This window comes from Clavibacter davisi, from assembly GCF_052751415.1.
In genome coordinates this window covers 2,586,237-2,807,254 of record NZ_CP199882.1, presented here as the reverse complement: position 1 = coordinate 2,807,254, position 221,018 = coordinate 2,586,237, and the positions used below count along the sequence as shown (strand labels likewise).

Genomic DNA, 221,018 nt, shown 5'->3' with positions numbered 1-221,018 from the left:
ATCCCCTGATGCCCGGAGGCCCGGATGACCGGACGCCCGCCCGCTCCGCCGATCCCGCGTGCGCGGCGGATGGTCGTCGCGATGATCCTCGCGGCGGCGCCCATGCCCCTCGTCGCGCACCTCGTACCCGACCTCGCCGCGGCCTGCTGGGCGGCCGGGGCGGTCCTCACGATCGGCGCGCTGGTCGCTGCCCTCCGAAGCCGGAGCCGGAGCCGGAGCCGGAGCGGGCGCCGGAGCCGCTAGCCCGCATCCTCCTGCGCCCACTGCAGCGCGACCCGGCGCGTGTACTGCCGCAGCGCGATCCGGTTCTCCTCGGGTTCGCGCAGCCCGTCGATGTACGCGAGCAGCCGCCCGACCACGCCGGAGAGGTACTGCACGCCCCGGTCGTCGTGCTCCTCGAGCGCGGCCTTGAGCAGGTCGTAGCGCTCGGAGGTCTCCTCGGCGGTCAGCATCGCGATCACGAGTTCGTCGGCCTGCATGCTCATGCGCCCCAGCATCGCACCGGCGCGAGGCGGCGGTCGGGCCAGCGGAGCGCCCGTCCGGATGCCGTCGTCGCCTCCCGCGGGCATCTCCCGCGATCAGGACAGGGCGGTCTGCGTGCGCTTCCTGTCGGAGACCTTGACGGCGGGAACGCCCGCCCACACCTCCCAGTCGCCGGTGGACCGGGTCAGCACCGCGTTCGCCGCGACGATCGTGCCCGTGCCGACACGCAGCGTCCCCCTGCCTCCGAGGATCTTCGCTCCTGCGCAGAGCACCGCGTGGTCGCCGATCTCGATGCCGTCGAAGCCCAGCTCCTCGTCGGTCATGCCGACGCCGCTGCGTCCGATCGTGACCTGCTGGTAGATGGCCACCGACGACCCGATCCGGGTGGCGGGGGTGATCACGACGCCGTTGCCGCGATGGTGCAGGACGAGGCCCGGACCGATGGTCGTGTGGGCGTGCACCTCGACGCCCATCAGGAGCAGGGCCTCCCTCACCAGCCGCACGCGCCGCAGCTCCACCATCTTCTCCACGACACCCATCTCCCGATCGTATGCCAGGACGCGCCCCCGAGCGGGGGCGGCCGTCCGAGGGCCGGCCACGGCCGTGAGGCCGGACGCACGCCGCCGCACATCGCCTGTGGACAATCAGAAGCGTGGGATCGACAGGACCGCTAGGTTCGCCGAGACCATCGGGGGGCGTCACGAACATCGCAGGGATCACGCGGCGCGGCAGCGCGTTCGTCATGAACCTCGCCGGTTCGCTCCTGGTCCCCATGCCCGTCCGGATGCGCGTCTACCGCGCCTGCGGGGCGCGCATCGCCCCCGGGGCGCGCGTGTTCTCCGGTGCCCTGTTCCAATCGGCCCAGCTCACCATGGGCGCTTCCTCCACCCTCAACTTCCGCTGCGTCATCGACAACTGGGTGCCCGTCGTCATCGGCGAGCGGGTCGGCGTCGGGGTGGGCGTGCAGATGATCACGAGCTCCCACGAGATGTCGAACCCGGCCGTCCGCGCCGGCACGATGCGCTACGCGCCCATCACCATCGGCGACGGCGCGTGGATCGGCAGCGGCGCGGTCATCCTGCAGGGCGTCACCGTCGGCCGCGGCGCGGTCATCGCCGCGGGCGCCGTCGTCACGAAGGACGTCCCGGCGGACGAGATCCACGGCGGCCTCCCCGCGAAGCTCATCCGCGGGCTGTAGCGCGTGCCGGAGCCGCCGGAGGGGCGGTTCAGCAGGGAGGTGCACGCCGGCCACCTCACCCGACGGGCTCCTGCTCGTCTTCCCTGCGCGCGCGGGTCAGCGCCCGCTTGACGAACCTGCGGCTCGGGGCCTCGAAGACCGTGAAGATGAGGACGCTCGACGCGATCGTCAGCACGACCCACACCCACCCGAACCACGAGGGCGTCGGCACGACGCTCATCAGGTTCATCAGCGGTACGTGGATCAGGTAGAGCGAGAAGCTCGCTTCGCCGAGCAGCAGGAGCCAACCTGCACCCAGCCATGTGCGGCGTCCTCGCGGGGGCACGGCGAGGCCGGTGATGAGAGCCGCGAAGAACGGCGTCAGCAGGAGGTAGGCGGGCTGCACGGGCGCCGTGAGCGACAGCAGGAGGACGCCCAGGCAAGCGGCGCTGATCAGCGCGAGACGACGGTGGCCGGCTGCCAGCCATTCGCGCCCACCACGGAGGAAGACGAGCGCGGCGACCACCCCGATGAGGAAGTCGAAGAAGTGCGTGACCGGGAACTGGCTGACCAGGAATCCACGTTGCCCCACGGGAGCGAAAGCGCGCACCGCCGAGATGAAGATCACCTGGCCGGAGAACGCCACGGCGAGCATCCACATCATCGCCCGCGCGGTCATCTTCCGAATCGATGCGATGAGCATCGGGAAGAGCAGGTAGAAGAACATCTCGCAGGCGATGCTCCAGGCGGGGCCGTTCCACGGCTGATTGATCCGAGCTGCGGGGAACCACCCGGTCGTGACGGTCGCCTGGCTGAGGAAGCTGACGACGAGAGCCACGCCGTCGACATCGGGCAATGAATACCACTGCTGCAGATAGCCCTCATCGCGGTTCACGATCGCGAAGGCGACGCCGATCGCCCCGAGTCCGAGGGCGAGGACCACCACGGGGTAGATGCGCGCTACGCGGTTGACGTAGAAGGCGCGGCGGTCAGCGCCGCCGGACATCTCGGAGTAGTTGTACGCGAGGATGAAGCCCGACAGGACGAAGAACAACGCGACGGCGGTTCGTCCTCCGTCGACGAATGCCACGATTCCCGCGGGTATCACCACCAGCCCGGCATGCGAGAAGTGGGACAGGAGGACGGTCATGGCCGCGAAGAAGCGCAGACCGGTGAGTGCGGGGAGCTTGCGGTCGTCATGGATGGCGGCAGTCGGACTGGACATCGGTTCCCCCGCTACCGCACGTTGCTCGTGGACGCAGGGTAGTCCTCGCGTGAGCCTGCGGGTGAGCCCGACATCGGGAGAGGCGAATGGGTCACGCGGGCTCTGCGGCCATTCGCGAAAAGCGATCGCTCTTCGATACGCAGCATCAGCGCTGCGAGGTACCGCTACCAGCCGAGCGTCTGTGCTTCGTCACGGACCACAGCACCAGCCGGTGATGGCCGGCAGAGCGGGGACCGCCTCTCGGGGGGGGGCTGCCGGGATCGCTGGATCGGACGGCATTGCCCGCGTCACGAGCCGGCGCGGTGGAGGATCTCGTCCGTCGACATGCCGCGGAGTTAGTCCTCCGTTCGCACCGTCACGACGACTCGGCCAGGACCGCCTTCCGGACGGCCTCGCCCATCACCTTCGCAGCGGCGGGCGTCGGGTGCGTGCCGTCTGAGGTGAATCCCTCGATGTAGGTGCCGTCGACGTCCTGGGTCCCCGAGGCCGCGTCGACGAACGACCAACCCCGGATCGCTGCCAGCTCCTCCAGGTCCTCGTTGAAGGAGCGGGACGCAGCGGGCTGCTCATCGCTGGGCGGCACGGTGGAGACGAGGACCCGGGCGGGGGCGACGGTCCCCACGATCGCGTCGTAATTCGCGGCGGTGGTCGAGAACGGCACGTTGTTCCCGTAGTCGTTGACCCCGGCGAGGAGGACCAGCACATCGGTGTCGGGGTACGGGGTGACGTTCTCCACCATGGAACGCGTCTGGACTCCGCCAAGCGCCCATCCGCCGGAGAACACGACACCATCGCCGAGCACGTAGGACAACCAGGAGCCGTCACCGATGTCGCCCCCGGCGAAGTCGCGGCTGTCGGCCGCGGTGATCGAGTCCCCGACCGCCGCCACCCGCAGTGGCTCGGCGGTCACGCGGGGAGAGCTCTCCGAGAGCGTCGGCACGGAGCCGGCCTTAGAGGACGCCTCGTTCCGCCCCTGTCCGAGGGCGAGCCCGGAGATGATGACGACCCCCGTGGCTAGCAGCGTGACACCACCGATGCCCCACGCCCTGCTCATGCCGCGCCCACGTCTTTTCCCCATGAATGAAATCATATGGGCCGGTGAGGGGCGACAACGCCAATTGGTGGCCCCACATGAGGGGATAGAGGATGACCGGTTCACGCGGCGGGCATCTGCGAATACTGAAGCCGTCGGCGACGCATTCCGCTCCACCGCTCGAGGACCGTGTGGGCCCCGTCGGGCTCGAACCGACGACCCAGGGATTAAAAGTCCCTTGCTCTACCAACTGAGCTAGAGGCCCGTGCGCCCGACTCTACGGGATGGGGGAGCGGCCGATCAGAGGCGGTCGACGTCGCGCGAGGACCCGCGACGCACGACGGCACCGGCCACGACCGTGACCACGACGAGGAAGATCCCGACGCCCACGAGCCACGCGAGCGCCTTGATGACGAACCCCACGACGACCAGGACGAGCCACAGCACCACCAGGCCGACGACGAATCTCATTTCCCCAGCCTACGGGGGCCTCCCGGGCGCCCGCCGGGCGATCGCGGCGGGCCCCGGCGTACGCTGACGAGGATGTCCGGCGACTACCACAAGCCCACCAGGTTCTCCGGGTCCAAGTTCGAGAGCATGCTCGGCGGCGAGGACTCCGCCACGATCAGCCGCGTGGCCCACGAGACCGCGTCGGCGCTGCTGGCGCGCGTCCGGGCGGATCCCGACCCCGCGGTCGTCGAGCGCCTCATCGCCTACACCGACGAGCACGGCATCGACGCGGTGGCGGAGCTGTGGTCGCGCGCGAGCCCGCGCAGCCTGCCCGGCGCGCTCTGGCGCCTGTACCTCATGCGCGCGCTCATCCGACAGGATCCGGACGGCATCAGCCTCCTCTACCAGCGCGGCACCGAGGTGGCGACGACCATCGATCCCGTCGTCGCGGGTGCGACGGCGCCGACGGGGCCGGCGGAGATCGTCGAGCTCGCGGACAGCATCCTCCGCGGCCTCTTCGCGGGCGACTTCGCCGTGGCGCTGGATCGGGCGGGTGCGTTCAGCAGGCTGGCCGCGCTCGGTGCCACGAGCGTCGCCGACGACCTCGACTCCACGGCCTCCCCGGAGCGCGCCGGCGACCTCACGACGCGCGCCCTCCGGCTCTCGCAGATGGCGGCGGACCTCGCGCAGTGCGCCCGCCTGTGGCGGAGCGACCGGCTCGACTGACCCGGGGCCGGGCGCGCGGGCGTCCTCCCGCATCGCTGCATCCGCCGCGTTCGCTGTGAGCGACGGACCTCGGGCGACAGCTCCGGTCGACTCGGTTACAGTGGATGGGGTCGGGCCGCAGTAACCCCGGGCTCCAATATTCGCCGCTCCGAGCGGCCTCGCGCCGAGAGGCGTTCCTGCGGTCCGGCTCCTCTTATCTCCGCCAGATGCCCTCGAGGCCGGGTCCCCACCCGACCGGACGCCACCCACGTCCCCTCCGACCGGAGCCGAGCGCCACCCGCGCCCCGGCATCGTCATCCGGCCGTCCTGTGACCAAACCGTGACGCGCCCCGCCCCGAAGAGTCATCGTGAGGCGCTCACCCGCTTCGCACCCGTCACCCGCGAGGGTGCGACCCGCATCGGTCGTGTCCTGCTGCGCGGCAGGCCGCCCGGTCATCCCAGATGCCGCGTTCCCGCGGGATCCGGCCGGTGCGGGCCTCCCCGCATCCCCTGCACCATCCGCCCCACCACCCGGAAGACCCACATGACCTCCCCGCAGATCCACCTCCGCCCGACGGGCGTCGATGCGCCTGCATGCGGAACCCGGTCGGGTCTGGGATGCTGGGGCTCGTGCCTTCATCGATCGAGCGTCCTGACCTGCCCGGGCCGGCGGACCCCGAGTCGAAGGAGTCGCTCCTCGGCCGTGTCGCCCAGGGCGACAAGCGCGCCTTCTCGGAGCTCTACGACCAGCTCGCGCCCCGCGTCCTCGGACTCGTGCGGCGGCTCCTCGTCGACCACGCGCAGTCCGAGGAGGTCACCCAGGAGATCTTCCTGGAGATCTGGCAGTCCGCATCGCGGTTCGACCCGGCCAAGGGCGCCGCGACCACGTGGGTGCTCACCATGGCCCACCGCCGCGCGGTCGACCGCGTGCGCGCCTCCCAGTCCAGCCGTGATCGCGACGTGCGCATCGGCATCCGCGATCACGAGCAAGGCTACGACCAGGTGTCGGAGACCGTCGAGATCAGCATCGAGCACGAGAGGGTGAAGAAGGCCATGACGAAGCTCACAGAGATCCAGCGCCAGGCCGTCTCCCTCGCCTACTACGGCGGCTACAGCCACAGCGAGGTCGCGTCGATGCTCGACGTGCCCATCGGCACCGTGAAGACGCGCCTGCGCGACGGCATGATCCGCCTGCGCGATGAGATGGGAGTCGCATGATGACCACCGACGACGACCTGCGCTCGCTCACCGCGGCGTACGCGCTCGGCGCGGTCGATTCCGACGAGGCGGCCGAGTTCGAGGCCATCCTCGAGGGCGACCCCGTGCTCCGCGCCGAGGTCGAGGAGATCCGGGCCACCGCGGCCGGCCTCGCCTTCGCCACGGAGCCCGTGGCCCCGTCCCCGCGCCTCAAGTCCGACCTCATGGCCATGCTCGATGCCACGCCGCAGCTGCCTCCGCTCGAGGCGCGCGCGGAAGCTCCCGTCGACGACCGTCGTCGCGCTCCCGTCACCGCGCTGCGTCCGGCCTCGGGCACGTCGTCCGCTGCTCCGACCGCTCCGCGCGCTCGGCTCGGCTCCGCGTCGGCCCGCGCCTCCGAGCGCTGGTTCCGCAAGCCCGGCGCGCTCCTCGGGGTGGCGGCCGCGGCCGTGGTCCTCGTCGTCGGCGGCGTGGTCGTCGGCACGAACGCGGGCGTGCCCGGCTCCTCGGAGTCGCCCGTCGCCTCCGCGTACGAGCGGGTCACCACGGCGTCCGACGTCGTCATCGACAAGCGCGACGTGGTCGGCGGCGGCACCGCCACGGTCTACTTCTCCGCCTCCGAGGCGAAGACGGCCGTCGTGCTCAACGACGCCGCTCCGCTCCCCGAGGGCCGCGTCCTGCAGATGTGGTACGTCAGCCAGTCGGGTCCCGTGTCCGCCGGCGTCATGCCGTCCGAGGGCGGCGCGGGCCACGCGGTGCTCGCCGGCACGTACACGCCGGGCGACACGGTGGCCATCACCGTCGAGCCCGAGGGCGGATCCGAGCAGCCTACGAGCGAGCCCATCGTGGCGGTCACCGTCACCTGATCGTCGGCTCCCGCACGAGACGAAGGCCCCGCATCCTCCAGAGGATGCGGGGCCTTCGTCTCGTGCGGCGCGGCGGATCAGCCGAAGCGGCCGCTGACGTAGTCCTCGGTCGCCTGCACGCTCGGCTTCGAGAACATGGTGGTGGTGTCGTCGTACTCGATGAGCTTGCCCGGCTTGCCGGTGCCCGCGATGTTGAAGAACGCGGTGCGGTCGGAGACGCGGCTGGCCTGCTGCATGTTGTGCGTCACGATCACGATCGTGTACTGCGTCTTGAGCTCCTCGATGAGGTCCTCGATGGCGAGCGTGGAGATCGGGTCGAGCGCGGAGCACGGCTCGTCCATCAGCACCACGTCGGGCTGCACGGCGATGGCGCGCGCGATGCAGAGACGCTGCTGCTGGCCGCCCGAGAGGCCGGATCCGGGGAGCGCCAGGCGGTCCTTCACCTCGTTCCAGAGGTTGGCGCCCATGAGCGACTGCTCGACGAGCGCGTCGGCGTCCGACTTCGAGATCTTGCGGTTGTTGAGCTTCACGCCCGCGAGCACGTTGTCGCGGATGGACATGGTGGGGAACGGGTTCGGCCGCTGGAAGACCATGCCCACCTGGCGGCGCACGAGCACCGGGTCGACGCCCGGGCCGTAGAGGTCGTTGCCGTCGACGAGGACCTCGCCCTCCACGTACGCGCCGGGGATGACCTCGTGCATGCGGTTGAGCGTGCGGAGGAACGTGGACTTGCCGCAGCCGGACGGGCCGATGAAGGCGGTGACGGTGCGCGGCTCGATGCGCAGGTTGACGTCCTCGACCGCCTTGAACTTGCCGTAGTAGACGTTCAGGTCGTTGACTTCGATGCTCTTGGACAAGGGGTGTTCCTAACCGTTCGGGTTCGTGGCCGGGGGAGCGGGCGCTAGCGGCCGAGCTTGGGGGCGAAGATGCGGGCGATGAGGCGGGCGATGATGTTGAGCGCCATGACGATGAGGATCAGCACGAGCGCGCCGGTCCACGCGCGGTCGACGTAGGCCGCCGCATCCGCGCCCTGGTCGGCGTACTGCCGGAAGACGAACACCGGCAGCGTCATCATCTGGTCCTTGAAGGGGTTGTAGTTCATGCCCTGCGTGAAGCCGGCGACGATGAGCAGCGGCGCCGTCTCGCCGATGACGCGGGCGATCGCGAGCATGACGCCCGTGACGATGCCGGCGAGCGACGTGGGCAGCACGATCTTCACGACGGTCAGCCACTTCGGCACGCCCAGCGCGTAGGACGCCTCCCGCAGCTCGTTGGGGACGAGCTTCAGCATCTCCTCGGCGCTGCGGACGACCACGGGGATCATCAGCACCGAGAGCGCCAGGGCGCCGCCGAAGCCCATGCGGACGCCCGGGCCGAGGAAGAGCACGAGCAGCGCGTAGGCGAACAGGCCCGCGACGATCGACGGGATGCCCGTCATGACGTCGACGAAGAACGTGATGGCCCGCGCCAGGCGGCCGCGGCCGTACTCGACGAGGTAGATGGCCGACATGAGGCCCACGGGGATGGAGATGACCGCGGCGATGGCCGTGATGATCAGCGTGCCCATGATGGCGTGCAGCCCGCCGCCGCCCTCGCCCACCACGTTGCGGAGGCTCGAGTTGAAGAACAGCGGGTCGAAGCGGCCGGAGCCGTTGGTGACCGCGGTGAACACCAGCGAGATGAGCGGGATGAGCGCGAGCACGAAGGCGACCGTGACGAGGATCGTGATGACCCGGTCCTTCGCCTTCCGCTCGCCCTCCACGGCGAGCGAGATGACGAAGAGGGCGACGCCGAACAGCAGCGTGCCGAACACGGCGGTGCCGACGTAGTTGAAGTCCTCGGCGGCGCCCGAGACGAGGAGCACCAGGAAGATGACGGCCATGACGAGCCAGGAGGCGAGGAAGATCAGGGGCGCCGTGGCGCGGTGCAGCTTGCCGGCCGTCAGGGAGTTGGGCAGCGTGGTCGCGACGGGCCGCGTGCGGGAGGGGGCTGTCGTCGCCATTAGTTCGCTCCGGAGAAGGCCTTGCGGCGGCTGATGATGTAGCGGGCCAGCATGTTCACGGCCAGCGTGATGATGAAGAGCATGAGGCCGGAGGCGATCAGCTCGTTGACCTTGAGGCCGTACGCCTCGGGGAAGCTCAGCGCGATGTTCGCGGCGACGGTGTTCGAGTTCGTCGACTGGAACCACGCGAAGTTCACGACCGCCGCGGGCGAGAGCACGATCGCGACCGCCATGGTCTCGCCGAGCGCGCGGCCGAGGCCGAGCATGGAGGCCGAGATGATGCCGGGGCGGCCGAAGGGGAGCACCGCCGTCTGGATCATCTCCCAGCGCGTGGCGCCGAGGGCGAGCGCCGCCTCCTCGTGCAGCTTCGGCGTCTGGAGGAACACCTCGCGGCAGAGCGCGGTGACGATGGGCAGGATCATCACGGCGAGGACGACCGCGACCGTGAAGATGGTGCGGCCGGTGCCCGAGACGGGGCCGGCGAAGAGCGGGAACCAGCCGAAGGTCTCCGTGAGGAACGCGTAGAACGGCTGGAGGAAGCGGGCGAGCACCGTGATGCCCCAGAGGCCGAAGACCACCGAGGGCACGGCGGCCAGCAGGTCGATGACGTAGCCGAGGCCCTGCGCCAGGCGGCGCGGCGCGTAGTGCGAGATGAACAGCGCGATGCCGACGGCCACGGGCACGGCCATGAGCATCGCGAGCGCGGCGGCGTAGACGGTGCCGAACATCAGCGGGCCGACGAAGCTCCAGAAGCCGGCACCGCCGGAGACCTCGGCCGGCGAGGCGGTGAGGGCGGGGATGCTCTGGACGACGAGGAAGAGCGCGACGGCGGCGAGGATCGCGAGGATCAGCGCGCCGGACCCGGATGCGAGGCCGGAGAACACGCGGTCGGCGAGGCGGGCCTTGGCCTTCACGCCCTGGGTGCTGCGGGGGGCGGCCGCGACGTCGCGCGGCCGATCGGACTCGGGGGCCTCGGGAGGCTGCGGGGCGGCGGTCGTCATGGGTCGGGTTCCCTTGCGGTCGTGATGGTGGGGCAGTGGGCGGCGCGCCGCCCGTGGGAGCGCCCCCTGGCCCGCGCGAGCGGGCCAGGGGGCGGACGGCGGGTGCTTACTTGATGGACGCGACCGCGGTCTTGACCTGCGCGGCGACCGTGTCGGACAGCGGCGCGGCGCCGGCCTTCTCGGCGGCGAGCTTCTGGCCCTCGGCGCCGGTCACGTACTCGAAGTACGAGCGGACGAGCTCGCCCACGGCGGCGTCCTTGTACTGCTGGCAGCCGATGAGGTAGCTGACCAGGACGATCGGGTACACGCCGGCCTGGGTGGAGGTGTGGTCGATCTTGATCGCGATGTCGTTCTCCGCGCGGCCGGTCTCCTCCGGGGAGGCCTCGACGATCGCGGACGCGGCCTCGGGCGAGTACGCGACGAAGTCGTCGCCGACCTTCACCTTGGCGGTGCCGAGGGAACCGGCGCGCGACGCGTCGGCGTAGCCGATGACATTGGTGCCGCCGTTGACGGCGTCGATGACGCCGGACGTGCCCTGGGCCGCCTCGCCGCCCGGGTAGGGCCACTTGCCGCTGGAGGCGGCGTCCCACACGGTGGGGGCGACGGCCTTGAGGTAGTCCCCGAAGTTCTGCGTGGTGCCCGAGTCGTCCGAGCGGTGCACGGCCGTGATGGGGGCGTCCGGCATCTTCGCGTCGGGGTTGAGGGCCGTGATGGCCTTGTCGTTCCACTTCGTGATGGTGCCCTTGAAGATGCCCGCGGCCGTGGCGGCGTCGAGGTTGAGCTCCGAGACGCCGTCGATCTTGAAGACCATGGCGATGGGGGAGATGTAGTTGGGGAGGTCGATGGCGGAGGTGCCGTCGGCGCACTGGCCGAAGGTGCCGGTGAGCTCGTCGGTCTTGAGCGCGCGGTCGGAGCCGGCGAAGTTGGCGTTCTGGCCGCCGGCCATGAAGGCCTCGCGTCCGGCGCCGGATCCGTCGGGCGAGTAGTTGACGGTGACGCCGGTGTTGGTGGTCTGGAAGGCCTTGGCCCAGGCCTCCTGGGCCGAGCCCTGCGCGGACGAGCCGATGCCGTTGAGCGTGCCCTGGAGCGTGGACGCCGAGGAGCCGCCCGCCGCGGGGGCCTCGTTGGCGGCGCAGGAGGAGAGGGCGAGGGCGGTGACGGCGGCGAGCGCTGCTGCGCTGCCGAGACGCGAGATCTTCACGTGGGGGAGCCTTCCGGGTGATTCGTGCTGTGACGGAGCCGGTGCGGGCTCCTCCGAGACGCTATGTCGGGCTCTTGACGGGCTCGGCCGATTCCGGTGAACGGGAGGTGAACAGACCGCGCGGATCGGCACGGGCTCAGGCGCGCGGGCGCACAGTGGTCGGTCGGGCAGATGCCCGAGGGATCCCGCGGCGCCTCAGGCGGTGGGTCCGTACGTCTCCACCGCGAGGATCCCGGCCTCCGGGTCGGACGCCGACAGGTGCACCACGGAGAACTCGGCCGGCGACAGCATGCCGGCTCGCGGCATGCGGCTGGCCGCCGGCGTCGAGGTGGCGAGCGCGATCTCGTGCAGGATCTCGGGCAGCACGGGGCTGTGGCTGCACAGCACGGCGCTCCGGGCCTTGCGCACGCGCTTCGCGACGGTCGCCCGCACGGATCCGCCGTCGGACTCGTACGCGTCCTGGCTGATGCCCGCGTCCTCCTTCACGCGGCGGCCGAGCGCCTCCGCGAGCGGCGCGACCGTCTGCAGGCAGCGCTCGGCCGTGCTGCTCGTGATGACGCGCGGGCCGAAGGCGGCGAGGGTCGGCACGATGGAGGCGGCCTCGGCGCGCCCGCGGACGCTCAGCGGCCGTCCGGCGTCGCGGCCGTCCCACTCGTACGGCTGCACGGCATGGCCGTGGCGCAGGGCGATGAGGGCGAAGGAGCGGTGCGATCCGGTCTCGACGAGGCCGGCGAAGAGGTCGAGCATGTCGATCTCGCCCGGGTAGTCGAGGCGCTTGCGGGCGTTGGGGATGGAGACCCACTCGATGCTCTCCACCTCGTCCCCCGGCTCGAAGCGGCCGGCCTCGAGGATCGCCTCGGTCGCCTCGGCGGCCCAATAGTGCACGGCCTTGCGGCGCCCGCCGGAGATGCCGTACTCGATGGCGCCCAGGGGCACGCCGAGCGCGACCCGGTAGCCGGTCTCCTCGTGCACCTCGCGGACGGCGGTCTGCGGGAGGGTCTCGCCGGGATCGACCTTGCCCTTCGGGAGGGAGGTGTCGCGGAGGCGCGTGCGGTGGATGATGAGCACCCGGATCCGGCCGTCGACCACGCGCCAGACGACGGCGCCGGCGGCGAGCACGGTGGGGCGGGGTGTCACGCCTGCCACGTTAGCCGGATCGGCGTCGCGGTCGGCGCCCCCGGAGGACCCGGGAGCGCCGACCGCAGGTGCCCGGTGCGGCGATGCGCTCAGCGGAGCACGCGACGCTTGCGCTTGGAGACGATGCCCATGACCGCGGTCTGCAGGTCCTCCAGGGTGTTGCCGTCGGCGTCCTGGTTGCGGCGCGTCCACTCGCCGGCGGAGTCGAGGATCCACGCGGACGTGGTGTCGGCCATGGCGCGGTCGAAGAGGTCCTCGATCTCCTGCAGGTGCGCGGGGGCCACCAGACGGACGAGGGCCTCGACGCGGCGGTCGAGGTTGCGGTGCATCATGTCGGCGCTGCCGATGTAGGTGGCCTGGTCGCCGTCGTTGACGAACGAGAACACGCGCGAGTGCTCGAGGTACCGGCCGAGGATGGACCGCACCTCGATGTTCTCGCTGAGGCCCGGCTGCCCCGGCGTGAGCGAGCAGATGCCGCGCACCCAGACCTGCACCGGGACGCCCGCGTTGCTGGCCCGGTAGAGCGCGTCGATGATGGCCTCGTCGACGATGGAGTTGACCTTGATGCGGATGCCGCTCGGCTTGCCGTCGAGCGCGTTCTGCGTCTCCACGGCGATGCGCTTCAGGAGCCCCTTGCGCAGGTGCAGCGGCGCGACGAGCAGGCGCTTGAACTTCTTCTCGATGCCGTAGCCGGAGAGCTCGTTGAACAGCCGGGTGAGGTCCTTGCCCACCACGTCGTCCGCCGTGAGGAGCCCGAGGTCCTCGTAGATGCGGCTCGTCTTGGGGTTGTAGTTGCCCGTGCCGATGTGGCTGTAGTGCCGGAGCACCCCGCCCTTCTCCTGGCGGATGACGAGCGCGAGCTTGCAGTGCGTCTTGAGTCCCGCGACGCCGTAGACGACGTGCACGCCGGCCTTCTCGAGCTTGCGCGCCCACGTGATGTTGGCCTGCTCGTCGAAGCGCGCCTTGATCTCCACGAGCGCGAGCACCTGCTTGCCCGCCTCGGCCGCGTCGATGAGCGCCTCGACGATGGGGCTGTCGCCGCTCGTGCGGTAGAGCGTCTGCTTGATGGCGAGCACGTGCGGATCCGCGGCGGCCTGCTCGAGGAACGCCTGCACGCTCGTGGTGAAGGACTCGTACGGGTGGTGCAGCAGGATGTCCTGCTGCGCGATGGAGCGGAAGATGTCGGCGCGGGAGTTGTCCTCGGCCGGCTTCAGGGCCACCGCGGTGGTGGGCACGTTGTTCGGGTAGTGCAGCGCCGGGCGGTCGAGCTTGGCGAGGTCGAACAGGCCGCCGAGGTCGAGCGGGGACGGGAGCGTGAACACCTCCTGCTCGGTGATGTCGAGCTCGCGCATGAGGAGGTCGAGCGTGACCGCGTCCATGTCGTCCGAGATCTCGAGGCGGATGGGCGGGCCGAACCGGCGGCGCAGCAGCTCCTTCTCGAGGGCCTGGATGAGGTTCTCGGTCTCGTCCTCCTCGATCTGCACGTCCTCGTTGCGGGTGACGCGGAAGACGTGGTGCTCGACGATCTCCATTCCCGGGAACAGCGTCTCGAGCTGGTTCGCGATGAGGTCCTCGAGCGCGATGAAGTCGATGGGGCCCGAGCGCGTGTCCGGCGTGAGCGGCATGAAGCGCGGCAGCATCTGCGGCACCTTGATGCGCGCGAACTCCTGGCGGTTCGTCTTCGGGTTGCGGATGCGCACCGAGAGGTTGAGCGAGAGGCCGGAGATGTAGGGGAACGGGTGCGCGGGATCCACCGCGAGGGGCATGAGCACCGGGAACACCTGCTCGGAGAAGAGCTCGTGCAGGCGGTCCTGCTGGGCCTCGTCGAGCGAGTCCCAGCGGACGATGCGGATGCCCTGCTCCTCGAGCGCCGGGCGGACGCTGTCGTTGAAGGCCGCCGCGTGGCGGACCTGCAGGCGGTACGCGGTCTCGTTGATGGCCGAGAGCACCTCGGCGGGCGTGCGGCCGATGTTGGTGGGGACGGCGAGCCCGGTGGCGATGCGGCGCTTGAGGCCGGCCACGCGGACCATGAAGAACTCGTCGAGGTTGCTCGCGAAGATGGCGAGGAAGTTGGCGCGCTCGAGGACCGGCAGCTGCGGGTCCTCCGCGAGCTCGAGCACGCGGCGGTTGAAGGCCAGCCAGCTCAGCTCCCGGTCGAGGAAGCGCCCCTCGGGGAGGGTCCCGTCGTCCTCCAGGATCTCGTCCTCGTCGAAGTCGTCCAGGGATTCGGCGACCGCCTTCGCGTCGCCGATGTACGTCTCGCTGTCCATCCGCCCATCATGGCATCGCGGTGCGCGCTCCACCCTCCGGCAGGTGAACGCACGGTGAACCGCCCCCGGGAGGGTGCTGGGGAGGGCGGATCAGGCGCGGCGGTACTGGACGTCGACCGCGGCGTCGCGGAAGGCGGCCCGGCGGTACAGCGCGAGGGCGGGCGCGTTGTCCGCCTCGACGTAGAGGTCGACCTCGTCGTGGCCGCGCTCGGCCAGGAGGTCGAGGCCGGCGGCCAGGAGGGCGGATCCGAGGCCGCGTGAGGCGCGGTCGGGATCGACGCCCAGCACGTAGACCTCCGCCTGGCCGTCCTCCACCTTCAGCCAGTGGAAGCCGACGAGCCGGCCGTCGCCGTCGCGGGCGAGCAGCAGGGTCGAGGGGTCGCCCCAGGGCTCGGCCATGCGCTCGTCGAGGTCGCGCCGGGTCATCCGGCCCTGCTCCGGGTGGCTGGCGAAGGCGCGCGCGTTGAGCGCGACCCAGTCGTCCGCGTCGTCCGGGGTGGAGGAGGAGAGCGCGAGGCCCGCGGGCATCGGGCGCTCGCCGAGCCCCGCACGCGCCTCGGCGACCGACGCGCGCAGCTGCAGCAGCTCGCGTGCGCGGTCGAGGCCGGTCGCCGCCGCCATGGCGCGGGCACCCGGGTGGTCGCCGTGCGCCCAGACCGAGACGGGGGAGCCGCCGGCCTCGGCGAGCACGGCGTCCAGCAGCGCGCGGCCGACGCCCAGGCGACGGTGCTCCGGATCCACGACCAGCTCGGCCTCGACGCCCTCGTCCCCGCGCGCGACGACGGCGGCCCCGATCGGCCGGCCGGCCGGACCCGGCGCGACGAGCGCGCGCGGGCCGTCGTCCGCGCCGAGGGTCAGGCGGGTCTGCTCGTTGAAGGCGGCCGGGCCGTCGACGGATCGGGCGCGGTCGGCGAGCGCGAGCACGCGCCGGACGGTCTCGGGCGACGCGTCGACGGCGGCGACGCGCGGGACGTCAGCTGCCGACGGGGGCGGGAACGCGCTCACTGTCCTCCTCGTACACGTTGAAGCGGTAGCCGACGTTGCGCACCGTGCCGATGAGCGACTCGAGGTCGCCGAGCTTGGCCCGGAGGCGCCGCACGTGCACGTCGACCGTGCGCGTGCCGCCGAAGTAGTCGTATCCCCACACCTCGCTGAGCAGCTGCTCGCGCGTGAAGACGCGCGAGGGGTGGCTCGCGAAGAAGCGGAGCAGCTCGAACTCCTTGAACGTGAGGTCGAGCGGCTTGCCGTGCACCTTGGCGGAGTAGCTCGCCTCGTCGATGACCACGCCGGACGCCTGGATCCGGCTGCCCGTGTGCTCCTGGGCAGCCCGGCCGATGACGAGGCGCACGCGGGCGTCCACCTCGGCGGGGCCGGCCGAGTCGAGGATCACGTCGGTGGCGCCCCAGTCGGCGCTGACCGCCGTGAGGCCGCCCTCGGTGAGCACGAGGATGAGGGGCGTGCCGCCGCCCGTGGTGGTGAGGATCTTGCAGAGCGACTTCGCGCTGGCGAGGTCGCGGCGGGCGTCGACGAGCACCAGGTCGGCCGCGGGGGCGTTGACGAGGCTCGCGGCGTCCGCCTGGATGTGCCGCGTCCGGTGGCTGAGGAGCCCGAGCGCCGGGAGCACGTCGGTGTCCGCGGACGAGGTCAGGATCAACAGCTGGGCCACAGGGATCCTCCATGGATGAATTGACCCCATGATACGTGGGGCAGGATTGCGGGGTGACCTCCCCCCTGCGCAGCATCGTCCCCGTCTGGCTCGCCGCCGTGGTCGGCGCGGTCGTGGTGGCCGTGGCGGTCGGACCCGTCGACGCGCCACGGTGGTTCCCGCTCGTGCTCGCGACGTGCGTCGTGGCGACGTTCGTGATCCAGCTGGCGCTGCCCCGCAAGACCGGCTTCGTCGACCGCGCCACCGGCAGCGTCGTCGGCGCCGTGCTCGTGCTCGCGGCGGCCACGGTCGTCGTGCTCCTGCTGGCCGCCGCGGGCTGACCCACCGGTCCGGCGCGTCCGCCCGTGGGGTAGATTGAGGCCATGTCGTCGCTGCTTGCTCTGGAACTCTTCTTCACCGGACTGCTGGTCCTGGCGAGCCTCTCCATCGGCTGGGTGTCGCTCGTCGTGGTCTACAACCTCTTCCGCGGCCAGCGCTGACCGCGCGCCGCATGATCGAGATCCCGACCGGCCTCCCCGCCGAGCTCGTCCCGCTCTCCTGGCTCCTCGGGGTCTGGGAGGGCACCGGCGTCGTCGAGTACGCCGTCGGCGAGGAGATGGTGCGCCGCGAGTTCGGCCAGCGCATCAGCTTCAGCCACGACGGCCTGCCCCACCTCAACTACTCCTCCTACGCCTGGCTCGAGGGCGACGACGGGCCCGTGCCGTTCGTCACCGAGACCGGCTACTGGCGGCTGCGACGCCGCGTCACCGACGGCGACCCGGGCCCCGCCATGCTGCCGCCCGCGGGCGAGCGCCCCTTCACCACGGCCGACGAGGTCGAGACCCTCCGGAACGCGGAGGGCGGCTTCGACGTCGAGGTCGCGCTCGTGCATCCCGGCGGCGTCAGCGAGCTGTACGTCGGCCAGGTGAAGAGCGCGCGCATCGACCTCGCGACCGACGCGGTCATGCGCACCGAGGGAGCCAAGGAGTACACGGGCGCCACCCGGCTCTACGGCCTCGTGGAGCGCGACCTCCTCTGGGCGTGGGACATCGCGGCCCTCGGCCAGCCGCTGCGCACGCACGCCTCCGGGCGGGTGGCGCATGTCGACTGACCCGGATCCCGTCCTCCGCTCCCCGTTCCTCGACCTGCCCGGCGCCGTCGCCGCGGAGGGCCCGGACGCCGGCGTGCCCGCGCACCTCGGATCGCTCGTCGCGGAGCAGCGCGCCCTCGCCGCCGGCACCGCGGTCGTCGACCTCTCGCACCGGGCGGTCCTCTCCGTCACCGGCGAGGACAGGCTCACGTGGCTCGACTCCATCACCAGCCAGTCGCTCCGCGATCTGGCCCCCGGCGACTCCGCCGAGACCCTCTTCCTCGACCAGAACGGCCGGCTCGAGCACGCGGTCGGCGTGCTCGACGACGGCGTCAGCACGTGGCTCCTCCTGGGCGCGGGAGATGCGGCCGCCCTGCTCGCCTACCTGCAGCGGATGCGCTTCATGCTCCGCGTCGAGCCCGCCGACCGCACGGCCGAGCTCGCGGTGATCGGCACGCTCGGCGAGCCCGACCTGCCCGTCGCCGCGCCCGCCGGGGTGCCGCTCGTCTGGCGGGATCCGTGGGGCGCCGTCGTGCCCGGCGGCCACCAGTACGCGACCTCGGCCGCGCATCCGGCCGCCGGCTGGACCTGGAGCGAGCGGCTCGTCCCGCGCACCGAGCTCCCGGCCCTCGCCGCGCGCGCCGCCTCCGGGGAGCTGCCGGTCGCCGGCGCGCTCGCCGCCGAGGCGCTCCGCATCGCCGCGTGGCGCCCGCGCTTCGCGACCGAGGTCGACGACCGCACCATCCCGCACGAGCTCGACTGGCTGCGCAGCGCCGTGCACCTCAGCAAGGGCTGCTACCGCGGACAGGAGACGGTCGCCAAGGTGCACAACCTCGGCCGGCCGCCGCGCCGTCTCGTGCTCCTGCACCTCGACGGGTCGGACGCGGTCCTGCCCGGCACCGGATCCGAGGTGCGGCTCCCCGCCGAGGCCGACGGGACCCCCGGCGAGGTCGTCGGCGCCGTCACCTCGAGCGCCCTGCACCACGAGCTCGGTCCCGTCGCGCTCGCCGTGGTGCGCCGCAACGTGGATCCCGCCGCGCAGCTCGAGGTGGTCGCCGACGACGTGCGCGTCCAGGCCGCGCAGGACGTGATCGTGCCCACCGACGCCGGCCGCTCGGCCGACGTCCCCCGCCTGCCGCGGCTCGGTGCGGTCCGCCGCTGAGCGCGCGCGGGAGCGGTCGGCCCGTGCCGCCCGCACCCTGAGGCACCGGGCGGATCCGCGCGCCGCGCTCCTGCGCCTGTGGGGATCCGCGCCCGCCGCCCTGCAGATCGCCATCGCCGCCACGGGTGGCTGGGCCTTCGCGCACCACGTGCTCGGCCACGACACCCCGCTGCTCGCGACGACCGTCACCATCACGAGCCTCGGCTTCGTGCGTGACGCCCGGCCCGTGCGCGTGCTCGAGACGGCGATCGGCATGACCGTGGGCATCACGCTCAGCGAGGTGCTGCTGCTCGGGATCGGGCGGGGAGCGTGGCAGCTGTTCGTCATCATCCTGGCGACGCTGCTGGTCGCGCGGCTGCTGTCGTCGAACGCGGCGTTCGCGGTGGCGGCGGGCGTGCAGGCCGTCCTGGTGGCGCTCCTGCCCGCGCCGCCCGGCGGCGTGTTCGTGCGCAGCGTCGACGGGCTCGTGGGCGGCGCGGTGGCCCTGCTCGCGACGGCGCTCATCCCGCGGGATCCGCGCCGGCAGGCGATCCGCGAGGCTCGCCGCGTCTTCTCCGAGTGCTCGTACGCGCTCACGTCGCTCGTCACGGCGCTGCGGCTCGGCGACGCGACCGCGGCCGACCGCGCGCTCGACCGGCTGCGGCGCACCCAGCCGCTCATCGACGCGTGGAGCGCCGCGGCGGACTCGGCCATCTCGATCGCGCGCATCTCCCCATTCCTCCGCCGTCACCTGCCGGAGCTGCGCGCCCAGCGGCGCGTGCTCGACGGCATGGACCTCGCGGTGCGGAACCTGCGCGTCATCTCGCGGCGCATCGACTTCCTCGTGGTCGACGGGGTGAGGCGGCCGGTGCTCGCGGAGCTGCTGGCCACCGTGTCCAACGGCGTCAACCTCCTCGGCCAGAGCTTGACCGACCCGTCGGCCGCGCCGCTCGCGCAGCAGAACCTCGTGCTCGTGGCCGTGCGGTTGGATCCGAGGGAGCTCATCCCCGGGGCGCCCGTCGGCGAGGTGATGCTCGTGATGCTGCTGCGTCCGCTCCTCGTCGACCTCCAGGTCGCGGCGGGCGTCGACGCGGAGACCGCCCGGGCGGCGCTGCCGGAGGTCTGACGGCGCGGAGGAGGCCTTGTGCGGTCTCCGCCCGACGATCGTCTGACCGCCCTAGTGTCAGGCCCACCACGGGCACCGGTCCCCGCGGCATCTGCGCATCGACGTGCTCGCACGCCGACCGCCCGTCGTGACGGTCCTGCGGAGAACGTCCCCCCCCCGCTCCGGCGGGTCTGACAGGAGCCCCATGCGCATCACGAGACCGACGATCCTCTGCACCCTCGCGGTGCTCGCCATCGCTGCGGCCACCGCATCCCCCGCCGGCGCGGCGGGTCGCGGCACCACGACCGCGCCGTACCGGGTGGAGGCCGCGACCCCCAAGGGGCAGGCCGCGGTCGAGGAGGTCACCGCGGTCCTCGTCGCGCCACAGGGAATCGACCCGAACTACACCCCGGAGGACGTCGCGACGCGGCTCAGCCAGGCGGACGCCTACTACGCGAACGAGACGCACGGCCGCGTGCACATCAACGCCGCCTCCATCAGCGACTGGCAGGTCCCCGACGACCCGAACGTGCGCTGCGACGACTTCGCATCGATCAACGCCTTCGCCCTCCAGTACTCGGGCTTCACGCCCGGTCCGGACAAGCACCTCATGGCGATGGTGCCGGAGAGCCTCTCGTGCGAGCGGTTCTCCAACGCGTCGGAGGGCGAGGGCGTGAACGACGGCGGATTCCTCTTCATCGACGCCGACCTGCCGACCACGATCTCGCACGAGCTGGGGCACAACATGTCGCTGTTCCACGCGTCCTCGGTGCAGTGCTCCGACGCGTGGGATTACGACGAGCACGCCATGCCCGCCTCCTGCGCCCGTGACGAGTACGGGAACGACGCCGACCTGATGGGCCACGCGTACACGTTCCTGCCCTTCACCGCAGGCACGCTCGACCGCCTGGGGCTCATCTCGCATCGCGTCGTGCCCACGTGCGGGGCCGCGCGCCGCGTCACGATAAGCACCATGTCGAGCGGCTTCGACGCCCAGCGGATCATCTCCTGGGCGGATCCTCGGGACCCGTCCGTCAGCTGGTTCGTGCAGTACCGGGACGTCGTGGACGGGCAGGAGTACGCGAACGTCTACGACTCCCCGGCCGCGCCGCACGACGTGCGGCCGTCCGGTGTGCAGCTCTCGAGGACGGATCCGCTGTACCCCGAGGCCACCTCCATCGCCGTGCGGCCGGGGGACACCTCGGAGATGGCCGAGCGCCTCGTGCCGGGTGACGAAGCGGACCTCCGTCACGGCATGTCGGTCCGCGTCGTGAGCATGGACGAGGACGCGCATCGGGCGACGGTCGACGTGACCGTCCCTTGCGGCGCCGGGGGCCGCACCGTCGAGCCGCTGCGGAGCACCACCCCGTCGATGCCGACCGGCGCGATCATGCAGCAGGCTGTGGGCATGCCCCCGATGTGGGGCGCGGACCCGACCGAGGCGTCGGACGCGATGGCGGGGATGGACGGGATGTCCGGCATGGCCTCGATGTCGGGCATGTCGCAGATGCCGGCCATGACGGCGATGCCCGGGGCCTCCACGAGATCGGACGCCGAGTTCCCCGGCCCGCGCTGGAACGTGGCGCGCATCCTCCGGCTGCCGTCCTGATCACCCGGGGCCGGGCGCCCCTGGGATCAGGAGGCGCCCGGCGCCACCGCGGACCACGGCACGGTCAGCTCGCCGAGCCGCCAGCGCGCGTGGCCGCCCTCGACGGGCACGCCGGCGTCGCGCATCCGCCGCACCGCGCCCAGCCACTGCTGGCGCGGCCCGTACACGCCGAGCGGCGCGCTGAGGATCCAGCTCCGGTCGAGCAGGGCCAGCACCCCGTGCACCCGCTCGCCGGGGACGTTGCGGTGGATGAGGGCCTTCGGCAGGCGCTCCGCCACGATCGACGGCAGCTCCAGTCCCGTGAGCCGCAGCGAGATGGTGAGGCTGCGGGGGCCGTCCGCGCGCACGTCGACCCAGCTCGCGATGCGGCCGATCTCGTCGCACGTGCCCTCCACGACGGATCCGCCGGGAGCCAGCCGCGCGGCCATGCGTGCCCAGGCGGCCGGCACCTCCGTCTCGTCGTACTGCCGCAGCACGTTGAACGCGCGGATCACGGTGGCCCGCTCGCCGCCCGGCAGCGGCACCTCGAAGCCGCCGCGGGCGAAGGCCACCCGCTCGCGGGCGGACGCGTCGGGCCATGCCGCGAGCTGCCCGCGCGCCCGCGCGACCCGCCCCGGCTCGATCTCGATGCCCACCACGCGCACGTCCGGCCGCGTCGCGCGCAGCCGCCGGTGCATCTCGAGGGCCGTGATCCCGCTCGCGCCGTAGCCGAGGTCGACCACGAGCGGGTCGGTCGCGAGGCGCAGGGAGTCGAGGGTCGCGATCCACCTGTCGACGCGCCGGAGGCGGTTCGTGTTGGTCGTCCCGCGGGTCACGGAGCCTACGGGGGAGGCGGCGCCGGGCATGGGACCAGTCTCGCATCGCTCGATAGGCTGGTCGCATGGCTGAACCCCGCACCCTCGTGCTGCTGCGTCACGGCAACAGCGACTGGAACCAGAAGAACCTGTTCACCGGATGGGTGGACGTCGAGCTGAGCGAGCAGGGCGTCGCGGAGGGGCAGCGCGCCGGCGAGCTCCTCGCCGAGTCCGGCATCCTCCCCGACGTGCTGCACACCTCCGTCCTCATCCGCGCCATCGACACCGCGAACATCGCGCTCAAGCGCGCCGGCCGCTCGTGGATCCCCGTCCAGCGCACCTGGCGCCTCAACGAGCGCCACTACGGCGCGCTCCAGGGCAAGGACAAGGCGCAGACCCTCGCCGAGTACGGCCCCGAGCAGTTCGCCACCTGGCGCCGCTCGTTCGACGTGCCGCCGCCCCCCATCGCCGACGACGACGAGTACTCGCAGTCGGCCGACCCGCGCTACGCCGACCTCGGCGACGACCTGCCCCGCACCGAGTGCCTCAAGGACGTCATCGAGCGGATGCTGCCCTACTGGGAGTCCGACATCCAGCCCGACCTCGCCTCCGGCCGCACGGTCCTCGTCACGGCGCACGGCAACTCGCTGCGCGCGCTCGTGAAGCACCTCGACGGCATCTCGGACGCGGACATCGCCGAGCTCAACATCCCCACCGGCATCCCACTCGTGTACCGCCTCGACGAGGACTTCCGTCCGCTCGTCCCGGGCGGCGAGTACCTCGACCCCGAGGCGGCCGCAGCAGGTGCCGCGGCCGTCGCCGCGCAGGGCAGCAAGAAGTAGGCCCACCCGCACGGGCGACGAGAGCCCGACCGGATCATCCGGTCGGGCTCTCGTCATGTCACCGCGGCGCGGCGGGCCGGCACTCGGCCGGCGGGCGGGGATCAGCCGTCGGCCTGGACCCAGTCGCCGGTCGCGAGGTACTGCACGGTCTTGGCGATGGACACCGCGTGGTCGGCGAAGCGCTCGTGGTAGCGGCTGGCGAGGGTGGAGTCGACCGTGTCGACGGCCGCGCCCTTCCAGGTCTCGCCGAGCACCTTGTCGAAGACGCTGAGGTGCAGCTCGTCGATGCGGTCGTCGTCGTTGCGGATCTCCTCGGCGAGCTTCGGGTCCTCCGTGGTGAGGAGGTCCGTGAGCTTGCGGGCGATGGCCACGTCGAGCTGGCCGAGCTCGAGGAACGTGGGGCGGAGCGACTTCGGCACCACCTTGTCCGGGAAGCGGTAGCGCGACAGCTGCGCGATGTGCTCGGCGAGGTCGCCCATGCGCTCGAGCGACGCGCTGATGCGGAGGGCGCTCACCACGATGCGGAGGTCGCGCGCCACCGGCTGCTGGCGGGCGAGGATGTTGATGGCCAGCTCGTCGAGGCTCGTCGCGAGCTCGTCGATGCGGCGGTCCTGCTCGATCACGGTCTCAGCGAGGCTGACGTTCGACTCGTTGAACGCGCGGGTCGCGTTCTCGATGGAGATGGCGACGAGCGCGGAGATCTCGATGAGACGCTCCTGCACCTCGTGGAGCTCCTGCTGGAACACTTCGCGCATGGGGGACGTCCTCTCAGTCCGCCCCGCTGCAGGAGGGGCGGGGTGGTTCTCGGGCATGGCGGACCCCGGGCCGGGTCCACGTCCCTCCGACTCTGGTCATGCGAGGTTAACGCACGGTGCCGTCGAGCTGAATTCGTGGCCCCGCCGCCCCGATGCGGCAGGGGGACGGCCGGGACGCCCCGACGCCGTCTCCTAGTGTGGGCGCATGGACACCGGTGCGTTGGTGCTCGTCTGCCTCCTCATCGGTCTGGCGGTCGGCGCGGGATTCGTGTGGCTGCTGCACCACGCGGCGGACCGCGGCGACCGTGCCGTCGAGATCACGAACCCCGTCGTCCCGGACGGCGTCGACCAGGTGCTCGACGCGCTGGAGTCGGCCGGCATCGTGCTCGATCCCTCCAACAACGTGATGAAGGCGTCGCCCGGCGCCATCTCCTCCGGCCTCGTCTTCCACCAGGCGCTCGTGCACCCGGAGCTCGTCGCCATGGTCGACCGCGTGCGCCGGTCCGGCGAGCCGATGGCCGAGGAGGTGTCGCTCGCACGCGGCCCGTTCGGCGCCGCGGAGTTCCAGATGCACGTGCGGGTGGCCCGCCTCGGCACGCGCTACGTGCTCCTCCTCGCGCAGGACCGCACCGAGTCGCACCGGCTCGACCAGGTGCGCCGTGACTTCGTGGCGAACATCAGCCACGAGCTGAAGACGCCCATCGGCGCGGTCGGGCTGCTCGCGGAGGCGCTCGACTCGTGCGCGGACGACGCGGTGCAGGTGCGGCGCTTCGCGGCCCGGCTGACCACGGAGTCGGCGCGGCTCGCGCGGATCACGCAGGAGATCATCGAGCTGTCCAGGCTCGAGGCCGCCAACGCGCTGGAGAAGGCGGAGCCCGTCGACGTCGACCACGTGATCAGCGTCGCGCTCGACCAGGTGCGGCTCGGCGCGGAGCTCCGCGGCATCGAGCTGGCCCGCGGCAAGCGCTCGCGCACCACCGTCTACGGCGACGAGGCCCTCCTCGTGGTGGCGGTCGCGAACCTGTTGAGCAACGCCGTCAACTACTCGCCGGACGGCTCCCGCGTCGGGATCGGCGTGATGCACGAGGACGGCGCCGTCGAGGTCGTGGTCACCGACCAGGGCATCGGCATCCCCGAGGACGAGCAGGGCCGGATCTTCGAGCGCTTCTTCCGCGTCGACCAGGCCCGCGCCCGCGACACCGGGGGCACGGGGCTCGGGCTCAGCATCGTCAAGCACGTCGTGCAGAATCATGGCGGCGACGTGCGGGTCTGGTCCCGTCCCGGCCGCGGCTCGACCTTCACCATCCGCCTCCCCGAGGCATCGCAGACCCCGGCGCTCGCCGGTACGGACATCGGAGAACCAACGTGACACGCATCATGCTCGTCGAGGACGAGGCGTCGCTCAGCGAGCCGCTCGCCTTCCTGCTCCAGCGGGAGGGCTACGAGGTCGACGTCGTCGAGGACGGCCCCGCGGCCGTGGCGGCGTTCGACAAGGACGGCGCCGACCTGATCCTGCTCGACCTCATGCTCCCGGGCCTCCCGGGCACCGAGGTCTGCCGCGAGATCCGCACGCGCTCGGCGGTGCCGATCATCATGCTCACCGCGAAGGACTCCGAGGTGGACATCGTCGTGGGCCTCGAGCTCGGCGCCGACGACTACGTCACCAAGCCGTACTCCACGCGGGAGCTGCTCGCCCGGATCCGCGCCGTGCTCCGCCGCCGCGTCGAGGTCGACGACGAGCCGCTCAACGTGCTCGAGGTCGGGCTCGTCCGCATGGACGTCGAGCGCCACACGGTCGAGGTCGACGGCCGCGAGATCGCCATGCCGCTGAAGGAGTTCGAGCTCCTGGAGCTGCTGCTCCGCAACGCCGGCCGGGTGCTCACGCGCGGCCAGCTCATCGACCGGGTCTGGGGATCCGACTACTTCGGCGACACCAAGACGCTCGACGTGCACATCAAGCGGATCCGCTCCAAGATCGAGCGCGAGCCGTCCGACCCCGTGCTGCTCGTCACCGTGCGCGGTCTCGGCTACCGCTTCGAGGCGTAGCGCGCTCCGCACACGACGAAGGCCCCGTCCCTCAGGGACGGGGCCTTCGTCGTCCAGCCTGCCGCGCGTGCGACCGGCCGATCAGTTCGTGGAGTCGCCCTGGCCCTCGTCGCCCTTGGGGGAGACGGGGGTGGTGGTGACGGTCGTGTCGGGCGTGGACCCGGTCTCGCCGGGCACCAGGTTCGTGTACGTCTCCTGGTCGCCGTTGAGCACGGGCACGTCCATCTCGACGCCCTCGGCGTCGCCGTACTGGATGTAGATCTTCGTGAGCGAACCCGGCTCCGGCTCGACCGTGTCGAACGCGATGCGCTGCGAGTCCTCCGCGCCGAACTTCGTGAGGCCGGGGGCCGCCGTGACCGTGCGGGTCTCGCGGTCGGCGCTGCCCGGGGAGGTCTCGTGCTGGAACGACACCCGCTGGCTGCCGCCCGAGTCGTTCACCAGCGTGACGACGAGGCTCGCGCCGGTGGCGCCGCCGCCCTCGGTGAGGAGGATGGCGTTCCGCACCTCGATGTCGCCGACCGTGGCGTTGAAGCCGTCGCTCGGGTAGTAGGAGATCCGCGTGGCCTGGGGCGTGATGAAGGTGCAGGACGACGTGCCGACCGCGATCAGGGCCGCGAGGACGATGGACGATGCGGTACGCGCTCTCACGGGACCCTCCGGTTGTCGCACGGAGCCGGCGCCGGGGCGTCCGGGGGCGTCCGCGCGTGTATCAGCTGACCCGCCCAGCCTACGGGATCAGGTGCCGACCGGCCGCCCGCGGGGGCGCCCGATCCGGCTGGTACCCTGGGCGGCAGTCCACAGAACGGGGAACCCATGATCTTCGAGGTCGGCGAGACCGTCGTGTACCCGCATCACGGGGCGGCGACCATCATCGAGGTCAAGAAGAGGGTCATCCGCGGCGAGGAGAAGCTGTACCTCAAGCTCGACGTGAACCAGGGCGGCCTGCAGATCGAGGTGCCCGCCGAGAACGTCGACATGGTCGGCGTCCGCGACGTCATCGGGCGCGAGGGCGTGGAGAGCGTGTTCGCGGTGCTCCGGGCGGAGTTCACCGAGGAGCCCACCAACTGGTCGAGGCGCTACAAGGCGAACCTCGAGAAGCTCGCGTCGGGTGACGTGCTGAAGGTGGCCGAGGTCGTTCGCGACCTCTGGCGCCGCAACCAGGATCGCGGCCTGTCCGCGGGCGAGAAGAGCATGCTGCAGAAGGCACGCGGCATCCTCGTGGGCGAGCTCGCCCTCGCGGAGAAGACGGACGAGGAGCACGCGTCCACGCTGCTCGACGAGGTCCTCGCGTCCTGATCCGCCGGCCGGGCACGACCTCTCGGCGTGCTCCGTCCCGGCCGTCGCGCCCCGACCCGCCGGTAGCCTGACCGCATGAGCCACGACCCCGTCGCCCCCTCCGCCCCCGCGATCGTCGACGGGGCGCCGGACGGCCCGCGGCTCGGCGTGATCGTGGTGGCGGCGGGCAGCGGCACCCGCCTCGGCGCCGGGATCCCGAAGGCGCTCGTCGAGGTCGGCGGCGCCACGCTGCTGGCACGCTCCCTGTCCGCGGTCCTCGACCTCGCGGAGGAGGCGCGGGTCGTCGTCGTCGCACCGGCGACGCACCTCGACGAGACGGCCGCCATCGTCGACGCCGTCGCGGGCGCGGCCCGGTCGTCCGTCGACGTCGTGGTGGGCGGGACGACCCGGCAGGGGTCCGTGCGGGCGGGTCTCGACGCGCTCGCCGCATCCGTCGACACGGTCCTCGTGCACGACGCGGCGCGCGCGCTCACGCCCACCGCGCTCTTCGCCGCGGTCGCCCGGGCCGTGCGCGACGACGGCGCGGGCGTCGTCCCCGGCCTCCCCGTCACCGACACGGTCAAGCGCGTCGGCGCCGCGGGGGAGTGCCTCGGCACGGTCGACCGCAGCGACCTCGTGGGCGTCCAGACCCCGCAGGGCTTCCCGCGCGCCGCCCTCGTCGCCGCGTACGCATCCGCCGCCGCCGAGCACACGGACGACGCGGCGCTCTTCCAGGCCGCGGGCGGCGGGGTCCGCGTGATCCCCGGCGACGCGCTCGCGTTCAAGGTCACCACGGCGTGGGACCTGCGTCGCGCGGAGGAGCTCGTCGCACGCGCGGCGGGGGGCGGATCCGCCGCCGCGCGCCTCCGCTCGGGCATCGGCACCGACGTGCACGCGGTCGACGCGTCGCAGCCGCTCTGGCTCGCGGGCCTGCACTGGCCGGGCGAGGCCGGCCTCGCGGGGCACAGCGACGGCGACGCCGTGAGCCACGCGATGTGCGACGCGCTCCTCTCCGCCGCCGGCCTCGGCGACATCGGCGGGATCTTCGGCACCGACGACCCGGAGCTCGACGGCGCGCACGGCGACGTCTTCCTGCGGCGCACCGCGGAGCTCGTGCGCGGGGCCGGCTTCCGGATCGTCAACGTGGCCGTGCAGGTCATGGCCGTGCGCCCCAAGCTGTCGCCGCGGCGGGCCGAGGCCGAGCGGATCCTCTCCGCCGCCCTCGGCGCGCCCGTCTCGCTCGCGGGCACCACGACGGACGGGCTCGGCTTCACGGGTCGCGGCGACGGAGTCGCCGCGGTCGCGACGGCCCTCGTCGAGCGCGTCTGACGGGGCGCGCCCGGGACGCCGCGGCCCGTCGCATCGGCCGTCACCCGGCGGGGGCGCGGAGGCGCGCTGACTAGGATCTGTGTGTGACCCTGCGCCTCCACGACTCCCGGACGCAGTCCCTGCGGGACTTCGTCCCCCTCGTCGACGGCAGGGTGGGCATCTACGTGTGCGGCCCGACGGTCCAGTCCGCCCCCCACATCGGACACCTCCGCTCCGCCCTCGCGTACGACCAGCTGCGCCGCTGGCTGACCTACCGCGGGCTCGACGTCACGCTCGTGCGCAACGTCACCGACATCGACGACAAGGTCATCGACAACGCCCGCCGTGGTCAGGAGGCGGGCGACACGGAGGAGTGGTGGGCGCTCGCCTACCGCGTGGAGCTCGAGTTCTCCCGCGCCTACGGCGCCCTCGGGATCCTGCCGCCCAGCTACGAGCCGCGCGCCACCGCCAGCATCGGCGAGATGCAGGTGCTCATCGCGCGCCTCATCGAGCGCGGGCACGCCTACCCCGCTGGCGACGAGTCGGGCGACGTCTACTTCGACACCGCCTCCTGGCCCGAGTACGGCGAGCTCACCCGCCAGCGCGCCGCCGACATGGAGGCCGCGGCCGACGCGGATCCGCGCGCCAAGCGCGACGTGCGCGACTTCGCGCTCTGGAAGGGCGCCAAGCAGGGCGAGCCCGCGAGCGCGTCGTGGCCGTCCCCGTGGGGCGCCGGCCGTCCGGGCTGGCACATCGAGTGCTCCGCCATGTCCACGCGCTACCTCGGCGCCGAGTTCGACATCCACGGCGGCGGCCTCGACCTCCGCTTCCCGCACCACGAGAACGAGCTGGCGCAGTCGCGCGCGGCGGGGGACCCGTTCGCCCGGTACTGGCTGCACAACGGGCTCGTCGCGGTCGCCGGCCAGAAGATGAGCAAGTCGCTCGGCAACTCGCTGTTCGCGGCCGACCTGCTGACCTCGGCCCGTCCCGTCGTCGTCCGCTACTTCCTCGGATCCGCGCACTACCGCTCCACCCTCGAGTTCCACGACGGCGCGCTCGCCGAGGCCGAGGCCGCCCTCGACCGCATCGAGACGTTCCTCGACCGCAGCGCCCGGCGCCTCGCGGGCACGCGCTTCCAGGCCGCGGCCGCTGCCGAGGACGGCGTGCCCGCCGTCGTGCCCGCCGCGTTCGCCGAGGCGATGGACGACGACCTCAGCGTCCCGCAGGCGCTCGCCGTGCTGCACGACGCCGTCCGCGCGGGCAACGCCGCCCTCGACGCCGGCGACCTCCCGGAGGCCGCGTCCCAGCGCGCGGACGTCTCCGCCATGGTGGCGGTGCTCGGCATCGACCCCCTCGCCGACGAATGGCGCACCGCGTCCGACCAGCCCGCGCGCCGTGCGCTGCAGGCGCTGGTCGAGCACCGGATCGCCGAGCGACAGACCGCGCGGGAGGCCAGGGACTTCGCCCTCGCCGACCGCATCAGACAGGAGCTGGCCGAGGCCGGCATCACGATAGAGGACTCGCCCGGCGGGTCGCATTGGAGCATCGATGGCGAATAAGCCCAGCCGATCAGGCGCGGTACGCAAGACCAAGAAGGGCCCGCTCAAGGGATCCGGAGGGCAGGGCAGGCAGGCCCTCGAGGGCAAGAAGCCCACGCCCAAGGCAGAGGACCGGCCGTACCACCCCGCGGGCAAGCGCAAGCTCGCGAAGGACCGGTACGAGGCGGCGTCCGCGGGCGCCAACCGCGGCCGCGACGAGCGCGCCGAGCGCTCGCCCGCACCCCGCTCGGCCCCGCCGCGCGCCCGCGCGACCGACCGGCCCGCGGGTGCGGACGCCCCGCGCGCCCGCCGCGCGAAGCAGCAGGACGAGTCCGAGGTCGTCACCGGCCGCAACTCGGTCGTCGAGGCGCTCCGGGCGAAGATCCCCGCGACCGCCCTCTACATCGCCTCGCGCATCGAGTACGACGACCGCGTCAAGGAGGTGCTGTCGCTCGCCACCGGGCGCGGGATCCCCGTGCTCGAGGTCATGCGACCGGAGCTCGACCGCATCGCCGGCCACGACGCCGTGCACCAGGGCCTCGCGCTCAAGGTGCCGCCGTACGAGTACGCGGACGCGATCGAGCTGCTCGACAAGACGATCTCGCGCGGCCAGCTGCCGCTCATGGTCGCGCTCGACGGCATCACCGACCCGCGCAACCTCGGGGCGATCATCCGCTCGGTCGCCGCGTTCGGCGGCCACGGCGTGATCGTGCCGCAGCGACGCTCGGTCGGCCTCACCGCGAGCGCGTGGAAGACGTCCGCCGGCGCCGCCGCGCGCACGCCCGTCGCCATGGCGTCGAACCTCACGCAGACGCTCAAGGCGCTCAAGCAGCGCGGCGTCTTCGTGGTCGGCCTCGACGGCGGCGGCGACATGTCGCTGCACGAGTTCACGCTCGCCGACCGGCCGATCGTCGTCGTCGTCGGCTCCGAGGGGAAGGGCCTGTCGCGCCTCGTCACCGAGACCTGCGACACCGTCGTGTCCATCCCGATCGGCGCCTCCACCGAGTCGCTCAACGCGGGCATCGCGGCGAGCGTCACGCTGTACGAGATCGGCAAGCTGCGCACGGCGGCCCGCCGCAAGTAGCCCATCGCACGCACGAGGAGCCGGGACCCCAGGGTCCCGGCTCCTCGTGCGTGCGGCCTCGGCCAGCGGAAATCAGACCTTCGCGCGCCAGTCCTCGGCGGCCTCGGCCTCGGTGATCGGCACGTCCGACTCGTCCTCGATCACGCCGATCGACTCGGTGGGCGGATCGATGACGGTCGCCTCGTCGCGGCGGTGGCGGAGGATGTCCTGCACGTAGGCCGTGACGGCCTCCGCCAGCGGGATGTCCCGGTTCATCTTCTGCGACATGTACCAGCGGTGCTCCAGCAGCTGGTGGAACACCTCGGCGGGCTCGAGCTTGCCGCGGAGGTCGCGGGGGATCGCGCGCACGACGGGCTCGAAGACGCGGGCGAGCCACTCGTGGGCCACCATCTCCTCGTCGTGGTCCTGCTTGTCGGCCGCCGCGGTGTAGGAGTCGAGGTCGTTGAGCAGGCGCCTGGCCTGGTTCTCCTGCGCGTCCACGCCCGTGAGGCGCAGCAGCCGCCGCTGGTGGTGCCCGGCGTCGACGACCTTGGGCTGGATCCGCACCTGCGAGCCCTCCGCGGTGGTGCGGATGGCGAGCTCCTCGATGTCGAAGCCCAGGTCGTTGAGCCGGTCGACGCGCTCGTTGATGCGCCACCGCTCCGAGGTGGGGAACTCCTCGCGTCCCGTGAGCTCCTTCCAGAGCATCCGGTACTGCGCCACGATGCGCGTGCTCGTCTCGAGCGGGTCGAGCCCCTCCTCGATGCGGCCCCCGGCCTCGAGGTCCATGAGCTCGCCGGCGATGTTGACCCGCGCGATCTCGAGGTCGTTCTCGCGCTGCCCGTTGGAGAGGCCGCCGTTGAAGAGCTTGCCGGTCTCGGCATCCACGAGGTAGGCCGCGAACGCGCCGGCGTCGCGCCGGAAGAGGGTGTTCGAGAGCGAGACGTCGCCCCAGAAGAAGCCGATCATGTGCAGGCGCACCAGGAGCACGGCGAGGGCGTCGACGAGACGCGTCGCCGTGTCGGGCCGGAGCTGCTGGGAGAAGAGCGCCCGGTAGGGCAGCGAGAACTTGAGGTGGCGCGTGACGAGCACCGACTTGAGCGGGTCGCCGTCCTCGTCCGTGCGGTTCGTGATGACCGCGACCGGCTCCACGCACGGGATCTCGAGGCGCTGGAGCGTCCGCAGCATGTCGTACTCCCCGCGCGCCATCTCGTCCGTCGTCTCCTTGATGGCGATCACGTAGCCGGACAGGTTCGCGAACCGCACGAGGTGCCGCGAGATGCCCTTCGGCAGGGTCGCGATGGCCGAGGAGGGCCACTCGTCGAGCGGCAGCTGCCACGGCAGGTCGAGGAGCGCGGGGTCGACCGTCGCCGCGGTGATGTTGAGGGATCCGGCCATGGTGCGACCCTACCCGACCCCGGAAACGCCGCTGCCGCGGCCCCGGTGCTCCCGGGGGAGCGAGGGGACCGCGGCAGCGGACGTGCGGTGACGGAGCGGATCAGCCCGCGGCGACCGGCGCGTTGAGGCGGAGGCCGCTCTCGGCGTCGAAGGCGTGGAGGTGGCCCGGCTGCGGCGTGATGAAGACGGTGTCGCCGGCGTTCGGGTGCAGGCGGCCGTCGACGCGCGCGACGAGGTCGGTGCGCTTGCCCTCGATGTCGGTGTGGCCGTAGAGGTAGCCGTCTGCGCCGAGCTCCTCGACGAGGTCGACCGTGACCGAGAGGCCCTGGCCCTGCGTCGTGGAGACGACGACGTCCTCGGGACGCACGCCGATGGTCACGGCGTTTCCGCTCGCGTTCGTGAGCACGTCGCGCTCGACGGGCACCACGGCGGAGCCGAACTGCACGCCGCCGTCGACGACGTTCGCGGTGAAGAGGTTCATCGCGGGCGAGCCGATGAAGCCGGCCACGAAGACGTTCTGCGGCTTCTCGTAGAGGTCGCGCGGGGTGCCGACCTGCTGCAGGACGCCGTCCTTGAGGACCGCGATGCGGTCGCCCATGGTGAGCGCCTCGGTCTGGTCGTGGGTGACGTAGACCGTGGTGACGCCGAGGCGGCGCTGGAGCGACGCGATCTGCGTGCGGGTCTGGACGCGGAGCTTGGCGTCGAGGTTCGACAGCGGCTCGTCCATGAGGAACACCTGCGGCTGGCGCACGATGGCGCGGCCCATGGCGACGCGCTGGCGCTGGCCGCCGGAGAGGGCCTTGGGCTTCCGGCTGAGGTAGGGCTCGAGGTCGAGGAGCTTGGCGGCCTCGAGGACGCGGGTGGCCCGCTCGTCCTTGCCGACGCCGGCGATCTTGAGCGCGAAGCCCATGTTCTCGGCGACGGTCATGTGGGGGTACAGCGCGTAGTTCTGGAACACCATCGCGATGTCGCGGTCCTTCGGCGGCACGTCCGTGACGTTGCGGTCGCCGATGAAGATGTTGCCGTCGTTGACCTCCTCGAGGCCCGCGAGCATGCGGAGGGTGGTCGACTTGCCGCAGCCGGACGGGCCGACGAGGACGAGGAACTCGCCGTCGGCGACCTCCAGGTCGATCTGGTCGACGGCCGGGCGGGTGGAGCCCGGGTACAGGCGCGTGGCCTTGTCGAAAGTTACTGATGCCATTTCGGTGTTCTCCTTCACGGGCAGGTACGTGCCCGACGATCCGTGGTGATGGATGTGATGCTCATGGCTCATCGCTGTGGGCGACGACGACCACCCGATGAGTATTGCACGAGGGCCATGGAGCGGGAAGCGCACCATGATGCGGATCGGCGGCTATTCCCCACCTGGGGACCTCCGCCGCCGAGCCTGTATCGTCGGATGGACGACCTCCTCGCGCGGCCGCGTCATCGCTTTCCCAGGCTGCCCGCCTAGAGTCCTGAGGTCGTGCGGGAGCCCGCCCGCACCCGACATCCATCCCCTGAGCGAGGATCCATGAGCAGCACGCCGCCCGCGCACGAACCGCACGGCGGCCATCGTCGACGCCGCGAGGCGGCGCGCGAGAAGGCCCGGCTCAACCGCATGAAGCAGCGACGTCGCGACGTCGCGACGCGCGGCCTCGTGCGCGGCGGCATCGCGGTGGCGCTCGTCGCCGTCGTGGTCGTGGTCGGCCTCATCGTCGTCCAGGGCGCCCGCCCCGCCGGACCCGGCCCCCAGAACATGGCGAGCGACGGCATCCTCATCGGCAAGGACCTGGCAGCCGTCCCCACCCGGGCGCTCGAGCCGCAGCAGGTCCCGGTCCCCACCCAGTCCGAGGCCGCCGGCGTCGCCCACATCCGCGTGTACGTCGACTACCTCTGCACGGCGTGCAAGGAGTTCCAGGACACGAACGGGGCGCAGATGGAGGGGTGGCTGCAGTCCGGCGCCGCCACCGTCGAGGTGCACCCCGTCGCCATACTCACGAGCAAGTCGCAGGGGTACTCGCAGCGCGCTGCCAACGCCGCCGCCTGCGTCGCCGACACCTCGCCCGACGACTTCTGGGCGTTCAACGCGTCCCTGTTCGCGGAGCAGCCGGCGGAGCAGAGCACGGGGCTCAGCGACGAGCGCATCACGGAGCTCGCGGGGCAGGCTGGCGCCTCGTCGCCCGACGTGGCGAAGTGCATCGCGGACCAGCGCTTCCAGTCCTGGGTCAACGCCGCCACCGATCGCGTCCTCAACGGCGACATCCCCGACTCCAACGTCGCGAAGGTCGTCGGCGCTCCCGTCATCGTCGTCGGCGAGCGGCAGTACACGGGTCAGCCGGACGACGCCAAGGCGTTCGCGGCGTTCGTGCTGCAGGCCGCGGGGCAGGACCCGACCTCCACGCCGACGCCCGCCCCCGAGGCGACCCCCGCCACCGCGCCGTAGGCGGCGCACCGGCTCCTATGATGGATCGACGGCCCGCGAGGGCGGTCGGCCGGCCTGGCGCAATTGGTAGCGCACCGCACTTGTAATGCGGCGGTTACGGGTTCGAGTCCCGTGGCCGGCTCGAGACGGTCGCCTCAGTCGAGGACCGTGATCATCCGCTCGCCGGGGACGACGATGCGCGGGCCCTTGCCGTCGGGTTCGGCGTCGCCGACGTACAGCCACCCGAGCAGGTCCTCCCCGTCGGACAGCCCGTGCATGCGGCGGACCGGGTCGCTGCGCGTGAGACCCCCGGTGCGCCAGAAGACGCCCCAGCCCTGCTCCTCGAGCAGCAGCGTGAGCGCGTGGGCCACGCCGGCGGCGACGGCCTCCTGCTCCCACTCCGGGACCTTGCGGCTGGGCGTGCGGCGGACGACCACGGCGACGAGCAGGCTCGCGCGATGGACCTTCTTGCCGTGCTTGCCGGATCCGGCGTCACCTGCCGCCTCGTCCATCGCCGCGCCGAGGCGGTCGCGCGCGGTCCCGCGGATCTCGATGACGCGCCAGGGGCGCAGGCCTCCGTGGTCGGCCAGCCGGCAGGCGGCCTCGACGAGCGGGACGAGGTCCTCGTGCGAGGGCGAGGCCGCACCCACGGAGGAGCGGGAGCGCCGCCCGCGCAGCGCGTCGAGCACGGGGGTGCCGGGCCCGGTCGGGTCGGCGTCGCCGCCCGCCCGGTGCCGCGGCATCGGGGTCACTCCGCCGTGCGGAACGACATGGAGACCGAGTTCATGCAGAACCGGTCGCCCGTGGGGGTCTGCGGGGCGTCGTCGAAGACGTGCCCGAGGTGCGATCCGCACCGTGCGCAGACGACCTCGACGCGCTTCATGCCGAGGCTGGTGTCGGTGTACAGCTTGACCGCGTCGCTCTCCTTCGGCGCGTAGAAGCTCGGCCACCCGCAGTGGGAGTCGAACTTCGTGTCGCTCGTGAAGAGCTCGGCACCGCAGGCCTTGCAGCCGTAGACGCCGGTGCGGTCCTCGTCCAGCAGCTCGCCCGTCCAGGGGCGCTCGGTGGCCTGCTGTCGCAGCACCGCGTACTCCTCGGGGGAGAGCTCCTGACGCCACTGCTCGTCGGTCTTCTCGATCTCGTAGGCCATGGTGCGGGTCCTTTCTCGCTGGTCGATCCTAGGGGCGGCGTCCCAGCGCGCCTCCTGGGTCAACCGACGCGGTGCCCCGAGGATTCCTCGGGCGAGGACGCTTCGCCGCCCGGCGTGGGCGGATCCGGCCGTCGCCCGCCCGACGGGACACCCCGCGCGCGTTCGCGAGGCGCCCAGGATCCCGCCCCTAGTATGTGGGGGATGTCGGGGAAGGAGCACGCCGTGGACCACCGCGAAGCCCGCTCCGCCACCGCCCCCTCTCCCCAGGACGCGGGCGTCGTCGAGCTCGACGAGCGCTCGCGCGCCGTCCTCGACTTCGAACGCGACTGGACCCGGCACGCCGGGGCCAAGGAGGAGGCCATCCGCCAGGCCTTCGGCCTGTCGGCCACCCGCTACTACCAGCTGCTGGGCGCCCTCATCGAGACGCGTCCGGCGCTCGCCTACGACCCGCTCCTCGTCGGCCGGCTCCTCCGACTGCGTGAGACGCGCGCCGCGGCCCGCGCCGCGCGAGCGCTCCCCGCCGGTCTCCCGCACCGCCCGAACGCGCGCTGACCCGCGCCCTACCGAGGAGACTCGAGACCGCCATGCCCTCCCACGCTCCCGACCGGTTCGACGACGTACCCGGCGACCTCAGCCGCGTCGGCGCGCACCGCGCCCCGCGCCCTCGCCATCACCGGTTCCGGGCGTTCGCCTGGGCGGCGCTCGCCACGGGCCTCCTCGTCGGGCTCGGGGTGGTCGGGCTGTTCGTGATCGACGACCGGGTGTCCTTCACGGACATCATCCCGAACGACAGCGCCTCCGAGGAGGCGGCGGCTCCCACCGAGACGCCGACCGTGGCGCCCATCACGGTCCCAGGGATGGTCGTGACCGTGCTCAACGGCACCCGCACGTCGGGCCTCTCGGCCAAGGCCGCCACAGCGCTCCAGACGGCCGGCTGGAAGATCGGCTCCCGGGTGAACGCGAGCTCGTCCGACATCACGACGACCACCGTCTACTACTACGACGCAGCGGACGAGGGCGCGGCCCGCGGGCTCGTGGCGCAGCTCGGGGTGGGCGACGTGCAGCAGTCCGAGCAGTTCCGCCCCGCGCAGGGCACGGCGGCCGCCCAGGCGGCGCGCCTCACGGCTGTCCTCGGCGCGGACTACGCGGCCCGCGGCTAGACGACGGCGGGCCCCGTCGGGCCCGTGGGGAAACCGGGCACCGGATGCGCCAGCCTGGCTATCGTGCTGCCTGGTCGCATGCCCCTCGCGTCCCGGCTCTGCACGCCGCCGTCCCGAGGGCGTGTCGCGGGGCCGATGCAGGGCTCCGCGATCGACCCGGGGGTGGCGGTACCGCGCCCCCGCCATCGCGCAGTCGCACTGGGAGAAGCACATGGCCAACGGAACCGTGAAGTGGTTCAACGGGGAGAAGGGGTTCGGATTCATCACCGTGGACCCGGTAGAGGGCGGCGCCGCCCAGCAGGACGTCTTCGTCCACTACTCGGCCATAGAGATGTCGGGATACAAGGTCCTCGAGGAGGGGCAGCGGGTCGTCTTCGAGATCGGCCAGGGGTCCAAGGGCCTGCAGGCCGAGAAGGTCACGCTGGGCTGACTCCGCGCTCCCACGACGCCGCCGTCCCCGGGACGGCGGCGTCGCGCATGTCCGCCACGTGTCCTCCCCCAGGCCGCCGCCTGTGAGCGGCTCGCTTGCACTCCCGTAGGGCGAGTGCCAGAATCGTCCCTGGCACTCCCTCACGGGGAGTGCTAGACGACTGCCTTTTTCCTGACGTCCGGGAGGGACGAGAGATACACATGGCTAAGATCATCGCTTTTGACGAAGAAGCCCGCCGCGGCCTCGAGCGCGGCCTCAACATCCTGGCCGACGCGGTCCGCGTGACCCTCGGCCCGCGTGGCCGCAACGTCGTCCTCGAGAAGAAGTGGGGCGCCCCCACCATCACGAACGACGGCGTCTCCATCGCCAAGGAGATCGAGCTCGACGACCCGTTCGAGAAGATCGGCGCTGAGCTCGTCAAGGAGGTCGCCAAGAAGACCGACGACGTCGCCGGTGACGGCACCACCACCGCGACCGTCCTCGCGCAGGCCCTGGTCCGCGAGGGCCTCCGCAACGTCGCCGCGGGTGCCGACCCCATCAGCCTCAAGCGCGGCATCGAGAAGGCCGTCGCCGCCGTCACGGAGGAGCTCAAGGCCGCCGCGAAGGAGATCGAGACCAAGGAGGAGATCGCCGCCACCGCGTCCATCTCCGCCGGCGACTCCACCATCGGCGCGATCATCGCCGAGGCGATCGACAAGGTCGGCAAGGAGGGCGTCGTCACCGTCGAGGAGTCGAACACCTTCGGCACCGAGCTCGAGCTCACCGAGGGCATGCGCTTCGACAAGGGCTACCTGTCGCAGTACTTCGTCACCGACCCCGAGCGCCAGGAGGCCGTGTTCGAGGACGCGTACATCCTGATCGTCAACTCGAAGATCTCGAACATCAAGGACCTGCTGCCGATCGTCGACAAGGTCATCCAGTCCGGCAAGCAGCTCCTCATCATCGCGGAGGACGTGGACGGCGAGGCCCTGGCCACGCTCGTCGTGAACAAGATCCGCGGCATCTTCAAGTCGGTCGCCGTCAAGGCCCCCGGCTTCGGCGACCGTCGCAAGGCGCAGCTGCAGGACATCGCGATCCTCACCGGCGGCCAGGTCATCGCCGAGGAGGTCGGCCTCAAGCTCGAGAACGTCACCCTCGACCTGCTCGGCACGGCCCGCAAGGTCGTCATCACCAAGGACGAGACCACGATCGTCGACGGCGGCGGCGACGCCACCGAGATCTCGGCGCGCGTGCAGCAGATCCGCAACGAGATCACCAACACCGACAGCGACTACGACCGCGAGAAGCTCCAGGAGCGCCTCGCGAAGCTCGCCGGCGGCGTGGCGGTCATCAAGGCCGGCGCGGCGACCGAGGTCGAGCTCAAGGAGCGCAAGCACCGCATCGAGGACGCCGTCCGCAACGCGAAGGCCGCCGTCGAGGAGGGCATCGTCGCCGGTGGTGGCGTCGCCCTCATCCAGGCCGGCAAGCTCGCGTTCGAGAAGCTCCAGCTCGAGGGCGACGAGGCGACCGGCGCGAACATCGTCCGCGTCGCGGTCGACGCTCCGCTCAAGCAGATCGCGATCAACGCGGGCCTCGAGCCCGGCGTCGTCGCCGAGCGCGTCCGCAACCTCCCCTCGGGTCACGGCCTCAACGCCGCCACGGGTGAGTACGTCGACATGCTCGCCGCGGGCATCAACGACCCGGTGAAGGTCACGCGCTCGGCCCTGCTGAACGCGGCGTCCATCGCCGGCCTGTTCCTCACGACCGAGGCCGTCGTCGCCGACAAGCCCGAGAAGAACCCGGCCCCGGCCGGCGACCCCTCGGGTGGCATGGACTTCTAGTCCGAACGGGCGGGAGCGGCGACGCTCCCGCCCCGCATCACCCTCAGCACGACGAAGCGGGCGGTCCCTCCGGGGCCGCCCGCTTCGTCGTGCGCTCATGCGCTCCCGGCAGGGCGCGAGGCTGGCCCGGGTGGTGCAGGAGCCCTAGTGCGCGAACATGCGCGCGTTCCCCTCCTCGACCTCGGCGTACTGGCGGGCCGCCGAGCTCAGTGCCTGGTTGATGCTCGCGAGAGCCTCCTCCACCCGCTGCTGCGTGCCCTTCCACTCCGCCACGACACCCTGGAACGCGGTGGCGGCGCTGCCGGACCACGAGCCCTGCAGATCCGCCAGCTGCCCATGCAGGCCGGACACCTCCGCCTGGATGCGGCCGATGCTTCCCTGGACCGCCGCGGTCGCGCTGAGCACGGCCTCGCTGTCCACCTGGTACCTCGTCATGTGCTCCTCCTCCTGGTCGACGGACGACCGGAGGCTAGGGGCGGGTCAGGAGGCGGGGCCGGGCGGCGTCGTGCCGGTGGACGAGGACGGGGCCTCGGAGCTGGGGAGGAGCGGGAGGATGACCCGGAACGTCGCGCCGCCACCCTCGGTCTCCACGACGTCGACCCGGCCGCGGTGCGCCGCGACGATGGCCGAGACGATCGCGAGGCCCAGGCCGCTGCCACCGGTCTCCCGGGTGCGCGACGTGTCCGCGCGCCAGAACCGCTGGAAGATCTTCTCCCGGATCTGGGGCGGGACACCGTCGCCGTGGTCGCGCACCTCGATCCGCGCCTCGCGCGCGCGCTCGTCCACGACGGTCGCGAGCTCGATCGGGCTGCCGTCGGGCGTGAACCGGACGGCGTTGCCGATGAGGTTCGTGACGACCTGGCGGATCTTGTTCTCCTCGGCCGAGACCATGGCGACGCCCTCGGCGGCACGAGCGCCGCCGGCGTCGGGGGAGATGGCCGCGAGCGCTCCGGTCGCCGTCTCGCCGGGGCGCCGGGTGCGTCGCGCCCGCAGCCGCGACAGCGTGGCGCCGGCGAAGGCGATCGGCCCGGTGGCGTCGTTCCCGGTCGCGGTGCCGCGGAGGGCGTCCGGCGGCATCTCCTGCGTGGGCTCGAGGCCGTCCGCGTCGAGGATCAGCCCGATCGGGTTGACCAGCACGGGCGGGAGCGCCGTCACCGTGCGCGTCTGCGAGGAGGCCATGGCGTCGAGCGCGGCGTCGCGGGCGATGGGGTAGAGGTCGACGGGTGCGAGCTGCAGCGGCTTCGTCTCGTCGAGGCGCGCGAGCTCGAGGAGGTCCTCGACGAGCCCGCCCATGCGGATCGCCTCCTTCTCGATGCGCTCCATGGCCTGCGACACGTCCTCGGGCGTCTGCAGCGCGCCCATGCGGTACAGCTCCGCGTAGCCGCGGACGGACACCAGCGGGGTGCGCAGCTCGTGGCTCGCGTCGCCCACGAAGCGCCGCATCTGGTCGATGGTCTTCGCGCGGTCGGCGAACGCGCGGTCGATGCGGCTGAGCATGGTGTTGAGGGAGCGGTTGAGGCGCCCCACCTCGGTGTTCGGGGTGGCGCCGCCGAGGCGCTGGCCGAAGTCGCCCTCGGCGATGGCGGCGGCGGTGCGCTCCACCTGGCGGAGAGGACCGAACGTGCTCGTCACGAGCATGCGGGTGACCGCCGCGCCCAGCACGACGACGGCGAGCCCGAAGCTGGCGAAGATGACGATGTAGGTGGCGACGAGGTCGTCGACCTCGCTGAGCGGCTTGGCCACGACGAGCGTCGAGTAGGCGGTGGTGTTCGGGCCGGCGTTCTGCGACACCCGCACGATCCCGTGCCAGGTCCCCTTCCCGGCGTTGTCGGAGAACTGGACGATCTGCTCGTTGCGCTCGGACGCCCGCGCGAGGTCCAGGTCGAAGACGCGGGGGTGGGAGGCGGAGCCGCCGGACCAGTTGTCGGCGATGACGTCGCCCTGGGCGTCGAGCAGGAGGACGAAGTAGGTGGAGTCGGCCGTCTCCACGTCGTCCTGGGTGAAGGTCTCGGGCGTGGCCTGGTCGGTGCCGAGGATCTTCGGGAGCTGCGTCGCGGCGATGCGGAGCTGCGCGTCGAGCTGGATCACCATCTGCTGCCGGAGCAGGTACATGGTGCCGGCGCCGGAGACGAGGAGGCCGAGCAGGAGCAGGAGCACCGTGACGCCCGTGATCTTGGTGCGCAGGGAGACGTTGTTCCACTTCTCCGAGACGTAGTCGTGCACTGGCCGCACCTCGTGTTCCGTCATGGTGACCGTGTCCCATGAGGATAGGCGACGCCGGATGTGGGATCGGCCGGGCGCCCAGCGGGCGTCCGGCCGATCAGGAGGTGCGCGACCCGGCGGGGGTCGGGTGGATCAGGACTTGGCGGCCTTCAGCATGTAGCCGAAGCCGCGCTTGGTCTGGATGACCGGCTCCGAGGAGTGCTGGTCGAGCTTGCGCCGCAGGTAGGAGATGTAGGACTCCACGATGCCGGCGTCGCCGTTGAAGTCGTACTCCCACACGTGGTCGAGGATCTGCGCCTTCGAGAGCACGCGGTTGGGGTTGAGCATGAGGTAGCGGAGGAGCTTGAACTCGGTGGGGCTCAGCTCGATGGGCTCCTCGCCCACGAGGACCTCGTGCGTGTCCTGGTCCATCGTGAGCTCGCCCGCGCGGATGATCGCGTCCTCGTCGGCGTGCATGGTGCGACGGAGGATGGCCTTGATGCGGGCCACGATCTCGTCGAGGCTGAACGGCTTGGTGACGTAGTCGTCGCCGCCGACCGTGAGGCCCGTGATCTTGTCCTCGGTGTCGTCCTTCGCCGTGAGGAAGAGGATCGGCGCGGTGTAGCCGGCTGCACGGAGGCGCTTGGTGACGCCGAAGCCGTTCATGTCCGGCAGCATGACGTCGAGGATGATCAGGTCGGGCTCCTCCTCGAGGACGGCCGAGATGGCCTGGGCGCCGTTGCCGACGGCGCGGACCGCGAACCCGGCGAACCGGAGGCTCGTGGTCAGCAGGTCGCGGATGTTGGGCTCGTCATCGACGATAAGGATCTTCGGGCCATCGCTCATGGGATGAAGTATCTGCGCGCTCGCTGGGAGCTGCCTGGATGCGAGGAACAGGCTGTGGCACCTGCGCGTCGCAGCGGTCAGGCGGCGATGCCCGCGGCGTCGAGGATCGTGTAGCCGTACCCCTGCTCGGCGAGGAAGCGCTGGCGGTTCTGCGCGAAGTCCTGGTCGACCGTGTCCCGGGAGACGAGCGTGTAGAAGCTGGCGGACAGTCCGGACGCCTCGGGGCGGAGCAGGCGGCCGAGGCGCTGCGCCTCCTCCTGCCGCGAACCGAACGAGCCGGACACCTGGATCGCGACCGTCGCATCCGGCAGGTCGACCGAGAAGTTCGCGACCTTGCTCACCACGAGGACCTTCTCCGTGCCGTCGCGGAACGCCTGGTAGAGCCGCTCCCGCTCGGCGACGGGGGTGGCGCCCGTGAGCTTCGGGGCGCCGAGCGCCTCGGAGAGCTCGTCGATCTGGTCGAGGTACTGCCCGATCACGAGGATGCTCTCGCCGCGGTGGCGCTCGACCAGCGCGCGCGTGACCTCGAGCTTCGCCGGCGCGGTGGCGGCGAGCCGGTAGCGCTCGTCGTCCGCGGCCGCGGCGTAGACGAGCCGCGCGTCGTCGGGCAGGTCGATGCGCACCTCGAAGCACTCCGCGGGGGAGATGAAGCCCTGGGCCTCGATCTCCTTCCAGGGCGCGTCGAACCGCTTCGGGCCGATGAGGCTGAACACGTCGCCCTCGCGGCCGTCCTCCCGCACGAGCGTGGCCGTGAGGCCGAGGCGGCGGCGGGCCTGCAGGTCGGCGGTGAGCTTGAATACGGGCGCGGGGAGCAGGTGCACCTCGTCGTACACGACGAGTCCCCAGTCGAGCGCGTCGAGGAGGGCCAGGTGGGCGTACTCGCCCTTCCGCTTGGCGGTGAGGATCTGGTACGTCGCGATGGTGACCGGCTTGACCTCGCGCGACTGGCCCGAGTACTCGCCGATCTCGTCCTCGGTGAGCGTGGTGCGCTTGAGGAGCTCCGTGCGCCACTGCCGGGCGGACACCGTGTTCGTGACGAGGATGAGGGTCGTCGTCTTGGCCCGCGCCATCGCGGCCGCGCCGACCAGCGTCTTGCCGGCGCCGCAGGGGAGGACGACCACGCCGGATCCGCCGTCGAGGAAGTGGTCGACCGCGTCCGTCTGGTACGCGCGCAGGGTCCAGCCGTCCTCGACGAGGGCCATGTCGTGCGGGGTGCCGGGCGTGTAGCCCGCCTGGTCCTCTGCGGGCCACCCGATCTTCACGAGCTCCTGCTTGAGCTGACCGCGGGCCCAGTCCTGCACGCGGTAGGTCGTGGCGTCGATCCGCTCGGTGAGCAGCGGCGCGATGCGGCGGGCGCTCGCGATCTCGGACAGCACCGCGCTCTCGGTGCTGGACACCTGCAGGCCGCCGTCCGCGTCGCGTCCGATGACGAGGCGGCCGTAGCGCCCCACCGTGTCGGTGACGTCGACCGTGACGGACTGCGGGATGGGGAAGCGCGAGTAGCGCTCGAGGGTGGCGAGCATGTCCGCGGCGGTGTGGCCGGCGGCGCGGGCGTTCCACAGGCCGAGCCGGGTGATCCGGTACGTGTGGATGTGCTCCGGCGCGCGCTCGAGCTCGGCGAACACGGCGAGGTCGTGGCGCGCGTCCTCGGCGTCCGCGTGGGCGACCTCGAGGAGGACGGTGCGGTCGCTCTGGACGATCAGGGGGCCGTCGGACACGCCCGCCAGCTTAGGCGCGCTCACGACGGGATCGGCCCGGGGGAGAGGGAGACGATGCTCGACAGCGGCAGGGTCCGCTCGACGTCGGCGACGCGGTCGCGGGCGCGCAGGCGGCCGCCGGCGATGCTCGCGGGCTCGAGGACGTGGTCGACCTCGCGGCCGTCGGGCAGGCGGACCCGCACCGAGAGGGCGGCCTTGGCGCGGATCGCGACCTCGAGCTGGCGTGCCGTCCAGGCGGTGCCGTCATCGGGTCCGTCGGCGGCGCGGACACGGGCCACGAGGGCGTCGGCGGCGTCGGGCGAGGGATCCGTCACGATCGGCCGCGCCGGCGTCGCGCGCGCGTCGGGCGCGATCGGTCGGCCGTCGGGGCCCTCGCGGACCGGGCCGAGGCGGGCGGCGACGAGGGCCAGCTCGACCGCGTCGGGCGTCGCCGGGGAGGCGAGCGTCACGTCGTCGACGCGGACGAGGCGCAGGGAGGCGAGGTCGCGGTCGACGAGGAGGGTGGCGAGGAGCGCAGCGTCGTCGGAGACCACGGCCGTGCGGGCGTCCGCGGCGTCGGGGAGGTCCGCGGGCCGGATGCGCAGCCGGCCAAAGCGTGCGACGGCCTCGTCGAGGAGGTAGTCGAGCGGCTGCGGGATGCCGGTGAGCGAGATGCCGGCCAGGAACGCGCGGATCCCGTCGCCCGAGTTGCCGGCGGCGAGGGCGCGGGCGACGGATCCGGCTGAGATGCGATAGCTCGCGGCGAGTCCGCGGCCCTCCACGTCGGCGACGGCGAGGAGGCGCGACTCGACGCTCGGATCCAGCGGGCCGGGGGAGACGACCGTGAGGTCGTGCTGCAGGTAAACGCGGTCCACCTCCGCGGGCAGGTGCGCGGCGAGCTCGGCGGCCGCGGCGGCGGCGCCCGTCGTGAGGAGGGCGCGGCCCGCCGAACTCGGGACGTCGCCGGTCGTGATCCCGAGGAGGCCCGCGTCGCGCGTGAACGCGGTGATGCGGTCGGCGATCCACGCCGATCCGCCCGGGAAGCGCCAGAGCACGCCGTCGATGAGGCCCGGGCCCCACTCGGCGTCGGCGCGCTCGGCGAGGATCTCGCGCGTCGTCGGGGCCAGCGCGTCGAGCCACGAGGACGCGAGCGCTCGCCAGCGCGCGGCGGTGGGGAGCGCGGACCACTCCGCCGCGGCGTCCGTCACGGACCAGGCGCGACCTGCCCGGGCGGCGAGGCCGGCACGGGCGGCGATGGCGAGGAGCACGGGGACGCCGTCGAGGTCGACCGCGAGCGCAGCGGACAGGCGCCGCGCATCCGGCAGCGACATGCCGCCGCGGCTGAGCTCGCGGGCGGGCTCCCGCGACAGCTCGTCCACGAGCGCGGCGACGGCGACGATCGAGGCGAAGGCGCTCTCGCCGGCGCGGCGGTCGACCTCGTCCGGGTCGACGCGGGGGACGGCGGCGAGCGGCGCGGGCGGGGCGAGACGCGCGAGCTCGTCCGTGCCGGGGCGGCCCGCGTCCGGCCAGGACGCGAGCTCCGCCTGCACCTCGGGATGCGTCGTGATCCCGTCCTCGTCGACGTCGGCGAGGAGCGTCCCGGCTCCGCGACGGGCGGCATCCGCGATGTCCTCGGGATCGATGGGGTCCTCGCCCGACCGGCGCGCGATCGCGTCGCGGACGACGGACAGGGGCACCCGTCGCGACGCCGCGCCCTCGGCGCAGGCCACGGCGAGGACGGCGAGGGATGTGCGGTCGAGCTGCTCGAGGGCCCGGGCGACGGCGTCCGGGGCGAGGAGCGCGTCGGCGAGGTCGAAGAGGTCGGCGACGCGCGATGCATCGACGCCGCGGTCGCGGACGAGGTCGGCCAGCGCATCGTCGTCCAGCGCGCGCAGGCGGGACGCGAGCACGAGGGCGTCGGTCATGGTCGTCCCGCTAGCGGGACGTGCCGTCCATGCGACGGCGGCGACGGACGCTGATGATGAGGATGGCGATGAAGAGGAGCGCCGCGATCGGGATCCCGACGGCCGGGAGCAGAAGGATCACCTGCCAGAGGGGCGTGCTGTACTGCGACGCGTCGACGGCGATGAGCGGGGCCAGCAGGATCGCGAGGATGCTCAGCACGGCCACCAGCAGGATCCCGGCGAGCATGTACGCGAGGATGCGCTCGGCCCGTCCCTCGCTCGGTGCGGTCTCGGATGCCATCCGCTCAGACTACGCCGTGGGCGACTCCCGGGCGCGTCGCCGTGCGGAGCCCGATCGGCCGCCGCCGGGTCGCGTCGCCGCCGGGGTCCGCCGCCCGGACCGCGCGGAGCCCGGGCGAATAGACTGGACCGCCCACCAGCACATCGAGCCCCGACCGGGGCGCGGAGCCCCTGGCAGGGGCGAGGGAAGAGGATCGCATGCCCACCGGCAAGGTGAAGTTCTACGACGAGGACAAGGGGTTCGGGTTCATCAGCTCGGACGACGGCCAGGAGGTATTCCTGCACGCGTCGGCCTTGCCCTCGGGCGTCGCCGGCGTGAAGGCCGGCACCCGGCTCGAGTTCGGCATCGCCGACGGCAAGCGGGGCGCGCAGGCGCTGTCCGCGCGGATCCTCGACGCCCCGCCCTCGCTCGTCCGCTTGTCCCGCAAGCCCGCCGACGACATGGCCGTCATCGTCGAGGACCTCGTGAAGGTGCTCGACGGGATCGGCAGCGACCTCAAGCGCGGCCGGTACCCGGACGACGCCCACAGCCGCAAGATCGCCGCGCTGCTGCGCCGGGTCGCGGAGGAGCTCGATGCCTGAGCGCGTGGAGGACGAGAGCGTCGAGGAGACGACGACCGGGTCGGGCGTCGTGTCCGACGCGACGGCACCGGAGGCGACCGAGGACGTGGGCGGGGACGCCGTCGCGCACGCCGGTGATGACCGCGGGGCCGCGGTCGCTGACGAGCCGGCCGCGCCGCCCGTCGCCGACGCCGAGCTGCTCGCCGCCGTGGACCTCGCGCGCGCCGCGCTGCTCGAGATCACGCCGGCCGACACCGTCGGCGAGCCTGCCGGATCCACGGTCGAGGGCGATCGCGTGCTCTCCCTCCTCTTCGCGAACACGATGCCGGGCTACCCCGGCTGGTACTGGACCGTGACGCTGGCCCGCGTCGAGGACGCGGCGCCGACGGTGCTCGAGGCGGAGCTCATGCCCGGCGAGGGCGCGCTGCTGTCGCCGGAGTGGCTGCCGTGGTCCGACCGCCTGGCCGGGATCGAGGCCGACGAGGAGGCGGAGCGCCTCGCCGCCGAGTCCGGATCCGACGAAGACGACGATGACGACGATGAGGACGACGACGAGTCGGACGACGCCTCCGACGACGACACCGAGGACGCGGACGACGTGCTCGACGGCGTCGACTTCGAGAGCGCCCCGGCAGCCGACGATGACGATGACGACGACGATGACGACACGAGCTTCGACGGCGCCGATCGCTGACCCGAGTCCCGCATGATGACGACGGCGGCGGCCCCCGAGGGGACCGCCGCCGTCGTCGTGCACGGGAGGGTCGGGATCAGCCCGCGCCCTGCTCCACCACGAACTCGATGCAGCGCACGAGCGCCCGCACGTCGTCGGGCTCGATGGCCGTGAAGGTCGCCACGCGCAGCTGGTTGCGCCCGAGCTTCCGGTAGGGCTCGGTGTCGACCACGCCGTTGGCGCGGAGCGTCTTCGCGACGGCGGCCGCGTCGACGGCGTCGTCGAAGTCCATCGTGACGACCACCTGCGAGCGGTGCCCGGGATCCGTCACGAACGGCCGCGCGTAGTCGATCCGCTCGGCCCAGTCGTAGAGCACCGCCGAGGACTCGCGCGTGCGGGCGTCGGCCCAGGCGAGCCCGCCGGCGCGCTCGATCCAGTCGAGCTGGTCCTCGAGCATGAGGAGCGTCGCGAGGGCCGGGGTGTTGAGCGTCTGGTCGAGGCGCGAGTTGTCGACCGCGTTCTTCAGGCTGAGGAACTCGGGGATCCACCGCCCGGACGCCGCGATGCGCTCGACGCGCTCGATGGCCGCGGGGGAGAACAGCGCGAGCCACACGCCGCCGTCGCTCGCGAGGTTCTTCTGCGGGGCGAAGTAGTAGACGTCGGCCTGCGCGGCCTCGAAGTCGATGCCGCCGGCGGCGCTGGTGGCGTCGACGACCGTGAGCGCGCCGTCGTCGCCGTGCACGCGGGTGACGGGCGCCATGACGCCCGTCGAGGTCTCGTTGTGCGGCCAGGCGTAGACGTCCACGCCCTCGACCGGGTTCGCCGACGCGCGGCTGCCGGGGTCGGCCGTGATCACGTCGGGCGCCTCGAGGAAGGGCGCGGCGGCGGCCTTGGCGAACTTGCCGCCGAACTCGCCGAAGACGAGGTTCTGGCTGCGGCGCTCGATGAGGGAGAAGGCCGCGGCGTCCCAGAACGCGGTGGACCCGCCGTTGCCCAGCACGACCTCGTAGCCGTCGGGCAGGCGGAACAGGCGGGAGAGCCCGGCGCGCACGCGCCCGACCATGTCCTTGACCGGCGCCTGCCGGTGGGAGGTGCCGAGGATCTGCGCGCCCGCGAGCGCGAGGTGGTCGAGCTGCGCCTGGCGGACCTTGGACGGGCCGCAGCCGAATCGTCCGTCGAGGGGCAGCAGTTCGGTGGGGATCGTCGTGGTCGGCATGCGGCAATGCTAGGGGAACGCCTGCGCGCGCCCCGGAGTCCGTCCGGCGCCGCGGCCGCCACCGCGCCGGTCATCCGGCACCCGGGGAAGTAGGCTGGTCGCTGGCGCAAGGGAGGCCCCGATGACTGATCTCGTGGACACGACGGAGATGTACCTCCGCACCATCCTCGACCTCGAGGAGGAGGCCATCGTGCCCCTGCGGGCGCGCATCTCCGAGCGCCTCGGGCACTCCGGCCCCACCGTCTCGCAGACCGTCGCCCGAATGGAGCGCGACGGCCTCGTGGTCGTCAGCGGCGACCGGCACCTCGAGCTCACGCCGGAGGGCCGCAGCAAGGCCGTCCACGTGATGCGCAAGCACCGCCTCGCGGAGCGCCTGCTCAGCGACGTCATCGGGCTCGAGTGGGAGTTCGTCCACGACGAGGCCTGCCGGTGGGAGCACGTGATGAGCGAGCAGGTGGAGCGCAAGATCCTCGACCTCCTCGGGCACCCCACCGAGTCGCCGTACGGCAACCCCATCCCGGGCCTCGACGAGCTGGGCGACTCCCCGGCCGTCGCGTTCATGGCCGGCGTGGTCAGCATCGTCGAGGCGACCCTCGGGGTCACCGCGGACGCCCCGGCGCGCGGCGTCGTCCGCCGCCTCGGCGAGCCCGTGCAGTTCGACCCCGAGCTGCTCTCTCAGCTCAAGCAGGCCGGCGTGCTGCCCGGCGCATCCGGCTCGTTCTCCCGTGACGGCGCCTACGTGCTCGTCCGCGTGGACGACGCGGAGTCCGGGCTCGAGCTGCCGCTCGAGGTCGCCGGGCACATCTTCATCGAGCGCTGACCGGCGCCCCGCGGGGGCCGGTGGTGGTCGGCGGATCCACAGGACCACCCCCGGACTGGGCACACGCGCACGGCACACCGTGCTCACCGGGGGTTCTGCTCCGCATCCCTCGCGAGGATGACGTCTCCCGTTATGGATTCGTTAGAAAGATGGTCCCTCAGGATGACAAACGGGGGCCGGTCCCTTACTCTCGAACAGGCCCGACCGACCACCACAGAGGTCCCGGGCCCGGTGCAGGGCGTCTCGACACCCGTCCCCTGCGCGTGTACCCCTCGACGACCTTGGAGGGACGGGGCGCCAGCATGCCCGGCGTCGAGACGCAGGAGGTTGACAACTTGGCCCATGGTGACATCAGCGGTTCCGTCGGGAACCCGTCCGACCCGACCCGACCGCCCGCACCCGGGATGGATCGCCTCCCCACCCGCCGCGAGCTCCGTGCCGCCGAGGCCGCCCAGGCGGTCCGTCCCCGTCGCGACTCGGCCGCGCGCACGCTGCAGGCCCCCGCGCCGCGCGTGAGCACCGCGCCTGCCGCGCGCTCGCGCCGCACGAAGACCGCCAACGTCTTCGTCATGACCGTGGTAACCGGCGTCATCGGGGCCCTCGCGCTGCCGGCGTACGCCACCGGCGCCTCGATCGAGCACACCGCGAACGTGAAGGGCACCTCCCTCCAGGACTACACGGCCGCCAACGCGCAGGTCGTGACCGCCGACAACGCGTCGTCCGCCCCGGTCGAGGCCGGCTTCACCGCCACCTCCGTCGCCGAGCTCAACGCCCAGAAGGCCGACGCGGCCCGCTCCGCGCTCGCCCAGCAGCGCCGCACGCAGCTCGCGTCCTCGGTCACGAACTACACCGGGGCGTCCGCCTCGCAGCTCGCGCAGAACCCGATCTACCCGGGCACCTCGGCCACGGGCGTGGCCGCTGTGGCGCGCCAGTACCTCGGCACCCCCTACGTCCTGGGCGGCAACTCCCCCGCCGGCTTCGACTGCTCCGGGCTCGTCCAGTACGTCTTCGCCCAGTTCGGCCTCGACCTGCCGCACTCGGTCCGCGCGCAGGGCGCCGCCGGCGTCACGGTCCCCGAGTCGGAGGCGCGTGCCGGCGACATCGTGGTCTGGAACGACGGCAGCCACGACGGCATCTACACCGGCAACGGCATCATGATCGACGCGCCCAAGCCCGGCGACCACGTCAAGGAGCGCCCGGTCTGGAGCTCCAACGTGCACTACGTCCGCCTCCTCGGCTGACCCGCGCACCGACCTCCGGAGGCCGGCGGCACGCATCCACCCGATGCGCCGCCGGCCTCCGTCGTTCCCCGGGACAAACGGGGGTCGCTGGGCTACCCTGTGCGGTGAGACGTCCCTCGACCCGCCCGGGAGCCCCGATGACCACCGCACGCGACATCCGCACCATGGATGCGCACGTGCGCCACGGCCATCGGCACCATCCCCGGGTGGGCATCCACCTGGTCCACCCGAGCGGTCACCCGCTCTCCTGAAGGCATCGCCGAGCACTCGGCGGTGCCTTCGCGTGTTCCCGGGGGCGGGGACGCCTCATTCGGATTCCTGGAAGCCGTCCAGGCCGGTCTGAGAGGGATGTCGTGCGCACACTGGTACTCAACGCGGGCTTCGAGCCGCTCGCCGTCGTGTCGTTCAAGCGGGCCCTGGTGCTCGTGCTGAGCGGCAAGGCCACCACGCTCGCCCAGGACGAGGAGAACCCAATCCTCGGGAGCGGCGGCGCCTGGGGCCGCCCGTCGGTCATCCTCCTGACGCGGTACGTGCGGATCCCGCACGCGCGCCGTGTGCCCGTCTCGCGCCGCGGGGTCCTGCGGCGCGACGGCGGCCGCTGCGCGTACTGCGCCCGGAACGCGACCACCATCGACCACGTCCTGCCCCGTTCGCGCGGGGGGAAGGACACCTGGGAGAACCTCGTCGCCTGCTGCCTGTCGTGCAACAACCGCAAGAGCGACCGGACGCCCGAGGAGATGGGGTGGTCGCTGCGGACGTCGCCGCGGGCTCCGCAGGGGAGCGGCTGGGTCGTCAGCGGCATGGAGCGCCCGGCTCCCGGCTGGGACGAGTTCCTGGCGCCCGCGGCCTGACGCGGGACGGCGGTCGACGCGCCCGACGGGATCCGGCGGACGCGCGTCCGTAGGCTGAGGGGATGACCGACGACGTCCGTGCCTCCGCGACCCCCGACGATCCGTTCCTGTGGCTGGAGGAGATCCACGGAGACCGCGCGCTCGCGTGGGTCCGGGCGGAGAACGACCGGACGCTCGGCCGGTCGCCCGAGGAGTCGCGCGCCGGGCTCACCTCCGAGCTGCTCGAGGTGCTGGAGTCCGACGAGCGCATCCCGTACGTGACCCGCCACGGCGAGCACCTCTACAACCTCTGGCGCGACGCCGAGCACGTGCAGGGCCTCTGGCGCCGCACCACGCTCGACGAGTACGCGGCGCCGTCGCCCGAGTGGGAGGTCCTGCTCGACCTCGACGCGCTGGGCGCCGCCGAGGGGATCCCGTGGCAGTTCTTCCGGGCGCAGCTGCTGTCGCCCGACCGCGACCGCGCGCTCGTGTCGCTGTCGCCCGACGGCGGGGACGCCGTGGCGGTCCGCGAGCTCGACCTCGCCACCGGCCGCTTCGTCGAGGGCGGCTTCGCGGTGCCGGTCGCGAAGACGATGGTGTCGTGGATCGACCGGGACACCGTCTTCGTCGGCACCGACTTCGGCCCGGGCAGCCTCACCGAGAGCTCCTACGCGCGGACGGCCCGGCGCTGGAGCCGCGGCCAGGCGCTCGCCGACGCCCCCGAGGTCCACGCGGTCGCGGCGAGCGACATGCTCGTCCACGTGACGCACGACCCCACGCCGGGCTTCGAGCGGGACGTCATCCGCGAGGTGCCCGACTTCTTCACCTCACGCACGCTGCTGCTCACCGACGCGGGGACCGTGCCGATCGACGTGCCCGAGGACGTGGACGTCGACCTGCACCGCGAGTGGCTCGTGCTCCGGCCGCGCACCGACACGGAGATCGGCGGCGTCGTCCACCCCGCGGGCTCGCTGCTGGCGGCGCACCTCGACGACTTCCTCGCCGGATCCCGCGAGCCGGCCGTGCTGTTCGCGCCGACCTCGTCGCGGAGCCTCGAGGACTGGGCCTGGACCGCGGGGCACCTCGTGCTGACCCTGCTGGAGGACGTGGCGAGCCGGATCCGCGTGCTGACTCCGCCGACGGCCGACGGCTCCGGCGGCTGGAGGGAGGAGGACGTGCCCGTGGGCACGCCGCTCGCCTCCGTCTCCGTCGTGGCCACCGACCGCGAGACCGACGAGTACTGGCTCGCGGTGACGGGCTTCCTCACCCCGCCCACGCTCCTGCTCGGCGTGGTGGGCGAGGGCGCGCCGCGTGCCGTCAAGGACCAGCCGGCCTCCTTCGACGCGTCCGGGCTCGAGGTCGCGCAGCACTTCGCGGTGTCCGACGACGGGACGCGCGTGCCGTACTTCCAGGTGGGGCCGCGGGACCTGCCGCTCGACGGATCCGCGCCCACGCTCCTCTCCAGCTACGGCGGCTTCGAGAACAGCCGGCTGCCGTCGTACAGCGGCGTCGTGGGGCGCGGCTGGCTCGCGCGCGGCGGCGTCTACGTGCTCGCCAACATCCGGGGCGGCGGCGAATACGGCCCGGCGTGGCACCGGGCCGCGCTCCGGCAGGACCGCCACCGCGCCTACGAGGACTTCGCGGCGGTCGCGCGCGACCTGGTGACCCGCGGCGTCACCGTGCCCGCGCGCCTCGGCTGCGAGGGCAGGAGCAACGGCGGGCTGCTCGTCGGCAACATGCTCACCACCTACCCGGAGCTGTTCGGCGCCGTGGTCTGCGGGGTGCCGCTGCTCGACATGCGGCGGTACACGCGGCTCTCCGCGGGGGCGTCGTGGATCGCCGAGTACGGCGACCCGGACGTGGCAGGGGACTGGGAGTTCATCCGCACGTTCTCGCCGTATCACAACGTCCGGGAGGGGGTCGCGTACCCGCCTGCGCTCGTCTACGCGGCGACGAGCGACGATCGGGTCGGCCCCGTGCAGGCGCGGAAGATGGTCGCGCTGCTGCACGAGACCGGGGTCGAGGACGCCTGGTACTTCGAGAACACCGCGGGCGGCCACGGCGGGTCCGCGGACAACCCGGCGACCGCGCGGCTCCAGTCGCTGATCCACGCCTTCCTGTGGGAGCGGCTCGGCGCACGCCGCTGACGGACGCGGCGGACCGGCGATGCGGCGCCGCATCGACGGTCCGCCTCAGCCGGTGCGGTCGAGGGCCCGCGAGCGCTGGTGCATCCCGGCGATGAGGTCGGAGAGCATCGCCGTCGGCGCGAGCCCCACCTCGCGCTCCAGCCGCGCGCGGTAGGCGCCGTACGCGTGCAGCGCGTCGGACTGGTTGCCCGCGGTGAGGTGCACGGCGATGAGGCAGCGCTGCGCGGTCTCGCGGAGCGGATCCACCTCGATCGCCCGGCGGGCCGCGGACGCCGCCTCGTGGAGCCGGCCGCGCACGCGGAGCACGTCGGACTGCGCCTCGAGCGCGTTCACGCGGAGGTGCCGCCACTCGTCGGCGGCGGGCTCCAGCCAGGCGTCGAACCAGTCGGGCAGGAGGGGTGAGCCGAACAGGGCCACGGCGTCCGGGGCCAGGTCGGCGTCCGCCGGCTCGACGATCCGCGGCTCGAGCAGGCGAGCGGCGGTGGCGCGGGCGACGCGCAGGTCGACCCGGACGTCCGCGCGGAGGAGCAGGCCGCCGGGCGTCGTCTCGACGATCTCCCGCCCGGCGTCACCGAGGCGCGCGACGGCGGAGCGGAGGCTCGAGGCCGCGCGGCCGTCGCGCGCCTCGGGCCACAGCTCGGCCGCGAGCGCGCCGCGGTCGGCGGGCCGGCTGCGGAGCGCCAGGGCGGCGATGAGGCGCTGCGTGCCGTCGGACAGGGCGGTGGCGGGCGGGCCCACGGTCGTCGTCGTCGCGAGCGGGGCGGGTGGGTGCGAGGCGTCCGCGAGCGGTGCCAGGCCGGCGACGCGGAACCCGCCGAGCAGGTCGACGCGGATCACCGGGCGGCCCCGGCGCACGCGGGGGAGGAGGTGGACGGGCTGTCGGGCCCGGTGCCGGTCACGGCATCACGACGCGCGACGAACGTGCTCCCGTCGTGCGCGTGCTGATGCATGGGGCACCTCCGTCGCCGCCAACGTATCCGTTCGGCGACGAAAGCCCATCATCCGGGTGCTTTTGGGGCTAGGTGCGCCGCGCCGCCCGGCGACGGATCGACGGGCGGCTCGGCATGGGGTGCGAGGGCGGCTAGGCCTTCGCGGTCTTGCGTCGTGCGTGGATCCCGAGGCCCAGGGCTCCGAGGACCAGGGCGGCGAGGCCCCAGCCGATCGTGGGCGTGGGGTCGTATCCGGTGACCGGGAGGTTCCCGCCCGGCGTGGTGCCGCCCGGACCGAAGGGCGTCCCCGGGGTGCGCGTGGCGGTCGGGGTGCCGGCCGTCGGCGTCGGGGTGCCCGTCGTGGCGGTGGGCGTGGGAGCGGTCGGGGTCGGGGTCGGCGCGGTCGCGGTGGGCGTCGGCGCCGTGGGGGTGGGGGTCGGTGCCGTCGCGGTGGGCGTCGGCGTGGGAGCGTCGGTCGGCGACGTCGTGGGGGCCACGGTCGGCGACGTGGTCGGCGCGTCGGTGGGCGTCGCCGTCGGGGTGACGACGGCGGTCACGAAGTTGCGGATGCGCGCGGAGCAGGTGACGGTCGCGCCGCCGCCGTTGCCGGATCCGATGCACTGGTCGACCTGCACCGCGAGCGCGGTGGAGGTCGTGGAGGTCGGCACGGTGCAGGTCACGCGACCGGCCCCGCCGCCGCCGTTGCCGGACTGGTTGCACTGAGTGATGTCGGCGTTCGTCGTGCTGCCGACCGGGGAGCAGTTGACGGCGTTCGCGCCGCCGCCCTGTCCGGCGGCGATGCACTGGTTGACCGTCGCCGGCGTCGTGGTGCTCGTGCCGGTGATGTTGTTCGTGACGTCCACGGTGCATGCGACCTCGCCGCCGCCGCCGTTCCCGGATCCGTTGCACTGGTCGACCGAGGTGACGATGGTCTGCGCGCTCTGCACGTCCGTGGTGCAGGTGCCGGCGGTGTTCGCGGCGCCGACGCAGACGACGGTCGTGACGGTCGACGAGCCGACGCCGGTGGCCACGTCGAGGTTGTTGACGACGGTGACCGAGCAGGTGACCTGCTCGCCGCCCACGTTGGAGATCCCGTCGCACTGCTGGATCGCGGTGGCGGTGGCGGCCGACGCGGAGTCGAGGGAGCTGCCGACGCCGACTCCGATGCCGACCACGGCCACGAGGGCGATGAGCGCGGCACCACCGGCGGCGACGAGACGCGCGCGGAGCGGGCGTCGAGGGCGGGTGATGCGGGTCGCGGCTGCGGCGGACCCGGGTGATGCGAGGTGATTCGGCACGGTGCTCCTTGTTCGGGAGCGAGCCTGCTCGCAGGGGCGCGACACGGCCGCGACGGCCGCGTGACCGGCGCGTGACACCCGGCGCGCCACGGCGCCGGATGCGCACGGCCGCGGTGCGCGGGCCATTCATTACGTGACTCCGGCGGGCATGCGAAGAGGGCCGATCCGCATGCGGATCGGCCCTCTCGGGTGCATTCCGCGCCAGGCGCGGGAAGCGGTGCGACTACTTGTTGGAGCGGTACTCCTCGAGCAGGTCGGCCGAGATGCGGCCGCGCTCGGAGACCTTGTGGCCGTGCGCGCGCAGCCATTCGCGGGCGGCGCCGAGGTCCTCCTTGGGCGCGCTCGAGGACGAGCGACGCGGGCTGGAGGAGCGGCCGGAGGAGGCGCGGCCGACGCGGCGTGCGCGGTCGACGTACGTGTCCAGCGCCTCACGGAGCTTCGCGGCGTTCGCGTCGCTCAGATCGATCTCGTAGTTCACGCCGTCGAGTGCGAAGGGGACGGTCTCGCCCTTTCCCTCATCGATGACGACGCCGTCGATGTCGTCGACGAGCGTGGTGACAACCTTGCGAGCCACGTCCATTCCTTTCCTTGCGGATGATGCATCCTGCGATGCCTGCGTTCCACACGATACCGTTCCCGGCGTGATTTCCGAAACGAGACGCGCGATCCGGTCGTCGATTACGCGATATGCGCGTGCCCTGAGCGCGGCATTCGCATTTCGGACCCGTCCGGGGATGCGCTCCGGCCCTTTCCGGGAGGGCGAACGGGCCGGCGCGGGCGTCCCCGCCGCCTATTTTCGGAAAGCGGGGAATTTGATGCGTCCCGCAACGGATCCGCGGCGCCGGGGTGCGCAGGCGGGTGCGCAGGCGGGCGCCCGGACGCGCGAGGGCCCGCGGAGACGTGCTCCGCGGGCCCTCGATGCCGATCCTGCTGCGACGCCGGATCAGTAGTACTCGCCGTGGCGGTAGTCCCACGACGGGAACGACCGGGCGAGCGCCGACATGATGACGTCGACCGCGAGGCCGCGGCGGATGAGCGTGGGGCTCGGGGTGACGGAGCGCTCGCCGCGCTGCTCGGGGATGAGCGCGCCGGACGCGTCGACCATCGAGACCATGACGCCCTGCTCGTGCCGGCTGGTCTCGTCGAGGCCCGGCTGGATGGAGGCGACGTACTCGTCGGCGGCGACGATGACGTCGGCCTGCTGCTCGATGCGCTCGCCGATGCCCTCGACGCGACCGCGATTGCCCTTGCCGGACGGGTTGGCCGAGCTCGCGAACGCCAGGCGGCCGCTCGCCCAGAGGTGCTCGGCGAGCTGCTCGGCGGGGCGGCCGAAGCGGATCACGAAGCAGCTCGTGCCGCGGCGGTCCATGGCGAGCTGCGCCGCGGTCTCGTCGGGGAGGAGGTGCTTCGCGTCCTCGCGCCAGGGGAGGATGCAGCCGAGCAGCACGTCCGCGTCCCAGTGCTCCTGGTAGAAGGCGAGGATCTCGTCGTTCAGCACGGCGAGCTGCTGTAGCTGCTCGATGCTCGTGCAGAGGACCACGCCCGGCTTGTCGCGGTTGCGCTGCTTGGCGTCGAACTTGCGCTCGAGGCCCGCTCCGTCGGTGGTCATGAGGATGTAGCCGACCTTGGTGGCGGCGACGACGAGCCCGCCGGGGGCTTCGATCGCGGCGGCGGCGCGCTCGTCGAGGCTGCCGTCCCAGGGGATCGTGCGGGTGGTGTCGGTCATGGGCGCGTGCCTCTCGTACGTGTCGGGAAGGGGAGCATGGGCGCACCTGCGTCGGGCCGGGATGCGCCGTGCCGCGCGTGCGGCGATCAGGCGGTGTGGACGACGGTAGGCGCGGCGGCTGGGCGGGACGGGTGAGCGTCCACAGGGGACGACCCTATCCCTCCGCCGCCAGCACCGTGCGGCAGGCGAGGTGCAGCGCGAGGCGCGTCTCGGCGTCCGCGAGGTCGACCTGGAGGATGCGCTGCACGCGCTGGATCCGCTCGGCCACCGTGTTGCGGTGCACGGCCAGGATCGAGGCGGTCTCGGCGACCGACGACTCGGCGTCGAGGTAGGTCGCGAGGGTGGCGAGGAGGTCGCCCGCGGTCTGCCGGCGCAGCGGCGCGAGCAGCTCGAGCGCCGCCGGCTGGAAGGTGTCGGTCTGCGTCCAGGCGAGGAGCAGCTGCGCGAGGCCCAGGCGGTCGACGTGGAGGAAGCGGCCGGACTGCGGCCGGGAGGCGGCGAGACGCGCGGCGTCGGCGGCCTCCGTGAGCGAGCGCGCGATCCCGGCCGGCCCGTGGTGCACGCGTCCGACGCCGACCGCGCTCGACAGGTCGTCGTCCCACCGCTGCTGCGCCCGCCGCACCGCACGCGCGGCCGCCTGGGCCGCGGGGACGTCGGGCTCGAGGTCGAACGTGATCCACGCAGCCCAGCCGTCGCCCTGCTCGACCACGCCCACGTCGAGGCCCTCCGCCCCGAGCGCCTCGATGAGCTGGTAGCGGCGGCCGACGGTGTCCACGTCCTGGCGCGCCACGACGCGCACCCCCATGTGCCAGCCCTCGACGCGCCAGCCGAGCTCGAGGGCGCGGCGGAGCAGCCCGGCGCCGGGGGCGTCCCCCGCCTCCAGGAGCTCGCCGAGCAGCGCGATGCGCCACCGGGCCTCGCGCTCGTCGACCACGCGCCGCAGCGACAGCCGGTGGCCGACCGCGAGCGCGGCGATGGGGAGGGCGGCGGCCACGGCGTCGACCTCGGCGGGCACGGACCCGGGGACCTCGACCACCAGCCAGCTCGGCGCGACCAGACCGGAGTCGACCCGCGCGCTCACCAGCGTGCCGGTCTCGCCGACGGGGCGCGCGTCGACGTGCCCGGGGAGCCCCTCGGCGATCGCGGCGCGCGCCTCGGAGGACGGGAGCGCGCCATCGGGCGCGAGGACGCGGCCGGAGGAGTCGACGAGGAGCGCCGGCCGGCCGAGGAGCGCGGTCGCCGCGACGAGGGTGTCGGCCGGATCCCGGTCGGCGTCCGCGAGCGCCGTGACGGCGTCGAGCGCGGCCCGTCCCGCGGCAGCGCGGGCATCGCCGAGACGGTCGTGGAGGGCGAGCGAGGTGGCCCACGCGTCGTCGCACGCGAGGACGACGACGCCGAGCCGGGCTGCGAGGAGGGACGTGGCCGGATCCACCGCGACGGCCGCATCGAGCACGACCACGGTCACCCCCCGGTCGGCGAGGCGGCGCAGGCGGGCGTCGAACCGCCAGGTGGTGCGCTCGGTCCGGTCGAGGACCACGAGCACGTCCGTCCCCGGGGGCAGCGGCTCGTCCGACGGGGCGTCCATCAGCCCGCCCTGGACCCGCGTCACGGCCGGGTCCGCGGATCCGGCCAGGCGGCGCACGTCGGCGAGCGACGCGTGGTCGAGCAGCGCGGAGAGGACGACCGGGCGGATCACGCGGGCACCTCGACCGCGCCGAAGCCGAACGCGGCGGGGGAGACCGCGGCCCGGCGCTCGGCCGTGGCCGTCCACCAGGCGGGGGCCTCCAGCGCGACGACGGCGACCTTCGCGCCCGGCCGCACGGCGTCGACGAGGAGCGCTCCGGCGCCCGCCACGGAGAGGCCCGGCACCGCGATGACGGTGATGATGTCGGGTGCCGCGGCCACGGGCAGGCCGTCCGCGAGCGCGACGACGAACTCGTTCTCGGCCTCGAGCCGGATGACCGCGCCGCTCCGCTCGTCCACGACGCTGACGGTGGTCACGTCGAAGCGGCCGCGGCGCGGCGAGGTGACGACGTCGACCACGCGACCGTGCCCGAGGAGCACGCCGCCGAGCGCCTCCGCGAGGTCGGCCGGAGCGTCCGTGCCGTCGGCCGCGCGCAGGGCGCGCCCGAGCCGGCGCGCACGCTCGGCGGTGCCCGGGATCGCCGTCGCGCGGAGGTCGGCGGCGCGCTGCGGCGACAGGGCGAGCGCGGCCCAGCCGGAGGAGTGCGCGATGGCGAGCCGCAGCAGGCCCTCCACCTCCGAGGGGCTGACGCCGTCGAGCAGCATGGTGCGTCCGCCCGGCTCGGCGACGACGCACGGCGAGATGGCGCGGCCGGAGACGACGAGGCTCGACTGGTCGATCCGGGGGAACGCGCGTCCCATGAGGTCGGCGTCGAGCAGCGGCAGGCCGGTCATCGACGCCGCCGCGAAGGGCGCGAGCCCGTTGACGCCCGCCATCTCGAGCGGCATGAGCGCCGCGGGAGGCGTGCCCGTCCACCGCGTGAGCGCCTGCACCGCCTCGGGCAGCTCCGTGCCGGAGGGGAGCTTCTCGCGGAGCACCGACGTGGATCCGATGTAGCCCACCGGCACCACGAGGTCGTCCGGGTCGAGGTCGTCGAGCCCGATGCCGCGCACCGGGGCCGTGGCGAGCTGCCGGGCGGTGGCGGCCGCGAGGATCCGCGGGTCGCCGCCGCCGCCCGAGCCCAGCAGCATCAGCCCGGCGACGAGGTCGGGGAGGTCGTCGACTCCCAGGTCCCGGCTCACCGGCGTCACGGTAGCACCCGGCCGTCCGCCCTCCCCGGGCCCCGGCCGGGCCCGTCCGTCCTCGGCCGGCGGCCGGCTACCGCGGGAAGGCGTCGACGGGGGAGCGAACGGGATCGATGTCGTAGCCGAAGTAGCGCGGCCCCGTGAGCTCGATGCCGCGCGGGCTGTGCCAGCGTTCGTCGGCCGGCGCGCTGACCACGCGCACGCGCTGCCCGAAGCGCAGCGTCTCCGTGGTGATCGGCTCGCCCGTCTCGCTGTCGAGCACCATGATCAGGTCGGGCGTCGAGGCCACGGGGACCCCGTCGATCGACGCCAGCAGCATCTCGTTCTGGAAGCCGAGCACGATCTCGCGGCCCTCGTCGGCGCCCGTGCCCTGGATCCTGGCCTCGCCCTTCGCGAAGCCCGCGACCGTGCGCCGGGCCACGTCCACGACCTTGCCGCCGAGGAGCACCGCGCCGCCGAGCCGCTCGGCCACCGCCTCCACCGGGTCGACGAGCGCGTCACGGGCCTCCTCCACCAGCGTGCCGAGCTCGTGGCACAGCGAGAGCGTGCGCGGCACGAAGGACGTCTTGATCTGCGCGCCCGTCATCGCGTAGTTCGACATGATCATCGAGCTGCCCATCTGCACGGCCACCGGTCGGGTGAGCCGCTCGGCCCAGGCGTTGTCGATGGTGTCGACGACGCCCGTGTTGCCCTTCTCGTCGGCGAAGGACATGGGCGTCGCGCGGATCCCGTCGATGGTGGGGATCACCATCTGGATCTCGGGGAACGCGCGTCCCATCCCGTCGCCGTCCACCAGCGGCAGGCCCATGCGCGCGGCGGCGACCATCGGGATGGTGGAGTTCGCGCCGCCCACCTCGATGCACGCGACGTGCGTGGGAGTCACGCCGAGGTAGCGGGCGAGCGACAGGATCGCGCCCTGCAGCTGCTCGACCGTGGGGAGCTTCTCGACCATCACGGTGGGCGCGCCCATCATCGCGACGGGGATCACGACCGCGTCGTCCGGCAGGTCGAACGGGTCGGCGAGCGGGATGGGGCCGAGCTCCTTGATCGCCTCGGCCGCGAGCAGGCGCCCGATGTAGGGGTCGCCGCCGCCGCCCGTGCCAAGGATGGCGGCGCCGCGCGCGATGGCGGGCAGGTGCTCCAGCCGGATCTCGGTGAGGCGGGTGCGGGGCACGGTCGTGTCAGACATGCGCGGCCTTCCTGATCTCGAGGTCGCCGACGGCCTTGGCGCGGATGCGGATCGCGTTGCCGGGCAGGTAGGGGATGACGAGCTCGTCGAAGTCCACGATCTCGACGCTCGCCGGGGACGCGCCCGCGGCGACCGCGCGCTCCACGGCCTCCTGCCGGGCGTCGTCGAGGGCCTGCTGGCGGGATCCGTCGTTGACGCTGTAGACGCGGTCGAGCTCGCCGGAGACCTGCGCGATGGCGGCGCCGACGGCGTTGGCGACCGCGTGGTCGTTCGGCCGGACGATCCGCCCGAGTCCCTCGAGCTCGTCGGGCAGGAGGATCGAGCCGCCGCCCACGGCCACCACCGGCAGCGGCGCGGACGAGGTGCGCATGCGCTCCACGACGTCGGCGACGCGTCCGGCGATGGTGTCGAGCGTCCGCCGCACGAGCTGGGGGGAGAGGTGCGCGACGAGCGCGGGGTCGCCCACCTCGGCCATGCCGGCGGCGACCGCGACGTCCGTGGTTGTGAGGGTGTCCCCGCCGAACACGAGGGCGCGCCGGCCGAGCGCGTAGCCGACCGAGTCGGGGCCGACCAGGTCGCCGTCGCCGCGCACGCGGGATCCGCCGCCGATGCCGATGGAGAGCACGTCCGGCATGCGGAAGTTCGTGCGGATGCCGGCCACGCTGATCTCGGTCGTCGCCTCCCGCGGGAAACCGCTCGCCAGCACGCCGACGTCGCTCGTGGTGCCGCCCACGTCGACGACCGCGCACGTGTCGAGGCCGGAGAGGAGGGCCGCGCCGCGCATCGAGTTGGTGGGGCCGGACGCGAAGGTCGCCACCGGGTACCGGCGCGCGAAGTCGGCGCCCATGAGCGTGCCGTCGTTCTGCGAGAGGTAGAGGGGAGCGGTGATCCCGTGGCCGCGCACGGCCTTCTCGAGCCCGCCCACGATCCCGTCCGCCAGCTCCCGGAGCGACGCGTTGATGATGGTCGCGTTCTCGCGCTCCAGCAGCCCGATGCGGCCGATCTCGTGGGACAGCGAGATGGCGACATCGGGTCCCAGCTCGGCCGCGAGGACGGCCGCGGCCTCCACCTCGAACTCGCTGTTCACGGGCGCGAACACCGACGAGATCGCGACGGAGCGGAGGCCCCGCCGGGCGATGTCGGCCGCGTGCCGCTTCAGCTCGTCGTGGTCGAGCGGCGCGATGACCCGGCCGTCGAACTCGTGGCCGCCGTGGGCGAGGTACCCGGTGCCGCGCACGGCGTCGACCAGCGCCTCGGGCCAGTCGACGAAGGGCGGCAGCGACGCGGTCGCCGGCAGCGCGAGCCGCACGGCCGCGGTGGGCGCGAGTCGCCGGGCCTCGACGAGGGCGTTGATGAAGTGGGTGGTGCCGATCATGACCGCGTCGATCGCGGCCGGGTCGAAGGGGTGCTGCCGGTCGAGCTCCGCGAGCGCGCCGACGATGCCGGAGGTGACGTCCTCGGTGGTGGAGGACTTGATGCCGACGACCACGCGGTCGCCGTCCATGAGCACGGCGTCCGTGTTGGTGCCGCCGACGTCGATGCCGATCCTCATCGCCTCGCCCCCGTCCCGGCCGTGGCCGCGACCGGCGTCGCGGCTCCCGGCGCCGGGTGCGCGGCGCCCTCGGTGGCGACCTCGCCGACGCCGCGGATCAGGCCCGCCTTACCGAGCAGCGCGTAGAGCACGAAGGCCGTGATCACCGCGTTCAGGCTGCCGAGCCCGAAGGTCGCGTAGTAGCCGACGAGCGCGGAGACCAGCCAGATCCCGAGGCTCACCGGCACCCAGCGCGGCGCGCTCGCCGGGAGCGCGCCGGTCGCGCGGGAGGCGTCGAGCGCCGGCCGCCAGTTCCTCACCACGAAGTACTCGGCGATCATGATCCCCACGATGGGCGGGAACGCCACGCCCAGCAGTGTGAGGAACGCGGTGAACTGGCCGAGGATCCCGGCCGCCGCGAGCACCGACCCGACCAGGCCGACCACCACGGTGACGAGCGCCCGGTTCACGCGCCGCCCGAACACGGCGTCGATGAAGTTCACGATGCCGAGGCCCGACGAGTACAGGTTCCAGTCGTTGATCTTGATGGTGCCGAGCAGGATCACGAGCACGCCCACCCAGCCCACCGACGACAGGATGATCGCGGAGACGTCGGCCGTGCGCACCGCGTGCGCGAGCAGCACACCGGACAGCCCCGTGAGGTACTCGCCGACCGTGATGCTCACGACCGTCTGCTTCACCACGTCGATCGCCGAGCGGTTGTAGCGGGTCTGGTCGGGCGAGATGAGCGCGCCGACGATGAAGCCGCCGGCCACGATCGAGGCGCCCGCCAGGATCGACATGGGCGGGCCCGGCGCCGCCTGCGTCACGAGCTCCGAGATGTCGTGCTCCTTCAGCTCGAGGACGACGGCCCAGCCGACGAGCAGCAGGAAGAGCGGCACCGCGATGTTCGCGACCCACTGCATGCCGTGGAAGCCGAGCATCACGACGGCGGTGATGATCAGGCCGAACGCGAGCGACCAGGCCCACACCGGCAGCCACGGCATGATCGAGTGCAGCCCGGAGGCGGAGACGCCCGACTGGATGCCGAACCAGCCGATGAGGCTGACGCCGATGGCCAGGCCGATGACGGCGGAGCCCGCGTGCCCGAATCCCGTCCACCGCGACAGGATCGAGGTGTTCAGCCCCTCGCGCTGCCCGATGAGCCCGGTGAAGACGCAGACGACCTCGAGGATCACGGCGCCGATGGTGATCGCCCAGAAGGCATCCCAGAACGACATGCTGAAGCCGAGCGTGGCGGCGACGACGAAGGCGCTCAGCGCGGACAGCTGGCCGACGCGCTGGGTCGCGATGGGGAACCAGTGGTAGCGCGCCTCCTGCGGGACCCGCGCGAGCGCGTAGTCGTCGGGTGCGGTGGATGCCATGGGGACTCCTCGGGTGTCACGACGGGTTGCCACAGCGTAGGGATCCGCCCGCGGAGGGCGCCATGTGCAGAGTGCCCCGTCGGGAGCGGGGAGCGGGGCGGAGTGCTGGGGGAGAGTCCGGGCGGGTCGGCTCCGAGCCTGCGAGCATCGGGAGTCTCATGGACGACGCGCGACCTCGGAACCCCGACTCCTGGGAGCCGCCGGGCCTGGGGGCGGCCCTCGTGGGACACCTCGTCCTCGGGGTCGTGAAGGCGCCGGTGGTGCTCGTGCTCCTCGGGCTCGCGACCCTCCTGCCCGCCGTCCCGTCGCCGGGAGCCGGTGGACTGGTGGCGCTCGTCGCCGTGGCCATCGGCGTCGGCGCGCTGATCGAGGTCCTGGTCGAGGACCCCTTCGCCCGGCGGCGGAGGCTCTCGTCGCCGGGCGGCTGGGACTTCGCGCTCGTGCCCCCGCTCGTCGCGCTGGTGGGGGTGGTGGCCCTCGGCTGGCTCATGAGCCGCTCGCTCGCCGTGGGCGTGGCGGTGGGAGCCGCCTGGGGGCTGGCCTCCGCGGTCGGGATCGCCATCGGCCGACCGTGGGAGCCCGGCATGACGCAGGACGAGCACGACGCCAAGTGGATCGAGCTGAAGGACATGACCCGCGAGACCTTCGCCCCCGACGTGGAGGAGATCCGCCGACGCGCCGGGGAGCGGAGCATGCAGCGCTACCGCGACGCGATCGAGAGGAAGCGGCGGGAGCAGGACAGCGAGGGCGGGTGAGCCCGGACGATCCGTCCTACGTCGTCGTGGGGATGTAGCGACGCAGATGCTCGCGCAGCTCGGGATCGACCACGTGCACGAAGGTCCCGCGGATGCCGCGCGTCATGAGCACCGCGTAGATGTTGCTGATGAGCAGCCGCAGGTCATCGTCGGAGAAGGTGATGCCGAGCGTCGGGTTGTTCTCCTGGCCCTTCTTGTCGAAGTAGGACTCGCGGTGCATGAACAGGCTGCCGCCCTCGGAGTCGTATCGGAGATCCGGCCCGATGATGACGCCGGCGTAGTTCAGGTCGTATCCCTGCACCGTGTGGATCGAGCCCACCTCCTCCAGCGCGTTCGTCGACGCGATCCAGTCGCGTTGAGTGCTGTTCCACTTCGCCCGGTAGTCGCCGATCCGGATGTCGAACGCCTGAGGGTCCTTCTTCGAGACCCACTCCCATGCGTACCCCGCCACCATGCGCGCGAGCCCGTGCTCCCGGTCACGGTCGCGGATGGCCGCATGCATGGCGCCGACATCGTCGAACATCCGCAACTCGTAGTCGCCGAGGGCGTCCGCGGTCAGCGGCTCCTCCGGACGCGAGCTCGGCGTCGCGCCGAGGACGCGGCGGATGTACCCGATGTAATCCGTCCCCGCTCGCACGCGCATCTGCGACATGAGCGGCTGCCAGCGGCGACCGCGTCGTGCCTCGGCGATGACGCCGTCGATGATGTCCGCGCCGAGATCGGCGGGCCGAACGCTCTGCGCGGGGTCGATCATGAGGATCTGATGCGTGCTCTTCCCGCGGATCCAGTCCAGCTGCGTCTTGTGCTTGTCGTCCTCCCCGAAGAGGGCGACGGTGATGTCCTCGAACTTGCGATTCAGCGGCCCCGAGGCCTGGTTCGCCCGGCGGTTCAGGCGATGCGCCTCATCGACGATGAGGAGGTCGAAGCGGCCTGCGCTCTCGCCGACCTGGAAGGGCGTCAGGACCTCGACGCCTCGTAGCCCGGGCGTGCGCGTGAACACCTTCTTCACGCTCTCTCGCAGCGACTGCTGGGGAATGACGAAACCCGTGCGCATCCCCTGGAGCGCCTCGCGGTTCTCGCCGAGGAAGAAGTCGGTGAACACGGAGTCGCTGTCGAGGACGTCGTCGACCGGGAGCCGCCCGATGTCGGCGATCAGCTTCAGCAGGTAGATCGCCACGACGGTCTTCCCGGTGCCGGGCTCGCCCTGGATCACCATCGTGCTCTCGATCCCCGTCTGCCGGTCCGCTACCAGACCTTCGAGCACCTGCTCCAGCGCGACCTCCTGGTCAGGCGAGAGCGCCTTGAACGGGGAAAGCTTGAAGAGGTCGCCGTTCTCGATCTCGGCGATGGAGCGCTGGAACAGCCCCTCGCGTCGAAGCGTCTCGAAGACCCTCTCGAACTCCGCGGTGTAGGTGACTCGGTCGTAGTAGTCCGCGTTCGTGATCCCGATGTTGCGGTTCAGGACGGTGTAGACGCCGTCGCCGGAGAAGAGGTTGATGAGACGCGACTCGAAGTCCAGGCACACGGACTTGTTGAAGGTCTCACCGACGATCACGCGCGCGGTCGCCAGATGTCCGCGTGCGTCGGACTTGAGGTGCTGTGCGAGACGCGCGGCTGCCCGGAGCGATTCCCCGACGTAGAGGTCGTCGGGTGCGCGGCGGCTCGGCCGCGTTCCGGCGGGCGGACCGTCGAGGACGTAGACCACCGGCCAGTTGGAGTTGCGCGGATGCTCTGCTCCCCATCGGGCGACGGCGTCACCGGAGAGTGCGACGCGACGGACCTCAAAGTGCGTCATACCGGGCGCTGCGTCCGCGAGCCTTCTCCACCGGGTACTTGGCTCGCGTGACGGCCAGCTTCTCGCGCACGATCTCCTCCGGGTCGAGGTCCATCCGCTCGGCCAGGAGCAGGCAGTACGTCAAGACGTCGGCCAGCTCGCCCCTCACCTGCGCAGGGTCGCCCTCGGCATCCCACTGGTAGCACTCGAGCAGCTCGCCCGCCTCGATCACGATGCTCTTCGCGAGGTTCTCCGGCGTGTGGAACTGCGCCCAGTCCCGTTCCGCGACGAACGCGGCGAGCTCGTCGCGCACGTCTCGGCTGACCATGCGGTCACGGTAGCAGGCGGTCCCCGATCCCGAAGTGGGGGCACCGCGCTTCCATGAGCGCGCATGGACATCCGTATCGTCAGGATCACCGAGACGAGGGAGTCCCCATGGAATTCGCCGAACGACTGGCCGCCCTGGCCCTGAAGGTCCGCAACCAGCGCGAGGCCATCCAGACGGAGGAGGCGACGAAGAACGCGTTCATCATGCCGTTCATCTCCACGATCCTCGGATACGACGTCTTCAACCCGCTCGAGGTGGTCCCCGAGTTCACGGCGGACCTCGGCCTCAAGAAGGGCGAGAAGATCGACTACGCGATCATGCGCGACGGTGAGGTGCAGATCCTCATCGAGTGCAAGAAGTCGACGGAGCCGCTGAAGATCGAGCACGCGTCGCAGCTCTTCCGCTACTTCGCCGTCACCAACGCGCGCATCGCGGTGCTCACGAACGGCGACACGTACCACTTCTACACGGACCTCGACGCGCCGAACCGCATGGACGAGAAGCCGTTCCTCGTGCTCGATCTCGCGGACATCGACGAGACCCTGCTGCCCGAGCTGATGAAGCTCACGAAGGACGTGTTCGACCTCGATTCGATCATCAGCGCGGCCGGTGAGCTCAAGTACGTCGGTGCGCTGAAGCGGGCGATCGCCGCCGAGTTCCGGGAGCCGACGCCGGAATGGGTGAAGCTCCTCACGCGGCGCGTGTACGAGGGCTCGTTCACGGAGAAGGTGCGCGACCAGTTCACGACCCTCGTCGGCAAGGCGTCGAAGCAGTACCTGAACGAGCAGGTGAACGACCGCCTGAAGACGGCCCTGGGCGCTCCCGCGTTCCCGTCGGCGCCGACCGCGGTGTCGGCCGACGCGATCACCAGCGAGGAGGCCGTGGAGGCCGACCTCGATCGCGACACCGAGATCGAGACGACCCTCGAGGAGCTCGAGGGCTACCAGATCGTCAAGGCCATCGCCTGCAGCGAGGTGAAGCCGCAGCGCGTGGTGCACCGTGACGCGAAGTCGTACCTCGCGATCCTCCTCGACGACAACAACCGCAAGCCCATCGCGCGCCTCCACTTCAACGGCAAGAAGCAGAAGTACCTGGGGCTCTTCGACGCGCACAAGGTCGAGACGCGGCACCCGATCGGATCGCTCGACGAGATCTACGCGCACGCGGACGCGATCCGGGAGGCGATCCGCGGGCACGCGGGGGAGCCGGTCGGCGCGTAGTTCCGGGTCACTCCGCCAGCGCCTCCGCGATCCGCGGGAACTCCACCGCCACCACGCGCCACAGCACCTCCACGTCCGTGCCGTCGTAGTCGTGGGCGACGAAGCTCCGTACCGCGCGGATCCCGCTCCAGTCGACGTCGGGACGGGCTTCCCGGAAGGAGGTGGGGAGGCGGTCGGCGGCGCTCGAGAGGTCCACGACGAGCGAGCGCGCGATGCGGCGCTGCTCGTCGTCCGCGGGGTCGACGAAGCGCGCGTGGCCGCGCGCCGCCACCCGTCGAGCGGAGACCGCGAACCGCGCGATGTCCGCCAGCAGCGCCGGGATGCGTTCGCCGTCGATCATCAGAGGGCCACGGCCTCGGTTCGGATGCGGTCCATGACCGGCCCCGTCCCACGATCGGAGACCACGTCGACGTGCAGGCCCAGCAGTTCCGTGACCTCGGCCATGAAGCCCGCCAGGTCGAAGAGGGACGCGTCCGGCGCGGGATGCACGAGGAGATCCACGTCGGATCCCGCCGTGGCGTCCCCGCGCGCCACGGATCCGAAGACGCGGACGTCGCTGAGGCGTCGGCGGGCCGCGACCTCGAGGATCCGCTCCCGCGACGCCCGCACGCGCTCGAGCGACGGGACCCGCAGCACCGACCCCAGCCGCTCGAGCGTCTCGGGGGACGGCTGCCGGCGACCGCTCTCGTACGCGGCGATGTTCGGCTGCGGGACCCCCGTGCGAGCGGCGAGCTCGCGTTGCGACAGCGCCATCTCGCGGCGCAGCCGACGCAGCTCCTCACCGATGGACGCCTCGCTCATGACCGCGATGATATCGGGCCGATATCGCGAGGCGAAGGGTGCCCCTGGAGGGACTCGAACCCCCAACCCTTTCCTTAGGACGGAACTGCTCTTCCATTGAGCTACAGAGGCTGACGGGCCCATGGTAGCGGAGGGCCGCGGGCTCGGCTGAGGTGGGCGGGCGCCGGGGACGGACACGGGCGGCTGTCCGCCGAGCCCCCCGGATCGCCCCCCGCGCGGCCCCGCCTGCCCGTTTCCCCACCCGGCGCGTCGTACTGTTGCCGGGTGTGGCGTGCCAATGAACGATCCGACGACGACGACGACCTGCTCTCCGGGTTCGCCGCCGAGCATCTTGAGGACCCCCACGTGAACGCTTCCCACAACAGCACCAGCCCCCACGACCTCCGCGTCGGCGACGTGCAGCTGGGCAGCGGCAACGTGGCCGAGCCCCGCTGGCGCGAGTGGCGCGAGCAGCTGGCCGGCATCGGCGGGCCCTCGCCCCTCCTCCACTTCGTCGACGTGCCCGGCGCGCGCATCGAGCTGAGCACCACGCATCCCGGCGGCCTCGCGCAGTTCATCACGGGCAAGACGACCCTGCTGTCGTCCCTCATCCGCGACGAGCTCGCGCTCCGCAGCGCCCGCAAGGCCGCGAACAGGATCACCCAGAAGGGCATCGAGCTGGTCTCGGCCCGGGGCATCGAGTCGATCCACCTCGCCATCGGCCTCGCCGAGTGGCGCTTCGCCGACGAGCAGTTCCGCGCGCCGGTGCTCCTGCGCCCGCTCGCCATCCGCCGCCACGGCAGCGACTACGAGGTGCGCCTCAAGGGGCAGCCGTTCCTCAACCCGGCGCTCGCTCGGGCGCTCGAGGAGCAGTTCCAGATCACGCTCGACGCCGAGTCGTTCGTCGCGCTCGCCGTGCAGAACGGCGCGTTCAAGCCGCAGCCGGTCATCGACCGCCTGCGCGGCCTCACCTCGCACCTGCCCGCCTTCGCGGTGCAGCCGCGCCTCGTCGTCTCCTCGTTCGCCGAGGTCGGCCGCGCGCTCGCCGAGGACGCGGAGCACCTCGACCACCTCGTGATCGATGCCATCGCCGGCAACCCCACCGCCAAGTGGGGCGTCGGCGAGGCCTACGCGCCGGTGGATCCGATCCCGCAGGACCAGCGCCCGCCCGTCACCGACACCCTGCTGCTCGACGCGGATCCGGAGCAGGAGTACGTCATCGCGCAGATCAACGCGGGCAACTCGCTCGTGGTGACGACGCTTCCCGGCACGGGTGGCACGCAGACGATCGTCAACTCCATCGGCTGCCTCGTCGCGCAGAACAAGCGAGTGCTCGTGGTGAGCCCCCGCGCCTCCTCGCTGAAGGGCATCGGCCAGCGCCTGGCCGACGTGGGGCTGCCGGGCCTCGCCGTCGCACCGAAGTCGCTGAAGCGCGACGTGGTGCAGTCCATCGTCCGCAACGAGAAGGCCGCGCCCGCGCAGACCGCCGAGGTCGACGACGCGCTCGTGCGTCTGCGCCACGTGCTGCTCGACTACCGCTTCGCGCTCGGCCGCCCCGACGCCGAGCTCGGCGTCTCCGTGCTCGACGCGCTCGGCGAGCTCTCCCGCCTCGCGCTGCTCCCCAGCCCGCCGGCCACCACCGCGCGCCTCACCCGCGCAGCCGTGACGGCCATCGCGCACGACCGCGCGAGCGCCGCCGCCTCCCTCGTGAAGGCCGCGAGCCTCGGCGAGTTCCGCTACGGCCCGGGCGACTCGCCCTGGTACGGCGCCACCTTCCCCACGAGCGCCGCCGCGAGCCACGCGCACGACCTCGCGAAGTCGCTGTCCGCCGACGGCCTCCCGCGCCTCCTCGAGCGGGCCGACGAGCTCATCGGCCAGACGCGGATGCGCGCCTACCGCTCCATCGACGAGCTCGGCGTGTACCTCCGCCTCCTGCTCGACGTGCGCGAGACCCTCGACAAGTTCCAGCCCGTCGTCTTCGACCGGTCGCTCAGCGAGATCATCGCGGCCACCGGGTCCCGCCGCGACGCCCCCGAGATGACGAGCATCACCCGCCGTCGCCTCCGCAAGCTGGCGCGCGAGTACGTGCGCCCGGGCGTCCACATCTCCGACATGCACGAGAGCCTCCAGGCGATCCAGAAGCAGCGGATCCTGTGGCAGCGCTACGTCGCGGTCGGCTCGACCCCGGAGGTCCCGCGCGGCATCTCCGACGTGCACGTCCGCTTCCAGGAGGTCGCCGCCGACCTCCGCGTGCTCGACGAGCCGCTGAGCATGCTCACCCGGCCCACCCCGCTCGCCGAGCTGCCCGTCGACGAGCTGCGCGAGAAGGTCGCCCAGCTCGCCGAGGACAGCGAGGTGCTGCAGAACCTGCAGGAGCGCACCTCCCTGCTGGCCGAGCTCCGCCGCCTCGACCTCGACCCGCTGCTCCGCGACCTCTCCGACCGGCACGTGCCGCAGGAGGCCGTCGCCGCCGAGCTCGAGCTCGCCTGGTGGCAGTCCGTGCTCGAGCAGATGCTCGCGGGCGACAAGGCGCTCCTCAACGCGAACACGAGCGTGCTCGACCGGCTCGAGTCCGACTTCCGCCTCGTCGACGAGGCGCACGCGACCGCGAGCGCGGGCCTCTTGGCCTGGCAGCTCGCGGAGACGTGGAAGATCGGCGTGGTCGACTGGCCCGAGGAGGCGCACCACCTGCGCCAGCTGCTCGGCGGATCCGCCCCCGTCGACGCCGCGGCCCTCCACCACTCAGCGCCCCACCTCTCGCGCACGATCGCGCCGGTCTGGCTCGCGTCGCCCTACGAGGTGCCGGCGATCACCGACGAGATGCCCTTCGACGCCGTGTTCCTCGTGGACGCCGGCGCTATGACGCTCGCGGAGGCCCTCGGCGGCATCCGGCGCGGCAAGCAGACCGTGGTCTTCGGGGATCCCGTCACGCAGACGCCGTCGCCGTTCACGATCGCGGTCGTGCCGCAGCCGGAGCGCTCGACGCCCCAGCTCGCGGACGACGACTCGACGCTCGAGGAGCGCCACGCCGACTCCGCCCTCGCGCGCCTCGGCGAGCTCCTGCCCTCGCTCGCGCTCACCCGCAGCTACCGCGCCGGCGGCGAGGACCTGGCCGAGCTCGTCAACCGCCGGTTCTACGGCGGTCGCATCCAGTCCCTCCCGTGGGCCGGCACGTTCCTCGGCCACGGCAGCCTGTCGCTCGACTTCGTCGCCGACGGACACGGCATGCCCGACGAGGACTCCGGCGCGGTCGAGAGCGTCGACGCCGAGGTGATCCGCGTCGTGGAGCTGGTGCTCGACCACGCGAGCCACCGCCCGCGCGAGTCCCTCATGGTCATCACCGCGAGCGCCCGGCACGCCGTGCGGGTGCAGCAGGCCGTGCTCCACGCGGCGGCCAAGCGCAGCGACGTCACCGAGTTCTTCATCGGCGACCGCGCCGAGCCGTTCATGGTCGCGACCCTCGAGCAGTGCGTCGCGCAGAGCCGCGACCGCGTGATCTTCTCGGTCGGCTACGGCCGCACCCCGCACGGCCGCGTGCTGTCGAACTTCGGCTCGCTCGCGGCTCCCGGCGGGGAGCGCCTGCTCGCGGTCGCCATGACGCGCGCCCGCCGCTCGATGGTCGTGGTCTCCTGCTTCCAGCCGTCGGACATCGACCAGGACCGGATGAAGCACGGCATCGTCGCGCTCGCCCAGATCCTGTCCGAGGCGGAGGCGCGCTTCCGCGAGGACCCGATCCCGGACGACGGCGACGCCATGCTCGTCGACCTCGCCCGCCGCCTCGAGGGCCTCGGCCTCGCGCCCGCCCTCGGCCACCGCGACAAGCTCGGCCTCGTGGCGTCCTACGGCGGCCGGGCCATCGCGATCGAGACCGACCCGGTCGTCAACCAGACGAGCCTCCGCGAGTCGCTGCGCCTGCGGCCCGAGATGCTCAAGCGGCTCGGCTGGCACTACCTCCGCGTGCACTCCTTCGAGCTGTTCGCGGATCCGGACGCCGTCGCCCGCCGCATCGCCACCGCCCTCGGCGCCATCTCGGACGCGCATCCGGTCACCGCGCCCGTGCAGGTGCAGGCCGGCGCGCACCGGGCGGATTGATGCCGGAGCGCGATCCGTCGGACGCCGACGGCCACCCGCACGCCGCGGGGGAGCCCCGGCCGGCGCGCCGGTCGCGGCGCGCGTCGACGCCGCCCGTGCCGGGATCCGACCCCACGCCCCAGGCCGACGCGCGCGTCCCCGCGGTGCGCGCCGCCGAGGACGCGCCGCAGGGCTGGGGCGACGCGCCCGCGTCGGCCGACACCAACGACGACCGCCTCCGGCTCGACCGCCCGCCCCACTGGGGCTGAGCGGACGGACCGGAGGCGGTCGGTCGTGCGGGAGCGCGGATCCCGCTAGGCGGGCTTCCCGGTCTCGGCCGCGTGCTGGCCGGTCGGCGACGGCACCGTGTGCGAGCCCTCGGGCGAGGGCCGCCCGGCGAGCAGGTCCCGGATCTCGATGAGCAGCTCGGTCTCGGTCGGCGGCACGTCCTTCGGCGTGGCCTCCTCCTCGGCCTTCTGCTTGGCGAACGCCACCTTCTTGAGGTGGTTCACGGGCAGCACGAGCGCGAAGTAGACGACGGCCGCGACGATGAGGAAGTTGAGGACCGCGGCGATCACGGCGCCGAAGTAGATGGTGGCCTCGCCGCCCGACGCCTTCGGGATCCCGACAGGCAGAGCCTCCGCGAGGTCCTTCGCGTCGAAGAGCGCCCCTATGACCGGGTTGAAGACCGACGTGACGATGGCCGTCACGATCGCGGTGAACGCGGCGCCGATGACGACCGCGACCGCGAGGTCGATGACGTTGCCGCGGAGGATGAACTCCTTGAAGCCCTTCACGGGTGCTCCTGTCGTGCGGGCCGCCCGATCAGGTGGACGGCGAGGACGGACCGGAGCCCGAGGACGCGGGACCGGAGGGGGTGCTGGGGGCCACGGTACCGGAGCCCTGGCCCGTGGTGCCCGACCCGGACGACCCCGAGGAGTCGGACGACGAGGACGACGAGGACGACGAGGACGACGAGTCAGACGAGGACGACGACGAGTCGGACGACGAGGACGACGACGCGTCGCCCGACTTCGCCGACGACGACCCCGACGACGACCGCGACCGCTTCGCCGCGTCCTCGGTGCGCGAGTCGTTGCGGTAGAAGCCGCTGCCGGTGAAGCTCACGCCCACCGCCGCGAAGAGCTTGCGGAGCTTGCCGCCGCACACGGGGCACTCGGTGAGGGAGTCGTCGGTGAACGCCTGCACGATGTCGAAGGCGTTGCCGCACAGCGTGCAGCGGTAGGAGTACGTGGGCATGGGTCCCTAGAAGGAGTGGATGAGGGTCGGGGTCACGATGCCGTCGACCGGCATGTCGTGCTTCTCCCGCGGGAGCTCGTCGACGAACTCGGCGTCGAACACCACAGCGTAGACCGGGGGACAGGCCTCCATGGATCCGAGGGTCTTGTCGAAGTAGCCGCGGCCCCAGCCCATGCGCATGCCGCCCTGGTCGACCGCGGCGGCGGGCACGATGATCAGGTCGACGTCGTTGATCGCGATCGGACCGAGCAGCTCACCCACCGGCTCCGGCAGGCCGAACAGGCCCTCGGTCTCGGTGCCGTCGCTGACGACCCAGTCGAGCAGGCCGTCGTCTCGGGACACCGGCAGGAGCACCCGGAGGCCGTCCGCGTGCAGCCGCTGGAGGAAAGGCCGGGTGGTCGGCTCGTCGACGGTGGAGAGGTAGCAGGCGACGCGACGCGCGTCATGGTTCGCCACCAGCTCGGTCAGCCGGCTGGTCAGCCCGTGGGCCGCCTCGTCGCGCTCGGTCGAGGTCATCTGGCGACGACGCTCCCGCAGCTGGGCCCGCAGGGCCCTCTTCTCGTTGGGGACATCGCTCGGCATGGGTCGAGTCTAGGTAGCTTTTGTGGATACGCTCGATCGCATGGTCACCCACATCACGAAGGCTGTCATCCCCGCGGCGGGGCTCGGGACGCGGTTCCTGCCCGCCACGAAAGCGATGCCGAAGGAGATGCTGCCGGTCGTGGACCGCCCGGCCATCCAGTACGTGGTGGAGGAGGCGGTGGGCGCGGGCCTCCACGACGTCCTCATGATCACGGGCCGCAACAAGACCGCCCTCGAGAACCACTTCGACCGCAACGCCGAGCTCGAGGCCACCCTCCAGCTCAAGGGCGACGACGCCAAGCTCCGCAAGGTCAACGAGTCCACCGACCTCGCCGACATGCACTACGTCCGCCAGGGCGACCCGAAGGGCCTCGGCCACGCGGTGCTCCGCGCCGAGATGCACGTGGGCCGCGAGCCCTTCGCCGTGCTCCTCGGCGACGACATCATCGACAAGCGCGACGTGCTCCTCTCCCGCATGATCGAGGTCCAGCTCGAGCGCGGCTGCTCCGTCGTCGCGCTCCTCGAGGTGGATCCCTCGCAGACGCACCTCTACGGCGTGGCCACGGTCGAGGCGACGGACGACGACGACGTCGTGCGCATCACCGGGATGGTCGAGAAGCCGGCCGCCGGCACCGCGCCGTCCAACCTCGCGATCATCGGCCGCTACGTGCTGCGCCCCGAGGTCTTCGACGTGCTGCACAAGACGGAGCCCGGCAAGGGCGGCGAGATCCAGCTCACCGACGCGCTCGAGAAGATGGCGGCCGCTCCCGAGTGGACCGGCGGCGTCTACGGCGTCGTCTTCCGCGGCCGCCGCTACGACACGGGCGACCGGCTCGACTACCTGAAGGCCATCGTGCAGCTCGGCGTCGACCACGAGGACCTCGGCGAGGGCCTGCGCGAATGGCTGCCCGAGTTCGTCAAGACGCTCGAGCGCTGATCCGCGCGCACGGCGGTCGGCCCGCCTCCGGGGATCCGCTCCGCGCGGCATACCCGGCGCGCGGCGCCACCCGACCCGGTCGGGCCTAGGCTCATGGACGTGCCGCAGACCGTACCCACCATGCGGGACGGGCGCATCTCCGTCCGCCCCATCCGGCTCCGCGACTCGCGGGCCCTCGAGCGCTCGCTGCTCGACAACCGCTCGTGGCTCCGCAAGTGGGAGGCGACCAGCCCCTACGCGCCCATGGCGTTCGACACCCGCGCGAGCATCCGGTCGCTCCAGGCCAACGCGCGGGCGGGCCTCGGCGTGCCGCTCGTCATCGAGTACGACGACGAGTTCGCCGGCCAGCTCAACGTCTCGTCCATCGCCTACGGCTCGCTCTCGAGCGCGACCATCGGCTACTGGGTCGGCCAGGACTTCGCCGGCCGGAACGTGACGCCCACGGCCGTCGCGCTCGCCACCGACCACTGCTTCACCACGCTCGGGCTCCACCGGATGGAGATCTGCATCCGCCCGGAGAACGCCCCCAGCCTCCGCGTCGTGCAGAAGCTCGGCTTCCGGTACGAGGGCCTGCGACGCCGCTACATCCACATCAACGGCGACTGGCGCGACCACTTCTGCTTCGGCCTCGTGGTGGAGGAGCTGTCCACCAGCGTGCTCGACCGCTGGAAGCAGGGCGGCGTGGACCCGGAGTGGTCGCGCGTGCCCGACGCCGACGTCGAGGCGGCCGCAGCCCCGCTCGCCGTGCAGCGCCGCATCTGACCCGGGATCCGGCGCCGGTCCGGCTGCCGGGCGGGTCCGGCCCGCGCCTGCGGATGCGCCGGTCCAGCGGTGGACACGCGGCGCGCTTCCCGCGCCGTGCGCCCCCGACCTCCTAGCCTCGGGACATGCAATCCGGCGGCATCATCATCGCGCTCTCCGCGGTGCTCTGGCTCGCCTACCTCCTGCCCACGTGGCTGCACCGGCGCCAGTACATGGCGACCGAGCGCAACGCCGTGCGGCTGCAGCAGACCCTGCGGATCCTGGCCGAGACGGCCGAGGTCCCCGACGCGGTGCGGGCCGAGACCAGCGCCCGCAGCGTCGTCGAGCAGCAGCGCGCGCTCCGCCGCGCCGCCGAAGAAGCCGAAGCCGCCGCGCGCGCGCGAGACGCCGCCGCCCAGCGCGCCCTACCGAAAGTGGCCCCCGTGTCCGCAACGTCGCCCTCCGCCGCCACGCGCCTCCGCCGCACCCGGCTCGTCGCCACCGCGATCCTCGCGCTCGCCCTCGTGGGCGTCGTCGCCGGCATCGCCCAGGTCGCCGGCGGTGCCGCGTGGACGCTGCTCGTGATCTCGTCCCTCGCCACCATGGGATCGCTCGCGATCCTGCAGCGCATGTCCCAGGTCGCCGCCGCCCGCCGCCTCCAGGCGCCCGAGGCCCGGCCGCGACCCCAGACCGGCTTCACCGACTTCCACGAGTCCGCCGAGCAGCCCGCCGCGCCCGTCGCCGAGCGCGAGGAGGGCGAGTCGTGGACCCCCGTCCCCGTCCCGAAGCCGCTCTACCTCTCACGCTCGCAGGCGCCCGGCCCGCGACCCGGCGCCGGCAACGCGCCGCGCACGCCGCTGTCGCCCGTCGAGGAGATGCGCCGCGCCGCCGCCGCGTCGGAGGAGACGCTCCGCCGCGCGCACCTCGAGCCCGAGGTCGCGCGCCTGTCCGCCGAGGAGGAGGCCGCGCCCGCCGCATCCGCCGCTCCGCTCGCGCCCGCCGCGCGCACCGCTCCGGACAGCCGCTTCTCGCGCATGGGCATCGTGGACGACGCCGAGCCCGGCATGGGCGACCTCGACGAGGTGCTGCGGCGCCGCAGGGCCGTCGGCTGACCCCTCGTCTCCGGGCCGCGCGGTTCGGAGGGCTCCCCGCGACGTGGTAGTCTCGTGGAGTTGTCAGGGCCTATGGCGCAGTTGGTAGCGCGCCTCGTTCGCATCGAGGAGGTCAGGAGTTCGAATCTCCTTAGGTCCACAAGAACCCCGCTCCGGCGGGGTTTTTGCTTTCTCCCGACCCGTCCGCGGGCTGCCACGGGAGGTGCGCCCGACCGGTGACCGCGGGGGATCCCGGCCGAGCCGACGGGCAGCGCGCACGCGGTGATGACGGGGATGACGGGGATGACGACGCTGCACGCCCCGCCGATCCGCAGTGCGACGTTCACCCTCACGTCCTGTGAGGGATGTTCCCGAGCGCCCTCCGAGCCTCTTAGCCTTCCCCCATGAAGACACGAAGAGGCCTCACCACTGCACTGCTCGGACTCCTCCTCCCGGTCGCGCTCGCGGCGGCAGGAGCATCGGCTGCCTCGGCCTCCGCAGCCGACCCGGGCGCCGTCGCGCGCACCTCCGCCGCCTCGACCGCCGCGACGGCCGCCTCCGGGTGGCTGCACACCGACGGCGGGAGGATCGTCGACGCATCCGGATCCACGTACACCATCCGCGGCGCCGCCTGGTTCGGGCTCGAGTCGTCGGGCTGCGTCCTCCACGGGCTCGACAAGATCACGCTCGACAGCGGCATGAAGCACCTCCACGACATGGGCTTCACCACGGTGCGCCTCCCGTACGCCAACGAGTGCCTCCACGCCTCCAGCACGGCCGACTGGCTGAACGCGAACCCAGACCTGCGGGGCCTGTCCCCGCTGCAGCTCATGGACCGCGTCATCGCCTCCGCCAAGGCCAACGGCCTCAACGTGTTCCTCGACCAGCACCGTCCCACCACGAGCGGGCAGTCCGAGGTCTGGTACACGTCGGACCTCCCGGAGTCGCAGTGGATCTCCGACTGGAAGATGCTCGCGGACCGCTACAAGGACGACCCGACGGTCATCGGCGTCGACCTGCACAACGAGCCGCACGGCCAGGCATCCTGGGGCACGGGCGACACGGCCACCGACTGGCGGCTCGCCGCCGAGCGCGGCGGGAACGCGGTGCTGTCGGTCAACCCGAAGCTGCTCGTCATCGTCGAGGGCACCGACAAGCAGCCCGACGGCTCGGGCACCTGGTGGGGCGGCGCCCTCGGCGCCGCGGGCGACAAGCCGGTCCGGCTGAGCGTGCCGAACCGCGTCGTCTACTCCCCGCACGACTACCCGTCGAGCATTTCCGGCCAGTCGTGGTTCAGCTCGCCCGAGTACCCGAAGAACCTCACGAGCGTGTGGGACACCCACTGGGGCTACCTCGCGAAGACCGGCGTCGCCCCCGTGCTGCTCGGCGAGTTCGGCACCCGGCTGGAGACCACGAGCGACAAGCAGTGGCTGTCCACCCTGGTGTCCTACCTGCAGACCACCGGCATCAGCTCGTCGTTCTGGTCGTTCAACCCCGACAGCAATGACACGGGCGGGCTCGTGAAGAGCGACTGGGTGACCCCGGAGCAGGCGAAGCTCGACGCGATGGCGCCGATCCTGCACCCGGCGGCATCGTCGGGTTCGGGTTCCGGATCCGGCGCCAGTTCCGGCTCGGGATCCGGTTCCGGTGCCCAGCCCGCTCCGCAGCCGCAGCCGCAGCCGCAGCCGGCACCCGCCACGTCGGGCGCCGTGGCGGCGACGTGGCAGCCGGGCGGTTCCTGGTCGTCCGGCTACGTGGCCGATCTCGACATCACCGCGAAGTCCGCCGTCTCCGGGTGGACCGTGTCGTGGGCGAGCTCCGGCACGACCTCCGTCGGGAACAGCTGGGGGATGCGCTGCGGTGTCGCCTCCGGCACGGTGACCTGCACGGGCGCGGACTGGGCAGGTGCGCTGTCCGCCGGCCAGACCGTGCACGTCGGCCTGCAGGCGGCCGGTGGTCCCGCTCCGAGCGCGCCGCAGCTCACCGTCACGAGCCGCTGACCTCCACCTCACCACGGCGCCGGTCGTCGGGCTCCCACCCGGCGGCCGGCGCCGCCGCTCGTTAAGATCGGTCAGTGCCCCGCCCCGCGATCCCGTCCGTGACCATCGCGACCCCGGAGGTGCGGGCGCTCCGCGCCGACCTCGAGGCGGCGCCCTTCACCCTGGCCTCGGCGCTCGGCGTCTGGGGCGACGCGGCCGGGCAGGCCCTGCACCGCGGCAACCGGATCCCCGCCCGCCGCGCCGTCGCCGCTGCGCGCACCGCGGACGGCCTCCCCGCCCCCGCCGCGCTCGCAGCCCTCTTCGTCCTCGGCGACGCCGTGGACGCCGCCGACCTGCGACGCGCACTCCCGGCGCTCGGCCTCGACGGTGCCGCGCGCCTCGGGCTGGTCGAGGTCGACGGCGACCGCGTGCGCCCGGCCGTCGACCTCCGGCCCTACGGCTTCATCGACGCTCACGGCGTCGGCGAGTGGTGGATCGCGTCCGACCTCGGGGAGCTCGCCACGGGCGGCGCCCTCGACGAGGACCACGTGCTCGGCGTCGGCGGCGCGTCGGCGACCCTCAGCGGCCTGATGATCTCCACCCCGGTCGCGAACGCGCTCGACCTCGGCACCGGCTGCGGCATCCAGGCGCTGCACGCCTCCCGCCACGCCGACCGCGTGGTCGCCACGGACATCTCCGCGCGCGCGCTCGCCTTCGCCGCTCTGAACGCGGCGCTCAATGGCGTCACGACCATCGAGCTCCGCCTCGGCAGCCTGTTCGAGCCGGTCGCGGGGGAGCGCTTCGACCACATCGTGTCGAACCCGCCGTTCGTGATCACCCCGCGCGCCGACGGCGTTCCCGCGTACGAGTACCGCGACGCCGGGCTCGTGGGCGACGCGCTCGTGGAGGGGGTGATCGCCGACCTCGCCGACCACCTGACGCCCGGCGGCGTCGCGCAGCTCCTCGGCAACTGGGAGCACCGGGCGGGGGAGCCGGGCCTCGAGCGGGTGGCGGGCTGGCTCGACCGCGCCGCGGCGCGCACGGGAGCCGGCCTCGACGCGTGGGTGGTGGAGCGCGAGGTGCAGGACGCCGCGCTCTACGCCGAGACGTGGATCCGCGACGGCGGCACCCGCGCCGGCACACCGGAGTCCGAGTCGCTCATGGGCGCGTGGCTCGACGACTTCGCCGCCCGCGGGGTGGACGCCGTCGGCTTCGGCTACCTGACCCTGCGTCGTCCCGCCGCGGGCGCGCCGACGCTCCGCCGCCTCGAGCGCCTGCCCGGCGGACTCGGGCACAACCCCACCGGTCTGGGTGAGCACCTCGCCGCGTCGCTCGCCGCGCACGACGGCCTCGCGCTCCTCGACGACGACGCGCTGGCGGCGACCGCGCTCGTGGTCGCGGGCGACGTCACCGAGGAGCGGCACCACTGGCCCGGCGCCGAGGACCCCACCGTGATGATCCTCCGCCAGGGCGCCGGCTTCGGCCGCGAGCTGCCGCTCGACACCGGGTTGGCGGCGCTCGTGGGGGCGTGTGACGGCGAGCTCACCGTCGGAGCCATCGCGGACGCCGTGGCGCAGCTCACGTCCGTGGATGCCGCCGCCCTGCGCGCGGAGCTGCTGCCGCGGATCCGCGCGCTCGTGGCCGACGGGTTCCTGCTGCTGCCGGACGCGGCGGCGGACGCGGATGCGGGACAGGGCGCCGCCCGCCCAGGCGACGACGCCTAGGATCTCCGGGTGACCCGCCGAACCGCCCGCCCCGCCGCCCGCCCCGAGATCCTCCGCGCCGCCGTGCTCGACGCCGCGCTCGTCGTCGTCTTCGTCCTCATCGGGCGCGCCAGCCACGGCGAGGACCTCGCGCCGTCCGGCGTGCTCGGCACCGCGTGGCCGTTCCTGGCGGCGGGCGTCGTGGGCTGGATCGTGGCGCGCGCCTGGCGCGCGCCGTCCCGCATCGTGCCCACGGGCCTCGTGGTGTGGGGCGTCACGGTCGTCGTCGGCATGGTGCTGCGCGCGCTCACCGGGGAGGGCGTGGTGGTGCCGTTCGTGATCACGACCGCGATCATCCTGGGGATCCTGCTCCTCGGCTGGCGCGGCATCGCCGCCGTCGCCGTCCGCCGCCGGGCGCGCGCCTGATCCGAGTCGTCGCGGCTCCGGCGCCGGTCGCGACTAGGCCGCCGCCTCCATCACGGCGATGAGCGCCTTCGCGTAGGCCTCCTCCGCCTCGAGGTCGCGGTGCTCGACCTCCTCGCCGGCGATGACGACGAACACCACGTGAGCGCCGTCCTCGGCCCCGCCGATCTCGCGTCGCAGCGAACGGAAGGCGCCGCCGAGGAGCGCCCGCAGCTGGTCCTCGCGCGGGAGCCACAGGCTGTCCTCGAGGGCGACCGAGTCGAGCGCCCACTCGGTCGTGCCGTTGAAGCCGAGCACCGTCCCGGTCGCGTGCTCGTGCGCCTCGATGGTGAGCTCGCTGATGGTGAAGACGTCCGACTCGAAGCCCTGGCCGCGGATCCGGAACCGGTCGCCGGGCTCGGGCTGCCACTCGAGGCCGAGCTCCAGGAGGGTCGTCGCGTGCGCGGTGGAGATCATCCGTGCAGTATGCCCGGCCCTCCCGGGCGTCGCCTCCGCGGGTGGGGGAATGCCGGTGCATTAGATTCGGGGCACCGACCGCGGCCGCCGACCGCCGCCGTCCGGGACCGGGAGGACCATGCGCGCGACAGTCAAGGACGTGGCCGCGCGCGCCGGCGTCTCCCCGAAGACCGTCTCCAACGTGATCACCGGCCGTGTCGCCGTGAGCCCCGCCACCCGCGAGCGCGTCGAGCAGGCGGTGGCCGCGCTCGACTACGTGCCCAACCTGTCGGCCCGCGGGCTCCGCAACGGACGCACGGGCGTCATCGCCGTCGCGCTGCCGGACCTCGGCACGGCCTACTCCGCGGAGCTCGCGCACCACCTGGTGGAGGTGGCGCACGAGGCCGGGTACAGCATCCAGATGGAGGAGACCGGCTCGCGGCCGGACCGCGAGCGCGACCTCATGTCCCGCGCGCGCGAGCACCTGGTCGACGGCCTGATCCTCAACCCGGTGCTGCTGTCGCAGAGCGCCATCGTGCGCGCGGAGTCGCTGCCGCCCGTCGTGGTCATCGGCGAGGTGGAGCAGGAGATCGCCGACCGGGTGGGGGTCGACAGCGTCCAAGCCTCCTACGACATGACGCGGTTCCTCCTCGGCACCGGTGCCCGGCGCATCGCCGCCGTGGGCACGGCCACGCGCGAGGAGTCGGCGGCGGGCGACCTCCGCCGCATCGGCTACCTGCGGGCGATGGAGGAGGCGGGCGAAGCGCCGATCGAGATCGACCGGACCGGGTGGAACAGCGCGTCCGGCGCCGAGGCGGTCGACGCGTGGCTCTCCAGCGGGAACCCGCTGCCCGACGCGCTGTTCTGCTTCACCGACGGCCTGGCCTTCGGCGCTCTGCGGGCGCTCGCCGACCACGGGATCCGCGTGCCCGAGCAGATCCAGGTCGCCGGCTTCGACGACGTCGACCAGTCGCGCTTCTCGATCCCGACCCTCACGACAGTGCACTTCGACATCCGCGCCTACGCGGAGGCGGCGGTCGCCCAGCTCGTGCGGCGCATCGAGGAGCGCGAGGGACCGCCCGTGCACGTCGTGATCCCGCACCGCGTCGTCGTGCGCGGCAGCACGCGCTCGACGCTCGTGGGCTGATCGCTCCGCCCCGGTCCGCGCCGACCCCCGAGATCGACCCCGGAAACGTTGCGCTCGCCATTACAACGATGTAATGATCGTCGCATCACGAAGGAGTGGTCAATGGATCCTGTTGAGGGAAAGGCCGGGGCGCGACCCACGGCGTGGTCGAGGCGTCAGCTGATCATGGGCGGCGCGGCCGCCCTGGGCGGCGCGTTCCTGGTCGGGGGTCTCTCCGGCTGCGCGCCCCAGGTGGCGGCGGCCGGCGGCATCGTCGACCTGAAGTACTGGCACCTGCTGTCCGGCGGCGACGGCATCCGCATGACGGAGATGGTGCGGCAGGCGGAGGCGACCAGCGGCGACTTCGACGTCACCGCCACGGTCCTCGCCTGGGGTCAGCCGTACTACACGAAGCTCGCCATGGCCTCGGTCGGCGGCCGCGCGCCCGACGTCGCCGTGATGCACGCGGCCCGCGTCCCCGGCTTCGCGCCCGGCGGCCTCCTCGACCCCTGGGACCTCGACGTGCTCGCCGAGCTGGGCGTCACCCAGGCCGACTTCGAGCCGCGCGTCTGGGACAAGGGCGTGGTGGACGGGAAGCTCTACTCCATCGCGCTCGACAGCCACCCGTTCGTGATGATGTACAACACCGACATCGCGGGCCAGGCCGGCCTCCTCGGCGACGACGGCCAGCTCGCCCCCCTCGACTCGCCCGAGGCCTTCGCCGACGCGATGCGCGCGATGCAGGGGATCACGGGCGTGCACGGCCTCAGCTACGGCTACCTCGGCGACGGCACCCAGATGTGGCGCCTCTTCTACACGCTCTACAAGCAGATGGGCGGCGAGATGGAGCTGCCCACGGGCGGCCAGGTCGTCTACGACCGCGACAAGGCCCTCACCGCGATCGAGTTCATCCGCACGCTCCTCGACGGCACCATCGCGACCGCGAGCGGCGACGCCGGCACCGCCATCGCCGAGTTCGCCGGCGGCAAGAGCGGCGCGATCTTCACGGGCGTGTGGGAGCTGCCCACGTTCCAGACCGCGAAGCTGCCCTTCGACGCGATGCCGATCCCGACCCTCTACGGGACGCCCGCGTCCTTCGCCGACTCGCACGCGTTCGTGCTCCCGCACCAGAGCGCACCCGATCCGGACAAGCGCCGCAAGAGCTACGAGTTCGTGACCGACCTCCTGAAGAACTCGCTCCAGTGGGCGGGCGCCGGGCACATCCCCGCGTACAAGCCCATCATCGACAGCCCGGAGTACGCGGAGCTGCTGCCGCAGGCGCACTACGCGTACGCGGCCGAGCAGATCGAGTACGACCCGGTGGCGTACTTCACCGGATCCGGCTCGGACTTCCAGACCTTCTTCGCCGAGAACATGCAGAACGTGTTCCTCGGCCGGCAGGATCCCGCGGCCGGCCTCGACGCGTTCATCGGGCAGATCGACGCGCTGCTCGCCAAGCCCAACCCCCTGTAGCGGGCCGCGGCCGCTCCCCGCGGCCCGGCGCCCCATCCTGCGAAACGACGAAGGAGTCCACTCGTGACGACAGCTGCACCACCCGCCCCGGTCGCGCCCGCGACCGGACCCGCCTCCCCGCCTCCCGTCGCGGGCCGCCCGAGCCCGAGGCCGCGCGCGAAGGAGCAGATGCAGGGGATGCTCTTCATCGCCCCCTTCGTCGTCACCTTCCTGCTCTTCCTCGTGTGGCCGGTGCTCTACGGCTTCTACCAGAGCCTCACCGGCCAGAGCCTGACGGGCGCGAACGGCGGCTTCATCGGCTTCGCCAACTACGCCGAGGCGTTCGGCGACTCCCAGATGTGGCGCTCCCTCGGCAACACCGTGGTGTTCACGGTCGCGAGCACCGTGCCCCTCCTCCTCGTCGGGCTGGTCCTCGCGCTGCTCGTGAACCTCGGGCTGCCCGGCCAGTGGCTGTGGCGCCTGTCGTTCTTCCTGCCGTTCCTGCTCGCGTCCACCGTGGTGTCGCTCTTCTGGTTGTGGATGTACAACCCGCAGCTCGGGGTGGTGAACGCGATCGCCGGATCCCTGGGCCTCCCGCAGCCGGCCTGGCTGCAGGACCCGTCCCTCGCCATGGCGAGCGTCGTGATCACCACCGTGTGGTGGACCGTCGGGTTCAACTTCCTCATCTACCTGGCGGCGCTGCAGAACATCCCCGACCAGCAGTACGAGGCCGCGGCCCTCGACGGCGCCGGGAAGTGGCGGCAGCTGTTCTCCATCACGATCCCGCAGCTCGCCCCGACGACGGCGCTCCTCGCGATCCTGCAGGTGCTCGCGTCGCTCAAGGTCTTCGACCAGATCTACCAGATGACCGCGGGCGGCCCCGGCGGCGCGACCCGGCCCATCGTGCAGTACGTCTTCGAGACCGGGTTCACCGGCTTCCGCTTCGGCTACTCGGCCGCCATCTCCTACATCTTCTTCGCCCTGATCGTGGTCATCTCGATCGTGCAGCTCACCGCCACCCGGAGGAAGCCATGACCACCGCCACCCGCCCCGCCTTCTCCGCCGGCACGCTGGCCCGCAAGCCGGCCACGACCTCGGCCGCCCGCGCGGGGCGCACGGGGACCCCGCGGTTCGCGCCCTCGCGCATCGCGGCGCTGCTGATCCTCCTCGTGCTCGCGGCCGCGTGGCTGCTGCCGTTCCTGTGGGCGGTGCTCACGTCCTTCAAGTCCGAGACGGACGCGGCGGCGTTCCCCGTGACGCTCTTCCCCGCCGGCGGCTTCACGCTCGACGCCTACGCCTCGGTGCTCAAGGGCGGCACCATCCCCCTGTGGACGTGGAACAGCCTGCTCACGAGCAGCGTGATCACGGTGGTGGCGGTCGTGTTCTCCGCGCTCGCCGGCTACGCGCTCAGCCGCATCGACTTCCGCGGACGCAAGGTGCTGATGGGCGCGATCGTGGCGTCGATCATCGTGCCCCCGCAGATCCTGATCGTCCCGCTCTTCTACCAGATGCTGTCGTTCGACCTCATCGACACCCTCTGGGCGGTGATCCTGCCGCAGCTCGTGCACCCGGCCATGGTCTTCATCCTGAAGGCGTTCTTCGACCAGATCCCTATCGAGCTGGAGGACGCGGCGCGCGTCGACGGCGCCGGCCGAGTGCGCGTGTTCCTGCAGATCGTGATGCCGCTGTCGCGCCCCATCCTCTCGGCGGTGGCGATCTTCATCTTCATCGGCGCGTGGAACAACTTCCTCTGGCCGTTCATCGCGACCAACGACTCGAGCCTCATGACGCTCCCGGTCGGGCTGCAGACGGTGAAGAGCGCCTACGGCATCCAGTACGCGCAGAACATGGCCTCGGCCGTGCTCGCGGCGCTGCCGCTGATCGTGGTGTTCCTCTTCTTCCAGCGCCAGATCATCAAGGGCATCTCGACGACCGGGTTCGGCGGGCAGTGACCCGCACGACGACGGCCCGCCCCGCGCGATGCGGGACGGGCCGTCGTCGTCGTGGCGGAGCGACGGTCAGCTGACGGGGCCCTCCGTGAGGGTGACCTCGGCCGTCTTCTGCGCGCCGGCCGCGGTGGTCCAGCCGAGCTTGATGCGGTCGCCCGGCTTGTGGCCGGAGACCGCGGTGCTGAGCTCGGACGCGGAGGCGACGGGCTTCCCGTCGACCGAGGTGACGACATCGCCCTGCGCGAGCCCGGCCTTCGCGGCACCGGATCCGTCGACGACGCCGGAGAGCGGCGCGCCCGCGACGGTGCCCGGCTGGTTCGCGAGCAGCACGCCGAGGAACGCCGGGTAGCCGATCTTCACGGTGCCGGACTCGACGCCGCTCTCGATCTGCTTCGCGATGGACATCGCGCGGTCGATGGGGATGGCGAAGCCCGTGATGTCGGCGGATCCGCTCGAGGCGGCCGTGTCGATCCCGACGACCTCGCCGTCGGCGTCCTTCAGCGGTCCGCCGGAGTCGCCGGAGACGATGGGCGCGTCCGTCTGGATCATGTCGGTGAGCGTCTCGCCGGCCGCCGTGCCCTCGGACTGCGTCGTCACCGACTGGCCGAGAGCGGTGACCGCGCCGGACGCCGCCGTGAGCGTTCCCGTGCCGCCCGCGTTGCCGACGCCCGTGACGGCCTCGCCGACCTGGACGCCGTCGGAGTCGATCTTCGCCGGGGTGAGGCCGGATGCGCCCTCGAGCTTCAGCACGGCCACGTCGTTCGTGGCGTCGGTGCCGACGACCTTCCCCACGTACGCCTTGCCGGTGGACTCGACGGTGACGCGGATGCTCGTGGCGCCGCTGACGACGTGGTTGTTGGTGAGGATGGTGCCGTCGGACGACAGGATGATGCCGGTGCCCGCGCCCGCCGCGTTCTCGTAGGTGAGGGCGGAGTCGACGGTGACGACGCCGGAGATCTGGTCGGCCGACGCCTCGGGGGAGGTCTCCGAGGCGCCGGTGCCGGATCCGGAGCCGGATCCGCGCTGATTGCCGGAGCCGCCGTCGGATCCCTGCCCGGTGCCGCCCGTGCCGCGTCCGTGGCCGTGGCCCTGCCCGGGGACGAAGGAGCCGGGGTCCTGGACGCGGGAGTCGCCGGCCGCCGTGGAGTGGCGCCCGAGGTCGGCCATGAAGCCGACCGCGGTGCCGCTGCCGAAGGCGAGGAGGAGGGCGAGGGCGGAGGCGCCGGCGATGAGCCCGGTGCGGAGGCCGCGGCCCATGCGCTTCGGCGGGACGGGGTGGCCCGCGGCGTCCACCTGCAGGGGGCGGCCGAACGCGTCGGTCGCGGGCGCGGGCCAGGGCGATCCGGCCGGGGCGCCGTGCCCGACGGACGGCGACGCGGTGGCGTAGGCGGCGGTCGGGGCGGCGGGGCCGGCCGCGGCGGGTCCGGTCGGGGCGGCCCAGGCAGCGGTGCCGGTGCCGGTGCCGGTGGTGGAGGTGGGAGTCGCGTCGGTGGGAGGCGTGGTGGCGGAGGTGGGAGTCGCGTCGGTGGAGGGCGCGGGGGTGGTCGTGCCGGCGTCGCCGGCCGGGGCCTCGTCCGGACGTCCGGTCGGCTCCTGCGGTGTCTCGTTCATGACGGTCCTTCGTGTCTCGGGTGGCCCGGTGGGGGCGATGAGGAGATCACACCGCCCGTCCCTATGAGCAGCCCATGACGAGCACGAGCGTCGGCCATGGATCGCGGCACCCCCGGCGCCCGGCCCGGCGCCCGCCCCGCGCGTAGGCTCGACGCATGGAGCAGAGAAGCCTCGGCAGGACCCATCGGAACGTCTCGGTCATCGGACTCGGGACCTGGCAGCTCGGCGGGGACTGGGGTGACGTCGCCGAGGACGACGCGCTCGCCGTGCTCGATGCGGCGGCCGACGCGGGCATCACCTTCTTCGACACCGCCGACGTCTACGGCGACGGCCGCAGCGAGACGATCATCGGATCCTGGCTCCGTGCGCACCCGGGCTCCGGCGTCACGGTCGCCACGAAGATGGGCCGCCGCGACGCGCAGGATCCCGCGAACTTCACCCTCGACCGCTTCCGCGAGTGGACCGACCGCTCGCGCCGCAACCTCGGGGTCGACACGCTCGACCTCGTGCAGCTGCACTGCCCGCCCACGCCCGTCTTCTCGAGCGACCGCGTCTACGACGCCCTCGACGAGCTCGTCGCCGACGGCGCCATCGCGTCCTACGGCGTGAGCGTCGAGACGACCGACGAGGCCCTCCTCGCCATCGCGCGGCCGGGCGTCGCGAGCGTGCAGATCATCCTCAACGCGTTCCGCCTCAAGCCGCTCGACCGGGTGCTGCCCGCTGCGGCGGAGGCCGGGGTCGGCGTCATCGCGCGCGTCCCGCTCGCCTCGGGCCTCCTCAGCGGCCGCTACTCGGCGGACACGACCTTCGCCGAGACCGACCACCGCAGCTTCAACCGCAAGGGCGAGGCGTTCGACGTCGGCGAGACCTTCTCCGGCGTCGACTACGAGCAGGGCGTCACCGCGGCGCGCGAGTTCGCCGCGGCCGCGCACGAGGCCGCGCCCGACCTCACGCCCGCGCAGGTCGCGCTCGCCTGGATCGTGCAGCGCGAGGGCGTCTCCACGGTGATCCCCGGCGCGCGCAACGCGGAGCAGGCACGCGCCAACGCGCAGGCCGGCGACGCCCCCGCGCTCGGCGAGGTCTTCGAGCGGCAGGTGGCCGACATCTACGACCGGTGCTTCCGCGAGGCCGTGCACCCGCGCTGGTAGCCGCCCGCACGTGCGACGGCCCCGACCCGCTCTGCGCGGGTCGGGGCCGTCGATCGTGGGAGACCGCTACTGCAGCTTGTCGCAGGCGGACGACATCTGCGTCTTCAGGTCGGCGCTGAGGGGCTGGCCGACCCCGGGGGCGATCTGGTCGGCGAGGGCCGTGATCTGCTGGCCGGCCGCCGCGGCGCCGTTCTCGGGCGAGGCGGAGATCTCGGTGCCGAGGTCGCGGAACGCCTGGACGTCCGACTCCTCGAGCGTCGACTTGTCCTTGAGACCGCAGGCGATCTCGCGGGTCTTCGCGGCGATGGCCTCTTTGGATCCGGTCGCGGCGGCGTCGCCGGAGCCGGCGCTCGCGCTCGCGTCGGGCGTGGGGGCGGCGGCCTCGGCGGGGGCGCTCGCGGAGGCGGAGGGCGCGGGGGTGGCGGCGTCGTCGGCGGCGGGCGAGCTGCAGCCGGCGAGCGTCAGGCCGAGGACGAGCCCGAGCCCGGCGATCCCGGCCCGCAGGCGTCGCGTGGTCAGAGGGGTCTGCTGAGAGGTCATGCCCTCACACTATCCAGCCGGGCGGCTCCGTTTTCCGCGGGGGCGGGAACTCTGGGGTGCGGAGCGGACCCGCGCTGGCAGCCCGCGTGTCAGGTGACGATGGCGACGGGCTCCGTGTCCGGGATCGGCCCGGCGTCGCGTCCGCGGAGGTCCGGACTGTGGCGGTGGAACACGGCGGCGATCGCGGTGCCCGCGGCGAGCAGCGCGGCCGCCACGACGAAGGCGCCCTGCGCGCCCTGTGCGTCGATGACGAAGCCGGCGGCCGCGGACCCGAGGGCCGCGCCGATGAGCTGGCCGGTGCCGACCCAGCCGTACGCCTCGGCGGTGTCGCTGAACCGCACCGACGAGGACACGACCGCGAAGAGCACCGCGAGGGCGGGCGCGATGCCCACGCCCGCCAGGAAGAGGAACACGGAGAGCCAGGCGAACTGCATCCAGACGGCGGCGAGGGCCGTGCCGACCAGGATGATCGTGAGCCGCCGGGCCATGGCCCACGGGCTGATGGGGATGTGCCCGAGCGACAGGCCGCCGATGAGCGAGCCGACCGCGAAGATCGCGAGCACGAAGCCGGCCTCCGGGCCGCCGTGCCCGTAGACCGCGACGACGCCCGCCTCGATGGCGGAGCACGCGGCGATGAGGAGGAAGCCGACCACGGTGCTGAGGAGCACGGGCGGGCGCCCGAGCACGACGCCGAAGCGGCGCTTGCTGCGCGGGATGCGCACCCGGCCGAGCTCGGGGGAGGAGATGAACCACGCGCCGCCGCCGACCAGGAACGCCGCCGCGACGAGGATCCCGGCGCTCGTGTCGACCTGGATCGCGAGGAAGGTCGCGATGACGGGCCCGAGGACCCAGATGATCTCCTGTGCCGAGGCGTCGAGCGAGAACAGGGGCGTGAGCTGCTTGGAGTTGACCATCTTCGGGTAGATGGTGCGGACGGCGGGCTGCACGGGCGGGTTGGCGAGGCCGGCGACGAGGCCGAGCACCATGAAGACCGGGACCGAGGTGCCCGCGTCGCCGAGCGCCACGGCGACGACGGCGACGGTGCAGACGATGGACGTGAGGACGAGGACGGGCCGCATGCCCCAGACGCCCATCCACCGGCTGGTGAGGGGACCGGCCACGGCCTGGCCGATGCTCGTCGCGGCCAGCACGAGGCCGGCTGCGCCGTACGAGTCGTGGATCCGCTCGACGTGCATGAGGAACGCGAGCGAGAGCATGCCGCCGGGGAAGCGCGCCACGAGCTGGGCGGCGATGATCCGGCCCACGCCGCGGGTCTTGAGGAGGCTTCCGTACGTGCTCACGAGGGTCAGATCCTACCGTTCGTGAGGCATCCGCCCGCAGCCCCGGGCGCCACCGGACAGGGATGTCGGGGGACCTCCGTAGCCTGTGGAACCTGTGGACAAGTCCGCGGAGTTGTCCACACCTGTGGACGACACGCCCACTACATATGGGGTTGGGCTCGGCCGGGGGCCCGCATATATAGTGATGGGACCGCGGGACACCCCGCCGCCTTTGCTCCCCGGAGCCGGGCGGATGAGGGCCCGCCGAGCATTTCCCCTGGTGAGGACCAGGGCTGGTGAGGCACATGGCGCGGCGGGCACGACCCGCACCGCGTCGCCGCCGACAGCAGGACGGTCCGCAGCCGATCAGGGCGGACGACGAAGACGACGAGGAGCAGAGTGTCCATCACCGTAGTGAAGCGCGACGGCACGCGGGAGCCGTACGACGCGAACCGCATCAACCTGGCCATCGAGGACGCCACGCAGGGCCTCGATGAGAACATCGGCTGGGTCACGCAGATCGCGTCCGAGCTGGAGATCACCCTCTTCGACGGGATCACCACGCAGCAGCTGGATGAGGCGGTCATCCAGGTCGCGCTCCAGAACGTGAAGGACGACCCGGCGTTCGACACCGTCGCGGCGCGCCTCCTCCTCAAGACCATCTACAAGCGCGTCCTCGGCGACTACTCGTCGCCCGAGGAGCTCAAGCGCCTCCACGCGGAGCACTTCGCCCGCAACATCCAGCGCGGCGTCGACGAGATGCTCCTCGACTCCCGCCTCGTGCAGCTGTTCGACCTGGAGCGCCTCGCCCAGGCCCTGGAGCCCGCGCACGACGAGCTGCTCAAGTACATCGGCGTCGTCACGCTGAACAACCGCTACGGCATCAAGGGCCGCAACGGCGACGCCCTCGAGGTGCCCCAGTACTTCTGGATGCGCATCGCGATGGGCCTCACGCTCAACGAGCAGGACCCGACCGCGACCGCCATCGCCTTCTACGAGAAGATGTCGAAGCTCGAGTACCTCGCGGCCGGCTCCACCCTCGTCAACGCGGGCACCATCTACCCGCAGCTCGCGAACTGCTTCGTCATGGAGATGCAGGACGACATCGAGCACATCGCGAAGACCACGCGCGACGTCATGTGGCTCACCAAGGGCACGGGCGGCATCGGCCTCTCCGTCTCCAAGCTGCGCGCGCAGGGCTCGCCCATCCGCTCGAACAACACCACCTCCACGGGCCCCATCCCGTTCATGCACACCATCGACTCGGTGCTCCGCGCCGTCAGCCGCGGCGGCAAGAAGTTCGGCGCCCTGTGCTTCTACATGGAGAACTGGCACCTCGACTTCCCCGAGTTCCTCGACCTGCGCCAGAACTCGGGCGACCCGTACCGCCGCACCCGCACCGCCAACACGGCCGTGTGGATCAGCGACGAGTTCATGAAGCGCGTCCAGAACGACGACGACTGGTACCTCTTCGACCCGCTGGAGGTCTCCGACCTCAACGAGCTGTACGGCAAGGCGTTCTCGGAGCGCTACGCGTTCTACGTCGGCGAGGCCGAGGCCGGGCGCATCCGGATGTTCAAGCGCATCAAGGCGCGCGAGCAGTTCAAGTCGATCCTCATCTCGCTCCAGACCACCAGCCACCCGTGGCTGACCTGGAAGGACACGATCAACAACCGCGCCCTGAACAACAACACGGGCACGATCCACCTCTCGAACCTCTGCACCGAGATCACGCTGCCGCAGGACGAGGACAACGTCTCCGTCTGCAACCTGGCGTCCATCAACCTGTCGCAGCACTTCTCCGACGGCAAGATCGACTTCGCGAAGATCGAGCAGAGCGCCCGCCTCGCGGTGCGCCAGCTCGACAACCTCATCGACATCACGCGCTCCAGCGTGAAGGAGGCGGACTTCTCCAACCAGCAGAACCGCGCGGTGGGCCTCGGCGTCATGGGCTTCACCGACGTCGTGGAGAAGCTCGGCTTCTCGTACGAGTCGGAGGAGTCGTACGACCTCATCGACGAGATCATGGAGCACGTCTCCTACGCGGCCATCGACGAGTCGGCCGATCTCGCCAAGGAGCGCGGCGCGTACCCGAACTTCGCGGGCTCGCGCTGGTCGGAGGGCCTCGTGCCGCTCGACTCGATCGCGCTCATGGAGGCCGACCGCGGCGTGCCCGTCAAGGTCAACCGCACCACGCGCCTCGACTGGGACGCGCTCCGCGCCAAGGTCAAGGGCGGCATGCGCAACGCGACGCTCATGGCGATCGCGCCCACCGCGTCCATCGGCCTCGTCGCCGGCACCACGCCCGGCCTCGACCCGCAGTTCTCGCAGATCTTCAGCCGCTCCACCTCCTCGGGCAAGTTCCTCGAGGTCAACCGGAACCTGGTGAAGGACCTGCAGGAGCTCGGCCTCTGGGAGACCGTGCGCGAGAGCATCCTGCGCAGCCAGGGCGACATCCAGAACATCGCCGCCATCCCGGACTCGGTCAAGGCCACGTACCGCACGAGCTTCCAGCTCTCGCCGTACGCGTTCCTCGAGGTCGCGGCCCGCGCGCAGAAGTGGATCGACCAGGCCATCAGCCGCAACATGTACCTCGAGACGCGCGACCTCGGCGACATGATGGACATCTACTTCGCCGGCTGGGAGCGCGGGGTCAAGACCACGTACTACCTGCACATGAAGCCGCGTCACACCGCCGAGCAGTCGACCGTCAAGGTCGACAAGTCGCAGGACGCCGACGGCACCAAGCGCAAGGGCTTCGGCGGATTCGGCGGCGGCGCTCCCGCGGCCGTGCCCGCCACCGCGGCTCCCGCATCCACCGCGACCGCGGACGCCCCGGCGCCGCAGTCCGCTCCGGCGCCCCGCAAGGGCTTCGGCTTCGGCGGAGTGGGAGGTGCACGCTGATGAACGACGACACGTTCGGCGACTACGTCGTCCCCATGGACCCCATGGACGAGCTCCAGTGCGACTCCTGCCAGTAGGCAGGACCGCCGCAGCGGGTCGCGCAGCCCGCGCGGCGCGACCCGCCCCCACACGAACGACGAGCTAGAAGCAACAGGGAAGAAGAAGCAGATGTCGAAGATCCTCGGCACGGGAATCCAGGAGGGCCTCCTCCTCAAGCCCGTCAACTACCAGTGGGCCATGGACCTGTACGACCAGGCCGTCGCCAACACGTGGTTCCCCAACGAGATCCAGCTCGGCGAGGACATCGCGGACTTCAAGAAGATGACGGACGAGGAGCGCCACGCGATCACGTTCCTCATGAGCTACTTCAACCCGAACGAGCTCCTCGTGAACAAGGCGCTCGCGTTCGGCGTCTACCCCTACATCAACGCGCCGGAGTGCCACCTCTACCTGGCGAAGCAGATGTGGGAGGAGGCGAACCACTGCATGTCGTTCGAGTACGTCCTGGAGACGTTCCCGATCGACCGCGAGGCCGCGTACAACTCCCACGTCGACATCCCGTCGATGGCCCGCAAGGAGGAGTTCGAGGTCAAGTTCATCAAGCGCATGACCGAGCAGACCCTCGACATCACCACCACCGAGGGCAAGAAGGACTTCGTCCGGAACCTCGTCGCGTACAACGTGATCCTCGAGGGCATCTGGTTCTACTCGGGCTTCATGGTGTCGCTGTCGTTCCGCCAGCGGAACCTGCTGCGCAACTTCGGCTCGCTCATGGACTGGATCGTGCGCGACGAGTCGCTGCACCTCAAGTTCGGCATCAACCTCATCCTCACGGTGCTCGAGGAGAACCCCGACCTGCAGACGGAGGAGTTCGCCGCCGAGATCAAGCAGATGATCCTCGACGCCGTCGAGATGGAGGAGCAGTACAACCGCGACCTCCTGCCGAACGGCATCCTCGGCCTCAACGCGAACTACATCAACCAGTACGTGAAGTACCTGGCCGACCGCCGCCTGGAGGAGCTCGGCTTCGAGGCCGAGTACAAGGTCTCCAACCCGGCGAAGTGGATGGCCACGGCGAACGACACGCTGCAGCTCGTCAACTTCTTCGAGTCGACCAACACGTCGTACGAGTCGAACGCGTCCGCCACGGTCGGCGCCAAGTAGGACCGCACCACCCGCCGCGGGAGACCGCGGCGCCGCACCATCGCACCACCGCACCACCCGACGCCGCCCGCGCCGCGCATCCGTCGATGCCGGGGCGGGCGGCGTCGTGCCGCCGCCCGCATCACCATCGCCGCCATCGAGAGGGCCCATGGACCAGCAGCACGACTCCGCCCCGCGTCACGTCGCCCGCGACGGGCGGGCCTACCGCACCGAGGTCGTGGGGTGGGACGACCCGCGCGGCGCCCGGATGCGCCGCGCCATGGAGGACGAGATGGACGTCCGCTACGAGGGTCGGCACGCCGACGACCCGGACTGGCCGGCGAAGGCCGCCGTCGCGTTCGCGATCGACCCCGCCGACGTCGAGGCGGTCGTGCTGCTCGTGCCGGAGGGCGACGATCGCGAGGCGGCCGCGCACGGCGTCATCCGTCGGCTGCGCGGCGAGCTGGAGCTGAAGAAGGTCGTCGTGGATCCGGCGCACCGCGGCACGGGGCTCGCCCGCGTGCTCATGGCCGAGCTCGAGCGGGTCGGACGGGAGCGCGGCGCGCACCGGATGATCCTGCAGACCGGCGACCGGCAGCCCGACGCCGTGCGGCTCTACGCGACGGCCGGCTGGCTGCCGATCGACGTGTACCCGCCGTACATCCCGGTCACGAACTCGATCTGCTTCGAGAAGCCGCTGCGCTGAGGGCGTCGTCGACGAGGAGGGCGAGCAGGTCGGCGAAGGCGAGGCCGTCGGCGGCGAAGCTGCGCGGGACCTGCGACGCGGCGGTGCAGCCCGGCGTCGTGTTCACCTCGTTGAGGACGGGGCCGTCCGCGGTGAGGAAGAAGTCGACGCGGACGACGCCGCGGCAGTCGAGCGCCTCCGCCATGCGGGTGGCCGCGTCGTGCAGGGCGGCCAGCTCCTCGGGCGCGAGCGGGGCGGGGATGGCGAAGCGGGCCTCGCCGCCGTACTTCGTCTCGGCGTCGAACACGCCGTCGGCGAGGATCTCCACCGCGGGGCCGATGCGCACCGCGCCGTCCGCGGCGCGGATGACGGGCAGGTCGATCTCGCGGCCCGACATCAGGTCCTCGACCAGCACGCGGTCGTCGACGGCGAAGGCGTCCGCGAGCGCGGCGGGCAGGTCTCCGGCGGACTCCGCGAGGCCGACGCCGTGGCTGGATCCGCCCACGGCCGGCTTCACGATGACCGGGTGGTCCCATGCGTACGCGGCCGCCGAGCCGCGCGTGAGCTGCACGCCGGGCGCGACCGCGATGCCGATCGAGGTCGCCAGGAGCTTGGTCTGCAGCTTGTCCATGCCGATGGCGCCCGCGCGCACGCCGGACCCGACGTAGGGGACGCCCGCGAGCTCGAGGAGCGCGGCGATCGTGCCGTCCTCCCCGTCCTGCCCGTGCAGCATCGGGATGGCGACGTCGCAGCCGGCGAGGACGTCGATCGCACCGGCCAGCGTGAGCGCCCGGCCGGACGCGTCGAGCCAGCCGTGGTCGCGCAGCAGGGTGAGCGGGACGGCGTCGAAGCGCGCCGGGTCGAGCGCGGCGGCGACGCCCGCGGCGGAGGCCAGCGACACGTCGTGCTCGGTGCTCCTCCCGCCGCCGATGACGGCGACGCGCGTGCATGCGGCGTCCCGGGCGGTGCGGGGGGCGTGGGGGGTTGCGGTCATGCGCGGATCTCCGTCCGGTCGCGGGGCGGGGCGGGGGTGCCGGATGCGTCGGCCGGGGTCGGGGCCGGGTTGACGGACGCGGACCCCACGTCGCCGTGCGTCGCGAGGGCGCTCCCGACGGCGGTGAGGACCTCGTGCGGGATGGTGCCGGCCCAGCGGGCCCAGTCGCCCGCGGTGGGCGCGCCATCGGATCCGTCGCCGAGCACGACGGCCTCGTCGCCGACCGAGTCCGCGGAGCCGGGGCCGAGGTCGACGACGGTCTGGTTCATGGACAGCACGCCGGCGACCGGCACCCGGCGGCCGGCGACCTGCACGGAGGCGAGCGGGGAGGCGGCCCGGGGGAGCCCGTCCGCGTAGCCGACGGGGAGCAGGCCGAGCATCGTGTCGCGCTCGGCGGTCCAGGTGCCGCCGTACCCGACGGACGTTCCCGCATCGACGCGGCGTACGTCCATGAGCGGGGCGCGGAGGGTCAGCGCCCAGCGGAGGCCGGCGGATCCGCTCGCGTCGATCCCGGCGAGGCCGGCGCCGATCCGCACCAGCGTGCCGCGCGAGGCGGGATCGAGGAGGGCGGCGGCGGATCCGGCGGCGTGGCGCTCCTCGGGATCCAGCCCCGCAGCGAGGAGGGCCTCCCAGGCGCGCTCGAAGGCCCGGCGCTGGGCCTCGTTCGCGGGAGCCGCCGGGCGGTCCGCCGAGGCCATGTGCGTCATGGCGCCGACGACGCGGATCCGGCCGCGTCGCTCGGCCTCGGCGGCGCGAGCGGCGAGGAGCTCCCAGTCCGCCTCGGGGAAGCCCTCGCGCGTGAGCCCGGTGTCGATCTGCAGGTGCACGCGGGGCGCGCCGTCCGCGTCGATCGCGCGTCCGAGCTCCGCGAAGGTGCCCACCGCCACGTCCACGCGGTGCTCGGCCGCGACCGCGAAGTCGACGACGGCCGTGTTCAGCCAGCTGAGCGCGGGCACGCGGATGCCGGCCAGGCGGAGGCGCACGGCGTGCTGCACGGCGGTCACGCCGATCCAGGTCGCGCCGCCCTCGATGCCCGCGCGCGCCGCGGTGAGCGCTCCGAGCCCGTAGCCGTCGGCCTTGACGACGGCCATGACGGGCGTCCCCGTCCACGCGGCGAACACCGCCGTGTTGTGCCGGATCGCGTCCGGGTGGACCTGGGCGCGCACCTCGCCTCGGGGGTCGTTCACGCGCCGTCACCGCCCTGCCCGGACGGGAGACCGTCCTCGAGCACGGGACTGCGCATCCCGCAACCCTAGGGGGTCGAGGGGTCGATCCCGCCTGCGAGCATGGGGGACATGTGGATCACCCTCACGCCGGCCGAGCTGGATCACGCCCTCCGCACCCGCGACGACGTCCGGGTCCTCGACGTGCGCTGGTCGCTCGGCGGCCCTCCCGGCCGGCCGCTGCACGAGGCCGGGCACATCCCGGGAGCCGTGTACGTCGACCTCGACGAGGAGCTGTCGCGGCACGGTGCGCCGGAGGAGGGGCGGCATCCGCTGCCGGATCGGGAGGCGCTGCAGGAGGCGGCCCGGCGCTGGGGGATCCGGACGGGCGACGTCGTCGTGGCGTACGACGGCGGGGGCGGCCTCGCGGCGGCCCGGGCCTGGTGGGTGCTGCGTGACGCCGGGATCGCCGACGTGCGGATCCTCGACGGCGCGCTGCCCGCCTGGACCGCGGCCGGGCTGCCGCTCGAGACCGGCCCGGTGGTGCCGGCGCCCGGCGACGTGACGCTCACCTCCGGGCTCCTCGCCGTGGTCGACGAGGCCGGCGCCGCCCGCGTCGCGCACGACGGCGTCCTGCTCGACGCGCGCGCGGGGGAGCGGTACCGCGGGGAGGTCGAACCGTGGGATCCGCGCGCCGGCCACATCCCCGGCGCCCGCAGCGCGCCCTCCTCGGACGCGCTCGACGCCGACGGCGCGTTCCGGTCGGCCGCGGAGCTGCGCGCGCGGTACGCCGGGCTCGGCGTGCCGGAGGCGGGGGAGGTCGCGGTGTACTGCGGGTCCGGCGTCAGCGCGGCGCTCGAGGTCGCGGCGCTCCGCATCGCCGGGATCGACGCGGCCCTGTACCCCGGATCCTGGTCGGCGTGGGCGAACCGGCCCGAGCTGCCGGCCGCGACCGGTGCGGAACCGGGCGGGCACTGACGCCGTCGCGGGCGGCACGTCGGGCGGGGACCGACGCCGTCGCGTGCGGCGCGCCGGGCGGGGCGAGGTCGCCGGGCGCGACGGCCGGCGTCAGACGAGACGGCCGGCGTCCAGCGTGAGCACCCGATGCGCGCGGAGGGCCGCCGCGTCGCTGTGCGTGATGAGCAGGACCGCGAGACCGGTGCGCGTGCACGCGTCGTCGAGGGCGTCGAGCACCTGGCGCTCCGCCGGGGGATCCAGGGACGCCGTGACCTCGTCGCACACCAGCAGGGTCGGTGCCGCGGCCATCGCCCGGGCGATCGCGACGCGCTGGCGTTGACCGCCGCTCAGCTCGTGCGGCCGGCGGTCGAGCAGGCGCGGATCCAGCCCGAGGCGCTCCAGCAGCTCGGCCGGAGCGGCGGGGACGGCGCCCTGGCGGACCGCGGCACGGCCGGCACGCGCGATGGCCGTGCGCACCGTCTCCTCCGGGTGCAGCGCCGTGCGGGAGTCCTGGAGGACCAGCCCCACGAGCATCCTCTCGGCACGACGGCGGTCGTCGCCCGACCAGGGGACCCGGCGGCCGTCCACGCGCAGCTCGCCCGCCTCCGGCGCGAGCAGGCCGGCGAGCGCGCGGCCGACGCTCGTCTTCCCGGACCCGGACCGGCCGCGCAGGGCCAGGATCCCGCCGGGCGGGATGCGGAAGGAGCCTCCGTCGACGACCGCAGCGCCACCGAGGCGGATGCGGAGGTCGACCACATCGACGCCGGCGGGGGCCGCGCCGCCGGCGGGGGTCGCGCCGTCCGGGGCGTGACCGGGCGCATCGGGTGGGAGGCGCGCGGCCGGCTCCGTCGCCCGGGATCGCGGGGTCGCCCTTCCACCGGCGCGTGCGGGCCCCGCGTCCGCCGGGACGGCCGGCTCGCCGAGCACCCCGTCGCGCAGCGTGAGGATGCGGGCGCGGGAGCGCGCGAGGACGTCGGGGGCGTGGCTCGCGAGGACGACGGCCGGGAGCCAGGGGAGGTCGGCGAGGCGGCGCGCGACCAGGTCGGCGGTCTCGGCGTCCAGGTCGCTCGTGGGCTCGTCGAGGAGGACCACCGCGGGACGGCCGACGAGCAGCGCGGCCAGGATCACGCGCTGGGCCTGACCGCCCGAGAGCTCGCATCCGCGTCGGTGCAGCAGCGCGGGGTCGAGGTGGGCGTCGTGGGCGGCCGCGAGCACGAGCCGGTCGAGCTCCGCGCGCCCGGAGCGGCCCGTGGACCGCCGGGCTCGCGAGCGCAGGTGGTGCATCGCCGTCCGCGCGGGATCGAGGGCGCTCGCGGGATCCTGCGGCAGGTGGCCGACGACGCGTCCGCGCAGGAGGCGTCGGCCGGCCGGGGTGAGGGGATCCGCGCCATGGACGCGGACGGTGCCGGCCGCGACCCGCATGCCGGGAGAGACGTGGCCGACGAGCGCGTGCAGGATGGTCGACTTGCCGCTGCCGGACGGCCCGGACAGCCCGACGACCTCGCCGGGCGCGACGCGCAGGTCGATCGCGCGGAGGAGCGGCGGTCCGGCGGTGCCGGGTGCGGACGTCCCGTGGATCGTGAGGCCCCGGACGTCGATGGCGTGGATCATCGGTCGACCCCGCGACGCCGGCCGGACGCGTCCACGGCCAGCGTGACGCCCAGCGAGACGGCCACGAGGAGCCCGGCGGGGACGAGGGTCGCGAGCGGGTTCGCGCGGAGGCCGACCACGTCCTCACGGACCATGCGCCCCCAATCCGCGGCGGGCGCGCTGGCGCCGACGCCGAGGAAGCCGGCGGTCGCGGCGATCTGGAGCGCGGCGATGAAGCGGAGGCCCGCGTCCGCCAGGGCGACCCGGCGGATCCCGGGGAGGATGTCGTGTCGCAGCCGGCTGCCGATCCCGTCGCCGCGCGAGCGGGCGACCACCACGTGGTCGGCCGCCGCGACGGCGCGCGTCCGCTGCCGGATGACGCGCACCGAGAAGGGCGCGCTCACGAGGGCGATGGCGGCGACGATCGCGGCCGGCTGCCCGGGAGCGCCCGCCGCGATGACGAGCAGGACCAGCAGCGCCGGCAGGGCGGTCACCGCGTCGAGGATGCGCACCGCCGCGTCGGCCCGGCGGGAGGGGCGGAGTCCCGACCAGATCCCGATCGCGAGTCCGGCGGCGCTCGCCGCGAGGGTCGCGCCCAGGGCCTCGAGCACGAGCCCCTGCCCGCCGGCCGCCACGCGCGCGAGCAGATCGCGCCCCAGCAGCTCCGTGCCGAGCGGATGCGCGGCGTCGGGCCCCGCGAACGGCCGGCCGACGACCTGGTCCGGCGAGCCGAGCGGCAGCAGCGGCCCGAGGAGGGCGGCGCCGACGACGGCCGCGGCGAGCACCAGGGCGGCGACGCGGGCGCGCGATCCGCCGGGCGCGTCGGTCATCCGCCCACCCGCTCGGCGCCCCGGCGGCGTCGGAGGAGGGCCGCGCCGACGTCGCCCGCGAGCACGATCGCGAGGGCCGTGGCGCCGAGCGTCAGCGCGACGGCCTCCACCGTGGGCACGTCCCGCGCGGACACCGCGCGCGTGAGCTCCAGGCCGATGCCCGGGAGGCCGAACAGCGTCTCGACGACGATCCCGCCGCCGAGCAGGCCGGCGGCCACCAGCGTCAGCGACTGCAGCGCGGGAGCCGCGGCGTTCGGCAGCACGTGCACGAGTGCGAGGCGGACGCCGCGGGCCCCGTTCAGCCGTGCGTGCTCGATGAACGGCGCGCGCATCACGTCGACGACGGCGGCCCGCATCATGCGGGCGGCCGGCCCGGCTCCGCCGAGCGCGAGCGTCGCGACGGGCAGCACGAGCACCTCCGGATGCTGCCAGGCGCTGTCGCCGAGCGGCAGGAGGGCCACCGCCGGGAGCAGCGGGACGAGGGAGGTGAGGAGCGCGAGCAGCGCGGTGGCGGTGAGGAAGTCCGGGGTCGACATCGTGAGCACCGTCAGGGCGGTGAGCATCCGGTCGTCCGCGCTGCCCTCCCGCATGCCGGACGCGAGGCCGACCCCGGTCGCGGTCGCCGCGATGACCGCCACCGCGATCGCGGTGACCGTCAGCGTGTCGGTCAGGCGCTCGGCGACCAGCGGCGTGATCTCGCGGCCGGAGACCAGCGACCGGCCGAGGTCGCCGTGCAGGGCGGCGAGGACCCAGGAGAGGTACCTCTCCGCCACGGGCCGGTCGAGGCCGAGATCCGTCCGCAGGGCGTCGCGTTCCGACGGGGTCGCGCCGCTGCCCGCGAGCGCGCCCGAGGCGTCGCCCGGGAGCGCGGACGCGCTCCCGAAGACGACGACCGAGAGCGCCACGAGGGTCACGATCGCGGCGCCGAACCGCCCGGCGATCCACCGGCCGAGCGGCGCCGCGGCGCTCACCGCGCCGCGACCGTCGCCCGGGACAGGTCGGGGAACTGCAGCTCGCGGACGCCGCCGACGCCGTCGGCTCGCGCGCTGACGGAGGGCACGAACACCGGCGCGATCGTGTACCCCTTCTCCCACAGGATCCGCTGCGCCCGGTGCGACGCGGCGAGCCGTGCGTCCGGGGTGGCGGCGCTGCGGGCCTCGGCGACGAGCGCATCCGCCTCGGGCAGGGCGCCGGGCACGTGGTTCGGCTCGAAGAGCGCCGGCGGCGTGTACCCGGCCGCGAACGGCAGCTTCTGGTACGCGGCGTAGTCGGCGTAGAGCTGGCCCGCCGGCAGCTCGGAGAGGGTCGCGTCCACGCCGATCGCGCGGAGGTCCTGCACGATGAGGGTGGCCGTCTCGACCATGCCGGGCAGCTCGGGGCCCGCCGTGAGCGTCACGGACATGCCGCTCTGGCCGGCGTCGGCGAGCAGCGCCCGCGCCCGGTCCGGGTCGTGCTCGCGCACCGGCAGGGTCGTGTCGTAGCTCGGGAAGCCGAGCCCCGGCACGTCGTCGCCCGCGAACGCGTGGCCGAAGTACACGGTGTCGACGATCTGCTGCCGGTCGATCGCGAGCTTGAACGCCTCCCGCACGCGCTCGTCGGCGAACGGGGCGAACGCCGGGTTCATGGCGAACTGGAGGGACGAGGCGTACGGCAGCTCGCTCGTGGAGACGGTGATCCCGGACGCTCCCTGCAGCTCCTGGGCCTGCGCCGGGGCGAGTCCGCTCGCGTAGTCGACCTGGCCCTGGCGCAGGGCGTCCTCGCGGGCGGTCGCGTCGGACACGGACAGCAGCTCGATGGAGTCGAGCGTCGGCCCGGTGCCGAGCGCGGTGCCGTAGAAGCTCGGGTTCCGGGTGAGGACCGTGCTGCGCCCGGGCTCGAACCCGCTGATGGTGAAGGGCCCGGAGGACGGCGTCGTCGGGGTGAACTCCGTGGTGCCGTCCTTGATGGCGAGCATGCTCTGGCAGATGAGCTGGCGCCCGTCGGCGACCGGGTGGCGCGTCGGCAGCGTGACGGTGAGGTCGTCCACGGCGGCGGCGGCATCCACGTCGAGGTCGCGGGCGACGACCTGCGTGAAGGGCAGGCCGTGCAGCAGCCCGGGGGCGCGGAGCGAGTAGATGACGTCCGCGGCGGTGAGCGTCGATCCGTCGGTGAAGGGGACGTCGGGCCGCACGTGCAGCGTGTACGAGGACAGGTCGGGACTCACGTCGATGGAGGAGAGGGCGCCGTAGGAGACGCCGTCCGCGGCCGACGCGTCGATCTCGCAGAACGGCGCGTGCACCAGCCGCGCGCGCACGTAGTCGAGCGCGGTCGGGCCGACGAGGTAGTCGAGCGTCTCGGCCGCTCCGCCGCCGGGGAAGGCCGCGCGGAGCGTGCCGCCGGATGCGGCGGCGTCCGCGGAGCTGGCGGGGGACGACGCGCAGCCGGACAGCGCGGCCGTCATCGCGATGGCGAGCAGCGCCGCGGTGATCGCGGGATGCCTCCTGGGGAGCGTGGTCATGGGATCCTCCGTGCGGCTGCGTGAGTCCCGCGCGAGGGCGCGGGACGAGGCGCAGGCTAGCCGCTTATCGAGAATCATTCTCAGTGGATTCCACACCCCGACCGCGCGTCCGGTCGACGAGCCGCGCGGGATCCGGGCGGGAGGTGCGGCTCAGGCCGCCGCGCGCCGCACGGCGATGATCGTGCAGTCGTCCGCCTGGCCAGCCGGCGTGAGGGCCACGAGGGCGTCGATGAAGCGCCGCGCGGATCCGTGCTGGGTCAGGAGGTCGGCGAGGTAGCCGTACGCGGCGTCCTCGTCGGGGAAGAAGTCGAGCAGCCCGTCGCTGAACACCACGAGGCCGTCGCCCGGATCCAGCCGCACGGACTGCTCCTGCCAGGCGTCCTCCGCCTCGAGCCCCAGCGGCAGGTGGCGGCCGCGGAGGCGCTGCGTCACGCCGTCGGCGCGGACGACGAGCGCGAGCCCGTGCCCGGCGTCCACGTAGGTGAGGATGCCCGTGGCGAGCTGGAGGCGCGCGTGGAACAGGGTGGAGAAGGATCCGGCGGTCGAGAGGTCGTCGACGAGCGCGGCGGCCGTGCGCACCATCGTCTCGCGCACGCCGTGGGAGCGGGACGCGAGGCGGACGGTGGCGCGGACGCCCGCGGCGAGGATGGCGGCGCCGACGCCCTTGCCCATCACGTCGGCGAGGGTGAGGCGCAGGTCGCCGCCCTCGAGGAACCAGTCGTGCACGTCGCCGCCGACGACCTGCGCGGGGACGCTCGTGCCCGCGACCTCGTAGCCGTCCAGGTGCGGCGCGGCCTGCGGGCTGAGCGCGCGGGCGACCTCCGCGGCGCGCTGGGTGTCGGTCTCGCGGGCGAGCTCCTCGGAGAAGAAGTCGCCGATGAGGGAGAGGCGGGCACGGTCGGCCTCGTCGAAGGAGCGCGGCACGGTGTCGGCGACGAAGAAGACGCCGATGACGTTCCCGTCGGGTGCGCGCAGCTGCTGGGCGGCGTAGAAGCGGACGCTGAGCGTGCCCGTGGTGCTGGGGGAGGAGGCGAGCTCTCGATCCTCCCACGCGTCCTCGACGACCAGCATGCCGTCCGCGTCGAGGGCCGCCTCGGTGAACGTGCCGTCGCGCGCCCAGCGCGGGCTGGGCAGGCCGATGCGCGACTTCATCCAGATGGCGTCGGCGCCGATGATGCCGACCGCGGCGATGGGCACGCGGTAGAACTCGGCGATCATCACCGTGATCCGGTCGAACCGCGTCTCCGGGGCCGTGCCGTACACGTGCAGCGCCTCGAGCGACTCGAGCCGCTGGCGCTCCCGGAGCTCCGTGTCCATCCCGTGCTCCCCCTGCGCTCCTCCGGCGGATCCCCCGATCCGCGCATCGCGCAGGACACCGGACCGGTCGTGCGCGATGCATCGAGCCTACGCGCGTGCGGGCATCCGTCCGGGCGTGGACGGGGAGGCGCTCGGGACCTAGGATCCGGCGCGTCCCGGCCGCTTCCCGCAGCCGTTCCCGGTGCGCGCCTCAGCCCGCGAGCACCTTGCGGATCCGCTGCAGCGACACCGGCTCGGCCGTCGGCAGGTGCTGGGCGAAGAGGCTGAGGCGCAGCTCCTCGAGCATCCAGCGGGCGTGCACGAGCGACTCGGGCGCGTGCGGCGCCGACGGGATGACGCCGCCGGCCTCGCGGTAGAGGTCGGTCGCCTTCTGCACCTCGGTCATCCACGCGCGGTCGCGGGCCGGCTGGTCGGGCAGGCGCTGGACGCGGTGGGTGAGGCCGGAGAGGTAGGCGGGCAGGCGCTGGAGCCGCGCGAGCCCGGTGGCCGAGACGAAGCCCGGGTGCACGAGGCCGGCGAGCTGCTCGCGCGCGTCGGTGAGCGCGCCGATGAGCTGCATGCTCGTGGCCTGCTTGATGGCGCGCTCGGCGTCGCGGTACCCCGTGAGGATCCGGTTGACGAGCGCGACCGTGTCGAACATCGAGTCCATGACGACGCCGGAGACGCGGTCGCGCGCCGTCTCGAACAGCTCCTTGGAGTAGATCGCGCCGCCCGGGGCCACGCGCTCGAGCACCTGGTCGATGCAGGCGAGCAGGCAGTCGTCGAAGAGCGCCTGCACGTTCGGGTACGGGCTCGTCGCGAGCATCAGCTTCTCCTGGCTCGTGAGGTGCTGCTTCACGTAGGCCGACGGGTTCGCGATGGCGAGAACCAGGAGGCGCCGCACGCCGCCGGGCATCGCGCGCGCCTGGTCCTCGGCGGTGGCCATGAGGCGGATCGCGACGGTGGATCCCTCGTCGACGAGCGCGGGGTAGGCGCGGATGACGTGGCGGCTGTCGCCCGTGCCGCCCTGCGCGGTGTCGACGAAGCGGGGCAGCTCGTCGAGGTCCCACGTGGTGAGGCCCGTGCGCTCCATGCCGCGCGTCGCGGGTCCGGATGCGCCGGCGACGCGCTCGACCGGCCGGGCGGTGGCCCGGGCGACGCTGTCGCGCGCGCGGCTGGACAGGCGCGCCTGCAGCTCGGTGAGGTCGCGACCGGCGGCGACCTCGCGGCCGCGCTCGTCGACGACCCGGAACGCCATGCGGAGGTGCGCGGGGATCCGGTCGAGGTCGAAGTCGTCGTCGGCGACGCGCACGTGCGCCTTCCGCATGATGAGGCCCGCGATGGTGGTGGTGAAGGCCACGGGGTGCTGCGGATCCGGGTCGGGCAGCCCCTCGATGAGGCGCGCGGCCCAGTCGGCGGCCGGCACGACGTTCTTCCGCAGCGCCTTCGGGAGGGCCTTGATCATCGCGGTGACGAGGTCGTGCCGCATGCCGGGCACCTGCCAGTCGAAGCCGGCGGGGCTGAGGCGCGCGAGGAGCGCGAGCGGCACCTGCACCGTGACGCCGTCGTCGGGCGCGCCCGGCTCGAAGCGGTAGGTGAGGGAGAGGCGCTGGTCGCCCTGCTGCCAGGTGGGCGGGAACGCGGCCTCGTCGACGTCGACCGCGTCCTCGGCGAGGAGCTCCTCGGCGGTCATGGTGAGGAGCTCGGGCGTCTCCTGGCGCTGCTTCTTCCACCAGCCCTCGAAGGCGCGCGTGGAGGCGACGTCGCGCGGGATCCGCTTGTCGTAGAACTCGAAGACGGCCTCGTCGTCGTTGAGGATGTCGCGGCGGCGCGTGCGCTCCTCGACCTCGGCGAGCTCCTCGCGGAGCTTCCGGTTGGCGCGGTCGAACGCCTGCTGCGACTCCCAGTCGCCCTCGACGAGCGCGTGCCGGATGAAGAGCTCGCGCGCGTACGCCGGGTCGATCCGGGAGAACTGCACGCGGCGCTTGAGCACGATGGGGACGCCGTACAGCGTCACGCGCTCCCACGCCACGGTCGCGCCCTGCTTCTTCTCCCAGTGCGGCTCGCTGTGGGTGCGCTTCACGAGAGCACCCGCGATGGGCTCGGCCCACGCCGGGTCGATGGCCGCGTTGGTGCGCGCGAACAGGCGGCTGGTCTCCACGAGCTCGGCGCTCATGATCGCGTCGGGCTGCTTCTTCGCGAGCGCGGATCCGGGGAACACGACGAACCGCGACTGCCGGGCACCGACGTAGTCCTTCTTCTGCGCGTCCTTCAACCCGATGTGGGAGAGGAGCCCGGCCAGGAGCGACTTGTGGATGCCGTCCGGGTCGGCCTTCGGCTCGTTCATCGTGAGGTCGAGCGGGCGGGCGAGCTGGCGCAGCTGCCGGAAGACGTCCTTCCACTCGCGCACGCGCACGTAGTTGAGGAACTCGGCCTTGCACATGCGGCGGAACGCGCTCGAGGAGAGCTCGGCCTCCTTCTCCTCCAGGTGGTTCCAGAGGTTGAGGAGGGTGATGAAGTCGCTCGCCGGATCCACGAACCGCGCGTGCTGCTGGTCGGCCTGCGGGCGCTTCTCGAGCGGGCGCTCGCGCACGTCCTGGATGGTGAGGCCGGCCACGATGATCATGACCTCGCGGCTCACGCCGTGCTTGCGCGACTCGACGACCATGCGCGCGAACCTCGGGTCGATCGGGAGGCGCGACAGATCGCGGCCCACCTTCGTGAGCGCCGGCGTGCCGTCGGGGGAGCGGACGACCGCGCCGAGCTCGGTGAGGAGGTCGACGCCGTCCTTGATGCCGCGCGAGTCCGGCGGCTGCAGGAACGGGAAGGCCGCGATGTCGCCGAGGCCGAGCGACACCATCTGCAGGATCACGGCCGCGAGGTTCGTACGGAGGATCTCGGGCTCGGTGAACTCGGGTCGGCGGAGGAAGTCCTCCTCCGAGTAGAGGCGGATCGCTATGCCGTCGCTCGTGCGGCCGGAGCGTCCCGAGCGCTGGTTGGCGGACGCCTGCGAGATCGCCTCGATGGGGAGGCGCTGCACCTTGGACCGGACGGAGTAGCGGGAGATGCGCGCGGTGCCGGCGTCGATCACGTACTTGATGCCGGGCACCGTGAGGCTCGTCTCGGCGACGTTGGTGGCGAGCACGATGCGGCGGCGCACGCCCGCCTGCGTCGACGGCTGGAAGACGCGGTGCTGGTCGGCGGAGGAGAGCCGGCCGTAGAGCGGGAGCACCTCGGTGTGCGGGAGGTTCCGGCTGCGGATCGCGTCCTCGGCGTCGCGGATCTCGTTCTCGCCGCTGAGGAACACGAGCACGTCGCCCGACGACTCGGCCGCCAGCTCGTCGAGCGCCGCGTTGATGCCCTCGAGGAAGTCGCGATCGTCGGCCGGGCGCTCCATGGGCGCGTCGGCGAGGTCGTCGTCCTCACCCGCGACGGCCGCCTCCGCGACGAGCGGCCGGTAGCGGATCTCCACCGGGTACGTGCGCCCGGAGACCTCCACGATGGGCGCGTCGCCGAAGTGCTTCGAGAAGCTCTGCGGGTCGATGGTGGCCGACGTGATGATGAGCTTGAGGTCGGGCCGGCGCGGGAGCAGCTGCTTGAGGTAGCCGAGCAGGAAGTCGATGTTGAGGCTGCGCTCGTGGGCCTCGTCGATGATGATCGTGTCGTACTTCCGGAGCAGCCGGTCGCGCTGCAGCTCGTTGAGGAGGATGCCGTCCGTCATCAGCTTGATGCGGGTGTCGGCCGAGACCTTGTCGGTGAAGCGCACCTGGTAGCCGACGAGCTGGCCGACCTCGCCGCCGAGCTCCTCCGCGATGCGCTCCGAGATGGTGCGCGCGGCGAGCCTGCGGGGCTGCGTGTGGCCGATGCTCTCGCGGCCGAGCTCGAGGCAGATCTTCGGCAGCTGCGTGGTCTTGCCGGAGCCCGTGGCGCCCGCCACGATGACCACCTGGTTGTCGCGGATGGCGTCGGCGATCTCGTCGCGCATCCGGCTGACGGGGAGCTCCGGCGGGTACGCGATGCTGAATTCCATGCTGGGGTCAGTCTATCCGCGGGCCGTCGACCCTCCCCGGCGGGGGTCGCGGTGGATATGTTCGGGAGAAGGCGCCGGTCTCACCGGCGCGCGGGCGGCGCCGCCTCCCGAGTCGACGACGACCGACGGGATCCGCCCATGACCTCCGACACGCCCCTCCTCCCCGAGCACGAACGCGAGCAGGCGGGGACCGGGTTCGCCTCGGTCTCGGTCGCCGCGATCCTCGCCGAGTCGGCCGACCGCCACGCCGACCGGGTGGCCGTGGTCGTCGGCGACGTCTCCACCACCTACCGCCAGCTGTGGGACGAGACCCGCGCGTACGCGGGCGCCCTCCGCGACCGCGGCGTGGGCGAGGGCACGCGCGTCGCGATGCTCATCCCGAACGTCGCCGACTTCCCGCGCGTGTACTACGCGGTGCTCGCGCTCGGCGGGGTCGTCGTGCCCGTGCACGCGCTCCTCAAGAGCGAGGAGATCGCGTACGTGCTGCGCGACTCCGGATCCGCGCTGCTGGTCTGCGCCGGCCCGCTGCTCGAGCAGGGCGCGAAGGGCGCGGTGCTCGCCGAGGTGCCCGTGATCAGCGTGCTCGTGCCGGCCGCGACCGACGGTGGACCCGACCGGCTGGAGGAGCTCGCGCAGGCCGCGGCGCCGATCCGCACCTACGTGCCGCGTCGGCCGTCCGACACCGCGACGATCCTCTACACGTCCGGCACCACCGGCCAGCCGAAGGGCGCCGAGGGCTGCCACCTCGCGCTCGTGATGCAGGTCGACGTGCTGCTGCTCGACACCTTCGACCTGCGCGCGGGCGACCGGATCCTCGGCTGCCTCCCGCTGTTCCACACCTTCGGCCAGACCTGCACCATGAACGCGTCGTTCCGCGCGGGCGCGACCATCGTGATGGTGCCGCGCTTCGACGGCGACGCGGCTCTCGCGCTCATGGTCGAGCACGACACGCAGGTGTTCATGGGCGTGCCGACCATGTACTACGCGCTGCTCGCGGCCGCCGGGCGGAACCCGGCCCGGCCGCACCTGCGCTACGCCATCTCGGGCGGGGCCGCGATCCCGGTGGCCGTCATCGACGCGTTCCGGGAGGCGTTCGACGCCGAGATCCACGAGGGCTACGGCCTCACGGAGACCTCGCCCGTCGCGTCGTTCAACCACGTGGGGGTCGCGGCCCGGCCCGGCACGGTCGGCACGCCCATCTGGGGCGTGCAGATCGAGATCGCCGACCCCGAGCACGAGGACCGGGTGGAGCTCGTCGAGCGCGGCGTGCTCGGCGAGATCGTGATCCGCGGCCACAACCTCATGAACGGCTACCTGCACCGCCCCGAGGACACGGCCCGCGCGGTCGTCGACGGCTGGTTCCGCTCGGGCGACCTCGGCACGATCGACGAGGACGGCTACATCCGCGTGGTCGACCGGACGAAGGACATGATCCTGCGCAACGGCTACAACGTGTACCCGCGCGAGGTCGAGGAGGTGCTCGCCCGGCACGAGGCCGTCGCGCAGTGCGCCGTGTTCGGCGTCGCCCACGACCTGCACGGCCAGGAGGTCGTCGCCGCGATCGTGGCGAAGGCGGACGCGACGGTGGATCCGGAGGAGGTCGTCGCGTACATGCGGGAGCGCATCGCCTCCTACAAGTACCCGCGGCGGGTCGAGGTGGTGGAGGCGCTGCCGCTCGGGCCGAGCGGCAAGGTGCTCAAGCGGGAGCTCGTCGAGCGGTTCGGCGCGTGAGCGCGGCCGTCCTCCGCACGCCCATCCCGTCGGTGCCGATGGGCGACGGGATCCCGATCCCGCAGTTCGGCGTGGGCACCTACAAGGTGTCCGACGACGAGGCCGAGCGGATCGTGGCGGAGGCGCTCGAGGTCGGCTACCGGCACATCGACACGGCCGCCATGTACGGCAACGAGGAGGGGGTCGGGCGGGCGATCCGCGCATCCGGCATCCCGCGCGACGAGCTGTTCGTCACCACGAAGGTCTGGAACGACGACCACGGCCGCGACCGGGCGCGCGACGCGATCCGCCGGAGCCTCGACCGGCTCGACGTGCCCGCGGTCGACCTGCACCTCATCCACTGGCCGGCCGCCGAGCGCGGCCTCTACGTGGAGACGTGGGAGGCGCTCGCCGAGGCGCGCGAGGAGGGGCTGACCCGCTCGATCGGCGTCTCCAACTTCCTCGTGCCGCACCTCGAGGCGCTGGATGCCGCCGGGCTGCCGGCGCCCGCGGTCGACCAGATCGAGCTGCACCCGCGGCACCAGCAGCGCGCGACCACCGCGTACCTCGTTGAGCACGGGATCGCGGTGCAGGCGTGGAGCCCGCTCGCCCGCGGCGCGGTCGCGGACGCCGAGGTCGTGCGCGACGCCGCCCGTGCGCACGACCGCACCGACGCGCAGGTCGTGCTCCGCTGGCACGTGCAGCGCGGCACGATCGTCTTCCCGAAGACCACGCGGCGCGCGCGCCTCATCGAGAACGCCGACGTGTTCGACTTCGCGCTGACCGACGACGAGATGGCCGGGATCACCGCGCTCGAGGCCGCAGGACGCGTCGGCAGCCACCCGGATCAGGTGGTCTGACCGGGTGGCGGGGATCCCGTCAGGTCAGTTGTGCCACCAGTTGATCGTCGGGTACCGCACGGGGTGCCAGAAGTCGAACTTGGACGTGTACTTGTAGATCTTGTTCGTCTCGAGGCCGTTGCACGGGTCCCACGACGTGCCGGTGATGCCCGTCCCGAAGGCCTCGCAGGTGACCATGTGGAACGTGAACTCCGCGGACGAACCGGGGTAGGCGAGACCGTAGTACGTCTGCATGAAGCCGACCTTGCTCTCGCAGGTCTCGCCGCCCCGGATCCAGATCTTGGCGACCAGACCCGTGCCGATGGTCGGCGCGACCGGCTGGTGGTACCGGATGCCGTGCTGCATGGACTCCGATGTGGAGGAGTTGAAGGCGCCGCACACCCGGTAGCCCGACTGGGCCTCGGCGGCGTCCCCGGGCGCGGACACGACGACGGCCGTCGCGAGCGCCGCCGTGACGAGGGATGCGGACAGGATGCGGGAGAGGCGGCTGCGGAGGCGCGTGCGGGTCATGGGGGTCTTCCTGGTCGGGATGCGGATGTGCTGAACCGCGCGTGCGCGAGGGACGTCGCACGTGAGGGGCGGCCCGCGCTGTCCTGCGGAGCGGAGGGGGGAGAGAGAGGTGGAGGAAGCGACCGCGTCCCGGTCGGCGTGGACGCGGACGGGGATCGGGCGCTGGCTGAAAGGTAGCGGGCTCCGCGGCGGCGCGTCGGCGGCCTGTGAGTGTCCACCCGCCGTCCACCCGCCGTCCACCGGGCGGTCGCCGGCGGATCGGGCCGCGCCGTCGCGGGTCGGCGCCGCCTCAGGGGAGCCGCGGGGGATGGCCGTGCGCGCCGGGTACGGTGTCCGTCATGTCCCAGCACCGCATCCGCACGCGCCTCAAGTCCGTGGTCTCCCGGGGCGTCGCGCCCCTCGGCGGCGGGCATGCGGGCGGTGCGGCGCGGGCGCGGTCGGAACGGGAGGATCAGACGGAGCAGGCGGGCGTGCGCCGCCCCAGCCTCGTCGACAACGGCGTGTACGTGGACGGCTGCCGCGTGGCCTCGCCCGCCACGCTCGCCGACACGTTCCGCGAGCTCGACGCGCGGCCCGACGCCATGGCCTGGATCGGCCTCTACCGCCCCACCGTGGAGGAGCTCCAGGCGCTCGCCGAGGAGTTCGACCTGCACGAGCTGGCGGTCGAGGACGCGGTGCAGGCCCACCAGCGCCCCAAGACCGAGCGCTACAGCTCCACCCTCTTCACCGTGCTCCGCGCGGCCCGCTACGTGGACGACCGCGAGGAGGTGGAGTTCGGCGAGCTGCACGTGTTCCTCGGCCGCAACTTCGTCATCACCGTCCGGCACGCCGAGTCGCCCGACCTCTCGGCCATCCGCACGCGCATGCAGGAGCGGCCCGAGCTCCTCACCCACGGGCCCCAGTCGGTGCTCTACGCGATCCTCGACGCGGTCGTCGACGGCTACGCGCCCGTCGTCACGGGCCTCGCCAACGACATCGACGAGATCGAGGACCAGGTGTTCGACGGGGATCCGGCCGTGTCCCGCCGCATCTACGAGCTCAGCCGCGAGGTCATCGACTTCCAGCGCGCGGTGCGCCCGCTCGGCGGCATGCTGCAGCAGCTGCAGGCGGGATCCGGCAAGTACGAGGTCAGCGAGGACCTCCAGCAGGCGCTCCGCGACGTGGCCGACCACGTCATCGTCGTGAACGAGCGCGTGGAGGAGTTCCGGGTGCTGCTGCGCGACATCCTCACGGTGAACTCGACGCTCGTCGGCCAGCGCCAGAACGAGGAGATGCGGGAGCTCAGCGAGTCGAGCAACCGGCAGAGCGTGGAGACCCGCAAGATCTCCGGCTGGGCGGCCATCCTCTTCGCGCCCACGCTCGTCTCGAGCGTCTACGGCATGAACTTCGACATCATGCCGGAGCTGCACTGGGACTGGGGCTACCCCTTCTCGATCGTGCTCATGCTCGGCGTGAGCGGCGTGCTCTACGGCATCTTCCGCAAGCGCGACTGGATCTGACGCTCGGCCCCTCCCTGACCCGCGCGTAGCGTGGGCGGCATGCCCAACCGCCTCGCCGACGCCGTCAGCCCCTACCTCCAGAGCCACGCGGACAACCCGGTCGACTGGCGGCCGTGGGGCGAGGAGGCGTTCGCGGAGGCCCGCCGCCGCGACGTGCCGGTGCTCGTCTCGGTCGGCTACTCCACCTGCCACTGGTGCCACGTCATGGCGCGCGAGACCTTCCAGGATCCGGCGCTCGCGTCGCGGCTGAACGACGGGTTCGTCGCGATCAAGGTCGACCGCGAGGAGCACCCCGAGGTCGACGCGGCCCTGATCACCGCGGCCGGCGCCTTCACGGACCAGCTCGGCTGGCCGCTCAACGTGTTCACGACGCCCGAGGGCCGCACCTTCCACGCGGGCACGTACTCGCCGCCCGAGCCGCGCGCCGGGCACCCGTCGTTCCGGCAGGTGCTCGACGCCGTCGCCGACGCGTGGACCACGCGGCGCGACCAGGTCGAGCAGGGCGCGGGGCAGCTGAGCTCGGCCATCCGGGAGGCCTCGGCGCGCGGATCCGTCGCCTCGCCGCTGCCCGACGACGCCGCCCTCGACCGGGTCGCCGCCGAGCTCGCCGGCTTCGAAGACGGGGAGCACGGCGGGTTCGGATCCGCGCCCAAGTTCCCCGTGGCGCCCGTCGTGCTGCTGCTCGACACGCTCGCCGAGTCCGGCGTGCTCGCCGCACCGCGCGCGGAGGCGACCCGCGCGCTCGTGCGCCGCACCCTCGACGCGATGGCCGGATCCGACCTGCGCGACCCGGTCGAGGGCGGCTTCTTCCGCTACTCCACGCGCCGCGACTGGTCCGAGCCGCACTACGAGCGGATGCTCTACGACAACGCGCTGCTCCTCGACGCGTACGCGCGGGCGGGCGACGAGGACGTCGCCGCGGGCATCGTCGCCTTCCTCACGGGGACGCTGCGGCGGGCGTCGGGCGGGTTCGCGTCCGCGCAGGACTCGGAGAGCACCGTCGGCGGGCGCCGCGTCGAGGGCGGGTACTACGCGCTGGACGCCGCGGGCCGCGCGGCCGAGGAGCCGCCCGCGGTCGACGGGAAGGTGCTCACGGGATGGAACGGGCTCGCGATCGGCGCGCTCGCCCGGGCGGGGCGCGCGTTCGACCGGCCCGCGTGGATCGACGCCGCGTGCGCCGCCGCCGACATGCTGCTCGCGGAGCACGTGCGCATGGACGGGTCGCTCGTCCGCGCCTCCATCGAAGGACGCGTCTCGCCCGCGGTCGCGACGCTGGAGGACCACGGGATGCTCGCCGACGGGCTGCTCGCGCTCGCGCTCGCCACGGGTGAGGTCGCGTACGCGGTGCGGGCGCGGGCGCTCGTGGACGCGCTGATCGCGGCCGCCGAGGCCGATCCGCGACCGGGCGCCGCGGGCTTCCGGGTGCCGACGGGCGTGGATCCGGTGCTCGCCGGCTTCGGCCTCGACCTCGCCGCCGACCCGTCCGAGGGCGCGTACCCGTCGGGCCTCACGGCGGCGTCCTCGGCCGCGCGCGTGCTCGGGCAGCTGACGGCGGATCCGCGCTACGACCGGGCCGCGCGCGCCGCGCTCGCGACGGTGGCGGCTGCCGGTGCCACCCGGCCGATCGCCTTCGGCGGCGCGCTCGAGCAGGCGGCGGCGATCGACGCGGCGGCGCGGCAGCTCGTGGTGGTCGTGCCGGACGCGGATCCCGGCGCCACCGACCCGCTCGCCCTGGTCGCGCGGGGCCGCGTCCGCCCGCCCGACGTGGCGATCGTGGTCGCGGAGTCGGCCGCGCGCGCCTGGGCCGACGCGGGCTTCGAGCTGCTCGCCGACCGCGACGCGGGATCCACCGGGACGGCCTACGTGTGCCGCGCGTTCTCGTGCCGCCTCCCCGTGACGACGGCGGACGCGCTCCGCGAGCAGCTGGTCGCGCTCCCCTGAGGGCGGGGGCATCGCGCGGAGGCTCGGTCCCGCGTCGCGCCCGCGAGTACCCGGGGAGGAACCGCGAGCGCGGGGGAGCGGAATCGCTAGCCTCCGTCCGCCACGGCATCCCGTGCGCGATCCCCCGCCCGAAGGAGCATCCCCATGCGCCCCACCCGTCAGCTCGCGCGCCTCGCGTTCGGCGCGTCCGCCACCGCCGGTCTCGTCCTCTCCGTCCTCGCCGCAGGTCCCGCTCCCGCCGCCGAAGCGCAGTCGAACGTGCGCATCTGCGCCGCGTGGAACTCGGCGGTGTCCGGCGGGCTCGGCACGGGCCTCGTCGTCAAGGTCTACAAGAACGGCTCGTTCACGTGCGACCAGAAGCTCGAGTACATGTACGACCACTACGGCGAGGCCTACCAGGGATCCTCCGTCCAGCACGCGACGCGCCTCATGACGTGCGAGGACTTCGCGGGGCGCATCGGGTACCTCGGCGACCCGTGCTACCAGCTCACGCAGAACGCCATCTACGAGTACAGCTCGAGGTACGACTACGTCCACCCGGTCACGAACCCCGGATTCTCGTACTGGAGGTCCTGACTCTGTCGCGCGCCCGGACGCGGACCCGCGCGGTCCGCGTCCGGGGCCCGGGAGGAGCGCCGACCCGCGCCGCGGGGACTCGCTACCCTTCCCCCGCCACGGGATCCCGTGCGCGTCCCCCGTCTCGAGGAGCAGCCCCGCATGCCCATCCCGTCCCGGCTCTTCCGCCTCTGCCTCGGCGCCCTCGCCGCCGCCGGCCTCTGCCTCGCCACGTTCGTCGCGGGGCCCGCGCCCGCGGCCCACGCGCAGGCCAACTTCCGGGTCTGCGTCGCCTGGAACTCGTCGAGCTTCGCCAACGGCATCGGCACGGGCCTCGTCGTCAAGGTCTACAAGAACGGCGACTCCACGTGCGCCCAGAAGCTGCAGTACATGAAGGACCACTACCCCGAGGCGTACAGCGGATCCTCCGTCCAGCACACGGCGGTCATGATCCGCTGCGAGAGCCTGGCCGAGCGCATCGGGGTCGACGGCGACCCGTGCTACCAGCTCGTGCAGAACGCCATCTACAAGTTCACGTCGTCGGGGGACGCGCGTTACCCCGCCGACAATCCGGCGTTCTCCTACTGGCGCCCCTGAGACCGGCGCCGACCCCGTCCGACCGGTCGGCCCCGTCCGAGCGGGCACGGCCGACGAGTAGAGCGGCACGCCGATCGCGCGGTACGCGGCCTGGCTGGCCTCGGCCGTCAGCAGCCCGTTGAAGTGCCGGACCACGGCCGACCGCACGGCGGCACCCGGGCCCACCGCCTACCTCTGCTCCGGCTTCGTCTGCCGCCTGCCGGTCACGGACGCCCAGGCGCTCGCCGACCAGCTCGCAGCGACCGTGCGCTGATGTCCGGCTGACGTCGGTTCGGCGTCCGGCCGGGGTGCGGAAGGTGACTCGTCAGACATCCGACTGGCAAGCGCCGGTGTTCGGCGTGTTCCGCGTCTCCGGCTGTGGGGAACGTCCGCCCGGCCTCCCGCCGCCGCTCCCTACTCTCCTGATGCCGCGGCTCCGCGGCGCATCCCCACAGGACGGACACCACGATGAAGCGCTCCCCCGCCCGCTCACGACTGCTCGCTGGAGGCCTGGCTGCGCTGGCCGTCGTCTCCGCCGCGCTCACCCTCGGCGGCCCCGCGCCTGCAGCCCAGGCCGAATCGAACTTCCGCGTCTGCGGCGTCTTCAACTCCGCACGTTACGGCGAGGAGATCGGCACCGGGATGATCACCAAGGTCTACAAGTACGGAAGCTCGACGTGCGACTCCAAGATGAACTTCATGGCGCAGCGCTACGGGCAGGTGTACGGCGGCTCCTACCCCTACGAGAACTTCCACATGATCACTTGCGAGGACTTCGGGAGCCGCAGCGGCACCGGTGCGGATCCCTGCTATCAGCTCGATCAGAACATCATCTACACCTACACCTCGCCGAACGACCGGGTCCACCCGAACCCGCCGTCGTTCCACTTCTACAACCGCTGACCCGGGCTGATCCGACCGGCCCCGTCCGCTCGCGGGCGGGGCCGGTCCGCGTCCGGACGGGAGTCGCGGGCGCCCGTGCGCGCCCCCTCGAACAGGAGCATCTCCGCCTCCTGCCGGCGCCCCTGACCTGCGCGCCGATGCTCCGCGAACGGCCCCGTCCAGGTGGACGGGGCCGTCGTCCGCCGGCGGAGCGCGCCCCGGCCGGCGCGAGCGACGACGGCGCTCAGCCGAGCACGTCCTCCCCGTGCGCGAGGATCCGCTCGAGCTCGGCGAGCTGCCGGGGCGACGGATCCACGAGGGGTGCCCGCACGGGTCCCACGGCCACGCCGCGCAGCCGCAGCCCCGCCTTGATGAGGGAGACCGCGAACCCGGGCGTCTGGTCCCGGAGCCGCACGAGCGGTGTGTAGAACTCGTCGAGCAGGAGGCGCTGCCGCTCGACGTCGTCGTCGCGGTACGCCGTGTAGAACGCGAGCGCGATGCGCGGGGCCATCGCGAAGACGGCCGACGAGTAGAGCGGCACGCCGATCGCGCGGTACGCGGCCTGGCTGGCCTCGGCCGTCAGCAGCCCGTTGAAGAACTGCAGGTCGTGGCGGCCGGCGCGGCGCGCGGCGAGCACGAACCGCTGGAAGAGGGCCACGTCCCCCACGCCGTCCTTGATCCCCGCGAGGCTTGGCAGCGCGAGCAGCCGCTCCACGGTCTGGTCGGTGAGCTGCGCCGTGCCGCGGTGGTAGGCGATGAGCGGCAGGGGCGTGGCGCGCGCGATCTCCTCGACGTACGCGGCGACGCCGGACGGCGGGCCGGCCACGAGGTACGGCGGGAGCACGAGGATCCCGTCAGCCCCCGCCTCCGCGGCGATCTCGGCGCAGCGCCGGGCATGGCCGAGCGGCCCGCCGACCCCCGCGATGACGACGTGGCGCCCGCCCGCGGCGGCGACCCCGGCGCGCACGACCTGGGCGTGCTCGTCGATCCCGAGCGCGTGGAACTCGCCCGTGCCGCACGCGACGAACGCGGCGCCCGCGCCGTGCGCGAGCCCGTCGGCGACGTGCGCGGCGAGCACGTCCTCGTCGACGCGGTCGGCCGCGTCGAACGGCGTCACGGGGAAGAAGAGCACGCCCTCGAACGGCGCGAGCGCGCCGGGGGCGGAGGGGACGGCGGCGGGGGCCTGGGCGGTGTCGGTCATCAGTACCTCGGGAGCGTGGGGTCGTAGGAGGGGTGGATGGTGCGCATGTAGCCGGTGTCGTCGCGCGTGGTGCGCCCCGCGTCCAGGTACACGCGGTGCTGCCGGGCGAGGGCGTCGCGGTCGAGCTCGACGCCGAGGCCGGGGCCCGTGGGCACCGCGACGGCGCCGTCGACGATCTCGAGCACGCCCGGCACGATCACGTCGTCGCCGCGGTTCCACGGGTAGTGCGTGTCGCAGGCGTAGGCGAGCTCGGGGCTCGCGGCGGCGAGGTGCGTCATGGCCGCGAGCGAGATCCCGAGGTGCGAGTTGGAGTGCATCGACAGGCCGACGCCGAAGGTGCGGCAGATGGCGGCGAGCTCGCGCGTGTGCGCGAGGCCGCCCCAGTAGTGGTGGTCGGAGAGCACGATCTGCACGGCGTCCTTCGCGAACGCCTCCTCGATCTGCTCGAAGGTCACCACGCACATGTTCGTGGCGAGCGGCTGCGCGACCTCGGCGGCGACCGCGGCCATGCCGTCGATGCCGAGCACCGGGTCCTCGAGGTACTCGAGCACGCCGTCGAGCTCGGCCGCGACGCGCGTGGCCGTCTCGTGGGTCCACGCGCCGTTCGGGTCGATGCGCAGCGGGTGCGTCGGGAACGCCTCGGCCAGTGCGCGGATCGCGGCGACCTCCTCGTCTGGCGGGAACGCGCCCGCCTTGAGCTTGATGGAGCCGAAGCCGTAGCGGTCGATGAGGAGGTGCGCCTGCGCGACGATGCCGGCCGGATCCAGCGCCTCGCCGAAGGCGTCGGGCTCCTCGCCCGGGTGCGCGGCCCACTTGTAGAAGAGGTACGCGCTGTACGGCACGGCGTCGCGCACGCGCCCGCCGAGCAGCTCGCTCACGGGCAGGCCGGTGATGCGCCCCTGGGCGTCGTGGGCGGCGACCTCGAGCATCGAGAAGACGACGCGGCGCTGCTGGCGGCTGAGCGGTCCGGCGTCGCCGCCGAGCGCGGCGTCGACCGCCCGCTCGATGCCGTGCAGGTCGAACACGGAGAGCCCGATGACGGCGTCGCGCGCGGCGGCGAGCCGCGCGGCGACGTCCGCGCCGCCCTGGCCCTCGCCGAGGCCGATGACGCCGCCGTCGACGACGAGCTCGACGATGGTGCGGAGGGCGAGCGGCTCGTGCACGCCGTCGGCGTTGAGCAGGGGCGGATCGCGGAAGGCGATGGGGGTCACGACGACGTCGCGGATGATCATGGTGCTATCCCTTCGTCGCGCCCGAGGTGATCCCCCGGATGAGCGACCTCTGCATGAGCAGGTAGATGACGAGGCTGGGCAGGAGCGCGAGCAGCGCGCCCGCGAGGAGCACGCCGGACCCGACGGTGGCGTCGGTCCGCAGCACGCTGAGCGCCACGGTGAGCGTGTAGTCGCTGGGGCTGTCGGCGGCGATGAGCGGGAGGAGGTACTGGTCCCAGATCATCATGAAGCCGAAGATCGTCACGACGCCGAGCACGGGCGTGCACAGCGGGAGGATGACGCTCCACAGCATCCGCAGCTCGCCGCAGCCGTCGAGGCGCGCGGCCTCCTCGATCTCCAGCGGGATGTCCTTCATGAACTCCGTCATGATGAGGATCGAGAAGCCCCAGACGGCGACCGGCAGGATCACGCCGAACGGCGTCCCGCGCAGGCTGATGCCGGTGCCGCCCACGTCGCCGATGGCCTGCGACAGCGGGATCGCGATGATCTCCTCCGGCAGCATCATCGTGAGCAGGAAGAGCAGCAGCACGAACGACTGCCCGCGGAAGCGGTGCCGGGCGAGCGCGTAGGCGGTGAGGATCGCCACCGCGACCTGCAGCACCAGGCCGCCACCGGCGATCACGAGCGAGTTGGCGAAGTAGCCGAGCACGCCCTTGTCGATCGCCACCCGGAACGACTCGAGCGACAGCTTCTGCGGCAGCAGGTGCACGCTCGTCGACGAGGTGAAGGCGTCGAACGCGCCGGACACGATGATGACGAACGGCGCCGCGAACACCGCGAACGCGACGACGCACAGCACGAGCCGCACGGCGTTGGAGGGCCGGAGCCCGGGCTTCCAGCCGATGGCGCTGTCGAACTGGCCGTCGCCGCTGCGACGCACCGGGCCCTTCGGGCGCTCGAGGATGCTCACTGGACCTTCTCCTTGCGGGACGAGAGGGCGCGCACGCCCACGGTGAGGGCGAGGGTCGCGACCAGCAGCAGCACCGACGCCGCCGACGCGACGCCGAGGTCGTTGGCCTTGAAGCCGAGCGAGAACACGCGGGTCATCCAGACCTCGGTGGATCCGGCAGGTCCCCCGCCCGTGAGCACGTACACCTCGGTGAAGGTGCGGAGGCTGCGGATGGCCGCGAGCGTGAGCACCACGCTCACGGCCGGGCGGAGCGCGGGGAGCACGATGTACCGGAACCGCTGCCGCATCGTGACGCCATCCACCGCAGCGGCCTCGTAGAGCGTGCGGTCGATGCCGGTGAGGCCCGCGAGGATGATCACCATGTTGTAGGGCGCGCCCGTCCAGATGCCCACGAGCATCACGTCGCCGAGGGCCGTCGACGGGTCGCTGATGAACTGCTGCGGCGGGATCCCCACTGCCCCGAGCAGCGAGTTGAGGAACCCGGTCTCGGTGGGGAAGTAGAGGATCCGCCAGATCTCGCCCACCACGGCCAGCGCCGTGACGACGGGCAGGAACACGGCTGTCCGCACGAACCAGAGCCGGCGGGAGGTGCCCTCGAGGAGGAGCGCGAGGGCGGATCCGACGATGAGCGCGCCCACGGTCTGCCCGACGCCGAGCAGCACGGTGTGCCCGAGCGCCTCGGTGAAGCGCGGGTCGCGGAGCACGCGCGCGTAGTTGTCGAGCCCCACGAACCGGTCGCCGAGGAAGGGCTGGACCTTGACGAAGCTCATCCGGATGCCGTCGAGCATCGGCAGGAACTTGAACAGGGCGCCGAGCACGAGGCCGGGTACGAGGAACGCCCACGGGATGAGCGCGCGCCCACGGAACGGGAGGCGGCCTGGCGCCTCGACCGGGCGGGGCGCGGCCAGGGCGCGGCGGTCCGGATCCACGAGGACGGGGGCGGGGGCGCCGATGCTCACCGCTGCACCCCCTGCTCGTCGAGCTCGTCGGAGAGCTGCGACTGGATGTCCTCCATCGCGCCCGGGATGTCGCTCGAGCAGTCCGAGATGACCCCGTTCAGACCGTCGGCGACGATCTGCCGGTACGGCGTGAAGTCGATCGCCCAGGGGAAGCTGCGCCCGTGGTCCTCGTAGACCTCCTTGGCGGTGTCCCAGCGCGGGTCCTGCTTCACCCGGCCGATGTCGACGGTCGTGTTGACGGGGATCCGCACGACCGGCTGCGCCGTGACGCCCTGCGCGTTCGTCTCCACCTTCATGGCGAGCTCCTGCGCCTCCGGCGTGATCATGAACTCGGCGAGCTGCTGCTGCAGGTCCTGCTTCTTCGAGGAGGCGCCGAAGTAGATGTCCTCGCCCTCCGCGAGCGAGTCGGTGCCGCCGCCGGGGGCCGCGGGGGTCGGGATCACCTCCACGTTGTCCTTGCCCACCGCCTCGTCGAACGAGCTGATGTTGTAGGGACCCGTCTGGTAGATGCCGGCGGTGCCCTGCGCGAAGAAGGGGGTGTTCGCGGTGGTGAGGTTGACGGATCCGGGGACGACCGCGCCGGGCGTGCAGAACCGGTCGCGGATCCACTCCACCGCGGTCTCCGTGCCCGGGTTGTCGAAGTCGGCGGAGTACGTGCCGCCGCCCTCGTCCTTCAGGATGTCGCCGCCGGCCTGCCAGATGTAGGACGCCGACCAGCGCGCGATGTAGCCGCTCTCGGCGCTGCCGGGCACGACCATGCCGTAGGTGTCGGCCTTGCCGTCGCCGTCGGGGTCGTCCTCGGCGAACGCCGTCGCGAGCGCGGCGAGGTCGTCCCACGTCTTCGGCACGGGCAGGCCGAGCTTCTCCCGCCAGTCCTTGCGGATCACGGTGACGTTCGCCTGGCGCGACCACGGGACGCCGTAGAGGTCGCCGTCGGTGCCGCGCGTGCTGTCCCAGGTGGCGTCGGAGATCTGGTCGGCGCCGGCGAGCGTGGCGCGGTCGACGGGGAGGACGAAGCCCTGCGAGACGTAGGTGCCGAGGTTCCCGGCGTCGTTGACCATGACGTCCGGCAGGCTCTTCTGCTGCGCGCGGGCCTGGAGCTGGGTGTCGAACTCGGGGACCGGCTTGTAGTCGATCCGGATGCCCGTCTTCGCGGTGAAGGCGTCGAACACGAGCTGGTACGAGGCGGCGTCCTCGGGCGTGCTCCGCGTCCAGACCTCGAGGGAGCGGTCGTCGGCGGAGGTCTGCCCGCCACCGCCCGGGGAGCAGGCGCTGAGGCCGCCCGCGAGCGCGGCGACGGAGACGAGGGCGATCGTCCGCCGCGCGAATCGGATCTTCATCATCGGATCTCCATTTACATGGGCGAATGCATTACGTCAGTGTGAATGCGCTGCTACCGTAGGTGGACCACCTGGTGATGTCAATCGCCGGGACCACCGGCGAGGAGGCACGGGATGGCGGACGCGAGGCGCATCGCGATGACGGGAGCGGCCGGCATGGCCGGGCGGGGCGTCCGGCCCCTGCTGCGGGCGGCGGGGCACGAGCTCGTGCTCCTCGACCTGGTGGATCCCGATCCCGTCGCGGGGGAGCGCGCCGTCGTCGCCTCGGTGCGCGACGTCGACGCCGTGCGCGAGGCCGTGCGCGGCGCGGACCTCGTGGTGCACCTCGGCGGCATCAGCCGCGAGCGCGCGTGGGACGACGTGGTCGCCGCCAACATCGACGGCACCCGCTGCGTGCTCGAGGCCGCGCGCGACGAGGGCGTCCGGCGCGTGCTGCTCGCGAGCTCGACGCACGCCGTCGGCTTCCATCCCATCCCCGCAGAGCCGGTCGACCAGCTGCCCCCGCGGCCGGACAGCTTCTACGGCGTGACGAAGGCGGCGATGGAGGCGCTCGGATCCGTCTACGCCGACCGCCACGGGATGAGCGTCGTGAGCGCGCGCATCGGCACCCTCCTCGAGCGCCCCACGGGCCGCCGCTCGCTCTCCACCTGGCTCTCCTTCCCGGACCTCGCGCGCCTGATCGAGGCCGCCGCCCGGCTGGAGGAGCCCGGCGCCCACGTCGTCTGGGGCGTCTCGCGCAACACCCGCGCGTGGTTCCTCCCCGACGCTGGCGAGCGGATCGGCTACTACCCTGAGGACGACGCGGAGGCCTTCGCGGACGGCGTGGTCGACGGGGACGACGCCGACGCGAACGGGCTCATCGGCGGCGAATGGGCCGCCCCGCAGCACGCGCTGGGAGACGCATGGTGACGAAGGACCCGGCGACCGAGCCCGCGACCGAGCCCGCCGAGGACCGCGCCGCGCGACCCGTGAAGTCGGCGAAGCGCACGCTCGCGCTGCTGGAGCGGCTGGCCGAGGCGCGCGAGCCGCTGTCGGTCGTCGACCTGCACCGCGCGTCGGGCTACCCGCGCTCGAGCCTGCACCAGCTGCTGCACACGATGGCCGCGAGCGGGTGGATCGAGATGCTGCAGGACGGCACGCACGTCTCCATCGGATCCCGCGCGCTCGTCGTCGGCACCGCCTACCTCGACCGCGACCGGGCGCTGCCGCACGCGCTGCCGGTGCTCGAGCGGATCCGCGACGAGACCGGGTACACCGCCCACTACGCCCGGCGGGAGGGCGCCCGCGTGCTGTACCTCGCCACGCGCGAGACCACCGAGTCGCGCCGCGCCACCTCCCGCGTCGGCCGGCAGCTGCCCGCGCACGCGACCTCGCTCGGCAAGGCGCTGCTCGCCGAGCTCAGCCCGGAGGAGCGGGCGGAGGCGCTGGGCGACGGCCCGCTCGCGGCGCTGACCGAGAACACGGTCACCGACCGCCGCGCGCTCGACGCCCAGCTCGACGCGGCGCACGAGCGCGGCCACGCCCACGAGCGCGAGGAGAACCTGCTCGGCGTCAGCTGCGTCGCGGTCAGCGTGGGGTACCGGATCCCCGCGACCGACGCCATCAGCTGCTCGATGCCGATCGAACGCGCGACGCCCGCGGAGGTCGCGCGGGTCGCGCGCATCATCGGCTCCCATGCGGGCCGCCTCGCGCAGGAGCTCCGCTCGGCGGGCGTCCGGTGAGCGTCTCCTTCTGCGCGTACCCGTGGGACCTGATCGACGATCCCGACGCGGGCGCGCGCGTGCGGGCCGCCGGGGGAGACGGCGTCGCCATCGCCACCGCCTACCACTCGGTGCGGGCCGCGACGCCGCTGCATCCTCGCCACCGCATCGTGGATGCGACCTCGGCCGCGCTGTACCTGCCGGCGCGGGAGGAGGCGTTCGGCGCGCTCCGCCCGGAGGACCGCACGCCGTGGGTCGGCCCGGACGCCTTCGCGCGCGCCGCCGCCGTGGCGCGCGCGGCGGGCCTGGGCGTCGAGGCGTGGATCGTGCTCACGCACTCCACCTCGGTCGGCACGCGGAACCCCGAGTCCCGCGTCGTCAACGCGTTCGGCGAGGCGTACCCGTACGCGCTCTGCCCGGCGCGGCCCGAGGTGCGCGAGTACGCGACGGCGCTGGTCGCCGAGACGGTCCGGGCGGCCGACCTCGACGGCGTGATGCTCGAGGCGTGCGGCCCCATGGGCGTCGGCCACCTCGGGCACCACGAGAAGACCGCGGGCGCCGACTGGTCGGCGGAGGCGGAGGCGCTCATGTCCATCTGCTTCTGCGCGGTCTGCGTGGCGCTGCTCGCGGGGGAGGGCGAGGATCCGGACGCGCTCCGGGCCGAGGTCCGCGCGCGGGTGGACGGCGGCGGCGGCCTCGCCGGGCTCGATGCCGTCCTGCGCGTGCGCGCCCGAGCGCGGCGTGAGCTGCTCATCGGCTGCGTCGCCGCGGCCCGCGACGCCGGGGTGCGCCGCGTCGTGGTGCACGCGCAGGAGGATCCGTGGGCCACCGGCCCGTTCGCCGCGCTCCTCGACGACGTCGACCTCGTGGACGGCGTGGTCGTGCTCGACGCCGTGGCGCACGACCCGGATGCGATGCGCGCGCTCCGCGGACGGCTGCCCGGCACGCGCATCGGCGGCTACCTCTGGGCGCTGCCGCCGGCCACGCCCGCGAGCATCCGCGACGGCTGGCCCGGCGCCGTCGCGCGGCTCGACGACACGTACGTCTATCACCTGGGCCTCGTGGGTCGGGCGCGGCTGGCGGCGATCGGCGACGCCCTCAGCGCGGCGGGCGCAGGGGCCTGAGGGCGTCGCCGACCCCGCGCATCCGCCCGTGACGCTCGCCCATGTCCGGTCATGGGGAACGTTCCCTGGTGCGCGTGCGGCTCGGCCCTATGCTCCGAGAGCCACGGTCCCGTGGTTCCCCGACAGGACGGATGATCCATGAAGCTCCCCCGCGCCCTCCCGCGCCTCCTCGCCGGCGGCCTCGCCGCCTTCGCCCTCGTCTCGGCAGGCCTCGCGGCCGGCCCCGCACCGGCTGCCCAGGCGCAGTCCAACTACCGCGTGTGCGGCACCTGGAACTCGTCGCAGTCCGACGGGGAGATCGGGTCGGGCCTCATCGTCAAGGTCTACAAGGGCGGCCCGGACACCTGCCACCAGAAGTTGAAGTTCATGTTCCAGTACTACGGCTACGCGTGGCAGGGCTCCTCGGCGGAGCAGAGGTTCGACATGATGACGTGCGAGGAGTTCGGGCAGCGCAGCGACACCGGGACCGACCCCTGCCCCGGACTCGACGTCAACGCCATCTACAAGTACACGTCGCCCTTCGACAAGATCCACCCCGTGAGGACAGGCGGCTTCTCCTGGTGGCACCGCTGATCCCGAGGTGAGCCGAGCGGCCCCGTCCCACGTGGGCGGGGCCGTTCAGCGTCCGGGATCGCGCGTCCGAGTGACGGCCTTCGCCGCGCGCCCGGCGCGGAACGTGCTCCAGACGATCCCGCCCACGAGCAGCAGCGCGCCCCAGCTGGCGACGCTGTTCATGCCGGCGCCGGCCGCGATGCCGCCGATCACGCCGCCCACGGCGACCGGGATGCACGTGCCGCGGAGCGCGGGGAGCGCCGCACGATGCCCGGCGCGCCACGCCTCGTCGCTCGCCATGAGCGGCCGGGTGCGGATCCCGATCCAGCCGTTGCGGCGGAGGCCGCCCCACGCGGCGACCTGCGTGGTGCCGAGGATGAGGAGCGCCGCGACGGCGAGCAGCAGTGCGGGAGCGCCCATGCGGACAGCCTGTCACGGCGGGGCGCGCCCGCCGCCCTCAGCACTCGATGACGTTCACCGCGAGGCCGCCCGTGGACGTCTCCTTGTACTTGGTGGACATGTCGAGGCCCGTCTGCCGCATGGTCTCGATCACGGTGTCGAGCGAGACGAGGTGCGTGCCGTCGCCGTGCAGCGCCATGCGCGCGGCGTTCACGGCGGTCGACGCGGCGATCGCGTTCCGCTCTATGCAGGGGATCTGCACGAGCCCGCCCACCGGATCGCAGGTGAGGCCGAGGTGGTGCTCCATCGCGATCTCGGCGGCGTTCTCGACCTGCCGCGGGGATCCGCCGAGCACCGCGCAGAGGGCGCCGGCCGCCATCGCGCACGCCGTGCCGACCTCGCCCTGGCAGCCGGCCTCCGCGCCCGAGATGGACGCGTTCGCCTTCACGAGCGAGCCGATCGCGGTCGCGGTGAGCAGGAAGTCGCGGATGCCGCCGCGGTCGGCGCCGGGCACGAACCGGAGGTAGTAGGAGCCGACCGCGGGGATGATCCCGGCCGCGCCGTTCGTCGGCGCCGTGACCACGCGGCCGCCCGACGCGTTCTCCTCGTTCACCGCGAGCGCGAACGCGTGCAGCCACTCGTGGCTGGTGTCGCGCGTGCCCTCGGCGTCGATGGTCGCGAGCTGCGAGGCGACCCGCGCTGCCCGCCGCCGCACGTTGAGGCCGCCGGGCAGCGTGCCCTGGCCGTCGAGCCCTGCGGAGACGCACGCGGCCATGGCGTCCCAGATCGCGTCGAGCCCCGCGACGGCCCGGCGGGATCCGTGGATCGACTCCTCGGTGTCGCGCGCGACGTCGGCGATGGAGCGGCCCGTCGACTCGGCGAGGGCGATGAGCTCGTCGGCGTTGGAGAAGGAGTGGGGGAGCCCGGTGGGCAGCACCGCGGAGGGCGCCTGGTCCTCGCGCAGCACGAAGCCGCCGCCGACCGAGAACCACGTGCTCTCGAGCACCGTGCCACCGTCGGCGTCGAGCGCCGCGAGGTGCATCGCGTTGGGGTGGCGGGGGAGGCGCGTGAACGGCTCGAAGGTGAGGTCGCGGCCGACCATGCGCACGGGGTGGATCCCCGCGAGCGGCACGTCGACGCCCTCGCCGAGCCCCGACCAGCGCCCGCGCACCTCGTCCGGGTCGCACGTCTCGGGCGCCAGCCCCGCGAGCCCCGCGACGACCGCGTCGGGCGTGCCGTGGCCGAGCCCGGTCGCGCCGAGCGAGCCGTACAGCCGCACCGTGACGCGCGCGATCTCCGTGAACCGGGGCGACGCCCTGCACTCCTCGGCGAAGAGCAGGGCCGCGCGCATGGGGCCGACGGTGTGCGAGCTCGACGGCCCGATCCCGATGGAGAAGAGGTCGAGTGCCGAGACGTACGCTGTCATCCCGCCAGACTATGCCGCCGCCTCCGCGGGGTCCGTCGCGGGAGCCCCCGGGAGACCGGGGCCGCGACGGGCGGGTCCGTACGAGGCGAGCGCGAGCCAGGTCCAGCCGATGGCGAGGCCGAGCATGGTGATCACCCCGCGCGGGAAGAAGATGTGGCTGTCGACGAACGAGACGGCCGCGACCACCGCGATCACGGAGCCCGGGAGCGCCGGGAGGCCCGCGTGCCGGATCACGAGCGCGCTCGCGAGCACGGTCGCGGCGACGTACGACCAGACGCCCGTCACGACGATGCCGTCGGCGAGCGCGTACATGGTGGTCACGCCCTGGCCGCCCTCGAGCTTCAGGGCGCCGGCCGCGATGCCGGCGAGGATGTCGAGCGCCTGGTAGCAGACGGCGTAGGCGAAGCCGAGGACGACCGCGAGGATCCCGAGGCGGCGGTCGTGGCGGCGCGTGAGGAGGATCGGCGCGATCGCGAGCAGCGGGAAGACGGGCAGGAGCGCGATGTGCATGTCGCGCCAGTGCATGGCGGTCGCGTCGGTCAGCTGGCTCGGGTGGCTGAGCCCGGCGGCGGCGAGGGCGAGCGGCGGGAGCGCGATCGCGACGAGGACGGCGGCGGTGCGGGAGCGGGAGGGGGAGGAGGGAGCGGCGGCGGCGGGCATGCGGTCATCGTAGGCACGGGCCGACGCGCGACCCGCCCGGCTCAGGAGCCCGACATGACGAGAGCCCCCGCCGCCGATCCGGTCCGGATGGGCGACGAGGGCTCCGCGAGCTGCGGGAAGGGCTAGGCCTTCTTGCGGCCGGTGATCGCGCCGTAGACCAGCAGGACGATGATCGCGCCGACGATGGCGAGCGCGAGCGAGCCCAGGTCGAAGCTGTCGACGCCCTTGTTGAACAGGGCGCTGCCGATGAAGCCACCGAGGAAGGCCCCGACGACGCCCAGGATCAGCGTGACGATGATTCCGCCACCCTGCTTGCCCGGGAGGATCAGCTTGGCGAGCGCTCCGGCGATCAGACCCAGAACCAGAAAACCGATGATGCCCATGTGCGTTACTCCTCAAAGATGACGTGCTGTGTGACACCCGAATGCGGGTGGACGTGCCCCAGTCAAGCACCCTGAGGACCATTCGTGCAAAAACGTTTAGTGGATGCGCCTTTACTGGACGGGGGCGCCGGGCCCCTGCTTCCGCGGGATCCGGGGCGCTCAGGAGCCCGCGGTACCGTCGGCGCATGCGCATCCCCCCGGCCCGTCGTCCCCGCGAGATCCCCGGCGAGGGGCAGGAGTCCGTGTGGGACTACCCGCGTCCGCCGCGCGTCGATCCGAGCGGCGAGCACGTGGTGATCGAGCTCGGTGGCCAGGTCGTCGCCGACTCCCGCGCCGCCGTCCGCGTGCTCGAGACGAGCCACCCGCCGGTCTACTACATCCCCTCCGCCGACTTCGCGCCCGGCGTGCTCTCCTCCGCCGCGGGCCGCTCGTGGTGCGAGTACAAGGGCGAGGCGTCGTACCTCTCGCTCGCCGCCGGATCCGTCACGGCCGAGCACTCCGCCTGGTGGTACCCGTCGCCCACGCGCGGCTTCGAGGTGCTCGCCGACATGGTCGCCGTCTACCCCTCGGCGATGGACCGCATCACGGTCGACGGTGTCGTGGTCGAGGCGCAGGAAGGCGACTTCTACGGCGGCTGGATCACGCCGCGCGTGGTCGGCCCGTTCAAGGGGGCGCCGGGCACGTTGGGGTGGTGACAACTCCCCCTCGGATCCCGACCGGTCGTCTACTTTCCGGGCATGACCGAATCCCCTGAGCTCTCCGCCCTCGTCGATGCCGGCGCCTTCCTGTCTTTCGAGTCCCAGCTGCACTTCTCGGAGCTCACGGGCAGCGTCGACCAGTGGGACGCGGATCTCACCGTCCCCGTCATCTCCTTCCGCACCGGCGGTGTAACGCGCGTCTACGACGCGCAGGTGCTCGGCTCCGCATCGACGGAGACGTGGATGGCGTCCTGGGCGAACCCGTCCATCCGGGATGGCGCTCGGGTGCTCTCGCGGGAGCTGTCCGAGCACGCCCGGCGCGAGTCCGTGCGCGAGCTCGCCAGCGAGCAGCTGAAGCTCGGCGACTGGCCGGATCACGACCCGATCCGCACCCGGCTCGCGATCGCCGCGGGCGCGCTCCGCCCGGAGTGGCGCACCTACTACGCGGCTCCGCTCGGCAGCTCGCACGCCATGGTCATGATGCGACACCCGGAGCTGGAGCTCCCGGCGCCCGCCATCCCGCGCGTGATGCGGGTCTTCGCCGAGGGCGTGGGCTACACGAGGCTGCACCGCATGACCGATGCCGTCGAGGCGTACGCCATCGGCCGCGGGATCCCCGTCGAGATGAGCGCGTCGAAGGCCGAGCTGACGCTTCCCGGCGGCGCGGTCGTCGTCGAGTTCGACCCGGAGACCGCGCGCATCGTCGGGGTCCGAGGGGAGGCCGGCGGCAACAGCGTGGAGGCGCCCATCGCCCCGACGGTCGGGGCGACCGCGAAGAAGGGGTGGCTGTCCGGCCTCTTCGGACGCCGTCGGTCGGCCTAGGCGCGCGACGTGACCGAATCCCCTGAGCTCACCGCCCTCGTCGACGCCGGCGCCTTCCTGTCCCTCGAGACCCAGCTCCACCTCGTCGATCTGCTCGGCGACTACGACAGGTGGGACATGGACATGCGCGAGTGCACGCTGATGTTCCGCACCGGCTCCACGACGCGCGTCTACCCGGCGCAGCTCCTCGGCACCGCGGCCGGGGCGACGTGGTTGGCCGCGTGGGCGAACCCCTCCGCTCGCGAGGGCGCGCGTCGGCTCTCGGAGGAGCTGGCCGAGCTCGGCCGCCGGGAGCCGGTGCCCGAGCTCGCGAGCGATCACCTGATGCTCGACGACTGGCCGGAGGACGACGCCGTCCACAAGCGGCTCGCGATCGCCGTCGGGGTGCTGCGCACCGAGTGGCGGGCCACCTACACGGGGCCGACGGACATCTCGAAGACCATCCTCATGCTGTGCCATCCGGATCTGGAGCTGCCGGCTCCCACGCTGCCCCGTACGGCGCGCGTGCTCGCGCAGGGCCTGGACTACACCCTGATCCGGGACCACCGGGTTGCGGTGGAGAAGTACGCCGCCGGCCGCGGCATCCCGATCGACATGGGTGAGTCGCGGGCGGTGCTGACGCTCCCGGACGGCGTGCTCACGGTGGAGTTCGATCCCGAGACGTCGTTCATCAGCCGCATCGCCGGCGGCTCCGAGGACGCACCGCCGGAGGAGGCGATCGACTCGGCGCCGGTCGCTCGGACCCGAGCGTCGGGATGGCTGTCGCGCATCCTCCGCGGCGCCGGGGCGTGACCGCGCGCGCGTCCGGGTCGCGCTAGCCCGCCGCCTTCCGCGAGCTGATCACGCCCGTGTCGAAGCCGAGCAGGTGGAGGCCGCCGTGGAAGCGGGCGTGCTCGACCTTGATGCAGCGGTCCATCACCACCGTGAGGCCGCGCGACTCCGCATCCACCGCCGCCTCCTGGTTCCAGATGCCGAGCTGCACCCAGATGACGGGCGCGCCGACGGCGACCACGTCGTCCACCACCGACGGGATGTCGCTCGCCTTCCGGAAGACGTCGACGATGTCCGGCACCTCGGGGAGCGACGCGAGGTCGGGGTAGGCCTTCTGGCCGAGGATCTCGGTGGCGTTCGGGTTCACGAAGTACACGCGGTAGTCGCTCGACTGCTGGAGGTACGTGCCGACGAAGTAGCTGGAGCGCGCCGGGTTCGGCGAGGCGCCCACGATGGCCACGGACTTCGCGCGGCGGAGGATCGCCTGGCGCTCCTTGGCGCTCGGGCCGGTCCACGTGCGCTCGGACCGGAGCAGGGCGGCGAGCGGGCTGGAGCGGGGGATCGCGCAGGTCAGGCCGTTCTGGAGCTGCGTGGTCTGGGTGCCGTCGGCGTCTGGATCCGCGACGGGCTCGACGGGCGCGGCGTCGGGGTCGACATCCTGCGCCTCCGCCGCGTCGCCTGCCGCGCGGTCGGCAGCCTCCTCGGCGGGATCCAGCGGCGCCAGATCCGCGGCGGCCGCGGCCGGGTGGGGCGTGGATCCGGTGCGCTCGGGCGGCACCCCGCCGGTGTCGAAGCTCACTTCGCTCCCTCTGTCGCGGCGGCGAGCGCCTGGTCCAGGTCGTGGATGATGTCGGCGACGTCCTCGATGCCGACGCTGATGCGGACGATGCCCGGCAGCACGCCCGCGTCCACCAGCTGCGACTCGCTCAGCTGCGCGTGGGTCGTGGAGGCCGGGTGGATGACGAGCGTCTTCGCGTCGCCGATGTTGGCGAGGTGGCTCGCGAGCTCCACCGACTCGATGAAGCGCTGGCCGACCGCGCGGCCGCCCGCGACCTCGAACGTGAACACGGATCCGGGCCCCGTCGGCAGGTACTTGCGCGCCCGCTCGTGGTGCGGATGCGCGGGGAGGCCGGCCCAGTTGACGGCGGTGATGCGCGGATCCTGATCCAGCCACTCGGCGACGGCCCGCGCGTTGTCGATGTGCGCCTGCATCCGGTACGGCAGGGTCTCGACGCCCTGCGCGAGCAGGAACGCGGAGTGCGGCGCGAGCGCCGGCCCGATGTCGCGGAGCTGCTCGGCGCGGAGCCGCGTGAGGAAGGCGTACTCGCCGAAGTTGCCGGTCCAGTTGAGGCCGCCGTAGCTCGGCACGGGCTGGTCGAGGAGCGGAAAGCGGGCGCTCTCCCAGTTGAAGAGGCCCGACTCGACGACCACGCCGCCGAGCGTGGTGCCGTGCCCGCCGAGGAATTTGGTGGCCGAGTGGATGACGATGTCGGCGCCCCACTCGATGGGCCGGTTGAGGTACGGGGTCGCGATGGTGGAGTCGATGACGAGCGGGACCCCCGTCGCGTGCGCCACGGCCGCGAGCCCCTCGATGTCGGCGATCTCGCCCGACGGGTTCGCGACGGTCTCCGCGAAGACGAGCTTGGTGCGGTCGGTGATCGCGGCGGCGTAGTCGGCCGGGTCGCTCGACTGCACGAAGGTGGTCTCCACGCCGAAGCGGCGGAGGGTCACGTCGAGCTGGGTGATGGATCCGCCGTAGAGGGCCGCGGAGGCGACGATGTGGTCGCCGGCGCCGGCCAACGAGGCGAAGGTGATGTACTGCGCGCTCAGCCCGCTCGCCGTGGCGACCGCGCCGAGGCCGCCCTCGAGGCTCGCGACGCGCTCCTCGAACGACGCGACCGTGGGGTTCGACAGGCGCGAGTAGACGTTGCCGTACTTCTGCAGCGCGAAGCGCGCGGCGGCGTCGGCGGTGTCGTCGAAGACGAACGCGCTCGACTGGTAGATGGGGAGGGCGCGCGCACCCGTGGTGGCGTCGGGGATGTTGCCCGCGTGGATCGCCCTCGTCTTGAACCCGTACTCGCGATCGACCATGGGGTCACGCTAGCCGGGGCTCCCGGGCGTTCCCGGGCCGGGCCGTAATGCGGCGACATGCGTGCGGTATGCAGCGACATGCGTGCGGTATGCGCCGGCATGCGGCGACATGCGCGGGCGGACGCGGATCAGGACAGGCGCACCGCCGCGAGCGCGAGGCCCGCGATGAGCGCCCACGAGAGCAGGCCGGCGGCGAGCGCGGATCCGCCCTGGCCGACGAGCTCGCGGAGGCGCACCGCGGATCCGAGCGCGACCAGCGCGATCGCGAGGAGCGCGGTCTGCACGACCTGCGCGGCGTCGAGCACGCCGACCGGGAGCGGCACGAAGGTGCGGACCAGCACGGCGGCGAGGAACCCGAGCACGAACAGCGGCACGATCGGCGGACGCGCGGCGCCCTCGACGCGGCCCTCGCGGCGGCGCATCACGACGCCCGCGATCGCGACCACGGGCGCGAGCAGCAGCACGCGCGTGAGCTTCACGGCGATCGCGATGGTGAGGGCGGCGGATCCGGCGATCTGCGCCGTCGCGACCACCTGCCCCACGTCGTGCACACCCGCGCCCACCCAGTGCCCGAACGCGACGTCGTCGAGGCCGAGCGGTCCGGCGAGCGGCGGCAGCACGGCGATCGCGAGCGTGCCGCAGAGGGTGACGAGCGCGACGGGCGCGCCCTGGTCGGCGGGCTTCGCGCGCGTGACGCCCGCCATCGCGCCGATGGCGCTCGCGCCGCAGATGGAGAAGCCGGTCGCGAGGAGGAGCGGCTGCTGCCCGGGCATCCGGAGCACGCGGGCGATGGCGTACGTGCCAGCGAACGACAGGACCACGACCGCGACCACGAGCAGCACGGCGCGCCAGCCCAGGCCGACGATGTCGGAGAGCCCGAGCTGCAGGCCGAGGAGCGCCACGCCGATCCGCATCAGCCGCTTCGACGCGAGCGTGAGGCCGGGCTTGAGGGGCCCGGTGAGCGCGGGGCGGGCGGCCGGGATCTGCGCGGCGACGATGCCGAGCGCGACCGCGACCGTGAGCAGCGGGATCGCCGGGACGAGCGCGTGCACCGCCCACGCGACGAGCGCGGCGGCGGAGGCGACCGCGAGGCCGGGCAGCGCGGGAGGGAGACGGGCGGCGGTGGCGGGCATCAGATCCAGCCCGTCGGGATCCACGCGTGCAGCCGCCAGAACCAGGTCGGCACGAGCTGGCCGGTCCACAGCGGGTAGAAGAACACGCTGACGAGCGCGCACACCGCGAGCACCGCGGCCGCGATCACGATGCCGTGCGTCCGCCGGGGACGCGCGTCGCGCCGGTCGCCGAGGACCAGACCGAGCACCATTGCCAGACACAGGATGAGGTACGGCTCGAAGGCGATCGAGTAGAACTGGAAGACCGTGCGGTTCACGTAGAGCAGCCACGGCAGGTACCCCACCGCGATGCCCATGAGCACGAGGCCCACCTGCCACTCGCGGCGGGCGGCCAGGCGGTAGACGAGGTAGAGCATCGCCGCGACCGAGAGCCACCAGATGATCGGGTTCGCGATGGAGGTGATGGACGACGAGCACGCGTCGACCGTGCAGCCCGACTGCCCGTATCCGGAGGCCTCGTAGTAGAACTGCGTGGGCCGGTAGAGGAGCAGCCAGAGGCGCGGATCCGCCCGGTACGGGTGCGAGACGTCGAGCCCCACGTTGAACGCGTACTGCTGCGCGAGGTAGTGCCAGAGGCTCTGGATCGACAGCGGCACCCACGCGAGCCCGCCCTGCCAGGCGTTCGTCCCCTCCGCGGCCCAGCCGCGGAAGTACCCGTTCGAGGTGGCGAACCAGCCGGCGTACGAGGCGAGGAACGCCATGATCGCGGGCGGCACGAGGAGGAGGAAGGAGATCGGACCCTGCACGACGGCGCCCGCCGTGAACCACGCGGCGAGCCCGTGGCGGCGGCGCAGCAGCATGTCGCTCAGCACCACGTAGAGGCCGAAGCCCGCGAGGAAGAAGAGGCCCGACCACTTGACCGACGAGGTGGCGCCGAACGCGACGCCGGCCGCGATCAGCCAGGGACGCCACAGGATCACGGGGCCGAACTCGAGCGGGGGCGCGGTCTCGGGGCGGGCGTCGCGGCGCACGGCGAGGAGCGAGGCGAACCGGCGCTCGTGCCAGGTGCGGTCGAGGAGGATCGCGCCCACGCCGAGCAGGCCGAAGAACATCACGTGCGTGTCGAGGAGCGCGATCCGGCTCATGACGATGGCGTGGCCGTCGATCGCGAACAGGAACCCGGCCATCGCGGCGACGACCGCGGATCCGGTGAGGCGGCGGGCGATGAGCGTGAGGAGGACCACGGCGAGGGTGCCGACGACGGCCGTCGCGATGCGCCAGCCCACCGGATCCGCCGCGCCGAAGACCGCGAGCCCGAGCGCGATGACCCACTTGCCGAGCGGCGGGTGCGCCACGAACCCGGGCGCCTGGAGGTACCCGTCCGTCTGGCCGGCGATGAAGGCGGGGTTGGGGTCGTTCGGCCACGACCCCTCGTAGCCGAGGTGGAGGAGGGTCCACGCGTCCTTCACGTAGAAGGTCTCGTCGAAGACGAGCGTGTCGGGGTGGCCGAGCGACTGGATGCGGAGCACGGCCGCCAGCAGCGCGATCGCGATGACGGTGCCCCACTCGAGCGCGCGCCGGCGGCCGGGCGTGGTGACGAGGCGGGCCAGCAGGTCGTCGAGGCGGGATCCTCGGGCGACGAGGTCGCGCCGTGCGGTGCCGGAGCCGGAGCCGGGGCCGTCCGCCGCGGGATCGCGGTCCGGCGCGCCCGCGTCGATGCCGTGCTCGGTGGGGCGGTGGGGCATGTCGGGCACGGCTCATCATGGCATGCACGCGAGAGGCCGCCCGGGCCGCGGACGCTCAGTGGCGACCCCCGCTCGTCCCCGTGGAGGTCCGTCGCCGATCGGCCCGCCTGGACTCGGGAGCGATCGCCGCCCCGACCTCGTGGATCAGCTGCCGCAGTGGCTGTTCGTCACATCCGGGATCTTGACGTAGGTGTAGGGCTGCTTGTCGCCGATGCAGGAGAGCGCCAGGGCCATCAGCCCGAGGGCGACGCCGGCGGCGAGGGCGAGCACGGCGGAGCAGACGAACAGGGCGAAGCCGAAGCAGGTCCCGGCGATGGCGGAGATGCCGCCGGCGGCCCCGCCGCCCGCGAACGCGAGCTTCCGGGACTCGACCTTCAACGTGGCCCAGTGCTTGAAGTGGCTCCAGATCGACGCGCTCGCGGAGACCGGCGACGTGGAGGGCGCAGCAGGCGCGGCCTCGGACCGCCGGAGCTGCGCGATCTCCGTGGTCGCCCGGCGCACCAGCTCGGCGCGGTCGGACGTCGGGACGCCGGCCGCGCGCCCGGCGATCACGACGTCGACGACCTCGTCCGGGGTGATGCGGCCGGCGATCAGGTCGTGCTCGTAGGAGCCGCGATCGACGGAGACGGAGATGGCGGCCCGGGCGACCTCCATGGGTGCCTCCGAGGCACGTGCGGGGGCGGGAGCGCAGGTCAGGGAGGCGACCACGGCGAGGATCCCGACGATGGCGATGCCGGACCCGAGGCGCGGCGCGCGCAGCAGGGCGCGGAGGGCAGAGCGGGGACGGATCAGGGCGGGGGACGACGAGGTCATGGTGGCCTTCGGGATCGGCGGTCGGCCGGATGCGGCCGGCGGGCACGATCGCGCCCGTTCGAGACCAGAAGCTAGGGCGTGGGCGGCGCCGGGCGTGGGCGGACTGCACAAGGCCGCGCCCGCGATGCGGGCGCGGCCTCATCCGCTCCTACTGCTCGGCGTCCTCCTCGTCGGACTCGGGCGCCTCGTCGAGCAGCAGGAACAGGCCCGCGTAGGGCTCGAGCTGCACGGGGAAGCTGGACAGGTCGTCGACCGTGCCGACCTCCTCGCCCGTGGTGGCGTCGCGGACGGTCCGGCGCGGGGGCAGCTCCTCGGAGCGCACCGTCGCCAGGATCGGCTCGCCCGTGAAGTTCAGCACCGTGAGCTGCAGGCGCGCGTCGCCCGACGCGTCGCCGTTGTCGAGGCGGTGGACCATCACGAGCATGCCGTGGTGGCCCACGTCCGGGACGTCGACCTGCGTGCCGACGGCCACGTCGAAGCGCTCGCGCACCTCGAGCACGCTGCGGAGGCCCGAGACGAACGACGACGGGTCGTCGACCTGCGCGGGGAGGGACCCGTAGAGCGAGCGGCCGCGCGGCATGCCGGACGCGGATCCGGTCGCCTCGGGCGCCCCGTCGAGCAGGTCGTGCCCGCCGCGGTGCACCCAGCGCGTGTCGCCGCCCTCGATGAGGTCGGCCACCTGCGACGCGTGCAGCGGCAGCACGCCGAGCAGGTCCCAGGCGGAGAGCGCGAAGACGCCCGGCTGCCACGCGTTGAACTTGGCGAGCAGGAGGTGCGCGGCGCGGATCCCGGCCACGTCGTCGTCCCCGATCGCGTCGAGCGTCGTGAAGCCCTGCGCGGCCGCGATGACGGACGCCGTGGTGCAGGCGATGCCGTTCGTCGTGAACACGTGGTTGTAGTCCGCGCTCTCGCCCGTGAGCTCCTCGAGCAGGTCGCCTCGGATGGTCTCCGCGAGGTCCGCGCCCGTCATCTCGTCGCCGCGGAACGGGAACACGTCGGCGCAGTGCTCGGTCGCCCAGTGCACGAGCTCGTAGGTGAGCTCGTCGTGGTTCTGCAGCGCGTGCACGAGCGTGACGGGCTCGACGCCGACCTCGAGCGAGGTGCGGAGCGTGAGGCGCAGGAACTCGGTGTCGCCGGTCGCGAGCGCGTGCTGGTACGCGGGCCGGTTGATGAAGTCGTAGGAGAGGTCGGCGCCGACGCGGCCGGTGTCGCGGATGTCCTCCATCGTGAGGTTCAGCTCCTGGAAGGAGAACCCGCCGACCTTGCGCACCATGCTCGCGATGAGGTGGTTCGCGGCCTCCGAGAGCGGGTGGCCCTCGGACCACGCCGGACCCTCGACGCTCTTCTCCACGCCGAGGAAGCCGTTCGCGTCGAGCCGCAGCGCGCTCGCGCCGAGGTCGCCGAGGGAGTGCAGCGCGTCGCCGATGACCATGCGCATGCCGGCGAACGTGGGGTCGAGCCAGTTGATGGAGGGCTGGCCCTGCTTGAAGTAGTGCAGGTACACCCAGCGCCGCGTGCGGCCGTCGACGCCGAGCACGGGCGCGGTGGCGCTCCAGTTCGTCTCCTTGACGCCCGGCGCGTAGAAGATCACGCGCTGCAGGCGGCCGATGATGTAGCCCTGGTCGGCGAGCGCCTGCTCGGCGGCCACGTCGAGGTTCACGGCGTCGCGGCCGGGGAGCACGTCGGGTAGGAGGTGCCAGTCCTCCTCGGGGATCTCGACCATGTGGTAGATCCCGGGGAAGTCCTTGTAGCCCATCTCCGCGAGGCGGAAGTCGGCGCCCTTGCCGGTGTGGCCGGGCACGATGTCGTCGATGACGCTGCCGCCGTGCTGGTCGGCGACCTCGGTGAGGCGGCGGAACTCGTCCTCGGTGCCGAAGGCGGCGTCGATCTGGGTGCTGATGCGGTCGAAGTGGCCGTCGACGCTCGCGGTCTGCGACCACTCGGTGATGCCGCCGGCGAGCTTCACGGGCCCGGTGTGCACGGCCTCGATGCCGATGGACTGGAAGATCGCCCACAGCTCGGGGTCGCCGAGCGCGCTGAGGTAGGTCTCCTCGGGCTTCGTGATGAGCGAGATCGGGTAGGCGGTGAACCAGACCGACGCGGTGTCGATGGCGCGACGCGCGTCGGGCCGCGCGTACGGGTTCGACCACATGCTGGGCGAGCCGGAGAGGCCGCGGCTCAGCACGTCGGCGTCGCCGAGCATCGACTGGCGGCGGAGCCACTCCACGTAGGAGGGGTTCGACGCGTCGGCGGCGCGCGGATCGTTGGACGACCGGCGGATCCCGCTCGCGCGCATCTGGGGGCGGGAGCGGAGCCGGGCGGGACGCGCGGGGAAGCGGTCCTCGTCGTAGGTGATCTCGGTGGGCTCCGGCTCGGGGATCGCGTTCTGCTCGGTGGCGTCGTCCACTGGTGCTCCTCGGGGTGGTGGTGCGTCGTGCCCGATACGGGCGACGTCGGCCCGCGGGGCCGCTACGACGAGCGTACGCAGGATGCGCGGGCGTCGTGGGCGGTGGCGGCGACGCCGGCGCGCGACCCGATCCCGCCCTGCCGTCGCCGCGCGGCCGGACCGTCCGGGGGAATCGGGGGACCCGCGCGGTCGTGCTCTCGGTAGCGTCGGTCGTCGCGCTCGACGCGACCCTCCGCATCCCACCCGCACCCCGTCAGGAAGGCCGACCATGATCGACGCATCGAGCATCGCCCCGCTCGCCGGCATCCGCGTGCTGGAGCTCGGCAGCTTCATCGCCGCCCCCACCGCCGGGCGCCTCCTCGCGGACTTCGGAGCCGAGGTGATCAAGGTCGAACGGCCCGGCACCGGCGACGAGCTGCGGAGGTGGCGCCTGCACGCCGGTTCGACGACGTCGATGCTGTTCCACGCCATCAACCGCAACAAGCGCTCCATCGCCCTCGACCTGCGCACGGAGGAGGGGCGCGACGCCGTCAGACGGCTGGCCGCCGAGTGCGACGTGGTGCTCGAGAACTTCCGACCGGGCACCATCGAGCGCTGGGGCATCGGACCGGACGTCCTCGACGCGATCAACCCCGAGATCGTCATCGGGCGGATCTCCGCCTTCGGCCAGACCGGGCCGCTCTCGCAGCGTCCCGGCTTCGCCGCCGTCGCCGAGGCGATGGGCGGGTTCCGCGACCTCGTGGGCGACCCCGACCGTCCTCCCGTGCGCGTGGGGGTCTCGATCGGCGACTCCATCGCCGGCCTGTACGCGGGCTACGGCGTCATGATGGGGCTGTACCAGAGGGAGGCGCGACGCGCCGCCGGTCTCCCGCCCGCGCCGCTCGACGAGCGGGTCGTCGACGTCGCGTTGAACGAGGCCATGTTCTCGATGATGGAGTCGCTCATCCCGGACTACCAGGCCCACGGCATCAGGCGGGAGCGCGTCGGCGGACGCATGGAGGGCATCGCCCCGTCGAACGCCTACACGTGCGCCGACGGCGCCAGCATCGTCGTCGCCGGCAACGCCGACGCCATCTTCCCGCGCCTGATGGAGGTCATCGGCCGAGCCGACCTCGCCGCGGACGAGGACCTCGGCACCAACGACCGGCGCTGGCTGCGCCGCGACGAGCTCGACGCGGCCATCGGCGCCTGGACCGCGACCCGGACCGCGACGGAGGCGCTGGCCATCCTCGACGAGGCGGGCGTCCCCTCCGGGCCCATCTACACGGCCGCGGACATCAGCTCCAGCGACCAGTACGCCGCCCGCGACATGATCCAGCAGTTCGACGTCGACACGGGAGGGGGCATCATCCCCGGCGTCGGATTCCCCGGCATCGTGCCCGTCCTCGGCGGCCGCTCCCTCCCGATCCGCACGCTCGCTCCCGAGCTGGGCCAGGACACCGAGGACGTGCTCGCGATGCTCGACGACCACCGCGCGACCCGCGACGACGACGATGCGGCGGGCGTCCGATGACCGGCGTCCGGCTCCGCGACGTGACCCTCCGCGACGGGCTGCAGCTCACCGGCGGGATGCTGCCGACCGAGCGCAAGGTCGAGCTCGCCCGGACCCTCTTCGCGGCCGGGGTCCCCGAGCTCGAGATCGGGTCGATGGCACGCGGCGACGTCGTGCCGCCGATGGCGAACACGCTCGAGGTCATCGCCGCGCTGACGCCGGAGGAGCGGGAGCGCTCGTGGGTGTGGGTCGCCACGCCCCGGCACGTCGCGCGCGCCGCGGCCGCGGGGGCGCGCAACTTCCAGTACTGCCTCTCCGCGTCCGACGCCCACAACCAGGCGAACATCGGCCGGACCACCGACGCGAGCCTGGCCGCCATGCCGGAGGCGGTGGATCTGGCGCACGGGGTGGGCGGGCGCATCCAGCTGTGCATCGCGACCTCGTTCACCTGCCCCTTCGACGGCGTCGTCCCCGAGCGGCGGGTGATGGACATCGCGAACGACCCGCGTGCGACGGGGGCGGAGGACATCGTGATCTGCGACACCCTCGGGCAGGCGCATCCGCAGCAGGTGTCGTCCCTCGTCGGCCGCGTGGCCGCGGAGACGCCGGACCGCGAGATCGTCTTCCACGGGCACGACACCTGGGGCGCCGGCGTCGCGAACGCGCTCGCCGCCATCCAGGCCGGGGCGACGGTGGTCGACGGGGCGCTCGGCGGGCTCGGCGGATGCCCCTTCGCTCCGGGCGCGAGCGGCAACACCGCCACCGAGGACCTCGTCTTCGCGCTCCGCCCCGACTGGCTCACCACCGCGGCCTTCGCCGACCTGGTGCGCGCATCCGAGCGGCTGCTCGACGACCTGGGCGAGCCGAACCGCTCGAAGGCCCGGCAGGGAGCCCGCTCCACCGCGCAGGCGTTCCCCTGGGTGGTCGCGGACGCCTGATCCGGTCGGCCGGTGCCAGCCGCGGCCGGCCCCCGCGCAGGCGGCTCCCGCTCGGGCGGTCCCCGCTCGGACGGCGCCCGCTCAGGCGGCCCGGCTGCGGCGGCCGAGGAGCCAGTCGACGCTGAAGCGGCCCGCTCCGACGAGCGCGACGACGACGAGGCCCGCGATCAGGGCGAGCACGAGCTCGTAGCCCCCGGCGTCGACGAAGACGCCCTTGCTGGCGTGCACGACGAAGAAGGCGCCGAGCAGGTTGACGATGTTCAGCGCCGCGACCACCGGGGTCAGGAGGCCGAGGATCAGCGCGGCTCCGCCGACGGTCTCGACCGTCGCGGCGAAGATCGCCGCCGCGGCCGGCACCGGGATGCCCATCTGCGTGAAGGAGGCGGTGGTGCCGTCGAGCGTGTACTCGAGGAACTTCTGGAGCCCGTGCGCCATGAGGATGAAGCCGATCGCCACGCGGGCGACGAGCAGGGCGGCGTCCTGGAGGACGGGCGTCGTGCGGGCGGGGTGGAGCAGCGTGCGCATGCGGGGTTCTCCTTCGTTCGGTGGTGCCTGGTGGTGGGCCGGCGGCCTCGGGAGGTCCGCCGACGAGGGGCGGATCGGTCCGCGTCGGTCTCCTCGGGCACGGCGATCACGCCGCGCACGACGATCACGCCGTGCGGAGGCCGCGCGACCCCGTCGGTCGCGCCCGGGTGGACGCCCGACGATCGTGCCGGGACGATCGAGGTCCATGGCGGCATCAGGCGGATGCCGCGGCGGGACCGCCGCGCGATCGGCGCGGTCCCCGGTGCCCCCAGCCCCTCGCGCTCATTCTTGAACGCTCAACGAACGTACGTGCCATGGTCCCGAGCCGTCAAGTCGCCCGCCCGTGGACGGGGGCGCCCGCCCGCCCCTCGCCGCCCGCGCGCGCCGTGCCAGCACGGATCCGTGCCCGGCGTCGAGTCCCGCCGCATCGATGGCTACGCGCGCGGCTGCGCGGACCCGATGGTGCTGGCGGCGGTGGGCGCCGGCGCGCCGGACGCGGGCTGACGCGTGTTCCTGCGGAGCCGGTCCCGAGGTCGCGAGACGTGGGGTCTCTGGATCCTCGGGCTCGGCCTGTGCGTGGTCTCGGTGCTCGGCCTCACGGGCGTCTTCGGCGAGTTGCGGGCCGGGCGCGGCACCGGCATCATCCTGTTCGGCGTGCCGCTGGGGATCTTCACGATCGGCCTGGGCATCGCCAACGCGATCCGCGGCGGGGGCGACACGGATGGGATGATCGACCGGTGATCATCCTCGGCGCGACCCCCATCGGCAACCTGGGCGACGCGTCGCGGCGGCTCGTGGAGGCGCTGTCCTCCGCCACGGTCGTGGCCGCCGAGGACACCCGCACGACCATCCGCCTGCTGACGGCGCTCGGCGTCGAGAACCGGCCGCGCCTCATCGCGCTGCACGACCACAACGAGCAGGAGCGCTCCGCCGACCTGGTGGAGCTCGCGCGCGAGACCGACGTGCTCGTGCTCTCCGACGCCGGCATGCCCGCCATCTCCGATCCGGGCTTCCACCTGGTGGAGGCGGCGGCCGCGGCGGGCGTGCGCGTCACGGTGATCCCCGGCCCGAGCGCCGTGCTCAGCGCGCTCGCCGTCTCCGGCCTCCCCACCGACCGCTTCACGTTCGAGGGCTTCCTGCCGCGCAAGGGCGGCGACCGGCGCCGCGTGCTCCGCGAGCTCGTGCGCGAGCGTCGCACCATGGTCTTCTTCGAGTCTCCGAACCGGCTCCAGGCGTCGCTCGAGGACGTCGTCGCCGAGTGGGGTCCGGACCGCCGGCTCGTCGTGTGCCGGGAGCTGACGAAGCTCTACGAGGAGGTGCGCCGCGGATCCGCCGCCGAGCTCGCCGCCTGGGCCGCGGAGGGCGTGCGCGGCGAGATCGTCGTGGTCGCGGAGGGCGCAGCCGCGCTCGAGGTGGACCTCGCGACGGGCGTCGCCCAGGTGCTCGAGCTGGTGTCCGACGGCGCGCGCCTCAAGGACGCGGCCGGCACCATCGCCGAGGCGACCGGCCTCGGCAAGCGCGACCTGTACCAGGCGGCGCTCCAGGCGCGGTGACGACGGCGCGGGACCGGCTGCCCGGTCAGTCGCCGCAGTGGCTGTTCGTGAAGTCCGGGACCTTGACGTACAGGACGGGCTGATCGTGCGCGACGCACCACGCGGCAGTCGACGCCAGGGAGGCCGCGACCGCGACGCCGATCGCCGCGACCGCTGTGCAGACGACGACGCCCTCGAAGAGGCAGGCGCCCAAGATGACGGCGGAGATCCCGGCGGCGCCGGCCCCCGCCCGCCACGCCTTGCGCGCGTTCACCGAGATGGTGGCCCAGTGGGTGACCTTGTTCCACCAGTGCTTGTCCTCGGCCAGGGGGTCGGAGGCGGGGCGTGATCCGGTGGAGGGGCTGAGCTCCGGGGTGGTCGGCTCGGCCCCGTGGATGCGGACGTCGGCGATCTCCTCGGTGGTCTGCCGGATGAGCGCCGCGCGGGTGGGGATCCGTGTCGCGTCCGCGTGGATCGCTGCGCGGGCGGCGAGGTCGACGTCGACGATCTGCTCGACGGTGATCTTCCCGGAGAGGACGTCCTCCGAGTAGGTGCCCCGGCTCATGGAGGCGGAGATCGCGGCGCGAGCGCCGTCGAGGGCGGCCTCGGAGGCGTGGGCGGGGGTGGGAGCGGTGAGCAAGGAGCCGGCGATGGCGACGAGTCCGGCGATGGCGACCCCGGTGGTGGCGCGTCCCATCCGGGTCCGGTGGCGCCGTGAGGTGCGGGGAGCATGCGGGGCAGGGCGGTGCGTCATGACGTCCTCTCATGGGGGTGCCGGGCGGGCGACCCGGCGCAGACGCGGGGGCCGCGCCCCCGCGATCGGAGAGCGTAGGCACGGGCGGACAGCACGCATGCACGCCCTGCACAGAGGGGCGCCGTGCGAACGGCCCGCCCGGACGCGACACCGCCCCGGTCGCCTCCTCGTGAGGCGGCGACCGGGGCGGTGGGCTGGGGCTGATCCGGGCATCCGCACGGGCGCGCCCGTGTGGGGCCCGTCTCGGCGAGGTCATCCCGTGGGGTCGTGCGTCACGCCATCAGTCGCGGCATCCGCTGGCCTTGAAGTCCGGGACGCTGACGTAGAGGAATGCATGGTGCTGGGCGAGGCAGTTCCCGGCTGCAGCGACCATGAAGGCGACGGCGGCGGTGGCCAGGAAGGCGAGGCCTCCGCAGATCACGTTGCCGCTGGCGAAGCAGGCGCCTGCGAGGATGCCGCCGACGGCGGCACTCGCGGCGCCGGCGCCGACGAGCGTCAGGGCGTCCGCCTTGAAGCCGAACCAGTGCGTCAGGTGGTTCCACCAGTGCTTGTCCTCGACGAGCGGATCGGTGGACGCGTGGGAGCGCGAGGAACCGGTCAGGGTGGGTGCGGCCGGAGCGGCGGCCACGGCGCGGAGGCTGGCGATGGCCGAGACGGCCTGCTGGGTGACCTCCGCGCGGCTCAGGACCGGCCCGGCGCTCGGGATGCGCCCCGTGGATCGGAGATCCATGGTGACGTCCACGAGCTGGTCGACGGTGACCTTCCCGGAGAGGAGGTCCTCCGTGTAGGTGCCGTGGTTCACGGACGAGGAGATCGCGGTCCGGGCCTCGGCGAGGGTCGACTCCGAGGCGTGGGCGGGTGCGACCGCCGTGAGGAGGGAGCCGACGACGGCGGCGAGCGCGACGACGGCGATGCCGGGGGTCGTCCGGAGCGTTCCGCGGCGGCGGGAGCGGGCGGCTCCCCGAGGGGGGAGGGGAAGCGGGCGAAGCGTCATGACAGCCTTTCGACGGGAGGAAGGTGCTGCGGCGCGGTCGGGAGGATCGAGGGCATCCGCGTCCCGATCCCGCGTGCGACCCGAGCGTAGGGATTAGGCGCCTCGGCGCGTGCGCTTCCTCCACGCGCCCGCACGCGTCGCCGGCCGTCACGCGGGAGGCGTGGACCCGCGCCGCTCGCGGAACGCGACCATGTTCATCCGGTTGCCGCAGCGCACGCTGCAAAAGCGCTTCGACCCGTTGCGGCTGAGGTCGACGAGCACGCCGTCGCAGTCGTCGGCGGCGCACACGCGGAGGCGGTCGGTCGCGTCGGAGCGGATGACGTCGACCAGGGCCATCGCGGCCTCCACGAGGATCCGGTCGGCGAGCGGCGCGTCGTCGGGCGTCGCGTGCAGGTGCCAGTCGAGCGCGTCGTGCCGCACGAGCCGGGGCGATGCGCGGTGCCGGGCGAGCAGCTCGTTCACGGCGTCGACCATGTCGTCGCGGTCGAGGGTCCAGATGGCGCGGAGCCGGGTGCGCGCGCGGCGCACCTCCTGGAGCTCGCGGTCGTCGCGGTCGAAGCGGCCGGAGAAGCCGCTGCGGGTCATGAGGTCCTCGAGCTGCTCGGGCGTCGCGAGCAGGTCGGTGCCGGATCGGGTGGCGCGCGGCGCCGTGTTGAGGACGACGGCGTCGAACGTGAGCACGTCCTCGGTGTCAGGGGTGAAATGCAAGTTGACTCCTTATCCGCGACCAGTCTAGCGTCAGGGGCGTAGGTCGTTTGGCCCCTGACGAGACGAGAGCACCATGCCCCGACGCCACCTCACCACCGGCCTGGTCCTCGCGATCGTGGCCGCCGCGTCCTTCGGGCTCTCGGGCGCGTTCGTGAAGCCGCTGCTGGAGTCGGGCTGGAGCCCGGTCGCGGCGGTGGCGCTGCGGGCGCTCATCGGCGGGCTGGTGCTCGCGCCGGTCGCGCTCGTGCAGCTCCGCGGCGACCTGCGGCCCGTCCTCCGGGCCTGGCGGCGCGTGCTCGGCATGGCGCTGGTCGGCGTCGCCGGGGCGCAGGGGATGTACTTCGCGGCCATCGAGCGGATCCCCGTCGGCACCGCCATCCTCATCGAGTTCATGGCGCCGCTGCTGCTCGTCGCGGTCGCGTGGGCGACCAGCCGGCGGCGGCCCGCGGTGCCCGTGCTCCTCGGATCCGTCGCGGCGGCCGGCGGGCTCGCGCTCGTGGTGTCGCCGTCGGGCGGCGGGGCGCTGGATCCGGTCGGCGTGCTGCTCGCGCTCGGCGCGATGGTGGGCTGCGCGGGCTACTTCGCGATCGCGGCGCGGGGCGCGGACGGCCTGCCGCCCGTGGCGCTCGCGGCCGCGGGGCTGCTCGTCGCGGCGGCGGTGCTGGGGCTCGTCGGGCTCACCGGGATCCTGCCGTTCACGGGGTCCGTCGCCGACGTCGAGATGCTCGGGCGCGTGGTGCCGTGGTGGGTGCCCATGCTCGTGGTGGGCGTGGTCGCGACCGCGCTCGCCTACGGCGCGGGGATCACGGGGAGCGCGATGCTCGGATCCCGCCTCGCGTCCTTCGTCGGCCTGCTCGAGGTGGCCGCTGCCGGCGCCTGGGCGTGGCTGCTGCTCGGCGAGGAGCTGACGGCGCTGCAGCTGGTGGGCGGCGCGCTGATCGTGGCGGGCATCGTCGCGGTGCGCTTCGACGCGCGGGCGGAGGCGCTGCCGCCGGGCCCGATGCCGGCGACCGGCCCGGATGCCGCGCTACGGGGCCGGTGACTCCGCCGCGTCCACCGGCTCGAGGTGGCGCAGCACGCGCTTGAGGTGCATCGCCGTGAGGACGCCCGGTCCCATCGCGCGGCCGAGCTCCTGCGACTGCTCGTCCACCGCCTCCACGAGCAGCCGCACCTGCCGGGCGGCCTCGCCCATGGCGCGGTGGCGCTCGGGGGAGTCGGGGTCGTCGAGGTCGAGCACGTCGGCGACCGCGTGGCAGGCGTCGCGGATGGGCGCGCCGATGCCGTGGTCGAGGCCGATGGATCCGCGCTGCTGCCAGATGGTGTCGGCGAGCGCCGCGGAGACGTCGCGGACGTGGAACACGATCTGGTCCATCGCCTCGAGCCGGGCGTGGTCGATGCGCACGTCGCGCTTGTTCACGAGCGCGCGCGGGTTGCCCTTGCGGCTCTCGTCGGCCTCCCGCAGGTCGGTGCGCACGGCGCGCGCGGTGCCGGCGAGGTCCTCGCTCGCGCGGATCCAGTCGGCGTGCGCGGGCGGGGAGTCGGACTCGACCGCGTCGCCCACCTCCCGCAGCCGCTGGGCGACCTCGCGCTGGAACGCGCTGATCCGGGCGGCCGCGCGTCCGCTCGACAGCGTCGGCGCGATGAGCACGTTGATGAGGAGTCCCGTCACCACGCCGACCGCCATCTGCACGAGGTAGCCGAGCGAGTACGTGTCGGCGTCCTGCCCGCCGATGATGAGCACGAACAGCGCGGCCATGGGCACGTACTCGCGGCCGGCGCCGAACCAGCCGGAGCCGGACAGGATCACGCCGATGCCGACGATCAGGGGGATGGACCACCACGTCGGGCCGGAGGTGAGGATCACCGCGGTGGCGAGGACGATGCCCGCCGCGAGCCCGAGGAGCGTCTGCAGGCCCGTGCGGGCGGATCCCATGAGCGTCGGGTACATGCTCACGAGCGCGCCGAGCGGCGCGTAGTAGGGGTACTCGTTCGCCACGCCGGGCACGTAGGGGGCGACGGCCCACGCGATGCCGACGGCGAGCGCGGTCTTCGCGGCGAGGAGGAGGCGGTCGGGGGAGGTGGCGGCGCGCCACGCGCCGACGACGGCGTGCTGGACGCGGTGGATCCCCATGACCCGAGGCTAGCGAGGCGGGGAGCGCGCGACCGCATCGGTCGTCGCGCTCCCCGCGTCGCGGGGGCGGCCGGGCGTCAGACGCGGGTCGCCTCGATCACCATGTCGTCGCGCGACGGGGTGCCGTCCGCGCGCTGGAGGCAGGTGATGACCACGAGGCGGCCCGGGGTGTCCGCCCAGACCGCGGCGTCGTCCGGCAGGGCGCCCTTGGCGACCGCCCGGCTGGATCCGACGGCGTAGTCGACGCCTGCCACCTCTATCTCCGCGCCGGGGGCGATGCGCGCGCTCCCCGCCTCGTCGTCGATCAGCAGGTCGCCGGGGCCCATCCCGCCGCCGCGCACCGAGTGCATGACGACGAACACCGTGCCGTCCGCCGCCCGCTCGGGCGCGACCCCGAGGTCGCGCACGCGGTACGCGGAGGTGAACCCCGGCGGATCCACGACGCCGCCGACCACGTCGACCGCGCCGAGCGGCACGTCGAGCCCGACCGACGGCGCCCGGAGGCGGCCGAGGCCGGAGTCGACGGCCGGCTGCGCGGATCCGTCGCCGGCGGGTGCGGTCTCGTCGGCCTGCACCGGCTGCCCGGCGAGGTCGCGCGGCCCGTCGGCCGCGGGCAGCGCGCCCACGGCCGACAGCGTGCCGACGACCACGGCGGCAGATGCCGCGACGACCGCGGCGGCGGTGAGCGCCCGCCGCCGGGTCGTCCGCGGATCCGCCGTCACCGCTGGTGCGACGCCCGGCGGCGGCGCGTCACGGCGAGTGCCGCGAGCGCGCCGAGGCCGAGGCCCGCGAGCGCCATCCCGGGCCACGGGGTCGCGGCGACGGGCGAGCCGCCGGTCGCGACCGCGGGGCCGGCGTGGTGCGCGGCGGTCGTGCCCGTCGAGCCTGCCGTGCCCGCCGTGCCTGCCGTCGTGGTGCCGGCGGCCCGGGCGGCGCTCACGGTGAGCGCGGCCGGATCCGTGACGGCCGCGCCCGACGCGTCGAGGAGCGTCAGCGTGTGCGCACCCGCCTCGGTGCCCGCGGGGATCGTGACGGTGCCCGCGACCAAGCCGTCGGACGCGGCGGTGAGGGTGCCCACGTCGGTCGGCGTCGAGTGGAGCTCGACCCGGTACGCGGCGCCCGGGGTGAGGCCGGACGCGCGGACCGCGACCGTCCCGCCCGCGACGGGCGCGGATGCGCCCGGCAGCTCGATCCGCGCGAGCCCGGCGGTGACGCGGTACGTGCGCGTGCTGCGCCCGTCCGCCGCGGTGACGACGACCGTGACGACGCGACCGGCGACGGTGACGGCCGCGCGGCTGCCGGCGTCGGCCAGGGCCACGTGCACGTCGGCGGGGGCGATCGACGCGCGGCCGACGGGCACGGTGGCGCCCGATGAGCCCGCCGCGTCGGCGACCGGCACGTCCACGCCGCCCACGGTGATGGACGTCGCGGCCGCGTCGTCGGACACGAGGAACTCCGCGCGGAGGGCGCGGATCTCCTGGTCGTCGACGCCGAGGGTCGTGCGGATGTAGGAGTCCATGCCCGCGTAGCGCGAGGCGATGCCGGCCTCGAAGGTGCCCTGGAGGAGCGCGGGCTTCGCCCAGTCCACGCCGAGCTGCGTGTTGGAGAGCAGGTAGTCGTGGAGGATGTCGGAGCTGCCGACGCCGAGGATCCGGTCGAGCAGGTCGACCACGGTGCCCGTGCGGTCCATGCCGTGCGAGCAGTGGATGAGGATCGTGCCGTCGCCCGTGTGCGACGCGATGGCCTGCAGCACCTGGCGGTACGCGCTGATCATGACGCCCGGGTGGGCGGCGTCGACGCGGCCCTTGTCGATGAGGTCCTGGTACATCACGGTGTCGTCGGGGTAGTCGCCGTCCGCGCCGAAGAGCGAGATCGCGACCGTCTTCGCGCCGGGGATCGGCACGTCGGGCTTCTTCTGGATCTGGCCGGGCGTGCGCAGGTCGATCACGAGGTCGACGTGGTGCGCGGTCGCGAGGGTCGCGGCGCCCGCCGCGGTGACCTTGTCGAGCGACTCGGTGCGGATCAGGTGGCTCGCGTCGACCGTGCGCCCGCCGAGGCCCCGGAAGGCGCCGAGCTCGCGGCCGTTGACGAGGCCGGGCACGTCGGTGATGAGGTGGTCGCTCGCCGTGGGAGCCGGCTGGAGCGCGGGGTCGGCGGCGGCGTGCGCGGGCGCGCCGATGCCGACGGAGAGCACCACGGCGGCGGCCGCCGCGGTGAGGGCGCCGATGCGCGCGGGAGCGGCACGGCGGGCAGGGGGGATCGTCACGTTCGTCCTTCTGTGATGGGATGCGCGCGGGGTCGCGCAGGCCGGCGTGCGCAGGCGCGCGGGAGCTCGGCATCAGGATCATCGGCCGTGGCGCGACCCCGTGCGTGAACGTGATGTTCTGCTTCCGTGAACTCCCGGGACGGGGGCGGATCGCTCCTCCGCGCGCGCCGTCCGAGCCCGACCGGGGATCGCGGGGTACGTACGCTCGGGCCATGACCGACATCGACTGGGACTCCGGCACCTGGACCACCGCGCCCGCCCACGTGGACGTCGCCGACGACGGGCTGCGCGTCACGGCCGTCGAGGGCAGCGACGCCTGGCGCACCACCTCCTACGGCTTCGTGCACGACACGGAGCACGCCCTCCTCGCGCCGCTCGAGCAGGGCGCGGCCATGGAGGTCGCGTTCCGCCTCGACTTCTCCGCCCAGTTCGACCAGGCCGGCATCTTCGTGAAGGTCGACGACAGCACGTGGACCAAGGCCGGCGTCGAGCGCAGCGACGGCCAGGACGGCCTCGGCGCCGTCGTCACCCGCGGCATGTCCGACTGGTCGCTGGCGCCCGTCCCCGACTGGCACGGCCGGCTCGTGACGATCCGCGCCAGCCGCTCCGGCGACGCGCTGACGGTCCGCGCGCGGGTGGACGACGAGCCGTGGCGCCTCGTGCGGGTGTCGCCGCTGGATCCCGACGCCGCCGTGATCGCGGGCCCCATGTGCTGCGCCCCGACGCGCGCCGGCTTCATCGTCCACTTCACCGCGTGGCGGACCGGGCCGGCGGACGCTGGCCTGCACCCCGGCGACTAGGTGGCGACGGCGCTCGCGTCCGCGTCCACCGTGCGCTGCGGCCAGGAGACGTTCACTCCGCGATCGGCACCGTCGCGCGGAACATCGGCCCGGCGAGGCGTGCGCGGAAGCGCGACTGCCCCTCGTCCAGGCCGCCCGCGAATGCACGCGCGCTCCCGATCTCGAAGCCGGACGGGTACGCCTCGCCCCCGGGATCATCGGCCGCCCCGAAGAACTCGACGGCGAGCCCCCGCAGCATCAGCCCGACGGCGTGCTCGACCTGATCGAGGTCGAACTCCCCCTCGCTCGTCTCCACGAAGCGGACCAGCACGCCGGAGCCGGCCATCGCCCAGAGCTCGTCTCCGCGCAGGGACAGGCGGACCGTGATCTCCGACGACTCGTCCCAGACCATGGCCTCCGTCGGCGCTCCGGAGCACGCATGAGCTCGCGCGGACCTCCCCAGACGATCGAGCAGCACGGCGAACCCCTTGTCAGGTCCAGACTCCACAAACGCCTCCCATCAGGATCACGTCGGCCACGAAGTGGACGGCGACGATCCACACCACGGACCCTCGGCACATCTTCCGGAGCACGCACATGGCGGCGCCGAACAGGCCTGCGAACAGCATCCCGACGCCGGCCGTCCCGTCACCACCAGAACGGCGGCTGCGTCACGTAGGGGCTCTCGAGCCGGGCGACCTCGTCGTCGGTCAGCTCCAGGTCGAGGGCGGCGACGGCGTCGGTGAGGTGGTGGGGCTTCGTCGCGCCGATGACCGGCGCGGCGACCGTCGGGTTCCGCAGCACCCACGCGAGCGCGACGCGCGCCATGGGCACGTCGCGCTCCGCGGCGACCTGCTCCACCGCGTCGATGACGGGGCCGTCGGCGTCGGTGTCGAACGCCTCGGCGACCTTGTCCGTCGCCGATCGCGCGGTCGTCGCGCCGCGAGGCCGGGTCAGCCTGCCCTTGCCGTTGGGGGAGTACGGCGTGAGGCCCACGCCCGTGTCGGCGCAGAGCGGGATCATCTCGCGCTCCTCCTCGCGCTTGAGGAGGTTGTACTGGTCCTGCATCGCGGCGAAGCCCGTCCATCCGTTGACCGCCGCGGCACGCTGGAGCTTCGCGAACTGCCAGGCGTGCATGGACGAGGCGCCGAGGTAGCGGACCTTCCCCGCGCGCACGACGTCGTCGAGCGCCTGCATCGTCTCCTCGACCGGGGTCTCCGGGTCGAAGCGGTGCAGGTAGTGGACGTCGATGTGATCCGTTCCGAGGCGGCGGAGCGAGGCGTCGACCTGCTCGAGGATCGCGGCCCGCGACAGGCCGGATCCGCCGGGTCCGTCGTGCATCCGCCCGGAGACCTTGGTCGCGAGCACGATGTCCTCGCGCCGGGAGAAGCGGCGGATGGCGCGGCCCACGTACTCCTCGCTCGTGCCCTGCTGATAGACGTTCGCGGTGTCCCAGAAGGTGATGCCGAGCTCGACCGCCTGGCGGAAGAAGGGCGCCGACGCGTCCTCGTCCATGGTCCAGGAGTGCATACCCCGGGTGGGATTGCCGTACGTCATGCAGCCGAGGGCGAGGCGGCTCACGCGGAGGCCGGTGCTGCCGAGTCGGGTGTGCTCCATGTGCCTGCTCCTTCGCGGTGGGCCTCCCACGTTACGGGTCGGGCGGTCCTCGCCGGCAGGCGCGGGGCGCAGTCAGCCGCACGGCCAGCGCATCTCGGGCCCCGGGCCTTCGGTCGCCGAACCTCTCCGGCGGTCGGATGCAGATCATCACCCCGGCGGACGTGTCGAGGGGGCGGCGGTGCGAGGGTGGGCGGATGCGCGCCGCCCGAGATCCCCGCCTCCGCTTCCTGCCCTGGTCCGTGCTCGCCCTGGCGTGGATCGGCTCCGTGGCCGTCGAGCAGGTGCTCTTCGGGAGCACGGTCGGCTGCGAGCTGTCGCCGGGCGGATCGGTCTTCGGCGATCCGGGATGGAGCTGGATCCCGCTCGGCCGCACCTGCACCTGGACGGTCGATGGCGCCACCGTCGTCCACGGGCCGTCGCTCACGGAGCTCCTGATCCCGGCGACGCTGGCCGTCTGGCTGGTGACGCTGCTGCGGGTCCCGGGCGCTCCGCGGGTTCCGTCGGCAGGGTGAGGATGCGGGCGCCGTCGGCGGTGATGGCGATGGTGTGCTCGCTGTGCGCGGTGCGGCAGCCCGTGGCGCTGCGGAGGGTCCAGCCGTCCGGGTCGGTCACGAGCCGGTCGGTGTCGATCATCGCCCAGGGCTCGAGCGCGAGCAGCAGCCCGGGGCGCAGCCGGTAGCCACGGCCGGGGCGTCCGGCGTTGGACACGTGCGGATCCTGGTGCATGGTCGACCCGATCCCGTGTCCGCCGTACTCCATGTTGATCGGGTAGCCGGCGTCGGCCAGTACGGTGCCGATCGCGTGCGAGATGTCCCCGAGGCGCGCGCCGGGGTCGGCCGCGGCGATGCCCGCCGCCAGGGCGCGCTCGGTCGCGTCGATCAGCGCGATGTCCTCCGGCCGGGCCGCCTGGCCGACGACGAAGCTGATCGCGGCGTCCGCGGCCACGCCGTCGAGCACGACGGCGAGGTCGAGCGTGAGGAGGTCGCCGTCCTGGAGCGCGCGGTCGTGGGGCAGCCCGTGCAGGACGGCGTCGTTGACGGCGGTGCAGATGTGGTGGCCGAAGGGCCCGTTGCCGAAGGACGGCGCGTAGTCGACGTAGCAGGAGGTGGCGCCGGCGTCGAGGATCATCGCCTTCGCCCACCTGTCGATGTCGAGGAGGTTCGTGCCGACGGTGGTGCGGCGGCGCAGGCTCTGGAGGATGTCGCCGACCAGATGGCCGGTGCGCTCGGCGCGGACCAGGCCGGCCGCGTCCTGGATCTCGATCATGGTGCTCCTCCTCAGCGTCGGTATATCTATACCGGGATGATCATACCGACACTACGATGGGCGCATGGTCCGCTTGCCGCTCACGCCCGCCGAGATCGAGCGCGGTCGGCGCCTCGGCGCCCTCCTGCGTCACGCGCGGGCCGACCGGTCGATCGTGGACACGGCCCTGGCCGCGGGCATCTCGCCGGAGACGCTGAGGAAGATCGAGTCGGGCAGGGTCGCGACGCCGGCGTTCACGACGATCGCCGCCATCGCGGCCGTCGTCGACGTGTCCCTGGATGCGGTGTGGGCGGGGATCACCGAACCGGTCGGCGAGGCGGAGCCGCGTCGCTCCGGTCGCGGGTCACGGGAGCGGTTGGCGTCCTGAGGGCACCAGCGGGCGGGAGTCCCCGTCCGTCGGATCCACCCCGCCCCGTGCCCTCGGCGGAGCGGCCGTGCCGCTTCGAGCCGCCGCGGCGTCAGGACTCGTCGCGGAAGTCCGAGATCGTGCGCTCCACGAGACGCGCGTCGTCGAAGGTGACGTCGCAGCCGTCGCTCTGGGGTGACTGGGCCTCGAACCCGACCTCGAGCGGCTCGTGGCCGTTCGGGAGCGAGAACGCGCGGATGAGCGCCCATCGTTCCCCGTCCACGGATGCGTGGAAGGCGAAGACCCTCCCCTTCCGAGAGATGCGCAGGTGCACGTGATCCCCGTCGATCGGGAAGGCGTTGGCGTCGTCGGAGACGCGGTCGTTGACGACGCTGACGATCATGCCCTGCCCCTGCGGCGAGAACTCCAAGCAGAGCTTCGCCCACGTCTCGCGGTCGTGGCGCAGGAACAGCACGCCGGCATCGAACGTGCCCACGAAGCGGACGCGGACGCGCGCGCTGAGCTGGAAGTCGCCGACGGGCGCATCGGTCAGGAGCGTCGCGGCGTCGCGCAGCGTCGACGACGTGACCTGCCCGCCGTCGTCGCCGCCCGGGTCGGTGAAGATGTCCGTGCCCGGGATGCTCGTGACGGTGATGCGACCCGTGGCGGGGTCGACCTCCCAGCGATCCTCGGGGAAGGGGCGGAAGGGCGTGCTGATGCCGGGGATCTCGAGGGTCACGCTCTGCGTCCGTTCGGGTCGGGGTGTGCGGGCTGCGTGGGGTGATGCGGGGTGCGAGGACCGCTGCCACGGAGGCGAGAGCGAGCGGGACGATGAGCGCGGCGCGGAGACCGTGCTCCTCGCCGATGAACCCGAGCACGGGCGGGCCGACGAGGAAGGCGACGTAGCCGACGGTCGCCACGAGCGACACGCGTGCGGCGCTGTCGGCACCGGAGGCGCCCGCTGCGCTGAGCGCGACGGGGAAGCCGAGCGACGCTCCCAGACCCCAGAGGATGACGGCGGCCCCCGCGGACACCTGACACACTCTCGACCTCCTCGCAGACAGCCGCGCCGTGCTCAAGGCGATCACCGCCCCCGGGCCGGATGGGAGCGCGTCCGCGCTCTGCGGATCCCCTATGGCATAGCTGAGCCAGCGGTATCGTCCGCACGAGGTACGCCAGTCGCGCCGCGACCGGCGTCCCTTGTTCGTCGGTCTAATTGCTTGGGAAGCGACGTTGGCGCACGGCATCTAACATCAGATTCACTATCTGATGCCGCCCCTACGAACTCCTGCGGGCAACTCGAGCAGTGTCCGTATCTCGATGCCGTAAAAACGGCGCATCCCCCTAGTTTGTCTGGACCGGCTATCGCGAGAGCACGCTGTACACGTAGACGAGCGATGTCGTCTCTGTCTCGCCGCGCAACACCACCAGCTGCTCCCTGTGGCGCAATGTCTTCACGTCGGTTGCGCCGAGCTGCCGGAGAACGCTCTCCCCGTCCTCCGTGCTGAGCGTCTGCCCTGGCTCAGCCGACGGATAGGACGCTCCGTCGCCGAGGCTGACGCCGTCACCGACGTTGTGCAGCTCGAGGACTCCGCTGACGATCTCGGGGCTGCCCAGCGAACCGTGAAACAGGGTCGCAGAGGACTGCAGGACTTTCGCAGAGGCTCCGTCCCACCTCAGCCCGGCGACCAGCTCGAGCGTCTCCGCCGGGACGTCGTGGCATCTGTCGGTGACCGAGTTGCAGATGCCGTACGCCGTCGTCTGGGCAACTACGTGCTTCACCCCGTAGACGCCGAGAAGCACCACCGTCGTCGTCAGCGCTGTCACACCGATCGTCCAGGCCCGCTTGTGCATGATCACCCCTGTCGCCTCCGTCACCCTGCCACACCCGTTGGCGTGACCGCATCGGTCGCGAGACGGACGAAACCGTTTGGCGTCCCGAGGTGGGGACGCCAAACGGGTTCCGTTCAGACCAGCAGGTAGGTCTTGTACTGCTGCAGGAAGTCCTTCGCGAACTGCCCGGCTTCCTCCGACGAGTACTGGTACGGGCTCTGTGCGAACTTCAGGTACAGGGCAGTCTGGAAGGTGGCGTAGTCCGAGGAGAGTGCCGGGACGAGCGCTTGGGTCAGGGTGCGGACAGCGGTGATGTCGCTGCCTTCGAAGCGCTGCCTGAGGAAGTCTTCGAGGCGGGATCGGTAGCCGCCGTCGGCACTATAGAAGTTGCGGATGACCGCGTTGGCTGGGCCCCCCTGGTTCCGGAGGGTCGAAGCGATGAGCCATCCGTCGATGTCCTCGAAGAAGTCGTCCGGGCCGAAGCCGCTCGATGCTTTCAGGAACAGATTCTCTTTCGTGTACTGGTCGATGTCCTGCCGGCCTTTCGCGACCCAGGTGCCAACGAATTGAACGAAATCTCCTGCCCAGCCGCCGCCCTCGCCGAGGTTGACGTCTCGGGAGTCCAGGGGGTGCTGGAGGAGCGCGTCGACCGCTGCTGCAACGTGCGTCGGGTCCATCTGGATGTGGCGCGGACTCGGTTCGGTGTAGTTTTGCGGCCGCCGAAGACCGGTCTTGTCGACGAATGAGATGAATCCGAGGTCGAGCTGACCGGCGATCACGGCCCACTCTGCAGCGTCGATGCCGTTGTTGTCGCCGACGCCTGAGCCGTAGTTCGGGTATCGCATGTACTGGAGAACGAGGCGGTCAGGTGTGGTCGTGGCGTTCCCGGAGCTGGACCAGGTCTGCGCGTACGCCTGCAGGGCGTCGATGTACGCGAAGAACTGTGCCAGTGGCTTTCCCGAGGTATTCACGGCGTTGATTCCGGTGTCTCGTCCAGAGACGACGTTCTTGTCGATTTCCACTGCGCCGGAGCCGGAACCAATGGTGAGGGTCTGGATCTGGTTGAAGGCCCAGTTGCTCGGAAGTGGATACCCGAGGTTGCCGCTGAAGCCGGTCGACAGTCCGGCGATGTACGAGGTCCGGGCGAGCCCGGCGGCGCTGACGATCGAGCAGGTGTTGCGGGAACCGTAGATGCCAATTCCGTAAGCGCCCCCGAGGTTGTTCATCTTCGTGTTGAGAGCGGCGAAGTACGGCATGACGGCGCTTCGGACCTGGTCCTCTACCACGTCGACGTCAACCGCGAAGTAGATCGTCGTGCCGGCCGGGATGCCGTAGGTCACAGCGGCGTCGTAGGCCCGCTGGGCATCCTTCGTGCCCTGCGCTGCGGTGAACCAGGAGGCCTTGTAACCACCTTCTTCGAAGATGGGGAACAGGCGGAGACCAGCACCGAAGATGACCTCAAGTTCACCCGGCTTGATTTTCTTGTCGAGGAAGTTCGTCGCCTGCTCGTTGGTGAGGTACCGGCCGACGATGGTGTAGCCGGCTGCATTGAGGGACTGAGCCCGCGCGGGGGTGATCGTGGACGCCATGTCAGCGCCAGCACCGGGACGGTTCGGGTCACCAGTGCTGACGATCAGTTCCGCCCACGTTGGATAGTCGCCGCCCGCTACGTCGGCTGATCAGCACGCGGTTCGGCTCCTGTGGCGTCCGGTCATCGGGCCCCTGTCGGACGCACAGGTCGTGTCGTCGTCCTCGGACGCGCCGACGGATTTCCGCATCCCTCACCACAAGGTGCCGCGGAGGTCGATGACTCCCGCGCGCCAGTCGGAGACGGCTCGGGTGACGGGGAGCATCAGGATCGGGTCGTCGGTCGTCACGACGATCGAGAACCAGACGAAATCCGACAGCCGACGCGGACTACGGGAGCTGCGGGGGCGCGATCAGTTCGAGGAATCCACCGAGGGCACCTTCGAGGTAGATGATGCGTGTGCCGGCTCGGGCGCCACCAGCCATCCGGTGAGGTGTGCCGACCGGTCTCCAGCCGTGTCCAGCGAAGAGCTCGAGCACACGATCGAGGTCGGAGACCGTGAGCGCGATGTGCATCATGCCGACCTGTCCGGGCGAGCCGGCGGACTCGAGCAGGAGGGGCGGGTCGTACTGAAGCAGCTCTACCCGGTGGGGGCCGAGCGTCACCGTCGCTGCGCGGATCACGGCTCCACGGACGCCGGTGGTCGCCGCCGTGACGTCCACGTCGAGCGTGAAGGTGCGCTCGAGCACGAACCCGAGACCGGAGCACCACAGCACCAACGCGTCGTCGAGGTCGGCCACGGTGAGACCGGAATGAGCGATGTCGGAGATGAGCGGTGATGCCATGACATCAGTATCGAGCTCCGACACGCCTGCCCGAGGGAAGAGGGTCCCGACACCCGATCCCCTGGCGGACGCCTCCGACGGGAGTGCTTCGTCGCGCGAGGGCAGACTCGGGGCATGGCTTCGCAGGAGCGACTTCGCCGTCGAGGTGTGGTCGTGGGCTCGAGCGTCTGCGCACTCGTGATGGCAGTCGGCGAGGTGGTCGTAGGAGTGCTCGCTTTCTCGGTCGCCGATCGGGGGAGCGGTAGCCCCTTCGTCGCGGTGGGCGTGGTGATGCTCATCGTGGCCGCACTCATGGTGACGCTCGGAGTCCTCGGCTTCGTGATCGCTCGCAAGCCGAAGTAGCCGGTCGCCCACGGGCGCTTCCTGGTGGATGGTGACCGATGCTTCCTCCGCGCGTATCCGCCGGGGATCGTTTGCCGGACGCGGCTTGGAGGTGCAACCATCGCCGAATGGGTGAAGGCTCACGACTCAAAGCGGAGCGGGGGCCTGCGCCGATTCCGGCCGAGACTGACGAACCGGCGGTTCCCCGGGACTGGCCGGATGGCCACGTTGTTGTGACGATCACTGACCCCGACGATGACGAGTGCATCGCGATCAGCATTCACGGTGTTCTTTACGACCTCCACTCGACGACCGCGCGTGAGTGGAACATCATGCTCGGTGAGCGGCTGGACGAGTGGAATGAGACGGCCAAGAAGCGCGGGGTCCCTGGCGTCTGAGTGCGCGCCTCGACGGCTCGACCGGGCGCGCACCGGACGAGAGCCCAACGGCCGTCTCAATAGCCATTCCCCTGTCGGACGCCCGGGTCACTTCGTCGTGGTCGGACGCGCCGGCGGATTCCCGGCATCGCCACCCGCTGGAGGCGTAGGTCGGGACGACCTCCGGCCGGCAGCCCAGGTACCCGTACTCGATGCCGGCCGTCGAGCGCATCGGGCGGGCGAGCTGACTCATCAGGCGTCTGCCGAGACCTCCTCCTCGGGGATGCTCGCTGACGAGCACGCCTCCCGTCCTGCCCGCGGCGACGTCGTGCTCTCCCACGGCGATGACGCGTCGTCGGAATGCCGCGTGCGCGACCAGCTCGGATCCGTGGGTGACGAGCAGGTGCATGTCCGCGGGGGAGTAGCCGTAGGGCGCGTCAAGGGTCCAGGGCCCGTAGCCGTCGAGGTACTCGCGGTCGAAGAGCGCCCGGAGCTGCTCGAGGTGGGTGCGGCTCAGATCGTGATGTCGTACGACTTCGATGTGCTCGTCCACGATCCGAACCTAGGGCGCAGGCCGCCGGCCGGCAGCCGGCCGGGCCGACTGTCCGGGTGGGATCCCCTGCCGATACGGTGCTGACATGCTCCCTGGCCCCTCCGCACGGCTCCGATTCCGTGAGATGACCCCAGCAGACCTCGACGACATGGCCGGACTGCTCGGAGACCCTCGGGTCATGGAGTTCTACACCGCGACGAAGAGCCGTGACGATGCGGCGCGATGGATCGCATGGAACCAGGACAACTACGAAGCCCACGGCTTCGGACTATGGATCATCGAGACGCACGCAGGGCACTTCGTCGGTGACTGCGGACTGACCTGGCAGGACGTCAACGGCATCCCGATGCTCGAGGTCGGCTACCACGTGCGCCCGGCATTCCAAGGACAGGGCTACGCAACCGAGGCAGCGGCTGCCTGTCGGGACTTCGCCCGTGCTGAGCTCGACGCGGCCGAACTCGTCGCGATCATCCATCCCGACAACACTGCCTCCGAGAGGGTCGCGCAGAAGATCGGGATGACCCGACGAGAGGACGACCACGGCAGCCCCATCGCCGTTCGCATGGTGCTCGGTATGACGCTGTGAACGCGTCTCGATAGCCGATCCCCTGTCGAGACGCCTCAAGACCATGGTCGGGTCGGCTCGTCAGGGGAGCTCGTCCGCGGACACTATCGATCGAATGGGCGGCAGAACGCGCCGCGCGTTCCCGCCCGCCTCGTCGATGATCACCGCGACGGCGGCCAGCTCCGCGCCAGCGGTGGCGACCAGGCGCTGCGCTGCCACGGCCTGACTGCCGGTCTCGATCCAGTCATCGATCAAGCCGACCCTCTGGCCTGGCGAGAAGTGGTCTCGTCTCGCGTGGAAGACCTGCGTCCTGCCGCGGTAGTCCGGCATGCTCTGGTGCCGGACCACGTCGCCGGGGAACTTCGCACCGTCCTTGCGGATGGGAGAGAACCCGATCCCGAGGGCGATCGCGACCGCCGGTCCGAGCACGAACCCCCTGGCCTCGATGCCGACGATCACCTCGAGCTCCTGGTCGACCAGCAGGTCAGCCAGTGCATGCACGACGGCCCGCAGCGCGGCCGGGTCCCGCAGCATCGTCCAGGTGTCAGCGTCGCCGTCGATCCACCGGAAGTGCTCGAGGACGCGCCGGCGGGCCAGGAGCTGTATCGCGGGATCGGCCATGCGGCAACCGTAACGGCGGGCGCGCGAATCGCTCCGGTGACCGATCCCCCTCCAGACGAACGAGCGACTCCAGGCGCCGCCCCTCCGCTTCAACGGTCGCATGGTCATAGAAGCCACACCCGAGCGAAGCAGCACTGGTGTTCTCCGGACCTGGGGCTAGCGGACGGGTTCGGGGATCTCGAAGCGATCAACCACTATTTGGCCGCCCTCGAGGACGACCTATGCGACAGGATGGGGGCATGAGCTTTGATCGCCTGAATGACGGCTGGGTCCGCCTCGACAGCAACGTCTACTACCTTTCCGCTTACTGGATCCACCCGTTCCCCCTCGGTGAGCATCAGGAGCACGACAGCCCGATCCGGGACTACGACGACGGAGGCATCGGCGCCGTTCAGTGGGTGAACATCACTCACAACACCGCGGCGATTCTCAAGTCGGACGGCTCATGGAAGAGCGGTGGAAAGTTCCACCTGTGGATCTCTCCGGGAGCCGGCAAGCTTCCGTACGACGTCCAGTTCGCGAAGCCAATCGAGATCATCGGCGGCGACCCGGACAGTTGGACTCTTCGTAAGCGTGAGGCAATCCTCCTGGCAGAGGCATTCCTTGGGATCGATCCGGCGATCTCCAACCCCTCGCCGCGGTTCTGACCGTCGCCCCTCGGAGCACCCGCAGTGGCGACGAACGCGTACGCGCGCACTAGGTGAGTCCTGCGGAGGCGGTGGCCTTGTGCTGCACGAGCATGGGTGTTGCAGTGAAGTCCATCCAGAGCTCGTAGTCTTCACGCGGCTGAAGCCACCTATCGCTGGTGCGTATGAGGATCACGCCGACGATCGCGCTTAGCAGAAGGGACACTGCCCACAGGACGGTTCCGAATGAGTCGTCAAATCCGGCGCTTTCCCGGGCGCTTGACGCAAAGCCCCAGCCAACCACAGGCCCTCCAATGTTCTCACCTGTTGTATCTAGCGATACGCGAGGAGGTTCATCAACGTAGCGCCAGCGAAAATTGGCGCGAGACGGGCGCGAGGTCTTGGGGACGTTCGGCCGCATTGCGTCGCGCCGCCGTGCATTGCGGTCAGCGTCCGGTGGTAGTGCCAGCGTCCCGGTGGGAGCGAGGCCGTCGGTCGAGTGTCGCCGGGGAGTGGGCTGGACCTCCGCCACATGACGTAAAAGTTGATTATCCGCCGCACCTCAGCGCCACCAGCCACGCATCCACCGCATCCTCCCGCTCCACCCGGAACCCCGCCCGCTCGTACAGCCGCCGCGCCGCGCTGCCCTGGAGCACGTCGAGGCGGAAGGGGAGGTCGTCGTCGCGCCGGGCCATGGTCTCGCGCAGCACCTCGCCGCCGATGCCGCGGCCCTGCACCGCGGGGTCCAGGTAGAAGTGCTCGATCCAGTGGGCGTCGGGCTCGTCGCGGCGCGCGATGAGGCCCGCGTCGCGGCCGGCGACGCGGATCACCGAGGTGCGCTCGGGCGCCCAGCCGTCGAGGAAGCGGCGGCGGACCCGCACCGGATCCCATCGGCCGAGCCGCTCGAGGTCGGGCCACAGCGCGACGGCGCGGAGCTCGGCCATCCAGGTCGCGTCGTCGGGGAGGGCGGGCCGGAGGATCCAGCGGGGGAGCGGCGCGGGCGCCACCCGGAGGTCGCGCTCCATGCAGACGCTCGTCGGATCCGCGCCGTACGGCCCGAAGCGCGGCACGTGCCGGTAGCCGCCGCGCTCGTACATCGCGATGGCCGCGGTCTGGGGCAGTCCCGTCTCGAGCCGCATGACGTGGGCGCCGATCTCGCGCGCCCGCTCCTCCGCGGCGACCAGCAGCGCGCGCCCGACGCCGAGGCCGCGCGCCGCGTCGGTCACGAACACGCGCTTCAGCTCCGCGGATCCGTCGCCGCCGTCCACGACCGCCGCCGTGCCGAGAGCGCGGCCGTCGTCGCGCGCGACGAGGAACGTGACGCCAAGCCGGTCGAGGGCCGCGACGTCGAGGCCGTGGTAGTTCTCGGCCGGGTAGAGGGCGAGCGCGAACTCGTCGGCCTGCCGCAGGAGCGGCAGCACGTCGGCGGTGCGGGGGGACTCGGGGTCGACGGTGAGCACGCCCCAGCGTAGGACGGCCCCGGCGGTGGATACGCTGGACCGGTGCCACGCGGACGAGGCCCCGAGCCCTCCGCGACGGTGCCCCGACCGTGAGGAAGAGCATGCAGATCCACCGCGTCCGCGTCCACCGCAGCGACGAGGCCCTGCCTCCCGGGGAGCAGCTGGCGGGGCGCATCGCCGCCGTCGCCGCGGATCCCGTCGAGGTCGACGCCGAGGTCACCGAGATGATCGTCAACCGCATCATCGACAACGCGGCCGTCGCGACCGCCTCGCTCACCCGCGCGCCCGTCGTCGCGGCGCGCGCGCAGGCCCTGGCGCACGGGCCGTCCACGGGCGGCGCGGGCGCGACCGTCGTGGGCGCGGATCCCGCCACCCGCGTCAGCGCCGAGTGGGCCGCCTGGGCGAACGGCGTGGCCGTGCGCGAGCTCGACTACCACGACACCTTCCTCGCCGCGGAGTACTCGCACCCGGGAGACAACATCCCGCCGATCCTCGCGGCCGCGCAGCACGCCGCCGCGGCCGGCCGTCCCGACGGCCGCGCGCTCACGGGCGCCGACGTGATCCGCGGCATCGCCACCGGCTACGAGATCCAGGTGGACCTCGTGAAGGCCATCAGCCTGCACGCGCACAAGATCGACCACGTCGCGCACCTCGGCCCGTCGGCCGCGGCCGGCATCGGCACGCTCCTCAACCTCGACGAGGAGACCGTGTTCCAGGCCGTCGGCCAGGCCCTGCACACCACGACCGCCACGCGGCAGTCGCGCAAGGGCGCGATCAGCACGTGGAAGGCGCACGCGCCCGCGTTCGCCGGGAAGATGGCCGTCGAGGCGATCGACCGGGCGATGCGCGGCCAGACCAGCCCCACCCCCATCTACGAGGGCGAGGACGGCGTCATCGCGTGGCTGCTCGACGGCCCCGCGGCCTCCTACGACGTGCCGCTGCCCGCACCCGGCGAGGCCAAGCGGGCGATCCTCGACACGTACACGAAGGAGCACTCGGCCGAGTACCAGGCGCAGGCGTGGATCGACCTCGCCCGCCGCCTGCACCAGGCCCACCCGGTGCTCGCCGACGCGGACGCGATCGACCGCGTCCTCATCCACTCGTCGCACCACACGCACGTCGTCATCGGATCCGGCGCCAACGACCCGCAGAAGTACGACCCGCGCGCCAGCCGCGAGACGCTCGACCACTCGATCCCGTACATCTTCACGGTCGCGCTGCAGGACGGCACCTGGCACCACGTCGACTCGTACGCGCCCGAGCGCGCCGGCCGCCCCGACACGGTCGACCTCTGGCGCCGCGTCACCACGACCGAGGACCCGGAGTGGACCCGCCGGTACCACTCCATGGATCCGGCCGAGAAGGCGTTCGGCGGCCGGGTGGAGATCCGCCTGACCGACGGCTCGACCATCGTCGACGAGATCGCCGTCGCCGACGCGCACCCGCTCGGCGCCCGGCCGTTCGCGCGCGCCGACTACGTGGGCAAGCTCCGCACGCTCGCCGACGGCGTGCTCGAGGACCGCGAGGTCGACCGCTTCCTCGCCCTCGTCGAGCGCCTGCCCGAGCTCACCGCCGACGAGCTCGCCGGCCTCACCGTGACCGCCCGGCCCGGCCTGCTCGACGGCGCCGGCTCCCCGAAGGGACTCCTCTAGTGCTGCACTCCACCCTCACCTCCGCCGCCAAGCGCCGCGCGTTCCGCGAGCGGCTGGCATCGGGTGAGCTGCTCCGGATGCCCGGCGCGTTCAACCCGCTCTCGGCCCGCCTCATCCAGGACAAGGGCATGGACGGCGTCTACATCTCGGGCGCCGTGCTCTCGGCGGACCTCGGTCTGCCCGACATCGGCCTCACCACGCTCACCGAGGTGGCCGGGCGTTCGCAGCAGATCGCGCGCGTCACCGACCTGCCCTGCCTCGTGGACGCGGACACGGGCTTCGGCGAGCCGATTAACGTCGCGCGCACGGTGCAGATGCTCGAGGACGCCGGCGTCGCGGGCCTCCACATCGAGGACCAGGTGAACCCGAAGCGCTGCGGCCACCTCGACGGGAAGCAGGTGGTGGACGAGTCGACCGCGCTGAAGCGGATCCGCGCCGCCGTCGACGCCCGCCGCGACCCCGACCTGCTCGTCATGGCCCGCACCGACGTGCGCGGCGTCGACGGCATGGCCGCGGCGGTCGATCGCGCGAAGGCGCTGGTGGACGCGGGCGCCGATGCCATCTTCCCCGAGGCCATGGCCGACCTCGCCGAGTTCGAGGCGATGCGCGCCGCGGTGGACGTGCCGATCCTCGCCAACATGACCGAGTTCGGGAAGAGCGAGCTGTCCACGACGCAGCAGCTCGCGGACGTGGGCGTGAACATCGTCATCTACCCGGTGTCGCTCCTGCGCCTCGCGATGGGCGCCGCCGAGCGCGGCCTCGACGCGATCCTCGAGGAGGGCACGCTCGCGTCGAAGGTGCCCGAGATGCAGACCCGCGCCCGCCTCTACGAGCTCCTCGACTACGCGGGCTACAGCGCGTTCGACGAGGACGTCTTCACGTTCACGCTCGAGGGGAACCGCGGCGGGGCGTGATCCTCACGCGTCCGTGACCGAGGGGCGCGACTCCTTCCGGCGTCGGCGTCGCGCGTGGCGGGCGACCACGATCGCTGTGGCCCCCGCGGTGATGGCGGCGACCACGCCGGTCGTCCCGAGGGTGGGCGCCAGGGGGAGCGGCTGCCATTCGGCGAGCACGGCCAACCAGGCGAGGGAGATGACCGCGGTCAGGATGACGACGGCGAGCGCCGACGTGCGCCGCCGGAGCTCCGGGCGGTGCCGCGCGAGGTGATCCGGCAGGCCCGCCAGCGCGCCGGCGGCCAGCCCGACGACGAAGGCCATGACCGCGGCGAAGAGCATCGCCTGCAGCACGACCGGGAGGAATCTGCCGTCGTCGGAGCCGGCCCGGCTGGTGATGCTGCTGAGCGCGACCAATGACCCGGGGATCAGGAGCACCGCCACCGCGCCGCCCACCGCGGTGGTCCACGGGAGCACGTGGAGGAGGGTGCGGGGTTCGTCGTCGTGCGAGGTCGCGTGCGGCATCAGGCGCGCGCCCCGGGCGCGTGCTCGTCGAGGCGCCGGAGCGATCCGTCGAGCGCGAGTCCCCGGGTGAGGACGCCCATCGCGTGCGACGCGAGGACCTGGCCCACGCGGGAACCCGCGCGCACCCCGCCGGATCGGGCGGCGGGGGCGGCGGGCATTCCGCGAGGCTAGCCGCGGGGCGCTGCGGGCGCTGCGGCGTGTGCACAGTGGGACGCGGATCCTCGTGCCTCGCGGCGTGCGGCCGGCGCGAGGTGGCGGACTGCGCGCTCCTCGGCGGGATCCCGGCGTCGGCGCCTCAGAGCCGGACGACGCGGTACGTCTCGTCCACCGCGAAGCCCGCGCGGGCGTAGACGGCGATCGCGCGCGGGCTCGAGTGCACGCGCACGTACCGGCAGCCCGCGGCGCGGGCGTCGTCGAGCAGCGCGGCGACCAGCCGGGAGCCGGTCCCGGATCCCCGCAGCTCGGGGACGACGTAGACCGACTGCACGTCGCCCGCGACGCGGCTCAGGTCGTCCGGCGTCGGCGGCCGGTCCGTGAGGGCGAGCCAGGCCAGGCCCACGACGACGCCGTCCCGCTCGGCGACGATGCAGCGGTGCGTCCCCGCGTGCGCGTCGGCGAAGGCGGTGGTCGCGGCGACGTAGCCGGCGGGATCGGTCACGGGCGCCGTGCCCGACTCGTCGACGGACCACCGCCAGCGCAGCTCCGCGACCGCTCGCATGTCCGCGGGCTCGGCCGCGCGGATCGCGATCTCGTCCGCACCGGGGACGGCGTGGGCCTCGTCGCCGGGACGGTCGGGGAGCGGATCGTCGGCGGTCATGCTCCGACGCTAGGCGACGCCGGACGGCCTGCGCGGAGGGCCCGCCGGATCAGCCGACCGCCGCCAGCACCTCGGCCACGGCCCGCTCCACCTCGGCGTCCACGGCGTCGCGGTCGCCCGACTCGGAGTCGTGCACGAAGGCCGTCGCGCCGCGGCGCGCGCCGCAGTAGTCGAGGATCCCGTGGCCGATCTGGGTCTCGAACGACGCGAGGTAGCCGTGCCGGGCGAACGACTCCCGGCTCGTGCCGGAGACGGGCACGAGGTGCACGGTGAGGCGCTGGAGCCGCTTCTCGATGCGCCCCTCGTCGTCGATGCCGAAGGCCCAGCCCGCGATGAAGGTGCGGTCGATCCAGCCCTTGAGGAGGGCGGGCATCGACCACCACCACACGGGGAAGACGAGCACGACGTGGTCCGCGGCGTCGAGGCGCGCCTGCTCGGCGACGACGTCCGCGTGCGCGGGGGAGCCGCCGGCGTACGCGGCCCGGTCGGCCATGCCGAACACCGGGTCGAAGCCCTCCTGCGCGAGGTGCGCGACCTCCGTCCGGTCGGCTCCGAGGGCGGCGACGACCCGGCGGGCGACCTCGTGGGTGAGGGAGTCGGGATCGGGATGGGCCGTGACGATCAGCGCGGTCATGCGTCCATCCGACCACGCGCCGTTGGGCGGCCCCGACCGCGCGTCAGTCCAGCTCGCCCGGGCGCTCCTCCTCCTGGAGCAGCCGCCGGGCCGCGATCCCGATGATCGCGCTGTAGGTGGGGTACGCGAACCGCACGTGCGCGAGGGTGGCGACGTCGACGCCCGCGGCCATCGCGGTGGTGACCGACTGGATCACCTCGACCGCGTTCTCGCCCACGGCGTGCGCACCGAGGATCAGCTCACGGCGGCGGTCGGCGATGAGGAGCAGGAAGCCGGCCTCGCGGTCGTCGATCACGGCGCGGTCGACCTCGGCGAACGGCACCCGCGCCACGACGCACGCGCCGTCGCGCTCGCGCGCCTCCGCCTGGGTGAGGCCGACGCCCGCGTAGTCGGGGTCGGTGAAGCCGCCGGCCGGGAGGAGCTGCAGCGGGATCCGCCGGTTGACGCCCAGCACCGCGTTCTCGGCCGCGGCCTCGCCCTCCGACTGCGCCGCCTGCACGAGCATGTCCTTCCCGTTGGCGTCGCCCACCGCGAGGATGTGCGGCACGCGCGTGCGGAGGTAGCGGTCGACGGGGATCGCCGACCTCGTCACCTCGACCCCGGCGTGCTCGAGCCCGAGGTCGTCGACGTCGGCGGGCCAGCCGGTGGCCATGATCACGGCGTCGAAGCTGGAGGACTGCGGGCGGTCGCCCTCGCGCCAGAGCAGGGTGATGGATCCGTCGCCCGTCCGGGTGAGGCCCGTCACCGTGTCGATGCCGGTGCGCACCCGCACGCCCTGGGCGACGAACGCCGCGGCGACGGCCTCCGAGATCGCCTCGTCGGACGCCGTCAGCACGCGCGGCGCGACGTCGAGCAGCGTGACCTCGGAGCCGAACGAGCGGAACACCGTGACGAGCTGCGCGCCCGTGTTGCCCGCGCCGATGACGGCCAGACGGCGGGGGATCCCCGGCAGCGCGAGCACGTCCTCGGGCACGGTCGCGAGCTCGGCGCCGGGCACGGGCAGGCGGCGCGAGTGCCCGCCGACGCACACGATGATCGAGCCCGCCGTGATCCGCCGGCCGCTGTCGAGCACGAGCGTGCGGTCGTCGACGAAGCGCGCGCGGCCCTCGTGGATGAGCGTGATGCCCGCCTCCTCGAAGCGCGCCGCCTCGTCCTTGAGCGAGCGCACGCGGTCGACCTGCGCGTGCACGCGCGCCACGATCGACGGCCAGTGCGGCGCAGGCTCACCCACGCCGATCCCGCTCTCGCCCGCCGAGCGCACCTCGCGCACGAGCCGCGCGGTCTTCGCGAGCACGCGCGTGGGCACGCATCCGGTGTTGACGCACGTGCCGCCGAGGCGGCCGGCCTCCAGCACCACGACGGATGCGCCCAGCTCGGCGGCGCGGAGGGCGGCGGCGGTGCCCGCGGGGCCGGCGCCGATGACGGCGACGTCGTAGCGGTCGGGCTCGGCCGCGCCGCCGGGTTGCGCGTCGCCTGCGGCTGCGGCTGCGGCCTCGGCGGCGCGATCGGCGTGGTCGGTGCTCTCGGGCATGGCGTCCTCCGGGTCGGCGCGGCTGCGCGGCGGCGCCTCGGGTGCGCCTGCTCGTGAGGCTACCGAGCGGATCCCGCGGCGACCCGGGTGCGGAGGAGGTCGTCACCGGCCTGTCGTCCGGCGGCTCCTCCCCAACCCGCCGTCGCGCGTCCACCGCCTCGTCGTCGGCGCCCCTCGCCGCCGCGCCGCCGGCCCCGATACAGTGACGAGCGCACCCGGAGGCGACCCGATCCGCCCGACCACCGCGGGTGCGGCATGCCGCGAAGGAGCACCATGGCCGACATCCGCAAGGGCCTCGCCGGGGTCGTCGTCGACACCACCCGCATCAGCAAGGTCGAGCCGGCCACCAACTCCCTCCTCTACCGCGGCTACCCCGTGCAGGAGCTCGCCGCCGAGTGCTCCTTCGAGCAGGTCGCGTACCTCCTCTGGCACGGCGAGCTGCCGACCGACGAGGAGCTCGCCCACTTCGAGAACCAGGAGCGGTCGGAGCGGCAGCCGTCCGCGGCCGTGCTCGGGATCATCGACGCCCTCCCCGTCGACGCGCATCCGATGGACGTCCTGCGCACCGCGGTCAGCGCGATCGGCGCCGCGGATCCGACGCCGGAGGACCACTCCGCCGACGCCGACCTCGGGCGGTCCGTGCGTCTGCTCGCGCAGATCCCCGTGCTCATCGCGTACGACCAGCGGCGCCGCCAGGGCCTCGCGCCCGTCGAGCCGCGCGACGACCTCGGCCTCGCCGAGAACCTGCTCCTCATGGTGCACGGCGACCGGCCCACGGAGGCCGACGCGAAGGCGATGGAGGTGTCGCTCATCCTCTACGCCGAGCATTCCTTCAACGCCTCCACGTTCACGGCCCGGGTCATCACCTCCACCCTCGCCGACCTGCACTCCGCGGTCACGGGCGCCATCGGCGCGCTCAAGGGCCCGCTGCACGGCGGCGCGAACGAGGCCGTGCTCGAGACGCTCGACGAGATCGGCGACGCGTCGCGCGTGGAGGCGTGGCTCGATGCGGCGCTCGCCGCGAAGCGCAAGGTCATGGGCTTCGGCCACCGCGTCTACCGCGCGGGCGACTCGCGCGTCCCCACCATGAAGGCGGCGCTCGACGACCTCGTGGCCGCCCGCGTCGCCGACGGCGGGCCCACGGGGGAGTCCGCCACCCGCACCATGGAGCTGTACGACGCGCTCGAGCGCGGCATGGCGGCGCGCACCGGCATCCTGCCGAACCTCGACTACCCCTCGGGCCCCGCCTACGCGCTCCTCGGCTTCGAGACCCGCGCCTTCACGCCGCTGTTCGTCGCCGCGCGCGTGGTCGGCTGGACCGCCCACATCGTCGAGCAGCGGGCGGCGAACTCGCTGATCCGGCCGCTCTCCGAGTACGACGGACCGGCGGAGCGCCACCTCTCCTGACCGGCGCGCGTGGCCCGCTCGGCGCCCCCGTCACACGATCGGGAGCGCTCCCGCCGATCGTTAGGATGGAGCCCATGTCCCGCGGCGAGCCCTTCTACATCACCACGCCGATCTTCTACGTGAACGACGTCCCGCACATCGGGCACGCGTACACGGAGGTCGCCGCCGACGTCCTCGCGCGCTGGCACCGCCAGCGCGGCGACGACACGTGGTTCCTCACGGGCACCGACGAGCACGGGCAGAAGATCCTCCGCACCGCCACGGCGCACGACACGACCCCGCAGGCCTGGGCCGACCGTCTCGTCACCGAGAGCTGGCAGCCGCTGCTCGCCGCCGTCGACATCTCCAACGACGACTTCATCCGCACCACCGACGCCCGCCACGAGGAGTCGGTGAAGGTGTTCCTGCAGCGCCTCCACGACGCCGGGTACATCTACACGGGCGAGTACAAGGGCTCGTACTGCGTCGGCTGCGAGGACTACAAGCAGCCGAACGAGCTGGTCGAGGGCACCGGGCCGTTCGAGGGCCAGCTCGTCTGCGCCATCCACTCCAAGCCGGTCGAGCAGCTCGAGGAGAAGAACTACTTCTTCCGCATGAGCGACTTCGGCGAGCGCCTCCTCGCGTTCTACGAGGAGCGTCCCGACTTCATCCAGCCCGAGAGCGCGCGCAACGAGATCCTCTCGTTCGTGCGCGGCGGCCTGCAGGACCTCTCCATCTCGCGCTCCAGCTTCGACTGGGGCATCCCCATCCCGTGGGACGAGAGCCACGTCGTGTACGTGTGGTTCGAGGCGCTCATGAACTACGTCACGGCCATCGGCTACGGCGTGGACGACGAGCGGTTCCGCCGCCGCTGGCCCGCCACGCACCTCGTGGGCAAGGACATCCTCCGCTTCCACGCGGTCATCTGGCCCGCCATGCTCATGGCGCTCGGCGAGGAGCCGCCCCGCCGCGTCTTCGGCCACGGCTGGCTGCTCGTCGGCGGCGAGAAGATGTCCAAGTCGAAGCTCACGGGCATCGCGCCGGAGACCATCACCGACACCTTCGGCATCGACGCCTTCCGCTACCACTTCATGCGCGCCTTCGCGTTCGGGCAGGACGGCTCCTTCAGCTGGGAAGACCTGTCGGCCCGCTACCAGGCCGAGCTCGCCAACGGCTTCGGCAACCTGGCCTCCCGCGTGATCGCGATGGTCGGCCGCTACTTCGACGGCCGCGTCCCCGAGGGGAACGCGCTCACCGAGGCCGACGAGCGCGTGCTCTCCGTGGCGCGGTCCGCGGCGGCCACCGCCGACGAGGCCATCGAGCGGCTCGCGATCCACGAGGCGCTCGCCGCCGTGTGGACGCTGGTCGACGAGCTCAACGGCTACATCACGAGCCAGGAGCCCTGGGCCCTCGCCAAGAGGGACGACGGCCGCGAGCGCCTCGAGACCGTGCTGCACACCGCGGTCCGCGGGCTCGGCACGCTCGCCGTGCTGCTCGCGCCCGTGCTGCCCGGCGCCACCGCCAAGCTCTGGACCGCGCTCGGCGGCACCGGCACGGTCGGCGGGCAGCGCATCGACCTCGCCGACGAGTGGACCGGATCCGGCCTCGTCACCCCGCTCGAGGCGCCCCTGTTCCCGCGCATCGAGCAGGAGCCGGCGACGCCCGTCGCCTGACCCGTCGCTCGATCGTGCCGCCTCCCGGTCGGCGTCGGCACGCCGGGTGGGGGTCGCGCGGGGCGGCGCCAACGCGGGACGGGTGAGCGGGGCCGGTCCGTCCGGCACCCGCCCACCCACCCGAGGGCTGCTCTCCGCGGATCAGTTGATGCGGAACGTCTGCCACTGCGTGTTGTGGTTGCGGACGCCCGGGGGCAGGTCGTAGCAGGCGCCCGTCGACGCGGCCGTCCACGACGGGCTGTCTCCTCCGTCCGTGTAGATGTACACGCGGGCGTTGCTGACGTAGATGGATGCCGCATCCTCGCGGACCGGCTGTCCCAGGCCGACGGTGCCCCACTGGCTGCTGGTGAAGGTGTCGTTGACCCAGCCCTCCTTGGCGTTGAACCCCGTGTAGACGCGGGACGCCGTCCCGCCGCCTCCGCAGCCGGGTCCGTAGAAGATCTCGAACGCCGGCGTCGCCGCCTGCGCCGGGGTCGCTCCGGCCAGCGTCGCGAGCGCAGCTCCCGCGGTGACGGAGAGGGCCGCGATGACGCGCCTGCGCGTCGTGCTCCGTCTGCCCCCTCGTCTCGTTCCCGTGCTGGTGATCTCCGTCGATCCGTTCATCTTTCGCCATCCTGTCGTGTGTTCATGGTGGTGGGAGCGGGCATGGGAGACCCGCGGCACGGCGGCGTCCGACCGCCTGTAGCGCGGGACGCTAGCAGCCGCATCGGGCCCGGAACGGCTTCGTCCGAAGGCCCCCGGATCGCCCATCCCCGTGGTATATGCGGGGCGATGCGCAGGCCGATGCGTCGCGTCCCGGCCCCGGGCGACGCGGACGCCGTCGGTAGAGTGAGCGCGATGTCCGACTCCAATCACGTGCGCCAGCGCGACACCTCCTCGGCCCACGGCCAGACGCGCGATCTCTCGTACCCGCCGCTGCCCGAGGCGCTCACGGTCCCGGTCTACGACAACCACACGCACCTCGAGATCGCGGACGGCGAGTCGCCCCTCGACTTCACCGAGCACCTCGACCGCGCGAGCTCCGTGGGCGTCCGCGGCGTGATCCAGGTGGGCGGCGACCTCGAGACCTCCCGCTGGTCGGCGGAGACGGCCGCGCACGAGCCGCGCATGCTCGCGGCCGTCGCGATCCACCCGAACGAGGCGCCTGCCTACGAGGAGGCGGGCACGCTCGACGACGCGCTGGCCGAGATCCACGAGCTGGCCGGGCGCCCGCGCGTGCGCGCCGTCGGCGAGACCGGCCTCGACTTCTTCCGCACGGGCGAGGACGGCCGCGCGGCCCAGCAGCGCTCGTTCGAGGAGCACATCCGCATCGCCAAGGAGCGCGGAATCGCCCTCCAGATCCACGACCGCGACGCGCACGACGAGGTCGTCGCCACGCTGCTGCGCGTCGGCGCCCCCGAGCGCACCGTCTTCCACTGCTTCTCCGGCGACGAGGACCTCGCCCGGATCTGCGCCGAGAACGGCTGGTACATGTCGTTCTCCGGCACGGTCACCTTCAAGAACTCGCACGACCTCCGTGAGGCGCTCGCGTTCGCGCCGCGCTCGCTGCTGCTGGTGGAGACGGACGCGCCGTTCCTCACGCCCGTGCCGTTCCGCGGTCGGCCGAACGCGCCGTACCTCATCCCGCACACGCTCCGGGCGATGGCCGCGCACCTCGGCACCGACGTGTCGATGCTCGCCGCGCAGATCTCCTCCAACACCGAGCTCGTCTACGGCCGCTGGGACGACGAGCCCGTGACGTCGCCGTCGAAGGACCCGGCCGAGCTCGACCCGGCGGGCCGCGCGTGAGCGACGAGGCGTCGACCGCGCCCGCCGCCGCCCCGGCCCCCACGCTCCTCGGCCCCGCCGAGATCCGCGACCTCGCCGAGCTGCTCGGCGTCGCGCCCACCAAGAAGCTCGGCCAGAACTTCGTCATCGATGCCAACACGGTCCGCCGCATCGTGCGCGTCGCCCGCGTCGAGGCCGGCACGCACGTGGTCGAGGTCGGCCCCGGGCTCGGATCCCTCACCCTCGGCCTCCTCGAGACGGGCGCGAGCGTCGTCGCGGTGGAGATCGACGGCCGCCTCGCCGAGCAGCTCCCGATCACGGTGGGCCTCTACCAGCCGGACGCCGACCTCACCGTCGTGCACGAGGACGCGCTCCGCATCCAGGACCTGCCGGGCGACCCCGCCGCGCTCGTCGCGAACCTGCCCTACAACGTCTCCGTGCCCGTGCTGCTGCACCTGCTCGAGCACTTCCCGTCGATCCGCACGGGCGTCGTCATGGTGCAGGCCGAGGTCGGACACCGCATCGCCGCGGCACCCGGATCCAAGGTCTACGGATCCCCGAGCGTCAAGGCCGCCTGGTACGGCGCGTGGCGCACGGCCGGCCAGGTCAGCCGCCAGGTCTTCTGGCCCGTGCCGAACGTCGACTCCGTGCTCGTCGCCTTCGAGCGGCACGCGGAGCCCTTCGCCTCCGAGGAGCTGCGGAAGCGCACCTTCACGATCGTCGACGCGGCCTTCCAGCAGCGCCGCAAGATGCTGCGCCAGGCCCTCGCCGAGCTGCTCGGCGGGAGCGAGGCGGCGTCGGCGCTCCTCGAGGCCGGCGGGGTCGCCCCCACTTCGCGGGGCGAGCAGCTGAGCGTCCACGACTACCTCCGCGTAGCCCGTGCCTGGGCGGATCGCGACGGGGTCGGAGTGCCTCCCAGCCTCCGCTAGGTTGGATCACATGACCTCCGCGGCCACCACCTCAGATGTGGTGCACGCGCGGGCCCCGGGCAAGATCAACGTCTCCCTCACGGTCGGCGCCCTGCAGGAGGACGGCTACCACGACGTCGCCACCGCCTACCAGGCCGTGAGCCTCTACGAGGACGTGTACGCCACCCGGTCGGACGGCTTCTCGGTGGAGTTCGGCGGATCCATCGACACGTCGCACCTCACGGTCGGCGCCGACAACCTCGCCATCCGCGCCGCGCGCCTGCTCGCCCGGAGCACCGGGTACCGCGGCGGCGTGCACCTGCGCATCGAGAAGGACGTGCCCATCGCGGGCGGCATGGGCGGCGGATCGGCGGACGCCGCGGCCACCCTCCTCGCCTGCGACACCCTCTGGGGCACCGAGCGCACGCGCGACCAGCTGCTCGCGCTCGGCGCCGAGCTCGGCGCCGACGTGCCGTTCGCGCTCGCCGGCGGCACCGCCATCGGCACCGGCCGCGGCGACCGCCTCAGCCCCGCGCTCGCCAAGGGCACCTTCCAGTGGGTGCTCGCCATCGCGGAGTTCGGCGTCTCCACGCCCGACGTCTACGGCGAGCTCGACAAGCACCGCGAGCGCCACGCGCAGGACATCTTCCCGGCGCAGCAGGTCCCGCAGGTCGACTCGGGCGTGCTCCAGGCGTTGCGCGCGGGGGATCCGCACATGCTCGCCGAGGTCCTGCACAACGACCTCCAGGCGCCCGCCCTCCACCTCGCGCCCGGCCTCGGCGAGGTGCTCCAGCTCGGCGAGGAGAACGGCGCGCTCGCGGGCATCGTCTCGGGATCCGGTCCCACGGTCGCGTTCCTCGCGGCCGACCTCGACAGCGCGCTCGAGCTGCAGATCGCGCTGAGCGCCGCCCGCCTCACGGTCATCCGGGCCACCGGGCCCGTGCACGGCGCCCGCATCATCACCGGCTGACCCGGCCCGCTCCGCACCATGCGCACGATGCTGCCCCGCGCCGTCCGGCCCACGCGGCCCGAGTGGGCCCTCCTCGGCATCACGGCGATCTGGGGCGGCACCTTCCTCGCGGTGCACGTCGCGATGGAGCACAGCGGGCCGCTCTTCTTCGTGGGGCTCCGCTTCCTCGCGGCCGGGCTGATCAGCGCGGTCGTCTTCCGCCGGACGCTCCGCGGCATGCGCCGGGTCGATCTCGGCGCGGGCGCGGCCATCGGCGTCATGATCTTCCTGGGCTACGGCCTCCAGACGTACGGCCTGCAGACCATCCCGAGCAGCACCTCCGCCTTCATCACCGCGCTCTACGTGCCGCTCGTGCCGCTCCTGCAGTGGGCCGCGTTCCGGAAGCGGCCGAGCGCTCTCGCCCTGGTGGGGGTGGCGCTGGCGTTCGTCGGGCTCCTGCTCGTCGCGGGTCCGCAGGAGGGGGTGGCGCTCGGCGCGGGGGAGCTGGCGACGCTCGTGAGCACGCTGCCGATCGCCGCCGAGATCATCCTCATCGGCCTGTTCGCGGGCCGCGTCGACGTGGGCCGGGTGACCGTCGTCCAGCTCCTCGTCGCCGGCGCCCTGTCGCTGGCGTGCATGCCCGTGGCGGGCGAGGCGATCCCGGCGTTCTCGTGGGTGTGGCTCGTCGCGGCGCTCGCGCTGGGGGTGAGCAGCTGCCTCATCCAGCTCACGATGAACTGGGCGCAGCGCTCCGTGTCGCCGACGCGCGCGACCATCATCTACGCGGGCGAGCCCGTGTGGGCGGGGATCGTCGGCCGTGTGGCGGGGGAGCGGCTGCCCGCGCTCGCGATCCTCGGGGCAGCCCTCATCGTCGCCGGCACGCTCGTCAGCGAGCTGCGGCCGCGCGGGGCGCGTGAGCCCGATGCCGCGCCGCGTCCCGAGCCGGGTGAGGAGCGCCGGACCGTCGGCTGACGGGTGCGGCCTCGCGGTGCATCGGAGCGTCCCGGTGCCCGTCTACCGCGCGGCGCCCGTCGCGCGGAGGTGGCGGATCAGGTCCTCCGGCCCGGCGCACATCGCCTCGAAGGCGAGGTGGAGGGTCTCCCTGCGGTCGGCCGTGCCGACCGCGACGCAGCGCTTCCCGAGCCCGTAGGCGATCCCGGCCTCCATGTGCGCGGCGGCCCCCGCCGGGAGGACGAGCACGAACCGATCGGCTGCCCGGAGCGCGGCGAGATCCTGCTCGAACAGCCGGCGGATGCCCGGGTCGTCGAGGTCGGCGTGGTCGGCGCCACCCGGGGCGGCGAACGCGGCGGCGTCCGGGTCGTAGGCGGCGCGGACGAAGCAGTAGGACCGGGCGCCGATGCCGTCGAGCGCGTCGAGGACCTCGGCGACGCCCGGCCTGTTGCGCCAGCTGCCGGCGACGAAGTACGTGATCACGGAGGCGACGGTACGGGGTCCACGGTCGGGATCGTGGAGAACGCCCGCCCCGCGCGGAGCGGTGCCCCTACCCTCGGCGGCGCGTGCGCTCTCGCGCGTGGCTCCGATCCCGCTCGCCATCCTCCGAGGAGACATCATGCACATCATCACTCGCGCCGCCGCGGCGGTCGCCATCACCGTCAGCGCCGGGCTCCCGCTCGCGCTCGTCGCGCCGGCCGCGGCGCAGGCCGCCACCGAGTCGCCCGTCGCGGCGACCGGGCCGGCTGACTCGACCGCCCGCGTCGCGCTGCCGGACCCGCAGCGCATCACGGGGACGGGTCCGCTGACCGTCCACGGCACGCAGCGGGCCGTCTGCGCCGGCACGACCAAGTGCGTGGAGTTCCACGGCACGGGCGTCCCCGGCGAGATCGTCACCGTCACCTACGCCGTCACCCGCGACCCGGCGTACCGGAACCGCGGCGTCGCCGGGCTCACGGTGGTCGCGGAGAAGGCGCACGTCGACGGCTCCGGCGACTGGGCCCTCACCACCGAGTTCCCGAACCCCGTCATCACGACGGACGCCGCCGGCCACCGGGGGCTCGCGTACCACGTGGTCGAGACGCCCGACGGCACGGCGGTCACCGCCCGCTTCGCGGGGACCATCGCGGTCCGCTGATCCGCGACCGCTCCGTCCGCTGCATCCGCTCCACCGCGAAGGGCCCGACGCCACGGCGTCGGGCCCTCGTGCGTCCGCGGGGCGCATCCGCGGGGCGCATCCGCGGGCCGGTCCGCGGGCCGCATCCGCGAGCCGGGTCCGCGGGGCGCATCCGCGAGCTGCACCCGCCCGGAGGGGACGAGGCTCTCGCGACCCGGGTCCGAGCGGGACCACGGCGACGATCCTGCCGCCGTGGGACGCGGTCGACGCGACCTCAGCCGAAGGACGCGATGGCGTCGCGGACGGCCGCGGCGTACATCGCGGCGGCGCGCCTGCCGGGGTGGATCCCGTCCTTCGCGAGCAGCCCCGGGTTCGCCGTCGCGATGGCCTGCCAGCGCGCGATCCGCACGTTCGCGTGTGACGCGGCCGCCTGCTGGATCGCGTCGTCGACCCGCGAGGTCCACGACATGGGGCCGGACACGTCGACCAGGACCACCTTCCGGCCGCCCGCGGCCTGGATGGCCTGCTCGAGGTCGTCGACGCCGCCCATCCCGTTCGTGCCGAGCGCGATGACCACGGTGGTGGCGTCCGGCCGGGAGTCGAGGTGGCTGCGGACGAGCTGCGCGGCCGCGGGCATCTGCCGGCTGACCACCGCGTCGATGGTGATGCCCGGGAGCTGCTGCTGGAGCGCGCGTCCCGAGGCGAGCATGACCGAGTCGCCGATGGCGATCGTCGAGGAGCCGTCCATGGTCGGGGCGTGCGGTGCCGGGGCGGCGGGCGTCGGCGCGGGGGTCGACGTGGTGGGCGGTGATGCGCCGGGCGTCCCGGGGGCGTGGGCGGACGGACCGGGGGTCGCGGTGGGGGTCGGGGTCGCGCGTGGCGCATCCGCGTCCGGGGTGCCCGCGTCCGGCGCGCGGTCCGCGCCGGGAGCGCCCGGGGAGGCGTCGGGGGAGGAGGAGCCGCCCGGATCCGCCGCGACACCGGGGTCGCCGGGGCCGCCCGGGTCCCCGGGGGCGTCGGCACCGGGATCAACGTCGTCGTCGCCGGGGAGGTCGGCGCTGCCCTGCTCGACGAACCGCTGGGCCTCGGTCTCGCCGGGGTCGGCGCGCTCGGCCGCGGTGACCGACGTGCCGAGCCCCAGCACGAGCGCGACCGCCGCCGCGAGAGCCACGGGCTGCCGCAGGAGCCGGCGGAACCCCAGCCGGAGGACGGGCAGCTCGACCCACCGGTGGCTGGCGGCCGCGGCGACGACGGAGATCCCGAGGGCCAGCAGCAGTCCGGGCACGGGGCCCAGGCCCCCGACGTCGGGGAGCGCTGCCGCCGCGAGCACGAGCATCGGCAGGTGCCAGAGGTAGAGGCCGTAGGAGCGGCGGCCGAGCCAGCCCGTCGGTCCGGCGTCGAGGCGCGCGAACGGGGATGCACCGCCCCGGCTGCACGCGAGCACCATGACGCAGCCGAGCCCGGCGCCCAGCACGGTCACGAGGGAGCGCGAGCCCGGATCCGCGGCGTCGGGCGCGAGGGCCAGGAGCCCGAACGCGACGAGCGACAGGTACGAGACGACCGCCCACGCCGTCGCGTGCGCGTCGGCCGCGGGATCCGCGCGCGTCCGTCGCCGCTCGGCCGCCACCGCGAGGGCGGCGCCGAAGAGCAGCCCGAACGCGTGCGCGGGCGTCGCCAGGTAGGCGGCCTCCGTGAGCCCGGCGGCCGTGAGCGCGAGCGGGATGACGGCCGCCACCGCGCCCGCCGCCCACAGCCAGCGGAGCCGGATCGTGCGGCCGCCGCGCGTGAGGACGAGCAGCACCATCGGCCAGACCAGGTAGAACTGCTCCTCGATCGCGAGGGACCAGAAGTTGTCGAAGAGGCCCGTGGTCGAGTGGAGGAAGTAGTCGCCGCCGGCGATGAGCATCTGCCAGTTCGTGCCGAGCGCCGCCATGCCCACGAGCTGGGCGGGCAGCCCGACGAGCACGTCGCCGCCGATCATCGCGGCGACGGCCGTGGCCGCGGTGACGACGATCACGGCGGCCGGCAGGAGCCGGCGGACGCGGCGGACGGCGAAGGCGCCCAGGCGGATCGTGCCCGTCGCGCGTCGCTCGCGCAGGAGCAGGCCCGTGATCAGGAAGCCGCTGATGACGAAGAACACGTCGACGCCGGCGTACCCCCCCGGCACCGCGTCGGGGGCCGCGTGGAAGAGCACGACCGCCAGGAGCCCCAGCGCGCGCAGGGCGTCGAGGCCGGCGTACCGCGCGTGGGATCCGGCGGCGGCGTCGTCCGCGGGACCCGGGTCGACGGGTCCACGCGGATCCGGGGCGGGCTGCGATGGCACGGTGGCGCTCTCCTCGTGCTGGTCGGCGCGTGCGGCGGGATCCCCGCGGCGCGCTGCGGCCGCCCGCCGCGGTTCGCGTGGCGTGCGGTCCCCTCGTGTGGGGGCGCGGCGGGGCGACCGGATGGACCGGGCGTCGCCGAGCCCGTCAGGACCCTAGCCACTCGGGCGTCCGCCGTCGCGGAGGACGGCGGACCGGGGAGGCGCGTGTCGTGCGGCCCGGGCGCGCCGTGGCCGGGCGGGAGCGCTGTGGCGGGCGCCGGATCGGCCGCTCGGCTCAGCGCGTCCGCTGTGCGTGCGCGCGGGCCTTCATCCGGTTCCCGCAGGTCGCCATCGAGCACCACCGGGCCGTGCCGGGGCGGCTGCGGTCGAGGAGGAACAGCCGGCACTCGTCGTTCGCGCACGGGCGGAGACGGCCGGGCAGGCGTGCGGTCACGTCGGACCAGGCGAGGACGACCTCCACGGCCAGGCGCTCGTCCCGCGGCGCGCGGAGCTCCCACGTGACGCCCGCGGCGGTGACGCGCGGCGTGCGGACGGCCCCGTCGACGACGTCCGCCAGCGCGGCGACGGCATCGGCATCCGCGATGCCGCCCGCGCCGGCATCGGCCCGGACGACGGCCTGGATCGCGTCGCGCGCGCGGCGGAGGCGCTCGAGCTCGGCGGCGGTGCCGATGCCGCCCCAGGTGCGCGCGAGCTGCCGGCCGGATGCACCGTCGAGGTGGTCCTCGCGCCCGCCGTCGACCACCGGCGCGCTGTTCAGCACGGCCAGCAGCAGCTCCTCGTCCGGGTGCACGGCTCCTCGATCCTCCGCGCTCGGATGGCGCGATGGATCCATGCTACCGTCTCGCTAACCACCAAAACAACTCAAAGGGGTTAGCCATGGTCACCGTCCACCACCGCACCGTCTCGATCGACGGCCTCGACGTCTTCTGGCGCGAGGCCGGACCCGTCGACGCGCCCGTCCTCCTGCTCCTGCACGGCTACCCGTCGAGCTCGCACATGTTCCGGCACCTGATCCCCGCGCTCGCGGGCCGCTACCGCGTCATCGCGCCCGACCTGGTGGGCTTCGGCCGCTCGTCCGCGCCCTCGGTCGACGACTTCGCGTACACGTTCTCCGCGCTCGCCGACGTGACCGGGCGCTTCCTCGCCGCCATCGGGGTGTCCCGGTACGCGATCTACGTGCAGGACTACGGCGCCCCCGTCGGCTGGCGCCTGGCGCTCGCCGACCCCGGGGCCGTCACGGGCGTCATCACGCAGAACGGGAACGCCTACGAGGAGGGCTTCGTGCCCTCGTTCTGGGATCCGATCTGGGCCGACGGCGCGGAGCGCACCGACGCCACGCGCGACGCGCTCCGCCCGGCTCTCGGTCGTGACGCCGTCGAGTGGCAGTACACGCACGGCGTGCCGGACCCGTCCGTCGTGGATCCCGACGCCTGGGAGCACGACCTCGCGCTCCTCGCCCGCCCGGGCCAGGACGACGTGCAGCTGGCGCTGTTCCGCGACTACGCCACCAACCGGGAGCTGTACCCGGCGGTGCAGGCGTGGATCCGCGAGTCGCGCGTCCCGCTCCTCGCGATCTGGGGACGCCACGACGAGATCTTCGGTGCGGCGGGCGCGGAGGCGTTCCGGCGCGACGCCCCGCACGCGCGCATCGAGCTGGTCGACGGCGGGCACTTCCTGCTCGAGTCGCAGCTCGACCTCGTGGTGCGGACCATCGGCGAGTGGCAGGACGCCTCGTGATGCGCGGCCGGGCGGATCAGCCCGCGTCGACCCGCTCGTAGCGCTCGACGTTCGCGTTCATCACGTGCCAGTCGCGGGTCTTCGCGAAGCCGCGCGGCGTGAGCGCCTCGGCGACCTCGGGGCGGATGTCCTGCCTGTCGCTCGTGACGAGCCACACGACGTCGGCGCCGTCGACCTCGTCGACCCGGTCGGCCAGCGGGTGCGTCTGCTCCCAGAGGCCGTCGGTGTCGCCGGGCGGCGTGCGCAGCAGGATGTCGTCCATGCCGCGGAACGCGTCCGGGTAGGAGTACGCGACGATGCGCGAGGTCGCCTTGGGGTGCCGGCGCACCGGGCCGAAGATCACGGCCTCGCTCGTGCCGGGGGCCTCCTGGGCGCGCTCCTCGGAGACGATCCGCGCGATGGCGGCCCAGTCGGAGTCGGCCTTCCGGGTGGTGGTGCGGTCGTGCACGAGCTGCATCACCGAGAGTGCGACGAGCGCGGCCGTCACCGCGGCGACGAGCGGCTTCCACCTCAGCGCGAGGATCCCCACGGCCATGAGCATCGCGAACGCGGGCGCCGTGTAGGCCATGTAGCGCGGCGAGTAGAGCGGCGACATGAGGGTGGACGCGCCGATCAGCAGCAGCGTGGGCACGGCGCACCACACGACCGCGAGCTGCAGGATCGTCGGCGACCATCCGGCGTGCAGGTACGCCGACTCGTACTCGGCGAGGTCGCCCTCGGGCTCGACGCGGGAGGCGCGGCGGGCGCGCACCAGGCGGATCCCGCGGCGCACCAGCAGCGCGAGGCCCAGGAGCGCGACCGCCCAGGCGACCAGCGCGAACACGTCGTTCTCGGAGAAGAGCTGGGTGGACAGCACCTGCATGACGGTGTTCGGCCCGATGGGCTTGATCCAGCCGACCTGGCCCGACTGCTCCGTCACCACGCGCACGAGCGGCAGGCTGAGGAGCCCGGCGGCGATGGACGCGGAGGCCCACCCGAGCAACGACACGACCATGGGGCGGCGGCTGCGGCGGCCGGCGCGCGCGGAGGCGACGGCCCACAGGATCACGACGCCGTGCGCGCCCACGAGCAGCGCCAGGTACACGAACGTGGAGGCGCCGAGCCACGCGAGCAGCCCGTACAGCGCCCACCACCTGGCCTGCACCTGCCAACGCGCGCCCGCCCGGCGGGCCGCGAGCACCAGCGTGATCGTGAGCGCGACGGCGATGAGCGTGCCGAGGGCGAAGGACCGGCCCTCGGTGCCCATCCAGGCCGAGCGGGGGATCACGACGAAGACGATGCCGGCCACGATGCCGGTGGCGCGCGTCGAGACGGTGCGGGTGAGGAGCACGACGCCTGCGGCGGCCAGGCCGATGAACACGGCGCTCGGGAACCGCAGCGACGTGGGGGAGTAGCCGACCAGCTCGAACCACACCTTCATGCCCGCGTAGTAGAGGCCGTGGACGGCGTCGACCGTGCTGAGCTCACGGAGCAGGTCGTCCCAGCCGCGCGTGGCGGAGATCACGGTGGCGGCCTCGTCGTACCAGACCGACGGCGCGCCGGCGAGGGGGAGCGCGAGCAGGAAGCCGAGGAGGCCGATGATCCAGGCGTCGCCCCAGCGGCGGTGGTGGAAGCGGCCGAGGGGGGCGGAGGGGCGGCCGCCGCGGGTCCCGTCGGCGGGCCGTCGTACGCTGGGTCCGGTCGACGCGGGTCCGCGTCCGCCGTCCGTACGGAGGTCTGTCATGGGGTCGTCTCTGCCGCTCGTCGATCGGGAGGGCACCGACCCCGGAGGGCGGGGCCCGGGTGGTCAGGGCTCCGGGCAGGATGCGCACGAGCGGCGCGAACGGCACTCCCGGCACCTCGCCCTTCCCGGCATCGGGATGGGGGGTCAGTCCCGCATCGACCAGGCGCGCGTGCTCGTGATCGGCGCGGGCGGGCTGGGCTCCCCGGTGCTGCAGTACTTGGCCGCAGCGGGGATCGGGACCCTGGGAATCGTAGACGACGATGCTGTGGACCTCTCCAACCTCCAGCGCCAGACCATCCACGGCACGCCCGACGTCGGCCGGCCGAAGACCTCGTCAGCTGCGGATTCCGTGCACCGCACGGACCCCGGCATCGAGGTGATCGAGCACGCCGAGCGGCTCACCAACGACAACGCCCTCCGGATCCTGGGCGGATACGACGTGGTCGTCGACGCCACCGACAACTTCGCCACGAGGTACCTCATCAGCGACGCGGCGGCGCTCGTCGGCGTCCCGTGCGTGTGGGGATCCGTGTACCGGTTCGACGCGCAGGTCACCGTCTTCTGGGACGCGGCGCCCGACGGCCGCGGCATCGACTACCGCGACGTGTTCCCCGAGCCGCCCGCCGACGGCGCCGTGCTCTCCTGCGAGGAGGCGGGCGTGTTCGGCGCGGTGTGCGGCACGGTCGGGTCGCTCATGGCGACCGAGGTCATCAAGCTCGTCACGGGCGCGGGACAGCCGCTGCTCGGCCGGGTCGTGGTGCTCGACGCGCTCGCCGGCACCAGCCGCACCATCGGCGTGAAGCGCGCGAAGGGCCGCCAGCGGGTCACGGCGCTCGCCGACTACGACCTCTTCTGCGGCGTGGGCGCGGCCACCGACGGCACCGAGCTCGACGCGGACGAGGTGGAGCGGATCCTCGCCTCCGACGAGCAGGTCGTCCTCCTCGACGTGCGCGAGCCCGACGAGCGCCTCGTCGACTCCATCCCCGGCCACGTCGCGGTGCCGGTGCGCATCGTCACGGTGGATCCGGGCGCGGTGCCCGGCGAGATCACCGACCGCGTCATCGTCTACTGCGCGTCGGGCGTGCGCTCGCGGGCGGCCGCGGCGGCGCTGCGCGAGGCCGGGCGCGACGCGGTGAGCCTGCGCGGCGGGATCCAGTCGTGGCGGAGCGTGGCGGGGCGGGCGTGAGCTCGCGGGTCGTCGTCGCGCGCCGGTGCGCTCAGCTCGCGTCGTCCTCGGAGGCGTCGCCCGCCTGATCGCCCTTGCCCTTGCGGCGACGCAGCGCGCCCTCCGCCAGCCTCAGCTGGAGCCCGTCGGCTGCTGCGCGGCCTCGACCGAAGGCCGCGGCTCCGAGGCGGCGGGCGGCGTCCACGCCCTCGGCGCCCTGGTCGCGCGCCGAGTCCCAGGTGTCGCCCACTGCCGCGAGCCAGCGGCGCGCCTCCAGCGACTCGCGCTCGTCGGCGACGCCGAGCAGCCCGTTGAACCGCACGACGCCGGACGCCACCTGGTTGCTGGATCCCACGACCGCCCGCGAGTCGAACGGGTTGAGCAGCACCTTCGCGTTCGCGGTGCCGGCCGCGGCGTCCATCCGCTCGAGCAGGCGGTCGGTGGTGCGGCCGATCACGGCGAGGCGGTTCTGACGGACCGTGCGCAGCCCGACCCGGTGCTCGTCCAGCTCCTCCGGCGAGGCGTCGAGCACGCGGTCGAGCTCGAGCACGGCGACGGCGTCCTGGAGCTGGAAGCACCGCGCGAGCACGGCGAGCCACTCGCGCACGGTCGACTCCGCGTCCTTCGTCACGCGCACGAGGTCGTCGACCTTGGTCGTCTTCTCCATCTTCTCGGCGAGGGCGTCGAGCTGGCGGAGGGCGTAGCCCTGCGTGCGCGCGAGCGTCTGGGTCGTGCCCTGCACCTTCGACCAGGTGATGTCCGAGACGCGGCCCACCTGGGCGCGGATCATCGTGCCCTCGTCGATGACCATCTCCGCGCCGATCATGTCGGCGAGCACGGCGTCCTTCTGGCCGCGGAGGATGTCGTCGACCTTGGCGTCGATGACGGCCAGGTAGTCGCTGATCTCGTCCATGGCCTGCTCCAGGGCGTACTGGGCCATGACGGCGCCGACAGCGGCAGCGACGTTCGGATTCGCGAGCGCCTTCCCGGGTCCGGTCGCGAATTCGAGGATCTTCTTCGTCTTACCGCCGTGCATGACGATCGCGCGGCTGAGATGGTCGGCTGATCCCTTCATCGCGGGATTGTTCGCGAGCGCGGCTGCCGACTCTTTGGTCAGCTTGATCCACCGGCCGTGATTCGCAGCGATCTCAGAACCGCTCTGGATCACCGATGCCGCCACACCGATCACCGGCCACAGCTTCTTCAGCCCCAGATCCCGCCCCTTCGGCAGCTCGTTCGCGGCGAGGAAGCGCTCCACCGCGCTCGGCTCGCCGATGACGGCGAGGCCGTCGCCGTCGCTGATCAGCTGGACGTCGTCATCCACGGGGACTCCTTCGGGTGGGCCGGCCGGCTCGGTCGGGTACGGCCTGAGCCTCTCACCGTGCGCGCCGCGCGGGACGCCCCCGATCGGGGTGGATCACGCGACCGACGCCCGCAGCGACTCCGTCTCCCGCAGCTTCGCGCCCCACCGCTCCGGCTCGCCCTCCGCCGCCCGGACAGCGGACCGGTCGCATGCCCGCGAGGCGAGCGCATCGCCATGCCAGGCTCGTCGCATGACCCACGACCCCGTCATCCTCCGCTCCGACGACCCGCGGCTCGGCGGCCTGCTCGCCGCAGGCTGGAGCGTGGGCGCCCGGTCGTGGGGCGCGCAGCTCGACGCCGACCGCGTCGATGAGGCGCACCTGCGCGCGTGCGTGGCCGGCATCGCGCCCGGCCTGCGGATCCGCGAGCTCGGGCCGGACGACCGGGACCGGATCCTCGAGCTCGACGCCGCCACGATCGACGACTACCCGGGCGGCCCGGCCACCCGGCACGCGCCGTTCACGCCCGAGACCGCGCTCGTGGGCATCCCGGCGCGGCGTGCCTTCGGCGCCCTGGACGCGGACGGGCGCCTCGTCGCTCTCACGGTCGTCGACGTGGACGCGGCCGGCGCCCGGGCCGAGACGGACGTGACCGTCGTCGCGCGGACCCACCGCTCGCGCGGGCTCGGCCGTGCCGTGAAGGCGGCGTCCGTCCTGGCGCTACTCAGCGCGGGGATCCGGGCCTTCCGCACCGGCGGCTCCCGGGACAACGCGGCGATCATCGCGGCCGGCACCGCGCTCGGCTACCGCATCGACGAGGAGTGGCTCACCCTGCACGCGCCCGATGCCGCGCCTCCGTCGTGAACGTTCACGAGCCCGCTGCGCCCGCCCCCTTGACCGCGCCGGACGCCGGCCCGTAGCGTCGTCGTGAACGTTCACGCCGACGACGCCGCGAAGGGCTCCCCATGACTGACCCCACCCCGACCACCCCGACCGCTCCCGGCTGGGCGGTCCTCGGCCCGGGCAGCATCGCCCGCCGCTTCCTCTCCCAGCTCCCCGCGAGCACGCGCGGCGCGCGCCTCGTCGCCGCCGGCAGCTCGAGCGCCGAGCGCGCCGGGGCCTTCGCCGCCGAGGCCGCCGACCACGGCTTCGCCGACGTCACGGGCGGCGACTACGACGCCGTCCTCGCGGATCCGACCGTCGACGCCGTCTACATCTCCACCGTGCACACCGGCCACGCCGACCTCGTGATCCGCGCCCTCGACGCCGGCAAGGCCGTCCTCTGCGAGAAGCCGCTCGCCGTCAACCACGGCACCGCGATGGCGCTCGTCGACGCGGCCCGCGCGGCCGGCCTCCCGCTCGTCGAGGCGTACATGTACCGCTTCCACCCGCAGACCCAGGCGCTCCTCGAGCTGATCCGCGACGGCGAGATCGGCGAGGTCGCCCACGTCGACGCGTCCTTCTCCTTCCGCACCGGATCCCGCACCGGCCGCCTCTACGACACCGCGACCGCGGGCGGCGGGATCCTCGACGTCGGCGGCTACACGGTCACCGCCGCGGCCGCCGTCGTGCAGGCCGCCACCGGGATCGCGGTCGCCGAGCCGCTCACCCTCGAGGTCGACGGCACGGTCGGCCCGACCGGCGTCGACGAGTGGTCGGTCGCGCGCCCCACCTATCGCGGCGGCGCCGGGCGGCCAGGCATCACCGCCACTCTCCGCACGGGCGTCGCCCTCGACGAGCCGCAGGCGCTCACGATCCACGGATCCCGCGGCCGCATCCACCTCAACGACCCGTGGACCCTCGGCGACGCCCCCACCATCGAGATCTCGGTCGTCGGCGAGGAGCCGCGCACGCTCACCTTCACGGGCGCGAAGCCGTACGCCATCGAGGCCGACGCCACGACCGACGCCCTCGCGGCCGGCCTCGGCGAGGCCGCGCAGATGACGCTCGACGAGACGCTCGCCACCGCGCGCACGCTCGACCGCTGGCGCGCCGCGCTCGACCTCCGCTACCCGTTCGAGGCGGAGGACGCCGACATCCCCACCGTCTCGGGCCGGCCCCTCCGGGTGCGCGACGACAGCCCGATGCTCTACGGCGAGATCCCCGGCGTCGGCAAGCGCATGTCGCGCCTCGTCATGGGCGTCGACAACCAGCCCGACCTCGCCCACGCGTCGGCGATCTTCGACCACTTCGTCGAGCAGGGCGGCAACGCCTTCGACACCGGCTACATCTACGGCGGCGGCGTGCTCGAGGGGCGCCTCGGGAGGTGGATCCAGAACCGCGGCATCCGCGAGGACCTGGTCGTCATCACCAAGGGCGCCCACACCCCGCACTGCGACCCCGATTCGCTCACGCGGCAGCTGCTCGAGAGCCTCGAGCGCCAGGGCACCGACTACGCCGACATCTACCTCATGCACCGCGACGACCCCGACGTGCCGGTGGGGGAGTTCGTCGACGTGATGGACGAGCACCAGCGCGCCGGGCGGATCCGCTCCTACGGCGTCTCGAACTGGACCCCGGAGCGCTTCGACGAGGCGCAGGCCTACGCGCAGGCCAACGGGCGGGCGGGCTTCCAGGCGCTGAGCGACCACTTCGGCCTGGCCGAGGCGTACGACGTGCCGTGGGCGGGGTGCGTGCACGTCACGGATCCGGCCTCCAAGGCCTGGCTCGAGGAGCGGCAGATCCCGCTGCTCCCGTGGTCGTCGCAGGCGCGCGGCTTCTTCACCGGCCGCGCCCGCCCGGACGACCTGAGCGACCCGGAGCTCGTGCGCTGCTACTACGGCGACGACAACTTCGAGCGCCTCCGCCGGGCCGAGGAGCTCGCCGCCGAGCACGGGGTGCAGGCCACGGCGATCGCGCTCGCGTACGTGCTCGCGCAGCCGTTCCCGACCTTCCCGCTCTTCGGACCGCGCACCATCTCGGAGGTCCGCTCCTCGATGCAGGGCCTCTCCGTCGAGCTCACCCCGGAGCAGGTGGCGTGGCTGGACCTGCGCGGCTGAGCGGAGCGGATGCGTCCGGCCGGGAGCCCGCGAGGGACCCGGCCGGCCGCGCCACGATCCACGACGTCGCGTCCGCCGCCGGGGTCTCCCGCCAGACCGTGACGCGCGCGATGAACGCCATGCCGGGCATCAGCGAGGAGACGAAGCGGCGGGTGCTCGACGTCGCCGACCAGCTCGCCTACCGGCCGTCGCGCTTCGGCCGCGGCCTCGTGACGGGCGGCGACCACCAGCTCGGCCTCGTGGTCGACGACCTGCGGAACCCGTGGTCGCCGGAGCTCGCGTCCGCGGTCGTGCGCGTCGCGGCGGCGCGCGGCTGGAACGTGTCGCTCGCCGACGTGGGCCTCGCCGCCGACTCCGACCGCATGGTGGAGGCGCTCGGCGCGCAGACCGACGCGGTCATCGGCACGCTCGGCTCCCGCGCCGGCGAGTGGATCGCGCGGCTCGGCTCCGTGCCCGTCGTGGAGCTGGATCCGCGCGGCGAGCCCCTGCGCGCCGCCGTCCTCCTCGATCCCTCGGGCGCCGTCGAGGCGCTCGCCGACCACCTGCGGGCGGCGGGCGTCGCGCATCCGGTCGTGCTCGACGCCGCCGTGGCCGTCGGTCCGAGCGCGCGCGCCCGGCTGCTGGTCGACGCGTTCGCGGCGCGCGGGATGGCGGCGTCCGTGGTGCGCGCATCCGCACCCACCGCGGAGGCCGCGGCCGAGGCGACCGAGCGGATCGTCGCCCGGCCGCGCACCGCCGACGCGATCGTGGCCTTCAACGACGTGTGCGCGCTCGGCGTGCTGTCCGCCTGCCGCCGCGCGGCCGTCGACGTGCCGGGCGAGGTGCGCGTGGTCGGCATCGACGGCCTGTCGATCGGCCGCCTGCTCGCGCCCACGCTCACGACGCTCGCGGTGGACCTCGACGAGCTCGCCCGGAACGCGCTCGATCTCGCGGTCGCGATGATCGCGGGGGAGCTGCCGCGCTCCGGCCCCGAGGTGATCCGCACGGTGCGGCACCAGCTGGTGGTGCGCGAGTCAGCGTGATGCGCGCCCACTGGTGCGGACATGCATTGTTCGCATAGAATGCGAACATGCTCATCACTGTGGATCCCGCGGCGAAGGCGTCGCTGGCCGACCAGGTCGCCACGCAGATCCGCTACGCCATCGCGCGCGGGGAGCTCGCGAGCGGCGAGCGTCTGCCGTCGGCGCGCGATCTCGCGGCCTCGATCGACGTGAACATGCACACGGTCCTCCGGGCGTACGCGAGCCTCCAGGACGACGGGCTCATCGAGCTGCGACGCGGTCGCGGGGCCACGGTGATCCGCTCGGGCAACGCCTCGTTCGACCGGATGCGCTCGCTCGTCGAGGAGCTGCGCGCGCAGGCCGACACCCTCGGGGTGCCCCTCGACGACCTCCTCACCATGATCAAGGGAGCACGATGACCGCCACGACGCCCCCGTCCCTCCCCCTGTCCCTCGGCGCGCGCGTGGCGGTCGTCGCCCCCGCGGCCGTCATCGCGCTGGTGCTCGGCGTCGCGGCCGTCCTGCTCGCGCCGGAGCTGCCCGCCCGCATCGCCGTCCACTTCGCCGCCGACGGCAGCCCCGACGGCTGGAGTTCGCCGTGGCCGATGCTCGCCGCCGCGCTCGGCCTCGCCCTCCTCGGCACGGCGCTCGCCGTCGCCGCGCTGCGCGTGCGGGACCGGCGCACCGCCGCCACGGTGCTGCTCGTCGTCAACCTCCTCGCGGGGAGCCTCGCCACGGGCTGGATCGGCATCGCCATGGCCGGCTCGGTCGGCGACGGCACGTTCCCCATGTGGTGGAGCGTCGTGTTCCTCGGCGTCGGCGCGCTGGCGGCCGCCATCCCGCTGATCGTGCTCGTGCGGCACGCGTCGCCCGTCCCCGCGCACGACGTGCCGGCGCTCCCGGTGACCGCCACGGCCCGGATCGCCTGGCGAGCCCATGCGGGCAGCGCGTGGTTCGCGGGCATCGGCGCGGCTGTCGTGGTCACCGGCATCGTGGCGGGCGTCAGCACGTCCGGCATCGACGTGGGCACCGCCGCGCTCTCCTCCATCCCGCTGGTCGTGTCGGGTCTCGCGGTCCTCGTCCTGGCCCGGGTCGACGTCACCGTGGACGCCCGCGGCTTCCGGGTCACGTCGTCGTGGACGCGGATCCCCGTCATGCGCGTGCCCCTCGACCGGATCGAGTCCGGCGGCTGGGAGGACGTGTCGCCCGGCGAGTGGGGCGGCTGGGGTCTGCGGCTCTCGGGGCGCGGCGTCGCGTACGTCACGCGATCCGGCCCGGGCCTCGTCGTCCGGCTGCGCGGCGGCCGGGCGCGGCTCGTGACCGTGGCGGACGCGCATCAGGGCGCGGCCGTCCTCGGCGCCCTGCTCGCCGCGCGCGACGCGGCCTGATCCGCAGCCCGGCGCCCCCGTCCTCCTCCGCGGCGCGCCCCCGGTCCGGATTCCGACGTCCGCGGCCCGCCGCCGGGACCCGTCTCCGCGGCCGTGCGCGGCCTGCACGTGCGCCTGGGGAGAATCAGTGCAGCACCTTCGCATTCGCTGGTATTTTCCGGCTGCACCGCCGGGTGCATCAGCGGGCACGACCCGTCGGTGCCCCGGTCTGAGTCGTACAGCAGCCACGCAGAGGAGCACCACGTGTCCGAACCAACACCCGACCCGTCCGCGACGGAGCCCGCCACACCGGAGCCGGTCACGCCGGAGCCCGCCACGCCGCCTCCGGCCTCCGAGACGGGAGCCGCGGCCGGCGGCCCGGCTCTCCCGCCGCCGGCCGCGGCCCCCGCGGGCATCCCCCCGATCGGCGTCCCCCCGACCGTCGGCCCCGCGACCGGCGTCTCCCCGACCGGCGTCTCCCCGACCGGCGCCGCACCGCATCGGCCCAACCCCGTGGTCGACGCCCTCCGCGGCCTCACGGTGCGCGATCGCATCGTGGCGGTCGTCGCCGGCGCCGGTGCCTACGTGGCCGCCTACCTGGTGGGCGTCGTGTGCCTCCTCCTCACCATCGCGGTCGCGATCGCCTCGAACAGCGGCTCCGGCTCGGGCTCGGGCGCGTCCTCCGGCTCCTCCGGCGGCATGTCGACGCCGAGCATCCCCGACGCGCTCGGCGCCATCGGCAACATCTTCGCCGGCCCCGCCCAGCTCATCTCGCTCGCCGACCTCGGTCGGCTGGGGGTCTCCGGAGCCCTCCAGGTGATCGTCCCCGTGACCGGATCGCTGTCGGTCGGCGTCCTGCCCGTCACCGTGGGCCTCGCGCAGCTCCTCGCGCTCGTGCTCGTCGCCCGGTACGCCGGGCGCCGTGATCAGCCGTTCCGCGTGCGCCTCGCCGGATCCGTCATCTCGGGCCTCGTGCTCGCGGTCATCAGCCTCGTGTTCGGCCTCCTCCTGGCCTTCCGCATCCCCGCGTCGAGCGGAGTCTCCATCGGCGACATCTCCGCGACCACGGTCGGATCCGTCTTCGTGGCCTTCCTCGTGGGCGTCTCCGCGACCCTCCTCGCACGTCCGGGATGGCTCACCAGCCTGCACCCCGTGATCGCCGCCGGCCTCGGCACCCTGCGGGTCGCGGCCAGCCACCTCGGAGCGCTCGTCGTCGTCTCGGCCGTCGTCATCGTCATCGGATCCGCCTTCGCCGGCTCCTCGGGACCCGGCGCCGCGCTGCCGCTGTTCCTCGGGAACCTCGCCGTCGTGCTCGCCGCCGTGAGCATGTTCGCCACGGCCTCCCCGTCCGACTTCCTCGTGCAGGTCGCGCAGTCGGCCGCCGGTTCCCGCTACCAGGCCGGCAACACCGACCTCTCCGTCCTCAGCGGCCCGGCGTCGATCTGGCTCCTCGTGCTGCTCTCCGTGCTGCTCGCGTTCGTCGCGGGCATCGCGCTCGCCATCCGCCGCGGTGCGGTGGCGCGCCGGGGCGTCGACTGGGCCGCGACTCCCGCCGCCTACTTCGTGCTCGGCATCCTCGGGCTCGTCCTCGGGACGGCCGTCGTCAGCGTCCACGTCGCGACGGTCAACGGCGACGGATCGATCGGCCTCACTCCGTGGCTGCCGGTCATCCTCGCCCTCTGGGGAGGGGCCATCGAGACCGTGGCGCGCTTCGTGGCGCCGCGGGTCCTCGCCGTCACGCCCGCCCCGCTCACGGGGCTCGTCGCGCGACTCGTGGGCAGGGACGCCGCGGCCGTCGCCGCGTGGACCCCGCGTGCGCGTCCCGTGAACGCGCCCGGGGTCGGGGCGGCCACCGCCGCGTCCGCCGCGGGAGCGGTGCAGGGAGGCGACGCACCTGCGGGCGAGCCGACCGACACCGCGTCGGCCCCGGCCGTCGCGGGTCTGCCGGCGCCGCGGGCGCTGTCCCCGCGGGGGCGCCGCATCCTCATCCGCTCCTCCATCGCCGGCGGTGCGGTCGTCCTGCTCATCGTCGCGCTGTCGATCACGGGGGGCGTGCTCCGCTCCACCGTCTGGGGTCCCGGTTCCACGGCGCAGCGCTTCGTCCAGGCCATCGCCGACGGGGACGCCAGCACGGCGGGCACCCTCGCCCAGATCGACGGGATCGGCTCCGGCATGCTCACCGACCAGGTGCTGCAGTCCGCGAAGACGCGCATCTCCGACGTGCAGCTCGGCCTCGTCCACCAGGACGGCGACACGGCGACGGCGACCGTCACCTACAAGCAGGGCACGGATCCTCGGACGACCCAGGTGGGTCTCACGCGCGTCAGCACGTCGTGGCTCATCCAGGACGAGTGGCGCGTCACCTCCTCCCTCGGGGGCAAGGTCGTCGTCCAGGCACCCGCCGCTCTGGAAGGGGCGAAGATCACCGCGGACGGGATCCCGATCGGCCAGGTCGCGCACGCGTCCGGCTACGGCGGCGGCGTCCAGTCCTTCGCGGCCTTCCCCGGTGACTACACGATCGCCGTCGAGGGCACCGACTACTTCGCCGCGCCGACCGCCGACGTCACCGTCGCGGACGCGGGCACGGTGCCCGTCTCGCTGTCGCTGGCGGGTACGGACAAGCTCACGGCCGACGCCTCCAAGCTGGTGCAGGACACCATCACGTCGTGCGCGGCCCGCACGGACGCGAAGCTCCCGTCGGAATGCCCCTTCAGCGGTCCGTACTACTACTCGAACGTGTCGAACGTCTCGTACACGGTGACGCGCATGCCCGAGCTGAAGGTGATCGTGCGGGACGACGGCTCCATCGGGGTCATCTCCACCACGAGCGGCCAGGTGGAGGAGAAGTACCAGACCAGCTACTCCTTCGAGCCGACCCCCGAGCAGCACGACTACCAGGACACGTTCCAGGTCGCGCAGCGGCTCAAGGTGGTGAACGGTCAGCTCACGGTGACGGACAGCTACTGACCGCCGTCAGCCGCCCGAGAACGGCGGCAGCACGTCCACCGCGCTGCCCGCGGTGAGGGGGGCGTCGCGATCCGTGGTCGCGACGCCCTCCAGGAGGTAGGTGCAGCGGGCCAGCACGGCCGCGGCGTTCGCGGGATCCTCGGACGCCGCGGCCCGGGCGCCGAGCGCGTCCACGAGGTCGCCGAGCACGGCGCCGTCGGGCAGGTCGAGCGCGTCGGTCGTGCGGCCGAGCGCGGCGGACGCGGCGGCGAAGAGCTCCACGGGCACGATCACGTCAGCCGCCGATCGCGCTCATGGAGCGGGCGGGCTGGATGAAGTCGGCCTGGTCCATGCCGTGGCCCTTCGGCTTCGCCCACATCGCGCCGCGCCAGAGGTCGGCGACCTCGGCATCCGAGGCGCCGGAGCGCAGCGGCGCGAGCAGATCGGTCTCGGTGTGCGAGAAGAGGCAGCTGCGGACGCCTCCCGTCGCGGTGAGGCGGGTGCGGCGGCAGTCGGCGCAGAACGGCTCGGTGACGCTCGCGATGACGCCCACCCGGCCGAGCATCGCGGTGCCCGGGCCGCCCTCGCGGGAGTGCACGCGCCAGAGCTCGGCCGGGGCGCCGTCGCGTGGATCGTCGTCGGGCACGAGCGTGAAGCGCTCCGACAGGCGCCCGCGGATCTCGGCCGCCGTGATCATCTCGGCCCGGTCCCACGCGTGGTCGGCGTCGAGCGGCATCTGCTCGATGAAGCGCAGCTGGTGTCCGCCGGCGACCGCCCACTCCAGGAGGTCGGCGGCCTGGTCGTCGTTGACGCCGCGCACGAGCACGGCGTTGATCTTGATGGGCGCGAGCCCCGCGGCCGCCGCGGCGTCGATGCCCTCGAGCACGCGGTCGAGGAACGGGCGGCGCGTGATGAGGCGGAACGTCTCGGCGTGCACGGAGTCGAGCGAGACGTTGATCCGGTCGAGCCCCGCGTCACTCAGCGCCTGCGCGCGGGACGCCAGGCCGATGGCGTTGGTGGTGAGCGAGATCTCGGGCCGGTCGGGGAGGGCGGCGCACGCGGCGATGATCTCCAGCAGGTCGCGGCGCAGCAGCGGCTCCCCGCCCGTGAACCGCACCTGCCGCACGCCGAGGTCGCGCGTGCCGATGCGCACGAGCCGCTCGATCTCGGCGAGCTGCAGCGCCTGTCGGTCGGGCGTGAAGGGGAGGCCCTCGGCCGGCATGCAGTAGGTGCAGCGCAGGTTGCAGCGGTCCGTGAGGGAGATGCGGAGGTCGGTCGCGCGGCGGCCGTGGGTGTCCAGGAGCGCCGGGTCGTCGGGCCGGGCGGGACCCGGCGCGGCGGCGGGACGCGGCATGGCCGGCATCCCCAGCGAGGTGCTCATGCGTCCAGGCTACGCGCGCCCCGCCGCGGACCCGACGCGCGGCGGATCGGGCGTCTCGTCGCGCGCCGCGTGCGCGGTCCGTAGGATCGATGCATGACGCAGAACAGGGACAGGATGCCCCGTCGAGCCGCGGATGCCGACGAGGCATCCGGATCCCGCGACGCGGGCGCGCCCACCCGCTACCGCGTGAGCGAGGCCGCCGCGCTCATCGGCGTGAGCGACGACACCCTCCGCCGCTGGGCCGACGCGGGGCGGCTCGACCTGGTGCGCGGCCAGGGGCGGCTGATCCTCGTGGACGGCGTGCAGCTCGCGCACCTCGCGACCGAGCTCGCGGCGGACGGGGCGCTCGCCGCGTCCTCCTCGCGCGCGCCGCTCGCGTCGGCGCGCAACCGGATGCCCGGCATCGTCACGCGCGTCGTGCGCGACGGGGTGATGGCGCAGGTCGAGATCCAGGCGGGGCCGTTCCGCGTGGTGTCGCTGATCAGCCGCGAGGCCGCCGACGAGCTGGGCCTCGAGGTGGGCTCGCCCGCGGTCGCGACCGTGAAGGCCACGAACGTGGGCGTCGAGGCTCTCGCGCCGGAGTCGCTGACGGGCGGGCGGGCCTGATGCGCCGCGTGCGCGCGGTCGTCGTGGGGGCGCTCGCCACCGGGGTCCTGGCCACCGGGCTCCTGGCCGGCTGCTCCGCCGGCGGATCCACGCCCGCCGGCGTCCCCGATCCCGCTCCCGACTCGATCTCCGGCGCCCTCGTCGTGCAGGCCGCCGCCTCGCTCACCGGCAGCATGGACCAGGTCGTCGCCGACTTCGAGGCGCAGCACCCGGGCGTGACCGTCACCGTCTCGTACGGTGGCAGCTCGACGCTCGCGCAGCAGATCGTGCAGGGCGCGCCCGCCGACGTGTTCGCGTCCGCCTCCACGGCGACGATGCGGACGGTGGCCGACGCGGGGGAGACCGCGGCAGGCCCGCGCGTCTTCGCCCGCAACGCCCTCGAGATCGCGGTGCCGCCCGGGAACCCGGGACGCATCACGGGCCTCGCCGACTTCGCCGACGCCGGTCGCACGCTCGCCCTCTGCGCGCCCGAGGTGCCGTGCGGCGCCGCGGCGGCGCAGGCGTTCACGAAGGCGGGCATCGCGCCGCAGCCGGACTCGCTCGAGCAGGACGTGCGCGCCGCCCTCACGCGCGTCGAGCTCGGCGAGGTGGACGCGGCGGTCGTCTACGAGACCGACGTGCGCGCCGCGGGCGATCGGGTGCAGGGCGTGCCCCTGCCGGACGAGGCGAACGTGACGACCGACTGCGTCGTGGCGCCGCTCGCCGGATCCGCGTCGCCTGCCGCGGCCGCGGCCTTCGCGGACTTCGTGGCTGGCGATGCCGCCCGCGCCCGGTTCGACGCCGCGGGGTTCCGTGCGCCCTGAGCGCGTGACGGCCCGCGCGCGGATCCGCACGCGCCTCCACGCGGGCGAGCGCGCCGACCGCGTGCCCGCCCTCCTCTGGATCCCGGCCGGCGTCGCGCTCGCGTTCCTCGTGCTGCCGCTCGCGGCGCTCGTGGTGCGCGCGCCGTGGGCGACGCTGGGGGAGCGGCTGGCGGATCCGGGCATCGCGCGCGCCCTCGGCCTCTCGCTCGGCAGCGCCCTCGCGGCCACGGCGCTGAGCCTCCTGCTCGGGGTGCCGCTCGCGTTCGTGCTGTCGCGCTCGGCGGGCCGGCCGCCCGTGGTGCAGCGGATGCTCCGAGCGCTCGTGACCGTGCCGCTCGTGCTGCCGCCCGTGATCGGCGGCGTGGCGCTCCTGCTCCTGCTCGGGCGCCGCGGGCTCGTGGGCGGACCGCTCGAGGCGCTGACGGGCATCACGATCCCGTTCACGACGCCGGCCGTGGTGATCGCGGAGACCTTCGTGGCCATGCCGTTCCTCGTGCTCGCGGTGGAGGGGGCGCTGCGCGGCGCCGACCGCCGGTTCGAGGACGCCGCCGCGACGCTCGGCGCGAGCCGCTGGACCGTGCTCCGCCGGGTGACCCTCCCGCTCGTCGCCCCCGGGATCGGCGCGGGCGCGGTGCTGTGCTTCGCCCGCGCGCTCGGCGAGTTCGGCGCCACCCTCACCTTCGCGGGCAGCTTCCCGGGGGTGACCCAGACCATCCCGCTGTCGGCCTACCTCGCGCTGCAGACGGATCCGGACGCCGCCGTCGTGCTGAGCCTCGTGCTGCTCGCGGTGTCGGTCGTCGTGCTCGTCAGCCTGCGCGACCGGTGGACCTCGGGGGTGCACGCGTGAGCGGCGCCGCGCACGACCGGGGGCTCGACGCCCGCGTCGTCGTCGAGCGCCCCGCCTTCCGGCTCGACGTCGCGCTGCGGGTCCCGGCCGGATCCACGACCGCCGTCGTCGGCCCCAACGGCGCCGGGAAGTCGACGCTGCTGCGCGCCCTCGCCGGGCTCGTGCCGCTCACCGCGGGACGCGTCGCGCTCGACGGCCGCGTGCTCGAGGACGCGGATGCGCGCGCCCCGCGGATCCCCGCCGAGGGCCGCGGCATCGGCGTCGTCTTCCAGGACCACCTGCTCTTCCCGCACCTGTCGGCGCTGGCGAACGTCGCCTTCGGTCCGCGCGCGCACGGCGTCCCGCGAGCGGAGGCCGAGGGCCGCGCCCGCGCCCTCCTCGACCGGCTCGGGATCGCGCCCCTCGCCGACCGGCGGCCGGCGGCTCTCTCCGGCGGCCAGTCCCAGCGCGTCGCGCTCGCCCGCGCGCTCGTGCTCGAGCCGCCGCTGCTCCTCCTCGACGAGCCCATGGCTGCGCTGGACGCGGGCACGCGGCTCGACGTGCGCGACCTCCTCGCCGAGGAGCTCCGCCGGTTCGGCGGCGCGGCCGTGCTCGTGACGCACGACCCGGTGGACGCGCTCGCGCTCGCCGACCGGATCCTGGTGCTGGAGGACGGCCGCGCGGTGCAGGAGGGCGCGCCCACGGAGGTCGCGACCCGGCCCGCGACCGCGTACGTCGCCCGGCTCGTGGGCATGAACCGCGTGGAGGGCCGGGACGCCGTGGGGCGCCGGGTCGTGCTGCTCGCCGCGCCCGCCGACGTGCGGCTGGCGCGCGGATCCGACGCCGGGCCCGAGCGCGCCACCCACGTCGAGACCACCGACGTCGAGACCACCCACGTCGAGATCGCCGGCGTCGTCCGCCGTGTGGAGGCCGCGGCCGGGCGGATCCGCGTCACCCTGCGCCTCGCCGCGACCGACGCCGCCGAGCTGATGCCGGACGCGGGCGCCGAGGTCACCGCGGAGCTCGACGCCGCCGCGTTCGCCGCGCTCCGACCGGCCGCCGGCGAGCGCCTGCGCGCGCGGATCCCGCGCGGGAGCTGAGTCAGCGCGCGGGAGGTCCGTCGGCCGGCACGCGATCCCGGCCCAGCCGCCGCCGCACGGCCGCCGGGACGAGCCGCCGTCGCCCGTCCGGCCCGAGGCGCACGAGCGAGCCGACCACGACGATCGCCAGCGCGGCCCCGAGCGCGATCTGCCACGCCTCCTCGTCCGGCGCGAAGAGCCGCAGCGCGAGCGCCGCCACCACCGCGAACCACTCGCCGCGGCCCGTCATGGCGATGAACGGGATGAGCAGCAGCGCGTACCAGGGGTAGCGCGGGCTGACGGCGAGGAGGGTGACGCCGATCATCACGAGCTGGCCGAGCCAGGGATCGGCCGGGTCCGTCCGCCGCCAGACGAGCCCGGCGGTCACCGCGAGGATCAGCGCGACCGCGATCAGCCCGAACCGCCCCGGCACCACGAGCTCGATGAGGGGGAAGCGCCCGCCGTCGTCGTAGCCCTCCTCCTGCAGGTAGCCGGGCAGGTAGCCGAGCACCGCGATCCCGGTGCTGATGACGTACGGCACGTACAGCAGCGCGAAGGTCACGACCGCCGCGGTGATCACCTTCCACGGCTGCTTCCGCAGGAGCGCCGGCGCCGCGATGACCGGGATGAGCTTGGTGGCGATCGCCGCCCCGAGCGCGATGCCGCCGCGCCAGCGCATCCCGCCCGCGACGAGCAGCGACGCCGCGAGCGCGAGCAGCACCCCGAGGGCGTCGACGTGCGAGTTGGTCACGACCTCGCTCGCCACGAGCGGGCACCACGCCCAGAGCGCCGCCCACCACAGCGGCTTGCCGCGCTTCCGCAGCGCGCGCAGGAGCAGGAGCGTGACGGCCGTCATCATCACCAGGCCCGCGACCTGGAACGCCGCGTACTCGGCGCCCACGGGCACGACCGCGCGCACGCCCGCGAAGAACAGCTCGGCCATGGGCGGGTAGATGGTCGGCACCTTCGGGCGGTTGAGGGCCGTGCACATGGGCTCGTGCGTCTCCTCCTCGCGGACGCCCATGATCCGCTTCCCCTCGCAGGTGGCGGCCCCGTCCGACCCGACGACGGTCTTCGGATAGAGCCACTCGGGCCGGAGGTCGCGGAGCTCCGGATCGGCCGGCGTGTACCGGTACGGCGACTCGCCCGCGTTCTGCACGATGCCGTCCCACGCGTATCGCGCGGAATCAGTGCTGGTGTTCGGCGGTCCGACCAGCGCGGCGCCGCCGAGACCCACGGATCCGAGGATGATGAGCGCAACGGCGGCTCTCGCCGGCAGCTTCCGCACCAGGAGGACCGCCGCTCCGAACACCACCCAGATGACGACCACGAGCCAGAAGAACGGCGCGGCACCCTCGCGACGGAAGAAGGCCTCGTCGTCGGCGTCGCCGAACAGATCGAACGCGATCACCGACCACCCGGTGAGCACGGACATCACGAGCAGGACGAAGGCGGTGAGGGCGGTGCGCACACCCCATTGTGACGTCGCGCGGCTCGACGACCGCCGACCGGGCTTCACCGGTCGTCCGGCAGACGAAGGAAGGCCCCCATGCGGACGCTGATGCACGAGGCACGGCGCCGGCTCGCGTCGCCCGCCCGCACGACCCGGATGGCGGTCGTGATCGGCCGCCTGCTGGGCCTCGCCTTCCTGGTCTGCTTCGGCACGGGCCTCTACAGCCACTTCCTCCAGGACCCGCTGCCGTGGATGCGCTTCCCCACAGCGCCCGTCTCGCTGTACCGGGTGACGCAGGGCATCCACATCACCGCGGGCATCGCGTGCGTGCCGCTGCTGCTCGCCAAGCTCTGGATCGTCTTCCCCGAGCTGCTCACGTACCCGCCGGTCACCGGGGTCGTCTCGTTCCTGGAGCGCGCGTCCATCGCCGTGTTCGTGGGCGCATCGCTCCTCGAGGTGACGATGGGCCTCCTCAACACCTTCCAGTGGGTGCCGTTCCCCTTCTACTTCCGGCAGACGCACTACGCGCTGGCGTTCGTGGTGATCGGCTCGCTCGCGATCCACATCGGCGTGAAGCTGCCCGCCATCGCCGGCCACTGGCGGCGCGGGCAGGCCGACGAGTCGCCCATCGTGGACGACGCGCCGGATCCCGCCGCGCGCGACGCGCGCGCTCCTCGCGGCCTCACCGGCCGCGTCACCGCCTGGATCGACGGCGCGCCCGTCGCGCCTGCGCCCGTCGCGCGCCGCGGGTTCCTCGTCGCGGTCGGCGCATCGGTGGCCGCGGTCGTGGGGCTCACGGCCGGCCAGTCCTTCCGGCTCCTCGCCCCGTTCAACGCCTTCGGCCCGCGCGTCATGGGCACCGGCCCGCAGGCGCTCCCCGTCAACCGCACGGCCGAGGCCGCGGGTGTGACCGAGACGGCGGTGGATCCCGGATGGACGCTCACCGTCTCCGCCGGATCCGCGTCGCGCGCCTTCACGATGGACGACCTGCGCGCCATGGAGCTCGTCACCGCCACGCTCCCCATCGCGTGCGTCGAGGGCTGGAGCCAGTCGGCGACCTGGCGCGGCGTGCGCCTGACGGACCTGATGGACGCGGTCGGCGCCGACCCCGGCGCGCGGCTGCGGGTCACGAGCCTCGAGCAGCGCGGCGGCTTCCGCCGGACCGAGATGGGGCCCGAGTACGTGCGCGACCCGCTCACCCTCGTGGCGCTCGAGCTCGACGGCGCGCCCCTCGACATCCAGCACGGCTACCCGGCGCGCATGATCGCGCCCGGACGGCCCGGCGTGCTGCAGACCAAGTGGCTCTCGACCCTGGAGGCGATGTGATGACCGGCACACGAACCGTCCCCGCGCCCGCATCCCGCGGCGTGCTCGCGGCCCGGATCGCGCTCGTCGCGGTGGGCGTCGCCGGCCTCGTCCTCGGCGCGCTCGTGCTCCTCGATTCCCAGCGTCCGGACCAGGTCGTCGGCGTCGCCGTCTTCCTGCTCGTCGCGATCCTCGTGCACGACGCGATCCTGTCGCCCGTCGTGTTCGTCGCGGGCCTCCTGCTGCGCAGAGCCGGCCGCCGGCTGCCACCGGGCGCGCTCGTGATCGTGCAGGCGGGCGTCATCGTGATGGCCGTGATGACCGTCGTCGTCATCCCGGAGATCCGGGCGCGCGCCATCGGGAACGACAACCCGACGATCCTCATCGCCGACTACGCGCCCCGGCTCGCCCTCATGTGGGTCGCCACCGCGGTGGCGACCGCCGTGGTCGCGGTGGTCTACGCGCGGACGAGGCGCGAGAAGGACCGGCCGCCGGTCACCCAGGACTGAGCGGGCGCGAGGCCCGCGTCCTCGGCGAGGCGCGCGACCGCGTCGCGGCCGACCTGCGCCCAGGGGAAGGGATCGCTCGCGCGGCCCTGGCCGTCCTCGACCGTGCACTCGAACGTGCGGTCGCGCGAGGGATCCGGGTGGGTCTCCACCACGAGCGCGCCCTCGTCGTCGAGCAGCTCGCCGCACCGGGCGAGGAGCGCGCCCGCGTCGCCGCCGATGCCGATGTTGCCGTCGAGGAGGAGGAGCGTGCCCCAGCCGCCCTCGCGGGGGAGCCGCTCGAACACGGAGCGGTGCAGGACGGGGAGGCCCTGGCCGGCGGCCATCTCGACCACGGTGGGGGAGACGTCGATGCCGAGGGCGCCGAGCCCGGCGTCCATCGCGGCGCGGACCATGCGGCCCGGGCCGCAGCCGATGTCGAGGACCGGGCCGCAGGCGTCGGCGAGCAGGCTCGCGTCGACCTCGTCGGCGTCGGCGCTCCACCGGCTGATGTCGATGACCTCGGCGCTGTCGTCGTCCGCCGTGAGGGACAGGAACAGCACCTCGCCGGAGTCGCGGAGCGCACGGGCGTACGGCTCGCCGCCACCGGATCCGAAGGTGCGGTCGCGCGCGGTCGCGCGGTCCTCGGGGTGGTCGACTGCCAGGCTCATGCGGGATCCCTCTGCGGTGCGGCGTGCGATGCGGCGGCGACGGGGATGCCCGGGCCGGTCATCAGGATTCGGAGCGCGGCGGCGAAGCGATGGGCGGGTGCGGCGGCGGCGGCCTCGAGCGCGTCGTCGACGGTGTCCACGTCGGTGAGCTCGGGCAGCATCGCGACGTCGAGCCCGGCGTCGATCAGGCGCGACAGCTGCACGGCTCCGGTGTCGTCGCGCGACATGGGCACGCCGCGCACGAGCGCGCCGTCCGGCTCGCGGAGGCCGAGCGCCCAGAAGCCGCCGTCGTTCGCGGGGCCGAACCACGCGTCGGGTCCGCGGGCGCCGTCGGCCCACGAGTCGAGCACGGGACGGAGGAGGTCGGCGGTGAGCTGCGGGGTGTCCATGCCGACGAGGAGGACGGGACCGTCGAGCGCGTCGAACATGGCGGCGAGGCGCTCGTCGAGGTCGCCCGCCACCTGCGGGATGACGTCGTAGCCGGCGGCCTCGGCGGGCGGCGTCGTGCCGTCGAAGAGGAGGACGCGGCGCTCGGGGGCCGCGTCGTCGACGGCCGCGAGCGTGTCGGCGAGGGCGGCGGAGGCGAGCTCGGCCGCCTCCTCGAGCGTGAACGGCGGATGCAGGCGCGTCTTCACGCGACCGGGGATGCACTCCTTGGCGATGACGACGACGGCGGTCATGCGGATCCTCCCGGTGCCTGGTGGGCGCCCGCCGCGGCGGCCCGCGCCTCGGCGAGCACGCGCGACATGTCGCGGACGGCGGTGACGGTCCCGCGCACGGTGCCGGTGACCTTGGACCGCCCGACGCGCGGTGCGTACGGCATGTCCACCTCCAGGATGCTCCACCCGGCGGCCGACGCCCGCAGCAGCATCTCCAGCGGATAGCCGCTGCGCCGGTCGAGGATCCCGAGCGCCAGCAGATCCTCCCGCCGGCCGCACCGCATGGGCCCGAGATCGTGCAGCGGCACGCCCGTGATCCGCCGCAGCCGCCGCGCGAGCTCCAGGTTCGCGATGCGCGCGTGCAGCGGCCACGCGCCGCGCGCGGACGGGACGCGGCGGCCGAGCACGAGGTCGCGCTCGCCGTGGCGGACGGGGTCGACGACGCGGGGGAGGAGGGCCGGATCCATCGACGCGTCGGCGTCGCAGAACGCGACCAGCGGCGCGGTCGCCGCCTCGAGCCCGGCGTGCGCCGCCGCTCCGAACCCGCGGCGCGACTCGGCGACCACGAGCGCGCCGTGCTCCCGGGCGACCTCGGCGGAGCGGTCGGTGGATCCGTTGTCGACGACGATCGCGCGGTACCCCTCGGGCAGCCGGCCGAGCACCCAGGGCAGGGCCCCCTCCTCGTCGAGGCAGGGGAGGACCACGTCCACGAGCGCTTCCGTCATCCGTCGAGCCTAGGAGCACGCGGGTGGGCGTCCGCGCAGGGGTGACGGCTCGCTCGCAAGCCGGACACCGCGCGGGTCCGGCCCCAGGGAGCGCGCATAGTCTGGCCGGGTGAGCCCCACCTACGACCCCGCGCGCGCCGACACCGCCCGCCCCGACGCCGCGCGGCCCGATGCGACCCGGCAGGATCCGCTCCGCGGCCGCCGCATCCTCGTGGTGGAGGACGACCCGACCGTGAACGAGGTCGTGTGCCGGTACCTCAAGGCGTCCGGCTTCCAGGTGGAGACCGTGGCCGACGGCCTCGAGGCCGTGCGCGTCGCGACCGAGCGGATGCCCGACCTCGTGGTGCTCGACCGCATGCTCCCCGGGCTCGACGGCCTCGAGGTGTGCCGCCGGATCCGCGCCGAGAACCCCGACTCGCCCGTCCCCGTCGTGATGCTCACGGCGCTCGGGCAGGGCGAGGACCGCGTCAACGGCCTCGACGCCGGCGCCGACGACTACCTCGCCAAGCCCTTCTCCCCGCGCGAGCTCGTGCTGCGCGTGCGCGCCGTGCTCCGCCGCACCGTGCCCGAGGCCGTGCCGGAGCCGCCGTTCGTGGCGGGCCCGTTCGTGCTCGACCTGGGCGCGCGCGAGATCCACCAGGCCGGCGCGATGCTCTCCCTCACCTCGCGCGAGTTCGACCTGCTCGCCTTCCTGCTGCGGAACCCGCGCCGCGTCTTCGGCCGCGACGACCTGCTCCGCTCCGTGTGGGGCTGGGAGATCGGCGACCTCTCCACCGTCACCGTCCACGTGCGGCGCCTGCGGGAGAAGATCGAGGCCGATCCCGCGCACCCCGTGCTCCTCGGCACCGTCTGGGGCGTGGGCTACCGGTTCGACCCGGACGCCGCGGCGCCCGTCGCGGCCTCGCCCGATGCCGCTGCCGCGCCCGATGCCGCTGCCGCGCCTGCTCCCGGGGCTGCCGCCGTCGCTGACGACCCTGCCGGGGACGACGCCGCCGCATCCGCCCCCGCCCCCGTCGCCGGGGACGACGCGTGACCGCCGACTCCTTCCTCATCGTCGTCCTGACGGCGCTGGTGTGCGCCGCCATCGTCGGCCTCGGCGCGAGCGTGCTGCTGCGCCTGCTCCGCCGCCGGTCGCTCGTGCTCCAGATCTGCGTGGTCGCGCTCGCCGCCGTGCTCTCGGTCGTGGGCGGCATGGTCGCCGTCACCGCCGGCATGCTCGTCGACGACGCCGGCCTCACCGCCTTCCTCTCCGTCGCCGCGGTCTCCGCGCTCGTCTCCCTCGTGATGGCCGCGATGCTCGGCATGACCCTCGTGCGCGGCAGCCGCGAGCTCGGCCGGTACGCCGCGTCCATGGGCGAGGAGGCCGCGGTCGAGCCCGGCCGCCCCACCAGCACCGAGTTCGCGCAGCTGGCCCGCGAGCTGAGCGCCGCCAACCGCCGCCTCGCCGACGCCCGGGACCGCATGGAGGCGCAGGAGCGCAGCCGCCGTGAGCTCATCGCGTGGATGTCGCACGACCTGCGCACGCCGCTCGCCGGCATCCGCGCCATGGCCGAGTCCCTCGAGGACGGCATGGTCGACGACGTGCACCGCTACTTCCGGCAGATCCGCGTGCAGGCGAACCGGCTCAACGGCATGGTGGACGACCTGTTCGAGCTGTCCCGGATCAACTCCGGCAGCCTCGAGCTCGCGGTCGAGCGCGTCTCCCTCTACGACGTCGTGAGCGACACGGTGGCCGAGCTCGGCCCGGTCGCGCAGGCGCGCAAGGTCGATCTCCGCGGTGTCACCGCGCACGACGACCTCGTGGTGCAGGGCGATCCGCGCGAGCTGTCGCGCGTCGTCGGCAACCTCGTCATGAACGCCATCCAGCAGTCGCTGCCGGGCGGCCGCATCGTCATCTCCGCGCACCGCGACTCCGGCAACCTCGCCGTGCTCTCCGTCGAGGACACCGCGGGCGGCATCCCCGAGGCCGACCTCCCACGCGTGTTCGACGCGGGCTGGCGGAGCACCGGATCCCGCACCCCGCGCGCGTACGGCGCGAGCGCCGCCGCGAAGGCCGCCCTCGGACCCGACTTCCCCGCCGCGTCCGCGGAGGCCGCGGCACCGGATCCGGCCGTGCAGGCGGAGGGCTCGCACGACGGCGGCTACGCGTCCGGCGGCGGCGGCGCGGGCCTCGGCCTCGCGATCGTGCGCGGCATCGTCCGCGCCCACGACGGCGACGTCACCGTCCAGAACATCGACGGCGGCTGCCGCTTCGACGTGATCCTGCCGTACAGCAAGCCGGTCGCCTCGTGACCCGCGCCGCCCTCCGCGCGTGGTCGGCGTTCCTGGGGATCGTCGCGGCGCTCGCCGTGCTGGCCGTCGCCGAGATCACGGCGGCGTTCGTGGCGCCGACCGCGAGCCCGGTGCTCGCGGTGGGCGCGCTCGTCATCGACCTCGTGCCCGCGGGCGTCAAGGACGCGGTGATCGCCGTGTTCGGCACGGGGGACAAGGTCGCGCTGATCGTCGTGCTCGGGTTCGTGGTGCTCGCCGCGGCCGCGCTCGCCGGCATCCTGCAGGTGCGGCGTCCGCCGCTCGGCGTGGTGGTGCTGGCCCTGTTCGCCGGGGTCGCCGTGCTCGCCGCCACCACGCGCGCCGGGGCGACGGGTGCCGCCGCGATCCCGACCGTCGTCGGCATGATCGCGGGCGTCTTCGTCCTCCACCGCGGCGCCGACCGCCTCCGCGACTGGCGCGACGCCGCGACCCGCTCGGCCTCCTACTCGGCGCAGACCGCGGAGCCCGTGCGCGGCATCGCCCGCCCGGCCCAGCGCGCGCCCCTCACCCCGGGATCCGGCGCGCGCGTCGAGCGCCGCACCTTCCTCCTCATGACGGTCGTCGCCGGCGCCGCGTCCGTGGTCGCCGGATCCGTGGCCCGCGGCATCAACGCCGCCTCCGCCCGCGTGGACGACTTCCGCCGCACCCTCGTGCTGCCGCGCGCGACGACTCCCGCCGCCGCGATCCCCGCGACCGCCGAGCTCGGTGTGCCCGGCCTCGCCCCCTTCGTCACGCCCGCCGCCGACTTCTACCGCATCGACACCGCGCTGCAGGTGCCGTCGGTCGACGCCTCCTCCTGGACGCTGCGGATCACGGGCATGGTCGAGCAGGAGGTCGAGATCACGTTCGCCGAGCTGCTCGCCCTCCCGCTCGAGGAGCACGTGACGACCCTCACCTGCGTCTCGAACGAGGTCGGCGGGAACCTCATTGGCAACGCGCTCTGGCTCGGCTACCCCATCCGCCTCCTGCTCGAGCGTGCCCGGCCCACCGCGGGCGCCGACATGGTGCTGTCCACGAGCCAGGACGGCTGGACCGCGAGCACGCCGCTCGAGGCGCTCACGGATCCCGACCGCGCGTCGATCCTCGCGGTCGGCATGAACGGCGAGCCGCTGCCGCAGGAGCACGGCTTCCCCGTGCGGATGGTGGTGCCCGGCCTCTACGGCTACGTCTCCGCCACGAAGTGGGTGACCGAGCTCAAGGTGACGACGTTCGCCGAGGACGTCGCGTACTGGTCGACGCGCGGCTGGACCGAGCGCGGCCCGATCAAGACCGGCTCGCGCATCGACACCCCGCGCTCCGGCGCGCGCGTCGACGCCGGCCGCACGGCGATCGCCGGCATGGCCTGGGCGCAGCACACCGGCATCCAGAAGGTGGAGGTGCGCGTCGACGAGGGCGACTGGGTCGAGGCGACGCTCGGCGACGGCGTGGGCGCGGACACGTGGCGGCAGTGGTCGTACGCGTGGGACGCGGCGAGCGGATCCCACAGCGTGGAGGTGCGCGCCACCGACACGACGGGCGCCACGCAGACCGCCGACGAGGTGCCGCCCGCCCCCGACGGCGCGACCGGCTGGCACCGGATCACCGTCAACGCGGGGTGATCCGGGTTCCCGTGCGGCGCTCCCGGGACGCACCGGGCCAGCACGCGCGGAGCGAGGGCGCGTAGCGTCGAGGCACGGCGCCACCGCGCCGCATCGACCAGCAGAGGAGAGCACCGTGAGCGACATCGAGAACCCGCGCGACCCCGCCGACCGCGACCTGGACGACACCGGCATCGACGAGGAGGAGCTCGTCGGCACCGACGCCCGCGAGGCGCAGGAGGCCATCGACGCCGAGCGCGTCGTCCCGCTCGACGACGAGGACGCGACCGCGCTCGACGACGAGGACGCCGACGGCGGGCTCGGCATCGACATCACCCAGTCCGACGGGCCCGACCTGGAGGCCGGCGACGACCTCGACACCGGCGCAGCGATCCGCTGATCCGCCCCGACGCACGACGACGGCCCCCGCTGATGCGGGGGCCGTCGTCGTGCGGGGAGCGTGCGCCCGGGTCAGTCCGCGAGGATCGCGTACAGGGCGCGCCGCGTCTCGTCGAGCTTCGCCGCCGCGGCCTGGCGCTGGGCGTCGGTCGCGTCGTGCATCAGCGGCTTCACGACGCCCATGAGCTTCATGAGGCTCGTCTGGAACGCGTCCTCGCCCTCGGACCTGTCGGTGGTGGCGGCCCAAGCCGCGTCGATCTCGGCCTGGTGCTCCTCGACGTGGGCGCGGCCCTGGTCGGTGAGGGAGTAGACGCTCTTGGCCCCGGTCTCGTCGGCGACGATGAGGTCCTCGTCGACGAGCTGCTGGAGCGTCGGGTAGACGGATCCGGGGCTCGGCCGCCACGCGCCCTCGGTCTTCGCGGCGATGCCGGTGATGAGGCCGTAGCCGTTCGAGGGCGCGTCGGCGAGGAGGGAGAGGATCGCGAGGCGGACGTCGCCACGGCGGGCGCGTCCCCGTCCGCCGCGTCCGCGGCCCGGGCCGAATCCGGGACCGCCGAATCCGGGGCCGCCGAAGCCGCCCATGCCCGGGATGCCCGGGAACCCCGGGAAGCCGGGGCCGTCGCCGGGGCGGAAGCCGCGCGCGAGCGGGTGGCCCGGCATGATGCGCGGGCGTCCGCCGCGGTGGTGCTGCCTGCGGGGCTCGTGGCGGTCGGCGGGGACGCCGTCGCGGTCGTGGTCGTGGTGGTCGTGGTGCGGGTTCTGGTCGTGGGTGCGCATGTCGCGCTCCTTCCGGTCGGGATGCGTGGGGATCGCGGCGTGCTGTCGCGATGCATCGACGATATGTCGCCGACAGTCGGAAGTCAATCCCCGCATCGGCGACGGGGGCAGCGGTTCCCCGTGATCCCGGGGGAGCGCCCCCCGAACCTGGCCAGAACCTGGGAATGGAGAACCCGCCCCAACCCGATCCGCCGCGGCGCCGAAGTCCCTGTGTCGCCCGGGGGAACCGGGTGGATCCCAGCCCACACAGCGAAGGAATCATCATGCGCAACCTCACCAAGTCCGTCTTCGGCCTCGCCACCGCCGGCTTCCTCGTCGTCGGCCTCGCGGCCTGCTCGACCCCCTCCGACTCCGGTTCGTCCTCCTCGTCCTCGTCGAAGCCCGCCGCGACCGCGACGACCGAGGCGAACCCGACCGCTCTCGCCACGATCCCGAAGCTCACCGGCGTCGACACCAAGGTCACGCTCGACTCCGGCTTCACTGGCGCCCTCACGACCCTGGGCCTGACCCCCGGCGTCATCGGCACCGCGACCCTCGACGGCGCCACCGGCACCCTCGCGTTCCCCATCACCGGCGGCAACGTGAAGTACTTCGACCCGCAGCAGTCCTACCGCCCCTACGTCCAGGGCGAGATCGACCACTCCGGCTCCGGCATCAGCCTCACCGCCGGCTCGACCGTCGTGAAGCTCACCGACTTCGTCATCGACCCCGGCACCAGCCGCCTCACCGGCTCGGTCCAGGTCGGCGACGGCGAGGTCATGAAGGACGTCTACATCTTCAACCTCGACGGCACGACCCTGAAGCCCCTCGCGATGGAGAGCGACAAGGCCGTCCTCGAGGGCACCACGGTCAAGATCAGCCCCGACGCCGCATCGCTGCTGAACAGCACCTTCAAGACCGACGCCGTCACCGACAAGCTCGTCGTCGGCATCGCCAAGATCACCGTCAACACCAAGTAGCACCCACCCGGCTCCGCCGGGACGCACCACCTGCGATCACAGCAGAACGCATCGACGGCCTCGTCTCCCTCATCGGGAGCCGGGGCCGTCGTGCGTGCGGGGGCGGATCCCGCGACCTCGCGTCAGCGGAAGTCGCCGACCTGGCGCTCCACCGGAACCGTGCCCGGGACGACCACTTCGCCGGTGTGCGCCGTGGTGACCGTCTCGATCAGGACGATCTCCACCTCCTCGTCGGCGACCGGGTTGTGCCGCACGCCCCGCGGCACGACGTGGAACTGGCCGGGTCCGAGCACGACCTCCCGGTCGTCGGGCAGCTGGATGCGGAGTCGGCCCGACACGACCAGGAACATCTCGTCCTCGGCGTCGTGCGCGTGCCACGTCAGCTCGCCGAGCAGCTTCGCGACCTTCACGTACTGGTCGTTCACCCGCCCCACGACCCGGGGCGTCCAGTGGGCGGTCACCTCGCGGAGCTCGGCGGCGATGTCGGTCACGGGAGGATGCGTCATGGGTCCATCCTCCGACGGTCCGCGCGGGATCAGCCGATCGTGACCGCGAAGCCCGCCACGCTGCGGGTCACCGTGCCGGTGGCGAGCTCGACGAAGAGCGTGGTCACGGTCGAGTCGCGCGGGTTCCGCGGGTAGTCGTCGCTCGCGCCGCGGGCCGGATCCGGCACGGTCTCGAGCAGCGCGAAGCGGCCGTTGGGCGTCACCTTCAGGCCCGTGATGCGGGTCCGGGGATCCGCGGGCACGTACACGTCGCTCGCCTTCCCGTCGCGCACGACCACGAGCCGCTGCGTGGCGGTGCCGGTCCCGGCGTCGAGGGACGTGCGCACGCGGAGCACCGCGGCGTCGTCGCCGGGCACGAACGAGATCGCGCCGTCGTACTGCAGGTCGGCGCCGCCGGTCTCGGTGGGCAGCCGCGTCTGCTGCGCCGTGCGGAGGTCGATCTCGGTCGTCGAACCCGGATCCGTGACCGCGAGCCGCGTGCCGTCCGCCGAGAACGGGCCGAGCGTGCCGTGGCGGCCGAGCGGCACGATGGGCGTGGATCCGTCGACCGTCACGAGGTACAGGTCGCCGTCCTGCCCGTGCGCCACGAGCTGCGGGCGGCCGGGCACGAAGCCCCACGCCTGCACGCTGAGCTCCCGTCCGTCGAGGCCCGTCACGGCAGCGGGGGCGGCACCGGCGCCCACGTCGTCGACCATGAGGGTGTCGTCGTAGGGCCCGCCGTCCGCGCTCGTGAAGCGGAAGCCGACCGTGGTGCCCGCGTCCTCCGCGTGCAGGTCGTCGAGGGCGCCGCGGCCGGGCAGGGGGAGGTCGGCCTGGCCGGATCCGTCCAGCGCCGCGATGACGAGCCCGTTCGTGCCGTCGTCCTGGAGCGTCGCGACCACGAGCGACTTCCCGACGACCGCGTACTCCTGGATCTTCGTGGCCTGGAACACCACGTCGCTCGTGCCCTCGCCGCTCCCGGCGACGTCCTGGCGGAGGATGCGGTCGGCCTGCTGCTCGCCACCGCGGACGAGCACGTACATGCCGGGGTCGCCCGTGCGGAACGACGTCGCGAGGTCCGACGCTGGGCCGCCGCCGACGCCCTGGACGCCGTCGATCGACACCGTGTAGTCGGCGTCGTACGCCAGCGGGCGCGTGAAGTCGAGGATGATGCGGTCGGCCTGCGTGTCCACGGTGAAGTCGGCGCCCGGCTCCATCCGCACGCGGGACGCGTCGAGCGGCGCCACCGGCCGGTTCGCCGCGAGCACGAGCCGCTGGCGCGACTGCTGCACGACGGCGAGCGGATCCACGTCGGTGCGCACGAGCCGCGGCCCCTGGCTGCCGGCGACCGCGAGCAGGCCGCCGGCGATGAGCACGAGCACGAGGATCACGGCGGTGAACGCCCGGCGGAAGGCGCGCGGGGATCGGGCGGCGTCGGTCACGGACGGCTCAGTAGACGTAGGGGTCGGCGGGCTGGTCGACCTTCGTCACGCCCTGCGGCATCACGGCCAGCGGCTGCCGGCTCTTCGCGCTCGGGTTCGAGGCGAAGGGGCCCTTCACCTCCACCCACTCGTCGGTCTGGAGCGTCGACTTCCAGCCGGGCTGGTAGACGGGCACGCCGACGGGCTGCGCGTCGACCGCGCAGCAGGTGACGACGAAGCGGGTCACGTAGAAGACGTCCTCCGGGTCGTCGGGGTCGGCGCTGACGAAGCCCGTGATGTCGACGGACTTCGAGGTGAAGAAGGTGGGGTCCGTGGTCTGCGCGAGGAGCTGCGACCAGTCCTTGACGCCGAGCGTGGAGAAGTCGCTCGTGCCGAGGAGCTCCTGGTCGGGCGCGGCGTCGGAGGAGACCGTGCTCGAGTTGAGGGCACGCTGCGTCACCGTGCTCTGGGTGAGCGTGCGCGGCGGGAGCACGAGGACGGCGACGACCGTGATCGTGACGACGGTCGCGACGGCGACGCGGGAGGCGCGGGCGCGGAGGGTGCGGCGGGCGGCGGGCGACGCGGATCCGCCGCCGTCGTGGTCGTGCGCGTGATCGTGGTCGTCGGCCGCCTCGGCGGGGCGGAGCGCGAACCCGGCGACGGTGGCGACGAGGCCGATGACCGCCATGATCGCCGTGAAGACGAAGTAGCGCGGGTGGATGTAGAGGCCGAGCTGCCCGGTGATCGTGAGCCACAGCGTCGAGACGATGCACGCGGCGAGGAGCACGAGGCCCACGGTGGAGGAGGCGCGGCCGCCCGCGGCACGGCGGCGGCGGGCGCGGCGGAGGGCGGGGGCCGCGCGGTCGGCGGTGCGGGTGTCCGCGGCGCTCGCGTCGGCGGGCATCGGGTGTCCGTCGGTCCGGTCGTCAGGCGATGGCATTGACTCCCCATCCCAGCGCGAGGCTGATCAGCGCGACGACCGAGGTGATCATCACGAGCGTGCGGGTCGAGTAGGTGGTGCGCATGAGCGCGAGCATCTTCACGTCGATGACCGGGCCGAACACCAGGAAGGCGACGATGCCGCCCGGGAGGAACACGGATCCGAACGAGAGCACGAAGAACGCGTCGACGTTGGAGCAGACGGAGACGACGAAGGCCAGGAGCATGAGCGCGAGCACCGAGAGGATCGGGCTGCCGCCGAGCGTGACGAGCACCTCGCGCGGCACGGCGACCTGGATGAGACCCGCGAGCAGGGAGCCGATGACGAGCGCCGGCATGATCGTGGTCGCCTCGCGGCCGAACAGCGAGATCGACTTCCGGACGCGGGCGCCGCCGTGCGCGTGCGGGTCCGGCAGCGCGCACTCGGCGCGGAACTCGTCGGTGAGGAGCCGGTCGGGCTCGGGGTGGAGGCTGAACAGCCAGCCGACCACGTTCGCGATGAGGAAGCCGCCGACGAGGCGGGCCACGAGGATCCAGCCGTCCCAGCCGAAGGCCGCGTGCGTCGTGATGATGGTGATCGGGTTGAGGATCGGCGCGGCCAGCAGGAACGTGATCGACTCCGGCACCGTGAAGCCGCGCACCACCAGGCCGCGCGCGAGCGGCACGTTGCCGCACTCGCAGACCGGCAGCGCCATGCCGAGGAACGAGATGCAGGCGCGGCGCGCGAAGGGGTTCCGCGGCAGGCGGCGCTCGATGACGCCGGGCGGCACCCACACCTGCACGACGATCGACAGGACGATGCCGAGGATCACGAACGGCAGCGACTCCACGATGACGCTGACCGAGAGCGTGACGAGGTCCTGGAGGCGGTCGGGGAGCACGCTGTCGCCGAGCGCGGGGGAGGCGGCGCGGAGGGCGAGCAGCAGGAGGACGAGGGCGAGGCCCGTGACGAGGCCGGTGCGGATCCCGGTGGGGGACGGGCGCGGGGCGTCGTGGTCGTGGGGGTGGTCGTGCGCGGCGGGCGGGGGCGGGGCCGTGAGGGTCGCGGTCGCCGGGCCGGGCGCCGGGCCGGCTCCCGCCTCGGCGTCGCGGGCACGTCGGTCGCGGATCCGCTCGCGTCGCGGACGCGAGGAGCGCGCGGGCCGGTCGAAGGGCGAGGCGCCGTCGTCGTCGGGGGTGAAGGGGCTGTGCCGGTCCGTCATCGCGGACCGGTGGCGCGGGGGCCGGGTCCGGGGGTCGCGCGCACGGGATCCACCCTAACCGCGGGGGGATCGGACCTCCGTGAGTGCGGCGGCGGGGCGGCGCGCGCGGGGGTCACCGGTGTCCCCGACCGCGGCGGTCGCGGCCGCCGCCGTCACCGGTAGGCCGCCGGGAGCACCGGGCACGCTTCGGCGATCCGCTCGTCCATGGCGCGCGGGAATGGGGTCCAAGGCCGCTCGGCGCGCACGGCGGCGATGAAGTCGTCGACCGCGGGGACCTCGCCGTCGTACGGCCTCCCCTCCGCGGCGTAGCAGGGGATCAGGTAGGAGAGGTAGTAGTCGTGGATGTAGGCCAGCTCGGCGTCGGATCGCGGGCCGGCCTCCCGCTGGGGGAAGCGGACCTGGCAGACGTAGACGGCGACCGGATCCGCGTCGGTCAGCTCGTAGCTGTCGTCTCCGACCCTGGACGCCGTGACGCCCGCGTCCCGCAGGCAGGCGATCTGCTGGTCGATGTGGTCCTCCTCGTCGACCACGCGCTCCGTCTGCACGTCGGGCCGCACCGCGTCGGGCTCCTGGTCGAGCACGAGGCGCCAGGCCTGATCGGCGCGCACCTGCAGGCTCTCGGCCAGCTCGGCATCGGTCTGCGGGACCGGGACGGGTGGATCGGCCGTGAAGTCGGGGACGACGGATCCGCGTCGGCCGTCGGGCGTGCCCATCGCCTGGCCGCGCGGGGTGGCGGTCGCGGTGGCGGTGGAGCCGCCGCTCGAGGGCGGCGGCGAGGCGGTGGTGCGGCCGACGTCGAGGAGGCCTGCGGCGGAGGCGACGCCGAGCCCGGCGAGCACGAGGACGCCGGCCGCGAGAACCGCGAGCGGACCGGGTCGGAGCGCCCGGCGGCGGGCGGGCGCGGCGACGGGGGCGTCCGCTGTGCGGTCGTCGTCGAGAGCCGCTGGCGTGGAAGCCGCGTCCGCGTCCGCTGCCGTGACCGCGGGCCGCTCCGCCGCGAGCAGCGCCGCGCCCTCGTCGACGAGCCGTGCCTCCGCCGCGAGCAGCGCGACGAGCGGCGCCGGCAGCTCGGCCTCGTCGTACCCCGTGCGCGCGCGGAGGTCGGCGGGGACCTCGACGAGCGGCGCGGTGGATCCGTCGCGGCCGTAGGCGGTGCGTCGCAGCCCCTCGAGACGGCGCGCGGCATCGGGATCGTCGCGGAGGCGCCGGGCGAGGGCGGCGTCGGGGTCGAGGCCGTCGAGCGGGTCGGACATGCGGCCTCCTCGTCGCGGGCCCGGACGCCGCGGCCGTGCGTCCGTGCGGCCGTGCGGTCGTGCGGGTACCGCCCACGGTACGGCGGTGGTCCCGCCGTGGCGAGGCCCCATCCGGGTCAGTCGGCGGCCTCCGCGCCGACCCGGCCGGATCGGGCCATGATCCGGACATGACCACCGACGCCCGCCCCGCCCTCACCGACGCCCAGCTCACCGCCCGCGACCACGTCCCCGGCCTCGTGCACCACGTCGTGCTGTTCCGGCTCCGGGACGACGCGACGCCCGCCGACCGCGACGACGTGGAGCGCCGCTTCCGCGCGCTCGCCGACTCGCCGCACCCCGACGGGTCCGGCCCGTACATCCGCTCGCTTCACGCCGGTCGGCAGTCGAGCCCCGAGGGCGTCGGTCGCGGCTTCGAGCTCGGCTTCGTGCTGACCTTCTCCTCGGAGGGCGACCGCAACCTCTACCTCGGGGAGCCGCTCATCGCGGATCCGGCGCGCATCGATGTGCAGCACGCCGCCTTCAAGGGGTTCGTGGGGCGGCTGCTGGCGCCGGATCCGCACGGGGTGCTGGTGTTCGACTTCACGGAGCCGGAGCCGGAGCCGGAGCCGGAGCCGGAGCCGGCGACGGAGCCGGAGGCGGCGACGTCGGCCGGCGGCCAAGCGGGGGCGTCTGCGGCCTGATCCCGCGCCCCAGAAGCGGGCCAGGCCGCCGTCGGGGTCGCGCGCCGGGGACCCTGCGGCCAGCATGGGTGAGGACGCCCGCCGCCCACGATCCGCCGACGAGACGAGTTCCGTGCCCGCATCCGCCCGCCCCTCCGCCTCCAGCCCGAACGCATCGGCCGACCGGGACGACCCGGCCGCCCTCGCGCCGGATCCGCGCCTCGACGCGCAGACGCGCCGCCCGCAGTCGTGGATCCGCGCCGTCGCGGTCGCGCTCCTCGCCTGGGTCGTGCTCGGCGTGGGTCTCGGCCTGGCAATCGGCATCACGGACGTGGTGGAGCAGGCGACCAGCGCCGGCCTGCTCGCCAGGATCGTCCTGCAGGCCGTGCTGATGTCCGCGCTCGTCGTGCCCGCCGTGGTGCTCCTGCGCCGGCGGCTCGATCGCCGGAGCCTCGCGTCCCTCGGCCTCTCGCGGCGGATCGGGCGGCCGATCGCGCTGGGCGTCGGGGTGGGCGCGGTGACGGGCGCGGTCGTCTGGGTCCCGGCCGGCCTCCTCGGCTGGATCCGCGTCGACGGCATCGACGCCGCCGCGTTCGTCGGCTTCCTCCTCCTCAACGGCCTCGTGCTCGCGCTCTACGAGGCGATCCCGGAGGAGCTCGCCCTCCGCGGGTACATGTGGACGAACCTCCGCGACGGCACCGGCCTCGTCGTCGCCACCCTCGTGACCACCGCCCTCTTCCCCGCCACCGGCGTCGTGATCGAGTCCGGCCGCTGGATCGTGCGGACGCTCGCGGGGTCGGACACCGGCGCCTTCACGCCGATTCCCGCCGGGAACGACGCGGTCGTGTACGTGCTCCAGCTCGGGCTGTTCGGGCTCGCGCTCATCGCCGCACGGCGGATCCCGGTGGAGGGCGCGCTCCTCATCGCGATGGCGTTCCACTGGACGCAGCTCACGGTCACCCGGGTGCTGCTGGGCGGCATGGCCTGGGCGTCGTCGGGCTGGGACGTCGCGTTCGCCGAGCCCGACGCGATCGCGCTGGTGCTCGTGCACATCGTGCTCGCCGGCATCGTCTTCGTCGCGGTGCGGTGGGGGATGGAGCGGCGGGCGCCCGAGCGGCGGGCGGTGCGCGGAGGCGGTGCCCAGGATCCCGACCTACGGTAGGTATGTCCATGCGATCGCATGGACCAGTGGCTCCGCCTACGAGACGCGGGCCGCCGTCCCCGACTCGTCAGGAGACCCCATGACCACCACCCGCTTCGCCGACCAGGTCGTCCTCATCACGGGAGGCGGATCCGGCCTCGGCCGCGCCGCCGCCGTCCGCCTCGCCTCCGAGGGCGCCCGCCTCGCCCTCGTCGACATCTCCGAGCAGGGCCTCGCCGCCACCGTCGAGGCCGTCACCGCCGCCGCGCCCGACGCCGAGGTCCTCACCGTCATCGCCGACGTGTCGCAGGAGTCCGACGTCGACGCCTACGTGCAGCAGACCATCGAGCGCTTCGGCCGCATCGACGGCTTCTTCAACAACGCCGGCATCGAGGGCCGCCAGAACCTCACCGAGGACTTCACGGCCGCCGAGTTCGACAAGGTCGTCGCCATCAACCTCCGCGGCGTGTTCCTCGGCCTCGAGAAGGTGCTCGCCGTGATGCGCGCGCAGGGCTCCGGCATGGTCGTGAACACCGCGAGCGTCGGCGGGATCCGCGGCGTCGGCAACCAGTCCGGCTATGCGGCGGCGAAGCACGGCGTCGTGGGCCTCACCCGCAACTCCGCCGTCGAGTACGGCGAGTTCGGCATCCGCGTCAACGCGATCGCGCCCGGGGCCATCTGGACGCCGATGGTCGAGGCGTCGATGAAGCAGATCAGCGCCGACGACCCGCGCGGCGCCGCCGAGCAGTTCATCCAGGGCAACCCGACGAAGCGCTACGGCGAGGCGGAGGAGATCGCGTCGGTCGTCGCGTTCCTGCTGTCCTCGGACGCCGCGTACGTGAACGCGGCCGTGCTGCCGATCGACGGCGGGCAGTCCGCGAAGTACTGAGCGGCGGGATCCGGGTCGGTCGGCGCGGGCGGCGGGCCCGGCGCGACCGGCGCGGGTCAGCTGAACGGCGCGGTGGGCACCTGGCACGTCACGGGCTGGCCCGCCGCGGCCGTCGAGGAGGCGATCTCCTTCACGCCGTCGACGAGGATCCGGCAGGTCAGCGCCTCGCCGTCCCGCGGAGTCGCCTGGACGAAGGCCCAGTCCTCCGCGGTGACGACCGTCTCGGCCGACCAGATCGAGCTCGCCGAGTCGTCGCCGGGGGAGAAGGACACGGTGCCGACCTCCTTCACGATCGACGGGTGACCGCGGCGGGCCGCCTCCGCGTAGGAGACATCCGCGAGCCCGCCGTCCGCCGCCCCCGTCGTGGTCACCTCGTAGGTGATGGCGTAGATGTCGGCCAGGTCGTCGGTGATGTCGGAGCACGCGGTGAGGGCGAGCGTCGCGGCGCTCACGGTCAGGGCGATGCCGCAGCGCATGGCGGCGCGGCGGGATGCAGCGGGGGTCATGCGACCAGTCTCGCGGGCGCGCGCCGGTGGTCTCGTCCGCCGGGGGTACCGTGATGCCCCGCCGATCGGCACCCGGGGACGACGCCCGAGCCGCCTCGCCCGGCAGGCGCCCGAGCCGCCTCGCCCGCAGACGCCGCGGCTGCCGCGGAGAGCGGCACGCCCCAAACGCGCGACACGCCCGCCACGCGCGGCCTTCCCGGCCCGCCCTTGCACGCGCGGTGGGCCGGCGCTCAGCCGACCGCGGTCCGCAGGGGCGCCCTCGCGAACTCCCGCATGCCCTCCTCGAAGCCCACCTGCGGCGCCCATCCCAGCTCCGTGCGGAGCCGCTCGGAGGAGGCCGTGATGTGCCGCACGTCGCCGAGCCGGTACT

Annotated in this window: 217 protein-coding genes, 4 tRNA genes and 3 pseudogenes (1 of these 224 only partly in view); 107 read left to right on the top strand and 117 right to left on the bottom strand. The window is 73.2% G+C overall.

All coding sequences use genetic code 11. From position 1 onward, the window contains the following. Positions 1-239: 239 nt before the first annotated feature. Positions 240-485, bottom strand: a complete 246-nt coding sequence (locus ACU4ZT_RS13285) for a hypothetical protein (protein ID WP_270979860.1) — start codon at positions 483-485, stop codon at positions 240-242. 93 nt (positions 486-578) lie between these two features. Next, positions 579-1,022, bottom strand: coding sequence for an LbetaH domain-containing protein (locus tag ACU4ZT_RS13280; protein WP_063071355.1), 444 nt, complete (start codon positions 1,020-1,022; stop codon positions 579-581). Positions 1,023-1,522: 500 nt separating this feature from the next. Between ACU4ZT_RS13280 and ACU4ZT_RS13275 the strand changes: the two are divergent. Next, positions 1,523-1,672: pseudogene (locus ACU4ZT_RS13275) on the top strand (DapH/DapD/GlmU-related protein); the annotation flags it as partial. 64 nt (positions 1,673-1,736) lie between these two features. On the opposite strand, the gene ACU4ZT_RS13270 reads toward ACU4ZT_RS13275, so the two are convergent. The 4 genes from ACU4ZT_RS13270 to ACU4ZT_RS13255 all read right to left on the bottom strand — a co-directional run bounded on the left by ACU4ZT_RS13270 (position 1,737) and on the right by ACU4ZT_RS13255 (position 4,389). Next, positions 1,737-2,885: an acyltransferase family protein gene (locus ACU4ZT_RS13270; RefSeq protein ID WP_063071357.1), complete on the bottom strand. Its 1,149-nt coding sequence runs from the start codon at positions 2,883-2,885 to the stop codon at positions 1,737-1,739. Positions 2,886-3,240: 355 nt separating this feature from the next. After that, positions 3,241-3,963: an SGNH/GDSL hydrolase family protein gene (locus ACU4ZT_RS13265; RefSeq protein WP_445337339.1), complete on the bottom strand. Its 723-nt coding sequence runs from the start codon at positions 3,961-3,963 to the stop codon at positions 3,241-3,243. A 147-nt stretch (positions 3,964-4,110) separates the two neighbouring features. Further along, a tRNA-Lys gene (locus ACU4ZT_RS13260) sits at positions 4,111-4,183 on the bottom strand. A gap of 35 nt (positions 4,184-4,218) precedes the next feature. Continuing rightward, on the bottom strand, positions 4,219-4,389 hold the full coding sequence (locus ACU4ZT_RS13255) for a hypothetical protein (protein ID WP_175345482.1): 171 nt from the start codon (positions 4,387-4,389) through the stop codon (positions 4,219-4,221). 72 nt (positions 4,390-4,461) lie between these two features. Here ACU4ZT_RS13255 and ACU4ZT_RS13250 point away from each other — a divergent pair, with 72 nt between their 5' ends. From ACU4ZT_RS13250 to ACU4ZT_RS13240, 3 genes are all read left to right on the top strand, one after another. Next, the gene (locus tag ACU4ZT_RS13250) at positions 4,462-5,094 is read left to right on the top strand and encodes a DNA-directed RNA polymerase subunit beta (protein WP_445337338.1); all 633 of its coding nucleotides are present in this window, start codon (positions 4,462-4,464) and stop codon (positions 5,092-5,094) included. A gap of 597 nt (positions 5,095-5,691) precedes the next feature. Then, positions 5,692-6,291: a sigma-70 family RNA polymerase sigma factor gene (locus ACU4ZT_RS13245; RefSeq protein WP_445337337.1), complete on the top strand. Its 600-nt coding sequence runs from the start codon at positions 5,692-5,694 to the stop codon at positions 6,289-6,291. After that, positions 6,288-7,136, top strand: coding sequence for an anti-sigma factor (locus ACU4ZT_RS13240; protein WP_445337336.1), 849 nt, complete (start codon positions 6,288-6,290; stop codon positions 7,134-7,136). Before ACU4ZT_RS13245 ends, ACU4ZT_RS13240 begins: the two co-directional genes overlap by 4 nt. A 77-nt stretch (positions 7,137-7,213) precedes the next feature. Here the strand turns inward: ACU4ZT_RS13240 and pstB are convergent, their stop codons facing one another. The 8 genes from pstB to ACU4ZT_RS13200 form a co-directional block, all read right to left on the bottom strand. Further along, positions 7,214-7,993 carry a phosphate ABC transporter ATP-binding protein PstB gene (pstB, locus tag ACU4ZT_RS13235; RefSeq protein ID WP_094127956.1) on the bottom strand — a complete coding sequence of 260 codons (780 nt, stop codon included), beginning with the start codon at positions 7,991-7,993 and terminating at the stop codon, positions 7,214-7,216. Positions 7,994-8,037: 44 nt separating this feature from the next. Next, a complete protein-coding gene (pstA, locus tag ACU4ZT_RS13230; protein ID WP_063071361.1) occupies positions 8,038-9,138 on the bottom strand; it encodes a phosphate ABC transporter permease PstA in 1,101 nt (366 codons plus the stop codon). Continuing rightward, entirely contained in the window at positions 9,138-10,139 is a 1,002-nt protein-coding gene (gene pstC / locus ACU4ZT_RS13225; RefSeq protein WP_175345483.1) for a phosphate ABC transporter permease subunit PstC, read from the bottom strand. The genes pstA and pstC overlap by 1 nt, the downstream gene beginning before the upstream one ends. Before the next feature lie 106 nt (positions 10,140-10,245). Next, positions 10,246-11,340: a phosphate ABC transporter substrate-binding protein PstS gene (locus ACU4ZT_RS13220; RefSeq protein ID WP_063071362.1), complete on the bottom strand. Its 1,095-nt coding sequence runs from the start codon at positions 11,338-11,340 to the stop codon at positions 10,246-10,248. Positions 11,341-11,535: 195 nt separating this feature from the next. Further along, on the bottom strand, positions 11,536-12,477 hold the full coding sequence (locus ACU4ZT_RS13215; protein WP_445337335.1) for an NUDIX hydrolase: 942 nt from the start codon (positions 12,475-12,477) through the stop codon (positions 11,536-11,538). An 89-nt stretch (positions 12,478-12,566) separates the two neighbouring features. Next, positions 12,567-14,747: an RNA degradosome polyphosphate kinase gene (locus tag ACU4ZT_RS13210; protein WP_063071363.1), complete on the bottom strand. Its 2,181-nt coding sequence runs from the start codon at positions 14,745-14,747 to the stop codon at positions 12,567-12,569. 90 nt (positions 14,748-14,837) lie between these two features. Next, positions 14,838-15,752 (bottom strand): mycothiol synthase, encoded by a 915-nt coding sequence (mshD, locus tag ACU4ZT_RS13205; RefSeq protein WP_445337334.1) that lies wholly within the window; start codon positions 15,750-15,752, stop codon positions 14,838-14,840. Next, complete coding sequence (locus tag ACU4ZT_RS13200) at positions 15,721-16,413, bottom strand: response regulator transcription factor (RefSeq protein ID WP_063071365.1); 693 nt, start codon at positions 16,411-16,413, stop codon at positions 15,721-15,723. The genes mshD and ACU4ZT_RS13200 overlap by 32 nt, the downstream gene beginning before the upstream one ends. Before the next feature lie 53 nt (positions 16,414-16,466). On the opposite strand from ACU4ZT_RS13200, the gene ACU4ZT_RS13195 reads away from it, so the two are divergent. From ACU4ZT_RS13195 to ACU4ZT_RS13175, 5 genes are all read left to right on the top strand, one after another. After that, positions 16,467-16,733: a hypothetical protein gene (locus ACU4ZT_RS13195; RefSeq protein WP_270979852.1), complete on the top strand. Its 267-nt coding sequence runs from the start codon at positions 16,467-16,469 to the stop codon at positions 16,731-16,733. A gap of 170 nt (positions 16,734-16,903) precedes the next feature. Further along, positions 16,904-17,503 (top strand): heme-binding beta-barrel domain-containing protein, encoded by a 600-nt coding sequence (locus ACU4ZT_RS13190; RefSeq protein WP_063071367.1) that lies wholly within the window; start codon positions 16,904-16,906, stop codon positions 17,501-17,503. Beyond that, on the top strand, positions 17,493-18,644 hold the full coding sequence (gene ygfZ / locus ACU4ZT_RS13185; protein WP_445337333.1) for a CAF17-like 4Fe-4S cluster assembly/insertion protein YgfZ: 1,152 nt from the start codon (positions 17,493-17,495) through the stop codon (positions 18,642-18,644). Before ACU4ZT_RS13190 ends, ygfZ begins: the two co-directional genes overlap by 11 nt. Further along, a complete protein-coding gene (locus tag ACU4ZT_RS13180) occupies positions 18,628-19,749 on the top strand; it encodes an FUSC family protein (RefSeq protein ID WP_063071369.1) in 1,122 nt (373 codons plus the stop codon). The genes ygfZ and ACU4ZT_RS13180 overlap by 17 nt, the downstream gene beginning before the upstream one ends. Before the next feature lie 184 nt (positions 19,750-19,933). Further along, entirely contained in the window at positions 19,934-21,337 is a 1,404-nt protein-coding gene (locus ACU4ZT_RS13175; RefSeq protein WP_063071370.1) for a hypothetical protein, read from the top strand. Between the two features lie 26 nt (positions 21,338-21,363). On the opposite strand, the gene ACU4ZT_RS13170 is transcribed toward ACU4ZT_RS13175, so the two are convergent. Beyond that, a complete protein-coding gene (locus ACU4ZT_RS13170; protein ID WP_445337332.1) occupies positions 21,364-22,182 on the bottom strand; it encodes a class I SAM-dependent methyltransferase in 819 nt (272 codons plus the stop codon). A gap of 35 nt (positions 22,183-22,217) precedes the next feature. Between ACU4ZT_RS13170 and ACU4ZT_RS13165 the strand changes: the two genes are divergently transcribed. Further along, positions 22,218-22,973: a phosphoglyceromutase gene (locus ACU4ZT_RS13165; RefSeq protein ID WP_063071372.1), complete on the top strand. Its 756-nt coding sequence runs from the start codon at positions 22,218-22,220 to the stop codon at positions 22,971-22,973. A 101-nt stretch (positions 22,974-23,074) separates the two neighbouring features. Here ACU4ZT_RS13165 and phoU read toward each other — a convergent pair whose 3' ends face one another. Beyond that, positions 23,075-23,728 (bottom strand): phosphate signaling complex protein PhoU, encoded by a 654-nt coding sequence (gene phoU / locus ACU4ZT_RS13160; RefSeq protein WP_063071373.1) that lies wholly within the window; start codon positions 23,726-23,728, stop codon positions 23,075-23,077. Positions 23,729-23,933: 205 nt separating this feature from the next. Between phoU and ACU4ZT_RS13155 the strand changes: the two genes are divergently transcribed. Continuing rightward, positions 23,934-25,097, top strand: coding sequence for a sensor histidine kinase (locus ACU4ZT_RS13155; protein WP_063071374.1), 1,164 nt, complete (start codon positions 23,934-23,936; stop codon positions 25,095-25,097). After that, the gene (locus ACU4ZT_RS13150) at positions 25,094-25,774 is read left to right on the top strand and encodes a response regulator transcription factor (protein ID WP_063071375.1); all 681 of its coding nucleotides are present in this window, start codon (positions 25,094-25,096) and stop codon (positions 25,772-25,774) included. Before ACU4ZT_RS13155 ends, ACU4ZT_RS13150 begins: the two co-directional genes overlap by 4 nt. A gap of 81 nt (positions 25,775-25,855) precedes the next feature. Here the strand turns inward: ACU4ZT_RS13150 and ACU4ZT_RS13145 are convergent, their stop codons facing one another. Then, positions 25,856-26,422, bottom strand: coding sequence for a hypothetical protein (locus ACU4ZT_RS13145; protein WP_063071376.1), 567 nt, complete (start codon positions 26,420-26,422; stop codon positions 25,856-25,858). A 165-nt stretch (positions 26,423-26,587) separates the two neighbouring features. Between ACU4ZT_RS13145 and ACU4ZT_RS13140 the strand changes: the two genes are divergently transcribed. The 4 genes from ACU4ZT_RS13140 (at position 26,588) to rlmB (ending at position 30,979) form a co-directional block, all read left to right on the top strand. Further along, the gene (locus tag ACU4ZT_RS13140) at positions 26,588-27,070 is read left to right on the top strand and encodes a CarD family transcriptional regulator (protein ID WP_045529466.1); all 483 of its coding nucleotides are present in this window, start codon (positions 26,588-26,590) and stop codon (positions 27,068-27,070) included. A gap of 75 nt (positions 27,071-27,145) precedes the next feature. Then, positions 27,146-28,378 (top strand): 2-C-methyl-D-erythritol 4-phosphate cytidylyltransferase, encoded by a 1,233-nt coding sequence (gene ispD, locus ACU4ZT_RS13135; RefSeq protein ID WP_445337331.1) that lies wholly within the window; start codon positions 27,146-27,148, stop codon positions 28,376-28,378. A gap of 83 nt (positions 28,379-28,461) precedes the next feature. After that, positions 28,462-29,916 (top strand): cysteine--tRNA ligase, encoded by a 1,455-nt coding sequence (gene cysS / locus ACU4ZT_RS13130; protein ID WP_445337330.1) that lies wholly within the window; start codon positions 28,462-28,464, stop codon positions 29,914-29,916. Beyond that, positions 29,906-30,979 (top strand): 23S rRNA (guanosine(2251)-2'-O)-methyltransferase RlmB, encoded by a 1,074-nt coding sequence (rlmB, locus tag ACU4ZT_RS13125; RefSeq protein WP_063071379.1) that lies wholly within the window; start codon positions 29,906-29,908, stop codon positions 30,977-30,979. The genes cysS and rlmB overlap by 11 nt, the downstream gene beginning before the upstream one ends. A 72-nt stretch (positions 30,980-31,051) precedes the next feature. Here the strand turns inward: rlmB and ACU4ZT_RS13120 are convergent, their stop codons facing one another. Further along, entirely contained in the window at positions 31,052-32,356 is a 1,305-nt protein-coding gene (locus tag ACU4ZT_RS13120) for a DUF4032 domain-containing protein (RefSeq protein WP_063071380.1), read from the bottom strand. A gap of 100 nt (positions 32,357-32,456) precedes the next feature. After that, the gene (locus ACU4ZT_RS13115; RefSeq protein WP_063071381.1) at positions 32,457-33,557 is read right to left on the bottom strand and encodes an ABC transporter ATP-binding protein; all 1,101 of its coding nucleotides are present in this window, start codon (positions 33,555-33,557) and stop codon (positions 32,457-32,459) included. 312 nt (positions 33,558-33,869) lie between these two features. On the opposite strand from ACU4ZT_RS13115, the gene ACU4ZT_RS13110 reads away from it, so the two are divergent. Together ACU4ZT_RS13110 and ACU4ZT_RS13105 are read left to right on the top strand one after the other, a co-directional pair. Then, on the top strand, positions 33,870-34,781 hold the full coding sequence (locus ACU4ZT_RS13110) for a DsbA family protein (RefSeq protein ID WP_063071382.1): 912 nt from the start codon (positions 33,870-33,872) through the stop codon (positions 34,779-34,781). A gap of 48 nt (positions 34,782-34,829) precedes the next feature. Then, a tRNA-Thr gene (locus tag ACU4ZT_RS13105) sits at positions 34,830-34,902 on the top strand. Positions 34,903-34,915: 13 nt separating this feature from the next. On the opposite strand, the gene ACU4ZT_RS13100 is transcribed toward ACU4ZT_RS13105, so the two are convergent. After that, entirely contained in the window at positions 34,916-35,503 is a 588-nt protein-coding gene (locus tag ACU4ZT_RS13100) for a nitroreductase family protein (RefSeq protein WP_063071449.1), read from the bottom strand. 5 nt (positions 35,504-35,508) lie between these two features. Then, entirely contained in the window at positions 35,509-35,910 is a 402-nt protein-coding gene (gene msrB, locus ACU4ZT_RS13095; RefSeq protein ID WP_063071383.1) for a peptide-methionine (R)-S-oxide reductase MsrB, read from the bottom strand. 222 nt (positions 35,911-36,132) lie between these two features. On the opposite strand from msrB, the gene ACU4ZT_RS13090 reads away from it, so the two are divergent. The 4 genes from ACU4ZT_RS13090 to groL all read left to right on the top strand — a co-directional run bounded on the left by ACU4ZT_RS13090 (position 36,133) and on the right by groL (position 39,320). Then, positions 36,133-36,462, top strand: coding sequence for a DUF3263 domain-containing protein (locus ACU4ZT_RS13090; RefSeq protein WP_063071450.1), 330 nt, complete (start codon positions 36,133-36,135; stop codon positions 36,460-36,462). 32 nt (positions 36,463-36,494) lie between these two features. After that, positions 36,495-37,070: a LytR C-terminal domain-containing protein gene (locus tag ACU4ZT_RS13085; protein WP_445337329.1), complete on the top strand. Its 576-nt coding sequence runs from the start codon at positions 36,495-36,497 to the stop codon at positions 37,068-37,070. A gap of 211 nt (positions 37,071-37,281) precedes the next feature. After that, entirely contained in the window at positions 37,282-37,500 is a 219-nt protein-coding gene (locus ACU4ZT_RS13080; protein ID WP_063071385.1) for a cold-shock protein, read from the top strand. A 200-nt stretch (positions 37,501-37,700) separates the two neighbouring features. After that, positions 37,701-39,320, top strand: coding sequence for a chaperonin GroEL (groL, locus tag ACU4ZT_RS13075; RefSeq protein WP_063071386.1), 1,620 nt, complete (start codon positions 37,701-37,703; stop codon positions 39,318-39,320). A 144-nt stretch (positions 39,321-39,464) separates the two neighbouring features. Here the strand turns inward: groL and ACU4ZT_RS13070 are convergent, their stop codons facing one another. From ACU4ZT_RS13070 to ACU4ZT_RS13045, 6 genes are all read right to left on the bottom strand, one after another. Beyond that, entirely contained in the window at positions 39,465-39,755 is a 291-nt protein-coding gene (locus ACU4ZT_RS13070; RefSeq protein ID WP_063071387.1) for a WXG100 family type VII secretion target, read from the bottom strand. Positions 39,756-39,800: 45 nt separating this feature from the next. Beyond that, positions 39,801-41,567, bottom strand: coding sequence for a sensor histidine kinase (locus tag ACU4ZT_RS13065; protein WP_270979836.1), 1,767 nt, complete (start codon positions 41,565-41,567; stop codon positions 39,801-39,803). A 108-nt stretch (positions 41,568-41,675) separates the two neighbouring features. Beyond that, positions 41,676-42,368, bottom strand: a complete 693-nt coding sequence (locus tag ACU4ZT_RS13060; RefSeq protein ID WP_012039163.1) for a response regulator transcription factor — start codon at positions 42,366-42,368, stop codon at positions 41,676-41,678. A 77-nt stretch (positions 42,369-42,445) separates the two neighbouring features. Then, positions 42,446-44,086: a DNA repair helicase XPB gene (locus tag ACU4ZT_RS13055; protein WP_063071389.1), complete on the bottom strand. Its 1,641-nt coding sequence runs from the start codon at positions 44,084-44,086 to the stop codon at positions 42,446-42,448. Positions 44,087-44,106: 20 nt separating this feature from the next. Beyond that, positions 44,107-45,990, bottom strand: coding sequence for a helicase-associated domain-containing protein (locus tag ACU4ZT_RS13050; protein ID WP_445337328.1), 1,884 nt, complete (start codon positions 45,988-45,990; stop codon positions 44,107-44,109). A 10-nt stretch (positions 45,991-46,000) separates the two neighbouring features. Beyond that, on the bottom strand, positions 46,001-46,270 hold the full coding sequence (locus ACU4ZT_RS13045) for a hypothetical protein (protein WP_063071391.1): 270 nt from the start codon (positions 46,268-46,270) through the stop codon (positions 46,001-46,003). A 197-nt stretch (positions 46,271-46,467) separates the two neighbouring features. Here ACU4ZT_RS13045 and ACU4ZT_RS13040 point away from each other — a divergent pair, with 197 nt between their 5' ends. After that, on the top strand, positions 46,468-46,851 hold the full coding sequence (locus tag ACU4ZT_RS13040) for a cold-shock protein (protein ID WP_270979825.1): 384 nt from the start codon (positions 46,468-46,470) through the stop codon (positions 46,849-46,851). Then, positions 46,844-47,524: a DUF3027 domain-containing protein gene (locus tag ACU4ZT_RS13035; protein ID WP_445337327.1), complete on the top strand. Its 681-nt coding sequence runs from the start codon at positions 46,844-46,846 to the stop codon at positions 47,522-47,524. Before ACU4ZT_RS13040 ends, ACU4ZT_RS13035 begins: the two co-directional genes overlap by 8 nt. Positions 47,525-47,600: 76 nt before the next feature. Here ACU4ZT_RS13035 and serC read toward each other — a convergent pair whose 3' ends face one another. Beyond that, entirely contained in the window at positions 47,601-48,719 is a 1,119-nt protein-coding gene (gene serC, locus ACU4ZT_RS13030; RefSeq protein ID WP_415293554.1) for a phosphoserine transaminase, read from the bottom strand. Positions 48,720-48,840: 121 nt separating this feature from the next. Between serC and ACU4ZT_RS13025 the strand changes: the two genes are divergently transcribed. The 4 genes from ACU4ZT_RS13025 to ACU4ZT_RS13010 all read left to right on the top strand — a co-directional run bounded on the left by ACU4ZT_RS13025 (position 48,841) and on the right by ACU4ZT_RS13010 (position 53,757). Then, positions 48,841-49,539: an iron-dependent transcriptional repressor DtxR gene (locus ACU4ZT_RS13025; RefSeq protein WP_094128034.1), complete on the top strand. Its 699-nt coding sequence runs from the start codon at positions 48,841-48,843 to the stop codon at positions 49,537-49,539. Positions 49,540-49,943: 404 nt separating this feature from the next. Next, positions 49,944-50,780, top strand: a complete 837-nt coding sequence (locus ACU4ZT_RS13020; RefSeq protein ID WP_270979820.1) for a C40 family peptidase — start codon at positions 49,944-49,946, stop codon at positions 50,778-50,780. 353 nt (positions 50,781-51,133) lie between these two features. Then, positions 51,134-51,631, top strand: a complete 498-nt coding sequence (locus ACU4ZT_RS13015) for an HNH endonuclease (protein ID WP_063071397.1) — start codon at positions 51,134-51,136, stop codon at positions 51,629-51,631. 62 nt (positions 51,632-51,693) lie between these two features. Continuing rightward, the gene (locus ACU4ZT_RS13010) at positions 51,694-53,757 is read left to right on the top strand and encodes a prolyl oligopeptidase family serine peptidase (protein ID WP_445337326.1); all 2,064 of its coding nucleotides are present in this window, start codon (positions 51,694-51,696) and stop codon (positions 53,755-53,757) included. Between the two features lie 45 nt (positions 53,758-53,802). Here the strand turns inward: ACU4ZT_RS13010 and ACU4ZT_RS13005 are convergent, their stop codons facing one another. From ACU4ZT_RS13005 to ACU4ZT_RS12965, 9 genes are all read right to left on the bottom strand, one after another. Beyond that, entirely contained in the window at positions 53,803-54,594 is a 792-nt protein-coding gene (locus ACU4ZT_RS13005; RefSeq protein ID WP_445337325.1) for an AfsR/SARP family transcriptional regulator, read from the bottom strand. A gap of 244 nt (positions 54,595-54,838) precedes the next feature. After that, complete coding sequence (locus ACU4ZT_RS13000) at positions 54,839-55,984, bottom strand: hypothetical protein (protein WP_414764185.1); 1,146 nt, start codon at positions 55,982-55,984, stop codon at positions 54,839-54,841. Between the two features lie 223 nt (positions 55,985-56,207). Then, positions 56,208-56,558, bottom strand: coding sequence for a histone-like nucleoid-structuring protein Lsr2 (locus tag ACU4ZT_RS12995; protein ID WP_063071452.1), 351 nt, complete (start codon positions 56,556-56,558; stop codon positions 56,208-56,210). 369 nt (positions 56,559-56,927) lie between these two features. Next, positions 56,928-57,710, bottom strand: a complete 783-nt coding sequence (locus ACU4ZT_RS12990; protein WP_063071400.1) for an L-threonylcarbamoyladenylate synthase — start codon at positions 57,708-57,710, stop codon at positions 56,928-56,930. A 154-nt stretch (positions 57,711-57,864) separates the two neighbouring features. Further along, entirely contained in the window at positions 57,865-59,406 is a 1,542-nt protein-coding gene (locus ACU4ZT_RS12985) for a PucR family transcriptional regulator (RefSeq protein ID WP_445337324.1), read from the bottom strand. Continuing rightward, a complete protein-coding gene (locus ACU4ZT_RS12980; RefSeq protein WP_445337323.1) occupies positions 59,403-60,476 on the bottom strand; it encodes a DUF917 domain-containing protein in 1,074 nt (357 codons plus the stop codon). Before ACU4ZT_RS12980 ends, ACU4ZT_RS12985 begins: the two co-directional genes overlap by 4 nt. Positions 60,477-60,552: 76 nt before the next feature. Continuing rightward, on the bottom strand, positions 60,553-61,668 hold the full coding sequence (locus tag ACU4ZT_RS12975) for an S-methyl thiohydantoin desulfurase family protein (RefSeq protein ID WP_270979811.1): 1,116 nt from the start codon (positions 61,666-61,668) through the stop codon (positions 60,553-60,555). After that, complete coding sequence (locus ACU4ZT_RS12970; protein ID WP_414764183.1) at positions 61,661-63,220, bottom strand: hydantoinase/oxoprolinase N-terminal domain-containing protein; 1,560 nt, start codon at positions 63,218-63,220, stop codon at positions 61,661-61,663. Before ACU4ZT_RS12970 ends, ACU4ZT_RS12975 begins: the two co-directional genes overlap by 8 nt. After that, a complete protein-coding gene (locus ACU4ZT_RS12965) occupies positions 63,217-64,584 on the bottom strand; it encodes a purine-cytosine permease family protein (RefSeq protein ID WP_445337322.1) in 1,368 nt (455 codons plus the stop codon). The genes ACU4ZT_RS12970 and ACU4ZT_RS12965 overlap by 4 nt, the downstream gene beginning before the upstream one ends. A gap of 158 nt (positions 64,585-64,742) precedes the next feature. Between ACU4ZT_RS12965 and ACU4ZT_RS12960 the strand changes: the two genes are divergently transcribed. After that, a complete protein-coding gene (locus ACU4ZT_RS12960; protein ID WP_063071406.1) occupies positions 64,743-65,339 on the top strand; it encodes a hypothetical protein in 597 nt (198 codons plus the stop codon). Positions 65,340-65,355: 16 nt separating this feature from the next. On the opposite strand, the gene ACU4ZT_RS12955 is transcribed toward ACU4ZT_RS12960, so the two are convergent. Continuing rightward, complete coding sequence (locus ACU4ZT_RS12955) at positions 65,356-66,894, bottom strand: DNA/RNA helicase domain-containing protein (RefSeq protein ID WP_445337321.1); 1,539 nt, start codon at positions 66,892-66,894, stop codon at positions 65,356-65,358. Between the two features lie 226 nt (positions 66,895-67,120). Continuing rightward, positions 67,121-67,441 carry a nucleotide pyrophosphohydrolase gene (locus ACU4ZT_RS12950; RefSeq protein WP_063071408.1) on the bottom strand — a complete coding sequence of 107 codons (321 nt, stop codon included), beginning with the start codon at positions 67,439-67,441 and terminating at the stop codon, positions 67,121-67,123. 107 nt (positions 67,442-67,548) lie between these two features. Here ACU4ZT_RS12950 and ACU4ZT_RS12945 point away from each other — a divergent pair, with 107 nt between their 5' ends. Next, on the top strand, positions 67,549-68,661 hold the full coding sequence (locus ACU4ZT_RS12945; RefSeq protein ID WP_270979805.1) for a type I restriction endonuclease: 1,113 nt from the start codon (positions 67,549-67,551) through the stop codon (positions 68,659-68,661). A gap of 7 nt (positions 68,662-68,668) precedes the next feature. On the opposite strand, the gene ACU4ZT_RS12940 is transcribed toward ACU4ZT_RS12945, so the two are convergent. The 3 genes from ACU4ZT_RS12940 to ACU4ZT_RS12930 form a co-directional block, all read right to left on the bottom strand. Further along, positions 68,669-69,001, bottom strand: coding sequence for a HepT-like ribonuclease domain-containing protein (locus ACU4ZT_RS12940; RefSeq protein WP_063071410.1), 333 nt, complete (start codon positions 68,999-69,001; stop codon positions 68,669-68,671). Next, positions 69,001-69,462: an XRE family transcriptional regulator gene (locus ACU4ZT_RS12935; protein ID WP_063071411.1), complete on the bottom strand. Its 462-nt coding sequence runs from the start codon at positions 69,460-69,462 to the stop codon at positions 69,001-69,003. The genes ACU4ZT_RS12940 and ACU4ZT_RS12935 overlap by 1 nt, the downstream gene beginning before the upstream one ends. Positions 69,463-69,501: 39 nt before the next feature. Then, positions 69,502-69,573, bottom strand: a tRNA-Arg gene (locus ACU4ZT_RS12930). 153 nt (positions 69,574-69,726) lie between these two features. Between ACU4ZT_RS12930 and ACU4ZT_RS12925 the strand changes: the two genes are divergently transcribed. After that, entirely contained in the window at positions 69,727-73,533 is a 3,807-nt protein-coding gene (locus ACU4ZT_RS12925; RefSeq protein ID WP_445337320.1) for a DUF4011 domain-containing protein, read from the top strand. After that, positions 73,533-73,781 (top strand): hypothetical protein, encoded by a 249-nt coding sequence (locus tag ACU4ZT_RS12920; RefSeq protein ID WP_445337319.1) that lies wholly within the window; start codon positions 73,533-73,535, stop codon positions 73,779-73,781. Before ACU4ZT_RS12925 ends, ACU4ZT_RS12920 begins: the two co-directional genes overlap by 1 nt. 45 nt (positions 73,782-73,826) lie before the next feature. Here the strand turns inward: ACU4ZT_RS12920 and mscL are convergent, their stop codons facing one another. Further along, on the bottom strand, positions 73,827-74,309 hold the full coding sequence (mscL, locus tag ACU4ZT_RS12915) for a large conductance mechanosensitive channel protein MscL (protein ID WP_063071414.1): 483 nt from the start codon (positions 74,307-74,309) through the stop codon (positions 73,827-73,829). A 113-nt stretch (positions 74,310-74,422) separates the two neighbouring features. On the opposite strand from mscL, the gene ACU4ZT_RS12910 reads away from it, so the two are divergent. Beyond that, the gene (locus tag ACU4ZT_RS12910; protein ID WP_333720435.1) at positions 74,423-74,617 is read left to right on the top strand and encodes a hypothetical protein; all 195 of its coding nucleotides are present in this window, start codon (positions 74,423-74,425) and stop codon (positions 74,615-74,617) included. A 14-nt stretch (positions 74,618-74,631) separates the two neighbouring features. Here ACU4ZT_RS12910 and ACU4ZT_RS12905 read toward each other — a convergent pair. Beyond that, positions 74,632-74,772, bottom strand: a pseudogene (locus ACU4ZT_RS12905) (FmdB family zinc ribbon protein); the annotation flags it as partial. Positions 74,773-74,778: 6 nt separating this feature from the next. Next, positions 74,779-75,354 (bottom strand): 5-formyltetrahydrofolate cyclo-ligase, encoded by a 576-nt coding sequence (locus tag ACU4ZT_RS12900; RefSeq protein ID WP_063071416.1) that lies wholly within the window; start codon positions 75,352-75,354, stop codon positions 74,779-74,781. A 40-nt stretch (positions 75,355-75,394) separates the two neighbouring features. On the opposite strand from ACU4ZT_RS12900, the gene galU reads away from it, so the two are divergent. The 7 genes from galU to ACU4ZT_RS12865 all read left to right on the top strand — a co-directional run bounded on the left by galU (position 75,395) and on the right by ACU4ZT_RS12865 (position 82,231). Then, entirely contained in the window at positions 75,395-76,291 is an 897-nt protein-coding gene (gene galU, locus ACU4ZT_RS12895; RefSeq protein ID WP_063071417.1) for a UTP--glucose-1-phosphate uridylyltransferase GalU, read from the top strand. Positions 76,292-76,384: 93 nt separating this feature from the next. Beyond that, entirely contained in the window at positions 76,385-77,053 is a 669-nt protein-coding gene (locus tag ACU4ZT_RS12890) for a GNAT family N-acetyltransferase (RefSeq protein ID WP_063071418.1), read from the top strand. Positions 77,054-77,178: 125 nt separating this feature from the next. Continuing rightward, positions 77,179-78,144: a hypothetical protein gene (locus ACU4ZT_RS12885; protein ID WP_063071419.1), complete on the top strand. Its 966-nt coding sequence runs from the start codon at positions 77,179-77,181 to the stop codon at positions 78,142-78,144. 66 nt (positions 78,145-78,210) lie between these two features. After that, positions 78,211-78,283: transfer RNA gene (locus tag ACU4ZT_RS12880), tRNA-Ala, on the top strand. 244 nt (positions 78,284-78,527) lie between these two features. Next, positions 78,528-80,123 (top strand): cellulase family glycosylhydrolase, encoded by a 1,596-nt coding sequence (locus ACU4ZT_RS12875; protein ID WP_445337318.1) that lies wholly within the window; start codon positions 78,528-78,530, stop codon positions 80,121-80,123. 74 nt (positions 80,124-80,197) lie between these two features. Next, the gene (locus ACU4ZT_RS12870) at positions 80,198-81,826 is read left to right on the top strand and encodes a DUF7059 domain-containing protein (protein ID WP_270979796.1); all 1,629 of its coding nucleotides are present in this window, start codon (positions 80,198-80,200) and stop codon (positions 81,824-81,826) included. A gap of 9 nt (positions 81,827-81,835) precedes the next feature. Further along, complete coding sequence (locus tag ACU4ZT_RS12865; protein WP_414749139.1) at positions 81,836-82,231, top strand: DUF3054 domain-containing protein; 396 nt, start codon at positions 81,836-81,838, stop codon at positions 82,229-82,231. Positions 82,232-82,264: 33 nt separating this feature from the next. On the opposite strand, the gene ACU4ZT_RS12860 is transcribed toward ACU4ZT_RS12865, so the two are convergent. Beyond that, entirely contained in the window at positions 82,265-82,684 is a 420-nt protein-coding gene (locus tag ACU4ZT_RS12860) for a pilus assembly protein CpaE (RefSeq protein WP_270979793.1), read from the bottom strand. A gap of 118 nt (positions 82,685-82,802) precedes the next feature. Here ACU4ZT_RS12860 and ACU4ZT_RS12855 point away from each other — a divergent pair, with 118 nt between their 5' ends. The 4 genes from ACU4ZT_RS12855 (at position 82,803) to ACU4ZT_RS12840 (ending at position 87,193) form a co-directional block, all read left to right on the top strand. Next, positions 82,803-83,810, top strand: coding sequence for a LacI family DNA-binding transcriptional regulator (locus ACU4ZT_RS12855; protein WP_414749138.1), 1,008 nt, complete (start codon positions 82,803-82,805; stop codon positions 83,808-83,810). A gap of 102 nt (positions 83,811-83,912) precedes the next feature. After that, entirely contained in the window at positions 83,913-85,262 is a 1,350-nt protein-coding gene (locus tag ACU4ZT_RS12850; RefSeq protein WP_270979791.1) for an extracellular solute-binding protein, read from the top strand. A 63-nt stretch (positions 85,263-85,325) separates the two neighbouring features. Next, complete coding sequence (locus tag ACU4ZT_RS12845; protein ID WP_270979790.1) at positions 85,326-86,276, top strand: carbohydrate ABC transporter permease; 951 nt, start codon at positions 85,326-85,328, stop codon at positions 86,274-86,276. Then, positions 86,273-87,193, top strand: a complete 921-nt coding sequence (locus ACU4ZT_RS12840) for a carbohydrate ABC transporter permease (RefSeq protein ID WP_063071426.1) — start codon at positions 86,273-86,275, stop codon at positions 87,191-87,193. Before ACU4ZT_RS12845 ends, ACU4ZT_RS12840 begins: the two co-directional genes overlap by 4 nt. A gap of 66 nt (positions 87,194-87,259) precedes the next feature. Here the strand turns inward: ACU4ZT_RS12840 and ACU4ZT_RS12835 are convergent, their stop codons facing one another. After that, positions 87,260-88,801 (bottom strand): S1C family serine protease, encoded by a 1,542-nt coding sequence (locus tag ACU4ZT_RS12835; RefSeq protein WP_445337317.1) that lies wholly within the window; start codon positions 88,799-88,801, stop codon positions 87,260-87,262. A 155-nt stretch (positions 88,802-88,956) separates the two neighbouring features. On the opposite strand from ACU4ZT_RS12835, the gene ACU4ZT_RS12830 reads away from it, so the two are divergent. After that, the gene (locus ACU4ZT_RS12830; RefSeq protein WP_270979787.1) at positions 88,957-89,949 is read left to right on the top strand and encodes an aldo/keto reductase; all 993 of its coding nucleotides are present in this window, start codon (positions 88,957-88,959) and stop codon (positions 89,947-89,949) included. 66 nt (positions 89,950-90,015) lie between these two features. Here ACU4ZT_RS12830 and ACU4ZT_RS12825 read toward each other — a convergent pair whose 3' ends face one another. After that, positions 90,016-90,489: a hypothetical protein gene (locus ACU4ZT_RS12825; protein WP_270979785.1), complete on the bottom strand. Its 474-nt coding sequence runs from the start codon at positions 90,487-90,489 to the stop codon at positions 90,016-90,018. 89 nt (positions 90,490-90,578) lie between these two features. Next, the gene (locus tag ACU4ZT_RS12820) at positions 90,579-91,790 is read right to left on the bottom strand and encodes an MFS transporter (RefSeq protein ID WP_214582559.1); all 1,212 of its coding nucleotides are present in this window, start codon (positions 91,788-91,790) and stop codon (positions 90,579-90,581) included. 378 nt (positions 91,791-92,168) lie between these two features. Between ACU4ZT_RS12820 and ACU4ZT_RS12815 the strand changes: the two genes are divergently transcribed. The 3 genes from ACU4ZT_RS12815 (at position 92,169) to ACU4ZT_RS12805 (ending at position 96,522) form a co-directional block, all read left to right on the top strand. Beyond that, positions 92,169-94,673, top strand: a complete 2,505-nt coding sequence (locus tag ACU4ZT_RS12815) for a ribonucleoside-diphosphate reductase subunit alpha (protein WP_445337316.1) — start codon at positions 92,169-92,171, stop codon at positions 94,671-94,673. A 168-nt stretch (positions 94,674-94,841) separates the two neighbouring features. Further along, complete coding sequence (locus tag ACU4ZT_RS12810) at positions 94,842-95,837, top strand: ribonucleotide-diphosphate reductase subunit beta (RefSeq protein WP_012039117.1); 996 nt, start codon at positions 94,842-94,844, stop codon at positions 95,835-95,837. Between the two features lie 148 nt (positions 95,838-95,985). Beyond that, a complete protein-coding gene (locus ACU4ZT_RS12805; RefSeq protein WP_063071431.1) occupies positions 95,986-96,522 on the top strand; it encodes a GNAT family N-acetyltransferase in 537 nt (178 codons plus the stop codon). Here the strand turns inward: ACU4ZT_RS12805 and ACU4ZT_RS12800 are convergent. Both ACU4ZT_RS12800 and alr read right to left on the bottom strand, forming a co-directional pair. Continuing rightward, the gene (locus ACU4ZT_RS12800) at positions 96,485-97,495 is read right to left on the bottom strand and encodes a D-alanine--D-alanine ligase (RefSeq protein WP_270979774.1); all 1,011 of its coding nucleotides are present in this window, start codon (positions 97,493-97,495) and stop codon (positions 96,485-96,487) included. The two genes, ACU4ZT_RS12805 and ACU4ZT_RS12800, sit on opposite strands and share 38 nt — an antisense overlap. Continuing rightward, on the bottom strand, positions 97,492-98,682 hold the full coding sequence (gene alr / locus ACU4ZT_RS12795; protein WP_445337315.1) for an alanine racemase: 1,191 nt from the start codon (positions 98,680-98,682) through the stop codon (positions 97,492-97,494). Before alr ends, ACU4ZT_RS12800 begins: the two co-directional genes overlap by 4 nt. A 108-nt stretch (positions 98,683-98,790) precedes the next feature. On the opposite strand from alr, the gene ACU4ZT_RS12790 reads away from it, so the two are divergent. Continuing rightward, entirely contained in the window at positions 98,791-99,636 is an 846-nt protein-coding gene (locus ACU4ZT_RS12790; RefSeq protein ID WP_270979770.1) for a sulfurtransferase, read from the top strand. A 90-nt stretch (positions 99,637-99,726) separates the two neighbouring features. Here the strand turns inward: ACU4ZT_RS12790 and ACU4ZT_RS12785 are convergent, their stop codons facing one another. From ACU4ZT_RS12785 to hrpA, 6 genes are all read right to left on the bottom strand, one after another. Then, positions 99,727-101,226: an ABC transporter ATP-binding protein gene (locus tag ACU4ZT_RS12785; RefSeq protein WP_445337314.1), complete on the bottom strand. Its 1,500-nt coding sequence runs from the start codon at positions 101,224-101,226 to the stop codon at positions 99,727-99,729. Further along, positions 101,223-102,035: an ABC transporter permease subunit gene (locus ACU4ZT_RS12780; RefSeq protein WP_414764165.1), complete on the bottom strand. Its 813-nt coding sequence runs from the start codon at positions 102,033-102,035 to the stop codon at positions 101,223-101,225. The genes ACU4ZT_RS12785 and ACU4ZT_RS12780 overlap by 4 nt, the downstream gene beginning before the upstream one ends. Continuing rightward, the gene (locus tag ACU4ZT_RS12775) at positions 102,032-103,006 is read right to left on the bottom strand and encodes an ABC transporter permease (RefSeq protein WP_414764164.1); all 975 of its coding nucleotides are present in this window, start codon (positions 103,004-103,006) and stop codon (positions 102,032-102,034) included. Before ACU4ZT_RS12775 ends, ACU4ZT_RS12780 begins: the two co-directional genes overlap by 4 nt. Beyond that, positions 103,003-104,532 (bottom strand): ABC transporter substrate-binding protein, encoded by a 1,530-nt coding sequence (locus ACU4ZT_RS12770; RefSeq protein ID WP_414764163.1) that lies wholly within the window; start codon positions 104,530-104,532, stop codon positions 103,003-103,005. Before ACU4ZT_RS12770 ends, ACU4ZT_RS12775 begins: the two co-directional genes overlap by 4 nt. A gap of 150 nt (positions 104,533-104,682) precedes the next feature. Beyond that, a complete protein-coding gene (locus ACU4ZT_RS12765) occupies positions 104,683-105,849 on the bottom strand; it encodes a PP2C family protein-serine/threonine phosphatase (RefSeq protein ID WP_414764162.1) in 1,167 nt (388 codons plus the stop codon). A gap of 190 nt (positions 105,850-106,039) precedes the next feature. Next, the gene (hrpA, locus tag ACU4ZT_RS12760; RefSeq protein WP_445337313.1) at positions 106,040-109,858 is read right to left on the bottom strand and encodes an ATP-dependent RNA helicase HrpA; all 3,819 of its coding nucleotides are present in this window, start codon (positions 109,856-109,858) and stop codon (positions 106,040-106,042) included. A 138-nt stretch (positions 109,859-109,996) separates the two neighbouring features. Between hrpA and ACU4ZT_RS12755 the strand changes: the two genes are divergently transcribed. After that, the gene (locus tag ACU4ZT_RS12755) at positions 109,997-111,589 is read left to right on the top strand and encodes a long-chain-fatty-acid--CoA ligase (RefSeq protein ID WP_445337312.1); all 1,593 of its coding nucleotides are present in this window, start codon (positions 109,997-109,999) and stop codon (positions 111,587-111,589) included. After that, positions 111,586-112,428 carry an aldo/keto reductase gene (locus ACU4ZT_RS12750; RefSeq protein ID WP_445337311.1) on the top strand — a complete coding sequence of 281 codons (843 nt, stop codon included), beginning with the start codon at positions 111,586-111,588 and terminating at the stop codon, positions 112,426-112,428. Before ACU4ZT_RS12755 ends, ACU4ZT_RS12750 begins: the two co-directional genes overlap by 4 nt. 24 nt (positions 112,429-112,452) lie before the next feature. On the opposite strand, the gene ACU4ZT_RS12745 is transcribed toward ACU4ZT_RS12750, so the two are convergent. Then, positions 112,453-112,938, bottom strand: a complete 486-nt coding sequence (locus ACU4ZT_RS12745) for a hypothetical protein (protein WP_270979756.1) — start codon at positions 112,936-112,938, stop codon at positions 112,453-112,455. 329 nt (positions 112,939-113,267) lie between these two features. Here ACU4ZT_RS12745 and ACU4ZT_RS12740 point away from each other — a divergent pair, with 329 nt between their 5' ends. The 6 genes from ACU4ZT_RS12740 to ACU4ZT_RS12715 all read left to right on the top strand — a co-directional run bounded on the left by ACU4ZT_RS12740 (position 113,268) and on the right by ACU4ZT_RS12715 (position 118,412). Beyond that, positions 113,268-114,437, top strand: a complete 1,170-nt coding sequence (locus tag ACU4ZT_RS12740; RefSeq protein WP_063071442.1) for a magnesium and cobalt transport protein CorA — start codon at positions 113,268-113,270, stop codon at positions 114,435-114,437. Positions 114,438-114,476: 39 nt separating this feature from the next. Further along, the gene (locus ACU4ZT_RS12735; protein WP_063071456.1) at positions 114,477-116,378 is read left to right on the top strand and encodes a thioredoxin domain-containing protein; all 1,902 of its coding nucleotides are present in this window, start codon (positions 114,477-114,479) and stop codon (positions 116,376-116,378) included. Between the two features lie 144 nt (positions 116,379-116,522). Beyond that, entirely contained in the window at positions 116,523-116,954 is a 432-nt protein-coding gene (locus tag ACU4ZT_RS12730) for a hypothetical protein (RefSeq protein WP_063071443.1), read from the top strand. A gap of 141 nt (positions 116,955-117,095) precedes the next feature. After that, on the top strand, positions 117,096-117,530 hold the full coding sequence (locus ACU4ZT_RS12725) for a hypothetical protein (RefSeq protein WP_063071444.1): 435 nt from the start codon (positions 117,096-117,098) through the stop codon (positions 117,528-117,530). Positions 117,531-117,648: 118 nt separating this feature from the next. Further along, positions 117,649-117,783 carry a hypothetical protein gene (locus tag ACU4ZT_RS12720; protein WP_270979754.1) on the top strand — a complete coding sequence of 45 codons (135 nt, stop codon included), beginning with the start codon at positions 117,649-117,651 and terminating at the stop codon, positions 117,781-117,783. 194 nt (positions 117,784-117,977) lie between these two features. Beyond that, the gene (locus ACU4ZT_RS12715) at positions 117,978-118,412 is read left to right on the top strand and encodes a hypothetical protein (RefSeq protein WP_063071445.1); all 435 of its coding nucleotides are present in this window, start codon (positions 117,978-117,980) and stop codon (positions 118,410-118,412) included. 223 nt (positions 118,413-118,635) lie between these two features. Here ACU4ZT_RS12715 and ACU4ZT_RS12710 read toward each other — a convergent pair whose 3' ends face one another. Genes ACU4ZT_RS12710 through ACU4ZT_RS12690 form a run of 5 tightly spaced genes read right to left on the bottom strand, consistent with a single transcriptional unit; the run spans position 118,636 to position 124,036 of the window. Continuing rightward, entirely contained in the window at positions 118,636-119,592 is a 957-nt protein-coding gene (locus tag ACU4ZT_RS12710) for a 5-dehydro-4-deoxyglucarate dehydratase (RefSeq protein ID WP_445337310.1), read from the bottom strand. Beyond that, positions 119,592-120,824 (bottom strand): enolase C-terminal domain-like protein, encoded by a 1,233-nt coding sequence (locus ACU4ZT_RS12705; RefSeq protein WP_063071493.1) that lies wholly within the window; start codon positions 120,822-120,824, stop codon positions 119,592-119,594. Before ACU4ZT_RS12705 ends, ACU4ZT_RS12710 begins: the two co-directional genes overlap by 1 nt. A 4-nt stretch (positions 120,825-120,828) precedes the next feature. Beyond that, positions 120,829-121,734 carry a carbohydrate ABC transporter permease gene (locus tag ACU4ZT_RS12700; RefSeq protein WP_414749121.1) on the bottom strand — a complete coding sequence of 302 codons (906 nt, stop codon included), beginning with the start codon at positions 121,732-121,734 and terminating at the stop codon, positions 120,829-120,831. Further along, the gene (locus tag ACU4ZT_RS12695) at positions 121,731-122,693 is read right to left on the bottom strand and encodes a carbohydrate ABC transporter permease (protein WP_414749120.1); all 963 of its coding nucleotides are present in this window, start codon (positions 122,691-122,693) and stop codon (positions 121,731-121,733) included. The genes ACU4ZT_RS12700 and ACU4ZT_RS12695 overlap by 4 nt, the downstream gene beginning before the upstream one ends. Continuing rightward, positions 122,690-124,036: an ABC transporter substrate-binding protein gene (locus tag ACU4ZT_RS12690; RefSeq protein WP_414749119.1), complete on the bottom strand. Its 1,347-nt coding sequence runs from the start codon at positions 124,034-124,036 to the stop codon at positions 122,690-122,692. The genes ACU4ZT_RS12695 and ACU4ZT_RS12690 overlap by 4 nt, the downstream gene beginning before the upstream one ends. Positions 124,037-124,147: 111 nt before the next feature. Between ACU4ZT_RS12690 and ACU4ZT_RS12685 the strand changes: the two genes are divergently transcribed. The 4 genes from ACU4ZT_RS12685 (at position 124,148) to ACU4ZT_RS12670 (ending at position 127,430) form a co-directional block, all read left to right on the top strand. Beyond that, positions 124,148-124,942, top strand: coding sequence for an NAD-dependent epimerase/dehydratase family protein (locus ACU4ZT_RS12685; protein WP_270979742.1), 795 nt, complete (start codon positions 124,148-124,150; stop codon positions 124,940-124,942). Further along, the gene (locus ACU4ZT_RS12680) at positions 124,936-125,754 is read left to right on the top strand and encodes an IclR family transcriptional regulator (protein WP_414749118.1); all 819 of its coding nucleotides are present in this window, start codon (positions 124,936-124,938) and stop codon (positions 125,752-125,754) included. The genes ACU4ZT_RS12685 and ACU4ZT_RS12680 overlap by 7 nt, the downstream gene beginning before the upstream one ends. Next, complete coding sequence (locus ACU4ZT_RS12675) at positions 125,751-126,857, top strand: hypothetical protein (protein WP_270979738.1); 1,107 nt, start codon at positions 125,751-125,753, stop codon at positions 126,855-126,857. Before ACU4ZT_RS12680 ends, ACU4ZT_RS12675 begins: the two co-directional genes overlap by 4 nt. A gap of 138 nt (positions 126,858-126,995) precedes the next feature. Further along, on the top strand, positions 126,996-127,430 hold the full coding sequence (locus ACU4ZT_RS12670) for a hypothetical protein (protein ID WP_270979736.1): 435 nt from the start codon (positions 126,996-126,998) through the stop codon (positions 127,428-127,430). Between the two features lie 45 nt (positions 127,431-127,475). Here ACU4ZT_RS12670 and ACU4ZT_RS12665 read toward each other — a convergent pair whose 3' ends face one another. From ACU4ZT_RS12665 to ACU4ZT_RS12650, 4 genes are all read right to left on the bottom strand, one after another. Next, entirely contained in the window at positions 127,476-127,829 is a 354-nt protein-coding gene (locus tag ACU4ZT_RS12665; RefSeq protein ID WP_445337309.1) for an SdpI family protein, read from the bottom strand. A gap of 37 nt (positions 127,830-127,866) precedes the next feature. Continuing rightward, on the bottom strand, positions 127,867-129,234 hold the full coding sequence (locus ACU4ZT_RS12660; protein ID WP_270979734.1) for an L-serine ammonia-lyase: 1,368 nt from the start codon (positions 129,232-129,234) through the stop codon (positions 127,867-127,869). Between the two features lie 9 nt (positions 129,235-129,243). Further along, positions 129,244-129,894, bottom strand: coding sequence for a hypothetical protein (locus ACU4ZT_RS12655; RefSeq protein ID WP_445337308.1), 651 nt, complete (start codon positions 129,892-129,894; stop codon positions 129,244-129,246). 122 nt (positions 129,895-130,016) lie between these two features. Continuing rightward, positions 130,017-130,277: a GlsB/YeaQ/YmgE family stress response membrane protein gene (locus ACU4ZT_RS12650; RefSeq protein WP_063071483.1), complete on the bottom strand. Its 261-nt coding sequence runs from the start codon at positions 130,275-130,277 to the stop codon at positions 130,017-130,019. 185 nt (positions 130,278-130,462) lie between these two features. On the opposite strand from ACU4ZT_RS12650, the gene ACU4ZT_RS12645 reads away from it, so the two are divergent. From ACU4ZT_RS12645 to ACU4ZT_RS12635, 3 genes are read left to right on the top strand one after another with little or no spacing between them, the layout of a single operon-like run. Further along, positions 130,463-130,972 carry a DUF427 domain-containing protein gene (locus ACU4ZT_RS12645; RefSeq protein WP_445337307.1) on the top strand — a complete coding sequence of 170 codons (510 nt, stop codon included), beginning with the start codon at positions 130,463-130,465 and terminating at the stop codon, positions 130,970-130,972. 42 nt (positions 130,973-131,014) lie between these two features. Beyond that, positions 131,015-131,797, top strand: a complete 783-nt coding sequence (locus ACU4ZT_RS12640) for a DUF6882 domain-containing protein (RefSeq protein ID WP_270979730.1) — start codon at positions 131,015-131,017, stop codon at positions 131,795-131,797. Positions 131,798-131,806: 9 nt separating this feature from the next. Further along, positions 131,807-132,589: a DUF6882 domain-containing protein gene (locus ACU4ZT_RS12635; protein WP_445337306.1), complete on the top strand. Its 783-nt coding sequence runs from the start codon at positions 131,807-131,809 to the stop codon at positions 132,587-132,589. Positions 132,590-132,611: 22 nt separating this feature from the next. Here the strand turns inward: ACU4ZT_RS12635 and ACU4ZT_RS12630 are convergent, their stop codons facing one another. The 6 genes from ACU4ZT_RS12630 to treS all read right to left on the bottom strand — a co-directional run bounded on the left by ACU4ZT_RS12630 (position 132,612) and on the right by treS (position 140,697). Beyond that, a complete protein-coding gene (locus tag ACU4ZT_RS12630; RefSeq protein ID WP_063071495.1) occupies positions 132,612-133,142 on the bottom strand; it encodes a CoA-binding protein in 531 nt (176 codons plus the stop codon). Positions 133,143-133,363: 221 nt separating this feature from the next. Continuing rightward, positions 133,364-134,659: an O-acetylhomoserine aminocarboxypropyltransferase/cysteine synthase family protein gene (locus ACU4ZT_RS12625; RefSeq protein ID WP_445337305.1), complete on the bottom strand. Its 1,296-nt coding sequence runs from the start codon at positions 134,657-134,659 to the stop codon at positions 133,364-133,366. A 128-nt stretch (positions 134,660-134,787) separates the two neighbouring features. Further along, on the bottom strand, positions 134,788-135,792 hold the full coding sequence (locus ACU4ZT_RS12620; RefSeq protein WP_445337304.1) for a YeiH family protein: 1,005 nt from the start codon (positions 135,790-135,792) through the stop codon (positions 134,788-134,790). Beyond that, positions 135,792-137,477, bottom strand: a complete 1,686-nt coding sequence (locus ACU4ZT_RS12615) for a dolichyl-phosphate-mannose--protein mannosyltransferase (RefSeq protein WP_445338662.1) — start codon at positions 137,475-137,477, stop codon at positions 135,792-135,794. The genes ACU4ZT_RS12620 and ACU4ZT_RS12615 overlap by 1 nt, the downstream gene beginning before the upstream one ends. A gap of 144 nt (positions 137,478-137,621) precedes the next feature. Continuing rightward, entirely contained in the window at positions 137,622-138,290 is a 669-nt protein-coding gene (locus ACU4ZT_RS12610; RefSeq protein ID WP_063071469.1) for a hypothetical protein, read from the bottom strand. A gap of 148 nt (positions 138,291-138,438) precedes the next feature. After that, positions 138,439-140,697 (bottom strand): maltose alpha-D-glucosyltransferase, encoded by a 2,259-nt coding sequence (gene treS / locus ACU4ZT_RS12605; protein WP_445337303.1) that lies wholly within the window; start codon positions 140,695-140,697, stop codon positions 138,439-138,441. A gap of 268 nt (positions 140,698-140,965) precedes the next feature. On the opposite strand from treS, the gene ACU4ZT_RS12600 reads away from it, so the two are divergent. Together ACU4ZT_RS12600 and ACU4ZT_RS12595 are read left to right on the top strand one after the other, a co-directional pair. Next, positions 140,966-142,210 carry a CaiB/BaiF CoA transferase family protein gene (locus tag ACU4ZT_RS12600; protein ID WP_063071467.1) on the top strand — a complete coding sequence of 415 codons (1,245 nt, stop codon included), beginning with the start codon at positions 140,966-140,968 and terminating at the stop codon, positions 142,208-142,210. Next, entirely contained in the window at positions 142,207-143,127 is a 921-nt protein-coding gene (locus ACU4ZT_RS12595) for a beta/alpha barrel domain-containing protein (protein WP_445337302.1), read from the top strand. The genes ACU4ZT_RS12600 and ACU4ZT_RS12595 overlap by 4 nt, the downstream gene beginning before the upstream one ends. An 81-nt stretch (positions 143,128-143,208) precedes the next feature. Here the strand turns inward: ACU4ZT_RS12595 and ACU4ZT_RS12590 are convergent, their stop codons facing one another. Further along, complete coding sequence (locus ACU4ZT_RS12590) at positions 143,209-143,652, bottom strand: DoxX family protein (protein WP_414764250.1); 444 nt, start codon at positions 143,650-143,652, stop codon at positions 143,209-143,211. A gap of 507 nt (positions 143,653-144,159) precedes the next feature. Between ACU4ZT_RS12590 and ACU4ZT_RS12585 the strand changes: the two genes are divergently transcribed. Both ACU4ZT_RS12585 and rsmI read left to right on the top strand, forming a co-directional pair. After that, positions 144,160-144,393 (top strand): hypothetical protein, encoded by a 234-nt coding sequence (locus tag ACU4ZT_RS12585; protein ID WP_063071464.1) that lies wholly within the window; start codon positions 144,160-144,162, stop codon positions 144,391-144,393. After that, the gene (gene rsmI / locus ACU4ZT_RS12580) at positions 144,390-145,205 is read left to right on the top strand and encodes a 16S rRNA (cytidine(1402)-2'-O)-methyltransferase (protein ID WP_445337301.1); all 816 of its coding nucleotides are present in this window, start codon (positions 144,390-144,392) and stop codon (positions 145,203-145,205) included. Before ACU4ZT_RS12585 ends, rsmI begins: the two co-directional genes overlap by 4 nt. A gap of 25 nt (positions 145,206-145,230) precedes the next feature. On the opposite strand, the gene ACU4ZT_RS12575 is transcribed toward rsmI, so the two are convergent. The 3 genes from ACU4ZT_RS12575 to ACU4ZT_RS12565 all read right to left on the bottom strand — a co-directional run bounded on the left by ACU4ZT_RS12575 (position 145,231) and on the right by ACU4ZT_RS12565 (position 147,640). After that, positions 145,231-145,881, bottom strand: coding sequence for a hypothetical protein (locus tag ACU4ZT_RS12575; RefSeq protein WP_063071462.1), 651 nt, complete (start codon positions 145,879-145,881; stop codon positions 145,231-145,233). A gap of 337 nt (positions 145,882-146,218) precedes the next feature. Beyond that, complete coding sequence (locus ACU4ZT_RS12570; RefSeq protein ID WP_270979720.1) at positions 146,219-146,932, bottom strand: hypothetical protein; 714 nt, start codon at positions 146,930-146,932, stop codon at positions 146,219-146,221. Between the two features lie 147 nt (positions 146,933-147,079). Then, positions 147,080-147,640 (bottom strand): CGNR zinc finger domain-containing protein, encoded by a 561-nt coding sequence (locus ACU4ZT_RS12565; protein WP_445337300.1) that lies wholly within the window; start codon positions 147,638-147,640, stop codon positions 147,080-147,082. Positions 147,641-147,713: 73 nt separating this feature from the next. On the opposite strand from ACU4ZT_RS12565, the gene ACU4ZT_RS12560 reads away from it, so the two are divergent. Then, the gene (locus tag ACU4ZT_RS12560) at positions 147,714-148,682 is read left to right on the top strand and encodes an EamA family transporter (RefSeq protein ID WP_063071459.1); all 969 of its coding nucleotides are present in this window, start codon (positions 147,714-147,716) and stop codon (positions 148,680-148,682) included. Here ACU4ZT_RS12560 and ACU4ZT_RS12555 read toward each other — a convergent pair. The 3 genes from ACU4ZT_RS12555 to ACU4ZT_RS12545 form a co-directional block, all read right to left on the bottom strand. Next, entirely contained in the window at positions 148,668-149,771 is a 1,104-nt protein-coding gene (locus ACU4ZT_RS12555; RefSeq protein ID WP_445337299.1) for an FUSC family protein, read from the bottom strand. The genes ACU4ZT_RS12560 and ACU4ZT_RS12555 overlap by 15 nt on opposite strands. A 77-nt stretch (positions 149,772-149,848) precedes the next feature. Further along, positions 149,849-150,493, bottom strand: coding sequence for a sortase family protein (locus ACU4ZT_RS12550; protein WP_414749106.1), 645 nt, complete (start codon positions 150,491-150,493; stop codon positions 149,849-149,851). After that, positions 150,490-152,037, bottom strand: a complete 1,548-nt coding sequence (locus ACU4ZT_RS12545; RefSeq protein ID WP_445337298.1) for a tyrosine-protein phosphatase — start codon at positions 152,035-152,037, stop codon at positions 150,490-150,492. Before ACU4ZT_RS12545 ends, ACU4ZT_RS12550 begins: the two co-directional genes overlap by 4 nt. A gap of 212 nt (positions 152,038-152,249) precedes the next feature. Here ACU4ZT_RS12545 and ACU4ZT_RS12540 point away from each other — a divergent pair, with 212 nt between their 5' ends. Then, a complete protein-coding gene (locus ACU4ZT_RS12540) occupies positions 152,250-152,837 on the top strand; it encodes a DUF1349 domain-containing protein (protein ID WP_445337297.1) in 588 nt (195 codons plus the stop codon). A 52-nt stretch (positions 152,838-152,889) separates the two neighbouring features. Here the strand turns inward: ACU4ZT_RS12540 and ACU4ZT_RS12535 are convergent, their stop codons facing one another. From ACU4ZT_RS12535 to ACU4ZT_RS12525, 3 genes are all read right to left on the bottom strand, one after another. Further along, entirely contained in the window at positions 152,890-153,228 is a 339-nt protein-coding gene (locus ACU4ZT_RS12535) for a hypothetical protein (RefSeq protein ID WP_415293473.1), read from the bottom strand. Between the two features lie 79 nt (positions 153,229-153,307). Further along, a complete protein-coding gene (locus ACU4ZT_RS12530) occupies positions 153,308-153,445 on the bottom strand; it encodes a hypothetical protein (protein ID WP_445337296.1) in 138 nt (45 codons plus the stop codon). A gap of 19 nt (positions 153,446-153,464) precedes the next feature. Next, the gene (locus tag ACU4ZT_RS12525) at positions 153,465-154,433 is read right to left on the bottom strand and encodes an aldo/keto reductase (RefSeq protein ID WP_445337295.1); all 969 of its coding nucleotides are present in this window, start codon (positions 154,431-154,433) and stop codon (positions 153,465-153,467) included. A gap of 194 nt (positions 154,434-154,627) precedes the next feature. On the opposite strand from ACU4ZT_RS12525, the gene ACU4ZT_RS12520 reads away from it, so the two are divergent. Next, positions 154,628-154,945, top strand: a complete 318-nt coding sequence (locus tag ACU4ZT_RS12520; RefSeq protein ID WP_445337294.1) for a hypothetical protein — start codon at positions 154,628-154,630, stop codon at positions 154,943-154,945. Here the strand turns inward: ACU4ZT_RS12520 and map are convergent. Then, positions 154,854-155,699 (bottom strand): type I methionyl aminopeptidase, encoded by an 846-nt coding sequence (map, locus tag ACU4ZT_RS12515; protein WP_445337293.1) that lies wholly within the window; start codon positions 155,697-155,699, stop codon positions 154,854-154,856. The two genes, ACU4ZT_RS12520 and map, sit on opposite strands and share 92 nt — an antisense overlap. A 64-nt stretch (positions 155,700-155,763) precedes the next feature. Between map and ACU4ZT_RS12510 the strand changes: the two genes are divergently transcribed. Beyond that, on the top strand, positions 155,764-156,066 hold the full coding sequence (locus ACU4ZT_RS12510) for a helix-turn-helix domain-containing protein (RefSeq protein WP_445337292.1): 303 nt from the start codon (positions 155,764-155,766) through the stop codon (positions 156,064-156,066). Between the two features lie 91 nt (positions 156,067-156,157). Here the strand turns inward: ACU4ZT_RS12510 and ACU4ZT_RS12505 are convergent, their stop codons facing one another. The 5 genes and pseudogenes from ACU4ZT_RS12505 to ACU4ZT_RS12485 form a co-directional block, all read right to left on the bottom strand. Next, on the bottom strand, positions 156,158-156,784 hold the full coding sequence (locus ACU4ZT_RS12505; RefSeq protein ID WP_445337291.1) for a DUF1349 domain-containing protein: 627 nt from the start codon (positions 156,782-156,784) through the stop codon (positions 156,158-156,160). Between the two features lie 40 nt (positions 156,785-156,824). Further along, positions 156,825-157,292 (bottom strand): annotated as a pseudogene (locus ACU4ZT_RS12500) (hypothetical protein); the annotation flags it as partial. A gap of 115 nt (positions 157,293-157,407) precedes the next feature. Beyond that, the gene (locus ACU4ZT_RS12495; RefSeq protein WP_445337290.1) at positions 157,408-157,905 is read right to left on the bottom strand and encodes a hypothetical protein; all 498 of its coding nucleotides are present in this window, start codon (positions 157,903-157,905) and stop codon (positions 157,408-157,410) included. Between the two features lie 107 nt (positions 157,906-158,012). After that, positions 158,013-159,467: a glycoside hydrolase domain-containing protein gene (locus ACU4ZT_RS12490; protein ID WP_445337289.1), complete on the bottom strand. Its 1,455-nt coding sequence runs from the start codon at positions 159,465-159,467 to the stop codon at positions 158,013-158,015. 328 nt (positions 159,468-159,795) lie between these two features. Then, positions 159,796-160,275: a VOC family protein gene (locus ACU4ZT_RS12485; RefSeq protein ID WP_445337288.1), complete on the bottom strand. Its 480-nt coding sequence runs from the start codon at positions 160,273-160,275 to the stop codon at positions 159,796-159,798. A 90-nt stretch (positions 160,276-160,365) separates the two neighbouring features. Here ACU4ZT_RS12485 and ACU4ZT_RS12480 point away from each other — a divergent pair, with 90 nt between their 5' ends. Further along, complete coding sequence (locus ACU4ZT_RS12480) at positions 160,366-160,593, top strand: hypothetical protein (RefSeq protein WP_445337287.1); 228 nt, start codon at positions 160,366-160,368, stop codon at positions 160,591-160,593. 107 nt (positions 160,594-160,700) lie between these two features. After that, positions 160,701-160,970, top strand: a complete 270-nt coding sequence (locus tag ACU4ZT_RS12475; protein WP_445338691.1) for a hypothetical protein — start codon at positions 160,701-160,703, stop codon at positions 160,968-160,970. Here the strand turns inward: ACU4ZT_RS12475 and ACU4ZT_RS12470 are convergent. Further along, positions 160,903-161,502, bottom strand: coding sequence for a GNAT family N-acetyltransferase (locus ACU4ZT_RS12470; protein ID WP_445337286.1), 600 nt, complete (start codon positions 161,500-161,502; stop codon positions 160,903-160,905). The two genes, ACU4ZT_RS12475 and ACU4ZT_RS12470, sit on opposite strands and share 68 nt — an antisense overlap. An 85-nt stretch (positions 161,503-161,587) precedes the next feature. On the opposite strand from ACU4ZT_RS12470, the gene ACU4ZT_RS12465 reads away from it, so the two are divergent. Next, the gene (locus tag ACU4ZT_RS12465; protein WP_445337285.1) at positions 161,588-162,088 is read left to right on the top strand and encodes a GNAT family N-acetyltransferase; all 501 of its coding nucleotides are present in this window, start codon (positions 161,588-161,590) and stop codon (positions 162,086-162,088) included. Positions 162,089-162,148: 60 nt separating this feature from the next. On the opposite strand, the gene ACU4ZT_RS12460 is transcribed toward ACU4ZT_RS12465, so the two are convergent. Then, positions 162,149-162,688 carry a phosphoribosyltransferase family protein gene (locus ACU4ZT_RS12460; RefSeq protein WP_445337284.1) on the bottom strand — a complete coding sequence of 180 codons (540 nt, stop codon included), beginning with the start codon at positions 162,686-162,688 and terminating at the stop codon, positions 162,149-162,151. A gap of 239 nt (positions 162,689-162,927) precedes the next feature. On the opposite strand from ACU4ZT_RS12460, the gene ACU4ZT_RS12455 reads away from it, so the two are divergent. Next, positions 162,928-163,335: a hypothetical protein gene (locus ACU4ZT_RS12455; RefSeq protein WP_445337283.1), complete on the top strand. Its 408-nt coding sequence runs from the start codon at positions 162,928-162,930 to the stop codon at positions 163,333-163,335. A 527-nt stretch (positions 163,336-163,862) separates the two neighbouring features. Here ACU4ZT_RS12455 and ACU4ZT_RS12450 read toward each other — a convergent pair. Beyond that, entirely contained in the window at positions 163,863-164,774 is a 912-nt protein-coding gene (locus ACU4ZT_RS12450; protein WP_445337282.1) for a GNAT family N-acetyltransferase, read from the bottom strand. Between the two features lie 101 nt (positions 164,775-164,875). Between ACU4ZT_RS12450 and ACU4ZT_RS12445 the strand changes: the two genes are divergently transcribed. Then, a complete protein-coding gene (locus ACU4ZT_RS12445; protein ID WP_445337281.1) occupies positions 164,876-166,426 on the top strand; it encodes an MmgE/PrpD family protein in 1,551 nt (516 codons plus the stop codon). Continuing rightward, positions 166,426-167,340: a methylisocitrate lyase gene (gene prpB / locus ACU4ZT_RS12440; protein WP_445337280.1), complete on the top strand. Its 915-nt coding sequence runs from the start codon at positions 166,426-166,428 to the stop codon at positions 167,338-167,340. The genes ACU4ZT_RS12445 and prpB overlap by 1 nt, the downstream gene beginning before the upstream one ends. Before the next feature lie 3 nt (positions 167,341-167,343). Here prpB and ACU4ZT_RS12435 read toward each other — a convergent pair whose 3' ends face one another. The 5 genes from ACU4ZT_RS12435 to ACU4ZT_RS12415 form a co-directional block, all read right to left on the bottom strand. Beyond that, positions 167,344-167,844 carry a hypothetical protein gene (locus ACU4ZT_RS12435; protein ID WP_063071087.1) on the bottom strand — a complete coding sequence of 167 codons (501 nt, stop codon included), beginning with the start codon at positions 167,842-167,844 and terminating at the stop codon, positions 167,344-167,346. Then, complete coding sequence (locus tag ACU4ZT_RS12430) at positions 167,844-168,002, bottom strand: hypothetical protein (protein ID WP_175345468.1); 159 nt, start codon at positions 168,000-168,002, stop codon at positions 167,844-167,846. The genes ACU4ZT_RS12435 and ACU4ZT_RS12430 overlap by 1 nt, the downstream gene beginning before the upstream one ends. 137 nt (positions 168,003-168,139) lie before the next feature. Then, positions 168,140-168,661: a GNAT family N-acetyltransferase gene (locus ACU4ZT_RS12425; RefSeq protein ID WP_445337279.1), complete on the bottom strand. Its 522-nt coding sequence runs from the start codon at positions 168,659-168,661 to the stop codon at positions 168,140-168,142. Between the two features lie 49 nt (positions 168,662-168,710). Further along, the gene (locus ACU4ZT_RS12420; RefSeq protein WP_270979702.1) at positions 168,711-169,295 is read right to left on the bottom strand and encodes an NAD(P)H-dependent oxidoreductase; all 585 of its coding nucleotides are present in this window, start codon (positions 169,293-169,295) and stop codon (positions 168,711-168,713) included. Positions 169,296-169,338: 43 nt separating this feature from the next. Beyond that, a complete protein-coding gene (locus ACU4ZT_RS12415; protein ID WP_445337278.1) occupies positions 169,339-170,826 on the bottom strand; it encodes a dihydrolipoyl dehydrogenase family protein in 1,488 nt (495 codons plus the stop codon). 255 nt (positions 170,827-171,081) lie between these two features. On the opposite strand from ACU4ZT_RS12415, the gene ACU4ZT_RS12410 reads away from it, so the two are divergent. Together ACU4ZT_RS12410 and metG are read left to right on the top strand one after the other, a co-directional pair. Then, positions 171,082-172,233 carry a bifunctional 2-methylcitrate synthase/citrate synthase gene (locus ACU4ZT_RS12410; protein WP_445337277.1) on the top strand — a complete coding sequence of 384 codons (1,152 nt, stop codon included), beginning with the start codon at positions 171,082-171,084 and terminating at the stop codon, positions 172,231-172,233. 74 nt (positions 172,234-172,307) lie between these two features. After that, positions 172,308-173,885 (top strand): methionine--tRNA ligase, encoded by a 1,578-nt coding sequence (gene metG, locus ACU4ZT_RS12405; protein ID WP_063071083.1) that lies wholly within the window; start codon positions 172,308-172,310, stop codon positions 173,883-173,885. A 141-nt stretch (positions 173,886-174,026) separates the two neighbouring features. Here metG and ACU4ZT_RS12400 read toward each other — a convergent pair whose 3' ends face one another. Continuing rightward, positions 174,027-174,488, bottom strand: coding sequence for a hypothetical protein (locus tag ACU4ZT_RS12400; protein WP_063071082.1), 462 nt, complete (start codon positions 174,486-174,488; stop codon positions 174,027-174,029). A gap of 234 nt (positions 174,489-174,722) precedes the next feature. Here ACU4ZT_RS12400 and ACU4ZT_RS12395 point away from each other — a divergent pair, with 234 nt between their 5' ends. Genes ACU4ZT_RS12395 through ACU4ZT_RS12380 form a run of 4 tightly spaced genes read left to right on the top strand, consistent with a single transcriptional unit; the run spans position 174,723 to position 178,481 of the window. Then, entirely contained in the window at positions 174,723-175,673 is a 951-nt protein-coding gene (locus ACU4ZT_RS12395) for a TatD family hydrolase (protein WP_270979695.1), read from the top strand. Then, positions 175,670-176,581 carry a 16S rRNA (adenine(1518)-N(6)/adenine(1519)-N(6))-dimethyltransferase RsmA gene (gene rsmA / locus ACU4ZT_RS12390; protein WP_445337276.1) on the top strand — a complete coding sequence of 304 codons (912 nt, stop codon included), beginning with the start codon at positions 175,670-175,672 and terminating at the stop codon, positions 176,579-176,581. Before ACU4ZT_RS12395 ends, rsmA begins: the two co-directional genes overlap by 4 nt. A gap of 10 nt (positions 176,582-176,591) precedes the next feature. Then, complete coding sequence (locus ACU4ZT_RS12385; RefSeq protein WP_063071079.1) at positions 176,592-177,530, top strand: 4-(cytidine 5'-diphospho)-2-C-methyl-D-erythritol kinase; 939 nt, start codon at positions 176,592-176,594, stop codon at positions 177,528-177,530. 27 nt (positions 177,531-177,557) lie between these two features. After that, positions 177,558-178,481 (top strand): DMT family transporter, encoded by a 924-nt coding sequence (locus tag ACU4ZT_RS12380; protein ID WP_063071099.1) that lies wholly within the window; start codon positions 177,558-177,560, stop codon positions 178,479-178,481. 42 nt (positions 178,482-178,523) lie between these two features. Here ACU4ZT_RS12380 and ACU4ZT_RS12375 read toward each other — a convergent pair whose 3' ends face one another. Next, positions 178,524-178,943 carry a TIR domain-containing protein gene (locus ACU4ZT_RS12375; protein ID WP_063071078.1) on the bottom strand — a complete coding sequence of 140 codons (420 nt, stop codon included), beginning with the start codon at positions 178,941-178,943 and terminating at the stop codon, positions 178,524-178,526. Between the two features lie 136 nt (positions 178,944-179,079). Between ACU4ZT_RS12375 and ACU4ZT_RS12370 the strand changes: the two genes are divergently transcribed. Continuing rightward, a complete protein-coding gene (locus ACU4ZT_RS12370; protein ID WP_270979691.1) occupies positions 179,080-179,598 on the top strand; it encodes a hypothetical protein in 519 nt (172 codons plus the stop codon). Between the two features lie 253 nt (positions 179,599-179,851). On the opposite strand, the gene ACU4ZT_RS12365 is transcribed toward ACU4ZT_RS12370, so the two are convergent. Both ACU4ZT_RS12365 and ACU4ZT_RS12360 read right to left on the bottom strand, forming a co-directional pair. Then, positions 179,852-181,900, bottom strand: a complete 2,049-nt coding sequence (locus ACU4ZT_RS12365) for an acyltransferase family protein (RefSeq protein WP_063071076.1) — start codon at positions 181,898-181,900, stop codon at positions 179,852-179,854. Between the two features lie 274 nt (positions 181,901-182,174). Continuing rightward, positions 182,175-182,690, bottom strand: coding sequence for a CGNR zinc finger domain-containing protein (locus ACU4ZT_RS12360; RefSeq protein WP_270979688.1), 516 nt, complete (start codon positions 182,688-182,690; stop codon positions 182,175-182,177). Positions 182,691-182,776: 86 nt separating this feature from the next. On the opposite strand from ACU4ZT_RS12360, the gene ACU4ZT_RS12355 reads away from it, so the two are divergent. Further along, positions 182,777-183,637 (top strand): alpha/beta fold hydrolase, encoded by an 861-nt coding sequence (locus ACU4ZT_RS12355; RefSeq protein ID WP_414749093.1) that lies wholly within the window; start codon positions 182,777-182,779, stop codon positions 183,635-183,637. 16 nt (positions 183,638-183,653) lie between these two features. Here the strand turns inward: ACU4ZT_RS12355 and ACU4ZT_RS12350 are convergent, their stop codons facing one another. Further along, positions 183,654-185,360 (bottom strand): glycosyltransferase family 39 protein, encoded by a 1,707-nt coding sequence (locus tag ACU4ZT_RS12350; RefSeq protein ID WP_445337275.1) that lies wholly within the window; start codon positions 185,358-185,360, stop codon positions 183,654-183,656. Here ACU4ZT_RS12350 and ACU4ZT_RS12345 point away from each other — a divergent pair. Next, on the top strand, positions 185,359-186,546 hold the full coding sequence (locus tag ACU4ZT_RS12345; RefSeq protein WP_445337274.1) for a ThiF family adenylyltransferase: 1,188 nt from the start codon (positions 185,359-185,361) through the stop codon (positions 186,544-186,546). The two genes, ACU4ZT_RS12350 and ACU4ZT_RS12345, sit on opposite strands and share 2 nt — an antisense overlap. A 31-nt stretch (positions 186,547-186,577) precedes the next feature. Here the strand turns inward: ACU4ZT_RS12345 and ACU4ZT_RS12340 are convergent, their stop codons facing one another. Then, positions 186,578-187,849 carry a hypothetical protein gene (locus tag ACU4ZT_RS12340; RefSeq protein ID WP_414749091.1) on the bottom strand — a complete coding sequence of 424 codons (1,272 nt, stop codon included), beginning with the start codon at positions 187,847-187,849 and terminating at the stop codon, positions 186,578-186,580. Positions 187,850-188,078: 229 nt separating this feature from the next. On the opposite strand from ACU4ZT_RS12340, the gene ACU4ZT_RS12335 reads away from it, so the two are divergent. From ACU4ZT_RS12335 to ACU4ZT_RS12310, 6 genes are all read left to right on the top strand, one after another. Beyond that, positions 188,079-188,690, top strand: a complete 612-nt coding sequence (locus tag ACU4ZT_RS12335; protein ID WP_270979681.1) for a GNAT family N-acetyltransferase — start codon at positions 188,079-188,081, stop codon at positions 188,688-188,690. A 101-nt stretch (positions 188,691-188,791) separates the two neighbouring features. Continuing rightward, the gene (locus tag ACU4ZT_RS12330; protein ID WP_445337273.1) at positions 188,792-190,825 is read left to right on the top strand and encodes an aldo/keto reductase; all 2,034 of its coding nucleotides are present in this window, start codon (positions 188,792-188,794) and stop codon (positions 190,823-190,825) included. Then, entirely contained in the window at positions 190,804-191,847 is a 1,044-nt protein-coding gene (locus ACU4ZT_RS12325; protein ID WP_445337272.1) for a LacI family DNA-binding transcriptional regulator, read from the top strand. Before ACU4ZT_RS12330 ends, ACU4ZT_RS12325 begins: the two co-directional genes overlap by 22 nt. Before the next feature lie 47 nt (positions 191,848-191,894). Further along, positions 191,895-192,245, top strand: a complete 351-nt coding sequence (locus ACU4ZT_RS12320) for a GntR family transcriptional regulator (RefSeq protein ID WP_063071068.1) — start codon at positions 191,895-191,897, stop codon at positions 192,243-192,245. Then, positions 192,242-193,213, top strand: a complete 972-nt coding sequence (locus ACU4ZT_RS12315) for a DUF1648 domain-containing protein (RefSeq protein ID WP_445337271.1) — start codon at positions 192,242-192,244, stop codon at positions 193,211-193,213. Before ACU4ZT_RS12320 ends, ACU4ZT_RS12315 begins: the two co-directional genes overlap by 4 nt. 243 nt (positions 193,214-193,456) lie before the next feature. Beyond that, positions 193,457-196,159 carry a hypothetical protein gene (locus ACU4ZT_RS12310; protein WP_445337270.1) on the top strand — a complete coding sequence of 901 codons (2,703 nt, stop codon included), beginning with the start codon at positions 193,457-193,459 and terminating at the stop codon, positions 196,157-196,159. Positions 196,160-196,165: 6 nt separating this feature from the next. Here the strand turns inward: ACU4ZT_RS12310 and ACU4ZT_RS12305 are convergent, their stop codons facing one another. Then, positions 196,166-196,432 carry a MoaD/ThiS family protein gene (locus ACU4ZT_RS12305; RefSeq protein ID WP_063071065.1) on the bottom strand — a complete coding sequence of 89 codons (267 nt, stop codon included), beginning with the start codon at positions 196,430-196,432 and terminating at the stop codon, positions 196,166-196,168. A gap of 1 nt (position 196,433) precedes the next feature. Next, entirely contained in the window at positions 196,434-197,519 is a 1,086-nt protein-coding gene (moaA, locus tag ACU4ZT_RS12300) for a GTP 3',8-cyclase MoaA (RefSeq protein ID WP_414146345.1), read from the bottom strand. Positions 197,520-197,612: 93 nt separating this feature from the next. Here moaA and ACU4ZT_RS12295 point away from each other — a divergent pair, with 93 nt between their 5' ends. The 4 genes from ACU4ZT_RS12295 to ACU4ZT_RS12280 are packed head-to-tail and all read left to right on the top strand — an operon-like array spanning position 197,613 to position 200,854. Next, positions 197,613-198,125 (top strand): TOBE domain-containing protein, encoded by a 513-nt coding sequence (locus ACU4ZT_RS12295; protein WP_445337269.1) that lies wholly within the window; start codon positions 197,613-197,615, stop codon positions 198,123-198,125. Beyond that, complete coding sequence (modA, locus tag ACU4ZT_RS12290; RefSeq protein WP_414764219.1) at positions 198,125-198,928, top strand: molybdate ABC transporter substrate-binding protein; 804 nt, start codon at positions 198,125-198,127, stop codon at positions 198,926-198,928. Before ACU4ZT_RS12295 ends, modA begins: the two co-directional genes overlap by 1 nt. Before the next feature lie 4 nt (positions 198,929-198,932). Then, positions 198,933-199,775 (top strand): ABC transporter permease, encoded by an 843-nt coding sequence (locus ACU4ZT_RS12285; protein ID WP_445337268.1) that lies wholly within the window; start codon positions 198,933-198,935, stop codon positions 199,773-199,775. After that, positions 199,772-200,854 carry an ABC transporter ATP-binding protein gene (locus ACU4ZT_RS12280; RefSeq protein ID WP_445337267.1) on the top strand — a complete coding sequence of 361 codons (1,083 nt, stop codon included), beginning with the start codon at positions 199,772-199,774 and terminating at the stop codon, positions 200,852-200,854. Before ACU4ZT_RS12285 ends, ACU4ZT_RS12280 begins: the two co-directional genes overlap by 4 nt. Before the next feature lies 1 nt (position 200,855). On the opposite strand, the gene ACU4ZT_RS12275 is transcribed toward ACU4ZT_RS12280, so the two are convergent. Next, positions 200,856-202,304, bottom strand: a complete 1,449-nt coding sequence (locus tag ACU4ZT_RS12275; RefSeq protein WP_063071062.1) for a glycosyltransferase family 87 protein — start codon at positions 202,302-202,304, stop codon at positions 200,856-200,858. A 78-nt stretch (positions 202,305-202,382) separates the two neighbouring features. Between ACU4ZT_RS12275 and ACU4ZT_RS12270 the strand changes: the two genes are divergently transcribed. Together ACU4ZT_RS12270 and ACU4ZT_RS12265 are read left to right on the top strand one after the other, a co-directional pair. Further along, positions 202,383-203,612, top strand: a complete 1,230-nt coding sequence (locus ACU4ZT_RS12270; RefSeq protein WP_063071061.1) for a molybdopterin-dependent oxidoreductase — start codon at positions 202,383-202,385, stop codon at positions 203,610-203,612. Beyond that, positions 203,612-204,100, top strand: a complete 489-nt coding sequence (locus ACU4ZT_RS12265; RefSeq protein WP_063071060.1) for a hypothetical protein — start codon at positions 203,612-203,614, stop codon at positions 204,098-204,100. Before ACU4ZT_RS12270 ends, ACU4ZT_RS12265 begins: the two co-directional genes overlap by 1 nt. Here the strand turns inward: ACU4ZT_RS12265 and ACU4ZT_RS12260 are convergent. Genes ACU4ZT_RS12260 through ACU4ZT_RS12250 form a run of 3 tightly spaced genes read right to left on the bottom strand, consistent with a single transcriptional unit; the run spans position 204,049 to position 206,131 of the window. Continuing rightward, the gene (locus ACU4ZT_RS12260; RefSeq protein WP_414749079.1) at positions 204,049-204,747 is read right to left on the bottom strand and encodes a class I SAM-dependent methyltransferase; all 699 of its coding nucleotides are present in this window, start codon (positions 204,745-204,747) and stop codon (positions 204,049-204,051) included. The genes ACU4ZT_RS12265 and ACU4ZT_RS12260 overlap by 52 nt on opposite strands. Then, the gene (locus ACU4ZT_RS12255) at positions 204,744-205,427 is read right to left on the bottom strand and encodes a TIGR04282 family arsenosugar biosynthesis glycosyltransferase (protein ID WP_414749078.1); all 684 of its coding nucleotides are present in this window, start codon (positions 205,425-205,427) and stop codon (positions 204,744-204,746) included. Before ACU4ZT_RS12255 ends, ACU4ZT_RS12260 begins: the two co-directional genes overlap by 4 nt. Further along, a complete protein-coding gene (locus ACU4ZT_RS12250; protein ID WP_063071057.1) occupies positions 205,424-206,131 on the bottom strand; it encodes a glycosyltransferase family 2 protein in 708 nt (235 codons plus the stop codon). The genes ACU4ZT_RS12255 and ACU4ZT_RS12250 overlap by 4 nt, the downstream gene beginning before the upstream one ends. A 109-nt stretch (positions 206,132-206,240) precedes the next feature. Between ACU4ZT_RS12250 and ACU4ZT_RS12245 the strand changes: the two genes are divergently transcribed. The 4 genes from ACU4ZT_RS12245 (at position 206,241) to ACU4ZT_RS12230 (ending at position 210,418) form a co-directional block, all read left to right on the top strand. Then, the gene (locus tag ACU4ZT_RS12245; RefSeq protein WP_445337266.1) at positions 206,241-207,164 is read left to right on the top strand and encodes a response regulator transcription factor; all 924 of its coding nucleotides are present in this window, start codon (positions 206,241-206,243) and stop codon (positions 207,162-207,164) included. Next, the gene (locus tag ACU4ZT_RS12240) at positions 207,161-208,423 is read left to right on the top strand and encodes a sensor histidine kinase (RefSeq protein ID WP_063071056.1); all 1,263 of its coding nucleotides are present in this window, start codon (positions 207,161-207,163) and stop codon (positions 208,421-208,423) included. Before ACU4ZT_RS12245 ends, ACU4ZT_RS12240 begins: the two co-directional genes overlap by 4 nt. Then, positions 208,420-210,039 carry a molybdopterin-dependent oxidoreductase gene (locus tag ACU4ZT_RS12235; protein WP_270979657.1) on the top strand — a complete coding sequence of 540 codons (1,620 nt, stop codon included), beginning with the start codon at positions 208,420-208,422 and terminating at the stop codon, positions 210,037-210,039. Before ACU4ZT_RS12240 ends, ACU4ZT_RS12235 begins: the two co-directional genes overlap by 4 nt. Positions 210,040-210,154: 115 nt before the next feature. Further along, positions 210,155-210,418: a hypothetical protein gene (locus ACU4ZT_RS12230; protein WP_063071054.1), complete on the top strand. Its 264-nt coding sequence runs from the start codon at positions 210,155-210,157 to the stop codon at positions 210,416-210,418. Positions 210,419-210,489: 71 nt separating this feature from the next. Here ACU4ZT_RS12230 and ACU4ZT_RS12225 read toward each other — a convergent pair whose 3' ends face one another. Then, the gene (locus ACU4ZT_RS12225; protein ID WP_270979656.1) at positions 210,490-211,194 is read right to left on the bottom strand and encodes a PadR family transcriptional regulator; all 705 of its coding nucleotides are present in this window, start codon (positions 211,192-211,194) and stop codon (positions 210,490-210,492) included. Positions 211,195-211,457: 263 nt separating this feature from the next. Between ACU4ZT_RS12225 and ACU4ZT_RS12220 the strand changes: the two genes are divergently transcribed. Then, positions 211,458-212,153 carry a hypothetical protein gene (locus ACU4ZT_RS12220; protein WP_445337265.1) on the top strand — a complete coding sequence of 232 codons (696 nt, stop codon included), beginning with the start codon at positions 211,458-211,460 and terminating at the stop codon, positions 212,151-212,153. 122 nt (positions 212,154-212,275) lie between these two features. Here the strand turns inward: ACU4ZT_RS12220 and ACU4ZT_RS12215 are convergent, their stop codons facing one another. From ACU4ZT_RS12215 to ACU4ZT_RS12195, 5 genes are all read right to left on the bottom strand, one after another. Then, positions 212,276-212,659, bottom strand: coding sequence for a cupin domain-containing protein (locus ACU4ZT_RS12215; protein WP_063072511.1), 384 nt, complete (start codon positions 212,657-212,659; stop codon positions 212,276-212,278). Positions 212,660-212,688: 29 nt separating this feature from the next. Continuing rightward, positions 212,689-214,080 (bottom strand): hypothetical protein, encoded by a 1,392-nt coding sequence (locus tag ACU4ZT_RS12210; RefSeq protein WP_270979653.1) that lies wholly within the window; start codon positions 214,078-214,080, stop codon positions 212,689-212,691. 7 nt (positions 214,081-214,087) lie between these two features. Beyond that, entirely contained in the window at positions 214,088-214,963 is an 876-nt protein-coding gene (locus tag ACU4ZT_RS12205; protein WP_254654581.1) for a TIGR03943 family putative permease subunit, read from the bottom strand. A gap of 22 nt (positions 214,964-214,985) precedes the next feature. Next, positions 214,986-215,879: a permease gene (locus ACU4ZT_RS12200; protein ID WP_043588478.1), complete on the bottom strand. Its 894-nt coding sequence runs from the start codon at positions 215,877-215,879 to the stop codon at positions 214,986-214,988. A gap of 473 nt (positions 215,880-216,352) precedes the next feature. Further along, positions 216,353-217,453: an anti-sigma factor gene (locus tag ACU4ZT_RS12195; RefSeq protein ID WP_414749073.1), complete on the bottom strand. Its 1,101-nt coding sequence runs from the start codon at positions 217,451-217,453 to the stop codon at positions 216,353-216,355. Positions 217,454-217,620: 167 nt separating this feature from the next. On the opposite strand from ACU4ZT_RS12195, the gene ACU4ZT_RS12190 reads away from it, so the two are divergent. The 3 genes from ACU4ZT_RS12190 to ACU4ZT_RS12180 all read left to right on the top strand — a co-directional run bounded on the left by ACU4ZT_RS12190 (position 217,621) and on the right by ACU4ZT_RS12180 (position 220,142). Then, positions 217,621-218,133 (top strand): Dabb family protein, encoded by a 513-nt coding sequence (locus ACU4ZT_RS12190; protein WP_445337264.1) that lies wholly within the window; start codon positions 217,621-217,623, stop codon positions 218,131-218,133. Positions 218,134-218,245: 112 nt separating this feature from the next. Beyond that, positions 218,246-219,274: a CPBP family glutamic-type intramembrane protease gene (locus ACU4ZT_RS12185; protein ID WP_445337263.1), complete on the top strand. Its 1,029-nt coding sequence runs from the start codon at positions 218,246-218,248 to the stop codon at positions 219,272-219,274. A 79-nt stretch (positions 219,275-219,353) separates the two neighbouring features. Further along, on the top strand, positions 219,354-220,142 hold the full coding sequence (locus ACU4ZT_RS12180; RefSeq protein ID WP_063072515.1) for a glucose 1-dehydrogenase: 789 nt from the start codon (positions 219,354-219,356) through the stop codon (positions 220,140-220,142). Between the two features lie 56 nt (positions 220,143-220,198). Here ACU4ZT_RS12180 and ACU4ZT_RS12175 read toward each other — a convergent pair whose 3' ends face one another. Then, positions 220,199-220,648, bottom strand: coding sequence for a hypothetical protein (locus ACU4ZT_RS12175; protein WP_063072516.1), 450 nt, complete (start codon positions 220,646-220,648; stop codon positions 220,199-220,201). A gap of 230 nt (positions 220,649-220,878) precedes the next feature. Continuing rightward, positions 220,879-221,018, bottom strand: the final stretch of a protein-coding gene (locus ACU4ZT_RS12170; protein WP_445337262.1) for an NAD-dependent epimerase/dehydratase family protein. Its footprint extends 925 nt past the window's final position; the window shows 140 of its 1,065 coding nt (coding positions 926-1,065); the start codon falls outside the window, past its right edge; its stop codon occupies positions 220,879-220,881.

What these genes read in the sequence shown, in the direction of transcription:
- ACU4ZT_RS13285 (WP_270979860.1), bottom strand. Translation starts at nt 485, where the DNA reads ATGAGCATGCAGGCCGACGAACTCGTGATCGCGATGCTGACCGCCGAG.
- ACU4ZT_RS13280 (WP_063071355.1), bottom strand. Translation starts at nt 1,022, where the DNA reads ATGGGTGTCGTGGAGAAGATGGTGGAGCTGCGGCGCGTGCGGCTGGTG.
- ACU4ZT_RS13270 (WP_063071357.1), bottom strand. Translation starts at nt 2,885, where the DNA reads ATGTCCAGTCCGACTGCCGCCATCCATGACGACCGCAAGCTCCCCGCA.
- ACU4ZT_RS13265 (WP_445337339.1), bottom strand. Translation starts at nt 3,963, where the DNA reads ATGGGGAAAAGACGTGGGCGCGGCATGAGCAGGGCGTGGGGCATCGGT.
- ACU4ZT_RS13255 (WP_175345482.1), bottom strand. Translation starts at nt 4,389, where the DNA reads ATGAGATTCGTCGTCGGCCTGGTGGTGCTGTGGCTCGTCCTGGTCGTC.
- ACU4ZT_RS13250 (WP_445337338.1), top strand. Translation starts at nt 4,462, where the DNA reads ATGTCCGGCGACTACCACAAGCCCACCAGGTTCTCCGGGTCCAAGTTC.
- ACU4ZT_RS13245 (WP_445337337.1), top strand. Translation starts at nt 5,692, where the DNA reads ATGCTGGGGCTCGTGCCTTCATCGATCGAGCGTCCTGACCTGCCCGGG.
- ACU4ZT_RS13240 (WP_445337336.1), top strand. Translation starts at nt 6,288, where the DNA reads ATGATGACCACCGACGACGACCTGCGCTCGCTCACCGCGGCGTACGCG.
- pstA (WP_063071361.1), bottom strand. Translation starts at nt 9,138, where the DNA reads ATGGCGACGACAGCCCCCTCCCGCACGCGGCCCGTCGCGACCACGCTG.
- pstC (WP_175345483.1), bottom strand. Translation starts at nt 10,139, where the DNA reads ATGACGACCGCCGCCCCGCAGCCTCCCGAGGCCCCCGAGTCCGATCGG.
- ACU4ZT_RS13210 (WP_063071363.1), bottom strand. Translation starts at nt 14,747, where the DNA reads ATGGACAGCGAGACGTACATCGGCGACGCGAAGGCGGTCGCCGAATCC.
- ACU4ZT_RS13190 (WP_063071367.1), top strand. Translation starts at nt 16,904, where the DNA reads ATGATCGAGATCCCGACCGGCCTCCCCGCCGAGCTCGTCCCGCTCTCC.
- ygfZ (WP_445337333.1), top strand. Translation starts at nt 17,493, where the DNA reads ATGTCGACTGACCCGGATCCCGTCCTCCGCTCCCCGTTCCTCGACCTG.
- ACU4ZT_RS13175 (WP_063071370.1), top strand. Translation starts at nt 19,934, where the DNA reads ATGCGCATCACGAGACCGACGATCCTCTGCACCCTCGCGGTGCTCGCC.
- ACU4ZT_RS13170 (WP_445337332.1), bottom strand. Translation starts at nt 22,182, where the DNA reads ATGCCCGGCGCCGCCTCCCCCGTAGGCTCCGTGACCCGCGGGACGACC.
- ACU4ZT_RS13165 (WP_063071372.1), top strand. Translation starts at nt 22,218, where the DNA reads ATGGCTGAACCCCGCACCCTCGTGCTGCTGCGTCACGGCAACAGCGAC.
- phoU (WP_063071373.1), bottom strand. Translation starts at nt 23,728, where the DNA reads ATGCGCGAAGTGTTCCAGCAGGAGCTCCACGAGGTGCAGGAGCGTCTC.
- ACU4ZT_RS13155 (WP_063071374.1), top strand. Translation starts at nt 23,934, where the DNA reads ATGGACACCGGTGCGTTGGTGCTCGTCTGCCTCCTCATCGGTCTGGCG.
- ACU4ZT_RS13140 (WP_045529466.1), top strand. Translation starts at nt 26,588, where the DNA reads ATGATCTTCGAGGTCGGCGAGACCGTCGTGTACCCGCATCACGGGGCG.
- ispD (WP_445337331.1), top strand. Translation starts at nt 27,146, where the DNA reads ATGAGCCACGACCCCGTCGCCCCCTCCGCCCCCGCGATCGTCGACGGG.
- rlmB (WP_063071379.1), top strand. Translation starts at nt 29,906, where the DNA reads ATGGCGAATAAGCCCAGCCGATCAGGCGCGGTACGCAAGACCAAGAAG.
- ACU4ZT_RS13120 (WP_063071380.1), bottom strand. Translation starts at nt 32,356, where the DNA reads ATGGCCGGATCCCTCAACATCACCGCGGCGACGGTCGACCCCGCGCTC.
- ACU4ZT_RS13115 (WP_063071381.1), bottom strand. Translation starts at nt 33,557, where the DNA reads ATGGCATCAGTAACTTTCGACAAGGCCACGCGCCTGTACCCGGGCTCC.
- ACU4ZT_RS13110 (WP_063071382.1), top strand. Translation starts at nt 33,870, where the DNA reads ATGAGCAGCACGCCGCCCGCGCACGAACCGCACGGCGGCCATCGTCGA.
- ACU4ZT_RS13100 (WP_063071449.1), bottom strand. Translation starts at nt 35,503, where the DNA reads ATGCCGCGGCACCGGGCGGGCGGCGACGCCGACCCGACCGGGCCCGGC.
- msrB (WP_063071383.1), bottom strand. Translation starts at nt 35,910, where the DNA reads ATGGCCTACGAGATCGAGAAGACCGACGAGCAGTGGCGTCAGGAGCTC.
- ACU4ZT_RS13085 (WP_445337329.1), top strand. Translation starts at nt 36,495, where the DNA reads ATGCCCTCCCACGCTCCCGACCGGTTCGACGACGTACCCGGCGACCTC.
- ACU4ZT_RS13080 (WP_063071385.1), top strand. Translation starts at nt 37,282, where the DNA reads ATGGCCAACGGAACCGTGAAGTGGTTCAACGGGGAGAAGGGGTTCGGA.
- groL (WP_063071386.1), top strand. Translation starts at nt 37,701, where the DNA reads ATGGCTAAGATCATCGCTTTTGACGAAGAAGCCCGCCGCGGCCTCGAG.
- ACU4ZT_RS13070 (WP_063071387.1), bottom strand. Translation starts at nt 39,755, where the DNA reads ATGACGAGGTACCAGGTGGACAGCGAGGCCGTGCTCAGCGCGACCGCG.
- ACU4ZT_RS13065 (WP_270979836.1), bottom strand. Translation starts at nt 41,567, where the DNA reads ATGACGGAACACGAGGTGCGGCCAGTGCACGACTACGTCTCGGAGAAG.
- ACU4ZT_RS13060 (WP_012039163.1), bottom strand. Translation starts at nt 42,368, where the DNA reads ATGAGCGATGGCCCGAAGATCCTTATCGTCGATGACGAGCCCAACATC.
- ACU4ZT_RS13050 (WP_445337328.1), bottom strand. Translation starts at nt 45,990, where the DNA reads ATGACCGACGCCCTCGTGCTCGCGTCCCGCCTGCGCGCGCTGGACGAC.
- ACU4ZT_RS13045 (WP_063071391.1), bottom strand. Translation starts at nt 46,270, where the DNA reads ATGGCATCCGAGACCGCACCGAGCGAGGGACGGGCCGAGCGCATCCTC.
- ACU4ZT_RS13040 (WP_270979825.1), top strand. Translation starts at nt 46,468, where the DNA reads ATGCCCACCGGCAAGGTGAAGTTCTACGACGAGGACAAGGGGTTCGGG.
- ACU4ZT_RS13035 (WP_445337327.1), top strand. Translation starts at nt 46,844, where the DNA reads ATGCCTGAGCGCGTGGAGGACGAGAGCGTCGAGGAGACGACGACCGGG.
- serC (WP_415293554.1), bottom strand. Translation starts at nt 48,719, where the DNA reads ATGCCGACCACGACGATCCCCACCGAACTGCTGCCCCTCGACGGACGA.
- ACU4ZT_RS13025 (WP_094128034.1), top strand. Translation starts at nt 48,841, where the DNA reads ATGACTGATCTCGTGGACACGACGGAGATGTACCTCCGCACCATCCTC.
- ACU4ZT_RS13020 (WP_270979820.1), top strand. Translation starts at nt 49,944, where the DNA reads ATGGATCGCCTCCCCACCCGCCGCGAGCTCCGTGCCGCCGAGGCCGCC.
- ACU4ZT_RS13010 (WP_445337326.1), top strand. Translation starts at nt 51,694, where the DNA reads ATGACCGACGACGTCCGTGCCTCCGCGACCCCCGACGATCCGTTCCTG.
- ACU4ZT_RS12990 (WP_063071400.1), bottom strand. Translation starts at nt 57,710, where the DNA reads ATGACCGACACCACCCGCACGATCCCCTGGGACGGCAGCCTCGACGAG.
- ACU4ZT_RS12975 (WP_270979811.1), bottom strand. Translation starts at nt 61,668, where the DNA reads ATGTCTGACACGACCGTGCCCCGCACCCGCCTCACCGAGATCCGGCTG.
- ACU4ZT_RS12970 (WP_414764183.1), bottom strand. Translation starts at nt 63,220, where the DNA reads ATGAGGATCGGCATCGACGTCGGCGGCACCAACACGGACGCCGTGCTC.
- ACU4ZT_RS12965 (WP_445337322.1), bottom strand. Translation starts at nt 64,584, where the DNA reads ATGGCATCCACCGCACCCGACGACTACGCGCTCGCGCGGGTCCCGCAG.
- ACU4ZT_RS12960 (WP_063071406.1), top strand. Translation starts at nt 64,743, where the DNA reads ATGGACGACGCGCGACCTCGGAACCCCGACTCCTGGGAGCCGCCGGGC.
- ACU4ZT_RS12950 (WP_063071408.1), bottom strand. Translation starts at nt 67,441, where the DNA reads ATGGTCAGCCGAGACGTGCGCGACGAGCTCGCCGCGTTCGTCGCGGAA.
- ACU4ZT_RS12945 (WP_270979805.1), top strand. Translation starts at nt 67,549, where the DNA reads ATGGAATTCGCCGAACGACTGGCCGCCCTGGCCCTGAAGGTCCGCAAC.
- ACU4ZT_RS12940 (WP_063071410.1), bottom strand. Translation starts at nt 69,001, where the DNA reads ATGATCGACGGCGAACGCATCCCGGCGCTGCTGGCGGACATCGCGCGG.
- ACU4ZT_RS12935 (WP_063071411.1), bottom strand. Translation starts at nt 69,462, where the DNA reads ATGAGCGAGGCGTCCATCGGTGAGGAGCTGCGTCGGCTGCGCCGCGAG.
- ACU4ZT_RS12920 (WP_445337319.1), top strand. Translation starts at nt 73,533, where the DNA reads ATGCCGGAGCGCGATCCGTCGGACGCCGACGGCCACCCGCACGCCGCG.
- ACU4ZT_RS12900 (WP_063071416.1), bottom strand. Translation starts at nt 75,354, where the DNA reads ATGCCGAGCGATGTCCCCAACGAGAAGAGGGCCCTGCGGGCCCAGCTG.
- galU (WP_063071417.1), top strand. Translation starts at nt 75,395, where the DNA reads ATGGTCACCCACATCACGAAGGCTGTCATCCCCGCGGCGGGGCTCGGG.
- ACU4ZT_RS12890 (WP_063071418.1), top strand. Translation starts at nt 76,385, where the DNA reads ATGGACGTGCCGCAGACCGTACCCACCATGCGGGACGGGCGCATCTCC.
- ACU4ZT_RS12885 (WP_063071419.1), top strand. Translation starts at nt 77,179, where the DNA reads ATGCAATCCGGCGGCATCATCATCGCGCTCTCCGCGGTGCTCTGGCTC.
- ACU4ZT_RS12875 (WP_445337318.1), top strand. Translation starts at nt 78,528, where the DNA reads ATGAAGACACGAAGAGGCCTCACCACTGCACTGCTCGGACTCCTCCTC.
- ACU4ZT_RS12860 (WP_270979793.1), bottom strand. Translation starts at nt 82,684, where the DNA reads ATGATCTCCACCGCGCACGCGACGACCCTCCTGGAGCTCGGCCTCGAG.
- ACU4ZT_RS12855 (WP_414749138.1), top strand. Translation starts at nt 82,803, where the DNA reads ATGCGCGCGACAGTCAAGGACGTGGCCGCGCGCGCCGGCGTCTCCCCG.
- ACU4ZT_RS12850 (WP_270979791.1), top strand. Translation starts at nt 83,913, where the DNA reads ATGGATCCTGTTGAGGGAAAGGCCGGGGCGCGACCCACGGCGTGGTCG.
- ACU4ZT_RS12840 (WP_063071426.1), top strand. Translation starts at nt 86,273, where the DNA reads ATGACCACCGCCACCCGCCCCGCCTTCTCCGCCGGCACGCTGGCCCGC.
- ACU4ZT_RS12835 (WP_445337317.1), bottom strand. Translation starts at nt 88,801, where the DNA reads ATGAACGAGACACCGCAGGAGCCGACCGGACGTCCGGACGAGGCCCCG.
- ACU4ZT_RS12830 (WP_270979787.1), top strand. Translation starts at nt 88,957, where the DNA reads ATGGAGCAGAGAAGCCTCGGCAGGACCCATCGGAACGTCTCGGTCATC.
- ACU4ZT_RS12825 (WP_270979785.1), bottom strand. Translation starts at nt 90,489, where the DNA reads ATGACCTCTCAGCAGACCCCTCTGACCACGCGACGCCTGCGGGCCGGG.
- ACU4ZT_RS12810 (WP_012039117.1), top strand. Translation starts at nt 94,842, where the DNA reads ATGTCGAAGATCCTCGGCACGGGAATCCAGGAGGGCCTCCTCCTCAAG.
- ACU4ZT_RS12805 (WP_063071431.1), top strand. Translation starts at nt 95,986, where the DNA reads ATGGACCAGCAGCACGACTCCGCCCCGCGTCACGTCGCCCGCGACGGG.
- ACU4ZT_RS12800 (WP_270979774.1), bottom strand. Translation starts at nt 97,495, where the DNA reads ATGACCGCAACCCCCCACGCCCCCCGCACCGCCCGGGACGCCGCATGC.
- ACU4ZT_RS12790 (WP_270979770.1), top strand. Translation starts at nt 98,791, where the DNA reads ATGTGGATCACCCTCACGCCGGCCGAGCTGGATCACGCCCTCCGCACC.
- ACU4ZT_RS12785 (WP_445337314.1), bottom strand. Translation starts at nt 101,226, where the DNA reads ATGATCCACGCCATCGACGTCCGGGGCCTCACGATCCACGGGACGTCC.
- ACU4ZT_RS12780 (WP_414764165.1), bottom strand. Translation starts at nt 102,035, where the DNA reads ATGACCGACGCGCCCGGCGGATCGCGCGCCCGCGTCGCCGCCCTGGTG.
- ACU4ZT_RS12770 (WP_414764163.1), bottom strand. Translation starts at nt 104,532, where the DNA reads ATGACCACGCTCCCCAGGAGGCATCCCGCGATCACCGCGGCGCTGCTC.
- ACU4ZT_RS12765 (WP_414764162.1), bottom strand. Translation starts at nt 105,849, where the DNA reads ATGGACACGGAGCTCCGGGAGCGCCAGCGGCTCGAGTCGCTCGAGGCG.
- hrpA (WP_445337313.1), bottom strand. Translation starts at nt 109,858, where the DNA reads ATGGAATTCAGCATCGCGTACCCGCCGGAGCTCCCCGTCAGCCGGATG.
- ACU4ZT_RS12755 (WP_445337312.1), top strand. Translation starts at nt 109,997, where the DNA reads ATGACCTCCGACACGCCCCTCCTCCCCGAGCACGAACGCGAGCAGGCG.
- ACU4ZT_RS12745 (WP_270979756.1), bottom strand. Translation starts at nt 112,938, where the DNA reads ATGACCCGCACGCGCCTCCGCAGCCGCCTCTCCCGCATCCTGTCCGCA.
- ACU4ZT_RS12735 (WP_063071456.1), top strand. Translation starts at nt 114,477, where the DNA reads ATGCCCAACCGCCTCGCCGACGCCGTCAGCCCCTACCTCCAGAGCCAC.
- ACU4ZT_RS12730 (WP_063071443.1), top strand. Translation starts at nt 116,523, where the DNA reads ATGCGCCCCACCCGTCAGCTCGCGCGCCTCGCGTTCGGCGCGTCCGCC.
- ACU4ZT_RS12725 (WP_063071444.1), top strand. Translation starts at nt 117,096, where the DNA reads ATGCCCATCCCGTCCCGGCTCTTCCGCCTCTGCCTCGGCGCCCTCGCC.
- ACU4ZT_RS12715 (WP_063071445.1), top strand. Translation starts at nt 117,978, where the DNA reads ATGAAGCGCTCCCCCGCCCGCTCACGACTGCTCGCTGGAGGCCTGGCT.
- ACU4ZT_RS12710 (WP_445337310.1), bottom strand. Translation starts at nt 119,592, where the DNA reads ATGACCGACACCGCCCAGGCCCCCGCCGCCGTCCCCTCCGCCCCCGGC.
- ACU4ZT_RS12705 (WP_063071493.1), bottom strand. Translation starts at nt 120,824, where the DNA reads ATGATCATCCGCGACGTCGTCGTGACCCCCATCGCCTTCCGCGATCCG.
- ACU4ZT_RS12690 (WP_414749119.1), bottom strand. Translation starts at nt 124,036, where the DNA reads ATGATGAAGATCCGATTCGCGCGGCGGACGATCGCCCTCGTCTCCGTC.
- ACU4ZT_RS12685 (WP_270979742.1), top strand. Translation starts at nt 124,148, where the DNA reads ATGGCGGACGCGAGGCGCATCGCGATGACGGGAGCGGCCGGCATGGCC.
- ACU4ZT_RS12680 (WP_414749118.1), top strand. Translation starts at nt 124,936, where the DNA reads ATGGTGACGAAGGACCCGGCGACCGAGCCCGCGACCGAGCCCGCCGAG.
- ACU4ZT_RS12670 (WP_270979736.1), top strand. Translation starts at nt 126,996, where the DNA reads ATGAAGCTCCCCCGCGCCCTCCCGCGCCTCCTCGCCGGCGGCCTCGCC.
- ACU4ZT_RS12665 (WP_445337309.1), bottom strand. Translation starts at nt 127,829, where the DNA reads ATGGGCGCTCCCGCACTGCTGCTCGCCGTCGCGGCGCTCCTCATCCTC.
- ACU4ZT_RS12660 (WP_270979734.1), bottom strand. Translation starts at nt 129,234, where the DNA reads ATGACAGCGTACGTCTCGGCACTCGACCTCTTCTCCATCGGGATCGGG.
- ACU4ZT_RS12655 (WP_445337308.1), bottom strand. Translation starts at nt 129,894, where the DNA reads ATGCCCGCCGCCGCCGCTCCCTCCTCCCCCTCCCGCTCCCGCACCGCC.
- ACU4ZT_RS12650 (WP_063071483.1), bottom strand. Translation starts at nt 130,277, where the DNA reads ATGGGCATCATCGGTTTTCTGGTTCTGGGTCTGATCGCCGGAGCGCTC.
- ACU4ZT_RS12645 (WP_445337307.1), top strand. Translation starts at nt 130,463, where the DNA reads ATGCGCATCCCCCCGGCCCGTCGTCCCCGCGAGATCCCCGGCGAGGGG.
- ACU4ZT_RS12640 (WP_270979730.1), top strand. Translation starts at nt 131,015, where the DNA reads ATGACCGAATCCCCTGAGCTCTCCGCCCTCGTCGATGCCGGCGCCTTC.
- ACU4ZT_RS12625 (WP_445337305.1), bottom strand. Translation starts at nt 134,659, where the DNA reads ATGGTCGATCGCGAGTACGGGTTCAAGACGAGGGCGATCCACGCGGGC.
- ACU4ZT_RS12620 (WP_445337304.1), bottom strand. Translation starts at nt 135,792, where the DNA reads ATGCCCGCCACCGCCGCCCGTCTCCCTCCCGCGCTGCCCGGCCTCGCG.
- ACU4ZT_RS12615 (WP_445338662.1), bottom strand. Translation starts at nt 137,477, where the DNA reads ATGCCCCACCGCCCCACCGAGCACGGCATCGACGCGGGCGCGCCGGAC.
- ACU4ZT_RS12610 (WP_063071469.1), bottom strand. Translation starts at nt 138,290, where the DNA reads ATGACCTCGTCGTCCCCCGCCCTGATCCGTCCCCGCTCTGCCCTCCGC.
- ACU4ZT_RS12600 (WP_063071467.1), top strand. Translation starts at nt 140,966, where the DNA reads ATGATCGACGCATCGAGCATCGCCCCGCTCGCCGGCATCCGCGTGCTG.
- ACU4ZT_RS12595 (WP_445337302.1), top strand. Translation starts at nt 142,207, where the DNA reads ATGACCGGCGTCCGGCTCCGCGACGTGACCCTCCGCGACGGGCTGCAG.
- ACU4ZT_RS12590 (WP_414764250.1), bottom strand. Translation starts at nt 143,652, where the DNA reads ATGCGCACGCTGCTCCACCCCGCCCGCACGACGCCCGTCCTCCAGGAC.
- ACU4ZT_RS12575 (WP_063071462.1), bottom strand. Translation starts at nt 145,881, where the DNA reads ATGGGACGCGCCACCACCGGGGTCGCCATCGCCGGACTCGTCGCCATC.
- ACU4ZT_RS12570 (WP_270979720.1), bottom strand. Translation starts at nt 146,932, where the DNA reads ATGACGCTTCGCCCGCTTCCCCTCCCCCCTCGGGGAGCCGCCCGCTCC.
- ACU4ZT_RS12560 (WP_063071459.1), top strand. Translation starts at nt 147,714, where the DNA reads ATGCCCCGACGCCACCTCACCACCGGCCTGGTCCTCGCGATCGTGGCC.
- ACU4ZT_RS12555 (WP_445337299.1), bottom strand. Translation starts at nt 149,771, where the DNA reads ATGGGGATCCACCGCGTCCAGCACGCCGTCGTCGGCGCGTGGCGCGCC.
- ACU4ZT_RS12540 (WP_445337297.1), top strand. Translation starts at nt 152,250, where the DNA reads ATGACCGACATCGACTGGGACTCCGGCACCTGGACCACCGCGCCCGCC.
- ACU4ZT_RS12535 (WP_415293473.1), bottom strand. Translation starts at nt 153,228, where the DNA reads ATGGTCTGGGACGAGTCGTCGGAGATCACGGTCCGCCTGTCCCTGCGC.
- ACU4ZT_RS12530 (WP_445337296.1), bottom strand. Translation starts at nt 153,445, where the DNA reads ATGCTGTTCGCAGGCCTGTTCGGCGCCGCCATGTGCGTGCTCCGGAAG.
- ACU4ZT_RS12525 (WP_445337295.1), bottom strand. Translation starts at nt 154,433, where the DNA reads ATGGAGCACACCCGACTCGGCAGCACCGGCCTCCGCGTGAGCCGCCTC.
- ACU4ZT_RS12520 (WP_445337294.1), top strand. Translation starts at nt 154,628, where the DNA reads ATGCGCGCCGCCCGAGATCCCCGCCTCCGCTTCCTGCCCTGGTCCGTG.
- map (WP_445337293.1), bottom strand. Translation starts at nt 155,699, where the DNA reads ATGATCGAGATCCAGGACGCGGCCGGCCTGGTCCGCGCCGAGCGCACC.
- ACU4ZT_RS12510 (WP_445337292.1), top strand. Translation starts at nt 155,764, where the DNA reads ATGGTCCGCTTGCCGCTCACGCCCGCCGAGATCGAGCGCGGTCGGCGC.
- ACU4ZT_RS12490 (WP_445337289.1), bottom strand. Translation starts at nt 159,467, where the DNA reads ATGGCGTCCACGATCACCCCCGCGCGGGCTCAGTCCCTCAATGCAGCC.
- ACU4ZT_RS12480 (WP_445337287.1), top strand. Translation starts at nt 160,366, where the DNA reads ATGGCTTCGCAGGAGCGACTTCGCCGTCGAGGTGTGGTCGTGGGCTCG.
- ACU4ZT_RS12475 (WP_445338691.1), top strand. Translation starts at nt 160,701, where the DNA reads ATGGGTGAAGGCTCACGACTCAAAGCGGAGCGGGGGCCTGCGCCGATT.
- ACU4ZT_RS12465 (WP_445337285.1), top strand. Translation starts at nt 161,588, where the DNA reads ATGCTCCCTGGCCCCTCCGCACGGCTCCGATTCCGTGAGATGACCCCA.
- ACU4ZT_RS12460 (WP_445337284.1), bottom strand. Translation starts at nt 162,688, where the DNA reads ATGGCCGATCCCGCGATACAGCTCCTGGCCCGCCGGCGCGTCCTCGAG.
- ACU4ZT_RS12455 (WP_445337283.1), top strand. Translation starts at nt 162,928, where the DNA reads ATGAGCTTTGATCGCCTGAATGACGGCTGGGTCCGCCTCGACAGCAAC.
- ACU4ZT_RS12445 (WP_445337281.1), top strand. Translation starts at nt 164,876, where the DNA reads ATGCAGATCCACCGCGTCCGCGTCCACCGCAGCGACGAGGCCCTGCCT.
- ACU4ZT_RS12435 (WP_063071087.1), bottom strand. Translation starts at nt 167,844, where the DNA reads ATGCCGCACGCGACCTCGCACGACGACGAACCCCGCACCCTCCTCCAC.
- ACU4ZT_RS12430 (WP_175345468.1), bottom strand. Translation starts at nt 168,002, where the DNA reads ATGCCCGCCGCCCCCGCCGCCCGATCCGGCGGGGTGCGCGCGGGTTCC.
- ACU4ZT_RS12425 (WP_445337279.1), bottom strand. Translation starts at nt 168,661, where the DNA reads ATGACCGCCGACGATCCGCTCCCCGACCGTCCCGGCGACGAGGCCCAC.
- ACU4ZT_RS12420 (WP_270979702.1), bottom strand. Translation starts at nt 169,295, where the DNA reads ATGACCGCGCTGATCGTCACGGCCCATCCCGATCCCGACTCCCTCACC.
- ACU4ZT_RS12415 (WP_445337278.1), bottom strand. Translation starts at nt 170,826, where the DNA reads ATGCCCGAGAGCACCGACCACGCCGATCGCGCCGCCGAGGCCGCAGCC.
- ACU4ZT_RS12410 (WP_445337277.1), top strand. Translation starts at nt 171,082, where the DNA reads ATGCCGCGAAGGAGCACCATGGCCGACATCCGCAAGGGCCTCGCCGGG.
- metG (WP_063071083.1), top strand. Translation starts at nt 172,308, where the DNA reads ATGTCCCGCGGCGAGCCCTTCTACATCACCACGCCGATCTTCTACGTG.
- ACU4ZT_RS12400 (WP_063071082.1), bottom strand. Translation starts at nt 174,488, where the DNA reads ATGAACGGATCGACGGAGATCACCAGCACGGGAACGAGACGAGGGGGC.
- ACU4ZT_RS12395 (WP_270979695.1), top strand. Translation starts at nt 174,723, where the DNA reads ATGTCCGACTCCAATCACGTGCGCCAGCGCGACACCTCCTCGGCCCAC.
- ACU4ZT_RS12385 (WP_063071079.1), top strand. Translation starts at nt 176,592, where the DNA reads ATGACCTCCGCGGCCACCACCTCAGATGTGGTGCACGCGCGGGCCCCG.
- ACU4ZT_RS12380 (WP_063071099.1), top strand. Translation starts at nt 177,558, where the DNA reads ATGCTGCCCCGCGCCGTCCGGCCCACGCGGCCCGAGTGGGCCCTCCTC.
- ACU4ZT_RS12370 (WP_270979691.1), top strand. Translation starts at nt 179,080, where the DNA reads ATGCACATCATCACTCGCGCCGCCGCGGCGGTCGCCATCACCGTCAGC.
- ACU4ZT_RS12355 (WP_414749093.1), top strand. Translation starts at nt 182,777, where the DNA reads ATGGTCACCGTCCACCACCGCACCGTCTCGATCGACGGCCTCGACGTC.
- ACU4ZT_RS12345 (WP_445337274.1), top strand. Translation starts at nt 185,359, where the DNA reads ATGGGGTCGTCTCTGCCGCTCGTCGATCGGGAGGGCACCGACCCCGGA.
- ACU4ZT_RS12350 (WP_445337275.1), bottom strand. Translation starts at nt 185,360, where the DNA reads ATGACAGACCTCCGTACGGACGGCGGACGCGGACCCGCGTCGACCGGA.
- ACU4ZT_RS12335 (WP_270979681.1), top strand. Translation starts at nt 188,079, where the DNA reads ATGACCCACGACCCCGTCATCCTCCGCTCCGACGACCCGCGGCTCGGC.
- ACU4ZT_RS12330 (WP_445337273.1), top strand. Translation starts at nt 188,792, where the DNA reads ATGACTGACCCCACCCCGACCACCCCGACCGCTCCCGGCTGGGCGGTC.
- ACU4ZT_RS12320 (WP_063071068.1), top strand. Translation starts at nt 191,895, where the DNA reads ATGCTCATCACTGTGGATCCCGCGGCGAAGGCGTCGCTGGCCGACCAG.
- ACU4ZT_RS12315 (WP_445337271.1), top strand. Translation starts at nt 192,242, where the DNA reads ATGACCGCCACGACGCCCCCGTCCCTCCCCCTGTCCCTCGGCGCGCGC.
- moaA (WP_414146345.1), bottom strand. Translation starts at nt 197,519, where the DNA reads ATGAGCACCTCGCTGGGGATGCCGGCCATGCCGCGTCCCGCCGCCGCG.
- ACU4ZT_RS12295 (WP_445337269.1), top strand. Translation starts at nt 197,613, where the DNA reads ATGACGCAGAACAGGGACAGGATGCCCCGTCGAGCCGCGGATGCCGAC.
- modA (WP_414764219.1), top strand. Translation starts at nt 198,125, where the DNA reads ATGCGCCGCGTGCGCGCGGTCGTCGTGGGGGCGCTCGCCACCGGGGTC.
- ACU4ZT_RS12270 (WP_063071061.1), top strand. Translation starts at nt 202,383, where the DNA reads ATGCGGACGCTGATGCACGAGGCACGGCGCCGGCTCGCGTCGCCCGCC.
- ACU4ZT_RS12265 (WP_063071060.1), top strand. Translation starts at nt 203,612, where the DNA reads ATGACCGGCACACGAACCGTCCCCGCGCCCGCATCCCGCGGCGTGCTC.
- ACU4ZT_RS12260 (WP_414749079.1), bottom strand. Translation starts at nt 204,747, where the DNA reads ATGAGCCTGGCAGTCGACCACCCCGAGGACCGCGCGACCGCGCGCGAC.
- ACU4ZT_RS12255 (WP_414749078.1), bottom strand. Translation starts at nt 205,427, where the DNA reads ATGACCGCCGTCGTCGTCATCGCCAAGGAGTGCATCCCCGGTCGCGTG.
- ACU4ZT_RS12250 (WP_063071057.1), bottom strand. Translation starts at nt 206,131, where the DNA reads ATGACGGAAGCGCTCGTGGACGTGGTCCTCCCCTGCCTCGACGAGGAG.
- ACU4ZT_RS12225 (WP_270979656.1), bottom strand. Translation starts at nt 211,194, where the DNA reads ATGCGCACCCACGACCAGAACCCGCACCACGACCACCACGACCACGAC.
- ACU4ZT_RS12220 (WP_445337265.1), top strand. Translation starts at nt 211,458, where the DNA reads ATGCGCAACCTCACCAAGTCCGTCTTCGGCCTCGCCACCGCCGGCTTC.
- ACU4ZT_RS12215 (WP_063072511.1), bottom strand. Translation starts at nt 212,659, where the DNA reads ATGACGCATCCTCCCGTGACCGACATCGCCGCCGAGCTCCGCGAGGTG.
- ACU4ZT_RS12205 (WP_254654581.1), bottom strand. Translation starts at nt 214,963, where the DNA reads ATGCCCGCCGACGCGAGCGCCGCGGACACCCGCACCGCCGACCGCGCG.
- ACU4ZT_RS12195 (WP_414749073.1), bottom strand. Translation starts at nt 217,453, where the DNA reads ATGTCCGACCCGCTCGACGGCCTCGACCCCGACGCCGCCCTCGCCCGG.
- ACU4ZT_RS12190 (WP_445337264.1), top strand. Translation starts at nt 217,621, where the DNA reads ATGACCACCGACGCCCGCCCCGCCCTCACCGACGCCCAGCTCACCGCC.
- ACU4ZT_RS12180 (WP_063072515.1), top strand. Translation starts at nt 219,354, where the DNA reads ATGACCACCACCCGCTTCGCCGACCAGGTCGTCCTCATCACGGGAGGC.
- ACU4ZT_RS12175 (WP_063072516.1), bottom strand. Translation starts at nt 220,648, where the DNA reads ATGACCCCCGCTGCATCCCGCCGCGCCGCCATGCGCTGCGGCATCGCC.